Origin of the sequence: Pararhizobium sp. LjRoot255 (genome assembly GCF_964252905.1) — a bacterium.
GTDB lineage: Bacteria > Pseudomonadota > Alphaproteobacteria > Rhizobiales > Rhizobiaceae > Pararhizobium.
On the sequence record NZ_CAXUPQ020000002.1, the window covers coordinates 1193566 to 1405871 of the forward strand.

Below are 212306 nucleotides of genomic sequence, written 5' to 3' on the forward strand. Positions count from 1 at the left end.
CCGAGCCGGGAGCCAGCCTGGCGACCACTCCGCCCGAGAGCCACGCGTAAAGCAGCCATCCCAGTTCATAAGGGCGGCATTCAAAATCCACTTGATTGGCAGGGAAGACAGCATCAAGGGCTGGAATATGCAGACCGGGGGCCAGCGCCGTTGTGATGGCTGAAATTGCCCGCATCGCCTTGCGCGGTTCGCGGCGTGCCACTTTACGCCAGATTACTCCTTTTTCGGGAATGACGAGTGTTACCGCGACCTCGGGATGTTCATCGAGCCATCGCAGGCCTTTGGCGATCGCCTGGAAATGGTCGGAGCCTCCTGCCTCCCTGAGATCGAGCAATGCCATCGGGGCCATCGCGTGCTGGTGGACGCTATAGACCGGATAGCCTTCGACCACGTTTCCGTCACGGGTGTCATAGTACCACCACCATTGCCCGGCGGGACCTTGCAACGCGCAAATCCTTTGTGCACATGCTTCGGCCGCCGACAGGGCGGAAACATTTTCCCGTGCGACATGCAGGCGCGAAAGCGCCTGTATCGTGTAAACCTGATCGGCAAGGCAGCCGATGTGCGCACGCAGGCGTCCGCTTGCCGATGCGGGCAGCATGTGCGGAAACAGCCCCGTTGGAGACAGTTCCGACAATAGTCGTTGTGTCGCCAAAGAGACGACATCCTGCGTGTCGTTGAGCTGTTCAGCCGCCAGAGCGGCGGTAAGTGTCCACGCACAGTGAACCGTCGCGATGGGAGCATCCGAGGCAAGCAGCCGATGAAGCTTACGAAAGAGTGGCGCGGCATGAAATCGCCCTGCTTCGGCGGCAGCCCAGCTAGCCAAAGCAACTGCACCCGTATCGGCAGATGTCTCGGCGCGCGCCGCGCATGCCTGCGCCAGTTCGGACGCCGTGCTGCCGTTCAGTATCTGGTGCTGGATCGCCTCGTCGGCGTAGGATAAACCGAGGGCGGCGATCGACGCATAGCGAAGACTGTCGCCTTCGAGCCGTTCCGACCAGTGCGAACCTGTTTTGACTGCGCGCAGCGTATGGCCGAATATCCCGTCCTTATGCATGCGTGGCAAGCCGCGCAACGCGACCCCCAGCAACTGAATGACCTGGGTCTGTGCATTATGCGACGTCGATTCAATGGCTTCCAGCCTGTCGAGTGTACCAATTCGGCTTTGTTCGGGCTGACGCCGTATGTGGATGCTGTTTTCCGATGGAGCGTTTTGTATTCTCGAGGGCAATGAATGCTGAAAATCAATTGGCATGAAAACTCCTCACACCTCGCGCTTTAACGGAAATGGCCGTTGACCAAGGGTTGAAGCGCGCGCGCCGTCCAAAGACGCGAAAATCCGGACGTTGACGACATGCTAGAAAATCCCCGCGGATATTCCAGCGCACTCAAAGGCTTACCGAACCGAATTCGACATGCCGCGAATGGTACTGGCATACACCGAACGGGTTACCTGAATTGGGCGCCGTTTAGCATTGCGGATATGCCACCCAACTCGCTCAGATCAACAAGACGCCTGACCGTGCCTGAGCGGCAAAAATCCAAACCTCGTTGCGTACCCACCGGCTATGTAACCGGTGTGGCCTACATCCAATTGTTTAGCTTAGATTTATTGAGTTTAATTTTAATATGATTAATATTCTATTAATCAGGGAAATCCGGATCAAAGAATAAAATAAGAGAACGGATACCGCCCTCCTGGCGTTTGTGTCAGATCAGCCCGATTGTTCTTATCAAAATCATACTTGTGGAGGATTTAGGTCGAAGGGAGAACGACAATACTCTTTGCGGCTTGTCCCCGCGCGCATTCCAGACCGACAGACGATCAAGTCGCGATTTCTTTATTTCGCGGCAAAGCGCACTTTTGATGTCGCTATGACGGTGTTGGCAGCGCCATTTGCACTCACGATCGTCGGAATATGTGCGCTGAGCGCAACGGCGGCACATTCACAGAACCAGCGCTGCATGACGCGCGGTATTCCGGCATCATGTCCTTCAGCGCCGATTTGCGGATATTGATGAGGACGCCCGCTGTCGTGCTAAAAGGAACCGGCATCTAACAAAAGGCAAAGCATCAGCTGTTGCTGCTTGCTTTGCCGAAGGTCTCTCGCAAATCAGGCGTGAATGTTTAACGTCCCGGTCGAAACCGGTTGAACAGCATTCACGCCGCTGGACGTAGCACTTTCTTTAGTGCTCACTTCCATTCGCACCTTCAACCGAAAGAGGGAAGAGATCTTTGATCTTGTAGGCCACCTCGGTCCTGTTGGTCGCCTTGACCTTCTTCATGATGTTCCGGATGTGGACTTTTACGGTGCTTTCCCGCAGATTCAATTCGTAGGCGATAATCTTATTGGCTTTCCCGCGTCTCAGCGCCTCGACCACTTCAGCCTGCCGTTCTGTGAACATGCCGGCCAAGGGGCGTGCAGCAGGGCTGCCTGATTCAATCGCCTGGCGCATTGCCAATACGCTACTGGCCGGCACGAAGATGCCTCCTGCCATTGAAAGAGCTATCGCCTCGATACAGACGTCAATGCTGACCGAGGATGGAATATAGCCCTTGGCTCCGCATTCGAGCGCCTTCATTATTTGCGAGAGCTCATCGGTGTCGGCCAGCACAATTATCGGCGCCTCCAACGCCGAGGAAAGCCTCCGGATTTCCTCGCCAACGGCTGGTTCGGTGATTTTTTTTCCGCCAACGTTCAACAGAATGGCGGCCAGCGGCGGGTAGTCGTGGCGCTTGCGCTCCCATTCACCCATCGAGCCGAATGCCAGGACGTCCATATCCATCTTGTGGGCAGAAATGCAATAGGCAAGGCATTGGCGATCAAGCGCGCGATCGTCGATGATTAGAAGCGAACGCCCCCGCGGAAGCGCATCGTGCTCGTTATCGTTCAGCGTATGGGATGGGTCGACGGCTGTTGTGTGGAAAAGGCTGTTATGTGCTGCCTTGCCATTCGTCATTATCAGCGAGTTCATCGGTAGCTTACTCCCTTAAAGACACATGCTTACCTGTCCCGATCCAAATCGAGACGTCACAAAGCGCATGCGCTAGCCCCAGTTTTTATTGCAGGCCCCGAGCCTTTTTATACATGATCAAAAACGAAGAGTTTATGCGTATTTGCTTATATTAACCGATCCTTACGAGATTGCCTAGCTTTAGAGTATTTTTTTGAAAGCTTTGTTTTTGAAGAATAAATTGTCTTCTCACCTAATTGAGGTAAGGGACTATCCCTAAGAATACCCCCCTATCTTTTTGGGGGATCCTTTGATGCCCTTCAAGGCTAGTCGCAAACATTTCACACGTCGCGAATGGCCAGAACCAGCCGATTGATTATGATGTGATCCGCCTCAAAGCCACGTTCGAGCCCTTGAAATCACCCTTCGGCTGGCGGCAATTGACCTGATGCCTGCCCCAAGAAGTTGCTCGCAAAGACGCGATCCGAAAAACCTGTGCCGCCGGCGACAAGAACCCGTCTCCGACCTTCTCGTCGCCGGGGCACAGTATTGTCACCCAGGATTGCCCCTGATGAAGGTTGTCGCGGTATTACGCAGAACAAACACGACCGCCCCCATCAATCCTATAGAGTGACGCAACTCCCCGTTCCCAGAATAAATCTACAAATATATCATTTGAAAATGAATTACGTTCAAAACGTCTTTTCGATCTCTACATTCTTCTGTAATGACCATGAACTATTTAATACATCTACCAGGCGCCGATGTCGTTATCCTCGCATCCTGATATTTATCGCCCCGTGCATTTCTACTCCAAATGGCGTACAACGAGTCCTGAGAAGGCGTAGGCCGGGCGCCCGCGACAAAACCACGGATCGCGGCCGTTCTTCTTCGACGCCATTGCACAGGCGCCTCGGCGACATCTGCAGCCTCTTCTCCGTCAGAGTCTGTCCGGAAAGTTATTCATTTTGAACAGAGTCTTCGCAGCATGAGGCGGATAGAAGCCAGCTTGAGGAAGGCGAGCGCGTTGCGCGACAGATTTTCGAAATCCTTGGCCAGCCTGCGGCATCGACCCAGCCATGCGAATGTCCGTTCGAATACCCAGCGCCTCGGCAGAACCTCAAACCCCTGGCTGTCGGAGCGCTTGACGATCGCGGTCGCAAGTCCCGGCATTGCCTTCTTTTGTCCCTTGGCGAAGACGGGCCCCTGATAGACAAACGGGTGACGGTGCATACGCTGCGTCACAGCTTTGCCATCCATCTGCTGGAGAGCGGAACCGACATCCGCATCATCCAGGTTCTGCTCGGCCACAACAACCTGTCGACCACGGCGCGCTACACGAAGGTTTCCAACACCCTGATCCGCAGCACGACCAGCCCGCTCGACCGGCTGACGCTGGAGGTCGTGCCGCCAGGCTGATCAAGTTTCGCCATGGGGGCGGGACTGGAGGTGGCGGACATTTTTCGCCGCTACGGGGAAGGATATCGTCAAACACACGACGTTCATCTCGGGCGTGTCGAACTCCGGGTGATGAGCGCGGTTGAGATGTGCCGGACCGCTCGGCTGGGCGGGCATGTCCAGCAATGCCAAAACTGCGCGACGCTCCGCATCGCCTATGATTCCTGCCTTATGGGCAGATCCAGTAATGGGGAGTTGGCGGCGACTTGATCGCGCTCTTGTGTACGCCGCCGCCAACCCGGCTCATCATTACGAAGGGCGTTTGAGGAGCGCGATCAGCCTGTCGGACGGCTGGAACGCGCCGCGCCGCAGATGCGGTGGAACGATCGATTCCATGAAGCTAAGTCCAGGCCTACAATGCTAATTTCCTTCATGGATGCTCTCTCCTCTAAGTGACGTTCTCGCGAACATCACTCTGGCACATTGCGATGCCGTCGGGAGGGGGCATCCACTCCATCAATTCTCGATGGAAATATCCTGTGCTACCGGGTCAGTTCTCAGTGCAAATCAACACTATACCCCTCCTCGGTCATCATGGATGTCTGCATTGAAGCCATCTATCTGGCCCTGGCGGGTGGAATCTTCGTTCCCGCCAGCACTGTATTCGCGATGCGCCAATTGCTCGAGTCAAGCAACACGGCCCCGCGCCCGCTTTCGGGCATGTTCACGGCTGCCCGCCAAGCCGAGGTGGTCGAGGCGCTGCGGCGCGGCAAGGCCAACAAGAGTATTGCCCATGAACTCAACCTGCGCGAAAGCACGGTCAAAGTTCATATCCGCAACATCATGAAGAAGGTCAAGGCGACAAACAGGACCGAAGTCGCCTTGGCGAGACCAACAAGGGTGCCATCACGGTGGCCTCGCTTTCCTGTTCAAGCAGTCGGGCGTGCGGTCTTGTGCCGTAGACCGGCCTCGCGCCGGATCGACACACTGGCCTGGCGCCTATACGGCCTTTAGCCGCAGATTGCCCATCTCGGTATGCGATTTGAACCAGGCATATGTCAGCTCCAGGCCTGCACGAAGGGTATACTTTGGTCGCCATCCGGTTGCGAACAGCTTGCCGACGTCCATCAGCTTGCAAGGTGTCCCGTCTGGCTTGGCCGGGTCCGTCTGGATCTCGCCCGTGAAGCCAATGACGTCGGCGATAAGCATTGCGAGGTCCAGGATGGAGATATCCTGGCCCGAACCGACATTGAGGTGGCCGTCGGCAGAGTATGTCTTGAGCATGTGGACAATGGCGTCGGCGGCATCGTCCACGTGGAGGAATTCGCGTCGCGGTCTGCCGGACCCCCAGATCGTCAGGCTCGGCTCTCTCCCGATCTTCGCCTCGTGCGTCCTGCGCATGAGTGCGGGGACGACGTGGCTATTCTCCAGGTCGAAGTTGTCGCCTGGACCGTATAGGTTACACGGCATTGCCGAAACATAATCGGCACCGTACTGGCGCCGGTAGGCCTGACACAGCTTGAGACCGGCGATCTTGGCGATAGCGTACCACTCGTTGGTGGGTTCCAAGGGGCCTGTGAGAAGCGCGTCTTCCGGGATCGGCTGTGGCGCCAGCTTCGGGTAGATGCAGGATGAGCCCAAGAACAACAGTCTGTCGACATCACACTGGAACGCGGCTTGGATGACATTCGTTTCGATCAGCAAGTTGTCGAGCAGGAAATCGGCCGGATAACGACCGTTGGCGAGAATCCCGCCGACCTTTGCGGCTGCAAGGACCACGGCGTCCGGTCTGGTTTCTGTCATCCAGCGATGTACGGCGTCCTGATTTCGAAGGTCGAGAACGTCGCGCGGAGCCATTAGGACCTCGCAGTTTTCCTCCTCCAGTCGCCGCACCACAGCCGAGCCGACCATGCCGCGGTGGCCAGCCACGAATATCCGTTTTGCGTCGAGCCGATAAGTGTAGTCCATGACCGGTGACCCTCTCTTGATCATTTCATTGTTTCATTGAAACCACGAAATGATCTAACTCTTTGAAGTTACGCAATTCCGGACGGAAAACCGTTTCACACTTTTCCTGGAATTGCTCTAGACGCTACTGTCGGTGTGCCAGCGCTCTCGCTCCAGACGTTTCAGGTCGGTGGCCACCATTTCCACCACGAGGTCGCTGCGCTGCCGCCGTTGCCGGCGACGAAGACTGTGCCGCCCGCATCGCGTGTGGCGCGCAGCAACTGTATCGCCTCCTGCACTGCATCCGTATCGATCTGCGCCAATGCGATGCACAGCGATGCCAGATAATCCTGCATGAATTCCTTGCGCTGGAAGATCTTGAGACGGCGATTGCCGAAACGCAGGCCCAGATCGTCTTCGTCGAGGAAAAGATCGCGGCCAGCGATCTCGAAAAGAGCGCCCCTCGCAAAGAGCGCAAGGCGCCCGCACTGCCCCAGAGCTTGCCGCGCGTCGAACAAGCGATCGAGCCCGATAGCATTGCTTGTCTCTGTGGTTGCGGCAACATGGTCCGGATCGGCGAAGATCGGATGAAACGGCTCGATCATATTCCGGCACGCTACCAGGTGATCGTCACGATCCGCGCCCTCATCGAAGCAATTCAACTGCATGGAATCACAAACGATTCATACCATTCAACTTCTTTGTGGCCCGACACTCACAGAATGCGGAAACTACTTCAAAGCTGCGGGTTGATAGGCCTATTAACGGCGACATGCTTTAGTCACATAAATCCAAAGTTCGCCGCATGATGTCTGCTGAGCGTTTGGCAGAAGCGTCTGGCGGAGGAGAGTATCTCGTCGGCGGACTTGGTCCATCTGCAGGGCCGGGACTTCTCGTTATGGTGTTCGACAAAGCGCGAGCATCGGCCTCAAGTTGGCCAGTCGAAATGTGCGCACCGTGCAGCAGCTCTGCTTGCGGGTCAGTTTGTCGACAACTAGCGTTCCCGATCTGTGGGTGAAGTGGACATGATAATGAGGCCGACGCGGACGTCAGCCATGGGACCAGTGAGGTTTTGTCAGCGCCGGCGATATGTTTATCGTACGACAACATGATGCCGCGTGCCGTCCACGTCACTACGAAATAGGTGTTCTACGCCTTTTGTAGGCATTTCATACTTCTAGCATTTTCGCTAGATTTAGACATCATCAGAACATGTGGGCAGTGTCGGCATGACACCGACAAACGCCACCACAGTATAATCAAAATATATTGTTTACGAGATTCATTATATCCTGCAGGAGTAGTACAGTGACCAGTTCAGACTTAAATGAAGAGTTAGAATTTCGATATTCAGGGCGGCGCATACTTGTTACTGGAGGTGCTGGCTTTCTAGGGTCGCATCTTTGTGAAAAATTACTCGCGCTAGGAGCATACGTAATTGCGGTAGACAACTTTTATACGGGGCAGCGCCGCAATATCGCGCACCTTGTAAGCAATCCATACTTTGATATACGTATACATGATATTACATTCCCACTTTATATTGAAGTGGATGCTATATTCAATCTTGCCTGTCCCGCCTCGCCCGTGCACTATCAGTACGATCCAGTCCAGACAACGAAAGTCAGCGTCCACGGCGCTATAAACATGCTTGATTTAGCAAAGCGCCGGAAGTGTCGAATTCTTCAAGCCTCAACGAGCGAGGTGTACGGCGATCCTTCAATCCATCCGCAACCCGAGACGTATTGGGGCTCAGTAAATCCGATCGGCCCTCGCGCTTGCTACGATGAGGGAAAGCGATGCGCCGAAACTCTTTTCTTTGACTACTGGCGCCAACACAAACTTCCAATAAAAGTCATGCGCATTTTTAACACCTATGGCCCGCGTATGCGACTGGACGACGGCCGCGTAGTGTCGAATTTCATCGTGCAAGCACTAAAGGGACTGCCGATCACTGTGTACGGAGACGGCTTGCAAACACGTTCATTTTGCTATGTCGACGACTTGATTGACGGCATGCTTCGGCTCATGGCGACACCGGAGTATATAACCGGTCCAATTAACGTTGGAAACCCGGAGGAATTCACGATGCGACAGCTTGCAGAGTTGATTGTTCAGCTCACCGGAAGCAAGTCGACTATCGTTACCATGCCTTTGCCACAGGACGATCCCAAACAACGCCGTCCAGATATTCAGATGGCAAAACAAATCCTGGGGTGGAAACCGCACGTCTCGGTTTCCGACGGTCTCGCGAAGACTATCAATTATTTTAGGGATGCACTCGCCTCTGACCTGAAGGGATCGAGTAGGGATGTCTTTGCTAGGAGACGCGAGTCAGTCGTCAGCTGATATCGGACCAAACCCATCCTCCTGGGCGCGCCAGTCGCGCAGCGGCAGTCGTGACGCGGCCAGTGACGGAATTACCTCAACGCACTGTCGACGCTGATATTGAAGACCTGATGCCCTTCAACTTCACCAAAACCGCCGCTGCCTGATCCGTCGAAATCGCGGGCGTCAACGTGCTGGGAAATGAGCGGTTACGATCTAATGACGGATGCCGGCAAAGGAGGGGTAGGAAAGAGGTGTGGGCATACTACCGGCCGGCATTTGGGCACTGCCCTCTCCTAGCCCTTTTGGATGAGTGAAGGCCTTGCAACATCTCCTCGTCTATTGAGCGTCAGCCCTCGTCTCCGCCCTTTTGCGTCATCGCGCTTGTCCACGAGCTGGGCTAAACTCCACGAGTGTGTGCCGCCGTGGCATGCAGGACTGGTTTGGAGCATCGCGTGCCTTCCGGCCGTGGCTAAGATCGCTCCTACACTTTGGAATTTTGCATAAATCCTGAAATCGGCCGGTTTGAGGATCGATGCAAATGGTGGTAGGTAACGGATATGCTGTTGGACGGCAATGCATATGACGCTGCAGGCGCAAGAAGGCGGCTTGAGCCGCAACGCGTCATTTTGATTCTGACGAACAGCGGAAGCGTATCGGAACGGTTGATCGATGCCATTGAACGGGAATTCCCATGGATCCGCATCGAGCAGGTCGAGCATGTTAGCGCTGCCTGCACGACTTTTTCTCATCCGGTTGCGCTTATTCTGGTTGACATAGCGTTGATGAAGAACGCAGAAGCCGCATCGGCCGAGCTTCTGCGAATACACCCGCATGCCCTTACGGCCATCATCGAGCCTTACGACAAGGTTCAGGTGACGCCTCTGAGCGAAGTTGCAGCCTCTCCGCTCATTCGCAGCGTTCTCCCGATGGACCTCAGGCTCGACGTCTGGCTGTCGATCATTCGTCTGATGCTTTGCGGCGGTGAGTATTTTCCACCCGGGCTGATGATCCAGACGATGTTGCGCGATCAAAGCGCGACTTTATCTGCACACAACGGTGCAGCGCCCGCTTCGCAAAATAGATTGAACACCATCGCCGAACTCACCGCACGCGAGTCGCAGATCCTCGGGATGGTTTCACACGGTCTCCAGAACAAGCTGATTGCCGCCGAATGCGGGCTGTCCGAGCATACCGTGAAGATCCACCTGCACCACATCATTCGGAAGTTGGGCGTCCACAACAGGACAGAGGCAGCTGCGAGGTTTCGCAACCATCACCACAGCGGGCAGCCGATGAGTGAGAACTGAGTTCGGATGGCGTCTGCCGAAGTTCTCCTTGATATTGAATTTGTTCGATTCTGGTGATTAATCCGACAAGCCCGCTGCCATGATCGAGCGCTAGCCGACGGGATTAGATATGCCATGACGCATTATGCCTGGACGATAAGGGTACATGGCTGGCACGACCTTCAGAAGGTCACCACGTTGGCTGAACTGCGTGACATTCTCGATATATTGGAACTGCCCGGCATCGCGCCGCCAGATTGGGTCATCATGGACTCAGGGAGCAATGAGGTTGCGGGGCACGGTCGCTATACCCACGATGAGGGTGGCAAGGATGAATGGTCGATCTCGTGGACGCTGGTGGATGACGCGCCAGACGGAATGATATCGCAGGAAACGAAGCATGTGTTATGACAAAGGAACGCTAGCCCTTGATTGCCCTCCGACCTTGGTCCTAAGCGGGTTGGACGAACGTCTTATCATAGCGAGGGAAAGGTCTGACATTCCCGGATCAGCTTAGTCTCGAGTTGACGGCGCAATTGAGCCGTGAGCAAAATCTTGAAGGTGTGATGGCAAAGGTCGAGGACTCCCCGTTGGTCCACCATGCCAATGAAGCGTTTCGCTTCGCTATCGCGATGGTTGCGATGATCTTGATCTCAGCGTCTACCATTGCTCACCGGTGCGTATTGCGATAGCCGATATCAGGCGAGCGGTCGCCATCCGCGTTTTCAAGGGAATAGGAATGTCGACGGGTCGTAGATTTATTGCAGCGCTGTGGTCCGTCTCTATCATTCTTTCCGTTTCCACGATTCCTTGCAAGATCAAGTTTTCTGGCTTCACCGTTGAGTTCGCTTTCCAGTCCGCGATGGCGAAAAACGGCGGTAATGGCAAGGGCGGTGGCGGCAATGACGGTGGCGGGAATGGCAAGGGAAGCGGCAGCGCAAACAGCAATAGTTCCGGCGACAGTTCGGGTGGGACGAGCAGGAAGGGGGCGGCAATCGAAGACGATACTTCGGCCCTGGGCGTTCGCCACATCGATGGGATGAGCGAAGAGATCAGAAATGGCCGCTACATCATGAAGGACGCCCGAGGGCGCACCATAGTGAACCGGCGGGCAACGTCAGCAGACGCAAAACGGCTTCGATCGCTTATTCATTGACCGCGGTGGTCGATCGCATCACGCAACACCATGGCAGCTTCGGTCCGGTTCGTGACGCCCAGTTTTGCCATGATCTGCGTCATATGGTGCTTGACGGTCTTCTCCTGCAGATCGAGTTTCCTCGCGACAAGTTTGTTGCTCATGCCTGACGCCACGAGATGCAGAACCTCGTGCTCTCTCGCGGTCAGGTTCGCAACCAGCTCAGACTGGTTTACAGGAGCATGCGAGCGGTTGGACAGGAGCTTGGCCGATAGCGTCGGAGCGACATAGCTTTCCCCCGCAGCCACGGTGCGAATGACATCTGCCAGTGTGCGGGAACCAATTCCCTTAAGGACATAACCCTTCGCGCCACTGTTCAAAGCCGCGGTAACATCGTCGCTGGCCTCGGAAACGGTGAGCATGACGATCTTCTGCAGCGGTGCGATTTCAAGGATCAGCGGGATCGCATTCAGTCCGCCGCCTGGCATCGAGATATCCATCAGCATGACATCCGGGTGCAGATTCTCGGCAATACGCAGCGCATCGTCCTTCGAGCTTCCTTCTGCCACGATTTCAAACCCGTCGATCTCCGACAGGCTTCGCGTCACTCCCTCTCTGAACAGAGGATGATCATCGACCACCGCCACGCGTATTCCTGCCATCATGCTTGTCCAATCTCCTCGGTGCTGAGCGACATCCTAACGACCGTACCGGGCGGGGACGAGCTGACGTCAAATGTGCCGCCCAGGCTTTCGATCCGTTCCCTCAGACCGGCGAGTCCAAGGCTTGTGGGTTGCACGTCGCCGGGATCGAAGCCCGGTCCGCTATCTGCGACCTCGATCATGATCCGGTCGCCTTTCATTGTCTGCATGACACGTTGGCCGACGCCTCCGCCATGGCGGTAGGCGTTGTTAAGCGCCTCCTGCACGAAACGGTATATGCATATCTTGGCGGACGGAGAAAGGCGATCGGGCGGGGCGGATATCGACAAATCCACGGCCGATCCTGTTCGCTGCTTGTGAGCCTGAACGCTCCGCTCCAATATTTCCGATAAGCTCGCGGCCTCAATCTGCGGCAGGACCAGTCCGCTGCATATCGTTCTGATCTCATCCATGGCCTCATCGAGGCTTGCCTTGATGGCGGTGATTTCGCGTTCGCGCGCTGCCAGTGAGGTCTCGGGACTGATCAGCGCATTGCTGTCCAGCCGCAACGAGGCAAATGCAACGAGTTGCGCAGGGCCGTCATGCAGGTCGGCGCCGATGCGTCGCAGATGGCTTTCGTTCAGCGCCGTTGCACGTTGCGACGCGCGTTGCAGGCGTCCCCGCAGCGTCTCGTTTTGCGAAAGCAGCGCCGAAAGCTCGTCGATGCGCTGCCCAAGGGCACCGCGCTGACTTTCGATGGTTCTGCTGCCCCGCAGGACGATCGCCGAAAGCACGATGAAGAAGGAGGCCGTGAAGGCCGCAACTGCCAGCCAGGCGTGGAAACGCGCCCGGCGCAGGCTTCGCTGAAAATCATTGGCAATCTCGTGAAATTCAGAAACGGCGACAACTTGTCCTGACCACGGTTGAAGAACCGGATTGTAGATCTTGAGAAGCGGCACGCCGGCCGTCCGGTCAGTCTCTTTGTCGGCGGCGTCAAACGGCTCGAACTGGGCGACCATCGTGCCGGCAAATGCCGTCCTCAAGTCGTCGCTGGGATCAAACCGCTTGCCGACCGCGTCCTCCTCGTTCGAATAGAGAACAGTGCCATCCGCTCGCCAGAGGCGGAACGACAGAAGCCGCTCACCCAGCGCTCCCTGCCCAAGCGTTTCATCGAGGGCGCGGGTCGCTGCGTCGTCGAGGACCTTGGTCGTCTGCATATCGGGCAAGAGCGGCGCGATGACGCTGTCGACGTAGAGCGCCGTGGTTGCGGCCGAATTTCGCGTGACCGCATCTTCTATCAGGCTGGAAACGAACCCGCCGACCAGTACCATGGCGGTCGTCGCGACAATGCCGCCGATCAGCAGAAACTGTTTCGTCAGCGACTGCATGTTCCATCGTGTAATCAGGGTGTCGGCGCGCACGAGCAATCTCGGGATCGGTCGCCTTGATCGCAGGCGGCACTTCGGGAGCGGTTAGAGTCGTTAAACTACCCACTCCAGGCGAACGGTCAATGGCACGCGAACGGTATGGACATTTGCCGGACTTTTGGCGTCACCCCCGATCAGACCTAAGTCTTACGCGGTGAAGCAATGGTCCGAAGGCGATGGAACCGCTCTCGTGTGCACACTATGCTGGCTTCACATCGAAGGCGGCTTCGTCACGCTAACACCGGCCGCGAATATTTCAACGGGAGATCAATATGTCTATTACAAAAATAATCGGGCAAAGCATCGTGGCTTTGACGATCGCCGTCGCCCCCGTGGCAAGCGGCACGGTTGGCATCACCGACGCGGCCTATGCGAAGGACGGGAATGGTAACTCCGGAGGTGGAGGTGGCAACGGTAATGGCGGAGGTCGCGGCGGCAGCGAAAACCATGGAAAGTCTGGTGAAGCGCGCTCAGGCAAGACCGGAAAGGGTAGCAGCGCAGACGACACTCCGACGCTGAAGTCGCTTTTTACGTTCGGGAAGAAATCCGATAAGGCAGTCAAGGCGGCAAAGACGCCGAAAGCGGAGAAGACGGTCACGGCGAAAGTGAACGCAGACAAGGCCAATACTGCCGGGTTAAGCTCGCTCAATCGCAATTATCACGCATATCTGAATTCAAGCGATCCGCGCATGGCGGCGATTTCGGCCTATGCGCTAGCCTATGCTCAGTTCGAAGCCGAGAGCGGCCCTGACGTCGTTCCGACCGATCCGGCGCTCAGCGATGATGCACTGCGTGATGCACTTGCCAGCTTCACCAAGGACGGCGTTGTGACCGATGACACTTTGGAGGAGGCCAAGGACATCCTTGGTGTCGGACCGGCGGTCGGGAAGATCGATCAAATTCGTGACACGCTTCCGGAAACGACGTCAGAGACAACCACGACGACGACAACAACGACGATTGAAGACGAAACCGCAAACTAAGCCGTCATGTGGCCGGCACGGATCTGACCTGCCGGCCACGCATTCCCAGGTTGATCACTTGGCGAGTTTACATCCGGCCAGCGATCAACGAAGATATGCGGTGCGGCGCAGGTTATCGAGGATGATCTCGCCCTTGTCCGTCCTCAGCACCAATACGACGTGACCTTCGCCGGAGCGGCGACTGACGACGACGCGCATCGCTGTCGCAGGAACACCAGCCTGAATGAGCCTGCGGCGCTTTGTCATGACATAGTCGTCGCAGTCTCCGCTGGAGACATCGGCCGACCACACATCGACGGTTTCCCGCCTCGGGATTATTGCGCCATTGACCTGGGTTTGGACCTTGCTCACGAGTTGCATCAGCGGAGCCGAATAGCGGACGAACCGGGGGCCCTTCGTCGGGCACTCATCGAGGTGATCCATGCAATAGATGCTGAATGCGATCGGTTCGGCTGCGCTTACCAACGAGAAGGCAGCAGACGCCAGCCAGAAGAGAACGGCCACAACGGCAAGCGTCAACGAACCGAAGATCAACAGCAAAGACCAGTTGCGGCCCTCGTGCCGCTCGCAGGTCATCAGGTCGTCGTCGATGGAGTGACAAGTGGTATCCGACTGCATGCGAGATGTGGCTGGGTCGAGCGTCCTCATCGTCAAAATCCCTTGCTCGCCGCGCGCGACAAAGTGCGCTGCGTTCAGCAGAAAAATCAGTTAAGTTATTGATAATATGTGATATCGGCAACAACCAGTTTCTGGGTGTGCTCACGCTAGGTCGAATAAAAAAGCATTCTGACTCCCCATGCGATGGGTACAGTTTGGTGTTTTCAGCAACCTGCAATCCCTGGGGCGTGGGATTGGGCGGTAGACGCCAGCCGCGCCTCTGGCACTGAACTGACAAATCTTTTTTACCATTTCCCGGTTGCGGTAGGCAGAATGATACAAGCGGTAGAGGCGCAGGCTTTCGGCTGACAGATGACGGCCGCAAGAGGTATGGCGGCATGCGAACGGGGGCGCCAAACGCCGGAAGGGCAGTGGCCAAATAGGCGCCGCTACTTTCACGGGCAATGGCGGCGAGCATGGGTGGTAAAACAGGGGGCAGCCCCTCATCTACCGCAACGCGAGTGGCGACCGGATGTTGAATTCGCCATCCATTTTGATGACGCAGTCGCGGCGAGGGCCGGCAATTCCGTACGCCACAGCAGTAGTGATGACGATGAATTCCTCGTTATAATTGGGCACTTAGAATTGCCATCACAGGCGGTCTTCACTACACTGCTGAGTCGTGTACAACGGGAATGCTGACTTGTCTTATCCCGGCATTGATCACCGGCGCGGATGCGCAACATGTCGCCCCCGTCCGCCAATCTATTAATTCATTGCTGATGCCGGTTATGTGAAGGAACTTACTGCAAGGGAAACCGTTGATCTCATGAAGCGAGCCGACAAGCCAGCGATCCCATGGCAGCCAACCGGCCGCGGGAGAGCATGATGCAAAAGGGTGAAACCGACGTCTTCGACCTCTTTTCGGAGATTTACACCAGTGCAGCGCAAGAGGAGATCAGTCTCCAGGAATATCTCCTCGCATGCCGTGATGATAAAAACATGTACGCCACCGCGCAGGAGCGGATGGTAGCAGCCATCGGAGACCCGACCTTCGTCGAAACAAGTTCAGACGAGCGTCTTGGCAGAATCTTCGCCAACCGAACAATCAAAGTCTATCCGGCATTCTCCGACTTCTATGGCATGGAAGATACGATAGAGCGCATCGTCGGTTATTTCCGCTATGCGGCTCAGGGCCTCGAAGAACGCAAGCAGATTCTTTATCTGCTAGGCCCGGTCGGTGGAGGCAAGTCGTCGCTGGCCGAGCGGCTGAAGAAGCTGATGGAGCAGCGGCCGATCTATACACTGATGGTCGGTGGCAAGATCAGCCCTGTGTTCGAGTCCCCACTTGGCCTGTTCGATCCCGAACGCATGGCTGATCTTCTGGAAGACAAGTATGGCATAGCCAGGCGGCGCCTCACGGGCATGATTTCGCCCTGGGCCACCAAGCGGCTCGACGAGGTGGGCGGCGACATCTCGAAATTCAGCGTCGTCAGGCTGATGCCGTCCCGTCTGCGCCAGATAGGCATCGCCAAGACCGAGCCGGGCGACGAAAACAACCAGGACGTCTCGTCGCTGGTGGGCAAGGTCGATATCCGCCAGCTCGAAAACTTCAGCCAGGCCGATCCTGACGCCTATTCTTACAGCGGCGGGCTGAACCGCACGACGCAGGGCCTGCTCGAATTCGTTGAAATGTTCAAGGCGCCGATCAAGGTCCTGCATCCGCTTCTGACCGCGACCCAGGAGGGCAACTACAACGGCACGGAGAATTTCGGCGCGTTTCCGTATCAGGGCATCGTCGTCGCCCATTCGAACGAATCCGAATGGCTGCAGTTCAAGAACAACAAGAACAACGAGGCATTCCTCGACCGCATTCTGGTGGTCAAGGTGCCCTATTGCCTGCGCGTCACCGAAGAGCGGCAGATCTACGAAAAGCTTCTTCGCGAAAGCGAACTGGCCAATAATCCGTGCGCGCCGGAGGTGTTGGAGAACCTTAGCCGCTTCACCGTTTCCACACGACTCGCAGAGCATGAGAACTCGCCTCTCTACACAAAGATGCGGGTTTATGACGGCGAGAACCTGAAGGACGTCGATCCGAAGGCGAAATCGGTGCAGGAATATCGTGATGCTGCCGGCGTCGATGAGGGCATGACGGGCGTCAGCACCCGTTTCGCTTTCAAGGTGCTGTCGGAGACTTTCAACTACGACACCAAGGAAATCGCCGCCGATCCGGTGCATCTCATGTACATCATGGAGCAGGCAATCCGGCGCGAGCAGTTTCCCAAGGAGACGGAGGCAGCCTATCTCGACTTCATCAAGTCGGAGCTGGCGACCCGTTATGCCGAATTCATCGGTCATGAAATCCAGAAAGCCTATCTGGAATCCTACAGCGAATACGGTCAAAACCTGTTCGACCGCTATATCGCCTATGCCGACGCATGGCTTGAGGATCAGGACTTCAAGGATCCTGACACCGGGCAGATCCTCAACCGGACCGTCCTCGACAATGAGCTGTCGCAGATCGAGAAACCGGCCGGCATCGCCAATCCGAAGGACTTCCGTAACGAGGTCGTCAAGTTCACGCTTCGCGCCCGTGCCAAGAACCACGGCCGAAATCCGTCCTGGATGAGCTATGAAAAGCTGCGCGAAGTGATCGAAAAGCGTATGTTCGGCCAGGTGGAAGATCTGCTGCCGGTGATCAGTTTCGGTTCGAAGAAGGACAGTGCCACCGAAAAGCAGCATGCGGAGTTCGTCCAGCGCATGATCGAGCGCGGTTATACCGAACGGCAGGTTCGACGGCTCGTCGAGTGGTACATGCGCGTCAACAAGGCGGGGTGAGCGTACGGATGTCCAGAGCCGGATGATTTCAGGTCGAATCCACCTGAAATCTGAATCCGCCTCTCAATGATAGCGTTGGAGCATGATGTTGCCCGAAAGCCTCTTCACCGTTTTCGGCATCATGTTCTAGGGGTAGTCAATGCCGAATTTCATCGACCGTCGCCTCAACCCGAAAGACAAGAGCCTCGGCAACCGGCGGCGTTTCTTGAAGCGGGCACGCGAGGAGCTGAAGCGGACCATCAAGGAACATATCAAGACGGACCGGATCGCCGACGTCGACGCCAGGCACAAAGTCCCCATGCCCGCAGGCGGCGCCAGCGAGCCGACTTTCCGGCCTTCACGCGACAGCGGCGATCGGCAATACGTCCTGCCCGGCAACAGGGAATACACGCCGGGAGATCGCATCGAGAAACAGGGACGCGGCGCTGGCGGGGCAGGTTCGGGCGCCGGCACCGGCAGCGACGAGGACGACTTCCAGTTCCTGCTGTCACGTGAGGAAGTGCTCGACCTTTTCTTCGAGGATCTTGAACTTCCTGACATGGTCAAACTCAGCCTGAAGGAGGCCGTCGCCTTCAAGCCGCGGCGGGCAGGCTTCGCCACCAGCGGCTCTCCGACGAACATCAATGTGGGCCGCACCATGCGCAACAGCTATGGGCGGCGCATCGCGCTGCACCGGCCGGGGCGAAAGGCGCTGGAGGCAATCGCCGAGGAGATCGCCGGGCTGGAAACGGAAAAGAGCCCAGACGCCACGAAACGCCAGCGCTTGCAAGCATTGCGTGAGGAACTGGACAGGCTGGAGCGCCGGCGCCGGCGCATTCCTTATGTCGATCCGGTCGACATCCGCTTCAACCGTTTCGAGCGCCAGCCGCTGCCAAATGCCAATGCGGTGATGTTCTGCCTCATGGACGTTTCGAGTTCCATGGGCGAGCGGGAGAAGGATCTCGCCAAGCGCTTTTTCGTCCTGCTGCACCTTTTCCTTAAACGGCGCTACGACCGGATCGATATCGTCTTTATCCGTCACACCGATGAGGCCGGCGAAGTCGACGAAGACACGTTCTTCTACAGCACGCAAAGTGGCGGCACGGTGGTATCCACCGCGCTTGAGGAGATGCTCGCTATCATCCGGGAGCGTTATCCGGCAAAGGAATGGAACATCTATGCCGCCCAGGCCTCGGATGGCGACAATATCCCCCGCGATTCAGAGCGCTGCGCCTCTATTCTCAACGTCGCGCTGATGCGCCTGTGCCAGTACTACGCCTATGTCGAAATCATCGATGAACGTGAGACCGAAATTTTCGGGTCGACTGACAACGGAACCTCGCTCTGGCGCGCTTATCGTACCGTCGATGACAAATGGCCGAATTTCCAGATGACGCGGATCGCAAGACCCTCCGACATCTACCCTGTCTTTCGAAAGCTCTTCGCCAGGCAGCCGACCATGCAGTTTCGCAGTTGAACGGAGCCGGCAATGGGAAAGAGCACCGCCTCACAGCTGTTGTTTCACAGCTCCGACTGGAATTTCAAGACGCTGTCGCGCGCCTATGACGCCATCGAGGCGATCGCGCTCGATGATCTCGGTCTCGACGTCTATCCCAACCAGCTCGAAATCATCTCCGCTGAGCAGATGCTCGATGCCTATTCCTCCGTCGGCATGCCGCTGATGTACCAGCACTGGTCCTTCGGCAAGCGGTTCGTTTTCGAGGAGCATCACTACCGCAAGGGCCATCACGGCCTTGCCTACGAACTGGTGATCAACTCCAACCCCTGCATCACCTACCTGATGGAGGGGAACACGATGGCGATGCAGACCCTGGTGACCGCCCACGCCGCCTTCGGCCACAACCACTTTTTTAAAAACAACTACCTGTTCCGGCAGTGGACCGACGCCAACGCTATCCTGAGCTATATGGAGTTTGCCAAGAAATACATTGCGAAATGCGAGGAGCGGCACGGAACATCCGCCGTGGAGGCCATTCTCGATTCCGCCCACGCACTTATGGATCAAGGTGTCTTCCGTTCCCGCCGCCCACCCCGCCTCTCCTCGAAAAAAGAGCAGGAGCGGGTCCGCGAAAGGCTGGAATATGAGGAACAGACCTATAGCGATCTGTGGAGAACGCTGCCCCGCTCCGCCGAGCGTCCCAACCCGGAAGAGGCCGAACGCGAAGCCTCGGAGCGAAAGAAGGTGCTTAATCTGCCGGAAGAGAATCTGCTCTACTTCCTCGAGAAGAACAGCTTGATCCTCGAGCCGTGGCAGCGGGAACTCCTGCGGATCGTTCGCGTCATCGCCCAGTATTTCTATCCGCAGCGGCAAACGAAGGTGATGAACGAGGGTTGCGCCACCTTCGTGCACTACACCATTATCAACCGGTTGTTCGATCAGGACAAAATCAGCGAAGGCGCCATCCTGGAAATGCTCCACAGCCACTCCAGCGTGGTCTTTCAGCCGTCTTTCGATGATCCGCGCTACTCGGGCATGAACCCCTATGCGCTGGGATTTGCCATGATGCAGGATATCGAGCGCATTTGTAACCACCCGACACAGGAGGATCGAGACTGGTTTCCGCAGATCGCCGGAAGCGGCCAATGGCGCGAAACCCTTCGCGATGCCTGGGCAAATCATCGGGACGAATCTTTCATCCTGCAATATCTGAGCCCAGCGCTAATCCGTAAATTCAGGCTGTTCCTGCTGACGGATCAGCGGAATGCGAAATACTGCGAGGTCGCTGCAATCCATAACGAGCGGGGTTACAGGGCCGTCCGCGCGGCACTCGCCAAGAGTTACGATGTCGGCGCTAACCAGCCGGACATCCAGGTCGTGGATGTCGACCTGCTGGGCGACCGCCAACTCCGCCTGCGGCACAACATAAAAAACGGCATCCTTTTGGAAGAAAAAGAACGTGACGCCACCCTGCGGCACGTTCGCCATCTGTGGGGCTATGACGTAAGCCTGGCGGGCGTCGACGCGGAAACGGGTAAAGTTCGCTACGAATGCTCGACGGCGTAGCGCGCGACCGAATCACGGCGCCCTGCATCCTCAGTTGATCGCATTGTTTGGAACGGGCGGTGAAGGCGCCATCAATACCGAAACTTCGGCTTCTTGGGCGGTGCGTTGACTTCGAGTTCGTGCCGGCTAGCGAAACGACCCAACATTTGAACGATCTTGCGTGCTTCAGATTTATCGATTCCGTTTCTCTTGCAGTGATTGGCAACCTCATAGGTCGGCTTTGTGTTCCTTTGGGTTTGTCGGTTATCGATGTGATGGGTCATGGTTTTCCTCCCGTTTTTCGCAAAACGTCGGAGGGGAACCGATGTTCCCGGCGATAAGGAAAAAAAAGCCGCACGGAAACGGCAGGCATCTACCTCCATCGAGGTATGCAGCGGCTTGCGACGTTGCTCAGCCGGCCGAAAATGCAGCAGCATTGCGGTCCTGTACCGTAATCGTTCATCGACCGTTCATACATATTTTAGTTAAGACTTATGAATAGGCTGCCGCGGGGAAATCCTGCCCACTCGGGTGGCGTTGAGATTTTCCCAATATCGTGCGGGGCCGGCATGGCCTTCTTCGCAGCTGCCGTTCTCTCCATCTCAAACAGCGTGACAAGCCCGAAATGAGGGAAGATTGCGCTGCGGATACGAAGCGTTAACCATATGCTTTGTAAACAAGAATGGCGAACATGGAGAACCGCCGGATGAGTGCTGCGTTGATGGATGTGCGTTTTTCGGATTCGAAAGAACGGGTCGTGCCGTTTCCCCCTGCAGGACAGGTAAGCCTGGTCCGGCGCTGTGCGTCGGAGCTCGAAAACATCCATGGCGAGGCCGCCCTTCAATACTGGAAAACGGAGTGCCGTGCCCTGGCGGCAAGGCTGAAGACACTTGGCTGCGGGGATGACGCGATCTCCCGGCAGGTCATGGCGTTCCAGACAGAAGTCCAGGTGGAAATGATGCGGCGCTATTCGGATCGCCTCGCTGCCGAAGCGCAGGACGGTTACCGCCTCAATCCGTGAGGTGACATCATCGCCGGCGGTCTCCGGGCGACATCACGGCCTGGCCATCGGAGCGAGGCAATCCGTCCGAAACGCGACGCTGGCCAACTGCGAGGCTATTTGGCTTTGCATCAGCCTGTTGCGGCAAGGTCGGATACCGTGTCATGAGTGTAGGGTAAGCCGCGTATAGGCTTGAGATTGAAGGGCAGGGCGCGGGGAGTTTTTGCATGACCAAGACGGATATCGCCCGCCGCGTCTACGACAATGCCTGGAAGCTCGATCCGGTGGTGCGCAGCCTGCTCGACACGGACTTTTACAAGCTCCTAATGCTGCAGATGATCTGGCGGCTCTATCCCGATGTCGATGCCACCTTCTCGGTCATCAACCGCACCAAGACGGTGCTTCTGACCGACGAGATCGACGAGCAGGAATTGCGCGAGCAGCTGGATTACGTGCGTAATCTCCGTTTCACCAAGAAGGAAATGATCTGGCTCGCTGGCAACACCTTCTATGGTCGCAAGCAGATCTTCGCCCCCGATTTCCTCGCTTGGCTGGCCGATTTTCAGTTGCCGGATTACGAGCTGTCGCGTCGTCACGGCCAATACGAGCTGACTTTCCCCGGCAAATGGACGCACACGACCATGTGGGAAATCCCCGCGCTGGCGATTATCAACGAATTGCGTTCGCGCACGGCCATGAAGGATATGGGGCCTTTTGCGCTCGACGTACTCTATGCCCGCGCCAAGGCCAAGATGTGGTCGAAGGTCGAGCAGCTCAGGGCCTATCCCGACTTGCGTATCTCCGATTTCGGTACCCGCCGCCGCCACAGCTTTCTCTGGCAGCGCTGGTGCGTCGAGGCGCTGAAGGAAGGCATCGGCAAGTCCTTTTCCGGCACCAGCAACGTGCTGCTTGCCATGGATACCGATCTCGAAGCGCTCGGCACCAATGCGCACGAGTTGCCGATGGTCGCAGCCGCCTTGGCCCGCAACGATCAGGAACTCGGCGAAGCGCCCTACAAGGTACTGCAGGACTGGAACCTGCTTTATGGCGGCAATCTCTTGATCGTGCTGCCGGATTCCTTTGGCACGGCCGCCTTCCTGCGCAATGCGCCTGACTGGGTGGCGGATTGGACGGGTTTCCGCCCCGACAGCGCACCGCCGATCGAAGGCGGCGAGAAGATCATCGCCTGGTGGCAGAAGATGGGCCGCGATCCGAAGGAAAAGCTGCTGATCTTCTCGGATGGTCTCGATGTGGAGGCAATTCTCCAGACCTACCGGCATTTCCGCGGCAGGGTGCGGATGAGCTTCGGCTGGGGCACCAACCTCACCAACGATTTCGCCGGTTGTGCGCCGATGGAAATCAGCGGGCTCAATCCGATTTCCATTGTCTGCAAGGTCAGCGACGCCAATGGCCGTCCCGCCGTCAAGCTCTCCGACAATCCACGCAAGGCGACCGGCGAGCCATCGGAAGTCGAGCGCTACCTGAAATTCTTCGGGACGGAGGATTTTACCGAGCAGGTGGTAAAGGTCTGACTGCTTGGCGGATGACGTTTCCGGTACAATTGTTGTTCCTGCGAACTGCCTGTGCTAATTTGAGCGCCTTCTAACGAAGCCGAAGATGGGATCGGAGGCTCGGCGATGAATTGTCTTTACACTTCTGCCCTTGGAGCGATGGTATGGGCCGCCGCCGCGGTAGCCGGTCCCCTTCACGACGCATCCAGGAATGGCGATGTTGAAGGCGCCAAACGCTTGTTGGAGCAAGGTCTTGACGTTACCGAACCCGACAGTGCCGGTGAGCCGCCCCTGCTTCTTGCCTCGCTTGCGGGACACACCGGCGTCGTGGCGGTCTTGCTGGAGCGCGGCGTCGATATCGAAATTCGCAACAAGGGTGGGCTGACCGCCTTGCATGCGGCGGCCTATGGCGGAAATCTCGATGTCGTTAAGCTGCTTGTCGTCAAGGGGGCGGCAGTGAACGACAGCAAGAATTTCTACAGGATGACACCGCTCCATGCGGCAGCGGAAGAGGGCCACGCGGATGTGGTCGCCTTTCTGCTGGCCAACAAGGCGGACGTCGAAGCAAAGGAAAGAAACGGTTACACGCCTTTGACCCAGGCGGGGTGGCGCGAACACTGGGATGCGGCGGACCTATTGTTGAAGGCAGGCGCCGTCTGTCAGGACGCAGCACTCGTCGGCCCATGGCTCTATACCGAATGCACGAAACGAAAATAACATCTCGTCGCAGCACCGAGCCGCGCCCGTAAAAAACGGAGTGTGTTATGTCTGATCACAAACGAAACCGCTGGAACAGCATCACCGGTGCTCTCGGGACCGCGATCCTTTTCCTGTTTGCTCAGCCTTCAGTGGCTGGAGATTTTGTCAATACCGGTTACTTTGGCGACGTCGCGATCAAGGGTTACGACCCGGTGGCCTATTTCACCCAGAACGAGGCCGTGGAGGGCTCCGCTAAATATAGCCATCGCTGGCTGGGTGCCACATGGCATTTTGCGAGCGCCGAAAATCGTGACCTTTTCATAAAGGAACCGGCCAAGTACGCGCCGCAGTACGGCGGCTATTGCGCTGACGGGGTGTCGCTGGGAACCGTGACGACCAACATCGATCCAAAAGCGTGGCGGATCATAGAAGGCAAGCTCTACATCAATTACGATCCGGGCGCCGCCGACGGCTTTGCAAAGAATCCGACCAAGGTCGTCAGTTCACAGAAGCATTGGGCCGATGTTCAGCACACGCTTGTTTCTGAAAAACTGCAGGCGGATTGGCAGCAGAATACAACCAAGTGATCCGGCATTATGCAGGCGCAAGCGAAAAGAACTTCAGGGCTTGTGGCGTGACGTGAATGTATCGGGCCGCAGGGTTCTGCCTGGACTTGTTGCGGTAAACATATCCGCAGACCATGCGATCGAGGAACGAGCCGCCGAACGTTTCGCAGAGACGGCCATCCTTTATTTCCACGATCCCGGTAATGCTCGTATTGGTGCTGCGATAGGCGGTGTTTCCGGTCCTGTCGAAGTGCTGGATGAAATCGGTGCCGTTTCTGTGCTTGCCAACCCATGTTTTATCATTGACGAGGTTGCGCAACTCGACACCTGCAACCCGATCGGCCTCTTTTCCCTCAAAGCCGAACGGCCATTCGGGAATGCCGGCTGCCCGCAGGCTGATCAGATGATACTGGAGGTCATCCGCGCGCCAGTAGTCATAGAGATAGCTGTAATAGGTAAGATTGGTATCCGGAAACAATTCCAGGAGCTTTGCGGCCTCCTCAGCACCGCGCGCCCGATCGCCCCGGACCGTATAGGCCGCAGCCAGATATTCGTGCACCGGTTCGGCGTTCGGCAAGGCGGCCTTGGCGGCTTCCATTAGCGGAATGCCCCTCTCATTTGCGCGCGCCGTATAAAAAACGATGCCGGCCAGCAACTGAAAGCTCGGCGGGGGTGAGGGATCAAGTCGCAAGGCTTTCTCCATCTCTGTAATCGCTTGCTCATGGTCGCCTGTATGCGCCAGGATGAGCGCCAGGTTCCCAAAGGCTTCCGCATCGTTTGGTTGGGCCGTAACCGCCCTGTTGGCCGAATCCATTGCCTCCGCGTCGCGCCCGTCAACCAACTGCAACAGGGCCAGGACGGTGTGTGCCCGTGCGTTATTGGGATCGAGCTTCAGGGCTTGCCCCGCTGCGTCATAGGCTATCTTGCGGGCCACCGCCGCCGACCAGAGAAAGGTGTAGTCGTTGCGCCAGACATCGACTGCCACGCGCGCGATCCCGGCATGCGCATTGGCAAAAGCGGGATCAAGATCGATTGCCTTCTGGTAGAAGGACAACGTCCGGCGATAGGTTTCGACATCGCTGTAGGTGACACCCTCCTGTTCTGCTCTCAGATAGTAGTCATAGGCCTCCAGATTATTGGTGGGGATCCGCGCCAGCCGGTCCCGTTCGCCTTCGCTTAGCTTGATGGCCAAAGCCGAGATGATCTTGGATATCACGTCGTCCTGCACCGCGAAGAGGTCGGCATATTGCCGGTCATAGCGCTCAGCCCAAAGGGAAAGGCCGGTCACCGCGTCAATCAGCTTGACGTTGATCCTCAGTCTTGGCCCTGCTCGTTGCAAGCTGCCTTCCAGAACATAGTGCACGCCGAGTTCCGCTGCGACGTCTTGAACTTTGGCGGGCGTATCCGCGATCGCGAAAACCGAATGGCGTGCGATCACGAACAGCCCGGAAACCTTCGACAATTCGGTGATGAGATCGTCTGTCAAACCTTCGGCCAGATGGTCGTGTTCCTTGTCGCCGCTGACATTGATGAAGGGCAGCACCGCAACCGACGGCTTGTCTGGCAGCGGATAGGCGAAGCGATTGATAGGCGCCTGCGGCAGGATCAGCGCCCATGGCTGCCACCACAAGGCTGCACCCATCAACAGGAAGGCGATGAACGCCACGGTCGCGGCCGGAATGCGCCAGCCGCGAAGGTTTCTCCGCGCGCCAATCGTCTTGCCAACCGCCGCTGCGTCAAGTACGACATGGTATGCGCGAACCGGTTCGCCGATACTTTTGACCTTCTGTTCGCCGAGCGAGACATAGCCAACGGAAAGCTTCGATTTCACCTGATCATAGGCCGGCCCGGAAATGGCGATGCCGCCAGGCCTGGCAAGCGTCTGTATCCGCTCTGCGATGTTGACGCTGTCGCCGTGGATGTCGTCGCCTTCGACAATGATGTCACCGAGATTGACGCCGATACGGAATTCAAGCCGCTCACGGGGGGGCAGCGCAGCGTTTTGCTTCGCCTTCTGTTGCTGTATGTCCACCGCACAGCGCAAGGCATCGACCACGCTGTGGAACTCGACCAGCAGGCCGTCGCCCATGGTCTTGACCAGACGGCCGCTGTGCGCCGCGATCTGCGGCTCGAAGATATCCTTCATGTCGCGTTGGAAACGGAAGCGCGTCCCTTCTTCGTCGATCTCGCTCAAGTGGCTATAACCAACGGCATCGGCGATCAGGATTGCGGCGAGATGGCGCTCCATGTCCGGACTTTCTCGGAATGCGGCAGTTTTACTCTACAGCAGGTCTGACACCGACGCCATTGCGCCTGTTCGCAGGTAATCCGATGGAACACTCCGATGTTCCACAGGGTGGGCGATAGCCCGATCCCGATAGCGCCAGCTTACGACGGCCGGCACAGATTGGGCGGACGGAACCGGGGCCTTGAAAACAAAAACCCAGCCGGCGGAGGCGTCCGGCTGGGTCTAGTTGCGCATTCTCTTTGAAGGATGCGCCGGGAGGATAGGGTCTCGCTAAGCGCTCATGCGCAGCAAGTCGGAGCGCGAGGCAAGCGGGTGCACCATGGACAGCAGCCGGCGCTTCGGCGCGGCAAGAAGATTGGCCGTATGATTCCTGGCACTCACTGAGCCCGGCTGCGTCTGGCGAAGGGCGCTGGCCGCGGAATAGAGGAGCGTTTTCATCTCGTTTGTGGTGACGCCATCCGCACGCATGACGGCGCGGATCATCGGGTCGGTCAAAACCTCCGTGATGGTCAGATCGCTGTTGGCCTGGTGCATCGGGGTATTCCTTCGGGTTCATCGTCTTTTCCGGCGGGGGATCCCGGCCGGGGTCTCAAACTTGACAGCATACTAATGTGGTGTTACCAGTAAGTAACATCTGTATAGTTACCGACCGGTCACACCTATGTCAAGAAGCCTCGACAGTAAAAATTCGAAATCCGTATCGAGCCCGAAACCGGCGGATGTAAGGCCGGAAAAAAACGAGTGTATGCAGGTCCGGGTGGCACCACGAGATCGTATCGTTTCAACGGCTTGCGAGCTTTTTCGGCAGCACGGCATCCGCGGCATCGGCGTTGATGCCATCGCCGAAGCCGCTGAGACCAACAAGATGACGCTCTACCGTCATTTCGGCTCCAAGGACGACCTGATTTGCGAAACGCTCAGGTTCAAGTCCGAACAGGCCTCCGCCTTGTGGGAAGAACTCGAAGCACAGCACCCGAACGACCCGATGGCGCGTCTGCATGGCTGGGTCAAAGCCAGAGCCCAGTGCCTTGCGGATAATCAGTATGGCTGCGATCTCGCCAATGCCGCGGTAGAGCTCAAGGAACAGGGCCATCCGGCCCATGCGGTGATCGAAAACTTCAAACTTGCCCAGCGCCGCCGGCTGGAAGCTCTCTGTCAAGAGGCGGGTGTCAGCGAACCCGAACTGTTGTCAGACACACTTTCCATGCTGATGGAGGGCGCACAGGTGAGCAAACTCGCCACCGGCAGCGAAGGCCCATCAATGCGCTTCATGCGGGCCTGCGAGGCGGCGATCGCCTCGTTCTGCCAACGGGCTACGATGCTCTGAAAGCTCCCGTGTCATAGCCAGGGCTGGCATTCCCTGTAGCGTCCTGCGCACACAGGCGGGCCAGCGCGAAGCGTTCGATGGAACAAAACATACCTCCCCTTCATTTACTCGTTGATTGAAAAAGAGACGCGAGGCGATGTCTTCTCGCCGCTTCAGTCAATGAGAAGGACGGTATGCCCTCTTTCCAGGATATCATCGCAGATCCAGATCCGCTGGACTGGTGGTCGGCGCATCGCGGCGCATCGCCGGTCGTCGGCACGGCCATTCACAACGGACATCATCTGCGCAGCGATCTCGAAGACCTGATAGCGCTCGACAGCGACGAGCGGCTGCGCGAAGAGGACCCGTTCACGGAATTCTTCATCCGCGACCTGCCCAACCGCATCATTTTCCACCGCTCCCGATTCGAGGTCGACATCAACCGCGACCGTAACGGCGCGATCTATTTCAAGCCTGAGCAGGCCTGGGGACTGACGGTCTGGAAGGAGCGGCTGCCCGACGAGGCGATCGCCTCTGCGTTGCGCGTGCATGAGGCCTATTACGACATGCTTGAAACCCACCTGCGCGGCCTCGAACGGCAATATGGCGCTTTCGTCCTCCTCGACGTGCACAGCTACAACCACCGCCGCGACGGCGCCAACGCCCCGGAGATGGCGATTGAGGTGGCACCGCAGATCAATCTGGGCACGTCCTCGATGGATCGGCGGCGCTGGGCGCCGGTGGTCGAAGCCTTCACGGAGCAATTGCGCGCCTTCCAGTTTCGCGGGCTTCACATGGATGTGCGCGAGAACATCGCCTTCCATGGCAGGGGCGAGCAGACACGGTTCGTTCATGAGCGCTTCCCGCGGTCCGGCTGTGCCATCGCGGTCGAGTTCAAGAAGGTCTTCATGGACGAATGGACCGGCGAGCCGGACATCGAAGCGCTGGAAGCGATGCGCAAGATGGTTCGGCTGTCGCTGCCTGTCCTCGAAGAAACCCTGCGAGCGCTGCCATGACGAACACGCGCCGCAAAGATCGCGATAGACCCGCCGTCTATCCTCGATGGCTGGAGGAAATCCTCGACTGTATCCGCGCCGAAAAGGCGGTGCGCAAGGAGTTCGGTCACGGCGGCCGCTTGCATATCGACCGGCCGCTGCCATTCCTGTCGATTTTCCTGACCAGGGGACGGGGAGACCTCGCTGCCCGCGATGTCGCCGCTGCCAATGCCTCCTATCTGATTGCCGATAATCTTGATGAGGCTGTACCGATCGTCACGGCGGTCGGCGGCGTTCTCAGGGAGCGGTTCGGCGCCTTCATGCTGCTGGATGTCGATGAACTGGAGCATGACACCTTCCTGACCGACGATGCACCCTATCTGCCGCCGTTCGAGATCAGGATTGCCGCGACCGGCGAGCCTGCCGCCGGGGAGGCCGAGACGGCATTGGCAGAGGGGGCCGATATAAGGCAGGTCAAGTTCCGCACGCCCCGTGTCGAGCGGTTCGCGCTCGAGACCGATTTCCAGGCGGCGACGCTGGCTCGGGAAACGGGATTTTCGTTGGTGGCGGTGCGGTTTGCGCCGATCTATCGGCAGCCGGAATCGGGCAAGATCTATCCCGATTTGCGCGAGCGCCTGATCGCCAATATTTTCGATGCCGGCCTGAAGGCCTTCGCCGCCTTTGTCGCCGCAACGCAGTGTTTGAAGGTTACCACCCACCGCGCGCTTGGCCGCAAAGCCTTCGTCGATGCGGTGAGCCGGGCCGACCGCAGCATCGACGATGTCGCCGCGAGCTTCGACTTCCTTCTGGCCGTCACGCCGATCAATGCCGATGCCGCCTGGCAGGAGTTCAAGGCAAACAACTTCAAGCGCGCGCCGCGCTTTCTATACCGGCCGCTGTCCGTGCAGGTCGAGGCGGAAAAGCGGAAGCTCTTCTCGGTCGCCTTCGACCGCTTCGAAGATCCGGTTCTCTACCATCTCTATCGCGAAAAGCAGCAGGAACTTGATCTGCAGTTGTCGTTGATCTCGGCGCGCGAGACCAGCCGCTTCATCGAATACAGCCGCGCGCTCTATGGCCCCGTCGAGACCTCGTTGTACCGCAACGCGGTGGAAATCCTGGGGCAAACGGCGAAAGCTGCCCATGATGGCGACGACGGCGAGACCGATACCGAGATCGCTGGCTGTTACGATGTCGAGATTGCCGCCCGTGCGATGATCGCCAACTATCAGCGGCAATATGAAGGGTTCGCGGCCGAGATCGAATTGCGCGACGACTTGCCGCCCGGTCTCTTGGTGTCCGACGGTCGCCTGCTCATTTCCCGCGCCACTCGCGTCGCGAGAGGCCGCGTGCATGCACTGCTCAGTCACGAAATCGGTGTACACCTGCTCACCTATTTCAACGGCTCGGCGCAGGGCCTGCGGCTTTTCCGCTCGGGTCTTGCTGGCTATGAGGGCATGCAGGAGGGCCTGGCCGTCTTTTCCGAATACATGGCCGGTGGCATGACGGTCGCGCGGCTGCGCCTCGTCGCTGCCCGCGTCGTCGCCTGCTCGGCGATGCTTGAAGGGCGGCCGTTTGCCGAGACCTACAACATGCTCGTCGGCGAACACGGGTTCGGCCCGGCCACCGCCTTCAATCTGACGCTGCGGCTATACCGCGGTGGCGGGCTCGCCAAGGACGCCATCTATCTGCGAGGCCTCTTGGAACTGCTCGACCACCTGAAAGCCGGCGGCGCGCTCGATCCGTTCTGGATGGGCAAGATTTCCGCTTCGCATTTCCGGGTGATGCAGGAACTCAGCCTGCGCGGCCTGCTCAAGGCGCCGGTCACGCGCCCCGCCTTCCTCCTTCATCCACAGGCTCAGGCGCGCCTCGACAAGGCGCGGGAGGGACTGACCCCTTTGGGCATGCTCACAAGCTAGGAGCCGCCATGCGCGTCGCATTCTTCGTCAACTCGATCGAGGGCGAGGAGCCCGGTTTTACGACGACGTCGCTGGCAATGGCGGCCGTCGCCCGTGGACACGACGTCTGCTACATCACGCCTGCCGCGTTCGTTCTGCGTCCGGATGATAGCCTGATGATCCGCGTGACGATCGTGCCAACGGCGAGATACAAGGATACGCAAGCCTTTCACGCGGCCTTCCAGAGCAAGAATGCCGAGGTCCGGACGATCGACGTTCGCGAGGTTGACGTCATCTTCCTGCGCAATGATCCCTCGCTGGATTCCGAAGATCGCCCCTGGGCAGCGCACATCGGCGCAATGTTCGGTCGTCTTGCCTGCGAGCGCGGCACGATCGTCGTAAACGATCCGTCAGGTTTGACGCTGGCGCAGAACAAGCTCTATTTCCAGGGTTTCCCGGAAGCCGTGCGCCCGACCACGCTGATTTCCAAGAGCATCGAGGAAATCCGTGCCTTCATCGCCGATCACCGCAAGGGCGTGATCATCAAGCCGCTGCAGGGCTCCGGCGGCAAGAATGTTTTCAAGATCGCAACGCCCAACGATGCCAACCTCAACCAGATTTTCGAGGCGGTCAGCGGCGAGGGTTACCTGATCGCGCAGGCCTACCTGCCGGAGGCCAAGGCAGGCGATACCCGCTTTTTCCTGATGAACGGCAAGCCGTTGATGCGCGACGGCGTCTATGCCGCCTTCCGGCGCGTTCCGGCCAAGGGAGATCTGCGCTCGAACTTGCATGCCGCCGGCACGGCGGAGGCGGCGAAGATTACCGACGGCATTCTGGCGATCGCCGAGATGGTCCGCCCGAAACTGATCGAGGACGGCATGTTCCTCGTCGGGCTCGATATCGTCGGCGACAAGATCTTGGAGATCAACGTCTTCACGCCCGGAGGACTTCCCGATGTCGCCGGCATGCACAAGATCGATTTCTCCGAGGAAATCGTCGCGGCGTTGGAAGACAAGCTGGCTATCCGCAAGACCTATGCAGGTTCGATTTCCAATCGGGCGCTGGCGACGCTTTGAGCTGTATTGCACCGCCATATGTGCTATCGCCAAACGCCTTAGACGATTGGAAGTGCCCGTGATCCCCTGGACCCACATTGACACGGCAATAATGCCGGACGGCGGTGGCGAACTGCGCCTGAAGCAGCGCGGCAGCGAATTTTCCATCATGCTCGGCGCCATCGAACTGATGAACAGCCGACTGAGCGGCTCCGAGGAAGCGCTGGCGCGCCTGTCTTATGAAAGGATCCGCAGCCACCCTCGACCACATATGCTGATCGGCGGTCTCGGCATGGGCTTTACGCTGCGGGCCGCGTTGGCTGAACTTCCCGCCGATGCGCGCGTGACCGTCGGCGAACTCGTTCCCTCCGTCGTTGCCTGGGCGCGGGGCCCGATGGCGGACGTGTTCGGCGGCTGTCTCGATGACACTCGTGTAACCATCCGAGAAGGCGATGTGGGCCGCCTGATCCAGCCGGCGACCGCCGAATATGATGCGATCCTTCTCGATGTCGACAATGGGCCGGAGGGCCTGACCCGCAAGGCCAATGACGATCTCTACAGCGCGTTTGGCCTGCGCGCCGCACGCACGGCACTGCGGCCGAACGGCATTCTTTCTGTCTGGTCATCGGCGCCGGATGCCGGTTTTATGCGGCGCCTGCGCGATGCCGGTTTTGTCGTGGAAGAACTGAAGGTGCGCGCCAGCACCAAGGGCGGCGGCGCGCGCCATGTCATCTGGATGGCGACGAAGTGCGGCAAGTAGCTCTGGCGGGCTACAGGCCTTCCCGTTCCAGCAGGGTGCGGACCTCCTCGAACCGGCGCCTGTTGTCCGGGTTCCTCTCTCCGGCCGAATAGCAGGTGCTGACAAGGCAGAAACGCTGCAATCCGAACGGTGCAGTCGTCTTGGTAAATTCGCAGGAGATCGTGTCGACCATGTCCTTCTTCTCGACCCCATCGCGGGTCGAATAGGTCATGCGAGCGCCGGGCGGTTTGAGTTCGGGAAATGATTGGACGACGCCGGTGTGCAGATTCTCTGTCATCAGTAGATGTTTCGCGACTTTTATACACAGGTCTTCGACCTTCACCGACTGGGCGGCAGCCGGAGTCGCGGCCAGCGCCAGAACGAGAGCGATTGTTTTCATGGCGCACTCCTCAAAAGCCAGCCGCCTGGCCAGCGCAATATATAACGGGTAGCGCCGCTTTCGGTTCCACCCAAGACTGTGCAAAAAAAGCTTGCGCCGGATGAAATGTCTTTTGCCAGCGATCGAAGTCAGCGTAAGCTGACCTGCGATTGGTGTTTTGACGTGTCCTTTTCGCAATCTTGGGAAACGCGTCATCCTGAAATTCCCGGTTTTGCAGTCTGAAATATCCACGCGGAAAAATTGCACGTTCGGGCTTTCAGGCGGGACCAAGCGCTCTCGTCGCAGTTATTGTTGGCCATATGCAAGGAGAAGCAGATGACGGATATCAGCGAAGACGACGTCAGGACACGAGCATACGCTCTCTGGGAAGCCGCCGGCTGCCCGGACGGTAGTGACGAAGAGCATTGGCTGGAGGCATTGCGGCAACTGAAGGACGAAGCCGCCGTTGCCGGTATTTCGCCGAAGATTGCCAAGACCTCGAAACTTTCGGTCGTCAAGAACGACCCGGTGAGCGAGCCCGCGCCTAAGAAGCGCACCAGGACAGTCTGAATCTGCCTTGCGGAGTGCCGGCAAACCGACACTCCGCAGACGGATCAAACGACAATTTCGGTTGGCACGCATCTGGCTTTGAAATCCGGCCGGATTTTTTGCGCGCCAATTCGCGAGCGTGTTTTGCAGCACGATTTTTTTGGCACTCGATGCGCTTTTCTGCGGACATCGGCTTCGCTTTGCAACATCATGGGATGGCGAGAGCGGTCGTGCCGCTGCTTGTGATCGTAACCGTCCGTACAAGGAATGTGACCTGCGTGAAGATACTTTCGGTGACGTCGGAAATCTTTCCATTGATCAAGACCGGCGGCCTTGCTGACGTAACGGGCTCGTTGCCCAAGGCTCTTGTCGGTTACAACTGCTACACGCGTACACTCGTTCCGGGCTATCCCACGCTGTTTGCCAAGCTCACCGGCGCCCAGCAAGTTCATTTCTTTCCCAATCTCTTCGGTGCCCCGGCCTCTCTTTTGGAAGCCCGCTATGAGCAGCTCGACCTGTTGATCCTCGACGTGCCGGCGCTCTACACACGCCCCGGCGGCCCCTACCTCGACGAGACAGGCCACGATCACGCCGACAACTGGAAGCGGTTCGCGGTCCTTTCCTACGTGGCTTCTGCCATCGCCGGTGGTCTGCTCCGGAACTGGTCGCCGGACGTCGTTCACACGCATGACTGGCAGACGGCGCTGACCTCCGTCTACATGAAATATTCGACCAATGCCCGGAACGTGCCAAGCGTGCTGACCATCCACAATCTGGCTTTTCAGGGCCAGTTCCCGACCTCCGTCGTCAGCCAGATCGGCCTGCCGCCTGAGGCCGTTTCGCTCGATTGCCTCGAATATTACGGCGATGTCAGCTATCTCAAGGGCGGCATCCGCACCGCCACCGCCATTACCACCGTCAGCCCCACCTATGCCCGCGAGGTGATTTCGCCCGAGCTTGGCATGGGCATGGCGGGCGCTCTTGGTTCGCGACCGCGGGCGCTGACTGGTATCGTCAACGGCATCGATATGGAGATCTGGAACCCCGCTACGGACGCCCATCTTCCCGCCAACTATGACCACAAGAGCATAAGGCAAAGAAGCCGGAACCGCGCGAAACTCCTGGAAACCTTCCGGCTCGATGATGGCCCTGGACCGATCTTCGCGGCAGTTACCCGGCTGACCTGGCAGAAGGGCGGCGATATGCTGGCCGAGGTGGCCGAGGAAATCTCGCATCTCGGCGGCCGGCTGGTCGTGCTCGGCAAGGGCGAGGAACACATAGAGACGGCACTTCTCGCTGCCGCCGGACGCCACCCCGACCGCATTGGCGTCCGGATCGGCTATGACGAGGCAACAGCCCATCTCATCCACGGTGGCGCCGACGTCATCATCCAGCCGTCCCGCTTCGAGCCGTGCGGTCTGACGCAGCTTTATGCCCTGCGTTATGGCGCCGTGCCCGTGGTGTCACGCACGGGTGGACTGTCCGAGACGATCATCGACGCCAATGATGCGGCGATTTCGGCCCGGGTCGCCACCGGCTTCCAGTTCCATCCGGCGACCGCCGAGAACCTTCGTCTTTCCATTCTTCGCGCCTTCGCCGCCTATCACGATCCGAAGAAATGGGCGCGCCTTCAGAACCAGGGCATGAAGGCGAATTTCTCCTGGGAGCGAAGCGCTGAACAATATGCGGCGCTCTATGCCCAGCTCATTCCGGACCGTCGGAGAATGTCGATCGTTCCATCGAAAGCGGCGGAGTAAGGACATCGATCGTATGCCGGGATAAGCGGCATTGCGCTGTAAAAGCGGCGTTTGTCGAAGAGGAGCGTGGAGCGGTGACCGGAGCCAAGTACACGATCCTGATCTGCGAGGACGATTGGCTGATACGCTCAGGCACGATCGATCTGCTTGAAGATCAAGGCCATACGGTCTTCGATGCGGCGGACGCGCGGACGGCGCTGGCGATCCTGTCGGAGCGTTCGATCGATATTCTCGTCACCGATATCGGGCTGCCCGACATGTCGGGGGCCTTGCTGGCTGAGCGGGCAAAGGCGATGGTTGCGGGATTGCCGGTGATCTTCGTGACCGGTCACAGCGAGGTGGAGGGCATAAAGGCAGGACCGGGTATCCAGCTGGTCGCCAAGCCGTATTCCAGCGAGACGCTGGCGGCTGCCATCGCGTTCGTGACGACAGGTTGAAAGGATTGCCGGGGGGCATAATATTTGTCGCGAAATCAGCTAATGATCAAAACCGAAGTGTCTCGTCTTGGTTGCCACAGGCAGGTGACAAAGTGCACCGGCGATGCTCTAACTTACTGAATTGCATGAAAGTGCATATCGGGCGGTACGGATTGGGGGCGGCGTATGAGGAAAGCGTGCAATATCCGGCCGGTTTTGTCGCGGCTGTGGCTGATCATGGTTGTCATGGCTGTTGCCGCGCTCTATGGCGGCCAGCCCGTTTTCGGACAGACGCCCACTCCGGCTGTATCCGAGCAGAAGATCGATCAGCTGATCAAGCTGCTCGATGACCCGGAAGTCCGCGCCTTGCTGAACAAGAGCGCGACGGCGCCGGCCTCGCCAGCGGCAGAACCCGCCGCGGACATGTCTGCGGCGACGTTCAGCGCCTGGGGCAACAGGATCCGCCAGCACTTGCGCGATATCGGGCAAGCCGTCCCGCAGGTTTCATCCGAATTCATGCGTGCCGGTGGCAGGATCGCCGCCGAGATCAACGGCCACGGCCCATTCGGCGTGTTTGTGCTTTTCCTGATGCTGATTCTGATCGGTCTCGGGGCGGAATGGCTGTTCCACCACATCGCCAGCCGCAGCCGGGCGCACGCGGCGCTGACACTGGACGATGGGACGGGCGTCAAGCCGCTATACCGGGCCGGCCATCATCTTTTTGCCGTGCTGGCACCACTGGTGGCGTTCAGCTTGGCGAGCCTCGGGCTGTTCATGGCGATGACATGGCCGCCGCTTCTGGACGCCATTATGCTGCCCTTGCTGCTTGGCGTCATCGCATGCCGCTTTGCGATCCGTATTGCCCGGCTGCTGCTCGTCGGCCCGCCGTCCGCTGAAGGCCCGGAGGCCCCGCCGGGACTTGCGGCGATCGATCCCGCCTCGGGCACCTTCTGGTACAAACGCATCGTCTGGTTCTCCTGCATCCTTTTTGCAGGCTGGGCGCTTGCCGGCGTGATGACGGCGCTTCACATCCTTCCTGCGGTTCGAGGCGTGGTCGTCTATCTGCTTGGCCTCGGCCTGCTGCTGGTTGGCATCGAAACCGTCTGGAACCGCCCCGCGGCCCTTGCCCGGCCGCAGGGTCGCGGCGTGATGGAATGGGCACTGACGGCCTTTCTCTGCCTGTTGTGGGGTCTGTGGGTCGCAGGCGTGATCGTCATTCTGTGGCTCGGCATTTACGCCCTGATCCTGCCCGGTCTTTTGAAGACGACGACCGCCACGGCGCGAAATGCCTTCGCTGCCAAGCTCGACGCCCCCCAAGGCGGCAATCCGGTGTTCGAGGTTCTTGTCGAACGCGGCGCGCGGGCCGGGATCATTGCGCTCGCCATCGCCTGGCTCGCCTTCCTCGTCAACAAACACACCGCGATGTTCACCGGCGAAGCGATGACCGATCGCCTTATACAAGGTGTTCTGGGTGGCGCGATCATTCTGCTTGTCGCCGATATCCTTTGGCAGATCGCCAAAGCGGTCATCAACCGCACGGTTGAGCACGCACGGATCGCAACCAGTGACGATGCCCACAAAGCTCGAAACGCCCGCCTCCTGACATTGTTGCCGATTCTGCGGACCATGCTGGCGATTGCCATAGCGCTGATTGCCGCCATGATGGTGCTGTCCGGCCTCGGTGTGCAGATAGGTCCGCTGATTGCGGGCGCCGGCATCTTCGGCGTTGCGATCGGTTTCGGCTCGCAGGCGCTGGTCAAGGACGTGATCAGCGGCGTCTTCTACATGATGGACGATGCCTTCCGCGTCGGGGAATATATCCAGGCCGGCAGCTACAAGGGAACGGTGGAGTCGTTCAGCGTCCGCTCCGTCAAGCTTCGTCACCATCGCGGCCCTATCTTCACCGTCCCCTTCGGCGAACTAGGCGCCATCGAGAACATGAGTCGCGACTGGGTCATCGACAAGTTCACCATCTCGGTCGGCTATGACACCGACATCAACAAGGTCCGCAAAATGGTCAAGGGCGTTGGCGCGGCCCTGCTTGCGGACGAGGAGTTCGGGCCGTTCATCATCGAAACCGTCAAGATGAAGGGCGTTGAGCAGTTCGGCGATTACGGCATCAGTCTGAGCTTCGCCATGATGACCAAGCCGGGCTACCAGACGATGATCCGCCGGCGCGCCTACATGATGATCCGCGAGGTCTTCGTCCAGAACGGCGTCGTCTTTGCGTCGCCGACGGTCCAGGTCGCAGGCGGCGACCAATCCTCGGCAGCTGCCGCGGCAGCAACCGTGAAAGCTGCGATGGACCAGAAGAAACTGGCCGAAGGCGGAGGCGCGGGGGCTTGAAGGAAGTCTACTCGTCGTAGAGTTCCCGCAAAGTTTTCAGCGTCTGTTTGAGAACGCCGCCTGACACGGAACCAAGGCGCTTGACGAGCCGTTGCTTGTCGAGCGCTCGGGACTGTTCCAACAGGATAAGCCCGCTGACGCCCTGAAACGTGACGGGCACGCGAAAACCAGCGGGGCGGCTGCCGGAGGTCATGGGCGCGACGATGACTGTGCGCAGATGGTCGTGGATCTCGGCGGGTGAAATGATCAAACAGGGCCGGGTTTTCTGGATTTCGCTACCGACTGTCGGATCAAGCGCCGCAAGCCAGACGTCGCCGCGCTTTACCATTTCAGCGCGGCGTCCTCTTCATTTCCGAATTCCGGCCATTCGAGCGTGTCGTCCTCGGCGGCGGCAAGGCGCTTGGCGTCCTCCGCCCAGCCCTTACGCGGCGGGTTTATCACTCGTTCGATGACGATCCGGCCTGCCTCAACCTTGAGTTCGACACTGTCGCCGGCCTCGACGCCAAACTCCGTCAAAAGCGGCTTCGGGATGATGACCCCAGCCGAATTGCCGATTTTTTTTACCGCGCTCAACATCACACTTTCCCGTTCGGTGGAGATATCTCTATATCATCCATACCCGTCGGTTACAACAATGTTGTAACGAAGCGCGGCCGGTTCCAAAGGACGACTCGGCGGAGAAGAGCCGCCTGACGGTGATCAGCCAGCCCCGGTCAGTATTGCGTTCTTTAGCGCTGGCGAGCCTTGCGGGCGGCGTAACGCCGGTCGCGTTCGGCCTTGCGTTCAGCTTCGTCGGCGACCACACGGGCGATGCGGTCGCGCTCGGCCTGTTCGCGGGCCGTCGCTTCAGCCTTCTGCTCTGCTTCCGCCGCTGCGGTCAGTGCCGCGGCTTCGGCGAGCTCGCGCTCGTGTTCTTCCTGCTTGAGGCGGTCGCGCTCGGCGCGACGGGCTTCGCGCGCAGCCGCGTTCGCCTGCCGTTCGGCAAGCTTGGCGGCCAGTTCCGGATCATCCGCTCTCGGTGCAGATGCAAATTTCTTCAGAAGCTTCTGCTTGGCTTCCGCCGCAGCCTTGCGCCGATCGGCAAAGCCATTATCGGTTGGGTGTCTCAATCGTCGTCGTCCTTTTTGGTAGATTTATCGTTTGACCGGCCCTTGGCCGGAGAGCAGCTCGGGTCGCGAAAGCCGACACCATGTGCCGTTTCGCATTTTGTGCTTCATCAAGCTAGAGCGGAAACGCCAAAAAAACAGATAGGCCACCATATTTCGCGTCCTGTTTCACTGCGATGGAAGAACAGCAGCGATATGGCGGCAGGGAAAACGCAGCAGCAATCAGCGTTTTGCAGACTTCCTTGATGCAGGAAGTTTCACGGGCGTGCTGGCTTCCCTTTCGAGGCGCAACTGCCGCAGCCTGAACGTTTTCGCGTCGCGCTCGGCAGCAACATCATCGATTTCCGAAATCGTCCGGTTGCGGGCCATGAACTGTGTCTGTGTCCTGCTGAAGGCGGATTCCGCCTGTTCGCGGGTCTTCGTCGAATTCTCGGTCACAATGAATATCCTTTGTCTCTCTCACCGGAATGCCGCGCGGTCGATGATCGGCCACGAAAAAAGGCCAGGCGATTTGCCTGACCTTCCAATTGGGCGTTGCCTCGTCAACGATGCCAGTACATCCGTGGTCACCGGAGAGGCTCCGTCCGATTTAGGCAGCCTGGAGCTGGCAAGCGGACATTTTGCCCGACTTGTTATCGCGTTCCATCTCGTAGCCAAGCTTCTGGCCTTCGACGATTTCGCGCATTCCGGCCCGCTCGACAGCGGAGATGTGGACGAAAACGTCCGCGCCGCCGTCATCAGGCTGAATGAAGCCGAAGCCCTTTGTGGAATTGAACCATTTAACTGTGCCAGTGGTCATAACGAACCCTTTCAATAGCAACATGTATCCACCGCCGTACGACGCACGGCGGGTCTAATCTCGATTTTTGAAGGGGGAAGTTCGTCAGAGACGCGCCAAGCGCGGGCAGAAACAAATATCGGTCAAACAACTATCGATGGACGGATTTATAGATCGACGCTTTGCGTTTGTCAACTTTTAGTTTTCATTCTTTCGCCATCTACTTTCAGTTGCGCAAAATCGTTCTTCCCGTCGATGGTCGCCTCAGCTTTCTCGATCGCCTCTGAATCAATCAATCGCCGAACAGTTTCCTTTGACTGTTCAAAAATTGGAGACAATGCGTCCATCCATGTCAGTCTATCCCCACGGAGGAAATAGGCACATCTAAGGAGGCGAAACGACGCCCGGGTTTTCAGGCGGGCAGAAAGGGATCAGATCATGCTCACTCAGATCAAGGGACTGCATCACGTCACCTCGATGGCTGCAGATGCCCGCACCAACAACCAGTTCTTCACCGATACGCTCGGCCTGCGCCGGGTGAAGAAGACCGTCAACTTCGATTCGCCTGACGTCTATCACCTGTACTACGGCGACGAGACCGGCGCACCCGGCACGGTCATGACCTATTTCCCGTTCCCGGATATGGGCCGCGGCCGCCCGGGGACCGGCGAAATCGGAACGACCGTCTTCTCGGTTCCGGAGGGCTCGCTTGGCTTCTGGAGCGACCGGCTTTCCAAGCGCGGCGTGACCGGTCTGAAGGCGGAAGAAACGTTTGGCGAAAAGCGGTTGAACTTTGCTGGTCCCGATGGCGATGGTTTTGCAATGGTCGAGGTCAGGGACGACAACCGTCCTGTCTGGACGACGAACGGCGTTTCCAAGGATCACGCGATCCGCGGGTTCCACTCGGTCGCCATGCGTCTTCGCGATGAAGGGGCGACCGCTGAACTCTTGAAGTTCATGGGTTACGAGACGCTTGAGAGCAAGGATGGCGTCACTCGGCTGATCGTCCCCGGCGGCAACGGCGCCGGCCTCGTCGATCTCGAAACCATGCCGACCATCCAGCGCGGCCTGCAGGGCGCGGGCTCCGTGCACCATGTCGCCTTCTCGGTCGAAAACCGCGAGAAGCAACTGGACGTCCGCAAGGCGCTGATGGACACCGGCTATCACGTGACACCGGTGATCGACCGCGACTACTTCTGGGCGATCTATTTCCGCACGCCGGGCGGCGTCCTGTTCGAGATTGCAACCAATGAACCGGGATTTGACCGCGACGAGGATACAGCGCATCTCGGCGAAGCGCTGAAACTGCCGCAGCAGCACAAGCACCTGCGGCCGATCCTCGAACAGCATCTGCAAAAGCTGGAAGATTAAGGGAGAGACATCATGACTGACTATGGCTATGTGCACCGGCTGAAGGCCGGTGCACCTGGAAATCCGATCTTTTTCGTCTTTCACGGCACGGGCGGCGACGAGCGGCAGTTCTTCGAGTTCGGCGGCGATCTCCTGCCGGATGCGACGATCGTCTCGCCGCGCGGCGACGTTTCCGAACATGGGGCGGCGCGCTTCTTCCGCCGGACCGGCGAGGGTGTCTACGACATGGCCGACCTTGCGCGGGCGACCGACAAGATGGCGGCATTCGTCAGCACGCTTGCCCGGGAGCACCAGGCGTCCGAGGTGATCGGCCTCGGCTTTTCCAACGGCGCCAATATCCTTGCCAATCTGCTGATCGAGAAGAACCTGTTCGACAAGGCCATCCTTTTGCATCCGCTCATTCCCTTCAGGCCGAAGGACAATCCGGCGCTGGAGGGCAAACAGATCCTGATCACCGCCGGCCAGCGTGACCCGATCTGCCCGGCCCCGGTGACGCAGGCCCTTGCCGACTATCTTGCGGGCCAGAAGGCAGTCGTGGATGTCGAGTGGCATACGGGCGGGCATGATATCCGCCAGAACGAGATCGCGGCGGTGCAGCGGTTTTTGGGGTGATTGCTCCTACGGCCCGCAACGTACATCCCGTCCTCCGTCATCCCGCCCTTGAGCCGGGATCCAGCCGCCGCGCGTCTGCGCGGCGAGGGGACTTTTCATGAGCCGCGCATAAGGCTTTCACGCGACGGACGTCGCGTGGCTGGATTCCTGTGACAAGCACGGGAATGACGGGAAGCTAAATTTCGCGCAAGCAACTTAACGGCTTGATCTCAATACCCCCTGGCTGCCCCCGCTGCCGCCCGGCTGTCCATCGCACCGTTGTAGCGCGCGCCGCCGCCTTCCTCGATTTCGGCGAGGTTCTTGCCGCCGACGAGGATGCCGGCAGCTTGGCCCCAGATCGGCCAGCTCGCATCGATCTGGACGTCATGGCCCATTTCGGTGAGCCGTTTCAGCGTGTCGGCCGACAATGCGTAGGGCTCCATGTAGACCTTGTCCGGCAGCCATTGATGGTGGATCCGCGGCGCATCGATCGCCTCCTGGATGCTCATGCCGTGGTCGATGACGTTGATGATCGCCTCCAGCGTAATCGTGATGATGCGGGCGCCGCCGGGGCTGCCGATGACCATGAAGGGCTTGCCGTCTTTCGAGATGATCGTCGGGCTCATCGACGACAGCGGCGTCTTTTTCGGCTCGATCGCATTCGCTTCGCCCTGCACCAGCCCGTAGAGATTGGGAGATCCCGGTTTGGAGGTGAAATCGTCCATCTCGTTGTTGAGCAGGATACCGGTTCCGGGCGCCACGACGCCTGCGCCAAAGGAACCGTTCAGCGTATAGGTGACCGCAACCGCGTTGCCGTCCTTGTCGATGATCGAATAATGCGTCGTCTCGGTGCTTTCGCCCATGCCCTTCGGCATGAGATCCTTTGAGATGCCTGCCTTGAACGGGTTGATCTTTTCGCGGATCTCCTTGGCATAGGCCTTGTCGGTGAGTTTTTCGACCGGATTGGCGACGAAATCCGGATCACCGAGCGCCGAATTGCGGTCGACATAGGCATGCCGCATGGCCTCGACCATGGCGTGCACGGTCTCGGCCGAGCCGTAGCCCAGGTAGGACAGGGGATAGCCTTCCAGCACGTTGAGGATTTCGCAGATGATGACCCCGCCCGAGCTCGGCGGCGGCGAGGAGACGATCTCGTAGCCGCGATAATTGCAGACTACGGGTTTGAGTTCGCGCACCGCATAGTGCTCGAAGTCGGCCTTGGCGAGAATGCCGCCGGCCGCAGCACTCGCCTTGACGATGTCGCCGGCGATGGCGCCCTTGTAGAAGGCGTCCGGACCTTTGTCGGAGATGCTCGTGAGGCTCGCCGCAAGATCGGGTTGCACCAGCTTTTCGCCGATCTTAAACGCCTTTCCGTCGGGTGTGAGGAAGATTGCGGCGGCGGCCTTGTCCTTCGCCAGTTTCTTCGCGCCATTGGAAAGCGAGGCGACGTCGCCCTGTTCGAGAATAAAACCATCCTTGGCGAAGCGGATTGCCGGGGCGAGAAGTTCGGCGCGCGGCAGCGTGCCGTAACGCTCGCGGGCTGTCTCCAGTCCCATGACCGAGCCGGGCACGCCGACGGCGAGATAGCCGTTGGTGCTGGCCCCCTTCACGATCTCGCCCTTGTCGTCGAGGTACATGGTCTTGGTGGCGGCGAGCGGCGCGCGTTCGCGGAAATCGAGGAAGGTGGTCTTGCCGTCTTTCAGCCGGATGGTCATGAAACCGCCACCGCCGATATTGCCGGCGGTAGGGTAAACGACGGCGAGCGCATAACCGACGGCAACAGCGGCATCGACGGCGTTACCGCCCTTCTTCAGCACCTCGACACCGACATCGGAGGCGAGGTGCTGGGCGGTGACGACCATGCCGTGTTCGGCCTTGACGGGTTCGGGCGAGGCGGCAAGGGCGGGTGAAAGGGCGAGGGAGAAGATGAGGGCGAAAGAGGCGAAGGCACGGGCAGCGGGTTTCATGGCGGTCTCCCGGTTCCAGTTTCTCGGATGGGGCATCTTTGCCGAGATCGTGCGGCAAGGCCACCCATTCCATATATGAAAACACGCGATTCCCGGCCTTTTGCGGAAAGAGGGGATCGTCCATGGAAGTGGTGCGGCTTGCGGCTGATGGCCGTTGAGGAGCTAATAGGCTGACGGTCAGATGTTGTTAAAGTGCTGGTCAATGAGCGCCTTTGTTTGTTTGATATTTTGTGCGCTCGAGGCGCCAAAGACGATGGATTCCACCTTGCCGAGGCCTGCGACATAGGAGATCGCTTCGTCGGCGGTGAGTGCGCCCGAGGCCAGCACCGACATGGCGATCGGCCGGAACCGCTTGGTGCGGATCGTTTCCTCGTAAAGCTCCATTCCGCCACACATGCGGAAGCCGATCTTGTTAATGTTGGAGCAGACGATAGGATTGTCGATCCCCTGGCGTTCCAAAGCCTCCAGGAGGCGGGGCATGTTCATCGTGATGAACCCCGGCTCCGCGCCGTATTTGCTTTTAATGTGCTCGGCGAAAATGCCGAAGGCGTCTTCGAATCCGATCCCGAGAAGCAGGTCGGTGACGACGTTTTGTAGAAAGATCACTGGCGTAGAAAGGCCATGGAACATCTTCATCTCGGCGTCGATCAGGACCTTGCCAAGGCTCGCCAGGTCCTTGTTGGCGAGTGAGACGCCGCTCTTGATCAGCGACGACAGGGCATTGCCCTGCGGCAGGAACCGCCGCAACGCTTCCACCGGCCCGTGTTCCGTCACTGCATTGGCATATTTGTGGGCATAGGGCATGCAGGGGTAGAAAACGAAGTCCCTGTATCGCTCCGGGTTCGCGCGCACGTGGTCGCAGATCGCGCCGATCCGGTCGTGCGTCGTGCACATAAACGCCCTGATGCCGGCGTCGCAGGCGATATCGACGACCTTGATGACCTCCGCATCATCCTGAAAGCGCATCGCCTGCGCCCGCGCCTTGTCTTCCGACATATGGTTGACACCAAAAAACTGATTGTCGCCAAAAAGGACTTTTTCCACAGCTGAATACCTTAAAAAACGTGTGTCAGGATGAACGGATCAGGCCAGCTTGGCCAGGATGCGCTGAAGCGCGCCGCCCTTCTGGCGGACTGTCGTCGTGGGCGGAGAAAAACGAATGTCCCCAGTGGCCGTGTCGCTTGCGGCACTCTGAATCCTGGAGATGACGATATCCGTCTCAAGAGCGGAGGAGAACGAGAATGCTGGATCTCTAAAGCCTTCGGAAATCTGCTTAAAGAAATAATCCATCTGCGAGGAATATTCCTCGCCGCGCAGATAGTACCAGACCTCCTCCGTCATCTCAGTCGTGTACTTGACGTTCCAGCCCTTCTTCAGGCCGTATTTCTCCGCGTCGTCGCCCCGGTAATAGATCTGCACTTCCTGTCGGTCGGCCTGAATGCGCCCCTTGGTACCCCAGATGCTCACCTTCATGGACATCTTGCGGAAGCTGTCGTCGCTCCAGTTTGCGACGAGCTGGCCGCTCATGCCGCCCGGATAGTGAAATGTGCCGTAGACTTCATCATCGACATCCTCGGAGAATATCTTGCTGAGGACGGCGCCGGAAACATCGGTCGGCGGGCCGACCAGGAAGTTCATCAGGTCGATCGCATGGGAGGCATAGTCGAACAGGCATCCGCCGCCTTCGGTGCGGTTGGTGCGCCATGTACTGCCTTTGGCGCGGAGGACCACCGGGCCGTAGGCTTCCGCGCGGACGTGGTGGATTTGGCCGAGCACGCCGTCTTGCAGTAGGCGCCTGGCCTCCTTGAAGGCGGCGACGAAGCGGTAGTGATAGCCGACCTGATTGACCAGACCATTTTCGGCGGCCTCGCGGGCGAGCTGCTTTGCCTCCTCAAGATCCAGGCAGAACGGCTTTTCGCAGAAGATGTGCAGATTTTTCTTCAGCGCAGCTCGGACGATTTCGGCGTGGAAACGCGACGGCGTCGCGACGACGACTGCGTCGAGCTCTTCCTTGGCCAGCATGGTATTATAGTCCGAATAGGTCTTGACGCCGGTGTACTTGCTCAAGGTATTGACCACGTAACCGGTCGTATCGCACACGGCGACAAGTTCAACATCCGGATGCGAACGGATGATAGCAAGATGTGAAATCCCCATTTTGCCAAGGCCAATCAGCGCTATACGTATCATTGAAATCTCCATGAATAGTCGGCCAGGGGCCGGAATGTATTTTTTGTTAAAGAATGCGTGTTTTACTTTACGGATATGGCTTGTCGGATTTTTTCCAGGAAAGACGATGGGGCAGCACTTGAAAATGTTTCGGCATTGCCCTGCCGCAGCCTGGTCTCCTCAATCTTTTGGTCGATATTGTCATTCAGTTCCGCAATGGCGATCGCGCTGATGCTGCGCAGCCAATTTGCCGTGTGAAGCTGGTGATCGGTTGTGTGCTCCTTGAGCGACGCGTAGCGCGGAACCAACAAAATCGGCTTGCGGGCTTCGAGTGCGGTGAAGACGCTGCCGGTCCCCGCATGTGCAACGATCAGCTCGCTTGCCGCGACCATCGCCTTGAACTGCGTTCCGGTGAGCATCCGGTCCCACTTCATGTGACGGGGGGCGAAAGCGCCTTCGCCGATCTGGGCGTGGACCTCGACCTCCGGATGGCGCGCGGACCAGGCATCCATCGTGCGGATCAAGCGGTCGAACGGAAGCATCGAGCCAACAGTAACAAAAATCATAGCACGGCTCCCCACCAGGCCGGCCCCTTGTCGGTCGCCAGATGTTCCCATTGCGTCAGCCAGATGTCGGCGACGTACTTCGCCAGGGAGCCGGATGTCGAAAGGCGGTCGCAGTTGGCGATGCTGTCGATCCAGATCGTTTTCGACTGCAGGAGGGTCTTGGAGAGGATGAGGGCCAGAAGCGCCGGCGCAGAGCCTGTGGTGATCACGACATCCGGCCGGACGGTCAGAACGATTTTCAGCAACTGGAAACCGGCCTTGATGCTCGCGATCTTTCTGAACCGGCTGAAATCCTGAAACACGTAATAGCGCTCGCCGGGTATTTCCTCGGCATATTCAGGGTAGACGCTTGCATACGAAACCTTAAGGCCGTCGAACGCCGGCATAATGCGGCGCATCTCGACCCAATGTCCCCCACCCGAACATATTGCCAGGACCCGTGTCATCTTTTCCACCAATCGCCTGAAGTACAAAGTGTGCGTTTCACCGCATGTCCGCCGTCACAGAACGTCATTGCGAAGCGCGTTTTCGAGCGTTGCCTTCTCGAAAATGGTGCAGGCGCCATCTACCGTCGCATCGATGATGCGGCGCCCCGCCTTTTCATAGGCTGCCCTTGCCTGTGCATAGGCCATCTCGGAACGGACCAGATCCGGAAGCTCCCACTTCACGCCCTTGGGGAAATAATTGGGGTGCATGTGGTCCTTGTCGATTTCCTGCTTGCGCACCTCAGATGTCGAGGGAACGCCCTGCTGCGAGAAGCGGTGGTCCATGCCTATGATGATGACGGTTTCAAAGCCCATGTAGTAGGCCAGTTGCAGTGCCGAATAGGTGACCGTGCCACCGACGCGCATGGGGAGGGTGATGTCGCCGACAAAGACGTTGTCCGATGCCGGCGGCAGCCGCAGATAGTAGCAGTCCTTTTCCACGGGATAGAGCTTGCGGAACTTGAAGTCCACGAACTTGGGCATGGGCAGCGCGAGGATGTCCGTCTTGAACTGCCGCAGGACATGCATGGCCGATCCCACGAAGAAGCTCGGCGTGAAACCCCAGCTTTCGAACATCAAATAGGAGCGGTTCATGCAAAACGAATATTCGCTCTTGACGAGATCCATGTTCGTCTTGTTGATCGACGGCCCGTTGCAGATGATAATGCACCTCTGGCCTCTATGGATGTCTTTGAACGCTACGTTCATTTCCCGGCTGATTTTTCCGCTTCCGTATCTCCAGGCCACCCCCTCCTTTTGATCGACAACGCGCCTCCACGCCGCAGCGACAATTCGTTTCGGTGTCAGTTCGCGCAGGGAAAAGTGACGGTCAGCCATTTGAAAACATCCTGAAGTCGTTAAAATTCAATCGTATAAAAGAGCGGGCACACCTTTAAGCTTAGGGTGCCCGTTACGTCCGGATTATGGATGGTCGTATTGGATCGTCCGGCCGTCTACCCGGGGCTTACCGGTCTCCAGCGGCGCCTTGGTCCGCACGTCTGTTTTTGGATAGTAGAATTTGCTGCGCAGCGCGGCGTCGAGGTCGCCGTGCGAGCGATACCCTTTCCATGTTCCCCAAAATTGATTGAAACGGAAGAGGATGACGGACGCCAGTTCATCGACCATTTTTCCATGACGTCGCGCGGCCACCAAGTCGTGCAAGATATTCGCCGTCGTCAGGGAGACGAAGTCGTTGAAGCCAAAGCGAATGCTGGGCTCGATCTGGCTGAGCGCGATCGCTTCGCGTTGATAGCGGCTGCGCACGCGGTTCCATGTTTCGTTGTGCACGTGGACGATCGTGGCGTCGGCGACATAGGAAATCTGTCCGCCGCGCTGCCGCATGTTTTTCGCCCAGGCAAGATCCTCAAGGCCCGTCAGCACCTCGTCGTAAGGCTGGCCTTCCCAGGCGCTGCGCCGGATCGCGCAATTGGCGTTGTTGCAGAAACTGTTGTTCTGCCGCCGGACAGAAACCTCCGGAAACCAGGAGGCGAAGACCTGATGCTCGGAAAACTTCGTCACGCTGTTTCCGACCTGCCGGCCATAGGCCAGCGTGATGTCCGCATCGTCGAAGGGCTGGACCAGCTTTTCGAGCCAGTCCGTGCGCAACGGATACACATGGGCGCTGGCAAACACCAGAACATCGCCGGTAGCAACCGCGCAGCCCCTGTTCAGCGCACGGCCGAAGGAGAACTCCTCCTTGGCGATATGCACAATCCTGACGCCGTTGCTTTCCGCGATCGGCACGGTCCGGTCCGTTGATCCGGAGTCCACGAGAATGACTTCGACGTCCTTCACCGACTGCGACGCGATGCCCGTCAGCAACTTCTGAATATGCGCACTTTCGTTGTAACTGCGGATGATGATCGAAATCCGGGGCATTTCAGACAACCTCAAATTGAAAAAATAGACGATCTCAAAGTGAAAAATAGACGATGGTGCTTGGTACGCTGAGACAAAGGGGAAATTCCGATGGCCATCCTCACGGTGGCATCGAAACGGCTATTGGAATGACCCAGATGCAAACACAGAGGCTAACGAGGCTGAAGGCAGCCGGGCGCCACCACGCCGCAGCATCGTCCTTGGGCCACGTCATGCACAGCAGCCGGTGGGAGTAGACCGCCGGTATCCAGCAGTAGAAAAAGGCTATGCTGACCAGATTTCCAAGGACGATCGCCCAGAGGCCGAGCGACGGAAGAAAGATCATGGAAAAGCAGACATTGACCATCCCCGTGGTGCCGTCCAGCCAATGCCAGATGATGTGATTGCTGACGGAGTAGCTTTGCAAGTGCACCGCGCCATATCGCTGAAGAAGCAGCGCCATGCTCATCGCGGCCCACATTTGGGGCGAGACGAAAGCGGCACTTTCGCCGAGCAGGAAAAGGGCGGGGATGAAGCCGAGGCCGACCGTCACGCACAATGATGATGCCACCCACAGGGATTCCGCGATCGTCGAACGCAGGAGCGTCGCTTGGAGCTGTCGCTCTCCCTTAACATAGGCTCGCGTCATCAGATGCAGCTTTGCCTGGACAGGAGCGGCACTCAAGATCATGCACACGGTGATGACATTCTGGGCGAGAAGATAGGCGGAGGCCGCCGCCGGGCTGCCGACCTGAATGAACAGCAGACCAGTGCCCTGCCGGGCGCCGGTGCTCAGCAACGTGCCGAGACCGCTGCGCCAGGTCGGGCGCCAGATTTCCACGGCGATCGAGCGGACGCGCTGCCATTCGAAACGCGCTGTAAAGCGGTTCCAGCCATGATGGGCGGCGCGCGACCGCAAGATGGGGATGGCGACCAGACTCGGAAGGCAGACAGCGAGGGTCATCACAAGCATTGAGCCCGACAGCCACAGAGCGAGGGCGGCGGACGTTCCGCCCAGGCTCCAGGCGAGCGCATCGACCAGCCGCGGCGTGGCGAGGTCGCCCATGCCGTTGAGAAAGGTCAGCTGCCGAAGCGTGAACACCCGCGCCGGTGAGAACAGGACAATGACCACCCAGGCGGCAATTCCATCGGCGGGATTGGCGAGCTGCCCGAACGGCCTAAGCAGAACCCAGGTGCCGAGCGTTGCAAGGCCGATAAACTGCAACAGCGACACGCCGGAGAAGATCAGCCGGATGAACTGGCAGGCATCCTGAAGCGCCTGCTCGCGCGCGGCGAGCGCGCCGGCTTCAGGCGCTTTGTCGCGTGCGACGTCGGCAGTCGACAGGGTTCTGACAAGAACTTGCGGGAGCCCGAGAAAGAACAGGTTCTGCAAGGAAACGATCGACCCGATCGCCAACCATAAGGTGCTTTCGGCGGCCGAGCCGTAGATGTAGAAAAGTGGGACAGGAAATACGAAGCCGAAGGAGCGGGCGACACTGGAAAAGGCAAGCATCAATCCAGGCGAAGCCAATGCCTTTCGTATCATTTTCATGAGCCGTCGCCTCGTTCCAAGCGTCTACGTCCCGTTTTGGTCGGATTAAGCAACACGATTGCACGTCGCCAGAATGTCGGAGTTCACGCCCAGCATGGCCAAAGCGATTTCGATGCTCTTCTGATTTGTCCTCTGGATCGCCTCAAGGGTGCTCGACCCGGAATGGGTGCCGAAAAGGCAATTGTCGAACTGGCGCAGCGGGCTTTCGGAGGGCAGCGGCTCGACCTCGAAGACGTCCAATCCCGCCGCCGCGACATGACCGGCGGCAAGCGCTCCGATCAAGGCCGTTTCGTCGATAATCGCGCCCCGCGCCACATTAACCACGACCACGCCGCGCTTCATGCGGCTGAAGACATCGGCGTTCAGAAGGTGGACGTTTTCGGGAGTTAGCGCGCAGGCAAGGATGATGATGTCGCTCTCACGGACGACGACATCGAACGGCACCTGCCGGGCGCCGACGGCATCAAGCGAGGCTGCGCCGATGGACACCACGTCGGAGCCGATCACGCGCATGCCGAAGGCGGCGCAGCGCCGCGCGGTTTCTCGGCCAATGCCGCCGAGGCCGACGATTCCCACCGTCTTGCCGCTCAGCGACCCGCCCTCGTACCGTGTCCATTTACCCTGCCGAACGTCCCGATCCATCTTGTGGATGTGTCTGGACAAGTTCAGGACATGGCCGAGCGCAAGATCTGCCACCTCGTTGTTGAACATGCCGGGCGTGTTATAGACCGGCAGCCCGAGGCGCGTCGCGGCAGGCTTATCGACATTATCGGTCCCGATGCCCCAACGGACCAGCCCCTTGAGGCGGCCAGCCTTTCCGGCCGTGAGGATTTCCGCGTCCAGCGGATCGTCGCCAGCAATGGCGATGTCGGCATACGGTATCATTTCCAGCATTTCGACTGCGGTGAACTGCTGGCCTTTCAGTTCCGGCACCCATGTCTTCACGCCGTGGGAGTGGAGCCGGGGTTCGTAGAGTTTGATATGTCGGTTGAGATGGCCGCAGGTTACCAGCACTTGAAGCTCGCCCATCACAGTTTCCCCCGCGTTGCGTGGAAAATGGCTTCCGCCACCTGGAAATTGATCTCCTCGTCGATGTCCTGAGCCTCGAAAGGTTCCATCTCGAACATGTAAGGGCGATGACCAATGCGGTTCTGGCGCTCCTGCAGCGTTGCCTTTTCGAAGATGTAGAGGCAAGAGTTCTCGTTGTAGATCGGCGGCAAGTCCTGCGTTCTTAGCAGCATAGCTTGGTTGTGATTCACCGGGCGAGCAAGCTGATCCCACAGGCGGGTCTGCATTCTCGTAACGGAAAACAACGAATCGTGGATCGGATATCTTGCCAGGAATGTATCGATCGCACTGTTGAGCGTCTTGACGGTCATCAGCGGATTGGTCGAGTGCGTCTGGAGATAGAACCGGCTATCGACCATGCTGATATCGTGCAGGAGAACATTGTTCATGGGTGTGGTGCCGTCACGCAAGTGCTCCGGCCGTTCAATCAGCATGACGTCAGGGTAATGTTTCTGGCAAAGCTCAGTTACGACGGGGGAATCCGTATCAATCACGACCTTGTCGATGCGATCAGAAGACACCAGTGCGTCAAGCATATGCTGGAACAATGGCCGCCCGTCACCGAAAGCGCGGTAGTTTTTCCCCTTAACCCGTTCCGATGAATGACGCATCGGCATCAGCGCAACAATATTGTGGCTCAAGTCAGTTCCCCAGTTCTCAAAATCGCCTTCCGTCGCTGTTCGCCGGTCAGCCCATTATTACATTCAAGCTATAAATTTGATGTGGAAGAGATGTCGCCATCTCATCCTGCTGCACAACGGCTATTATTTACTATTAAGCTCAACCATCGGACTATCGACGGAAAAATTAGAGAAACCACGTAGAAGACGGCTTAGTAGATGCGCATAACCGCGAGCATCCGACAAAGCTGAGTGGTCATGAATATTACCACCAAGCCATTCTGGACTATAATTCTCGCGCTTACAGCGGTCATAGGCGAAACCAGTCCGCCCCATAAACAAAGAAACAATATCGAGACCGGCTCCGAAGGTTATGCCTGGCTGGCGTGGCCGATCAAACAAACGGCCCATTCCACAATACTGGAGGTACCAATCCATCCAGGCCCCATCGAAAGACAGCGGGTGTGCGGCGAATATAGACGTGACATTCCGCGACTGAACCCAACGAACCCACGATGCCATTGCATTGTGAGGACTGTCCGGCGCGGCAGTTGCAGCCGCATATGCCTCAGAATGCCCCCTCCACCACTCCATTGTCGCAGGATCCGGTTTAGCTCCGGGCAACTCCATCAAGTTTACAGAAAAATCGTCTAATATTACTCCATCCTGTGTCACAGCAACGGAGGCTAAACTTAACATTGAGTGAGGCCCCGGATCAGGGCCGTTCGATTCTATGTCGGTGACTATAAACACCAAAGGACCAGTCATTCGGCCTACTTCTGTATAAGTCAATTTACACCAATAGCGATAAACTAAAAAAAACATCAACTAAAATCTGTCTTGCAAATATATAAATTGTGCAGTGCAGCGTTGTCAAGAGAGAGCATTGGGATCGGTTATTGCCCGCGCGTTTCCACGCGGTCTGCAGAGGGGCCGCCGCTGCCACGCCCGATAGCCACGCGCGGAAAATTCCGCCGTGGTTTTTGCCTGTCATTTTACTTGGCCGGGCGCTGAAGGGAGCCGAGACGAAGGTAATTGTATATGACGCCTTCCAGCGCCCCGTTTGCGTGTTCGTCGACTGGCAACTCCGGTTTCTCTGCGAGACGACGCCCTTCCGGAGATCGTATTCGCGGGGTCCTTGCTGTTCTTGGGGCTCTCCGCGCCACGAAGGACGTTGCCGTCCTTACCGATCGTCTCCTGTGTGCCCCACGGGCACGCCTCGCTGTTTTTCAAGCGAGAGGGAAACCATTTTCTGTCAGCCCACCGGATGAAGGCTCACGTCCCTCCCGCACCCGGCACCGGTTCCGCCTCGCCGCGACGCCTCGCGGGGTAGCCGATGTCGGAACGCAACGGTCATGGCACGGGTTCAGGGCGGGGATGGACGGGGTCAGCGGGAATGTTTTTTGCCTCCTTGGCATCTCGCCAAACTTCCGGGTCGGCGAGGATAGAGCGAGAATGACAGAGCTGCCAGCTTCTTGAAATCGCCTGCCCGATGTAATACCTTGTTTTCAGCAATCCTTACCGAGGTAGATGATGAGCGCGACAGTGACGACGAAAGGGCAGGTGACTATTCCCAAACCGGTGCGCGACTTCCTCGGCATCGTGCCGGGTACACGCGTCGATTTTCATCGGGCAGCGGATGGCGCCGTGGTCTTGACGCGGGCGGATGAAAAACGGCCGGCAAGCCGTTTCAGCAAGCTGCGCGGCCATGCCGGAAAGGGACTGAGCACCGACGCCATCATGGCGCTGACGCGCGGTGACGAGTGACCCTCGTTGACACGAACGTCCTGCTCGACCTGGTGACGGACGATCCGAACTGGGCGGACTGGTCGATCGAGCAGCTCGAAGCGGCCGCATTGCGCGGCCCGATTCTCATCAACGACGTCGTCTATGCGGAGCTTGCCGTGCGCTACGAACGCATCGAGCGGCTTGAGGCTTTTCTCGTCGAGGCTGGCCTCGATCTGGTGGCCATGCCGCGATCAGCGCTTTTCCTGGCCGGCAAGGTATTTCAGAAATACCGAAAGGCGGGCGGGCCGCGCGCCGGCGTGCTGCCGGATTTCTTCATAGGCGCGCATGCCGCCGTCGATCAGCTGGATCTTTTGACACGCGATACGGCGCGCTATCGAACCTATTTTCCGACCACGAAGCTGGTTGCGCCTCGTTAGCGCTGCTCGGGGTGGCGTGATGGCAACTGGTCACCCCCACCCTCCGTCGCGGTCGGCCGTGTCTGAAAGGTCCCCCGATGCCCATCAGATCATGCCGGCTTCCGGCGCGACGGGCTTCTCTTTCGGCTTGTAGCGGAAAGACCGCAGCGCGACGTAGAAGACCGGGGTCAGGAACAGGCCGAGGATGGTGACGCCGAGCATGCCGGAGAAGACGGCGGTGCCGAGCGACTGGCGCATTTCTGCTCCCGGGCCTGTGGCGATCATCAGCGGCACGACGCCGAGGATGAAGGCAAAGGCTGTCATCAGAATTGGCCGCAGCCGCAGCCGGCTGGCTTCGATCGCCGCATTGACCGGGCTCATTCCGTCGTCCTGCGCTTGCCGCGCAAATTCGACGATCAGGATCGCATTCTTCGCCGCAAGGCCGATAAGGACGATCAGCCCGATCTGCGTCAGGATATTGTTGTCCAGGCCCCTGAGATGCACCCCGGCAAGGGCGGCGAGTACGGCCATCGGCACGACGAGGATGATTGCCAGCGGCAGGATCCAGCTTTCATACTGGGCCGACAGCGCCAGAAACACGAAGATCACCGACAGCGCGAAAATGAAGATCGCCGTATTGCCGGTGTTGCGTTCCTGGAAGGCAAGGTCCGTCCATTCGAAGGCAGTGCCTGACGGCAGGATCTGGGCTGCCAGCGCCTCCATCCTGTCGAGCGCGGTGCCGGTCGATACGCCAGGAGCAGGGTTGCCTTGGAGCGGCACGGAGACATACATGTTGTAGCGCTGGACCAGCGCCGGACCGGTGGTGTCCCTGATGTCGACCAGGGTTCCGAGCGGCACGAGCGCACCGGTGGCGGAGCGGACCTTGAGCGCGAGGATATTCTCCCGTTCCAGCCGGTATTGCTGGTCTGCCTGGGCTCGCACCTGATAGACGCGGCCGAAGGCATTGAAATCGTTGACATAGGAGGTGCCGAGATTGATTGACAGCGTCTCGAAGATGTTGGGGATCGGCACGTTCAGAGCCCGCGCCTTGTCGCGGTCGACCGCCAGGAAATATTGCGGGCTGGAGGCGGAGAAGGTGGTGAAAACGCCCGTCAGCCCTTCTGTCTGGTTGGCGGCCCCCATCATCTGATAGGCCAGCCCGAGCGCGCGGCGCATGTCGGAGCTTTCGCGATCGACGATCTGCATCTTGAAGCCGCCGGAATTGCCGATGCCGCGGATCGACGGCGGCGGAACGGCAATGATGAAGGCCTCCTGGATCGCCTGCATCGTGCCGTAGAGCTGGCCGATGATCTGGTCGGCGCTCTGCCCATGCTTCAGGCGTTCCTCAAAGGACGCGAAGGGTGTGAAGATGACGCCGGAATTCGAGGCGTTGGTGAAGGTTGCGCCGTTGAAACCGGCAAATGAAACCGCATCCTTGATGCCCGGAACCTTGCGGATCATCTCGGTCGCCTTCTTTACCACCGCGTCCGTGCGGGCAAGCGAGGCGCCGTCGGGCAGTTGCACGACGACGATCGCATAACCCTGATCCATCGTCGGCACGAAGCCGCGCGGTACGATCTGCGCCATGTACCAGGTGCCCGCCAGCAATCCGAAAAAGACGATCAGGCTGGCGCCGAGCGCAATCTTTGTCGAGACAAGATGGCGGACGGCCCAGGAATATCCGTGGGTCATCCGGTCAAAACCGGTGTTGAAGCCGTTGGCAAGGCCGCGGCCGAGGCGCGTGAACGGGTTGCGTGTTTCGTGATGTTCCCGATGCGGACGCAGGATCAGTGCCGCGAGTGCCGGCGAGAGCGTCAGCGAGTTGAGTGCCGAGATCGCGGTCGCCACCGAAATGGTGACAGCGAACTGCAGGTAAAACTGCCCGGAAATGCCCGGAATAAAGGCCGTCGGCACGAAGACGGCGATCAAAACGAGCGAGATTGCGATAACGGCGGTGCCGACCTCGTCCATCGTCACATGTGCTGCCTGTTTGGGCGTCATGCCTTTGGCCAGGTTGCGCTCCACGTTTTCGACGACGACGATCGCGTCGTCGACGACGATGCCGATCGCCAGAACCAGGCCGAACAGCGTCAGCATGTTAAGCGAGAAACCGAAGGCCAACAGCAGCGCGAAAGTACCGATCAGGGACACAGGAATGGCTATGATCGGGATCAGTGCCGTCCGCCAGGACTGCAGGAAGACGAGCACCACGATGGCAACGAGAATGGCGGCCTCGAGAATGGTCTTGTAGACCTCGTTGATCGATTCCGAGATGAATTCCGTCGGGTTGTAGACGATGGTGTATTCGAGGCCCGGCGGGAAATCCTTGGACAGCTTTTCCATCGTCGCCTTGATTTGATCGGCAGCGTCGAGCGCGTTTGTGCCCGGTCGCGAGAAGATGCCCATGGCGACGGCGGCCTTGCCGTTCAGGTAGCTGTTGGTGACGTAATCCTTGGCGCCGAGTTCGATACGGGCAACATCCTGCAGCTGCACGAGACGACCGCTTTCCGTCGCCTTGACGATGACATAGCGGAACTGGCGGGCGTCGCTGAAACGGCCCTCGGTGGTCACCGTATACTGGAAGGCATTGGTGCCGGCCGTTGGCGGCCCGCCGATCGAACCGCCGGAGACCTGAACATTCTGGTCGCGCAGCGCCTGCACGACGTCGCCGGAGGTCATGCCGTAGGAGGCGAGCTTTTCCGGATCGAGCCAGATGCGCAGGGCAAATTCGCGTTCGCCGAACAGGATGACGTCGCCGACGCCGTCGAGGCGCACCAGGAGGTCGCGGGCGCGCGTGCGGGCATAGTTGGAGACATAGAGCTGGTCGTAGCGGTCGTTCGGCGATAGAAGATGCACGACCATCATCAGGTCGGGCGAGCTCTTCGCCGTGGTGACGCCGATGCGGCGAACCTCTTCCGGCAGCCTTGGTTCTGCGATCGAGACACGGTTCTGGACCAGCACCTGCGCCTTGTCGAGGTCGGTGCCGAGCTTGAAGGTGACCGTCAGCGCCATCGAACCGTCGGCGGTCGAATAGGAGGACATATAGAGCATGTCCTCGACGCCGTTGATTTCCTGCTCGAGCGGGGTTGAGACCGTGTTGGCGATCGTCTCGGCATCGGCCCCCGGATAGGCCGTTCGGATGACGATGGTCGGTGGGGCTATTTCCGGATACTGGGCAACCGGCAGCTGGAAATAGGCGATGCCGCCGACGATCAGGAGGACGATAGACAGCACCGACGCGAAAATCGGCCTGTCCACGAAGAAATGGGCAAACTTCATTGGCCGTTCTCCGTCGAGGCGACTTCGGGCGGCAGCGTGATCATTTTTGGATCGACGACGACACCGGGCCTCAGCCGCGTCAGGCCGTTGACGACGATGGTCTCGTCACCGGTCATGCCCTCGCGAATGACGCGGTAGCCGTAGAGCCTCGGGCCAAGCCGCACCGGCTTCGTCGTGAAGCTGCCGTCCTCGGCGACGACGTAGACGACCCGCTGATCCTGGTCGGAGCCGATCGCATCGTCCGGAACGAGGATGCCCTTGTAGGTGTTGGACGCGCTCACCTCGACGCGGCCGAAAAGGCCCGGCTGCAGCACGAATTCCGGATTGTCGAACCGGGCGCGCACCCGCATCGTGCCGGTCTCCCGGTCGACGCGGTTTTCGGCGAAGTCGAGCTTGCCCTTGAAAGGTTTCTCGGTGGAATCGGCGATGGTCACAAAGACGTCGAGTGAGCCGCCGCCCTCCTGCAGGTCGCTGCCGTGCTCACGGGCCACGCGAGCGTAGTTCAGCAGGCGGCGTTCGTCGACGTCGAAATAGAAGTCGATGGGATCGAGCGAGACGATCGTCGTCAGTGCGGTCTGGTCGGCCTGCACCAGGTTGCCGACGGAGATCAGCCGGCGGTCGATGCGGCCGGCAAGCGGGGAGATGATCTTGGTGTATTCGAGATCGAGTTCCGCTCTGGCGAGGCTCGCTTCCGCGCCGCGCAGATTGGCCTGCGCCGACCGCAGTTCTCGGCGGCGGTCATCGAGCGTGGATACCGCGAGCGTTCCTTTTTGCACCAGCGATTCCGTGCGCGTGAACTCCGATTCGGCAAACGTCAGCGTGGATTTGGCAACCTCAAGCGATGAGGTGGCGACGTCCAGCGCAGTCTTGAAGGGGCGCTGGTCGATGACGAAGAGCTGGTCGCCTTTCTTCACCATGGCGCCATCGGTAAAATCCACCTGATCGAGGTAACCGCCGACCCGAGAGCGAATGGTCACTTCGTCGACAGCCTCGAAGCGGCCGATGAATTCATCGACGTCGACGACGTCGCGGACAACCGGCTTGGCGACCGTGACGGCGGGCTTCTGTTGTTGCTGTGCTGGGGAAGAGGTTGCGGACAGAACGGTGGAAAAAAGCAATATCGCCGGGATCAGCCAGTTTCGTGCCATGTGTAAGCCCCCTGAAGCGCATGAAGCGGATCATTTCCGTGCTGGCGCACGGGTCGGTTCGTGGAGAGCGCAGGTGGCCGAGCCTTACCGGACGTCAAGTATTAGAGGCGGTCTGGACATGGGTTTGACCAAGCTGCGGTAGTTGAAAGCTGCAATTGTTTCAAATCATTAATCATGTCGCCCATTGGCCTGGCCAACAGGCGGCGTCGTTTGCAGGGCAGCTTACAGCATTCGGTTATCGTGTCACCCCGAAAAAATCAGGTTGGGACACACGTGTTTATTTAGGGTTTTTGCTCTGTTTCGTCGGCGCGATTGCCTGCGGCGATCTTAGCCCGGGCGTTGTCGACGGGCTTCAACAGGTCAGCCAAGCCGATGTTGCGGAACATTTCCGCTCGGACGCGGTCGGCGACGCCGTTGACGATCTCGGCGCCATCCTGCGACGGGTCGATGTGGATACGAAAAGGCCGGGTGCCGAAAGGCTTGTTGACGATATCGACGACGGCGGCGGCAACGGAGGCCGGGTCGGCATCGGTCGGCTCAGGGGCTGCGTCGGGCCGAGGGGGAGGTTGTGTTCCGCTGTGGCGGTTTTTCGGTTCAGACCATGCCGCCATTGGCGCGCAGGACCTGGCCGTTGATCCAGGAGCCGTCCGGGCCGACGAGGAAGGCGACCGAGGCGGCAATGTCTTCCGGCGTGCCGAGGCGTTCCAGCGGGTTCATCTTTGACATGCGGGCGATCAGTTCATCCGACTTGCCGTTGAGGAAGAGGTCGGTGGCAGTCGGGCCGGGGGCGACCGCATTGACGGTGATCGAGCGGCCGCGCAGTTCCTTCGACAGGATGGCAGTCAGCGTTTCGACGGCGGCCTTCGTTGCCGCGTAAACGCCGTAGGTTTCGAGCTTCAGACCGACGACGCTGGTCGAGAAATTGACGATCGTGCCGCAGTCGCGCAGTCGCTTTGCGGCTTCCCGCAGCGTGTTGAACGTGCCTTTCAGATTGATGGCGACCTGGCGGTCGAACAAAGCGTCCGAGCTTTCGGCAAGCGGCGAAAGCGTCATGACACCGGCATTGTTGATGAGGACATCGACGCCGCCGAAGGCGGCTTCCGCTGCGTCGAACATCCGGCGGACGGCGTCAGTGTCGCTGACATCGGCCTTCGCGGTAAGCGCGCGGCCGCCGTTTTCTTCGATCCTTCGGGCCAGTGCGTCGGCCGGAGCGGCATCGCCGGAGTAGTTGATGACGACGGTGAAGCCGTCCTTGGCAAGACGTTGGGCGATGGCGGCGCCGATCCCGCGAGAGGCGCCGGTGACGATTGCTACCTTGTTATTGCCATTAGACATTTTCGTTCTCCTGAATGTTCTGCGTCGCAGCGCGGTTTCGATGAGGAGAAGATGACCCTTTCCATGCCTCGGATAATCGGCCATTCTTCGACATCACTATTCGGCAAGGGCGAACAATCATCATGGACCGATTTGAGGCAATGCGGGTGTTTACTCGCGTGATGGAGCGGCGCAGCTTCACGCTTGCCGCCGAGGACACAGGGCTTCCCCGGTCAACAGTGACCGATGCGGTGAAGCAGCTGGAAGCGCGCCTCGGCGTGCGGCTTTTGCAGCGCACGACGCGGCAGGTCAGTCCGACGCTTGACGGCGAAGCCTACTACCGGCGGTGCCTGACCATCCTTTCCGATATCGAGGATGCGGAGGGGGCCTTTGCCGGCGCCAAACCGAAGGGGTTGTTGCGTGTGGACGTGCACGGCAGGCTGGCGCGGCACTTCGTCCTGCCGGGATTGCCAGAGTTCCTCAAGGAATATCCGGGCATCCAGCTCTATATGAGCGAGGGCGACCGGTTGGTCGATCTGATCCGCGAGGGGATCGACTGCGTGCTGCGCGCCGGCGACCTGCAGGATAGTGACATGATCGCGCGCCGCGTCGGGCTGCTGGAAGAAGTCACCTGCGCCTCGCCCGAATACATCGCCCGATTCGGCATGCCGAAGAACCTCGATGATCTCGGCGGGCACCAGATGATCGGCTTCTGGTCGACGGCTATCGGCGGATTATTGCCGCTCGAGTTCACGGTGGCGGGAACAATCCGCAATGTCTCCCTGCCGGCGGTCGTATCGGTCAATGGCGCCGATACGCTGGCGGCTTCGGCGCGGCTGGGGCTCGGCATCATGCAGGCACCGCGGTATGCGCTGGAGGAAGACCTGAGGAACGGCACGCTGGTTGTCATTCTGCCGGACAATCCGCCGACGCGCACGCCGGTTTCCCTGCTTTATCCGCGCAGCCGCCAGCTGTCTCCGCGCGTGCGCGTCTTCATCGACTGGCTTTCCCGCGAATTTACCGCGCGGCCGGACGGAAAGTAAAAAGAAATCCTGGATCCAGGGTTGCCTTTCGAGTTGCTGCTACCCACATCCGCGCCTCCAGCCTCATCGTCCAGTTTCCTGGACGCTTCCGATGCATGTCTTTGGCCCTACCCGCGCTTCGTTCCGTTTCGGGTTGCGGGCCTGTGCGTTAGAGGTGCAAAATGCGCAAGATTCAGGACTATCGACATGAACGCACATGATATCGGCGAAATCGCCGCCTGGCTGACGGCTCAAGGCATCAAGGGCACCGATGAGATGGAGATCGTCAACGGCTTCTGCGAGCGCGCCCGCGCCGCCGGCCTGCGGCTCGATCGAGGTCTGGCGCTGATCGACACCCTGCATCCCGTCTACGAGGGCCGCGCCTTCCAATGGGATAGCCGCGAGCCGAGCAAAGGAGCGTTCGAATACGGCCCGACCAACGAAGGCGTATCGGCCGAAAACTGGGAGCGATCCGCGTTCTTCTATCTGCGCGAAAACAATCTGAACGAAGTTCGCCGTCGTATCGGCCTCGGTGATCCCGTCGATTTTTTCCCGCTCGATACGCTCCTTGGCGCTGGCCACAAGGACTTCCTCGCGATGATCCACCGCTTCGCCAACGACAGCCATATCGGTGACATGGACTGTTTCTATTCGCATTGGGCGACCATGGACGAGGGTGGTTTTCGCGACGAGGACCTTTCTGTGCTCCGGCAGCTGGTGCCGGTGCTGGCGCTGGCGATCAAGTCGGGCTCGCTGACCCGCATCTCGCGCACGATTGCCGAAGTCTATCTCGGCGAGGACGCAGCGAGGCAGGTGCTGGAAGGCCGCATATCGCGCGGCAAGGCGGAGCGGATCTCGGCGGTATTGTGGTTCTCCGACCTGCAAAACTACACTCGCATTTCCGACAACTTACCGCCGGACGAGATCATTCCCTTCCTCAACGACTATGCCGACGCGGTCATTTCCTCGATCCATGAGGCCGGCGGCAACGTGCTCAAGCTGATCGGCGACGGCACGCTGGCAATCTTCAAGGCGGAGGAGCGCGAGGATGCCTGCGCCCGGGCGCTGCTTGCCGAGCAGCTTCTGCGGGAAAAACTCAAAGGTCTGAACGAACGGCGCCGCTCGGAGGGCCGCCCGGTCACCGAGGTCTATCTCGGGCTTCATATCGGCGACGTCTTTTACGGCAATATCGGTTCCAGCGACCGGTTGGACTTCACCGTCATCGGCCCGGCCGTCAACGAGGTCAGCCGCATCGCTTCGATGTGCCGCTTTGTCGATCGCAGCGTCATCATGTCTTCGCAATTCGTCGCCGCAGCGCCACCACCACGCAATGCCGAGGTCGTCTCGATCGGCCGCTATGCTCTGCGCGGCGTCAAGCGGGCGCAGGAACTGTTCACGCTGATGCCGCTTGATACGGTCGAGGCTTAATGGCCGCTCCTTAAACCTTCCGGCCTTCCTCATTGAAAAAATGCAGATTGGCCACGGGTAGCCGGACGGCGACCTCGCCGTGCATGCCGAGGAAGCGGCGGTCCAGCGTGAAGGCCTTGAAGGCGACAGGGCCGAGCTTCAGGTGGACGATGATGCCGAAGCCGGTGGGTTCGACGAGATCGACGGTTGCCTTCAGCACATCCGGGCCTTCTGCGCCGAGCACCACATGTTCCGGCCGGATGCCGAGCGTGGCGCGGCTGCCATCTTCGAGATTGGCGGTGCTGCCGAGCGGCAGGACGACGCCACCGGTGAGGGCAAAGTTCGCGGTTTCACCGCTTACCATGTAGCGGCCTTCGAAGAAATTCATGCCGGGCGAGCCGATGAAGCCGGCAACGAACAGATTGGCGGGATTGTCGTAGAGTTCGAGCGGGCTTCCGACCTGCTGGATGACGCCGCCATGCATGGCGACGATCCGGTCGGCGAGCGTCATCGCCTCGATCTGGTCGTGGGTGACGTAGATCGAGGTGGCGCCCAGGTCCTGGTGCAGTTTCTTGATTTCGGCGCGCATCTGCTCGCGCAGGCGGGCGTCGAGGTTGGAGAGCGGCTCGTCGAACAGGAAGGCCTTTGGTTGCCGCACGATGGCGCGGCCCATGGCGACACGCTGGCGCTGGCCACCGGAGAGCGCCTTGGGGCGACGCTCCATCAGTGGATCGAGGCCGAGTTTGCTAGCGGCGCCGGCCACGACGGAAGCGATCTTGTCCTTGGCCGTTTTTCTCAGGCGCAGGCTGTAGCTCATGTTCTTCGCCACGCTCATATGCGGATAGAGCGCGTAGGATTGAAACACCATGGCGATGTCGCGATCCTTCGGAGCGAGATCGTTGACACGTTTTCCGGCGATGCGGATTTCGCCTTCGGTGACAGCTTCCAGCCCGGCGATCATGCGCAGGAGCGTTGATTTTCCGCAGCCGGAAGGGCCGACGAGGACGACGAACTCGCCGTCCTTGATCTCGAGATCGACGCCATGCAGCACCGGATGGATGCCGTAGGATTTCTTAATGTGGGCGATGTCGATGGATGCCATGGGATCAGCCTTTCACGGCGCCGGCCGTCAGGCCCTGCACGAGATAACGTTGGATCAACAGGAAGAACAGGCAGGCGGGGATCAGCGCCAGCACGCCGGCCGCCATCATCTGCCCGAAGTCGACCGAGAATTTCGAGACGAAGGACAGCAGCCCAACCGGGAAGGTGGCGGCATCGTTGCCGGAGATCAGCATCAGCGAGAACAGGAGCTCGCTCCAGGCGGCGGTGAAGACGAACCCGAGCGTCGCAGCGATGCCCGGCAGCGTTAGCGGCAGGATGATCTGGCGGAAGGCGACGAACTGGGTTGCGCCGTCGATCATCGCGGCCTCTTCGAGATCTTTCGGAATGCCGTCGAAGAAGGACTGCATCAGGAAGGTGGCGAAGGGGACGTTGAAGGCAGCATAGACGATCACGAGGCCGGTCAGGCTGTTGGTCAGGCCCATCGGCGAGAGGATCTTGAAGATCGGCGCCACCAGCATGACCAGCGGAAACATCTGCGTCAGCAACATCAGCGTCACGATCCAGTATTTGCCGCGGAAACTGAAGCGCGACATGGCATAGCCGGCAAGCGACGCGAGCACCGTGACGATGACAGCGGTCGAGCCCGAGACGATCAGGCTGTTCTTGAAGAAGACCGGGAAATCGCTGTGCTTCAACACGAACTCGAAATGCTCGAAGCTCGTCTGAGACGGCCACATCCGGATGCCTTCGGAATAAAGCAGATTGTTCGGCGTCACCGAAACCTTCAAGAGCCAGTAGAGCGGGAAGAGCGCGAAGGCGACATAGGCGAGGATGGCCAGGCGATGGGCGAGCAGGGAGAGGATGCGGTTGCCGGTCATAATCTCAATCCTTGCTCAAGAGCCATTGCCGCAGCACGACGATCAGCATCGAATAGGTGATCAGAAGCACCAGCAGCACCAGCGCGATGGCCGAGGCATAGCCGAAATCCAATCGCTTGAAGGCCTGGGTGAAGATGTAGCTGGCAACGATCTGGCTTCGGTCGGCCGGGCCGCCATTGGTCATGACGATGATCAGGTCGGCGAAGTTGGAAATCCAGACGGTGCGCAGGAGAACGGTAATGGCAATCGTCGGGGCGAGGAACGGCAGCGTGATCGAGAGGAAGCGCTGCACCGGTCCCGCGCCATCGATACTCGCTGCCTCGTAGAGGTCGCGCGGAATGGCCTGGAGGGCGGCAAGCAGGGTGATGGCAAAGAACGGGATGCCCCACCAGACATTGGCTATGATCGGCCCCCACATGGAAAGTTGCGGGTCGGACAGGATATTGGTGGGCTCGCTCATCAGGCCGAGTGCATGGGCCCAATGGGGCAGGGGACCGACGACGGGGTTAAACAGCCAGGACCAGTTGAGGCCGGCGAGGAAGCTCGGGACGGCCCAGGGCAGGAAGACCAGCGCCTGCACGATGGCGCGGCCAAAGAACGGCTTGTCGAGCAGAAGCGCGAGGATGAGGCCGAAGACGAATTGCAAGAGGACGGACCAGCCGGTCCACCACAGGGTGTTTCGGAGCGCACGATAGAAGTTCTGGTCCTCAGACAGCGTCTTGAAGTGGTCTATCCCGATGAACCCGCCGGAGAAGGGATTGAGCAACTGGATGTCGCGGAAGGCATAGGAGATCCCGAGCACCAGCGGCACCAGCATGACGGTGACGATAAGGATCAGCGCCGGTGCGCTGTAGAGATAGGGTGCGGAGGCATCGGCAAGGCGCTGTTTCAGCGGCCGCTGGTCCCCGCGTGAGCTGCGATTGCGGGCTGCGAGTGTATCCATCGTCGGATATTTCCGTTTCGCGGCGTGCCGGGGCAGGCCGTGTTGCAGTCAGGAATGCGCCGCAGGCAGCAGCCAGAGGCTGCTGCCTGCGGCAATGCCTATGGCTATTTGCTCGCGAGATACTTCTGTTGAGCCTTGGTCATGTAGTCAGCCCATTGCTTGGCCATCTCTTCCGGCGTGATGTCGCCGAGCATCGCTTCCTGGCTGGTCTTGATCGCCATTGAATCTTTGAAGAAGGCGAATTCTTCCAGATAAGTCGGCATTACTGTCGGAACCGCGTCCTTGTCGGCCAGTTCCTCGAACCAGCCCTTGAACTGCTCGCTGGCATAGAAGGGGTCCTTCTCGGCGGCTTTGAGCGCAGGCAGGGCGCCGATGCGCTTGTTCCATTCGATGTTGCCTTCCGGCCCCTCGAGCGTTGCGATCAGCTTCCAGGCGAGATCCTTGTTGGCACTCGCCGACATCATCGACCAGCCGGCATAGCCGATCGTCGGGAAGGTCTTGCCGGACGGGCCCTTCGGCATGGTCGTGACGCCGTAGTCGGCCGGGCTCATGCGCTCGCTGATGGCGATCAGCGCGTCCGGGTCCTGATCGAGCATGGCGCAGGTGCCGGTGTAGAAGCCCGCGACGATCTCGTTGAAGCCCCAGTTGACGCTGTCTTTCGGCGCATAGCCGTTCTTGTAGAGGTCAATCAGCCAGGTGAAGCCCTTGACCCAGCCTTCTTCGCTGAATTTCGACGTGCCGTCTTCGTTGAAGTAGGTATTGTCGCCGGCCATGGTGGCGCCGAACATCATCCAGCCGTTCAGGCCGCCCGGACCGCCGCGCATGCAATAGGCATATTTGCCCGGCAGCTTCTTGATTTTCTCGGCGGCGGCGACGAACTCGTCCAATGTCTTGGGCGGGCCTTCGACGCCGGCTTCGGCCAGGATCTTCTTGTTGTAGAACATGGCGCGCAGATAGAAGCCGTAGGGCAGCATATAGGCCGTGTCCTTGACGTCGCGGCCGAGTTCGAGCGCCCGGTCCGTCAGGCCGGAGGTGTGCTCCCATTCCTTGAGATAGGGCTCAAGGCTTTCGAGCATGCCGTTGTTGGCATAGAGCGACAGCCAGGTGTCGGGCATTTCCATCACGTCCGGAATTTCGCCGGCAGAGACCATGGTGGCGAACTTCTGGAAGGCTTCGCCCCAGGGCAGCGAAATAACCTCGACTGTCGTGCCGGGGTTGGCGGCTTCGAACTTGGCGACGATCGATTTCAGCGTTTCGGTGCGTTCCGGACTAGTGATGACTTCCACCAGCTTCAGCTTCGTATCGGCAAGGGCCGTGCCTGCCATCAGAGAGGCGAACAGGGCCGCCGCAATCAGTTTCCTCATTTTATTTCCCCTTTTTGTTCACGTGGTTGCTTGCTATCGTCAGCCTGATGAAGCGGCGCCGATCGCCGCTTCGAGATCGCTCCAGAGGGCCTCCGTTCCCTCCAGGCCGACATGGAGCCGTACCGACCGCGGACTGATGCCGAAGGCGACCGCGGAATTGGGTTGTGCTTTTTGCGCCAGAACGACATTGCCCGGCACGATCAGGCTTTCGTGGCCGCCCCAGCTCACGCCCAGCTTGAACAGCTTCAGGTGATCCGAGAACATGCGGACATCGACGCCGGCCTTGAAGATGAAGGAAAACAGGCCGGATGTGCCGGAAAGGCCGCTTGGCAACTGGTTGGCGAGGCCGGGATAGCAGACCGTCTCGACCGCTTCATGCGTCTGCAGACGCCGGGCAATGGACAGGGCAGACTGTTCATGCGCCTTCATGCGGATCGGTAGCGTTCGCATGCCCCGGATCAGAAGCCAGGCATCGAAGGGCGAGAGCTTGCCGCCGAGATAGGGATAGGCCTCTCCACGGATGCGACCGATCAGTTCCTTCGAGCCGGCCACGACGCCGGCGACGACGTCGCTGTGGCCGCCCAGATATTTCGAGGCCGAATGGATGACCAGATCGACACCGAGCGAGATCGGCTGCTGAAAGACGGGGCTCGCCCAGCTGTTGTCTATTGTGGTGACGATGCCGTGGCGCCTGGCAAGGGCTGCGAGGGCTGCGACGTCATGGGTTTCCATGATCCAGCTTGTCGGGCTTTCCAGATAGAGAAGTTTCGCACCGGGCAGTGCTCTTGCCACTTCCTCCTCGTCGCGGCCATCGACATAGGTCACCTCGATGCGCATCCGTTTCAACAGCGTGCCGAACAGGCGGAAGGCGTCGGGATAAAGATGCCTGACGGCGACGATCCGGTCGCCCGGCTCGACGAAGGAAAGGATCGTGGAAGATATGGCCGACATGCCGCTGGCAAAGCCGATCGCGTCTTCCGCACCTTCTAGTCTGGCCAGGATCTCCTCGAACATGCGCACTGTCGGATTGAGGCCGCGCGTGTAGATCGGCCGGATCTTCTCGCCGCGATAGGAGGCAATCATGTCGTCGTAATCGGTGAAGGTGAACAGCGAGGTCTGCACGATCGGCGGCACGACGGCGTCATAGGCGTTGCTCTCGTCATGGGCGACGATGAGGGAGGCATCTTCGAACGGATCAAACCCGTTGCTCATTTGGACATTTCCTTGATGTCTTCCTCGACGATGGCGAGGATTTTCAGTGTTTCTGCACGCGCGGCCTCGGGGCTCTGCGCAGCGATCGCGTTGAAGAGGGTTCGATGGAATGGGAAGGACCGGCGGGCGAAGTCGGGCCGGTCGAAGGGCCTTTCCCAGAAGCGCTCGAAGGCTTCGCGCATCTGTTCGAGCAACTGCCTGAACAGCGGATTGTGAGTGGCGTCGTAGATGGCGAGATGGAAGGCAAGGTCTTCCGGGCCGGATGTGCCCTTGGAAAGATGCACCCGTTCCATCTCGTTCAGCTTTTCCTCGATCGTCTTCAGGTCCTGCGGCGTGCGCATGCGGGCGGCGACCATGCCGGCCTCGGCCTCGATGCCGCGGCGGACCTCCAGCGTCTTCAGCAGCGCGTCGCGCAGATGGGTGGTTTCGAGCGACAGCGGCATGTGGATGGTGGCGCCGGAAATGGGCTTCAAGAGGTAGGTGCCGCTGCCCTTGCGGGCCTCGACGACGCCGAGCGCCTGGAAATGACGGATGACTTCGCGAATGGTCGAGCGGCCGACCGCAAGTGCCGCCATCAACTCGCGCTCGGCGGGAAGCCGGTCGCCGGGAACGAGATTGGAACGCTGGATGTAGTCGGCGAGAGCTGATGTGACCTGTTGGACCCGGTCCGCCGGGGGCAGGGGGATGAGGGTCGCTCTTGCATCCATATGCTTCATCGTCCGCATCCCGGCTGGCACCATAATTGGTCTGACATCTGATCAATAACGCAAATTACGCCGGGCGCGTCAAGGCCATTGTGATTCCTAGCCCGTTGGGTGGAGTGAAGACGGGCCGGGCGCGTCAGACGAAAGTCCTAGCGCCGGTTTGACCGCGATCAATGTTGCTGAATCCCGACCGCTTATGCTGCGCGAAAACAGAAGGAGGATTTCATGTTTCAACACATTCTCATCCCGATCGACGGCTCGAAGCTGTCGGCGACGGCGCTCGACCTTGGCATGGAGCTCGCTCGCGATGCGAAGGCGCGCGTGACGGTTCTGACGGTCGTTGAGCCATTCCATTTGTTCACGGCCGACAGCGAGCAGCTTGCAAGCACACGCGACGAATATGAAGAGCATGCGCGCGCCGTCGCCGTCAGGCACCTTGCCGAGGCTGAACGGAAGGCGAGCCGCTATGGCGTCAGCTGCGATTCCGTACAGGTCAGCAGCGGCGAGCCTTACCGGGCGATCATCGATGCGGCTCAGAACAAGGGCTGCGACCTGATCGCCATGGCGTCCCATGGGCGGCGCGGCATTGACGCGTTGCTGCTTGGAAGCGTGACGACCAAAGTGCTCACTCACTCCAAGATACCGGTGCTCGTCTATCGTTGAAATGGCGGCTTTGTCTCGTATGAGGTAAGCTGCCCCGGTGCAATTTCCGCGTTGGCGCCGGAGTGTGGCCGCGATCGAAACGGAGGGGTGCGATATGTCATTTGCAAATCGCAAGGACGCAGGACGCAGGCTGGCCGACGCATTGGCCAGCTATCGCGAGAAACGCCCGATCGTGGTTGCACTCCCGCGCGGCGGCGTCGTGGTCGCTGTCGAAATTGCCGACGCGCTCGACGCACCGCTTGATCTTCTCCTGGTTCGAAAGATCGGCGTGCCGTTCCAGCCGGAACTGGCGATGGGTGCTATCGTGGACGGCCCGGAGCCGACGATCGTTCGCAACGAAAATGTCATGCGGCTCGCGGGCGTCGACGCCCGGGATTTTTCAGCGATGTGCCGAACGGAACAGGTGGAGCTCAAGCGGCGGAGGCAGCTCTATCTCGGCAACCGGAGCAACATTCCGCTGAGCGGGCGCGTGGTCATTCTCGTCGATGACGGCATCGCAACCGGGTCGACGGTGAAGGCCGCGCTGCAGGCCATTCGAGAGCAGAAGCCGCAGGAACTGGTGCTTGCCGTCCCGGTTGCGCCGGCTGAATCGCTTGAGGAACTGGGCAGAGGTGTTGACGCGTTCGTCTGCCTGGAAGCGCCGTTCGCCTTTGATGCCGTTGGGTATTTTTATGACGACTTTCGTCAGGTCACGGACGCTGAGGTCATTTCTGCGCTGGAGACAGCCAAGAAGGAAGGCCCGGAGGAATAGCCGGCATTGGACGCATTCACCGAAGGAGTAAGCCGGTGCGCCGGTCCCGTCAGGCTATCTGGCACTTCCGCTCGCTGCGCGGCACAACCTCGATGGCGGCGGGCAGGCGGCGGTGAGCATGGTCCGGGGCCGGCTGCCGCGGGCGAGATGCCGTGTGATTAGGTATCGGAGACAGGGGGGTTTTCACAAGGGCGGCAAATTGCCAGAATTGTCGCGCTTCGGCGCCGGCTGCGCCCACGGGGATCGGCAGGGGGCCAGGGCCGAAGCCGACCCGAGGCGATGAGGGGAAGAGACATGAGGGCTTTCTATGCGAACGAACAGAAGAAGCATGATCCGAAGATGTTCCTGTCTGCCGGCGCGGCGCAGCCCAATCCGGAAAAACCGGAGCGTATCGAGCGACTGCTTGCCGGAGCCAAGGCTGCAGGCTGCGAGATCGTCCGGCCGCGGGATCACGGCGTAAAGCCGATCGCCGCCATCCATACGCCCGAATATATCGAATTCCTGCAAAACATCTTCCTGCGCTGGCAGCGGATCGAGGGTGCGTCGCAAGAGGTCATCCCGAACATCCATCCGCTGGCCCGCACCGACCGCTATCCCGCCTCCGCCGTCGGTCAGGCCGGCTATCATATGGCCGATACCGCTTGCCCGATTTCCGCCGACACCTGGGGCAGCGCCTGCTGGAGCGCCTGGAGTGCTGTCGAGGCGGCGGAAGTCGTGTTGGCCGGCGAGCGTACGGCCTATGCGCTTTGCCGCCCGCCGGGTCACCACGCCTTTGCCGATGTCGCCGGAGGTTTCTGTTTTCTCAACAATTCGGCGATTGCGGCCCAACATCTGCGCGGCTCGTGCAAGCGCGTCGCGATCCTTGATGTCGACCTGCATCACGGCAACGGCACGCAGGGGATTTTCTACAGCCGCAACGACGTGCTGACGGTGTCGCTGCATGCCGATCCCGTGCGCTTCTATCCCTTCTACTGGGGCAATGCCGACGAGCGTGGCGAAGGCCCAGGGCTCGGCTATAATTTCAACTTGCCTCTGCCGCGCAAGACGACCGATGCAGGATTTTTGGAAGCGCTGGAGGCCGCCAACCGCCGCATCGAGGCCTATGGGCCGGACGCGCTGGTCGTCGCACTCGGACTCGATGCCTTCGAAGGCGATCCTTTCGGCGGGCTTTCCGTTTCCACGTCCGGCTTTGCACGGATCGCCGAGGCGATCAGCGGGCTCGGATTGCCTGCGGTTATCGTTCAGGAAGGCGGTTATCTCTGCGACGCGTTAAGCGCCAATCTTACGGCGTTCCTGGCGGGATTTGTCCATTGACCGCGGCGCGTTCGTCGGTGGCGCCAGCAAAGCCTCGCCGAATTGCACCGCTTCGCCGCCGCCGCCGATGATCTCCGGATCGAAGAGGTTGACGACGTCGGCGGGCCGATCCTGGATCCGCTGTCAGGGAGAATGGCAAGTGTGCTCACGTCGCCGTCGAGGCGCTTTACCAAAAGCTCTCTGATCTTCCTGGCACCCCAGTGCGGCTTGTTCTTCTTGCACGAGACGATCATCGCCTCGACCGGCTCAGGCAACTGGTTGGCATACCGCACCGGCCGCCGCGGTTCGGTCGGTTGAGGCCTCTCCGCCCGGTGGAGGAAAACGGAGCCGATATCCTCGGCAATGGCATCGTCCTCTCAGGCACGGTACACTGGCTGTTCGACCGGGGGCTGATCGGCCTCTCGGATGAGCTCGACATCCTGATCTCGCGGCAAGCCAACGATCCGGAAAAGCATCCAGGGCCTGATTAACAAGACTGGAAGGGCGATCGTGCCATCACGACCGTTCGAGCGGCCATCCTCATTTTCTCCAACGGCAAACTGCTTCAAGCAGTGAGCATTTGTAAATTTGCATGGGAAACCACCATTTAGAAATTGGGGTTTTACACGATCCGGAGAATGCGATTGCGGCGTGGTGCGTGATGTGTGGAGAATGAACCTGCCGGGTTGCCGCCTTCGTGTCCAAAGTGATCGTTCTTGACAAACTTTGCCAAATTCCGCTAACTTTGGGCGTAACATGGAGGCTTGAATGGCTACAATGAACGTATCTCTACCGGACCCAATGAAAGATTGGGTCGAGGCGCAAGCGAGGACCGGGCGATATTCCAATGCTAGTGACTATGTGCGCGACTTAATTCGGAGGGACCAAGCGCGCAGTGATAAGATTGCCGCCATGCAACGCTTCATCGACGACGGTCTCAAAAGTGGTGTTGGCAGCCGGTCGAAGGACGAACTCTTTGCCGCGGCAGTGGCGCGCACGGAAACGACGCGCGGCAGCAGATAATGCGTTTTAGCCTTTCTGTCGAAGCGGAAGAGGACATCATTGCGATCGCCGAGCAAGGTGTCCGCATGTTCGGATCCGCGCAAGCTAGTCGATATCATGACGAGCTGTTCGCAGTGTTTGACCTGATTGCCGGGAATCCGCGAATGGCGTGTGAGCGGGAAGAGATTTCGCCGCCGGTTAGGATCATCCGTTCAAAGCCCATCTCGTTGTCAACCGGATCGAAGAGCACGGAGCCATTTTCGTGATCCGAGTACGCCATGGGCATGAAGACTGGGCCGGCGATCCCATTTAGGCCTCGCCGATTGAACGAAAAGGCGCAGTTGCAGCGGCACCGTCGTCCTCATATCCTCCTGGCTCGTGCCGTGGCCCGGCAGCGTCGGCGCCAGCACCGAGCAGCCGGCCTGTGCGAGGCCCGAGGCGAGAAACTGCATGCTTTCGGCGGTCGCGCCTCAGCGGTGAAGCGCCAACACCGCGGACTCACCCGTTCGTGGAAATGGGCCTCGGCGCCCTCGATCGTCACCAGGTATACTTAATACGTCGGCTCTGTGTGCCAGCACAGCCCATGATCCGCGGACCGGGGCTGACCGAATACTGAGATCAGGCCGGTTTCCGGAAACGCCTGCTCGTCATGCAAAACAAGATGGTTGAAGATAATAATCTTTATTATACGTAAGATTTAGCGTCAGGCGGCAGCCAAATGGCTCTTGCCGCTGCCCGGTGGGCCGAACGTCATGACATTGGCTCTCTTTGCGATCCATGCGTCGCCGGCGGTGATTGCCATGACCTGGGTTTTCGAGATCATTGGCACGGCATTGAAGTCGAAACTGTCAATGGTCTTGCCGGCCGGCAGTCTTGCTGCTGGCCAGCCTTCCTTGTCGGCCTGTTCACCAAATTGCGGCCACAGAACCTTGATCGCCGGCAGGCGGAGTTCATTGAGCTGCAATGAAAGGCGTGCGGCGTCGAGGCCGAGCTGAAGCTGGTCGGCGAGTCCAGCCTCGCAGCCGCGGTCATGTGCAAGCGTGAGGAGTTCGACCATTATCTTGCACGCCTGTTATCACAATGACGCGACGGCGGCGATGTCCGCAGCCGTCCAGCGGCATTTATGGCGTCCCTCATCGATTTTCGCGCCAAGCCCGCGGTAGAAGCCGATGGCAGCCTCATTCCAATGCAGGACGGACCATTCCATTCGCCCCAGCCTCTCATCGCGGCATTTGCGGGCCAGATGGGACAACAGCGCATGGCCAATTCCCTTGCGGCGAAACTTTTCCGCCACGAACAGATCTTCCAGCCAGAGGCAACTTTTGCCGAGGAAGATCGAATAATTATAGGACCAGATCGCAAAACCTGCCGGTTCGCCATTCCATTCGGCTAGCTCACAATAGGCCGACGGCCGCTGTGAGAAAAGCGAAGAGGCGATATCGGCCGGGGTCGCGACGACATCCTGGAGACTCCCCTCGTAACGTGCGAGCTCTTTCGTGAATTCGACGATCGTGCCGGCATCGTCCACTTCTGCCTGCCGTATTTCCAGCGACATGTTCATCTCCCTTTCCCATGGAGTAAATGACTGTCCGTCAGTCATTTACTCCATGGGAAAGCCGTTTGCAACTCATGGTGCTTGCAAGACGGCCCGCGGCGGCTGCGGGAGGACTAAGACTGATCCTGAACACCCTGCTGTTGCGCACGGCTGCTGACAGTTCGGGCAAACAGCTCACGCATCTGGCGGACCAGCAGGGTTCTGTTCGGCGAGGATGAGACTTTGGCGTCGTTGACGACCCCGTGCAACGCGTTGAAGAGAAAGATCGCGGTAAAACGGGGGTTCTTGACCGTCCAGGCGCCAGCGGCGTCGCCGCCGGCGAGCAGTTCGTTCAACTGGTCCACGATGGGATTGTTGCTCAATCCCGTCCGGCTCGGGGGCGGGCCCTCGGAGAAGATGATGTCGTGCAGCCGGGCGGCGTCCAAATAGGCTTTCGTACAGCCAAGGACCCAACCTGCAAGCTTGCCGTCCCAGTCGTCCTTGCGTTTGCCCTTCAGCCCGCTGTTGATGCCGCCGAGGACGATGTGAACGAACTGATCCCGCAGGGCGTTGACCACGTCGTCCTTCGACGAGAAATAGAGATAAAAGGTTCCCTTCGCGACGCCCGCTTCGGCCGTGATCTGCTCGACCGTCGTCGGTTCGACTCCGTTGGTTTGAAAGAGATGGGCCGCCGCGGCGATCAAGTCTTCGCGGCGCTCTTCTGCGGGTTTGGTTCTCCGGCTTGCGGAACGTGCAGGCATTCTATTCTCTCCTGATCCAGGCTGATCTCATGCGTTCGCTGGGAGCTGCAACACCTGCGGCGCGATATGGGGGTGACGAATCATGTTCGGCGGGAAGCCGTCTTGCAGCTGGACCGGTGAGAGACAGCGAGCGCTCCACCTCAGGTTTTTAAACCTTTCACGTTGCAATTCATCGTGGATATGTTACGACATGACTGTCCGTCAGTCAATCGGTCGTCTTGAAATTGCCATGATCGACCGTCGTCCGTCGGCATAATCCAAACGCATCTTGGACACTCGAAGAGCTGGAAAATGGAAAACGTTCTGGAACATGATGGCGTGCTGCGCGAGAAAAATCGCAATGTTGTGAAAGACTACATGAGCCGGAAGGGTGAGAGCCGGCTTACAAGATATATGTTGTTTGCCGATGACGGGACGGGTGGCCTCTGGACCGCCGATACGATCGATCCCATCGTAGCAAAGGGGCGCGATGCATTGAAGTCCCATGGAGAGTGGTCGTTGAAGTGCTTTCCAGATTGGGAATGGAAGAATGTCGAGATCTATGAGACGCAAGACCCTAACAAATTCTGGGTCGAATGTGACGGAGAGGGGCGGATACTCTTTGCCGACTATCCGGACGGATACTACAAAAATCACTTTATCTTCTTCTTCCTGTTGGAGGATGGAAAGATCAAGCAGAGCAAGGAGTTCATGAATCCTTATCAGCAACTGCGCGCGCTGGGGATTCCGATTCCCCAGGTCAAGCGGCATGGTCTGCCCCAGCGCGCCGAACACTAAGCCGACGGCCGCCCGCACGGCGAGCCTATGCAAACATTCACTCCTTTAGGCGCTGCTCTTCCAGAGTGGCGCCGTCTTCGTATGGGGGCATCGCCCCGGCGAGTTCGAGTTCATGCCTCGGCCGGCGGACGATCGGTGCGCGATGCGGAGGGGCGTGTTCAAATTTCCTGAAATCGATTGACTGACGGTCAGTCAAATTGTAGTTTGACCTTATTCTGATACCCAGCCGCCGTCGAAACTCCCGTCGGATTCGGCGGAACATCGTGGCTAGGCTGTTCGTGAGGGCGTCATGTTAGTCTCAATAAAGAAAGTTGGGCAGGGGTCGCGGCACGCCTTTCTTGTGCTCGTCGCGGTCGTCCTCGTATGCCTCAACCTGCGGGTGGTCTTTGGGGGTGTGGGGCCTCTCATCCCTTACATGCATCTGACGGCTGCCACCGCGAGCGCTTTGACTGCGTTCCCGCCGCTATGCATGGGGCTTTTCGCGCCCCTTGGTCCCGTTTTCAGCCGCAGGTTCGGTCATTCGCGAGCGCTTTTTCTGGCGACGCTCATCCTCGTCGTGGGTATTCTCGTCCGTTCCTCAGGCTTGTCAGGCTTGCTTGTCGGAACGGTTATCGCAAGTGCCGGAATCGCGGCCCTCAACGTACTCACCCCTGTCTTCATTCGCCATAATTTCGCTTCAGAGCGGATTGGTGTGATGATGGGTGTGTATGCGATGATGATGGGTGGGGGAGGCGGGCTCATGGCCGCATTTGCGATCCCGCTTTACGACGCCGCAGGCAACTCCTGGGCTTTTGCTCTGGGGGTCGCCGTCCTGCCTGCCCTGATGGCGCTCGGTGCTCTGCTTCCGCTTTTCGACAGCGCAAAGCCCACGCAGGTTCTTGCCCAGCGGAGAAACTGGAGTGAAATGCTCCGCAAAAGGATCGTCTGGAGCCTGATCGCGTTTTTCGGCGTGCAGACGCTCGTCTTCTATGCCGTCCTGGCGTGGCTACCAGCCATTTATGTAAGCAAGGGAATGGACGCCGCAGCCGCGGGCTTTAATCTTGCAATCTGTATCTTCGCCGTGGCGGTGGGCGGCTTTCTCGGGCCAATGATCGCTGCGAAGCATGACGACCAGCGTTCGCACATTCTCGCCTCCATTGGTCTGTGCATCGTGGGCCTGGCGGGTGTGTTGTTGTCGCCCCCGTGGTGGGCGCCGGTCTGGGTCATCCTCCTGGGCCTGGGCCTGGGGGCCGGGCAGGGCATTCCAAGCGTTCTCTTCGCTAAGCGGTCCGTCGACCCGGCGCAAATGGCCAAACTGTCCAGTGTGGTGCAGATGGGCGGTTATCTCATAGCGGCGTCGGGGCCCGTCCTTGCAGCGGCGTTGCATGGCTGGAGCGGCGGATGGACCTGGCCCGTCGCCGTCTTGCTTGCCTTGCTCGCCATAAACGCCATCGTAAGCCTTCCTGGAGGCCGCAACCATGTGGCAAGCTATTAACTTTCCGCCCCGTCCGCCCGCTCTCGCAACCGGCATCAGTCGGTCGAGCAACATTGGTGTAGCAATCCTGGAGATCGCGTGATGCGAGCGAAGCTGGTTCGTGGCAGCGGCGGAATTGCGCGCTGGACATTGGCTTCTGTTGCGGTCGGTCTCCTGATCGTGGCAAGCGGATCCGGTCAGGCGATGCTTCTGGCCACCATATTGGCCGAGGCGCTCAGCGATATGACCGCAACCAGCGTCACGCCCCTGCTACTCGGACTTGGTGGCATACTGGTCCTGCGGGCTGTTTTGATCTGGCTCGCCGAGTTGGTCGCTCAGGCCTGTGCCAAAGCAGTCAAGACCGATCTTAGAAAAAGGCTTTTCTCGCATCTCCTGATCCTCGGTCCCGGTGTTACGCTTGTACGACAGACCGGCGAGCTCCAGGCAACGATCGTCGGCGGCGTGGAGGCACTTGAGTGCTATTACTCTCGCTACGTTCCGGCGGTGGCGATCGCGATCATTGGCTGCACCGGCGTCGTGATCGTGATTGCTGCCCTGGACTGGGTGTCGGCCCTCTTGCTAGCCTTCTTTCTCCTTGCGTTCCCGATCGTAGACGAGGCATGGATGCGCTGGCGGATGCCCAAGGGATCAGGCGTCTTTGCGGCCATGGGAGCGTTCGCGGCCTATCTACTCGATAGCCTGCAGGGGATCGTTACGATAAAGGCTTTCGGAGCCGCGGACGCGCGCCGGTCGGTGCTGGCGACGAAGGCAACGGCGTTGCGTCAGCAGGCGATGGCGACATTGCGGGTCAGCCTGTTGCGTGGCGGTCTGACCGGCTTCGTGATGCTGTCGGGAATTGGCCTGCTGGTCGTCGTCAATGTGCTACGAGTCGATTCAGGCAATCTTGCACCCCATGTCCTGCTCGTCACGTTTTTCCTTGCGCCCGAGGCCTTCCGGCCACTGAGCCGCGTCGAAAAGGAGTTTCATACCGCCTGGGCGGCGCGTGGCGCCATCGCGCCGATCGAATCTTTTCTGGCCCTTAGCCCTGCAGTCATCGAACCACCTAGATCGGTTGACAAGCCCTCCACCGGCGACGTCGCGTTTACCGATGTCAGCTTTACCTATCCGCAAAGCGCTGGCCCTGCTCTCGCCTCTCTTTCCTTTCACGTGCGGGAGAAGGAATTCGTAGCACTGGTCGGCGCGTCGGGCGCGGGCAAGTCCACCGTTATGGCGCTGCTCCTACGTTTCTTCGACCCCTCATCCGGCCGTATTTATGTCGGGGGAGTCGACGTACGGGACCTATCGTTGAAGGACCTGCACTCCCTCGTCAGCGTCGTGTCCCAGGACACGTTTCTCTTCAGGGGCACGATTGCGGACAATCTGCGGTTCGGCAAGCCAGAGGCGACGGATGATGACTTACGCGCTGCGGCCCGCGCGGTTCATATCGCAGAATTCATCGAATGCCTGCCGCAGGGCTACGATACGGAAATCGGCGAACGCGGCATGCATCTTTCCGGCGGGCAGCGGCAGCGCCTTTCGATCGCCCGCGCCCTCCTGAAGGATGCTCCCATCCTCATCCTCGACGAGGCGACGTCGAATGTGGATGCGCAGAGCGAGAAAGCGATACAGGCCGCGCTCAAGGCCGTCGCAGGCAAGCGGACGATGCTGGTCATCGCGCACCGGCTTTCGACGATCGCGCGGGCCGACCGCATCCTTGTCCTGGATGGTGGTCGGCTCGTGGAGACCGGAACCCCGGCCGAGCTTGGTCGAAGCGGGGGTGCCTATGGCACTCTTCTCGCAGCCGAAATGGAAGGGTTGTCTCAGTGAGCAAGGACAGCACCTCCCAGGCGAATTTCCTTGGCTCCGCCGCATCCATCCTCGGCCTCATCCCACTTTTGAAAGACCATCGCTTCAAGCTCTTCCTCACTGTCCTTTCGGCGGTCTGCTCTCACGGTGCCATGCTGGTCAGCCTCGGCATTGCCGGGTGGCTGGCGGGAAGGGTGATGGCAGGCGAGGCGCCGGGGGGATTGTTCGCGGTCTTCCTCGGGCTTGCTGCGTCGATCGTCGCGACGGCTGCGGCCCGCTGGTGGCAGGCCTATATCTCGCATGCGCTTGCCTTCTCGGTTATCGAGACCCTGCAGCTGGGCGTCTATGAGGGGCTGGCACGCGCTGCCCCGTTAGATATCCTCGGGCTCCACACGGGTGAGCTCGCATCGGTCGCGATTTCGGACGCGGCGCTGATGGAGCACTTCTATGCTCATACGCTGGCAGACTACTGTGCCGCTGTCCTCGTGCCGCTCGTGGCCTTGACCGCTATTTTTTATGTGGAGCCGGCAATCGGTATCGGGCTTCTGCCCTTTCTCTTTTTTGTCGCAAGCGTTCCGTACTGGTTCTCGCGTCGGGCGCAGCGACAAGGCAGTGTCATTCTCGGCAATCTCGGCGCGTTGAACGCCGACACGGTCGAGTTCGTCCTCGGTCAAAGGGAGTTGACCATCTTCGGTCGTGGTCAGGATTTCTTGAACAGGCTGATGCGCCGTACATCGAGCGTGTCAGCAGCGCAGCGGCAATATGGTTCGCGCGCCGGCCTGGAACAGGCGCTGATCGATTTTCTAACGGGTTCTGCGGTCCTGGTTTCGGTCTTCATCGCCATCACCCGCATCAACGATGGAAAGCTCGATGGGGCGCTTCTTCCGCTGATCGTCGTACTTGCCGGGGGCGCGCTGGTGCCGATCGTCGAGGTCAGTCAAACGGCGCGCAAACTCGGCGAACTGAAAGCTGGCGCAAGTCGCATCCTCGCTATTCTTCATCAGCTTCCTCAAGTCGCCGACACCGGCAAGGCACCCGCGCCGCTTGGCAGGGCGATTCGGTTTCAAAACGTGACTTTCGCCTATGATGCGAACAGGGGCGAAGTCCTGAAAGGCCTTGATCTGGGCATCCCCGCCGGCAGCATGGTGGCGTTGGCCGGTCGGTCGGGTGCAGGCAAGAGCACCGTCATGAACCTGCTTCTGCGCTTTCGCGATCCCTCGGCGGGCACGATTTCTATTGGAGCGCTTGATATCCGTGACCTGTCTCTCGACACGCTCAGGTCCCTGATCGCCTATGTTCCGCAGGACATCCATCTCTTCAACGAGACGATTGCGGACAATATCCGATTGGGCCGACCGGACGCATCGATGGCCGATGTCGAGGAGGCGTGCCGCCTGGCACAGGCGGACAAGTTTATCAAAGCCTTGCCCGACGGCTACGAAACGATGTGCGGCGAACGCGGCGCTAAGCTGTCTGGGGGCGAACGCCAGCGTCTGGCCATCGCCCGGGCACTCGTTACCAAGGCTCCGATCATTCTCCTCGACGAAGCATCGTCCAATCTCGATACGGAAAGCGATAGAGCGTTCGAGCAGGCGCTCGACTCGGTACGCGGTAGCCGGACGGTTATCCTCGTCGCGCACCGCCCCTCCACGATCCGCCGCGCGGACAGGATCGTGGTCCTGCAAGACGGCGCAATTGTGGAGGATGGTTCCCATGCCACGCTAGCGGCACGGGGTGGCGCCTATGCCAGGCTCATCGGAGAAGGAGGCCCGCCGGCATGAAGCGCGATGCTCACGACCAGCGCAGAAACTCGCCACGCGCGACGACGGTCACCGCGCCCGAAACCTCGATCGCTTCGATCGTGAGCGGCCGGGATCCGCAAATGCGGGTATGCATGAGGGAGTGCCGGCCCATCTCGACGCCCTGATGGATCTTTATCTGGTCGCCGAAATTGATGATCCCCTGCCGCAAAAGGTGCAGCGCCAGCGGTCCGGCCGCGGACCCCGTCGCCGCATCCTCGACGACGCCGTAGGCGGGGGAGAACATCCGCATCCTCCATTCCAAACCCTGACCGGCGAAGCAGTTGATCGCAACATCCGGCAATTGCGCCAGTTGATGGTGGTCAGGTTTGATCGCCGAAAGCGCCTCGATGGACGCAAGTCCGACGAAGACGTGACGGGGGCCGTTGCGGTATATCTCTACAGGGAAGAGGGAGTGGCTCAGCCCCAAGGCCCGCAGCACTGTTTCTTTTTGATCATAGTCCTGCCATGTCGGTATGGGTTGCCGCATCGTGACGGCCACGATTTCACCGCAACGAGAGCGATCCAGTCTGAAGGGGACCGGTCCCATCTTGGTCTCGAGGACGAGGCGACCGGAGGCGTGGGATTGCCCGAGGACCGCCGCGGCTCCCAACGCCGGGTGACCGGCGAAAGGCAACTCGTTGACGGGGGTGAAGATACGGATCCTGAAGTCGCCCCCGTCGTCGGGGGGAAACGTAAAGACCGTCTCAGAAAGGTTCAGTTCATTGGCGATATTTTGCATGTCGGCATCGCGAAACCCGGCAGCGTCAGGGAAGACTGCAACCGGGTTTCCCTTCAACGGCCGATCGGAAAAGGCATCTGCAAGGACATAGGAATGCGTGCGCATGTCGGAATTCCGTTGTGGAGCAAACGTGTGTCACGGGGAGAAGCGATGGCTGGTTTTTAACCAGCCATGCCAATCGAATTGAAGTCGAGCGCTGGTTTATGATTTACGGGCGCATCGAATGCCTGGATACCGCCTCGGACCAGATGGAGGATGGCTTGGCGCAGAATTCCAGGTCCGTCCTGAGTAAGCAGGGACTCTGGGTGGAACTGCATAGTGCTGAAGAATGCCGACCGCATGGCGTGGACTTCTCCGGTCGTCTCGTCGCGGCTGACCTCGACACAAATCCCATCGACGAGGTAAAGGAAGTCCCGGGCGCAATTCGCGACATAGCTGTTATAGAAGCCGACCCTCTGCCAATCGCCGAAGTAATTTATTTCCCGCTGGATACCCTGATTCGGTGTAGCCCGGCGAAGGACTTCAAGTCCCAACTCCCTCGACAGGATCTGATGGCTTAGGCAGACGGCTATGAAGGGATGGCGCTCGGCCAGGAGCGTTGCCATCGTCCTTTGCATGGCCGCGATGCGGGGATCCTTGTTATGGTTGGGGTTGCCCGGGCCAGGCCCCATGACAACCAGATCCCACTCGCCATGAAGGACATTTGCGCATTGGAAGCTGCGTTTCGTCACCACCAGCCCAAGCGCAGCGAGCTGTTGCGCCAGCATTTCAGTAAACTCGTCCTCGGCATCGACGACCAGTGCGGAGAGGCCGCTCAAAGCGGGGTCGGGTCTCCCCCGCTCGTTGCACTCTGTAAGCCAAAAGGAAGAAACCAGCGCGTTTCGCTGCTTCAGTGCCGCTTGCACCGACTGGTGGTCGCTGAGGCGCAGCCGCGGTTCAAACCCGAAGGCGCCGAGCATTGCTTTCGCCTTGGATAGCGTTTCCGACGCCTCCTGGACCGGATCTGAATGGCGCACGATCGTTGCGCCCACGCCCAGAGAGACACCTCCATCCATGCCGATGGATGCCGTTCGGATGAGGATGGCCGAATCGAGCGTTCGCGTACCGGACTGGTCCCGTCCAAACAGCGCCAATGTGCCGGCATAGTAGCCCCGGCCGGCCGGCTCGTATTTTGCAACGACGCGGCAGGCGTTTTCGAGCGGACTGCCGGTCACCGTTGGGGCAAACATGGTGTGGACCAATACCTCGCGCGGATCGGCGGGCGTGTTCCCCTTGATTAGATATTCGGTATGGGCGAGGCGGGACATTTCTTTCAGGAACGGTCCGACCACAGTTCCGCCCTTGGGGCAGAAGCGGGCCATCATCTTCAGTTCCTCGTCGACGACCATATAAAGCTCGTCGCGCTCTTTCGTATCGGCGAGAAAGTCGACCGCGCCCGACAGGGTTGGGCCGGACGGGGGATAGCGATAGGTGCCGCTGATCGGATTGATGGTCGCGACGCCACCCTGCATGCTCACCTGCCGCTCGGGGCTTGCGCCGACCAGCAACCGATCGCCCGTAAAAAGGAGGAAGGCCCAGTAGGCGCCGGCTTCGTCCTGCAGGAGCCGCCTGAAGACGGCAAAGCCGGCCTCGACGGCATCGGTTTCGAGTTGGGCGGTGAACGAGCGCTTGATGACGAAGTTCGAACCTTCGCCATTGCCGATCTCGTTGTCGATCACCGCGCGGACGAGATCGGCATAGTGCTCATCGTCGATGTCGAACCGGCCGTTCTTCAGCTGGATCGGTGCGGCAGGCAGTTTCGCCAGGACTTGGCTCAGAGGGACGACATCCCGTTCGGCGATCTGTAGGGTCAGCAAGGGCGTTTCATCGTCGATGCAGGCAAATCCCCGTTCGGCGAGCTGGCGAAAAGGAATGAGGGCAAGCACGTCGGCTTGCTCCGTGCCCATCTCCGGGGCGCCGTCCGGCAGATCGATGGAACCGATGAGGTCGGCTTTCTCCACCTTGCCGGAGAAAACCTCCAATGCACCGGAGTGGGGACCCTCCGGCCTGAAGATCAAGGCGAAAGGCACCCGCTCGTCCTCGCAACGAATAATTCTGTCGAGCAATCCCAGCGTCATGACAAAACCTCGTCGGCTGCGACGATCCTTGCACAGCAATTTGCCCCGTATTCGAGGGCGGCCAGATGTCGGTTGAGGGAAAAGTCGGCAACGGCGTCACCAACCACGAAAGTCTCGATGTCGTGCGAGAACGCTTCCACGGCCGTGATTAGGATGCCGATATGGGCGTAGACGCCGCATATGATGATCTGGTCGCGCCCATGCCTGCGAATTTCCTCGAGAATGCTCGAGTTGTAGAAGGCGCTGTAGCGCCATTTCGTTGAGATCATGTCGCGTTGTTCTGGCGCCAACTCGTCGATCACCTGCCGGTCCTCAGCCGTGGCCTCCATACCGGGCCCCCAAAAGGCCTTGAGAAGACCTCTCTGGGTGGGCGTCATGCTGCCTGGCTGTGTCGTGAAGATGATTGGGACGCCGGCGGCACGGCAATTCCTCTGAACGGCCGCGACGTTGCTGATCAACGCATCCTTCGGATACGGGGCCGGAATGGGGCGAAGAAAGAAGCGCTGCATGTCGTGGATGAGAAGAACGACTCGCTCCGGGTCGATTTGCCAGTCCACGCGGCTGGCCGGCCATCGGGATTGATCCGGCATGCGATATTCTTCGATTTGCGGTATACCGGGCATGGCACCTTTCCTTGTCGTTCTTGTTGAAATCGTAACCTCCTGAAGTGAGGTCATGGCGGTACCGCGCTACACGCGCCAGGTCGCACCATTGGCGCTGGTGGCGATCGAGGAGCGGATGGAATTAATTTGGCCGTGCCGGCGTCGAGAAAATCCTACTGCTCACGTTTCATCGCATACCCTTGAATATGTAGCACTTTCATGACGAAGATCCGTGGCGGTGACTGAAGACTGACTGACTATCAGTCATAAGTCAATGGGTGTACCGTTGGATTTTTTCTAGCTTTTGGTGCAAATTGCTATTGACTGACCCTCAGTCATATGCAAACTCATGTGAGCCTCGGACGTGCAGGGGTGCCGTCCGCTTGACGGATCGTCAAGGCCGCGTGGCTCCCCAGAAGAGGCTGTAGTAGATCGTAATATGAAGGGATTGGCCCGTGACACTTCTTGGCGCAGCGGCGATATCCGGCCATCGAACAACGGAAATGACGATTCTGCGAAGTCTGGTCGCGGCACTCTCGGGCAAGGCCGACGAAGAACGCCGGCCCCAAGAAAGAGCGGTTCAGGCGTTGCGTGCAGGTGGGTTCCCATCCCACTTCGTGCCGGCGTCCTACGGCGGAGGAAAATCGAGTTTTGTCGATTTATTGAGTGACGTTCAGTCAGTTGCGCAGGGGTGCGCATCGGCGGCGTGGTGCGCCACGATATATGCGGTCGCCAGCCGAATGGCAGGCTATCTGCCCGCGGAAGGGCAGCGCCAGATCTGGGGGAAGGGGGCGGACGTCCTCATTTCTGCTTCCTTCCGGCCTTCTGGGAGTGCCTCCGCAGGGGGCACGGGATGGATGCTCAGCGGCAACTGGCACTACCTCTCGGGTATCACCTATGCCGACTGGGCACTGGTCTGTTTCGCTCCAAACGGCGAGGGTGCCCGGTATGCTGCCATTCCGGTATCGGAATTGCACATTGTCGACGATTGGTCGACGCTTGGCATGCGCGGGACGGGAAGCCACAGCGTCCAGCTGAACGAAGTATTCGTACCCGAGCATCGCACATTCCTGAAGCAGGACCTGTGGGGCGGCAAGGCGCGAGCCGCGGCCGGACCCTCCTACCAGGTTTCGCCGGTTGACAGCGATCCGCCCCTCTTTGCAGGTGTTGCCTTGGGTGCTGCCCGCGCCGCGATCGATCTTTGGACAAGCCGTTGGCGCGATTTTCGGCCAGACAGCGAGATGGGCATCGCCTATGCGCGTTCCCTTGCCGAGCTCGATGCGGCCAGTCTGCTGCTGGAACGTGCATGTCGCGCCTCCGATACGGGGCTTTTGTCGGTGATCGATACCGGCAGGAACGGGCGCGATTCCTCCCTGGCGATCGAGTATATCCTGACGGCGATCGGGCGAATTTTCCGGCTGAGTGGGAGTCAGGCACATTTCGATCAAAGCCCGGCTCTGCGCCACTGGAGGGATGTGCAGACACTCGCGTCGCACGTGGCGCTACGGCAGGACCTGAATTTTTCGCAATACACCAAGGGCCTTTGGCAATCCCAGGAAAGCGTTGACCCGCGCGCGGCCTGATCCACGTGTGGGCGAGAACAGCAGAGAGGCAGCACTTATGAAGCATATTCTCGAACCCGTTGCCGCAGTGCCGTGCACGGACATTTTTCTGGCCGAACCGGAGAACCCTCTCGATGCCGTCAAGGCATGGTTCGATCAGGCCATTTCGGCGAAGGTGTTGGAGCCGGGAGCGATGGCGTTGACGACACTGGGTGTCGACAGGGCCCTCTCCAGCAGGACCATTCAGGTTCTCGAAGTCGGCTGTGACGGTCTTGTTTTCGCGACGCATGCGGGCAGCCCGAAGGGCAGAGACATTGCTGAAACCGGGACGGTTTCCGGCGTGTTTTACTGGCGGGAACTGAAGCAGCAGGTCATCGTGAGCGGCCGCGCCGAGGTGCTTTGCTCGGCCGAGGCCGAGCGGCTCTGGCTTGGCCGGCCGAGAGAGTCCTGCGCGATGTCGATCGCCACCCGCCAGAGTCAGCCGTTGCTGGACGAGGCGGATTTGAAGGCGAGGGCAGCAATTTTGTCAGCGTCGTCCGATCGGCTCGAACGGCCAGCAGGCTGGCTTGGCTACCTCATTCGCCCGACAACGGTCGAGTTTTGGCAATTTTCGCCCGATCGGCTCTACAAGCGGCTTAAATACGAGACCACGCGGTCGGGCTGGACCCGGTATCGACTCCAGCCTTGAGGGTCCTTCACGGGATTCACAGTCCAGATTGCAGGGAGAGGTAAGATGCGGCCCTTTGGTCAAACACACGCGGACTTTGATGCAAACACGAGGAATTTCCTGGTGGCATCCGGCTTTATGGGGCTGGCGAACGGCAGCTTCGACGCCGTCTTCAACTTCTACCTTGAAAATCAAGGCCTTGACAAAGTCGCCATCGGTCAGATCTATTCGATCTCCATGATCGGCATGGGGATCGCCGTCCTCTTGCAGGGGCTCGCGTCCCGGCGCTACGGCTTGCGGCCGGTTCATAGGCTGGCCTCCTGGCAGTTTGCGCTCACGCTGTTCCTCATCCCGCTGTGTCATTCGGTGCTCGTGACGAGTATCGTGCTGAGCTTCGTGTCCGGCGGCTTCATCGGCATGCTTTCGACCGGCGCCGCTATCTTCGGGAACCGCGTCAGCGCTGACAGGCGCGTCCAGCTGTTCAGCCTGTTCTTTGCGTCCTACTTGGTCTGCACCATGCTCGGCTCGGTCTTCGCCGCCGGCCTGAACTGGCTGCTGCCCATGTCGCCGGAACGGAGCTACGTTCTCCTCCTCCTCCTTTCCGGTGGATTTGCGCTCGTCATGTGCGGCTTTCGCGAAGCTTCCCTCAGAATGGGCGAGCCGGAGGAGGTGAAGAGCGTTCGCATACAGGGCATGAAACGGCACGATTGGCAGCCGTTGCTGATGCTGTTTGCATCCTCGTTCTTCCTCGGAGGTTCCATCCTTCTCGTCTTCCGCTTCTCGAACATCATCTTGACGTCCGACTACGGCCTGTCGGTGAGCACGAGCGCGGTCGTACTTGGCGCCGAAAAGATCTTTGCGCTCACGGGCGCGCTGCTGGCACCATCGTTCAAGCGAATGGCCGCGCACCGCACGCTGATCCTGCTGATCACGGTGATTACGGCGCTCGCGCTTGCCATACAGGCGGCACTGCCAGCCATCGCCCTTTTCCTTGTCGTCTACTTCATGCGCATCGCCATGAACTATATGCTCATGCCCATTTTGGATGCGGTGACGATCTCCGCCTTCACCAAAGAGCAATCCATCATATCGACGACAAGCCGGCAGCTCGCCTTCTACATCGGCGGCGCTGCGGCGGCCTTCGCCTACGGATTGCTGCTGCAGGCGGGCCAATCGAGCATGGCGATTGCGCTTTCCGGCGTGATGGCGACGCTTGGCGGCCTGCTCCTGCTCATGGTTCGTGAACACGAGCCGACGTTTGCCGCCGAGCTGATGCGGCAGGGTTCCGAACAAGCCGCTGCGAAAGCAGCTTAAACCTGGAGCGATACGATGAAGAACGTCCTGTTGGTTGCCGGCTTCGGTGGTCCCCCCATCGACTTTGCGCTGGCGCGCCTCAAGCCGCTTGGTCGCGTGCACGTGCTTTATACCGACACGCTTGCGGCGGCCAAGGTCGAGGCCATTCAACGGCTGGCCGATGTGGCGATCCGTTGCACGGTCAAGGACGAGGACGACCTTGCCGCTGCGGTCCTCGAGGCCATTAAGGCGTACCGGATCGATGGGGTTCTGACCCTGGATGAATTTTCGGTCGGTCCCGTTGCCGTGGCAGCGCGGCGCGCGGAACTGAACGGAGCCGGTCAGTATGTCCAGCTCTCCCGCAACAAGTGGCAGATGCGAAGCGCATTCGAGGCGGCAGGCGTGAAGAACCCGCCGTTCCGCCGCGTGACGAGCCTTGACGAGCTGAGGCGCGCGGTTGGCGAACTGCGACTGCCGGCGGTGCTCAAGATGACCGAGGGCGCAATGTCCGCGGGGCACACGATCATCGATGTCGGCGACGATCTCGAAGCGATCTGGATGAAGAACACCGCGTTAATCGAACGCCTCGCCGCCGAACGGTCTTTCGGCGTCGTAGACGGGCTGCTGGCTCCCGAATTCATTGTCGAGGAGATGATCGATGCCGATGCCACGTGGTGGTATGGCGACAGGCCTTTTGGCGACCTGGTCAGCGTCGAGGGCCTGGTGGTCAACGGCGTCTATCAACCCATTGCCGTCACTTCGAAGTATCCGCTCGTACAGCCCTTTACGGAAATCGGGCAGATCACGCCGTCGATCCTGTCCCTGGACAAGCAGCAACTCATCGTGGACTTTGCGCGCAGAGCCGTGGACGCGCTCAAGCTCGAGACTTGCGCAACCCATACCGAGATCAAGTTGCAGGCCGATGGCGAACTCTGCATGGTGGAATCGGCAGCCCGCACGCCGGGAGCCCTCATGACCAGGCAAATCCTGGAAGTGTTCGACGTGGATATGATCGGCTGCCTCGCACGGGCGCTCCTCGGGGAGGATTTCAATGTTCCGGGCTTCCAGTACCTCGCCAGGAATGGCGCAGCGGGACCGGTCGCGATCATAACGCAGGATTCCCGTGGCGTTCCGTGGGAAAGGCACCCGAAGGTCAACAAGGCGCTCGACCTTCGTCGATATCTCGATCCCGAGGTAAAGTACGAAATCGCGTGGAGTGCGGACATCGAGAATGGTTCACCGTCAAGGGCCTACGACCCGCATCTCGGGTCGATGAACTACATTGCCAACGTTTTCCTGAAGGCCCCGACCGTCGATATTCTGATCCAGTCGCAGAGGCAGATCATGGACAGTGCGGAAAGGATCTTCCTCGAGCAGGAATTGCACTGATCCGGATCTGCACTGCGGGTTCGGCTTTGTGGTCCGTCTCACGATGGCCAGGTAACTGACTGACGCAAATTTATTTTTTGGAGACGGCGCCATGACCGATGGCGGGCCGGAGGCCATTTGCGCGCCCTTCAGGCGGCGCTCAATAAGGAGATTGAACAATGAACATCGCAGTGGATACCTCTGCCGAGACGGCAAGGAAACTTCAGACCGAGGCCGTCCACCGCCTGAAGCCGAACAGCGGTCTGCCCTATTGGGACAAGGCGGAGCTTGGGAGCTTCCAAGCCGGGCATCTGCCGCAGTGGGCTCGGGATGGCTTAACATCGTTCCGGCGGGTCGTCCTGGATCAACGGTTCCCTTGCACCTTCGCGACAACGGCCGAGCGGAACGGTCAACTGGTCTATGCGTTTGCTGAGACGGCGACCGAGAAAGGCGACGTCAAGCATATCGCCGACGCCATTGTCGCCTATTTGGACAGCCTTGCCGATCTTCCGCCGAACAAGGTGGATTTCCAGGTCCTGGTGGCCCTCATCAAGCCGATGATGGACTGCCCGCTTGAAGAGTACGGAACGATGGCGCAGGCTCTGTTGCAATCACTGCACGAATGCGATCCGGCTCCGTGGCCTGCCGAAATTCCCACCGACGAGAACGATCCCCTGTGGTCGTTCGCTTTCGCCGGCCGCGGCCTGTTCATCAATTTCTCGACGCCGGCAAATCACGCCCGGCTCTCCCGCAATCTGGGCGTCTGCATGGCTCTCATCATTTCACCGCGAGACGTCTTCGATCGGGTGGCGGGGCCGACTGACAAAGGCCGCCGCGTGCGAAGCATGATCCGAGAGCGGACAAAGGACTATGACGACGGCCTGCCCTTCGCGCCGTGGAGCTCATCTGCTTACGGCGAGGGCGCCGTCGGGACAGAGCGCAGCCAATATGTCCTGTCGGACGACAATGAGACGCCGATCTCCCTGTCTCTGAAGCAATGCCCCTTTCACGCAAAAAGCTAAGCCTCGACGAGATCAAGGAATTGCCATGCTGACGCCAACGCAAATAAGACAATTCGACGAGTCGGGGTACATCTTGGTCCCCGACATATTACTTGACGACCCGCTTTGCCAAATTCGCTCCGTCGCTCAGGACATGGGTGCGCGCGAACCGCACCGCAATTCCTGGAACGAACGATCCTGCTTCCGACGCCCGCATTTTCTCCGCATGTTCGACGCCCCGCTTCTCATCGGGGTCGCCGAAGCGTTGATCGGGCAGGACATGCAGTTGCTGCAGTTCGATCTTCTGCGGACGCGTTCGGACGACGCCGAACCGGAATGGCATCGCGACACGGATTTCTCCTGCAGCAAGACGCTGGCGATCAGCATGGCCATTTATCTACAGGACACCCCGGTCGGGGCAGGTCCACTGATGGTGGTTCCTGGGTCGCACCGCCGCGACGAGGGCCCCCCCACCCTCTATGGAAACCTGCCTGATCAGGTCCCGGTTCCGGTCAAAAGAGGCGCGGCTATCATTCACGACTCGGCGCTCTGGCATCGGGCATCGCTGGATGGCCCCGGTATTGATTGCTGGGCGCTCTTTCCAATCTTCGGGAGGTTCTGGATGAAACGGCGGGATGTCGACTGCCTTCAGCCGCCGCCGGCAACGGTGCTTGCCCTTACGGCCCCCCTGCAACGTCAGCTCTTCGGCTTCAATCTTCGCGACCATGCCCCAACCTTCCTTGGCGGAGGTGAGCAGTATAACCGGCGCGGCGATGCGGGTGTGGATTTCTTGCCGTTGCAATGAACGCCATCATCGCAATTCCATTATAGTATTTCCTAGGAGATATAGATGAATATCCTCGGCTTAAACTACATATTTCATGACGCATCTGCCTGCGTCATCTCGAACAACGAGATCAAATGCGCAATCGAGGAGGAACGGCTCTCACGGGAGAAGCACACCTCGAAGTTCCCCGTACGCGCTATTGCAAGATGCTTGAAGCAGGCCAATCTGACATTGGACGAAATCGACCACATCGCGATTTCGGTCAATCCGGATATCGCCGTTGCGAAGAAAGTGCAGTATGCTGCATCGCTCGGGCCGGCCGCGCGGGAGTTTCTGTATTCCGAGATCGGCGGCCAGAACCAGAAGCATCTGGCCTTCTGGAACTGGTACAACCACAGTTGGCCCGTGAGCAAGGCGCGCAGGCCAGCCGTGCACTTCGTCGATCACCACTATTCCCATGCCATCGGTTCTTTCCACGTCTCGCCCTGGACCGAGGCGGCGGTGCTCGCCATCGACGGCGGCGGAGAGTGGCGAACCGCCTGGATGGGCGAGGCCAGGAATGGAACGTTCTCGCAATTCAGTGAAACCCTTTTCCCGCACTCGCTCGGAACCTTCTATTCCGCGGTGACGGAATATTGCGGATTCAAGGTAGAATATGACGAGGGCAAGACGATGGGGCTCGCCCCGACCGGCGACCCGACGCGCTTCTTCGACATCGTCGATGAAATGGTGCGGGTCAAGGATGACGGCGCGGTGGAGCTCGATCTCTCCTGGTTTGACCTGCCGGCGTCCATCACTGGCCGGTTTTGCAGCGAAAAGCTGATAACCGCCTTGGGGGTGCCCCGCCGGCCAGGTGAAGAGATTCGCGAGCATCATCGCGACGCGGCAGCGGCGTTCCAGGCGGTTCTGGAAAAGAATGTCCTGAAGATGACGTCGATGCTGGCTGCGAGGACGAAACTGCCCTTCCTCGTCCATTCCGGCGGTGTCGCGCTCAACAGCGTCGCCAACGGCAAGATTCTTCAGGCCGGCCACTTCGACGACATATACGTCATGCCCGGCGCGGGCGACAACGGAACGGCGATCGGCGCTGCGGCCTATGTCTACAAGGACATCCTCGGGAACCGGGAAAAGCTCTATCACGTCAATCCGTTCGTTGGGGACGAATATGCCAATCAGGAGATAGAACGCTTCCTGAAATCCGCGAAAGTTACCTATCGCAAGTCGGACGATGTATGCCTGGAGGCGGCCAGGTCACTTTCCGACGGCAAGATCATCGGCTGGTTTCAGGGAAAGATGGAGTTCGGACCGCGCGCGCTCGGCGGACGCAGCATCCTAGCCGATCCGACACGCGCCGGCATGAAGGACAAGATCAACGCCGAAGTGAAGCACCGGGAGGCCTTCAGGCCGTTTGCGCCTTCCGTCATCGCGGAACGGGCCAGCGATTACTTCGAGACGACGGTCGAGGTGCCGTTCATGCTGACGGTCTTCCCAGTTCGCGAAGAAATGCGGGCAAAAATTCCGGCGATCGTCCATGTCGACGACACGGCCCGCCTTCAAACGGTCCGACGGGATTGTAATGAACGGTATTACGACCTGATCCGTGAATTTGGAAAGCTGTCTGGCCATCCAGTGGTCCTGAACACCAGCTTCAACGTCATGGACGAGCCCATCGTCGCCAGTCCCTACGACGCGGTCCGCTGCTTCTATTCCACAGGCATTGACATTCTCTATATCGGGGACTTCGTGCTGGAAAAGGAGCCGGCGAAGGCAACTCACGTCGAGCGTGGTACCCAAGTGCCGCAACTGAGCATCCATGGTGGCCTAGATTTGGTCTAGCCGATCCAGGTAACACCTGGCCTGTGCGCGCACCTTTGTTTCGGCCCCTCTCGGTACGGCACGTGGAATGAACCTGCGCCTAGACCACGCGGTCCGAAATACTGATACGCTGTGTGAGTCGGAAGGCGCAAGAAGTCACGAGTGCTCTGAGGTGATTTTTGGGCGATGCGTTGGTACGGCAAATTGGGCGTTAACTACCGCTAGGCCCGGCATTACGCACCTGAGATGGAAAAGCGCCGCCCTGCTGTCGCCGTTCCGGCTCGCTTTGGTGAAGATAGAGGGCGAAGATGTCCCAAGGCGGGGTGATGGAGAGTTGCCAGAGTATCCGGCCAACCTCGCCCCGATGATAACCTCCGTGCAGGGCAACATGAGTCAGCATTTCCTCTCTGGTCATATAACCCTTGTCGCCATCGGTGAAAGTGAAGGGAATGGTCTCCGCCAGATTTTCCGGCGAGACGCCGCGAAGGTAATCGAGATACCATTGATCGGTAGATGCTACGGCAGCACGCAGCTCACCCAACGTTGGCGTCTCCTGCGTATTGTCGGAGGCATAGCCATGTTGCGCGCCAATTAGATGCGCGCCGAAGATTCGGGCCACGACGTAATAATGATTGATCAGCCGCAAGGCGGTGTGCAGCTCGACCCTGTGCCGTTCCTGATCCAAAGTCCCCAATTTGTCGAATAGGTCAGTATTTGCCCAGGCGTGATAGCCATACAGTTTTTGGAGCAACATGCTCATGAGGGCGGCCCTTCCAAGTTTGGGGAATGTGAGTAAGCTACTCACATTCTGTACAAGGGGGCTCCGTTGTCTACTCGCATTTCAAAGCAGCAGTCGGGAATGCGCAAGGAGCCGCGGCAGGCCCGTTCCCGCGCGACGATCGAAACGATCCTTTGAAAAGCTTTCTCTGGTCGATGCGATCCGCCGCCGGCGCGGCGCGCATAAAGCATCGACGGGGCGGACGAAACCTGCGCGGCTCGTCGAAATTGACCTGCGGTGCATGCGTGCGAGAGACACAACCGAGCGTGCTAACTGGCCGCCGCCTGATTTGAGTTTGACAGCTGTCGATGAAGGCTTTCCCGGAACTCGTTCGTCTGGTTTTGAACCATGCGTGGGATCAGGAACAAATCGTTGATGACCCAGATCACGCCAGTGACGGAGAACAGCGCTCCGACTCGGAGCTGAGCCAGCCCAACGCCGAGAACCATCAACACAACCATGGCCAGGCCGGAGGCGGGATGTCCGATGTAGAACCGATGGGCACCAAAACCGCCAAGAAAAAGACACAGAATATATGCAACTCGGCTTGACTTCGCTTCGTTGGTGACGCGCTGCTCGATCAACATCTGTTTTGAGGTTGAAAGTTCCATAGTTGCTCCAAACATTAGAAATGTGCACGCATGCGACGTATGTATTTCATAATACACTCATAGCGTCAAGATTGGCCGCAACGCTGTGGTAAGTCTCTGAAGTGATTGTAATTTTTCGGATTCTGCTCGAAATCGAACATAGGCACTCACAACGAACAGGGTCTCTCGTTAATCCCATATGATCGCGCAACGTCGGCCCGCTAAATACAAGCCGGACAAGGCCGCGTTTTTGCAGTTCGGAAACAACCAAGTTTATGGGCGACGACCTCGTCACCGTCGATCCAGCCTTTCCCTTGTCGTGTGGACGTTAAGGCGACGCTACCTGCCATGATGTTGCGCCACGCGGATCGAAACTATCTTCCGAGATAGTCATCGGTAGAGACCACTTCGGCGTAGGCGAAGGCCAAAGCTGCCATGAAGGACGCATGCACGTCGACAGCGGGGACGAGCCGCCCGCCAAACTCCATGTCTTTGGTGGCGACCGCGTCCTGGATGACGCTTGGCGAGAATCCGAAATCCGAAGCGGCGCGCACCACAGCGTCGATGCACATGTGGCTCATGGCTCCGGCCACCACGACGTTTGTGATGCTCCGTTCTTCAAGAAGGTCCTTCAGGCCGGTATCGAGGAAAGCGTTGATGTTCGACTTTGTCAGAACAGGTTCGTCGCCTCCGGGCGAAACGAGGGCGTGGATCTCAGCACCCCACGTTGCAGGTACGAAGAAGGTCGCATCGGGCTCCGTTGCGTGATGGCGGATGTGTATGACACAAGCACCTTTGGAGCGAAAATCGTCGAGAACCCGACGTGCGTTGGTTGCGGCCGCCAGGGGAGCGACAAGTGGGAACGCGCCCCCTTCAAAGTAGTCGTTCTGAAAGTCGACCAATATCAATGCTTTCCGAGACATTTTTCCTCCTTTGGTCATGGCTGGTTTGCAAAATCTTGATGTGTATCGGTCGCCTTCTTCATAGCCCAAGCCGGTCTCGCATGCCGTACCACCAAGCGCCGAGGACGGTAAGAGGAACCCTTAGCGCCTTCCCGCCCGGAAACGGCAGACTGGGAAGCGACGCCCAGACATCGAAGCGTTCGGCCTGGCCGGCCGCCATTTCGCCCAGGATCTTGCCGAGCAGATGCGTCGTGGTGACACCATGGCCGCTGTCGCCATGCGAAAAGAACACGGTGTCGGAAATGCGTCCGACATGCGGAATGCGGGTCAGGGTGAGGGCAAAGTTTCCGCTCCAGGCAAATTCGATCCTCGCCTTTGCCAATGCCGGAAACGTCTTGAGCATGTTCGGTTGAATGATCGCGGTGAGGTTCTTGGGATCCTGGCCGCCATAGCCGATGCCGCCGCCATAGAGGAGGCGGTTGTCGGCGGTGCGGCGGTAATAGTCGAGCACATAATTGGCGTCCTCGACGCAATAGTCTGCCGGCAGCAGTCCTTCGATTAATTTGGGTTCCAGAGGCTCGGTGACCATGACCTGGCTGGACACCGGCATCATCCGGTCTGTTATTTTCGTAAACAACTTGCCGAGATAGGCATTGCCGCAGATCAGGACATGTTTCGCCCGCACCGTACCCTTCGACGTGGCAACGACCGGCTCGTTTCCAGTTCCGATCTTTTCGACGCGAGAATTTTCGAAGATGATGGCGCCTAGCGACTCCGCGGCCGCGGCCTCGCCGAGCACAAGATTGAGCGGATGAATATGGCCGCCGCACTTGTCGATCAAGCCGCCGACATAGCGATCGGTCTTTACATATTTGGACACGGCCGCATGCGAGACCATCTCCAGATGTTCATGCCCGTGTTTCTCCCACTTTGCCTTGACGGCTTCCAGGTCGCGGATCTGCTTTTGGGTGAATGCGGCGAAGAAGCCGCCATGCCGGAGATCGCAATCGATGGCGTATTTCTCGATCCTTCCGCGGATGATGTCGCCGCCTTCGAGCGACATCGCCCCGAGCGCGCGAGCTTTCTCCTGGCCATAGCGCCGCTCGATCGTTTCAAGATCGCGGCTGTAGCCGTTGACGATCTGGCCGCCATTGCGGCCGGAGGCACCAAAGCCGATGCGCTCGGCTTCGAGGACGATGACTTTGTAGCCGCGTTCCGACAGTTCGAGCGCGGCAGAAATACCGGTGAAGCCGGCGCCGACGATACAGACATCGGCCGCGATCTCTCCCTGCAGAGCCGGGCGGACCGATTTTTGATTGGCCGTCGCCGCATACCAGGACGCGGCGTGGCCCGGATTGGAGGCGAATTGTGCGTGAGTGGTCATGACTACACCGTCCTGATATAGGCGTCGTACTCGACATCTGTGACGCGGAGCGAGAACTCCGACAGTTCCTGTTGCTTGCAACTGGCGTAGAGCGAACGAAAGGCCGGCCCTAACGCGCTATAGGCGAAGCCGGACTTCGAAAAGCGCTGCAGGGCATAGTCCCAATTGGTCGGCAGCGGCTCATGATCGAGCGCATGGTCGTCCCCCGTGATCTCGCCTCCGGGCTTCACTTTCATGTTCATGCCCATCAGGGCTGCATCCAGGATAAGGGCCAAGACGAGATACGGATTGCTGTCGGCGCCGGCGACGCGGTGTTCGATCCGGGTTGCGGGCTTGCTGGTCGTGATCACGCGAACCGCCGCGGAACGGTTGTCATAGCCCCATGAAGCATACGTTGGTGCGTGTTCGCTCGGGCGCAGGCGTCGGTAGGAATTCGCATGCGGCGCGAATACGGCCATGCTGTCCCCCATGTTCTGCAATAGCCCGCCGACCGAATGGAGCAGCGTCTCCGCGGGCTGGTCGCCGCCGACGAAAATGTTGCGGCCCTTCTCGTCCAGGATCGAGAAGTGCACATGCATGCCGCTGCCCGCCTGGGTGCCATAGGGTTTCGCCATAAAAGTGGCGTCGAGATCGTGCTTGCGCGCGACGCCTTTGACGATGCGCTTGAGGAGCACGGCATAGTCCGCGGCCTTCAGGGCATCCGGTACGTGTTTCAAGTTGATCTCGTACTGACCGGGACCGTTCTCGCGCAGCGTCGTATCGGCCGGTACAGCCTGCGCGCGGCAGGTTGTCGAAATCTCATGGAACACATCCTCGAAATCCTGCAATTCCGCGATCGACAAGACCTGGGTTTGACCCGTATGCCAGCGGCCCTCGCGCGTATTGGGTGGGCGCACCGGATCGAGCGCCGAGCGCACCGGGTCGATGAGATAGAATTCGAGCTCGGTTGCGACGACCGGCGTGAGGCCCCGTTGCCGGTATCGTTCGAGAACGGTCACAAGCACCTGGCGTGGGTCTCCGTAAAAGCCGGTCCCGTCCGTGTTGCGCATGTATAGCAACACCTGAGCTGTTGGCCTTTTCAGCCAGCTGATACGCGCAAGTGACCCCGGAACTGGAAAACACATTCCATCCGGATCGCCCGTGCCTTCGGCGAGGCCTGCGGCATTAACGTCCCGGCCCCAGACATCCAGGGCGTAGACGGAACGGGGGATTGCCATGCCCTTCGTCAGTACTTCGACCGCGCGTTCCCGTGGGATCCATTTGCCGCGCGGCACGCCATTGACGTCGATCACGAAGGCCTCGAGCACTTCGATATCGGGATTGTTGCGAAAGAATTCTATGGCTTCGTGTTCATCAATCATGATCCACCAGATCGGTCCTCAAATCGCTGCATGAATTGCAGAAAACGCATGCGGGGTCCGCCCGGCTGTCGCGGGCGCCCACGTTCCGTTCATCGATTGGGCGGGGGCGGGTGGTCGCGGCGGCTCCAGGCCATCTCCGCGAAACGGGCGAAGTCAGGCGCCATAGCCGATAACGCCTTTTATCTCGAGAAAATCGTCCAGCCCGAACTCGGCATATTCGCGGCCATTGCCGGATTGTTTGAAGCCGCCGAAAGGCGCCTCAGTATCCCAGTCAGGATAGTTGACGTGGACGTTGCCGACGCGCAGGCGACGGGATAGGCGGCGGGCGCATTCGAGATCGCCGGACTGGATATAGGCGGCCAGCCCGTAGGGGGTGTCATTAGCAATCTCGACGGCGAAAGCCTGCGCCGTGGACGGATCGATCACATCCATCGTGCTTGTGGCAAGCGGTGCGACCCAATCGCCGCCAATGTAGAACTGCAGATGATTGTCCAAGGACATGGTTTTGACCGGAGGGTTGGAGTTGGAGTCTGGAAGGCTGGCAGGCATGGTCAGGCCTCGTAAGTGATGCGACCATCGCAGACGGTCATGATGGGGCGCAGCGTTGCGAGCTGGTCGAAAGGCACCGCTTCGATGTCGCCGCTCAGCACCACGACATCCGCAAGATAACCAGGCTTCAGCACGCCCTTCCGGTCTTCCATGAATTCGACCCAGGCGCTGGTCCGCGTGTAGGCTGCGAGCGTTTCCATGAGCGAAAGTCGCTGGTCGGGCAGACCCTCCTTCCAAATCTCGCGGGTCATCGCACACTGGATGCAGTACATCGGATCGAGCGGCGAAACCGGCCAGTCTGTCGCAAAGACGACTTTTACTCCCAGGTCGGCAAGCGTCCGCCAGGCAAAAGCGTGCGGCCAGCGCTGTTCGCCGATGCGGCTCAGATAGGGTTCGAGCGGGAGGCCGGCGGAACCGGGGGGATGGGTTGGCTGCATAGACGCTACGACGCCAAGTTCCGCGAAACGCCGAAAATCGGTCGGGAGTGCCGTCTCGATATGCTCCACCCGGTGACGGCTGTCGCGGTGGCCATTGGCTTCCGATGCGGCCTGATAACCATTCAGAACCATGTGCACCGCGCCGTCGCCGATGGCGTGGACAGCGATTTGCAGACCGAGGTGATCGGCTTCGGTGACAATCTTGTTGAAATGGTCCTGGGTGAAAAGCGGCTCGCCCCGCCAACCCGGCTCGTCGGCGTAGTCTTCCATATAGTACGCGGTTCCCGATTCCGCGACCCCGTCGGCAAACATCTTGACAAAATCCGACCGCAGCCGATCGCTATTGAAACGGTCGCGCCACGGCGCGGCCTTCTCCTCCAACTCGCTAAGCGGCATGAAGTTCTTCATATGGCACGGGACGCGTATCCTTGTCGGCAGGCCGCCTTGGCGTTCGATCTCCTCCAGCATTTCAAGTTGATAGAGATTACCGTCCATATTCTGGACCGAGGTGATGCCGAGCGAGGCGCAGTAGTCGAGGCCCACGCGAATGACGGCGATATCGGTTTGCCTTTCCTCCGGCGTGACGGAATGAGGATCGCCGCCGGTTACCACGCCGAGGCTTTCGCGCCCTCCCGTCTGACTCAGCCGCGCGACCGGGCTGATCGCGTTGGCTTCCTTCAATTCGCCGCTGGCAAGGCCGTCTAGTCCCATGACGATCTCGTTGCCTACGCCGACATCGCCGCCTCCCAGGATGCCGGCCGCTTTTAGTGCCGCCGTATTCGCCCAGGCCGTATGGTGATCGGGCGCATACATGAGGAACGGCCGGTCAGGGAGGATACGATCGAGATGATGGCGCGTCACCGGTTCGTTCCGGCCGAGGATCGAGTAGTCCGCTTGTTGGGCAACCAACAGCGCCAGGTCCGGCTTGCTCGCTGCATAATCTCGCACCGTGCGTGCAAATGCCTCGAAGCCCTGCACACCAAACAGTGAGAGTTCGGTCAGCCCGACCGAACCGCTAAAAATGTGCATGTGGGCTTCGTTGAACCCCGGAAGAACGGTTGCGCCGCGTGCATCGACCAGACGTGTCGATGCGCCTGCCAATTTCAGGATGTCGTCATTGCTGCCGACAGCAAGAATCCGGTTGTGCCGGAGCGCGAGCGCCTCGGCTCTCGGCTGGGCATCGTCCATGCTGAGAATTTTTGCACTGTGAATGATGAGATCGGCGGGTTCTTGCTTCATGTCGTCTTCCAGATTTTGTGGCGATCGGCCACCGCCCGCCGGCCTGGTGCCGGCAGGTGGGCGCTTTGGGCGTTGGGGCGAGTTACTTGCGGAGGTTCGTCCAGATCTTGTTGTACATCGTGACGACCTCGGACGAGCACGGCGCCACATATTCCGGCGTGGCACCGTCCGGGCGCTTGATCTCGGGCGCGTCGCTAAAATCCTGGGAGAGGTATTTTTCCGATCCGACGATGCCGTTGTTGTACTTGGCGAAGTCGGAAATCAGAGCGGCGTTTTCCGGATCCATGATGAAGTTCTGGAAGAGCTTCGCATTTTGGAGATTGGCAGCACCCTTGAGCACGACCACATTGTCCATGAAGCCCTCGATCCCTTCCTTGGGATAGGCAAAGACCAGAGAGTTACGCTGGGCACGTGCGCGAAACGCCGCGCCATTCCAAATCATCGCCGCATCGACGTCCTTGGCGGCGAGCAGCTGGAGCGAGTCGTAGGAAAAGGTGCGCCAGGAAGGTTTTGCTTTGTTCAGGAGCTCGTTGACGGCCTTCAGCTGCATCTTGTCCGAGGTGCAGCGCGGGAATCCCAGATAGCGTTCCGCCGCATGCATGATCGCCGTCATGTCGTCGAGCATGTTGATACGGCCTTTCAGTTCGGCCGGAGGATCGAAGAGGATGGAGTACGAATTGATGTCACCTTTGTAGACGGCGGTGTCGACAACGAAGGAGGTCAACCCAAGCTGCCAGGGCACGGAATAATGCCGGCCTTTGTCGAAATAGATGTCGACGATCGCCGGGTCCATGTTCTTGAAGTTTGCCATCGCGGCTGGCTCGGTCTTTTCGAGCATGCCCGTGTCAATCATGATCGCAACGGCGTAGTCGCTCGGCACGACGATATCGAAGGCGGAGCCTCCGGCGCGGACCTTTGACATCATCGTTTCGTTGGAATCGTAGAAGTCCAGGGTGATCTTGACGTTGTAGGCCTTCTCGAATTTTTCGATCAGTTTCGAGTTGGTGTATTCGCCCCAGTTGTAGATATGCAGCTCTCCTGCGGCCAAGGCCGAGTAGGCGGACAGGGCAAATGCTGCAATGGCAAGCCAGGAAGATTTCAGCATGTCACAAGTTCCCTTTTCTTCTGGAGGAGGTACGCGAACTTCACTGGCTCCGGCGCTTTGATATGCCGAAGGACAGGATAATGAAGATGAATGAGATCAGCAGCAGCAGCGTGCACATGGCGTTGATCTCCGGGGTCAAAGCCCGTCTGATGCGGGTGTAGATGTAGAGCGGAAGTGTCGTTTCCCCCGGTCCGGCGATCAGTTGCGTGATGGTGAAATCGTCGAAAGAAACGATGAAGGCGAGGGCGGCGCCGGAGGAAATACCCGGCACGAGCAGGGGCAGGGTCACATAGCGGAATGTCTGCCAGCGGGTGGCGTAGAGATCGGCGGCCGCGCTGTCGAGGGTCTCATCCATGCCTTCCAGTCGAGCCTTGATCGGCAGGTAGGCGAAGGGGATGCAGAAGGTCACATGGGCGATCAACAGTTTGCCGAGGCCGAGATTGATATCGACGAGCGCAGCGATGGCGGAAAAGAAGGCGAGGAGGGAAATGCCTGTCACGATCTCGGGAACCACCAGCGGTGTGGTGATCGCGACGAAGGTGGCCGTTTGGCCGCGCCAGGGTCTGCCGCGTGTCGTGCCCAGGGCGGCGGCCGTCGCCAGAGTGGTGGATATTACCATGGCGGCGAATGCCAGTCCGATAGAGAGAATGGCCGAGTCGTAGAACTCTCTATTTTGCAGCGCCGAGGCATACCAGTCGACGGTGAAGCCGCTCCAGCCGGCGCCGATATTGCTCGCGGCGTTGAATGAATAGGCCGCGATGATCATCAGTGGCAGGTAGAGGACGGCGATACAGACGCCAGCGATCAGGCCGAAACCGGGTTGCCGTTTGACGTCGGCCACGCCTTTGATGAAAGCCTTAGCCATGACTGATCTCCATCGCCTTGCGCGCCTGGAAGTAGAGCGCCAATAGAACGAAACCCATGAGGACGGTGGCAAAGGCCGAGCCCAGCGGCCAGTTCCGCGACGAGCCGAATTGCAGCGCAATAAGATCGCCGATCATCATATGACGGCCGCCGCCGAGCAGGAGCGGCGTCACATAGGCGCCGAATGTGGGGATGAATACGAGAACGCAGCCGGTAATGATTCCGGGCATGGCAAGCGGGATGATGATCCGGCACAAAACCTGGAAGCGCGAGGCATAGAGATCGAAGCCGGCTTCGGCGAGCCGGAAATCGATCTTCTCGAGCGCCGCATAGACCGGCAGGATCATGAAGGGCAGGAAGCTGTAGATCAGGCCGAGTATCACCGCAAAATCGGTGAAAATCATGCCGACCGGCCTGTCGACCAGACCCAATGACATCAGGATCATGTTGATCAGGCCTTCGTCGCGGATGATGAACATGATGGCGATGGTTCTGACGAGCAGATTCGACCAGAAGGGGATGGTGATCAGCAGCACCCATCTGTTGCGGGTATGCTGCGGCCGGGTCGCCATGTAGTAGGCAGTCGGAAACCCAATCAGCAGGCAGAGGAGGGTTGTGGCCGCACCGAACAACAGCGTGCGCGCAAAGATAACCAGGTAGTCCGGCGAGAAGGTGAGGGTGTCATCGAAGATGTCCCGCTGGAACAGCAACGAAACATAGGCATCGAACGAGAATTTTGGAACGACACCGCCATATTCCGATGGCTTCATGAGGGAATAAAGCAGCACCGTTAGAAGAGGCACAACGCCGAACACCAGGATGCAAAACAGGGCAGGCAGGGTAAGCCACCGTTTGTGGCTGATCTGAGCTTCCGCGATATCGGCATCGGCTGTCATGGCTTAATCCCTCAGTACTTGTGAGGCTCCGGCCGGGATTATGAGGCCGATTGCGGTATTCGGTTGCGGGATGCCATTGCCGTCCCTGCGGTTCTGCTGGCGGACAACGACTGGTGTTCCATCGGCAAGGTTGGCATGGATGTGCGTGTCGGTGCCAAAATAGACAACTGTCCTGACTGTCGCGGGGATCGAGCCTGCTGCGCCAGGTGCCGCGATTTCTATATGTTCGGGGCGAATGACGATGGTAACCGTGCCCTGGCGTGGGGCCGTTTCCGAAAGGCCGGCCGATACCTGCACACCATTCTTGAGCAGCACGGCTCCGGTGATGCCATCGACGGTTTTAAGTTCGGCCTGAAGAAAGTTGGTTTCGCCGATAAATCCCGCAACGAACCTGTCGGCCGGATGCTCGTAGATATCCCGGGAGCAGCCGACTTGCAGGATACGGCCGGCATGCATGACCGCAATGCGGTCTGACATGGTTAGCGCCTCTTCCTGGTCGTGGGTGACGAAGACGAAGGTGATGCCGGTTTCGGCTTGAAGACGCTTGAGTTCGATTTGCATCGATTGCCGCAGCTTGAGGTCAAGCGCGGAAAGTGGTTCGTCCAGCAATAGAACTTGTGGTCTGCGCGCCAAAGCACGGGCAAGCGCTACGCGTTGCTGCTGGCCGCCCGAAAGCCTGGTCACGAGCCTGTCACCGCGCCCTTCCAGCCGGACCAGGCGCAGCATTTCTTCGACGGTCATTGCGATTTCGGACTTCGGCCGACCCTGCATCTTCAGTCCGAAGCCGATGTTCTCGGCAACAGTCAAATGAGGAAACAGGGCATAGTTCTGAAAGACCGTGTTGATCGGCCGCTGATTGGGCGGGAGGCGCGAAATGTCCTTTGCGCCGAGTAGAATGCCGCCGGAGGTCGGCGTCTCGAATCCGGCCAGCAACCTGAGAAGGGTGGTCTTGCCGCATCCGGAGGGGCCGAGCAGCGTGAAGAATTCATTGGGCTGGATTTGCAGGGTGACACCATCGACAGCCCGGAACGTGTCGAAATCCTTGATGACGCCGAGCATGTTGACGGCACTTCCGGACGTGGCGCGCGATTGTACAGTCATCTGCTCCCCAGCTCAGTTCAAATTGCTGCGCGAAATCGGCATGCGGTCGGGAACTTCCTTGCGGGAAGGCCTTCGCTTGATCTCCAAGGTGCCGGATCGACGGACGCACGAGCACTCGCGCTGCAACGAGAAACCTCGTTGTGCGGTGGGGCGCCTATGCCAAACCTGAAATGCATGTGGCAGGTCGCAGAACGCCACCGCCAGACGTGCTGGCAGCCGTCAGCGCTCTACGCAGCCGTTCTTCTCAGGCGCGGAACCTCATCATCTGCTTGATTTCCATCGTTCCCATTCTTGTTTTTATGTTTGTCTATGCGCATACCGTATGCGATAAATAATTTGTGTCAATAAAATATTTTATTGAATAAAAGAAAGGCGTGAAATGAGGAAGAGGTCGGTTGAGGAGAATCCGCCGGGGCTGCGTTCGAGGCAGAAGAGTCAGCGTCGGGACGCGATCTTGACCGTCGCGAAACGGCTGTTTGAACAGAACGGCATCGAAAGCACGACGATGGCCGCCATTGCCGCGGAGGTCGGTGTTTCGACGCCGACAGTCTTCAATTATTTCGGCACCAGGGACGAACTGTTGCTCGCCATCATTCTTGACGGACACGTTCGGGCGGTTGAGAGCAACAGGCGCATTGCGAGACGAAGCGGCAAGGGGCTGGCGGTAGACCTGGCCGACCTGCTCACGCGTTTCACAAAATACTCGATGCAGATCTTCAACAAGCCGGTCTGGCGCTATGCCGACTCAGCAGCCATCCGCCAGCCGAAATCGGAGTTTGTTCAGCGTTATGTGCAAATCGACGCGGTGTTGAGGGACGAAATCGAAAGCGTCCTGAGGGATCAGCCGAGCGAGACGCGGAGGGGAGGCGCCTTCGATGCCGCGGCTCTTGCGGCCGTTATCTACAACCATTGGAATGCGCACTACATTGCGTTCATCAAGGATGACGACATGAGTCTGGACAGTCATTTCGAGGCGCTCCTGCCGCAAATTAGGGAGCTGCTAAGCTTGATCTTTGGCGAGAAGTAGCTCCAAGCTGAAATGTCCCGTCGTAAAACGAAACGAGTTCGCCGGTGAAGCTGGTGTCTCTGTCGGAGTGTGCATCATGCGATGTCCTGTCTGACATTCTTTAAGCCATTCCATCGCGTTTTACTTTATTAGTGTCTAATTATATTTTAATCTCTTCTCTCAGCTATTCTCATAGCAGTACGGATATTCATTGTCATGCAGCCGATATTTAACGCTTGGACCATTTAGATATAGGCATTTTCATTTTTCACTACTAAGATCTGCAAAATTTAGGGTTGTTCGACGTCAAATACTGATGAATGCCTGATGCGGCGCAGCGCGAGCGAAATCGTGATGCGAACCCGTGCTCACGCGACAGAACGGACGCTTGAGATGAGGATTCTGAACCATCGCTTCACGCGGATCGCGGTCGGCATTTTGCTCCTGGTGCTTGTGGCCGTCGCCCTGTTGCCGGGTTTGACGGGCTTCACCAGCTTGGATGGCACTGTCAATGCACGCCTTGCAGTCATAAACGCGCCGATCGACGGCGAGGTCGCGGGATCACCGCTGCGCATCGGGACGCCGGTGAGCGAGGGTGAGGCACTTGCGACCATTCGCAACGAACGCGTCAACCGGGCAATCCTTGCGTCGCTGCGCGCAGAACACCGCACCGCCGTCGAACGTGCGGCGGCGCTTGAGCAGGAGCGCGACGAGCTGTCCCGGCTGCGCAATCAGCTTGCCGAACGGCTCGAAGTTTTCCAGCGCGCGACCATTGCCAGCCTAGAGCGGGAATTGCAGATCCTGCGCACAAGAGGGTCGAAGTAGCACGCGCCCAGGATCTGGTGGCAAAAGTGGATCTCGACCGCAGGCAGGATTTGGAGTCGCGGGGCATTTTCACCCGCAAGATGGTGGAGTCGGCGCAGGCGGCCGGCGCCGCGACGGGCGGCGAGGTCGAGGTGAACAATCTGACGGTCGAATTGCTGCAGCACCGATTGGATGCCGTGCGCCAGGGCATATTCGTCGTCGGCGATGGTCAAAACGACGTGCCCTATTCCCGCCAGCGAGAGGACGAGGTGATCGTTCGCATCAATGACCTCAACACGCGGATCGCCGAGAACAGGACGCGGGCGAGCCAGAGCGAACAGCAAATGGCGGAGGAGGAGCGCCGCGTTCGCAGCCTCGAATCGGCGACGATTCTATCGCCGTTTGAGGGCGTCATCTGGAGCAGGAATATCGTTGGCGGCTCCAACGTCATCTTGAACAACGAGATGATGCGCGTGCTCGATTGCCGGGAGATGTTCGTCGATATTCTCGTTCCCGAGGTCGACTACGACGAGATCTATCCCGGCCGCGAGGCGGAGGTCCGGCTCTTCGGGCGCGCCGAGGTCTTCAAGGGTCAGGTGCAATCGGTAAAGGGCAGTTCCGCTCTCGTCGAGAAGGATCTGCTGGCCGCCAACGAGCCGGAAACCGACGAGCGCAATGCCCGGATCCGTATCCGGCTTGCCCCTTCGCCGCTCAACGCCGACTTCGCCAATTTCTGCCAAGTCGGTCGAACGGCCCAGGTGCGTATTTCCAAACGCGCCGTTCGGCTGTCGCAATGGATCGAAAGCCTATGGTTCAGTCTCTTCTAGCGCTGGCGCCGACCCTTGCCGTCATCGCCTTCTTTCTGATCGGGCCATTCAACTGGTCGCGCCGTCGAACCTGGACGCGGGCGGTCACCTGCGCCTTCGTTGCCATTGCGGCAGCGCGCTACATGCTCTGGCGCCTGACGGAAACGGTTCTTCCCTATCCCACTGACGGCGCCAACTTCTATTGGGTTTGGTTCATCTTCATCATCGAGCTTCTGGGCTTCTCAGAGGTCGTCCTCTTTCTCATCCTGATGAGCCGCTACGTCGACCGTAGCGCCGAGGCGGACCGGCTCGCGCAGGCGTTCTTTCAGCGCCAGCAGAGCGAACTGCCCACGGTCGACGTCTTCATCCCGACCTACAACGAACCGCTCGACGTGCTTGAGAGAACGATCGTCGGGACGCTGGCGCTCGACTATCCCAAAGACAAGCTGAGAATTTATGTGCTCGATGACGGCCGTCGCGACTGGCTCAAGGCCTACTGCGAACGACACGGCGCAATTCATGTGACCCGCAGCGACAACGCCCATGCCAAGGCCGGTAATATGAACAATGGCTTGCGCGTCAGTTCCGGCGATTTCGTCGCCATCTTCGACGCGGACTTCGTGCCTTACCGTCATTTCCTCAGGCGAACGTTGCCGTTCTTTTCGGACGGGACCATCGGCATCGTCCAGACGCCGCAGCACTTCTTTAACGTCGATCCGGTGCAATCCAATCTCGGCCTTGAGAACATATGGCCGGACGAGCAGCGCCTGTTCTTCGACGAGATTGCGCCGAGCCGCGATGGCTGGGACGTGAGCTTCTGCTGCGGCTCCTGCTCGATCGCCCGCCGCAAGGCGGTCGACGCGATCGGCGGCTTCCCGACCGAGTCGATCACGGAAGACCTGCTGACAACGCTTTCGATGCTCAACAAAGGCTACAAAACCCGCTACCTGAACGAGCGGCTGTCGATGGGTCTGGCTGCCGAAAACCTGACCGGCTATTTCGTCCAGCGTGAGCGTTGGTGCCAAGGGGGCATCCAGACGCTCTACCTGCATAACGGCCCGCTGCGAGGGCCAGGGCTCACCCTCTTCCAGCGGATCATGTTCCTGCCGATGTCCTGGCTGGTGCAATATCTGGTTCGCTTCATGGTGCTGGTCGTGCCGATCGCCTATTTCTGGTTCGGTGCGCTACCGCTCTATTTCACCGAGGTTGCCGATTATGTCTCCCACCAGGTGCCGCTGTTGGCCGCCTATTTCCTCTTGATGCTCTGGATCACGCCGACCCGTTATCTGCCGATAGTCTCCAGCGCCGTAGGTACTTTCGCGTCGTTCCGCATGTTGCCGACTGTGATCTCCAGCCTGGTACGGCCGTTCGGCAAGCCGTTCAAGGTGACGCCCAAGGGCAGCGGCAACGAGGAGGGCGTCTTCGACGCCTACACCTTTACCTGGATAGCATGCTTCATCGTCGTCACCGCCCTCGGCGTAGTCATCAACATCGTTCCGGAAACGGCGCGAATACAGGGCGCGTTTTCGCCGATCGCGGCGCTCTGGGCCGGGATCAACATCATGGTGCTCGTCATTGCTTCGCTGATCTGTTTCGAAAAGCCGCGGCGCCTCTTTCAAGCGTTCAAGCTCGACGAGTCCGCAAATGTCGATGGTTTCCCCGGCCGCCTTGTGAGCCTCTCGCTCGAAAAGGCGGTGGTCACGGTTCCAACGGAAACACGGTTTCAATCCACACGTGTGCGGCTGGCGATCGACGGCTTCGAGACGATTGAGGCGGAGTTCAGGCAGGCGACGCAGCGGCGCGGGGACATCAGCCGCTCAGGCGACATGCGGCGTTACTACCTCCATCTTCATTTCGACCTGCACGGGGCGGAGCGGGACAAGATGATCGTCAAGCTCTATACCGGGCGCTATTCGCAGGACATTCCCGATATCGACAAGGTCGCCGTCTCGGTGAACCTGTTGCTGCGTGCCTTTGGGCGCACGCGCACTGCATAGTTGTCTGCGATACAGGGGTCGGAACAAGACTGTTTCCTCCAGACACGAACGATGAACGTCATGCGGCCCGGAGGATTCTGCCGGGAAGCCGCAGGGGCATGAAGTCTCCGGGCATTTCCTGTTCGGTATCCCAGGAATAGATACCTGTTCCCTTCGGGTGGGCCTTCTGGAGGATGCCGAGAGAGCCGTTCATGAATCCGGAGCAGATCGGGTTGCCCGCCTTGTCCGCGAGAGGGTTTCCGATAGGCTGCCAGCTGGCAATCAGGCGCGGTGATCGATACGGGCCATCAGCCGGTCGCCCAGCCACTGGATGCCGCAGACCATGACGATGAGCACGATGACCACGGCGATCATCACGCCTGTCTCGAAGCGTTGATAGCCGTAGCGGATCGCGAGATCCCCCAGCCCGCCGGCCCCGATCGCGCCGGCCATCGCCGACGCGCCGATGAGGGTGACGAGCGTGACGGTGAAGCCGGCGACGATGCCTGGCAAGGCTTCCGGCACCAGCACTTCGCGGATGATGGTCCAGCGATTGCCACCCATGGCGCGCACCGCTTCGATCAGGCCCCGGTCGACCTCCCTGAGCGACACCTCGGCTATCCGGGCGTAATAGGGTGTCGCAGCAATCGCCAGCGGCACGATCGCCGCCCAAGTGCCGAGCGCTGTGCCGACGATCAGCCGCGTGACGGGGATGAGCGCCACCAGCAGGATGATGAAAGGTACGGAGCGGAAGCCGTTGACGATGGCGCCGAGCAGCCGGTTGACCCAGAGATTTTCGGCAATGCCGCCGCGATCGGTGGCAATCAGCGCCAGACCGAGCGGAAGTCCCGCCAGCAGGGAAATGAGGCCGGAGGCGCCGGTCATCAGAAGGGTTTCCCAGATCGAACGGAGAAGAAGATCAAGTAGAACGGGCGTCATAACCAAGGGCCTCCACGCGGGCCGAGCGACCCTTCAGAAATTGCAGGACGGGATCCAGCCGGGATGGGTCGGGCACGCCGATGAAGAAACGTGCAACCGGCTGCTCCTGGATGTGGTCGATGCCGCCATGGATCAGCCGGAAGGAATTCGGCAGTGCGGCCGAGAGATCGGCAAAGAGCGGCGAATTGGCGTCCGGCCCGGCCAGATCGACGCGGAGCACCGCTTCGCCGCCCGGGCTTTGGCTGAGGCGGCGTGCGATATGGTCGGGCAGTTGCGGCCGGATGGTGCTGAGAAGGCTGCGTGTGGTCTCGCTGCGGGGATCGGCAAAGACCGACCAGACAGCGCCTTCCTCGACAATGCGCCCGCCGTCAATGACCGCGACCCGGTCGGCGATGTTGCGCACCACTTCCATCTCATGCGTGATCAGCAGAATGGTCAGGTCGAGCTTTTTGTTGATGTCCTTGAGAAGGTCAAGGATCGCATGTGTGGTTTCCGGGTCGAGCGCCGATGTGGCTTCGTCCGACAAAAGTAGCGCCGGCCGGGCGGCCAGCGCCCGGGCGATGCCGACACGCTGCTTCTGGCCGCCCGACAGCGACGACGGATAGGCCGTTGCCTTTTCCGACAGCCCGACGAGATCCAGCAGTTCCGCGGCGCGTTTCAGGCGCGCGGCTTTCGGCAGGCCTTCGATCTTCAGCGGCAGGGCAACGTTTTCCTCGATCGTCTTGGCCGACAGCAGGTTGAAGTGCTGGAAGATCATGCCGATCTTGCGCCGCAGCGGCTGAAGCTGTCGTTCGGAAAGGCCGGTGATATCGCGTCCTTCGATCAGCACGGTGCCAGAGTCCGGCCGTTCCAGCCCGTTGAGGCAACGGATGAGCGTGGACTTTCCCGCGCCGCTGCGGCCGATGATACCGAGGATCTCACCCTTGCGCACGGAGAGCGAGACGCCGTCGAGTGCTGCAGTTTTGCCGAAGCGGCGCCTGACATCGGCCAGCCTGACGACATCCGGCCTGTCGTCGGCGTTGTGCGGCATGGCAATCGGGGCCACGGTGGTATGGGAATTCATCGAACGTCCTTTTCCGCTGTCGCGGCAATCAATGGTCAACGCCAAAGGCGGCCCGGACGAAAGTCCGACAGCCGCCTTCGCAGTTTCTGTGGTTGGTCCGTATCAGTATGCGCTGATACCGGTGCCTTTGTAGACCCGATCGAACTCGGCCTTCACGGTGTCGTTCTGGTAGGCCGAGACAAGCGTCTTGACCCAGGGCTCGTTTTCCTGACCGGCCTTGACCGCGATGAAGTTGCGGTAGGGATTATCGGCTACCGGCTCCTGGGCAATGCGATTGTCGGGCGTCAGGCCGCTCTTCAGGGCCCAGTCGGTGTTGACGACGGCGCCATCCAGATCATCGATGGCGCGGCCAACGACGCCCGCGTCGAGTTCTTTGATCTCGATTTTCTTCGGATTCTCGACGATGTCGGCAATGGTGGCCAGAATGCCGGTACCGTCCTTCAGCTTGATCAGGCCTTCATTTTGCAGCACGCGCAGAGCGCGGCCCTCGTTGGAAGGGTCGTTCGGTACACCAACGATTGCGCCATCCTGAAGATCCGCGATCTTGGTGAATTTCTTAGAATAGAGCCCGATCGGCCAGACGCCGGTGTAACCGACGGGGACGATCTTGTAGCCGTGTGTCTTGATCTGATTTTCGAGGTAAGGCTGATGCTGGAAGGCATTGGCGTCGATTTCGCCACGCTCGAGCGCTTCGTTTGGCTGCGTATAGTCGTTGAAGACCACGGTCTCGATCGTCAGATTCTGCTTGGCGGCTTCCGCCGTCACAACGCGCCAGACATCTTCGTCCTCGCCGCTGATGATGCCGACCTTGATCGACTTTGCGTCCTCGGCAAAGGAAGTGTCCGGAAGCGAGGAGGCCGCGACGGCGAATGTCGAGGCCAGCAAGACCGCAAGCGCCGCGCGGCGGGAAAGCGTTGCTGCCTTGGAGAGTGGGGCGAAGATGTTGCTCATGAGGGATCCTGTACAATTCCTGGGAGGATAAGGCTGTTTCTGAGCTCAGGATCGCAAATGCCTATTTGATAAGCGAAGAATGATTATGTTTTGTGCGGATTGATGCGGGAAAATTCTTCTGCCCTTGTCCCTGCACGCAAATCAATTTTCTATTGATTTTATATACTATTGAGATCGACGGCATCCGCATTAGCACGAAGCCGCAGTTGCTGCGGCGTCAGCGCGTACTGCGCCCGAGCCCGTAAGTGAGTGCCAGCGCGCCGACGAGAACGGCGCCCTTGACGAAATCCTGGGTGTAGTAGGGCGCGTTCAGCATCGTCAGCCCGTTCAGGAGGATGCCGACGAAGACGGCGCCGACGATCGTGCCGAAGACATTGGGGCGGCGCAGGCCGAGCACCGCAAAGCCGATCAGAGATGCCGCCACGGCATCCATCAGCAGCGATCCTCCCGACGAGACATCGCCGCGTCCGACGCGGGCAGCCACGATGATGCCGCCGAGCGAGGCAAGGGTGCCGGAAAGCACGTAGGCGAGCGTTTTGAGGCGTGGAACCGAGGCGCCCGCGAGCCGCGTCGCGACCTCGTTGCCGCCCGTGGCAAACAGCAGGCGACCGACGCGGGTATGCTCGGTCACAACGTAGAGAGCGAGCGCGACCAGAAGCATGACCGCGACGGGCGCCGGAACTAGGCCGAACAGGCTCGATCGGCCGATTAGCAGGAAGGCGGGGTCGTAGCTGCCGGTTGCCGTCGAACCGTCGGGAAGAATGAGCCCCGATGAAATCGAGCGGCCTGCCGTCGGGATCAGCTGGAGGCCACTCAGCAGAAACATGACTGCGAGGGTTGCAAGCAGGTCAGGCACCCTCAGCTTGACGATCAGAAAAGCATTGGACAGGCCGACAAGGGCGCCGAAGGCGAGGACCAGCGGCACGGTCTGGGTAACATTCAGCCCCCAGACGATCATCGCGTAGCTCGCCGCCATGACGCTGGAGGCGGCAACGGCGCCGATCGACAGATCGAAGCCGCCGACGGCCAGCGTCACAGTGACCCCGGCGCCGAGGATGGCGACCACCGAGACGGCTTGGAGAATACTCATCTGGTTGGCGAGATTGATGAAGGCAGGCTGGGCGATCGAAAAGCCGACGATCATCGCAGCCAAAAGGATGAAGACGGCGCTGGTGCGCACAAGCGTTCGCAGTCGCTCGAGCGGGATTGGTCGCGCGCTGGCGCTCAACGCCCGTGTCTGGTTGTCGATCGGTGTCATCGTGCTGCTGCCTCGAATGTCTGTGCCGATGCCGGGTTCAAAGCCGCCGGTGTCAGCGTGTGATGGTCGATGAAGAGGATCCGGTCGGCGACTTCGAGCGCCTCCTCCGGATCGGATGTGGCGATCAGCGTGGCACGCTGTGTATTGGCGCGGATCGCCGTGATGATGTCGTGGCGGGCGCCGACGTCGACACCCTGGAAGGGCTCGTCGAGCAGAAGAAGGCGGCTCGGCTCCGCCTCCCATCGCCCGAGGATGACTTTCTGCTGATTGCCGCCGGAGAGCGAGGATATGGCGGCATCCGGTCCTGATGCCCTGATGCCGAGCCGGTGAATGGCACGCCCGGCTTCGGCCCGCTCGCGTCGGCCCAGAAGGAAGCCGGACGGAAACCAGGTCGCGAGATGCGGCAGGCTGATGGTGGCGGCAAGCGTACTTCCCGGCCAATCCGCAGGCATCAGCGAAGAGCGGTGCCTGTCTTCCGCTGCCATGAACACGCCGGCATCAATCGCGGCCCGAACAGAAGTGGGTGCGTAGAGGATGCCATCAAGGCGCATGGTTCCGCCGGCCAACGCCGCATTGCCAAAGATCGCCGAGAGAAGCCGGCTTTTTCCCGCGCCGAGCACGCCCGAAATCGCGACAACCTCGCCGGCGTGGAGATCAAGGTCGAAGGGAATCGTCCCCGGCAGCAGGGAAGCATTCCGCATTGCGAAGATCGGTGCGCCGATCACCTCGCGCGTATCCGGTCGAGCCGACTGCAGTGGCCGCCCGATCATCGTTTCGACGGCCTTTTCGAAATCGACGGGGCGATTGAAGCTGGCGATTACCTGGCCGCCGCGCATGACGGCGACCCTGTCTGCCAGCGCTTCCAGATCGGCAATCCTGTGCGAGATATAGAGGATCGCCATTCCTTCGCCGCGCAAGCGCTTCAGGATCCGATAGAGCCGCTCGGACTCCGGTCCGGAAATGCTGGCTGTTGGTTCGTCCAGGATGAGGACTAACGCCTTGCGCGCGACAGCGCGGGCGATGGCGATCAGTTGACGATCGGCAGCCGACAGGTCGGCGAAATCCAGATCCAGTGGCAATTCGAAGCCCGCTGCCGTCAAGATGTCGCGAGCCTTCCGGCGGATGGTTCGTCTGCTCACGAAGAACGGTGCCGATCCGTCGGCGTAGTTGTTGAGCAAGAGGGCATCGGCCACGGTCAATCCGGGGGCCCCGACCCGGTCGGTGGATTGATGGACGGTCACGATACCGGCGTGGCCGGCGTCCGCGGGAGATCGCACCGCATAAGGGTGACCGGCAAATGTGATGGTGCCGCTGTCCGCATCAAGCGCGCCGGACAGAATATTCACCAAGGTCGACTTGCCGGCCCCGTTCGCTCCCATCAGGGCCACGATTTCTCCGGCGTCCACCTCGAGGCTGGCCCCCGTAAGTGCCCGCGTGGGTCCGAATGAACGGGCCAGTCTGTCGATCTTCAAAAGGGGCATTATGATAACCGGTTGTGGCATAAAGTATGTAATCTATAGAATGTATGCAAATCCGCTAGGCGTGCTGAAAGGGGATTCCAAACTTGAGGGCTTCCCGACAAATTCGTTCTGGCGGAAGGTCGCGGCATGAAACATCGCACCGGGGTCTACTGGCGTCCCGCCTCTGCAGATGCGTAATGATTGCCTGTTCTGTCGCGCCTCTGTTTCGAAGATGAAATTTCTCCGGCGGCGAGCAAAAACAGAAGTCCATATTTGTCTATAAAATACCTAGAATATATAAGTTAATGGAGCGGATCCGGCATGGATCGACGCTGTAACTGAGAGCGATCAAGAAGGGATCAGACAATGCGACATCTTTTTGCGGGACTGGCGTCCGCGGCATTCATAACATTTGGTCTCATGGGCGGCGCACAGGCCGAGGGGCTGGAGGGGGCACCCGCGCCATTCGACAAGGGTGGCGTCAAGGTGGCGCTGATTGCCTATATTTCGGGTGGGGATTTCTTCCAGGCATACCAGGCAGGCGCCGAGGCACAGGCCAAGGCGCTTGGCATCGATCTGCGGATCTTTCCGGGAAAACAGAATGCGGCCGAGCAGCGTGAGCAGATCAACCAGGCCATCAATCTCGGCCTCCAGGGCATTGTGATCGACCACGGTCAACCGGAAGCGATCAGTGACGTGGCGCAGCAGGCGATCGACGCGGGCATCAAGGTCGTGGCGTTTGACGTCAATCTCAACAACAAGGCGATTCCGCAGGTGGAACAGAGCGACCACGAACTGTCGCGCCTTGCGCTTGAGCAGGTCGTCAAGGATAACGGCACCAGCTTCAATGCCGGTTACGTCTATGTCGCAGGATTTGCGCCGCTGGACCGCCGCAACGAGGTTTGGGAAAAATTTAGGGCCGACAATGCTGGTGTCGTCGAAAAAGCCCGGTTTGGTGTGGTGAACGATACGACCGCGACCAGCACCGCCGATCAGGCAAAGGCCGCGTTGACCGCCAACCCCGATATCAATGTGGTCTTCGCGCCCTATGATGAATTCGCCCGCGGCGTAAAGCTGGCGGCGGCCGATCTTGGGATATCCGACAAGCTCAAGATCTATTCCGCCGACGTCTCCACTGCCGATATTCAGGAAATCGTCGAGGAGGGCAGTCCGTGGGTTGCGACCGTTGCGACCAACCCGGCTGTCGTCGGTGCGGTTTCCATTCGGGCCGTCGCGCTTCAGATTGCCGGCCAGGAGGTTCCTGCCACGATCCTCGTCAAACCAGCGCTGCTGACGCAGGCGCAACTGCGGGAAGCCGGTGTCAAGACGATCGAGGAACTGGCGGCGAAAGTGCCGGCGTTCAGCGAAAGCGACGCAGTCACCGCGGACTGGATCCCCGCCAAGCTCTATTGATCTCGATCCCCCGCCCGGCAGCGCACAGCCAAGCCGAAATGTTGCTGCCGGGTCTTTCAATTCAGACTTGATCACTAAATCTATGCAATGAATCAATTGTTGTCTTGAGGCCGTCGCAATTCCGCAGTAGCCAGAATAAACCGAATTACCTGGCCACCGGAATTCGTTCTCGCAAGATATGATGGCGGTGATGGCCCTTTCGACGGCCATCTTCATTGAAAGAGTTGTTTGGAATGCTGACGAAAAAAGGTAAGTACGGGCTGAAGGCTCTTGTTGATCTTGCACAGCTCGATATTGGTGAAACGGCGTTTGTGACTGAAATTGCAACGCGGAACAATATTCCCAAGAAGTTCCTGGATACCATTCTCCTGGACTTGCGCAAGGCGGGAATACTGCGATCCAAGAAAGGGCCGGGCGGTGGTTACTGCCTCTCGCGTCCCGCATCCGACATTCACATCGGGCAGGTCATCCGCACGCTTGACGGCCCTCTAGCACCCATTCGCTGCGCAAGCCGGACGGCCTTCGAGGCCTGCGACGATTGTTCCGATCCGGTTGGTTGCCATGTTCGCCGTTCCATGAGCCATGTCCGCGATGCCATCGCGTCTGTCCTCGACAACATGACGCTGGAACAGTTTGCGGCGAATGACAACCGGGCCGATGCCATCGAAATGCTTTGGGAACCCGAAGCGGTCTGAGGGCCGGAACTTGTTACCGAACAGAAGGGTCGCTTGCGGCCCTTTTTGCGTCTGACGCCGGGGTTGTCGGCAGGAGATTTTTCGAAGGCCCAGCCGATACGGAATAAAATTCCTGTTTAATCTATGTAATTTATATACAAATTATCCGATCGACACCGATACGGAGATACAGGCGATGAGTGACGCACAAATCCTGCGCAATCCCAGGCATGAGGACGGTCTGGCAGGGTTGTTTGCCCGGGCCGAAGACATCTCAGCGGATCTGACTGCGCGGGGCGCTGCGCTCGATGCCGCGGGCAGGCCGCCGCTTGAGGAAATCCAGATGCTGAAAATGGCCGGGCTGCTCAATGCCCTGCATCCCAAGGAGATCGGCGGTAGCGGGATCGACTGGGTGTCAGCATTCAGGCTCGTGCGTATCCTTTCGCGCGGCGAAAGCTCGATCGGCCAGCTGCTGGGTTATCACTATGTCAACAGCCAGTACATCTACTGGGGCGCGTCCGATCCCGCGAAGGCAAAAGCACTGGGCATCGAGACCGTTGCCCGTAACCTCTACTGGGGCGCCGCCGTTAATCCACGCGACCCCGGCCTCGTGCTTTCCCGCAAAGGCGACGGTTATGTCCTCAACGGCCGCAAGACCTTCTCGACCGGCGCGCGTGTTTCGGACCGCATCAATGTCAACGCCACCATCGACGGCAAGATTGCCAATTTCGTGATCCCGACCGATCGGCCGGGTTACGTCACCAATGACGACTGGAACAATATCGGCCAGCGTCTGTCCGATAGCGGCAGCGTCGAATTCCATGATTTTCCGGTGACGCATGACGATTTCATCCAGCCGCTCGCTGATCCCTCGGACAAGCCTCCCGTGCTTGCGACATTCAACACACCGTTGATCCAGCTCGTCTTCGTCAATTTCTATCTCGGCACGGCGGAAGGCGCTCTGAACGCAGCGCTCGACTATGTCCGCACCACCACGCGACCCTGGATCACGTCCGGCGTCGCAAAGGCATCGGACGATCCTTATATTCTGGAGCGCGTCGGGGAGTACCGATCGACGCTCAAAGCTTCCTTGGCTCTTGCCGACCAAGCGGCAGGCGAGGTGCAGGAAGCGCTGGCGCGTGGGAAGTCCGTCACCGAACGGCAGCGCGGGGAGGCGGCCATCGCTGCCTACGAAGCAAAGGTCCACGCCACCCACGTCTCGCTTGATATCACCTCCAAAGTCTTCGAACTGATGGGTGCGCGCGCCACGGCCGCGCATTATGGCTTTGATCGTTATTGGCGCAATGTCCGGACGCACACCCTGCACGATCCTGTGTTCTACAAGGCCAGGGAAGTGGGGGAGTTCGCGTTGAACGACCGCATTCCTGAGGTCAGCCTTTACAGCTGACCTTGCAGGAGGTGCCCGACCACAAACAAAGACACCGGTGGCAGCAGTCTTGTCGTCAGTTTTGGCCGGAGGCGATCCTCGTATCCCGTCCCGACAGGTTGCGGAAATTGACGGCGGGGTGCGGGGCCTGGAGCCTCGGTCCCTGTCCGAACAGCTTTTCGCGCAGCGTACCTTTTGCGTAGTCCGTCTTGTAGACACCGCGCTTCTGCAGTTCCGGGACCAGAAGATCGACCGCGTCCTCAAAAGTTTCCGGCGTGACGGCATAGGCTAGGTTGAATCCGTCGACGTCGGTATCCTCGACCCATTCCTGCAGCAGATCGGCAACCGTCTGTGGCGAGCCGACGAAGACCGGGCCAAAACCGCCGATGCCGACCCAGTCGGCCATTTCCCTGACGGTCCAGACCTTGTCCGGATCGATGGTGGTGAAGGTCTCTACGGCGGACTGGACAGCATTGGTGTAGCGGTGGCGCAAGGGCTCGTCAGGCCCAAACTGACCGAAATCGATGCCGGTCCAGCCGGAAATCAGCGTCAGTGCGCCCTCGTAGGACACATACTTGCGATATTCGTCGAACTTCTTTTTCGCTTCCGCATCGGTCTCGCCGAGAATGACGGTCTGCAGGTTGAAGGCGAGGATGTCGCGCGGATTGCGGCCGGCGCGCTCGGCGGCTTCGCGGACGTTTGAGACATAGCGCTTCAGAACGGTTTTTGATGGCGCCGCCACAAAGATGCATTCGGCATTGGCGCCGGCGAAATCCTTGCCACGGCTTGAGGCGCCAGCCTGGTAAAGAACCGGTGTGCGCTGCGGCGACGGCTCGCTCAGGTGAATGCCGGGTACCTTGAAGTACTGACCGTCATGCCGAATGGGGTGGACCTTTTCCGGATGGGTGAAGATGCCGCTTGCCCGGTCGCGGACCACCGCATCGTCTTCCCAGCTGCCCTCCCAGAGCTTGTAGCAGACCTCGAGATATTCCTCGGCCAGATCGTAGCGGTCGTCATGCTTGACCTGCTGCGCCTGGCCGATGTTGAGCGCGCCGGAGTTGAGATAGGATGTGACGATGTTCCAGCCGACGCGGCCTTTCGTCAGATGATCAAGCGTCGAGATGCGCCGAGCAAAGGTGTAGGGATGCTCGAAGGACAGCGAGGCCGTCAGGCCAAAACCGAGATGCTCGGTGACGTAGGCCATGGTCGGCACGAGCTGCAGCGGATCGTTCACCGGCACCTGGGCCGAATGCTTGAGTGCTGCATTGGTGTTGCCGTTCAGCACATCGTAGACGCCGAGCACGTCGGCAATGAACAGCCCGTCAAACTTGCCGCGCTCGAGCGTCTGGGCCAGGTGAACCCAGTAGTCGAGATCCTTGTATCTGTGCGACTGATCGCGTGGATGCGTCCAGAGGCCCGGCGACTGGTGACCGACGCAGTTCATGTCGAAGGCATTCAGGCGTATTTCGCGGCTCATGATCATCCGTTCCCCAGGGAATTCAGAGGGCGCCGTTGCGCGGCGGCAAGGTGTCGTTGAGGTGGTAGTCGCCGACGACGTGATACTTCCAGCGGACCGGATCATGGAGCGTGTGCGTGCGGGCGTTGCGCCAGTGGCGATCGAGGTTGAGCCCCACCTTGGTCGAGGACGTTCCGGCCAGTTCGAACAGCGTGTTGGTTGCTTCGAGTGCGATTTCCGTGGTCAGTACCTTGGCGCCGGCGACGGCCAGTGTTGCCTCGATCGCATTTTTTTCGGTCGGGTTGACCTGGGCGATGTCGACCTTGTGTCCGGCCCGCTCGACGAGCGCCGACGCCGCCTCTAGCCGGATTGCGAGACTGCCGACCTTGGCGATGGTCAGCGGGTCCTGCGAGGCGCGCTCAACGCCGCTGTTCATCCAGGGGCGGGCCTTATTGCGGACGAAATCGATGGTTTCCTTGAAAGCGGCGCGCGCAATACCGAGATCGATACCTGCGTGGATGATCTGGCCGACGGAGCCGATCGTCGTCGCCCGCTCGAACCCCCGGTGATGGCGCACAACAGCGTCCGCGTTGACGTAGACATTCTGAAGAACGGTGGTGCCGCTGCCGGTGGTCCGCTGCCCGAAACCGTCCCAGTCGTCGATGATCTGCAGGCCTTCGCTGTTGCGCGGGACGAAGGACATGGTGAGCTGGTCTTCTGCATCCAGCGCGAAAACGACGACCCATTCGGCAAAGAGAACACCGGTCGAATAGAACTTTCGCCCGTTGATCCTGTATCCGATGCCGTCTGCCGTCAGGCGGGTGTTGTAGTCGCCGACGGTTCTCGTTCCCGTTTCGGACAGGGCGTTGCCGAAACGATCACCGGCGAGTGCCCGGCCAAAGAAGAATTTCTTCTGTTCCTCGCTGCCGTCTGTGCGCAGCGCTTCGAGGATGTAGAAATGGTTCTGCGGGATCTGGCCGATCGAGCCGTCGGCTTCCGACAGGATCGCTATGACCTCGGCAAGAACGGCGTTCGACACGTCGGCGCCGCCGTACTCGTTGGGCACCGTTATCCCGAGCAGGCCGGATTGTGCCAGGAGGTCGATCTCGTCATAGGGAATGATGCGATTGACATCGCGCTCGCTTGCCCGCTCTGCAAAGATCGACGCGAGGCGCCGTGCCTCTTCGAGAGCCTCCTCTTCCGTCTTGAGCCGGTGAGCCGCTGGGCGGATATGCTCGGAGAGATGTGACACGGTTGCCATAGATCGCTTCCAATCCTGTGAGGGTGGATCATCAGTGACGGAATCAAGATTTTTCGTGAAGGTAGCATATTCTATCGATTTTATGGATATTGAATTTTCTTTCCTTACGGAAGTTTTTAGCCGCCGTCATAGTTGGCGTCATGGTTGGGTGTCCGTCTTGGTTCAAGCCAGATCGTTCGCGAAAGGGCATCCACGCTTCGTTTGTGGGAGCCGACGCGATGACGCGTACACTTATCCTGCCGGGTTTCATGGGGTCTGGAACGGACCATTGGCAGCAGCACTGGCTGTCCGACCATCCAGGCTCGCGCCTGGTGGAGCAGGACAACTGGGACCGGCCGCATCTGGATGCTTGGCTCGCGCGTCTTGAATCTGTTCTCGGAAAGCACGGCGACGTTATACTCGTCGCTCACAGCCTTGGTTGCTTGCTGGCTGCGCATCTCGCAGCTCGGGCATCGGCTGAAAGAATCCGCGGCGCACTGCTTGTTGCACCCTGTCATCTCGATAGGACAGAATATATCCACCCAGGTGCCATTCGCTTCGGAGCGATGCCGGAAGCCCCCCTGCCGTTTCCAAGCCTTGTCGTCGCGAGCCTCAACGACCCTTATATGCCGTTCGAGCAATGCCGCCACTACGCGTCTCTTTGGGGCAGCGATCTGATCGATCTTGGTCACGCTGGACACATCAATGTGGCCAGCGGGTTCGGGCGCTGGGTGCATGGCTACAGGCTCGCGTCCCTCCTTCAACGCGACGGTTCCGACACGATGGCCGGAACGGCATCAAGGATCGGTTCTCATCGCCCGTTCCGGGGATTGGTTCGGGACAGACGATTGCTTTCCTAGAGCCGGCTGCCCCATGGAACGAAGCGTCGTTCGATCAGCCGCGCAGCGGTTTCGAGCAGAAAGGCAATCACGGCAATGGCGAGGATGCCGCCGATGACGACGTCGGTGACAAGAAATTGGGCGGCCGCCTGAATCATGAATCCGAGGCCGCGCGTTGCCGCGACAAGCTCCGCGGCAACGAGCGTCGACCATCCCGCACCAAGCGCGATCCGGATCCCGGTGAGGATCGAGGGCAGGGCGCTCGGAAGCGTGACATGCCGGAGGACCTGGATGGGCGTGGCTCCAAAGGAGCGGGCGGCGTTGATCCGGTCTTTCGAAACAGATTTCACCCCCGCAACTGTCGAGAGGATGATCGCCGGCAGCATGGCAAGCGAGATAACAACGACTTTCGAGGTCTCGCCGATGCCGACCCAGATGATGATCAGCGGCAGATAGGCAAGCGGCGGCAAGGGTCTGAGGAATTCCACGATAGGGTCGAAAATCCCCTTGCCGACGTCGCTTGATGCAATGGCGAGGCCCACCGGAATGCCGATAGCGACGGAGGCAATCAGGGCTGCGAAAATTCTCAGCAGACTTGCCAGCGTGTGCTGTGCCAGCGTCGAATCCACAAAACCTGTGGTAGCGAGATTGCCGAGCGAGACAGCAACTGTCAGTGGCGAGGGCAGGAAGACCGGCGAAACCACCTGGTAGAAGGATAACATCCACCAGCCGATGATCAGGACGGCAACCGTCCCCACGGATATCACCGTGGTCGGAGTGGCGAGGCGCGTCTTTGCGCCGCTATTGTCGGCTTTCGCGATCGCGCCGGCGGGAGCCGGAGTTTCCATCGGCAGCGTCATGCGGCGTGCTCCGTTCTGGTGTCGTGAATAAGGTCTGTCAGCCTGTCGTGCAGTGCCTGGAAGGCCGGGTCCTTCTTGATCGAGCGCGCAGATCTGTCATCGAGCGCGGCTCGCCCGAACGATACCGGAATGTCGGCGGTGATGCGGCCCGGAGTGGGCGACAGCACGATGATCCGCGTGGCAAGGAAAAGTGCTTCCTCGATGCTGTGCGTGATCAGCATGACGCCGGCCCCGCTTTCCGCCCAGACGCCGAGGAGGAAGGATTGCATCCTTTCCCGTGTCAGCGCATCGAGGGCGCCCAAGGGCTCGTCCATGAGAAGGAACTTCGGTTCCGACGCGAGTGCGCGGGCTATGCCGACCCGCTGGCGCATGCCGCCGGACAGTTCCCAGATTTTCTTGTCGCCCGCGCCAGGAAGTCCGACATGGGAGAGCAATCGGTCGGCCGTTTGGTGCCGCTCTGCCACGGGCACACCGCGCAGCCGCAGGGGGAAGGCAATATTGTCGCGAGCGTCGAGCCAGGGATAGAGGGCGTCGTCCTGGAAGACGACTGCGCGGTCGGCATCGGGCTTTGTCACCGGCTTTCCATCCACCGCGACGCGGCCCTTTCCCGGCGTGAGAAAGCCGGCGGCGAGGTTGAGCAGGCTTGTCTTTCCGGAGCCAGATCGGCCGATGACCGCGACGAATTCGTCTGAGCGTATGCCCAATTTGATGGCGTCGAGAACGGGCGCCGAGGCACCATTCGGCGCGCCATAGTCCAGAGAAACGCCTTCGAAGGTAAGAGAGCTCACGGCACGGCCTTTCGGAATGCCGGGCGTCGGCAGGGACGCCCGGCGAGTGCGTCATTTTCAGAAGGAAAGCTTGGCTGCTTCCTCGACCCACCGGGTCGAGACGTAGGGCGAATAGTCCGGAAGGACCGACGGGATCTTGCCCTGTTCCAGAAGGAAGGCCGATGTCTCGGCAACCGCCTTGATGGTGCCGCCCCCCAGCAGTCCGGTGCCGGCCTGTTCTTCGAGCGAGGGGAAATAATAGCCCTTGAGCAGCGCCGGAACCTCATCCTGCTTGGCGCCGGTCAGCTTCGCAATCTTCTCCGCCTCCGCCGAGGTGCCGTTCCATGCATCTGGATTGGCGCGATAGGCGGCATAGGCATCGCCGGTGACCTTCACGAAAGCCGTAACCACCTCCGGATGGGCTTCGGCAAAAGTCTTGCTGACGATCCAGGCATCGAATGTCGGGCCGCCCCAGTCGGCGACATCGGCCGAGGTCGCAAGCACTGGGCCCGATTTCTTCAGCTCGGTCAGAACCGGATCCCAGACATAGGCGCCGTCAATGTCGCCACGCGCCCAGGCGGCGGCAATTTCCGGCGGGCGCAGATTGAGAATCTCAAGCGACTTCGGATCAATGTTCCAGTGCTTCAGCGCGGTGAGCAGGCTGTAGTGCGCCGTAGAAACGAACGGCGTGGCGATCGTCTTGCCAGCCAGCTCCTCCGGCCTGGTAACACCCTTGACAGCCAGCGCTTCCGCCTCGCTGATCAGGCCGACGACGAAGATCGTTTCGATCCCGAGCCCCCGGCTTGCGGCGGCGGCCAGCGGCGATGAGCCGACGTAGCCGATATCGAGCGATCCCGATGCAATGGCGGCGATTACGTCGGCACCGCCATCGAATTTCTGCCAGTTGATCTTGGCTCCCGTCACCTTCTCATAGGTGCCGTCAGCCTGCGGAACGCGCGATGGTTCGACGATGGGCTGGTAGCCGATGTTGACGGTCACATCGGCGGCGTAGGACGAGCCGGTATTGGCGGCGATGAAAACGGTGGCTGCTGCCACCGATACGAAAAGACGTCTTGTGATGGACATGTTGATCCTCTTGCCGTTCGAGACTTGTTTCCGGCCCGGACCCCCAGGGTGTGCGGAAACGCCACCGTAAAGATCACCTAGTCGATATATTTAATGTAGATATATTGTTCTCCCAATGCCTGTCTTTTCGCAATGATGTTCTAAAGTTCAAAGGCTGGGCCATTCCGCCGGCCCCTATTGATTGGCTAGGTCTCTGCGAAGAACCGGCCGTATTGCCCATTGTTGTAGACGAGCGAGTGTCCGTCGCCTGTGATGACGGAGACGGCGCGGCCGATGATGATGCCGTGGCTGTGGCGCTCGATGATCTCCTCGACCTCGCAATCGACGGCTGCGAGCGCGCCGAGCAGGACCGGAGCGCCGCTGGCAAGCGTTGTCCATTCGGCGCCGTGATAGCGCTCGATGCCTTTGATTCCGCCCTTGCCGGCAAAACGGTCGGCGATGGGCTGCTGCTCGACGGACAGTATGTTGACGCAGAAATGGCCGTGGGCGCGGATCACCGGATAGCTCGACGATGTCCGGTTGATGTTGACGATCATCGTCGGCGGTTCGACGGACAGGGCAGTCGCCGAGGTGACCGTGGCGCCGGTGCGATCGTTATCGCGGCCGGCAGTAATGACCGAAACGCCGCCGGACATGCACCGCATCGCCAGTTTCAGCGTGAGATCGTTGGCGGCGGATGCAATTGTCGGTGAGGCTGGGACATCGCCTGTTCTGAGTGCAAGGGTCACGGGCTTCCTTTCGGCACTGGAGACGCCGGCGTCCTGCCGACCTTGTTTCCGGCCGGCCGAAACGCCTCAAGATGCCTAAGCCTGCATGGCGATTTTTTTATTGTCAATAAAATTTATAGATTATATTGTTTTCGCATATGATGGCACGACCGTTACAATCCGGCCTATCGATGATTTGCCATCCTGCTGAAGAGATTGGAGTTTTTCGCCCATGTCTATTGTCGCCACCGTTCCGGAAAAGATCGACGTTCTTTGGTTCCTGCCTACGCATGGCGACAGCCGCTATCTCGGCACCTCGATCGGCGGTCGCAGTGTCGATCTCAACTACCTCAAGCAGGTAGCCCAGGCAGCGGACGCGCTTGGTTATTACGGAGTTCTCATCCCGACCGGGCGCAGCTGCGAGGATAGCTGGGTCGTCGCCTCGGCACTGGCGCCGCTGACCGAGAAGCTGCGCTTTCTCGTCGCCGTGCGCCCTGGCCTCCTGTCGCCGACGCTGGCGGCCCGCATGACGGCGACGCTGGATCGTATTTCGGAAGGGCGCCTTCTCATCAATGTCGTCACCGGTGGTGATCCCGTCGAAAATAAGGGCGACGGCATCCATCTTTCGCATCAGGAACGCTACGAGGTGACCGAGGAGTTCCTGAACATCTACAAGGCGGTGCTGCGTGGCGAGGATGTCACCTTCAAGGGCAAGCACTACGATATCGAGGATGGCAAGCTGCTGTTCCCGACGCACCAGGAGCCGCACCCACCGCTCTACTTCGGCGGGTCCTCCGGTATCGGCCAGCAGGTTGCCGCCCGCACCATCGACAAGTACCTGACCTGGGGCGAGCCGCCGGAGGACGTGGAAAAGAAAGTCGCCGAAGTCCGCGCACTGGCGCAAGCCGAAGGTCGAGACATCACCTTCGGCATCCGGCTCCACGTCATCGTGCGCGAGACGGCGAAGGAAGCCTGGGCTGCCGCCGATTCACTGATCAAATATGTCGATGACGACACGATCGCCGCCGCCCAGAAGGTCTTCGCCCGCATGGATTCGGTCGGCCAGAACCGGATGAGCCAGTTGCATGGCGGCCGCAAGGACAAGCTCGAGATCAGCCCGAACCTTTGGGCGGGTGTCGGTCTGGTGCGCGGTGGGGCCGGCACGGCGCTGGTGGGCGATCCCGATCAGGTCAAGGCTCGCATCGACGAGTACCGCCGGATCGGTATCGACACATTTATCATGTCCGGTTACCCGCATCTGGAAGAAGCTTATAGTTTCGGAGAACTGGTGCTGCCGAACCTGTCGCTAAACCATCCGGTCAAGCACAAGGAGACGACAGCCAACACCGGCCCCTTCGGCGAGACGATAGCGGGCGACCACCGGCCCAAACTGAAAGTATCACAATCCTAGTAACGCAATGCCAGGAGCATGATATGGGACGTCTCGAAAGCGGGTTGATCGTTGCAATCGTCGGCGGCGGATTCAGCGGAGCCGCCGTCGCGGCCCATCTGGCGCAGCATGCAGCTTTCGGCGACGGACGGATTGTCGTTTTCGAGCCGCGCGAGCATCTGGGGCGCGGGCTGGCCTATGATACGGAGAACGACGCTCACCGCGTCAACGTACCCGCCGGTCGCATGAGCCTTGCACTCGACGACGACGATCATTTCCTGGATTGGCTCGAGCGAAACGGCGAGATCGCCAAGGACCGGGCTGCTCTTGCCGAAGATGGGAACCTCTATCCCCGGCGGGGCGTTTTCGGGCGATATGTCAGCGATTATGTCCAGCCCTTTGTGTTGTGCGGCGTCGTCCGGCACGAAAGAAGCCGCGTCATAAGCGTTCTTCGACGGGGTGCCGGTTGGCTCGTCCTTGCGGAGAACGGGCGTCAGACCCTCGCAGATATTCTGGTTGTTGCCACAAGTCATCCGGCACCTCATGCGCCTGAAAGCCTGGATCGAGCGCTGACCGGGCATCCGCGCTACATCCCCGACGCCACCGTCCCGGATGCTCTCGCAGCCATCCGGCCGCACGATCGCGTTCTGGTGGTCGGGGCCGGGTTGACCTCGGCCGACATCGTCGCGACGCTCGACCAGCGCGGACACAGTGGTCCAATCACCCTGTTTTCCCGGCGCGGTCTTCGTTCGCGCGGTCATGCGACCGCGGCGCAGGAGCCCTTCGGCGACTTTTCGTCGGAGCGGGCAACGACCGCACTGGAGCTGCTGCGCCGCGTTCGCGCCGCCATTCGGGCGGCTGCTTCCCAAGGTGTGAGCTGGCACGCAGTCTTCGATGCCTTGCGTGCGCAGGGCGGACATATCTGGCGCAGGCTGCCGATCTTAGAACGCCGTCGGCTCGTGCGCCATCTTCGTCCGTTCTGGGATGTACACCGGTTCCGCATCGCGCCGCAGCTCGAGCAGGTTATCGATCGCGGCTTGTCGTCGGGCCGGTTGAGATTGCTGGCGGCGTCAATCGTGGATGTGGTCCAAAGCGACGATGCGATCTCAATCTCTCTGCGCCGAAGGGGCCGCGGAGAGATTGATCGGAGCAGTTACGATGCCGTGGTCGTCACCACTGGCCCGGCCCACGGCGGCATCCTTGCGAGCCAGGGCTGGCTGTCGGAGATGGAGAAGACGGGTGTTCTTAAGCTCGACGATACGGGGCTCGGGGTTGCCTGCAACGACGAAAGCCGGGCAATCGACCAGCAAGGGCAGACCAATCCCGACCTGTTCATCTCTGGACCGCTCGCGCGAGGAACCTTCGGCGAACTGATGGGGCTGCCGCAGGTCAACGAGCATGCCATGCTCGTCGCGAACGGCATCGCACTTATGGCCGCGAGCGCGTCGCCTTCGCAAAATCTGAGACGCGCGCTCTAAAAGGCGGACAAGAAAGCCAAGTTTTTCAATTCTAGCCCGTGTTTTGAAAATCCATTCCTCGGCATCTCTTATTATACATTTAATCTATAAATAATATAGAAATTTGCATCGAGGAGGCGGAGATGACTGAACGGACAATCCTTGGTCTATCCGGCAATGTTAAAAAACCATCGCGAACTGCATCGCTCGTCGAGGCGATCGTGTTCGCCGCCGCCGAGCGGATCGGGGCTTCGCGGCATACAATCGAGCTGGTTAGTGCTGCCCCTGTCTTGTTCAAGGCCTTGCGGGCTGACCAGCTCGATGCGCAGGGGCGTGAGATCATCGATGCGGTTGAGGTGGCCGATATTCTCGTCGTCGGCTCGCCGGTCTACCGGGCGTCCTATACCGGCGCGCTCAAGCATCTTTTCGATCTGGTCGACTACCGGGCGCTGACAGGTAAGCGGGTCATTCTGGCGGCCACCGGTGGAACGCCGCTGCACGGCCTGATGACCGAGCATCAGCTGCGGCCGTTGTTCGGCTTCTTCAACGCCCTGACGCTGCCGACAGCGATCTACGCCACCGAAGCCGACTTTACGGGGTACGACATCAGCAACCCCGCCGTTCACGAGCGCATCGAGCGCGCCGTTTCAGAACTCGCGCAGGTTCTGTCTACCACCGATCAAACCGCTGCCACCCGCGTTCCCGGCCATCGCCCGGCGCTTGTCGCAGCTTCCGCCTGACCAATTTGAAGAGGGATAGTGCAATGTCTTACGCCAGCAGAGAGCCGGTCAAATTCGCCTATTGGGTGCCCAATGTTTCGGGTGGCCTCGTCATCTCGAACATCGAGCAGCGCACCAGCTGGACGATAGAATACAACAGGAAGCTGGCGCAAATTGCCGAAGCCAGCGGCTTCGACTATGCGCTGAGCCAGATCCGCTTCACCGCGGGCTATGGCGCCGAGTTCCAGCACGAATCGGTCTCCTTCAGCCATGCGCTGCTGGAGGCGACCACGACACTGAAGGTCATTGCCGCCATTCTGCCGGGTCCGTGGAATCCGGCTCTGGCCGCAAAGCAGATCGCCACGATCAACCACCTGACCAATGGTCGCGTTGCGGTCAACGTTGTCAGCGGCTGGTTCCGCGGCGAGTTCCAGGCAATCGGCGAGCACTGGCTCGACCATGACGAGCGCTATCGCCGCTCGGAGGAGTTTATCCGCGCCCTGCGTGGCATCTGGACCGAAGACAACTTCACATTCCACGGCGATTTCTACCGCTTTAACAACTACTCGCTGAAGCCGAAGCCGATCGATCCCCAGCCGGAAATTTTTCAGGGCGGCTCCTCGCGTGCGGCGCGCGACATGGCGTCCCGCGTTTCCGACTGGTACTTCACCAACGGCAATACGCCGGAGGAAATCGCCAAGCAGGTCGCCGACATCCAGGGCAAGGCGAAAGCCAATGGTCATTCCGTCCGCGTCGGCGTCAATGCGTTTGCCATCGTGCGTGAGACCGAAGAGGAAGCGCGCGCCGTGCTGGCCGAAATCATTGAAAAGGCCAATCCGGAAGCAGTCAACGCCTTCGGCCACGAGGTCAAGAATGCCGGAAAGTCGTCGCCGGAAGGTGAGGGTAACTGGGCAAAATCCTCCTTCGAGGATCTGGTTCAGTACAATGACGGTTTCCGCTCCAACCTGATCGGCACACCGCGCCAGGTCGCCGAGCGGGTAGTCAACCTCAAGCGCGCCGGCGCCGATCTCATTCTTCTCGGCTTCCTGCATTTCCAGGAAGAGGTGGAGTATTTCGGCAAGCACGTCATCCCGCTGATCCGGGAGTTGGAGGAAGCCGAAACAGTGACGGCTGTCGCCGCCGAGTAATCGCACTGCGACATTGGCGGCCGGAAACCCAGCAGCCGCAGGCATGACAGGCCACGAATCCGGTCGGATTCGTGGAGGGGATGGTGCGCGCCTATGGGGCCGGCAGGGGCCGGTGGCGCGCCAAGGAGAATAAGGGCATGCACGCAATGACATTTGCCTTCGGAGGCTTGGGATCGGCTCCGTTTCCGCCCGACGTTCAGGAACATCTGGCCGGGCTTGAAAGGGAAGCGCGCTCCGGCCATACACTGTCGAACGAAACCGGCGAGAACGATGGCAGCGTACTCGAACTGGTCGGGGTTACCCTGTCCTTCGGCGGCGTCGTGGCATTGACGGATATCGACCTGTCAATACGGCGCGGCGAGATCCTTGCGATCATCGGGCCGAATGGCGCGGGCAAGAGCTCAATCATCAATGTGATCAGCGGTGTGTACCGGCCGGATTGCGGCCATGTGCGCCTGTCTGGACGAGACTATGCGCAGGTCCCGACGCAGGCGCTTGCCAGTCACGGTGTTGCCCGCACGTTCCAGAACCTGGCCCTGTTCAAGGGGTTGAGCGTTCTGGACAATGTCGTGGCTGGCCGGGTGCACAAGACGAAATCGAGCTTTATCGAACAGATCGTCGGTCTTGGTCGGGCCAAGACGGAACAGGTGGATGCCCGTCGTCGCGCCGCAAAAATTCTCGACTTCCTGCATCTTTCGCATGTCAGCGACCGGCTGGCAGGAACGCTGCCCTACGGTCTGCAGAAGAGGGTGGAACTGGCGCGCGCGCTCGTCGCCGAGCCGGAAATCCTGCTGCTTGATGAGCCGATGGCCGGCATGACGGTGACCGAAAAGAACGAGATGGCCGATTTCGTCCGTGCCGCCCGCGATACGCTCGGCACGACGGTGGTGCTGATCGAGCACGACATCGGCGTCGTCATGGGGCTCTCCGACCGTGTCGCCGTCCTCGACTACGGCCGAAAGATTGCCGATGGCACGCCTGAAGAGGTCCAGCAGGATCAGCGGGTCATCGATGCCTATCTGGGTGTCGCGACCGAAAACGAAGCCCCTGAAGACAAAAATTGGGAGGGCATCTGATGGCCGATTTCGACTGGCTGTTCTTCACCGAGGTTCTCGTCGGCGGCCTTCTTTCGGGCGTCATGTATTCGCTGGTCGCGATCGGTTTCGTGCTGATCTACAAGACCTCTGGTGTCCTGAATTTCGCGCAAGGGGCGATGCTGCTGTTCGCGGCGCTGACCTTCGTTAGTCTCACCGAGCGCGGCATTTCCTTCCCGCTGGCATTCGCCATTACCTTCGCGATCATGGTCGTCATCGGTATTGTCATCGAGCGTACGGTCTTGCGGCCGTTGACCAACAAGCCGCCGATCACGCTGTTCATGGCGACGCTCGGCCTCTCCTACGTCATCGAGGGCGCGGCCCAGCTGATCTGGGGCACGCAGGTGCACGGGCTCGACCTCGGCATCGAGGATGTGCCTTTCGATGTCGGCGGCGTCTATATTAGCCAGTTCGACATCTTCGCTGCCGTCGTTGCCGCCGGCCTGGTGGCGCTGCTCTCGGCCTTCTTCCGCTACACCCGCATCGGGCTCGGCTTCCGCGCCGTCGCGGACGATCAGTTTGCCGCGCTTGCTGTCGGCCTTCGGTTGCCGTGGATATGGGCGACGGTCTGGGCCGCTGCCGGTCTTGTAGCGCTGGTCGCCGGTCTTCTGTGGGGTGCTCGTGTCGGCGTGCAGTTTTCGCTGTCACTGATCGTTCTGAAGGCCCTGCCGGTTCTCGTGCTTGGCGGTTTCGATTCGATCGTGGGCGCGATCGTCGGTGGATTGTTGATCGGCGCGTCCGAGAAACTCGCCGAGGTCTATATCGGCGAATATTTCGGCGGCGGCATCGAGGGTTGGTTCGCCTATGTGATCGCGCTCGCTTTCCTGCTCGTGCGTCCCTCCGGTCTGTTCGGCCAGAAGCTTGTGGAAAGGGTCTGATCGATGTCCGCGATCGCCTCCGATCTTCCATCCTATCGTTTCCCCGCCCGCTGGGCCGCGCCATTGGCCTTGCTCGCGATAGCCTATGTCGCGGTGCCGCTTTTCGGCTCCAGCTACCTTTTCGAAGCCATTCTCCTTCCATTCCTGGCGCTCAGTCTTGCCGGTCTTGGCCTCAACATTCTCACGGGATATGCGGGCCAAGTCTCGCTCGGCAGCGCTGCTTTCATGGCAGTCGGCGCCTTCGCTGCCTTCAATTTCAACCTGCGCGTCGATGGTCTGCCATTGATTTCCAGCATAGTTCTCGCAGGCTTCGCTGCTGCCGCCATCGGCCTGGCGTTCGGACTGCCAAGCCTGCGCCTCAAGGGTTTCTATCTCGCGGTATCGACGCTTGCCGCGCAGTTCTTCGTGCAGTGGGCGTTGACGAAATTCAGCTGGTTCTCCAACGATTCCGCATCCGGGGTCATTGATGCACCGCAGCTTTCGGTCGCTGGTTTCGTCTTCGCGGGACCGGTCGGGCGATATTATTTCGCCCTGACCGTCGTTGCTGTGCTGACCTTCTTCGCCTACCGGCTGGTGAATTCCCAGACTGGCCGCAACTTCATTGCTGTGCGGGACAACGAGATGGCGGCGCGGATCATCGGCGTGCCGGTGCTGAAGACAAAGCTCCTTGCCTTCGCGATCTCCTCCTTCATCATAGGCGTCGCGGGCGTGCTCTGGGCCTTTGCCTATCTCCGCACCGTCGAGCCTGCCGGTTTCAACCTCGACCGGTCGTTCCAGATCCTCTTCATCGTCATCATCGGTGGGCTCGCCTCGATCCGCGGCGCCTTTTTCGGTGCGGCGCTGATCGTGGTGTTCCCGCTCCTTCTGTCTCGGCTTGGTGCGTTCCTGCTCGGGGACGTCTTCAATTCGGGCGTGCTCGACATGACACAGCGCATCGTTCTCGGTGCACTCATAATCCTGTTTCTGATCCTCGAACCGGATGGGCTCGTCGCCCTCTGGGATCGGGTCCGAAAACGCATCGGCGCCGCCATCACGCGGTTCTGATCAAGTCCGGAGCCCTGCAAGCTCTGAAACGCAGCCCAAACTCTTCCAAGATCAACAAAGGACCGGTGCCTTGCCCGGCCGATACCCGGAGTGTGTCCAAACATGACGATCCTCAGCAAATTCAAGATCGCGGCGCTGGCCGCCGGCCTCGCCTTCACGGTGGCACTGCCAATGGCCCACGCCGACGAGCAATATTTCCCGCTCCAGAGCTACCGCGTCGGTCCTTATGCGGCCGGCGGTACCGGCTTCTTCGGCGGTTTCATCGATTATCTCACCCTCATCAACACCCGCGACGGCGGCGTGGGCGGAGTCAAGCTGACCTGGTCTGAAGCCGAAACCCAGTACGAGGTCGAGCGTGGCGTCGAAGCTTACGAACGCCTGAAGAGCAATCCGAACGTGGCTGCCTGGAATCCGCTCTCCGTCGGCATCGCCTATGCGATGATCGATCGGATCACCGCTGACAAGGTGCCGCTCATAACCGTCAACCACGGCCGGACCGACTCTACCGACGGCCGCGTCTTTCCTTATGTCTTCCCGCTGCTGCTCAACCCCTACAGCGAGACCTCGGGCATCGTGAACTACATCGCCTCGAAAGAGGGCGGGCTTGAAAGTCTGAAGGGCAAGAAAATCGCCGTGCTCTATCACGGCTCGCCCTATGGCAAGGAAACCATCCCGATCTACGAATTGCTGGCGCAAAAGTATGGCTTTGAGCTGCAGCAGATCGAGGTGCCGCACCCGGGCAATGAGCAGCAGTCTCAGTGGCTGGCGATCCGCCGCGCCAAGCCGGATTACGTCGTCCTGCGCGGCTGGGGCGTGATGAACCCGGTTGCGCTGAAGACCGCCGCCAAGACCGGTTTCCCGGTCGATCATATCATCGGCAATGTCTGGTCAAACTCGGAAGAAGACGCCATTCCGGCCGGCGACGCGGCCAAGGGCTACACGGCGATCACCACGCAGGCATCTGGGGCCGAATATCCGGTGGTTCAGGAGATCGTCAAGACGGTCTACGATGCCGGTAAGGGCAACCTCGAAGACAAGAAGCGCATCGGCTCTGTCTACCACAATCTCGGCATCGTCAACGGCATCCTGAATGTCGAGGCGATCCGCATCGCGCAGGAAAAGTTCGGTAAGCGGACGCTGACGGGTGACGAAGTCCGTTGGGGCTTCGAGCATCTGCAGCTCGATCCGGCTCGCGTCGAGGCACTCGGTGCCAAGGGCCTTTTCCACTCGATCAACGTCACTTGGGACAATCACGAGGGCAATGGCTACGTGACCTTCCAGCAGTGGGACGGGACCAAATGGAACGTCGTCTCCGACTGGATCGCGCCCGACTGGGCTCTGCTGCGGCCGATCATCGAGAAGTCGTCGGAAGCCTATGCGGCGGAAAAGGGCATCAAGCTGCGTACGGCGGAAGACGCCGAAACGGCGACCAACTGATCCTTTGAAGCCGCGCGCGGCGGCGGACGCGGCTTTAAGGACGGGGCGCGGGGATGGCTGTATTCCCTCTCAACCAGCCTCGCGCCTTCTCCTTTTCAATTGCAGCCCTCAGCGGCGGACAGGAACAAGATCATGGCTCTCGACAACGCTCTGCTGGCCGTTTCCGGTCTGAAGGCCACGTACAATCATGCCATCACCGCGCTCGACAGCATCAGCTTCACATTGGCGCGCGGAGAGATTCTCGCGCTTCTGGGAGCCAATGGCGCTGGCAAGACGACGACGTTGAAGGCGATTTCCAATCTTTTGCCGGCAGAACGCGGCCAAATCGTCTCCGGTAACATCCGGTTCGAGGGCATCGATGTCACAGGGACAAGCCCCGCTAATCTTGTGCGCGCAGGGCTTGTCCAAGTTCTTGAAGGCCGCCATTGCTTCCGCAGCCTGACGGTCGAAGAAAACCTTGTTTCCGGCGGACTTGGCCGCAGCAGCACACGTGCGGAAATCGCTGAGGATCTTGAGAAGGTCTACGCACGCTTTCCCAAACTGAAGGAAAAGCGGCGCGCGCTTTCCGGCCTGACATCGGGCGGCGAGCAGCAGATGACGGCGATCGGCCGGGCGCTGATGTCGCGGCCGCGTCTGCTGGTGCTTGACGAGCCGTCGATGGGACTGGCGCCGATCGTCGTTCAGGACATTTTCCGCACGCTGCGCCGTCTCAACCGTGACGAGGGGCTTGCGATCCTCGTGGCAGAACAGAACTCGGCCGTCGCGCTGAAATATGCCCATCGCGCCATCATCCTCGAAAACGGCGTCACCGTGCTTACCGGCGATGCGCGGGATCTGCGCGAGCGTGATGATGTGAAGTCTTTCTATCTCGGCCAGAAGACCGTGGCTCCGGCCGTCCCGGCCCTTGCCAACTAAAACCACCCCAATCCAAGAGGAGCAACCAGGATGACCCTTTCCAACATCAATACCGAGAATGCCGCAAAGGCCGTGCCGCCGGTTCCGCGTTCCGCCGAGCCCGCGCATGTCATCAAGACCGATGCCGAAGCGATCACTATCGCCAAGGCACTCGCGGCCGAGTTCATCAAGGAGTCAGCGGCACGCGATCGCGAGCGGATCTGGCCGGTCAAGGAACTGGATGCCTTCTCGCAGAGCGGGCTTTGGTCGATCAATGTGCCGAAGGCATTTGGCGGTCCCGACGTCTCCTATGCGACGCTTGCCAAGGTCATCGAGATCATCTCGGCTGCCGATTCCTCCATCGGGCAGATCGCCCAGAACCATCTCGGCGTCGTGGCGGCAATCCGCACCGTTTCGGACGAAGATCAGCAGAAGCTGCTGTTCGCCGAGGTGCTGAAGGGCACGCGTTTCGGCAATGCTTTCTCGGAATTCGGCTCAAAGCGTGCCGTCGATTTTGAAACCAAGTTTGCCGATGCTGGCGACCATGTCATCGTCAACGGCCAGAAGTTCTATTCGTCCGGTGCGCTGCTTGCGCATCTGGTGCCGATCGTGGCGCTCGATGACGAGGGCAGGGCCTGGTACGCGATCGCCGAGCGCGGTGCGCCGGGTCTGACCGTCATCGACGACTGGTCCTCCTTCGGCCAGCGCACCACGCTGTCGGGCACGGTGCTGCTTGACAACGTCAAGGTGCCGAAGACGCATCTGGTGCCCGGCTACAAGGGGTATGAAGTGCCGACCGCGGACGGAGCGATCTTCCAGATCATCCAGGTCGCCGTCGATACAGGTATCGCGCAGGCCGCGATAGACGAGACCGTCAGCTTCGTGCGCACCAAGAGCCGCGCCTGGGTGGATTCCGGCGTCGACAACGCCTGGGATGATCCCTACACGATCCAGGCGATCGGCGACCTGACGCTGCGGCTGCATGCCGCCCAGGCGCTGCTGGAAAAAGCAGGCTACGCCATCGATCGCGCTATAATCAACCCGAACGCCGAGACCGTCGCGGAGGCGCAGGTCGTCACCGCTGAAGCGAAGATACTCTCCACCGAAATCGCCATTGCAGCCACGAACAAGCTGTTCGAGCTGGCCGGAACGCGCTCGACGCTCGCCGAACACGGTCTCGACCGCCATTGGCGCAACGCCCGGACCCATACGTTGCATGACCCCGTTCGCTGGAAATATGCGATCCTCGGCAAGTACTTCCTCAATGGCGAGAAGCCGCCGCTCCACGCCTGGAGCTGACCATTAGCTCGGGCAGGGGGCGGCGGCTTCTCGCCGTCTTCCCTGCCTTTGACTACGGGTCGATTGGCGCAGGCTGAAAGCTGCGCGCTGTTAGGGGTGTGGCCGGTGTCGCTTGCAAACGGGTTTTGTCTGCGCACGGCAAACATATTCTATAAAATAGATAGATATTAATATCTAATTGTTCGCCCGTCTTCATCCTCAGCGATACGCTGCGTCCTCAATCGAGATTTGCGCAGGGGCGCACTGAGAAGGGGACGGACATCATGAGGTTCTTTAGTTCGACACTGCTGGGGCTGGCCGCCGCAATCAGCCTGGGACTTTCCGCAGCATCCGCTGCGGAAATCTCCGAGATCCGGATCGACTGGGCAACATACAATCCGGTCAGCCTGCTTCTGAAAAAGGAAGGCCTGCTCGAAAAGGAGTTCGAGAAAGATGGGATCAGTGTCCGGTGGGTGCAGTCTGCCGGTTCCAACAAGGCACTTGAGTTCCTCAATGCCGGTTCGATCGATTTCGGTTCGACCGCTGGTGCCGCAGCACTGATCGCTCGGGTCAACGGCAATCCGGTCAAGTCGATCTATGTCTACTCCCGGCCCGAATGGACGGCGCTGGTAACCCGCGCCGACACGGGCATCGCGTCGGTTGCCGATCTCAAGGGCAAGTCGATCGCCGTCACACGCGGTACCGACCCGCACATCTTTCTCGTCCGGGCATTGGCGGATGCCAGTCTCTCCGAATCCGATGTCAAGCTGGTGCTGCTCCAGCATGCGGACGGCAAGCTGGCCCTGCTGCGTGGCGACGTTGATGCCTGGGCCGGGCTTGATCCGCTGATGGCGTCGGCCGAGGTCGAGGAAAATGCCGCATTGTTTTACCGCAAGCCCGAAAACAACACCTGGGGCGTGCTGAATACCAGCGAGACTTTCGCCGCCGCGCATCCGGATATCGTCAAGCGCGTCATCGCGGCCTACGAGCAGGCCCGGCAGGACGCGGTTGCCGATCAGGCCGCGCTGAAGGCCGTGCTGGTCGAGGCCGCAAAGCTGCCGGAAGATGTGATTGCCAAGCAGTTGGAGCGCACCGACCTGACCCAGCCAACGATCGGCGCCAAACAACGCGAGACGATCGCCGCCGCCGGCAAGGCGCTCCAGAGCGCGGGCGTTCTGCCGGCCGATGTGAACATCGATGCGGTCACGGCCGAACTGATCGACGAGCGCTTTGCAGTCGGCCAGAGCCAGTGAGGTTCGTGTTTTCATGACGGATACAGCAGAAACATCCCGTCCCCTCGTGATCCCGATGCCGCAGTCCCCTGCGGCATTCTGGATATCGGCAGCCGGCGTACGCGTCGCGGTCGCATGGGCCGTACCGGTAGCGGTTCTGCTTATCTGGGAGGCTTCGATCGCGTCTGGCCTTTTCACCGGGCGGCTGATGCCGCCGCCATCCCGCGTCATAGCAACCCTGTGGGGCCTTCTGCTATCCGGCGACTTGATCGACCATATTTCGATCACGACCTTGCGGGTAATCCTCGGCTTCGGTCTGGGCGCGGTTGCAGGAACGATCGCCGGAGCTGTAACCGGTTATTTCGGTCCGGCGCGCCGGCTGTTTGATCCCACCATCCAGGCGCTTCGCGCCATCCCGTCAATCGCCTGGGTTCCGCTCTTCATCCTGTGGTTCGGCATCTTCGAAACCTCGAAGGTCACGCTCATTGCCGTCGGCGTTTTCTTTCCGATCTATCTCGGCGTCTGCGGTGCGCTGCAATCCGTCGACCGCAAGATCGTCGAAGTCGGCCGCATATTCCGCCTCTCGGGTTTTGCGCTCGTCCGGCGGATCCTTCTGCCGTCAATCCTGCCGTCCTACATCTTGTCGCTGCGGTCGGGGCTGGGTCTCGGCTGGATGTTCGTGGTCGCGGCGGAGTTCATGGGCGCTTCCGAGGGGCTGGGCTACCTGTTGGTCGATGGCCAGCAGCTTGGCAAGCCCGACCAGATCATCGCGGCGATCATCACCTTTGCGCTCATCGGCAAGGCGACTGACAGTCTGCTTGTCGTCGCCACGGCGTCACTGGTGCGCTGGCAGGACAATTTCCGGCGGGAGGGTTGAGATGCTGTCGTTGCGCAACGTCACGAAGATTTATCCAAACGGGGTCCATGCCCTGGACCGGGTGTCGATCGACATCCAGCCGGGACAAATAACCGCTGTTATCGGCGGGTCGGGCTGCGGCAAGAGCACGCTCCTGCGACTGATCAGCGGACTGGACACGCCGAGCGCCGGGTCGATTTCGCTCGACCGGGAGGCGATTTCCAGCCCGCACCCTTTGATAAATCTGATCTTCCAGGAGCCTCGACTTTTGCCGTGGCTCACGGTGTCGGACAATGTCGGTTTCGGTCTTGCCGATATCGATGCGGACGAGCGCCGCCGGCGGGTTGCAAAGACCCTGAAGACGGTTGGTTTGGCTGACCTTGCCGACCGGTGGCCAAAGGAACTGTCAGGCGGGCAGGCACAACGCGTTGCCATAGCGCGTGCGCTTGTCACGCAGCCGGAGGTTCTTCTCCTCGACGAGCCCTTCTCCGCTCTGGATGCCTTCACCCGCGCCGACCTGCAGAAACATCTTCTCGACATCTGGGCGGAGACCAAGCCCACGCTCGTTCTGGTAACCCACGACATCGACGAGGCATTGATACTGGCCGACCGCTTGATTGTCATGCAGCCTTGGCCAGGTAGCATCTAAAGGAACTGGCTATTGATATGCCGAAATCGCGCGATCTGGCCTCACCGGGTTTCGAGGCAGCCAAACGTAGTTTGTTGAAATTGCTTGATGCCACTTTAACGGCGGCTTGATCGCTTCAATGTGCTTGGCCACTATTGCTGAAACGCGCTTCGAGGCCGGCAAGGCTACCGAAGTTCGGGGTGCCGAAGTGGTATTCACGATGCGGCTCCTGCATCCAGAAAAACATTTCGCAGAAGGATCATCGATCAACAATAATATACTTTGTAAGTCGATTTTATAGTCAATAAACTCCCGTTTCGATGAGCGACTTCGACGCAAAGAAAGGTGTCGTTTTGGTCAATTCGGTCTTTGGTGCGCCGGGCACGTCTATCTTTGAGTCCATGTCGCGTCTCGCCGCCGAGACGGGTTCGATCAATCTCGGTCAGGGCTTTCCGGAAGGGCTTGAACCGCCAGAGCTGATCGAGGCGGCTATTCAGGCACTTCGCGATGGACCGCACCAGTATCCCCCGATGATGGGACTGCCGTCGCTACGTCGTGCCGTTGCCGACAATGCGCGGCGCTTTCTCGGCCTTGAGGTCGACTGGGAGCGCGAAGTTCTGGTGACCTCAGGCGCGACCGAAGCGCTCACCGACACTTTCCTCGGGCTCTTGAACGAAGGCGACGAGGTGATCGTGTTCGAGCCCGTCTATGATGCCTACGGCACCCTCATTCGCCGGGCCGGAGGGGTTCCCGTCCCAGTACGGCTTGCCCCGCCGGAATGGCGGCTGCCGCGCGACGAACTGGAGGCGGCGATCACGCCGCGGACGAGAATGATCGTGGTCAACAATCCGATGAACCCGATTGGCAAGATTTTCGATGCCGCAGAACTCGCATTTGTCGCGACGTTGGCGCGCCGCCATGATCTCGTGATCGTTGCAGACGAAGTTTACGAACATCTCGTCTTCGACGGCAATTCCTTCACATCCTTCCTGTCGCTTCCGGAAGCTCGCGATCGTGTCGTGCGGATCGGTTCCGCCGGAAAGACCTTTTCGGTAACCGGCTGGAAAGTGGGCTACGTCACCGCTGCACCCAATCTTCTCGGGCCTATTTCGCGCGCCCATCAATATGTTACCTTCACAACGCCGCCGGCCTTGCAGGCCGCCGTCGCCGCTGGCCTCAATTTGCCGGGCAGCTACTTCGAAGGTCTGCGCCGTGACCTTGCAGCCCGCCGCGACGTACTCGTTAGTGGCTTGCGCGGTGCGGGCTTCACGATCTCCGACGTGCCGTCAACCTATTTCGCGGTCGCGGATATCGGCGCTTTCGATGTCGGGAACGACGACCTCGGCTTCAGCCGCCGTCTCACGCTGGAGGCAGGCGTGACGCCGGTTCCGGTGTCCTCGTTCTACGGCGCGCGCGACGTAACCAGTCATGTCCGCTTCTGCTTTGCCAAGACATTCGAAACCCTGGAGGAGGCGGTCGTCCGGCTCGCCCGCTGGCGCGAAGGCCAGAGCTGGAAGGCTGCTTCGTGAACACGTTTGTCTCCCCGTCCGGCCTTGCCGCCGCCCTGGCGGCACTGAAGGAGCGTTTTGGCGAGAACGCCGTCACCGGTTCGTCAGTGCGCGAGCTTCATGGCCGCGACGAGAGCCATCATGCGGCCGTATCGCCGGATGTCGTCGTCTTTGCGGAAACCACGCAGGACGTTGCCGACCTCGTCCTCATCGCCGCCCGCTACGCCGTCCCCGTTGTGCCGTTCGGCGCGGGCTCCGGCCTTGAAGGCGGCGCGATCCCGGTTCGAGGCGGAATATCGTTGGACACGTCGCGTCTCGACGGTGTGTTGGAAATTCGCCCTGACGACATGATCGTGCGCGTCGGAGCCGGTGCGCGAAGACTCGCGCTCAATCATGCGCTGCGGGAAACCGGTCTGTTCTTTCCCGTCGATCCGGGCGCCGACGCCTCGATCGGCGGCATGGTGGCGACGGGCGCCAGCGGCACGAATGCCGTTCGATTCGGCACCATGCGTGAGAACGTGCTCGGTCTCACGGTTGTCACCGCAGATGGAGAGATCGTCCGGACAGGATCGCTGGCCCGAAAGTCCTCTTCCGGCTATGACCTCACTCGGCTGTTCGTCGGATCCGAGGGAACACTCGGGATCGTCACAGAAGCGATACTGCGGCTGCATCCGGTACCTGAGGCGCTCTCGGCCCATGCCGGATTTGCGACCCTTGCCGGCGCCGTCGCCGCCGTGACGGATATCAAGCGTCTCGGGCTCGCGATTGGCCGCGTCGAGCTATTGGACGAACCGCTGGTCGCGGTCATCAACCATCACGGCGCGCTGTCGCTGGCACCACTGCCGACACTGTTTTTCGAGTTTCACGGTCAGGCTGAAGACATCGGTTCCCTGTCTGCGACGATCGCTGCCATCGTAGCCGAGCACGACGGGACGGAACTTGTCTGGGTTCGCGATCGCGCTGCGGCGCAACGGCTCTGGGAGACCCGCCGCGTGGCACTGTCCTGGGCAAAGGCGGAGCGTCCCGGCGCGCGGTCCTGGCCGAGCGATGTCTGCGTGCCGATTTCGCGGCTTACCGAGGTTATCCTCGAAACCCGTGCCGACATCGATGAAAGCGGGTTGACCGCCTATATCGTCGGCCATGTCGGCGACGGCAATTTCCATTGTGTCTTCATGCATTTGCCGGGCGAGGCGGACGAGGTCCACCGTCTCGCGGACCGCATCGTGCTGCGCGCGCTTGGGGCCGGCGGCACCGCCAGCGGCGAACACGGGGTCGGCCTCGGCAAGCGCGCCTATCAGGAGCTTGAACACGGCCGGGAAGCCGTCGCCCTGATGCGCCGGCTAAAGGCGGCTTTCGATCCGCACGGCATTCTCAATCCGGGGAAGGTTCTGCCCGACCCCGCCGACCATCCAACCGCACATTCCTGAAGGATATTTCATGCTCCGTTCATCTACCGTTCTCACTGCCCTGACTGCACTGGGTCTTCTTTTCGCAGGCTCTGCCTCCGCCGAAACGATCCGCTTTGGCGTCACTGCCGGTCCGCACGCCCAGATTGCCGAAGCACTCGTGCCCGTCGCCAAGGCAAAGGGCCTCGATGTCGAGGTCGTCGAATTTTCGGATGGTGCGCTGATCGATCCGGCAACCAACGATGGCGACCTTGATGCCAACGGCTTCCAGCACACGCCCTATCTCAACCAGCAGAACAAGGATCGCGGCCTCGCCGTGGCTGCCGTCGGCAGCAAGACGGTGCTCCTGCCCATGGCCGGCTACTCGCGGAAGGTGAAGTCCCTGGCCGAGCTTTCTGACGGCGCGCAGGTCACCATCCCCAACGATCCAAGCAACCTCGGCCGCGCGCTCAAGCTGCTCGAAGCCGGCGGCCTGATCAAGCTCACGCCCGGCCTCACCTTCAACGCGACCGAGCTAGACATCATCGACAATCCGAAGAACATCAAGATCATCCCGCTGGAAACCGCGCAGCTGCCGCGATCTCTGGAGGACGTCGATTTCTCCGTCATCACCTCGCATTTCGCACTTTCCGCCGGCCTGAAGCCGAACCGTGACGCCATCCTGGTCGAGGATCAGCTGTCGGATTATTTCTGCCTGATCGGCGTTGCCGAAAAGAACAAGGATGCGCCTTGGGTCAAGACCCTTGTCGAGGCTTACAAATCGCCGGAAGTGAAGGCCTTCGTCGAAAAGACGTTCGAGGGCAACGTCATTGCGGGTTGGTAAGGCCGTGACAGCAACTGTTCGCCACTTGCCTCTTCCAGCCGAAACGGATGTCGATGGCGTTGCCAACGCGCCCGCGTCGGCGGAACCGTTGATCCGGATCGATGACCTGACCAAGGTCTACGACGCGAAGACCGGCCCGGTTCTCGATCGGGTCAGCCTCACGATCGGTGAGGGCGACATACACGGCATTATCGGCCGCTCCGGGGCCGGCAAGAGCACGCTGGTGCGCTGCCTCAACGGCCTCGTTCAGCCGACATCGGGCAAGATCGTGGTGTCCGGGCTGGAGATCAGCCGGCTGTCGGGCGCAAGCCTGCGGACCGCGCGACGCGACATTGCCATGATCTTCCAGCACTTCAGCCTGCTGTCCTCGCGCACGGCTGCCGGCAACATCGCGCTGCCGCTGGAGATCGCCGGCGTGCCGAAGGATGAAATTCGTCGCCGTATTCCAGTTCTTCTCGACGTGGTCGGGCTTTCGCAAAAGGCGGACGCCTATCCTTCGGAGCTTTCCGGTGGTCAAAAGCAGCGCGTCGGCATTGCCCGCGCGCTGGCGCTCGATCCCAAGGTGCTGCTCTCCGACGAAGCGACGTCGGCGCTCGATCCGGAGACGACAGAACAGATTCTGGCACTCCTCAAGGACATCAACCGGCGGCTTGGCCTGACGATCGTGTTGATTACCCACGAGATGGACGTCGTGCGCCAGATCGCGAGCCACGTGACCGTGCTTGAAGGCGGAAAGTGCATTGAGACCGGCCCGACTTTCGACGTCTTCGCCTTTCCGAAATCCTTTGTTGCCCGGTCCTTCCTGTCGAGCATCGTTGCGCACGACCTGCCGCCACAGGTGCAGCAGCGCCTGCTGCCGTCGCCGGGTGCAGAGTCCGATCCGGTCTTGCGCATCGTTTTCACGGGCGAGGCCGCGCATGATCCGGTGATCGCTACGCTCGTTGAGCAGTTCCGCATCCGGCCGAACATCCTGCATGGTCGCATCGACTATATCGACGACCGTCCGCTCGGCATCCTGACCCTGATCGCCGAAGGCGGCGCCCCCGTCATCGATCGGGTGCTTGCCTATCTTTCATCCCTCGGACTCTACGGAGAGGTCATCGGACATGCTGTTCGACCTGCTGCCGCCGGCGCTCGCCGGTCTGCTTCTTGATTCGCTGCAGCAGACCGTCACCATGGTGGCGGTTGCTGCGTTGTTGTCGACGCTCATCGGTCTGCCGCTCGGCATTCTGCTGGTGGTGACGGCGCCGGGCCAGTTTCTGGAGCGGCCCGTTTTCAACCGCGTCGCCGGCACGGTCGTCAATCTGGTGCGCTCGACGCCCTTCATCATCCTGATGGTGGCGATCATTCCCTTTACACGCCTTGTCGCCGGAACGACGGTCGGTACGTTTGCGGCCATCGTGCCGCTCACCGTCGCGATCATCCCTCTTTATGCCCGTCTTGCCGAAACGGCGATGCGGGAGGTCGATCAGACCCTGATAGAGGCCGCGGAAAGCATGGGGGCGACGCCGTTGCAGATCATTTGCAAGGTTCTCCTGCCGGAAGCGTTGCCCGGGATCTTCGCCGGCCAGACAGTCACTCTTGTGAGCCTGATCGGCTATTCCGCCATGGCCGGCACGGTCGGCGGGGGTGGTCTTGGTGATCTCGGCATCCGTTTCGGTTATCAACGTTTCATGCCGGAGGTCATGGTGGCGGTCGTCGCCATCCTGGTCGCCATCGTTCAATCCGTTCAGGTGATTGGCGACTGGGCAGCCCGCAGCGTCAATCATCGCATATCCCGCAGTCGCAGCGCCGCGTCGTAGCCTAGTCACAACGGGCCGCGCCTCAGCGGCTCAAAATTTCCATTTGCCAAAAGATGAGACAGACCGATGTCCCTTCATTCCCATCCTGTTCAGACACACCTGCCCACGCTCGATTTTTCCCGCTTCCATGGCACGCCGGCCGAGCGGGATGCCTTCGTCGCCGAACTGCGTCGGACATTGCACGATCACGGCTTTTTCTACCTGACCGGGCATGGCGTCGGTCCCAAGCTGATCGCCGATGTCGTTTCGGCCGCCAAGCGCTTTTTCGCGCTGCCGCTCGAACAGAAGATCGAGATAGAAATGGTGAAGTCGCCGCATTTTCGCGGCTATAATCGGGCTGGCCTGGAGCAGACGCGCGGCGAGCAGGACTGGCGCGAACAGCTCGATATAAATACCGAGGGACAGGCCGTGGCGATCGGCCCGGAGACGCCGGCCTGGCACCGCCTGTTTGGCCCGAACCAGTGGCCGTCGGCGCTGCCGGAACTGAAGCCGCTGCTGCTCGCCTATCAGGCGGAAGTGACCCGGATCGGCATCGATGTGCTGAAGGCGATTGCCGTAGCGCTTGGCCAGCCGGAGGACGTTTTCGCGCCGATCTATGAGCCGCAGCCGTCGCAATTGCTGAAGATCATCCGCTATCCGGGCCGCGACGTGGCCGAGACCGATCAGGGCGTCGGCGCGCACAAGGACGGCGGCTTCGTGACCGTGCTGCTTCAGGATGTGACGCCGGGTCTGCGGGTGCGCACGGAGGAGGGTGTGTGGATCGAGGCACCGCCGGTTCCAGGCACATTCATCATCAATACTGGCGAACTACTTGAACTCGCCACAAACGGCTTTGTGCGGGCAGACGTGCACGACGTGGTCGCGCCGCCTGCAGGTGCCGAGCGCTTCTCGGTCGCCTTCTTCCTCGGTGCCCGATATGACGCCTCGATCCCCGTCATCGATCTGCCCCAAGAACTGCGCGGGTCGCAGCGCGGCATCACGGTCGATCCGCTCAACCCGATCTTCCGCGAAGTCGGCCAGAACCACCTGAAAAGCCGGCTCCGTTCGCATCCCGACGTCGCGCGCGCGCATCACGCCGATCTCCTCGCGCCGGAACAGCGCGAAGGTTAGGCTGGGGATACGCGAGTTGCGGCAATCGCCGGGGTAGCGCGCTGCAGACTGGTAAGATCAACAGGTAACCTGCGGATAGACCGCCCAAATGATAAAATCGACGACGCCCCCGCCAGCCCTTATTCGATGTGTGCTTCGAGATAGAGTCGCTTCGACTTCCGGTATTCCCGCATGCGTCGCTCGTTCGTCATCAGCACAAGTTCGGAGTCTCCGGGTGCTGTAGCCGCAAAGTTAAAGTGTCCTGTTTCTGCAAAGTAAGAATGTCACTCTCCCCGGGTTTTGATGACCTGGGAGATTGCGGATGGGATTGATTGCGACGAGCGAGCGTGATCTGCAGCGGATCGAGGTTTTGTCGAAGGTCGTCGACGGCCGGATGACAATAGTGTCGGCGGCGCGTGTTCTGGGCTTAAGCTAGCGCCAGGTGCGCCGGCCACTGGAGCGGATCAGGACGAATGGTGCGGCATCGATCCGGCACAAGGCTATCGGCCGGCCGTCGAACAACCGGATCGGCGATGGCGTTCGCGATTATGCCGTGGCTCTCATTCGAGAGCACTATGCCAATTTCGGTCCAACCTTTGGCAGCCGAGAAGCTTGCCGGCTCGATGGGCTGACGGTGTCGCGCGAGACGTTGCGGCACTGGATGTCGGAGGCCGGCATCTGGCTATCGCGCAAGCAGCGCCGGACGTTTCATCAACCGCGATTGCAGCGTGAGGCCTATGGCGAATTGGTGCAGATTGAACTCCGAGCATCGCTGGTTTGAGGATCGTGGGCCGGCCTGCTCGCTGTTTGTGTTCATCGACGACGTGACGGGCAAGCTGATGCAGTTGCGCTTCGTGCGATCGGAAAGCGCGTTCAGCTACTTCGAGGCGCTGGAGCTTTATCTGAAGGATCACGGCGCTCCTGTTGGGCATGATGCGGTTCGGCCTGGCGCTTTCAGAGTTAAACATCGAGGTTCTTTGCGTCCACGCCATGCGACTGGAAAATTGGACGGCAAATCATCGGAATACTGCGCGCAATAAAAATCCATCGATAGATCCAACGCATTCCCGTAGTCCGCCGCCTGGAAAGGTCCGTTCCAGCTTTTTGCCATTTGATCCCCTGTGAGTTGAAGCCCGTATTTACAACTAATGCGAGTATAAAATTGGAGTGTCAAGCAACCGGTGTGCAGGTGTCTGGGCTGGCGGCCGTCATTTCTTGCGGCACTGCGTAGCTATCGGAACCGAGCTTATGGGTAATTGAAAGCCACAGTGGGACACGGCTGTACCGGACACCCATATACCGGATTTTAAGCCTTCCCGAGCGAAACTGCTTCCATGAACTGTCCTTGCGGGGGCTGCCTCCGTCGAAGCAGAAAATCCGAACGTCGGACGCAGCGTGATGAAATGGCGGCGGTAGCTGTCAAGGATGGAGCATCCTCCCCAATGGCGAAGAAACCCAAACTTCTGGCGCTCGAATCTTTGCGCGGTTTCGCGGCCCTTGCCGTCGCTCTCCATCATTTCCGTTATGGCAGCCTGCTGAGCGAAAACGCCTTCATCCGGCACAGCTACCTGATGGTCGACTTCTTCTTCGTGCTCAGCGGCTTCGTCATAGCTCTTAATTACGCGAACAGATTGTCGAGCCCCTTGGATCTCGCAAGCTTCCAGCGCCGGCGGTTCTGGCGCCTCTATCCGCTTCATCTGTTCACGCTCCTGGTTTTCTTCGGTATAGAGTGTCTCAAATACGCCTTTGAACAGAAGACCGGCATCGTTTCCAACAGCCCTGCCTTTGTTGTGTCCGACGCAAGCGCATTTTTTGCCAGTATTTTTCTGCTGCAGGGCGTGGCTCTGAACCAGCCCGCGTTTAATATCCCGAGTTGGTCCATCTCTGTCGAGTTTTGGACTTATCTGATCTTCGCGCTGACGATAGGCCTCTTGCGGCTACGCATGTGGTGGTGCCTTGTGCTGGCTGGCCTGGCGGCGATCATCTTGCTGGCGCTTGAGGGCGGGCAACTGCAAACAGATCCAATTTTTGCGATCATCCGCTGCATTTACTCCTTTTTTCTGGGCGCATGGGCCGCTTCGATGCAGGTTCGGTTTCCCCGAAAAACGCCGACGCCGATAGCGGCAGGCGTTCTGGCGCTCGTCGTTGTGGCGGTTTTGGGTCTCGGCGGAACACGTGCAGAGATTCTTTTACCACCTCTTTTCGCCCTGGCAGTGGTGGCCGTCGCGAACCTGCATGGGGATACAGCTGTGCGCCGCTTTCTCGAGTGGCCAGTCTTCGTGTGGTTGGGGACCGTCAGCTACAGCGTCTACTTGACCCATTCGATTATCGGTTGGGGGGTCACCCAGGTTCTGCGCTTCGGCATGAAGCTGCCGACCCAAGTGACCGCGAATGGTGATACGATGTTGGCACTCGATCAGGGCCTCGGAACCCTGGTGACACTCGTCGCGGTGGCCGTCGTGCTGGCTTTCTCGTACCTGACCTTTCGTTTCATAGAGAACCCCTTTCGGGCAGGCTGGCCTTTCAGGGCGAGTGGCGTGCTACCCGTTTTTCGCACCGGCCCTGCTGGGACCTTCTCTGATCCCGACCGGGCCGAGGCCGCCACACGCGAACAAACCCGCGGCGCGCTGTGGCCACAAGGTTGAACATGCTGATGAGCCATCAGGCGCGGACCTGACGGCTGAGCCCCGTCTTAGACGACGTGCTTGCAGGCCGAGGCTGGCGTGCGCGTGTCCATGTTCCGGCCCCGATTGAGGTGGTCGTCGATTTCCGCCGCCGCACCGATCATCCGCCCGAACAGGAAGATGGTGAAGGCGGCGGTTTCCAGATTGCGGTCGGTCATCTTGCCGGCCTGATGATCCTTCCACAGCACCGCCAGCAACAGCGCCGCGATGATCGCATCGACGTTCACGCAGAATACATAACGGCTGGCCCCTACCTCATAAAGCTGGCGCACTAGCTCGCGGTAGAAACGGTGGAAGACGTTGTATTCGCCGCGTTCCTCCATGAATTCAGCGATAAACCGTTCGCGCGGGTCGAAGTTTTCCGATTTGCCCTTGAAGACCGGATGGTGGACGCCAGGCAGCGCGCGGACCTCTGTTCCCAGTTCCTTGGCCTGCGCCTTTTCGCGTTTGTAGGCCAGCGCAAATTCCCGTGCCATCGCCGTCAGATCGAGCCCATGCGCGGGATCTGTCGGGTCCTTCAGCTCCTTACCGCGGAACTGCTCCAGCAAGAATGCCATGCCCTCGAAGCCGTTACCACCGTGGCTATAGCCGGAATGGGTCAGGAAGCCGACCATCGCCTTGTTGATCTGCACCCGGCCGGGCGTCTGCGGGCCATCGGCGGACACCGCGCCCTTGGCCCCCTGTGCCGTGATCGACCCCGGCCCGTTCGAGATCAGAAGCCCGATCAGGATCTGGACATAAAGCGCCTCGGTGGGATCGGGCTTCTTGCCGGTCATCGCCAGACAGCAGATATCGGCCATGGTCCAGTGCGAGAAACGTTCCTCGCGCGGAATACCCCACAGGCTGCCAGAGCGATGATGCTCGCCCGGAATGGTCGCGCCGACCATGACGCCGTAGAGCCGCAGATACCACGGCAGCGTCTCGGCCGTCAGACGGCTGATGCGCTTGCGCGCCAAGGGACCCCAGGCGATGGTCGTGGTGATCGCGGCCAAGATCGCGTCGCGCGACAGCCGTTGGTCAAAGCCCAGCAAAAACCGCAGGAACACCGACTTGCCGCCCCGCGCCGTGATTGCGGCCAGCATGGCTTCGGGTCGGGGATCATCTGCATCCTCGGGCGTGGCAAGGAACAGTGCCCGGGTTTCATCGTCCACCGAGATATCCGACACGTCGAAGTCGTCGTCCCGGCCGTCGCACAGGCCCGATTGGGCGAACAACGTGATCAGCGCGCGGGCACAGGCCAGCGCGCGTTCAACCCGGCGCGGGCCGGTGATCGCCGCCGCCACCGACATGACCGTATTGGGCGAGTTTCCGGCATCGCGCGCCGCATCCGCCGCCAGCAGGATCGGGTCACCGACCAGATTGACCTCGGCCGCCACGGCCACGTCCAGCAAGGCTCGGTCATGGGCATCGGCGATTTCGTGGACCAAGGGCAGCGCGAACATCGCCTCAAGCGGTTGCAGCGCCAGATCCAGCACGCTGTGGCCGTGGACGCTGGTCACCTGCGTCTGCGGGTCCATCAGCGACGCGCCCGAGGCGTCCTTCATCGACTGCCGCGCTATCACCGCGCCGATCTGCTGCGACCGGACGGCGATCTGTTCACCGTAGGGCGCTGGCGCGACGACCGTGGGCAGGACCAGATCAGGGGGCAGTGTCAGGCCCTGATCGTTGGCGATCCACGGCTTGAGCGACAAGGACCCTCGCGGAGCGAAATCCGGCTGGATGCCGTTCAGCGCCATCACGGCTGTTAGGGCCGCAGGAATATCGGCGATATTGGTGACAAGGGCTCCCTTTGCGGAAACATGCGGTGTTTCGGGCGTGTAGATTCCCTCGACACCGAATGCCTCCATGAACCAGCGTTCCTTGTCCTCGGCGCTGTCGCCCGAGCCGGCCATCGCCCCGGCATGGCCGACGGCGCGGGTCAACTTGGACTTCCAGCGGCCGACGACGCAGGCCACGACCGGCTTCTGCCAGTCAATGTTCTTTTCGTAATAGCCGCCCGGTTCGGCGTAGAGCACTCCCGCCTTGCTGCGCTGATCCTTGGCAAAGGCCAGCGCAAAGTCGCGCGCCGCATATTGGATATAGACGTCCTTGCCCGACGAGATCAGCGTCGTCGTGCCCCAACCCGCCGTGGTCAGGTATTGTGCAATGGTCGTGGTGAAGCCACCCGAGTTGGAAAAGATCGCGACCGAGCCCTTGACCAGCGACTCCTCGGGGTGATCGCCGCCCAAGGCGCCGCCGATGCGGACGCGGTTCCAGCTGTCGGCCACGCCAAGACAATTGCCGCCGATGATATCGATGCCATTCGCCTGCGCCATCGCCCGAATTTCGCGTGCGTCATGCACGGCGATCTTTTCGGTGATGATGACGATCTTGCGCAGGTCAGGATTTACGCGGATCAGTTCTGCCACGCCGTCCCGCACACCAGCCGGCGGCAGATAGACCACGCCAGTGTTGAAGCTGTGACCGGCGCGAATGCCCTCCAGCACGGTGTTGAACACCGGGATATCGCCGGCAGGCGTCTTCAGCACCTGACCCGAACGGCCGGGCGAGGTGCCGAAGACAACGTTGCCGCCGGAAAAGGCATTGCTGACCGGGGTCACGGTGCGGCTTTCGCCGCCAAGGATATTCAGCACGCAAACACGATCCTCGGGTGAGGCGATGGCTTCGAGCCGGTCAAGGCCAAGGAAATAAGGTAGGCCGGAAATTGCTTGTTGTCGCATGGCTTTCTCCCTAGGCCGCGATGTTCATGGAGCGTGCGATCTGCTCGCGCCCGCCGGTGCGCATCCAGTCGTCGATGCGCTTGGCGTAATTCACGACCTCGGAAATCGCGCTGTCGAAGCCGAAGAAGCGGTACGGCACGCCCAGACTGTCTAGCGTATCGGCCAGATTGCCCATGCCGCGCACCAGGTTCGGACCGCCGCGCCCGACGACGACGTAGAGCGGCACCGGCCCATGCTTGGCAAAATGTTCTCGCAGCGCGTCGCCCATGCCCCGGAAGGTTTCGAGGATGTCGGTGTTGTTCGACTTGCCGCCGATGATGAACAGCACGTTGGTTTGTTTCAGGAAATGGCGATAGCAGATCGCGGCCACCGCCTTCATCTTCTCATAGGGCGGGTTACCGCCAAAATCGGACGAGATGATCGCGGCCTCGCCCAGAACCTCGGTCACAAGGCTGTTTGCGCCGCCGCCAAAGGTCGGCGCAAGGATGCTGCCGGCTTCGTTGATCACGAACACATCCGATTGACCCTGGTGGGTCCGCAGCTGGTTCACTTCTTGTTCGAAATCCGAAATGTCGGCAGCAAAAAGATGCGGCGGCAGGCCCAGGCGACCAACACGAGGATCGTCGCGGTCGAACCCGCACTTGAAGTCACAGGCAATCGGCGTCAAGCGCCCTTCCTTGCCCGGCCGCATGCGGATCGGGTTCAGCTCCAGCGTGGTCATTCCGTAGTGGTGCATCAGCTCCCACAGCTTTGGCAGATGCTGGACCAGCGGCGAAATCACCTCTTTCGGCGCGCCGATATCAGTCAGCGCATTGGCCACGACAAACGCCTTTAACCCGGTCAGGGCATCGAAGGGGATCGAGACGATTTCGGTCTTGTCCAGCTCTTCGATATCGACGCCGCCGCGATGGGTGATTGTCATTGTCGGTGCGCGATATCGGGTGTCGTCAGTGATCGAAAAATAGATCTCATGCTCGGCCGGAACGCCCGCTTCGAAGGTGACTCCATTGGCCTTGGCGGTAGCGTTACCGTGGCGGTGTTCCGCGAAATACAGCCGTTCCTTTTCCGCCAGGGCCGTGCGCAGGTCGCGGGCCTTGCCGATCAACCCGGCCTTGCCCTTCTTGCCGACGCCGCCGCGAAAGACGGGCTTGACGAAGACAAGGCCGTGGCGGTCGATCATCGCCTGGATCTGGTCTTCGGACGCATCGGGTCCAAGCACCTCGGTCGCGGGAAAACCGACATGGGCCAGCAATTGTGCACCCGTGAGCATTCCGGTCACTTCCATGAGTTCCTCCTGTGGTTCCTGAAATATGCAAGAAGGAACACGACCCGAAGGCCGTGTCCGCAAGTCATCAGTCCGTGAAGATCTCGTCGCGCGATTTGCGCATTGAGGGCAGGACAGCAATGATCAGCGCGACAAGGCCGATCAGCAGCAGGACAGCCGACAGCGGCGAGGTCAGGAAGGTGGTCATGCTGCCGTCCGAGATGATCAGCGCCTGACGCAGCTTTTCCTCGAGCAGGCGGCCCAGCACGAAGCCAAGGGCAAGCGGCGCCACCTCGAACTGCAACTTGTAAAGCGCAAAGCCCAGCAGCCCTAAGATGCCCGCCATGATGACCTGACCCGCGTCGTTCGAGATCGAGAACAGGCCGATGCAGCAGAAGGCCACGATCGCCGGGAACAGCAGGCGGTAGGGCACTTTCAGCAGCTTCACCCACACACCGATCAGTGGCAGGTTGATGACGACCAGCATCAGGTTGCCAATCCACATCGACGCGACCAGACCCCAGAACAGGTCAGGGTTATTCTGGATCACCTGCGGGCCGGGGACGATGCCCTGGATCATCATCGCGCCGACCATCAGCGCCATGACCGCGTTCGGCGGCAGTCCCAATGTCAACAGCGGGATGAACGAGGTCTGCGCCCCGGCGTTATTGGCCGATTCCGGGCCGGAGACAGCCTGCGGCACGCCTTTGCCGAAATCCTGCGGCCGGTCTGAAATACGCTTTTCCAGCGCATAGCTGGCAAAGGGCGCAAGGATCGCGCCATTGCCCGGCAGCACGCCCAGGATCGAGCCAAGGCCGGTTCCGCGCAGGATCGCGCCAAGGTTCTGGCGCAGTTCTGTCAGGGTCGGTAGCAGCCGTCCAATCGTGCCGCGCATGACGTCGCGCTTTTCCGGGTCGGCAAGGTTCTTGAAGATCTCGCCAAAGCCGAAGACGCCCATTGCCAGCACCACGAACTCGATGCCGTCGGTCAGCATTTGCAGCCCGAAGGTCATCCGTTCGCGCCCGGTTTCCATATCGGCGCCGACGCAGGACAGCAGAACCCCCGCGACGATCATCGCCAGCGCCTTGACGAGAGAGCCATGCGCCAAGACCACCGCCAGCACCAGACCCATAATCATCAGCGAAAAGTATTCGGCGGGGCCGAACAGGAGCCCAAGCTTGGTCATCGGTATCGCCAGCGCCGCGATGACGATGGTCGCGACGGTGCCCGCGATGAAAGAGCCGATCGCCGCCAGCCCCAGCGCAACACCCGCCTGCCCCTTCTTGGCCATTTCATGCCCGTCGATGGCGGTGACCACCGCCGTCGCCTCGCCGGGGATATTGACCAGGATTGCCGTGGTCGAGCCGCCATATTGCGCGCCGTAATAGATGCCGGCAAGCATGATCAGCGCGCCGGTCGGGTCCAGCGACAGCGTGACCGGCAAGAGGATCGAGATTGTCGCCACCGGGCCTACGCCCGGCAACACGCCCACCAGCGTGCCGATCAGGCAGCCGATGAAGCAGAAGAAGATATTTTGCAGGGTAAAGGCTACCGAAAGGCCCAGACCCAGATGTTCAAACATGGCCATCATGTCAGTACCCGATCAACCAGGGCGCTACGGCCAGCGACAGCCCAAGCGCGTAACGGAACAGGGCGATGCAGACCACGGTCAGGATCGCCGCGAAGATTAGCAGTTCGCCATAGCGCACATCCTTGGCAGCGATGCCGGAGAATATGATCGACAGAGGCGTCGCCACCGCCATGCCCAGCACCGGCACCGAAAACGCGCCGAAGTCATAGCCGCGGATGGTGATTGCGAACAGGAAGACGCCGATCAGAACCGGCAGCATGTCGCGAATCGGCCAGCTTCCGGTCGTTTCCGCCCGGTCATTCCATGTCACCGCGATCTGCATCAGCCCCAGCAGGATGATCATAATCGACAATGCGCGCGGCAACAGGCCCGAGCCGACGCCACCCTCGCCCTGGAAGGGCAGGTCGGAACCTGCCCAAAGCGCGAAGAGGCCAAATACCACGAGGCTGAGACCAGCCAGCCTTTCGCGGCCGAGCCATGGGTACGACGGCGGGGAGACAGGCGGGGTTGGCGGACGAGCGGGGAGATCAACGTGGATAACCTCTTGGGTCATGGCTTATTCCACCTTGATATCTGCGGCCTTGACGACCTCGCCCCAACGGGTGCGCTCGGCAGCCATGAAGTCGGCAAACGCCTGACCGACGAGGTGCGACGGAACGCCACCGTCCTTTCGCAGGCTCTCGATGAAGGCCGGATCGGCCAGCGTTTCAGCGGTGGCATCGGCCACCTTGGTGCGCACATCCCCCGGCAGACCTTTGGGTCCCAAAAGACCATACCAAGCCGAGGCGCTGTATTCGGGCAGGCCGGATTCGGCCACGGTCGGCACGTCGGGCAGCGCAGCAAAGCGGTCTTTGCCGGTCACGGCCAGCGCCTTCAGCGTGCCATCCCGAATCAGACCGATCACCGACGGCACGGTCGTCACCATGAAATCGATATGACCGCCCAAGAGGTCGTTAATCGCCGGGCCTGCGCCTTTATAGGGTACGTGCTTCAGCTTGATGTCGGCCATCTGGCCCATCAGCAGCGTGGCGACATGGCTGGCCGAGGCATTGCCCGCCGAGCCATAGACCAGTTCGCCTGCCTTCGCCTGCTTCAGCAGTTCCTGCATCGAATTGACTTGCAGGCGCGGACCGGCGACGACGACCAGCGTGGCGTCGGCGATCATGGCGATGGGGTCCAGCGTCTCGGCCGGGTCGTTACGCAGCTTGAAGATATGCGGATTGACGACCATCGGACCCTGGTTGCCGATCAGCAGCGTGTAGCCGTCGGGATCGGATTTGGCGACGACATCGGTGCCGATGTTGGCCGCGGCGCCGGGACGGTTTTCCACGATGACGCGACCGCCAAGCGCCTTTTCGAACCGCGCCGCAAAGACGCGCGCGATGGCGTCGGTGCCGCCACCCGCGGCATAGGACACAACGATGGTCACCGGCTTGGACGGATAGTCCTGCGCCATGGCGGGCAGTGCGGCAAGCGACATAGTCGCCACGCTTACGGCAAGTGCAAATCGACGAGTGAATTTAAGCATGTGTTCTCCTCCCTTGGTAAAACAGTCTGCGACGCCACACAGCGCCCATAGCTAAGTCAGTTTTTGCGCCGAACCAGCGCGGCTCCTTCAAACAGTCGCCGGCAGGTGCGGGTGATGAAGACGACCGGGTCAAGCGTGGTTTCGTCCCGTTCGACGCGGACATCTATGCGCCCGGTCGGATGTTCCAGCGTCAGGTCGGCCGGAAAGCTCAGTTCGGGCAGCATGGCGCCAACAATGCTGTCGGGCAGCGTCGCGGCAATGGCAATCGACACGGCCCCGGTTGTGGCCAGCGACGTGTGGCAGGCATGCGGCGTGAAATAGCGCACGGCCAGCGTGCCACCGTTGCGCGGCGTCCCGATCAAGACGGGTTTGGGCAGAACCGAGTCGCGGACATCGCCAAGACCCATCCGCCGCCCGGCTTCGATCCTGATTTCCTCAAGCTGGGCCATGAATTCCGTGCTGGCATCCAGTTCCGCCGCGCTTTCGGATCCGGTCAGACCGAAATTCTCGGACCGCGCGATGACCACGGGGGTTGCGCCGTCGATTAGCGAGACGGGGACGCCGTTGATGATTTCCTGCGGTGTGCCCGAAGGCAGCAGCATACCGGTCTTTGCCCCCACTGCTTCAAGGAAGGCAAGATAGACCGGCGCGGCCGTGCCCGGCACGCCGTCGATCGCGGTTTCGCCCTGATAGCGCAGCTCGCCACCCGGTGTCTGAATCCGCGCCTCGATGATCTTGCCGGTGTTCACATTATGCACGCGCACGCTGGTTTCGCCCCTCTGCGCCGAAATCAGCCCCTTTTCGATGGCAAAGGCCCCGACCGCCGACAGCATGTTGCCGCAGTTCGGCCCGGTATCGACCGCGCGTTCCAGAACCTTCACCTGCGCGAACAGGTAATCCACATCGGCTCCGTCGCGCGTCGACGGCCCGACAATGGCGACCTTGGATGACAGCGAATTGCCGCCGCCGAGCCCGTCAATTTCCAGCGGGTGGCCCGATCCCATGATCTCGATCAGCAACTCGTCACGTTGCCGGGGGTCGCTGGGCAGATCGCTGTTCAGAAAGAACGGACCTTTCGAGGTGCCGCCGCGCATCAGCACGCAAGGAATGCGTATCTGGTCGTCCATGTGTGATTCTCTCCTGCGGCAACATCGCGCCGTCTCCATGGACTAGAGTGAGCCAAAACTACTGTGTTGTTAATTGCGAAGAATTCGTACATTATTCCGATATGAGAAATAATTTCGAATTTCTGGACTTGCGCGCCTTTCTAGCGGTCCTCGACCTGTCGTCGTTTCACGAGGCTGCAACGGTGCTGCATCTGTCGCCGCCGGCGCTGTCGCGGCGCATCCGCGGGCTGGAAGACGCTGTAGGCGCGCAATTGATCGAACGCACGACACGGCGTGTCGCGCCCACTCAGATCGGGCGCGAACTGGCCCCGCTGGTTCGCCGTCTGGTCGATGAATTTGAGGAATCGATCCTGTCGATTTCCGAGTTGGGCGGGCGACATCGCGCGCAGGTCACGCTGGCTTCGGTGCCAACCGCCGCGTTCTACTTTCTGCCGCGCGTGATCGAGGCATTCAACCATCGTTTTCCCGGAATCCGTTTTCGTATCATGGACTTGTCCGCCAATGAAGGTCTTGATGCCGTAGCCAATGGCGAGGTGGAATTCGGGATCAACATCACCGGGGCGACGCGGGACGATTTGACCTTTACACCGCTGATGGAGGATCCGTTCGTCCTTGCCTGCCGACGTGACCATCCGTTTGCCTCGGAAAAAACCCTGCCATGGTCGGCGCTGGAGGGGCAACCGCTGATCGGCGTGTCCAAGAAATCGGGCAACCGCGCGGTGTTGGACCAAGCGCTGGCAATGGCAGATCTGCGGCTGAACCTGAACTGGTTTTACGAGGTGAACCACCTGTCAACGTCTTTGGGACTGGTCGAGGCCGGGTTGGGCATTTCGGTCCTACCCCGGCTTGCCACGCCGCAACGCGAACACCCGCTGATTGCGACAGTGCAGTTGGAAAACCCGGTAGTGGTGCGATCGATTGGCCTCGTAGAACGCCGAGGTGCGCGGCTGTCGCCCTCGGCCCTGCGGTTCCGCGACATGCTGATCAACGAATGGCGCGGTGGCGCGGCAGAGATAGCGTCATCTCGCAGCGAGGCCGACCGGGTCTGAGCAACCTGACGGCCGATATTCAACCTTCCACAAAAGTGAGAAAGGCTGCCCGAAGTCTGTTAAGCCGTTGTATCTCAGAGGGAGGCCCGTTACGAGATACACAGTCGCCGTGGCGGCCTTGCGCCCGCGCGGCCTCGATGATGGATTCCAGGGTCCAAGAGTCCTCAAGGAATGCGCCTAGCCAAACGGCGCATGCATCCGTTTCCGGGTCGGAAAAAGCCTGTAGAAAAAAGTCCGTAGGGGCCGGTCATAGCCAATCGTGCTTCCGGGTCGGATTCGTCGCGGACTTCACTTCAACGGTTGTCGGCGTTCTCCCTGATCTCCGGCACCGGTTGGAGCAATCCCCCGGCCTATCAACCGCTGATCAGCTTCACCTCAAGGAAGTCCTCGAGGCCCCATTCACCGCCCTCGCGGCCGTTGCCGGATTGTTTGTACCCACCGAATGGCGTGCCCGGCGCGCGCGCCGCACCATTAACCTGGATCATCCCGGCGCGAATGCGTCGCGATACGCGCTTTGCCCGCTCCGGATCCCCTGTCTGGATGTAACCTGAGAGGCCGTAGGGCGTATCATTCGCGATCCGGATGGCATCTTCCTCGGTGTCGAAAGGGATCATGGTTAGCACTGGCCCGAAGATCTCTTCCCGGGCAACAGTCATCTCATTGTTGACGCCGGCGAAAATCGTCGGGCGTACATAGTAGCCTCGATTGACCCCTTCGGGACGACCGGGGCCGCCATGAATCAGTTGCGCACCTTCGTCGATACCTTTTTGGATCAAGGCTTGGATTCTGTTAAATTGCAGCTCGGAAACCACCGGGCCGATATGGTCCCCATCCTTGCGGGGGTCGGCAACCTTGATCGTTTCGGCGGAAGCTTTGGCCAAGGTGACGGCTTGATCATACACCGAGCGCTCCACCAGCATGCGGGTGGGCGAGTTGCAGGACTGTCCGCTGTTTTCGAAGCACTGTGCAACGCCGCGCTGGATCGCGGCCGGCAGGTCGCTATCGGCAAAAACGAGATTTGGTGATTTGCCGCCCAGTTCCAGCGATACACGTTTGACCGTCGCGGCCGCCGCGCGGGAGACCGCAATGCCAGCACGCGTCGAGCCAGTAAAGGACATCATGTCCACATCCGGGTGGTTCGAAAGGGCTTCGCCGACAACGGTGCCCTCACCGTTGACCAGGTTGAACACCCCCGCAGGCACACCCGCCTCATGGACGAATTCGGCGAAAAGCATTGCCGACATGGGGGCTATTTCCGATGGCTTCAGGACCACCGTGCAGCCGACCGCAATCGCCGGAATCACCTTGAGCGAAATCTGGTTCATGGGCCAGTTCCATGGAGTGATCAGGCCGCACACGCCGATCGGCTCATGCACAATTTTCTGATCGGGATTGGTTTTGTCCGGCACGCTTTCGAAGTGATGGGCTTTGAAGGCGCTGATGAAAGCCTTGATGTGTGAAAGGCCGACACTTGCCTGGGCCTCGCGGGCAAGTTTGATGGGCGCCCCCATTTCGGTGGAGATGGCTTCCGCCATTTCCTCCATGCGCCTGGAGTAGATCTCGGCGATTTTGTCGAGATAGATGAGGCGCTCCTCCCGGCTTGTCTGGCTCCAGCTTTCAAAGGCGGCGCGCGCGGCGGCCACCGCCAGGTCGATATCCCCCGGCGTGCCCGCCGAAACCATGGCATAGGCCTCTTCCGTCGCCGGATTGATGACGTCTATCGTGCGGCTTTGAATCGGCGCCCTCCATTGCCCGTCGATGTAGAAGTCCTTCTTTTGACTAAGTTTCGCTGCGTGAAGCATGATTTTTCCCTGGATGCAGAAGCCCCGCCATGGGGTGGTGAAGTTTATGGGTTGAATCGACAAGGCGGCAAGGCGCGGCGTTGCTAGGATCGATCAGCAAGGCCTTGTCTTCACCGTAGATGCCAAGGACGTCAGCGCAGTATTTGGCTTAGGAAAGTCCTGGTGCGTTCATGCCGAGGGTTATCGAAAAACTCGGCGGGCGTGTTTTGTTCGACGATCTGACCCTGATCCATGAATATGACCCTGTCGGCAACCTGACGTGCAAAGCCCATTTCGTGCGTGACGCAGATCATCGTCATACCTTCCTCAGCAAGCCCAACCATAGTATCGAGCACTTCCTTGACCATCTCCGGATCGAGCGCCGATGTGGGTTCGTCGAACAACATGATACTCGGGTTCATGCAAAGTGAACGCGCGATAGCCACTCTCTGCTGTTGCCCACCCGAGAGCTGAGCAGGGTATTTGTTCGCCTGTTCGGGTATCTTCACTCGGGCAAGGAAGTGCATCGCGCGCTCCTCCGCCTGTCCCTTGGGCATCTTCCTGACCCAAATCGGCGCAAGTGTGCAGTTTTCAAGAATGGTGAGATGAGGAAACAGATTGAACTGCTGGAACACCATTCCCACATCCCGGCGGACTTTGTCGATTTTCTTGAGATCGTTCGTAAGTTCGACTCCGTCAACGACGATGCGCCCTTCCTGGTGTTCCTCAAGCCTGTTTATGCAGCGGATCATAGTCGATTTGCCGGACCCGGACGGGCCGGCGACGACGATCCGCTCGCCTTTCATGATCTTGAGGTTGATGTCGGAAAGGACCTGGAATTCATCGTACCACTTGCTCAATCCCGTGATTTCGACTGCGACGTCGGTAACAGGCACTTGCATCGCCTTTACATCTCGCTGCCGATTGACCGCACTCATTCTTGTCCCCCTCATTCTATTGCTCCTTCTGTTGATTGTCGCCGTGGCGAACAGTGGTCACGTTGGCGTCATCGCGATCTCAGTAAGTGAGTTTGCCGTCGGCGATCCATCGAGCTGTGTCTTCGAGCGTCCTTTCGAAGGCGGTTACCAACTCCTCGATCTGTCCTTCAGTGATGACCAGCGGCGGGCAGAGCGCGATCGTATCCGCGTCGCGGGCGGCGGTAGATAAGGGCATTGTTGTCTCCAGATATGGTTTGTTTAGAGCAGCCTCGAATGGGGTTCGATGGCGCTGTCGATCATCTGCGCTCAAGGGCGAACTCCTCCTCGAGACGCCGGGAATGCAGTGACAAGATGAAGCAGAAGGCGAAGAAGGCCGCGCCAACGGCAAGGTAAGCTTCGCGGTAGAACCCCATCCAGACGCCATCTGCGATCGCACCACGAGCACCGCCGAGCACATCTACAAGACCAATCACGCTGATCAGTGTCGTGTCCTTGATGGACTCGATGAAAGTGTTGATGATCGCCGGCAGGGCGATGCGGAATGCCTGTGGCAGAACTATTAGACGAGAGATGAGGCCGTGGCGAAGGCCAAGGCTGGCGGCAGCCTCCGACTGGCCATGCGGAACGGCGTCGAGGCCGGACCTGATCGCCTCCGCGAGATAGGCCGCCTGGAACAGCACAAGTGCTATCTGAGCACGCGCAACGGTATCTATGTTTCCCCCAAACGGAAGGAAGAAAGGCAGCATCGTAGATGCGACGAAGAGAACCGCGAGTAATGGCACTCCCCGAACAATCTCGACATAGGCATCGCAAAATCGTTTGACGATCCTGACCTTCGAGCGACGGCCGAGGGCGATCAGGACCGACAGCGGCAGCGCCAGTATGATGCCGAATGCCGACAAACCCACGGTGAGGGGAAGGCCTCCCCACTTGCTTGTCGAAACATATGGCAGACCCGGCAGACCGCCGCTCATGAGAACGGCGCTCGCGATCATCGCGCCGACCCATGCGAACGCCAACCACGGCCTCCAGCAGGCTCTGAAACCGCTCGCCACGAGCAAGACCAGGATAATCAAGGTCACGAGGCTAGGACGCCAGTATTCCTCTGGAGGATAGCTGCCGAAGAGGATGATGTTGTAACGTGCCCGCAGCATCGACCAGCAGGCACCGCCCGTGGCACGGCACTCGTCAGGGGTCGCGATCCTGAAGGTCGCGTCAATGATGGCCCATCGGATGAACTCGACGCCCCCGTAGGCGATCAACATTACACCGAGAATCGTAACTAGGGCATGGGGCCAGGGGTTGAACAGGGGGCCGATCCGCTTCGTGAAGGAGGGTCCTTCGCGGACAGCCGCGGGGGCGGCAAGTTCACTCATAACTTCACCATTTGCGCGCGCTTTTCGAGCCGACGAGAGACCATCGACGTGATCAGGCTAAGGGACAGGTAGATCAGCAGGTAGATGCTGACGGTTTCGATCGCACGCCCGGTCTGGTTGAGCGCGGTGTTGCCAACGGACACGAGGTCAGGAAATCCGATGAGCACCGCCAATGTCGTGTTCTTGATCAGGTTCAGATACTGATTAGCCAGAGCCGGAAGCATTATCCGGATCGCCTGCGGCGCAAGAACAAGCCAAAGGGAAAGCAGAATGTTTAGGCCGAGCGATGCGGCTGCTTCAGGCTGGCCTTTCGGGATCGCTGCGAGGCTGCCTCTAACGATCTCGGCTATGAAGCCAGACGTGTAGAAACTGAGGCCAAACATCATGGCCAGGTACTCCGGTGTCACGCTCCAGCCACCTCGAAAGTTAAAGCCCATGAGCTTCGGCCAGTCCATCGAGGTCGTCAGGCCGATCCAGACGGCAAGCGCTGCAAAGCCTGCAGCGCAGGCGGCCAACGCAACGCGGCTGGCCAACGGGAAGTTGCCGGAGCGGCCTCTGGCCCTCACTGAGCGTTTCCACACCACAGCGGTAACTACCATCAGGAACAGGGCGGCAGTTCCCGAAAGCCATGCGTTGGCGAAGACCGGCATCGGCGCGTATAGTCCTCTACTCGAAAGGACCAATCCGTCGAAAAGTGTCCAGGCTTGCCGAGGAGCGGGCAGTCCGCGTACAGTCGTCGCGCAGACCACGAGTATCAACAGGAGCGGAACGTTCCGAGTGAACTCCACAAATGTCTTGGCCGCACTGGTCAGCAGCGGGTGTCCGATGCGAGCCGTCAGACCAACAGCGATGCCGAAGATAGTCGCGAGGACAATGCTCGACAGCGCGAGATGTATGGTGTTCAGCAACCCGGCGGTCAACGCCCGCAGATACGTGTCGCCTGAACTGTAGGCGATCAGGGATTCTCCGATGGGGAATGACGTGGGCGCGGTAAGAAACCCGAAGTCGATCGTCATACCCCGGGCGGCGAGGTTCGCTGAGAAATTGAGCGACAGCCATGTCACCATGGCGATGGCTGTCGCTACAAAAACCAGACCGTTCATATGGGTCCGAGAGATCATCTCAAGGGAGCCGCATACATCAGGCCACCCTTGGTCCAAATGGCATTGAGGCCGCGATCCAGCTTAAGCGGGGAGCTCTTGCCAAGATTGCGTTCGAAGCTTTCGCCGTAGTTGCCGACCGCTGAGACGATCTTCACAACCCAGTCTTCAGATAGACCGAGGTCCTTACCGTTGCCGGGCGTCTTCCCGATCAGTTGCTGAATTTCAGGATTGGTCGAAGAGGAGGCCATCTCCTGGACGTTGCCCTGGGTAATGCCGAGTCGTTCGGCCTCGACGAGGGCGAACATCACCCAACGGGCAGTCAGGAAGAGTTCGTCATCGCCGCCGTAGACCGCCGGCGCGTAAGGTTCCAAGGTGATGAATTCCGGGAAGATGACATAGTCGTCGGCATTGCCATGGGCCGCCCGCGATCCTGCGAGATTGCCGTAATTGCCTCCGAAGGCGTCACAACGGCCGCCAAAGAACGCGGCGTCGAGCTGCTCCCATGTGCCGAGAACGAGCGGAGTGTACTTCAGGCCGCGTGACTTGAAGAAGTTCTCCGTGTTCACCTCAAATGTGGACCCCTGAAGGATGCAGACAGTGGCGTCTGCGAGCTTATCGGGGCTGTCGATCCCGAGCGATTTCGGCACCATGAAAGTGTAACCGTCGAAGTAGTTCGGAGACGTGAAGCGCACCTTCTGGGCGCCTTCGCGGTTCAAGGTGGTCGTGGTGTCGTGTGCCAGGACGTCGATTTCGCCAGAGGCGAGAAGCACGAAGCGGTCCGAATAGGAAGTCTGGCGATAGTTTACCTTTGTTGCGTCACCCAGGATCGCGGCCGCCATGGACTTGCAGAAATCGATGTCGATTCCGGCCAGTTCGCCGTTTGTCGCAGGCGCAGAGAAGCCGGGCACAGCCTGGCCGACGCCGCAGACTAGGTTCCCTTTCTGCTTGATGCTGTCTACCACTTTCCCCGCTAAGGCCTCGGCAGGCGCGAGAAGAGTGCCCACGGCCGCAATGGCCGCGATGCATCCGAGTAGCTTGGCGCGAGTTCTTCTGAAGGCGTTCATTCTGCATTCCCTCTCGTTGTTGTTGAACGGAAGACTTCAATCCGGTCCGCCGTCGACCGACGGATCGCATACCTGTCGCAATCGATGGTGGTCACCAGTCGCTGCGATGGATTCGTTTCGAGATCCTCGAGCATGCCGTGGTGGCTGCCCTCGCGGTCCAGACCGCTTTGCTTCATGCCGCCGAACGGAGCGGCCGCGTCGGAAACGACGCCGCGATTGATCCCGACCATCCCGCTCTCGATCCTCCCGCGACGGCGAGCGCCCGTTTCCAGTCGCGGCTGAACAGATAAGCGACCGGTCCGTACTCGGTGTCGTTCGCCATCCGGACAACTTCGTCTTCGGTGTCGAAGGCGGCGACCGGCGCTGCGGCCGGATTGAGGATGCAGGTGCAGCCGGCAGCCAGCGCGGGAGCCAGGCGAGTCGCTATTGCGGCAGGGAAGTTCCATGGTGTTACCAATACGGCGACGCCAATCGGTTCATGGTTCACAATGATCTGGTTGACCCCAGACGGCGCGAGACCGAATTCATCCGGAGGCCGGACAGCTTCTTCAGCATAGCAACGGACGAACTCTGCCGCGTACGTCACCGTCACTTCCGACCGGGCATCGGGCCGAGCCTTGCCGTTCTCAGCCGAAATCAAACTGGCAAGCCAGTCCGAACGCTCTAACATCAAGTGGAGGCATTTCATGAGGCTGTCGGACCGACGGCGAGGGGAGGTTGCCTTCCAAGCGTCTGCCGCCGCGGCTGCGGCATCGACAGCAGCTACCGCGTCGGCGACATCTCCATCGGCGACTTTCGCAATCACGGTGGCGGTCGACGGATCAACCACGTCAAGCGCGCGGGCGTCTTTCGCTGACAGCCATTCACCACCGATGAACAGTTGCATCGGCACTTTGCCTGCGACGGCGATCGCGTCGGCCGAGGCTTCCGTGTAGGGTTGTTTTACTGGATTTGATTTCACGTTCGGCACCATTTGCTACCAATCCTGGTTTATCGACGCGCGATCAATATAGAATTGGTTTCGATTTTGGTGTCAATATAGATCAAATTGGTTGCGAGAAAAGTTTCAAGGAAGGGCTATGAGTATTGTACTGAAGGATTTCATCGAGGCAGAAGGGCTGGAGTCTCGGGGATCGTCTGCCGCCTGAGCGCGATCTGGCGCTAAGCTTGTACTCCCACGTACAGCGCTCAACCGAGAATGCTCGCTGCGTTGGAGGAGGAGGGTAATCAGGCGTGGAAGGGGATACGTTTGCGGGCGATCTCGGCGTGCCTCGAACGACATCAAGAGAGCATGCCGCTGTCGCGCAATTCCTGATTTTTTGGCGGAAGCGAGTTGAACTAAAATCGCTCATAATACCTCCGGCGCCTAGCGGGCGGCCTTGAGCGTTGTCAGCCGGAGGCTCGGCTCAGGGGAGTCACGAAAAGACATCCAAATCGATCGGCACCGAGAACCCGGTTTTGACCCGATCCATTACAACCATTGTCTTGAAGCCCTTGATGTCAGGGTTCTCATAGAAGAACTTCCGGGTAAAACCTTCGTAGTCCTCCATGCTCTGTGCGGTCACGATGAGCACGAAGTCTGATTCTCCCGTGACGTAGTACCCGTTCATCACCTCCGGCGTATGGCGGATCGACTGTTTGAAGCGGTCAACAATGTCAGCCCTTTCGCGCTCAAGCGACACAAGCACAAGCATCGCGATGGGTCGGCCGACCGCTTTCGGTGTTACGATCGACACATCTGCCTCGATTACTCCCTTTTCGCGCAGTCGCTTCAGGCGACGCTGGACCGCTGTGGCCGAGAGACCGACCATGGCACCCAGCTCTTCGCTGCTGTGGCGATTGTGGGTTTGCATGATGCTGAGCAGGCGAGCATCAAGGCGATCAAGGTTCATCGAAAAATCCGCATAATTTCTTCGTCATCAGCGCAACAAAAGCAGGATTTCTGCGATTTGGCAACTAACCTTGGCGAAATAGTGCGCGGGAATGAACATAAGCTTCATCCATCAGAAAGAGGGCACGAAGAAAATGCTTGAGGCAGCGATGACGGCGCGACGCGCCCTAGGACATCTTAACGACCCGGAATTGCTGCGGTCTCAGCCGTATATCGATGGCCAGTGGTTAGAATCCAAAAGTGCGACCGGAGTTGCTGACCCGGCAACCGGTGATGAAATTGCCCATGTCGGCGATTGCGATGTGCAGATGCTTGATAAAGCGATCAACGCGGCCGAGAACGCCTTCAAGACCTGGCGAGCTCTCCTTGCCGGTGAGCGCGGTAAGATTATCTTATCCTGGGCGGGCCTCATCCGTCGACATGCGCGTGATCTGGCCACAATCCTGACTGCGGAACAGGGCAAGCCCCTTGCAGAGTCCGAGGCAGAAATCCTTTACGGTGTTGGCTTCATCGAATGGTTCGCAGCCGAAGGCGAGCGGGCATATGGCGAGACGATCCCCAGCCACAAGCCTGCCAGCCGCCTGTTCGTTTCCATGCAGCCGGTTGGTGTCAGCGCCGCCGTCACGCCATGGAACTTCCCAAGCGCCATGATCGCAAGAAAGGCAGCTGCGGCACTTGCTGCGGGATGCCCGGTCATCGTGAAACCGGCCGTCGAAACGCCCTTGTCGGCACTGGCGCTGGCCGAACTCGCTCACCGCGCCGGGTTCCCGCGCGGTGTCCTCCAGGTGTTGACCGGCGAGCCCAAGCTTCTGACAGATGGGCTGCTTGCCGACGAACGCGTGCGGGCTTTTTCCTTCACCGGATCGACCGAGGTAGGCCGCCTTCTTCTTACAAAAGCGGCCGCCACAGTCAAAAAGGTCTCCATGGAACTCGGCGGCCATGCGCCCTTCATCGTCTTCGACGACGCCGATCTCGATGAGGCGGTGGAAGGCTGCGTTGGCGCGAAATTCACGACATCAGGACAGGACTGTCTCGCTGCAAACCGCATCTATGTCCAGGATGGCATTTACGAGGTTTTCGTGAAGAGGCTTCAGTGCCGCGTCGAGGCGCTGAGGGTGGGGCAGGGGTTTGAGGTGGGTATCGACATTGGACCGATGACGAAGACGTCGGTCGTCGAAAAATGCCGTCTTCATATCGAAGATGCAATCAACAAGGGCGCGCGGTTGCTCGTGGGCGAAATCCCTGATCCCGCACTTGGAAATTTTGTCGCCCCGACCCTGCTGGCTGATGTCACCCACGAGATGCTCGTCTCGTTGGAAGAGACCTTCGGTCCGGTAGCGCCGGTTCTTCGTTTCACGAGCGAGGAAGAGGTTCGTGCCGGCGCGAATGCAAGCGAGATGGGGCTCGCGGCCTACGTCTACACCCGCGATCTGAACCGCGCGATGCGCCTTTCGGACACGCTCGAATATGGAATGGTGGGTATCAACACCGCATCGTTTACCGGTGCGCCTATTCCGTTTGGTGGCTGGAAACAGTCAGGGCTGGGACGGGAGGGCTCACGCCACGGCCTGCAGGAATTCATGGAACTCAAATATGTGTGCTTCGGCGGACTGGCCGCGTAAGGAAATGACGATGACGAATATTGCTGAAATCGCAGAAATGGACCGCAGAACGGTTCTCCACCCTTTCACCTATCTTAAGGATTACGCATCGGGTGATACCGATCCTACCATCATGGAAACGGGCAAGGGCGTTCGTATAAAGGACGCGACCGGCAGGGAGTTCATCGACGGGTTTGCCGGTCTCTATTGCGTGAACATCGGTTACGGTCGCACCGAAGTCGCCGAGGCGATCGCACGACAAGCTTACAAGCTTGCCTACTACCATTCTTACGCCGCTCACACGACAGAAGAGCTGGCGCGTCTTTCCGATCGGCTCGTTAGAATGGCGCCGGGAAACATGTCGAAAGTCTTTTACGGCCTGTCAGGCTCCGACGCGAACGAGACCCAGGCGAAAATCGTCTGGTACTACAACAATCTTCGCGGAATGCCGCAGAAGAAGAAGATCATCGCACGGGAGCGCGGTTATCACGGGTGTTCCGTTGTTGCCGGCTCCATGACGGGCCTGAGCTTCTACCACGATCACATGGACCTGCCGGTTTCCGGCATCCTCCGGACTGGCGTTCCGCATTTCTACCGGGGTGCATTGCCCGGAGAAACCGAGGAAGCGTTTTCGCAGCGCCGCGCCGACGAACTGGAGGCACTCATTATTGCCGAAGGTCCGGAAACGGTTGGCGCGTTCATTGCCGAGCCGGTGCTTGGAACCGGCGGCATTACCCCGCCGCCCGCCGGATATTGGCCTAAGATTCAGGCCGTGCTCCAGAAATATGATGTGCTGCTGATCGCCGATGAAGTGGTTTGCGGGTTCGGCCGCACCGGTGCCATGTTCGGCTCGGATCTCTACGGTATGGAGCCCGATCTGGTCACAGTCGCCAAGGGTCTGACGTCCGCCTATGTACCCCTGTCCGCCTCGATTGTGTCGCAAAAAGTCTACGACGTCATGGAGGAAGCAACGCCGCGTGTGGGGTCCTTCTCGCATGGTTACACCTATTCCGGCCATCCGATCGGCGCTGCGGCCGCAAACGCGGTTCTCGACATCGTCGAGCGGGAGGATCTGGCGGGCCAGTCCGCGACGAAAGGCGCCTACCTGCTGAAACGGCTGAAGGCGGAATTCGAGCAGAACCCGATCGTCGGCGAAGTTCGCGGCGTAGGCATGCTGGCCGCCGTGGAGTTCGTGTCCGACCGCGGCACCAAGGCTTCGTTCGATCCGGGTCTTAAAGTCGGAGCGCGTATTTCCCAGGCGGCCCGTAATCGCAACCTGATTGCCCGGGCGATGCCACACGGGGACATCCTGGGCTTTGCTCCGCCGCTGGTCATGACGGAAGCCGAAATCGACGAAGTGGTCGCGATCGCGAAAGCTGCGGTCGACGAGGTGATGAAGGAGTTGGACGCTCAAGGTGCTGTGGCGGGATAAAGGATGACCAATTGCCTGGAGAGTTATCACGCATGACCGAGGTTCTGAAGGTCCATGAGCTGAACAAGGCGTTCGGATCCACGAATGTATTGAATGGTATCAGCTTCTGCATGAGCGAAGGGGAGGTGATCTCTCTGATCGGATCGTCAGGATGTGGAAAGAGCACCGCCCTTCGCTGCATCAACTTCCTGGAGACGCCGACGTCCGGGCAGATCGAGTTCATGGGGCAGGCGATCTATGTCAGTTGCAATAAGAGTGGCGACAGCGAAATCGTCAACGCTTCCTACATCCGAGCGTTTCGCCAGCGGATCGGCATGGTGTTCCAGAACTTCAACCTCTGGCCTCACCGCACCGCGCTCGGCAACGTGACGGAGGCCCTGGTCTATGTGCTGAAACTCAGCAGAAAGGAGGCCGAAGAGGTTGCGCTGTCCGCCTTGTCGAAGGTTGGCATGGCGAGCTTCCGCGACCGCTATCCGCATCAACTGTCGGGCGGGCAACAGCAACGGGTTGCGTTCGCACGTGTGCTGGCAATGCGACCAAAATTGATGTTGTGCGATGAACCAACATCCGCACTCGACCCGGAACTCGTCGGGGAAGTGCTGAAGGTTATCCGCACGCTGGCGGAAGAGGGGGCCACGATCCTCCTCGTCACGCATGAAATGCGGTTCGCACGCGATGTGTCGAACCGGATGATATTCCTGCAAGAGGGCCGCCTTGAGCAGGACGACACGCCGGAAGAACTACTTCGAAACCCCGCCACGGAAGGGGTGAAGCGGTTTCTATCGAGCGTCATGCCGGCCAGCGCCTCGAGGCGTCTGGCCACAACAACAACGATAAAAGGGTAACAGACATGATCATCAGCAAAATCATCAAGTCAGCATTGGCAACCAGCCTGCTCGTCTCCGCTCTGGCCACGGCCGCTTCTGCCAAGGACGGGGTCCTGCGCATCGGCACGGAGGGCGATGCGCCGAAGTTCAGCATGGCCGATCCGAGCGGTAACGTGACCGGCTTTGACGCCGACATCGCCAACGGCATCTGCGCCGAACTCAAGTTGAAGTGCGAGTTCGTGGTGCAGACGTTCAGCTCGTTGGTGCCATCCATGGACAGCGACCGGTTCGACGTCATCATTTCCGGCCTTGGGATTACCGCCGAGCGCCAGAAGAAGATCGATTATTCCATTCCCTATGCGACCACGCCGCTTTACTTCGTCGTTGCGAAGGATTCTCCGCTCGCCGGACTGAAGAGCCTGCCCGAAATCAAAAAAGCCATCGAAGGCAAAAGTGTCGGCGTCGCCACCGGCACGACCTACGCCAAGTTCATCGAGAAGCGGATGCCTGGCGTCGAACTGAAGACATACGACGCCGTCACCCAGCAGACCGCCGACCTCGCAAGCGGTCGCATCGATGTTGCTTTCGGCGACTCGCCGACCTGGATGGACTTTCTTGCAACACCTGACGGCGCCAACTTCACGAAGATCGACGTGAAGATCATGGCCGTGGATGACCCGGACGTTCTTGGGCACGGCATGGGCGTTGGCATGCGCAAGGGCAACACCGAGCTCAAAGCGAAAGTGGACGACGCGCTTTGCAAGATGGTCAATGATGGCAAGGTGAAAGAAGCCTCGATGCACTGGTTCCAGGACGACTATACCATTCCCTGCAAGAAGTGATCCTTTTGAAAATGCGACCTGCCTTGGCTCGGTCCAAGGCAGGTCATTGGGATGGTGTCCATGCTAGCTGATTTCTGGATATTGATGGTGGAGCGAGACTGGGCGCTTGCTCTGCTGCGGGGAAGCACGGTGACGATCGCGATCGGCCTGCTCGGCATGTCGTTGGGTTTTGTGGTTGCTACCCCGTTGGCTGTTCTGCGCTGGCAAAAAGTCGTCGTGGTTTCGCAACTGGTCGACGCCTACAGTATCGTCGTTCGCGGTGTTCCGGGGCTGCTGGTGATCTACCTGCTGTTTTTCGGGTCTGTCGATATGGTCAAAACCGTCGCGACCACGTTTGGCTACCAGGACTCGGTTGACAATGCCTACCCATACATTGTCGGCGTGATCGCCATAGCTGCAATCTCGTGCGCTTATTCTATCGAGGTCATCCGCGGCGCGCTTCAGGCGGTGCCATATGGACTGCTTGAAGCTGCGAAGTCGCTCGCCTTGCCAACTCGGATCGCCTTCTCCCGCATCACCTTTCCGCTGGCTTTACGGCTGGCGCTTGGAGGGATCAACAACGTGTGGCAGATGACGATCAAGGACACATCGCTGATCTCGGTGGTCGGACTGCAGGAACTGATGAGAACGGCTGCGATCGGAGCCGGGATTAACCGCTCTCCTCTCCTGTTTTATTGCATCGCCGCGGCTTTGTTCTTCTGCATGACGGCGGTCAGCCAAACCCTGTTTTCCAAGGCAGAACGGGCGCTGAACCGCGGCTTCGGAGGGCGATGATATGGATCTCGATATCATCACCTACGCCGTTCCCTTCCTGCTTGTCGGCGCCAAGACAACATTGCTGATCGCCCTGTTCGGAATTGTCTTCGGATTCCCGTTCGGTATCGTCGTCGGCCTTGGGCGCGGCTCGAAGAATAGGGTTCTGCGCAACATCTGCGACACCTACTGCGCAATATTCCGCGGGACGCCGATGCTGGTGCAGATATTCGTCATTTATTACGGGCTGGCACAGGTAGGCTTCATCCGTCACAACCCGGTGCTATGGTGGATGATTGGCGATAGCCTGCACGCGGCGATCCTTGCCGTCGTGCTGAACACCGGCGCCTACACCGCTGAAATCTTCCGCACCGCTTTCCTCTCTCTGCCCAAGGGTCTTATCGAGGCGGCCGAAGCCTGCGGCATGTCTCCCTGGCATGTCTTCACGCGGGTGAAGTTTCCGCTGGCATTGCGCCAGGCACTGCCTGCCTACAGCAGCGAGGCGGCGATTATCGTCAAGGAATCGAGCCTCGCATCGACGATCACCGTGCTGGAAATCACCGGATACGCCAAGAGGTTGATGAGCGAGACCTTCGCGATCATGGACATCTTCATCATCAGCGCCGCCCTCTATCTCGCCATGAACGTCGTTGCTCTAACGGCATTGAAACTCCTCGAACGGCGCTTGTCGCTTGTCCGATAACCCACCCCAGAAAGGCTAAATCATGACCAACCTCACCTTCGTCGATCAGAACAACCTTCCGGAGCCGCGCAAGGGTCAGCCCGCGCCCGACCGGCTTATCGAGGGCAACCCGCAGTTCCTGTCCTGGGACATCGCCCAGACCGCGGACGGCGTTGTTCGTTCCGGTCTATGGGAAGCGACGCCCGGCGCCTATCGCTCGATCAAGGGCGAGACATTCGAGGTTTGTGTCATTCTTTCCGGCGTTTCGGAACTGACGGAGGACGGCTGCGAACCGCGCCGGATCGTCGCAGGTGACAGCTTCGTCATGCATCCCGGGTTCGTGGGTACCTGGAAGGTGATTGAGACCACGCGCAAGCTCTGGGTCTGCCGCGACTAATCATCACCAGCCCGGTGCATCCTATCCATTACGGTATCCGCTCATGACCCAAACTCTTCAGCATTCGGTTAAATCAACGCCCTATTGGTGGGACGACTGCACGTTCCCGTCGCTGCCGGTTCGGGACGTCGACAAGACCTGTGACGTGGCCATCGTCGGGGGTGGATATACCGGCTTGTCCGCGGCGATCGAACTGGCGCGGGCAGGCAAGCATGTTCAGCTCTTTGATCGTCAAGCTTTGGGTCAGGCAGCATCCAGCCGTAACGGTGGGATGGCGAGCGGTAGCATCCGACCGGGGCGCAAGGAGCTCATCAAGCGCTTCGGAGAGGACAGGGCAAACGGCATCCTCATGGAGGGGAAGGCTGCGCGGGAGGATCTCGGGCGTTTCCTGAAGGAGGAGGGTATCGAATGCGACTTCTTCCTGTCGGGTCTGTTCGACGGAGCCATGACGGCCGATGAGGCCAATGAGCTTCGTCGTCACGCCGACTTCCTTCGCAGCACCCTGGATATCGAGGCCTTTCCCGTCGAGCGGGCCGACGTTAGAAAGTACATCGGGACGGATCTCTATGTTGGAGGTCTGGTACGCAGGGACATTGGCGGTCTGCACCCCGCAAAGCTGCTTGCCGGTATGATCCGCATCGCACACGCGGCCAATGCCATCATTCACGAGAACACCGCGGTCTTGAGTTCAGCCAACGACGCCGCCGGTGTGCGCATCCAAACCCAACGCGGCGAGGTGTTTGCCAAAAAACTCCTCGTCTGCACCGATGGATACACCGATGGTTTCGATCCATGGCTGCGCCGCCGCCTGGTCCCGGTCCGCAGCAGGATCATAGCGACAGAGGCATTGGGCAAGGAGACTCTAGATCGCGTGATGCCCGCCCGCATGATGCATGGCGACATGCGAAAACTGAGCTACTATTATCGCCCTTCACCGGATTGCACACGGATCTTGTTCGGCGGACGAGACGGTACGACTGAGGGTGATCCCATCGCCCCGACCGTGCATTTACAAACCGAACTGGCGAGGCTCTTTCCGGAACTCGCCGGTGTCGGCCTTACGCATAGCTGGTTCGGATACGTCGCGATGAACCGCGATATGATTCCGCGCATGTTTTCGTCTGGCAACACAGTCTATGCGACCGGCTTTTGTGGCTCCGGTATCGTATGGGGGCGCTGGCTGGGCAAGAAGGCGGCGTTCAAGATCCTCGGCGACGAGGAGCAATCGCGGTCCGCCTTCGACTTCGATCCAGCTCCCAAGGCCGTGCCGTTCTATTCCGGCAAGCCGTGGTTCATCCCGATCGTCTATTCGATGTATGAGCGGCGCGACAGGAAGACCCTTCGCCGTCGCCAGAACAGCTGAAGCAAGCAATGGCGTTTCTCTTTCTGTGCGACGCCGTTCGAGGCGCCGTCTTCGCTGGAGCATTCTCGAGGCATCTGCCCGAGGTTTCCTTTTCAATGGCGGCGGACGAAGACGCACTCCATCGGTCGTGACGGTTTCTAGGGCAGGTGAAATAATATGATTAGCCAGGACTTGATCGAGCAGGCACGTGAGCGCATCGCCAGTCACGTCCTCCATACTCCTCTGACGACATCGACGTCGCTCTCCGAACGCATCGGAGCGCAGGTCAGCTTGAAGCTGGAGCATCACCAATTGACCGGTAGCTTCAAGCTCCGGGGTGCAACAAACGCAGTTCTTCAACTCAGCCAATTGGAGCGCGATCGCGGCGTCATCGCAGCCTCAACCGGCAATCACGGAAGAGCACTTTCCTATGCTGCTCGGGCAGTTGGCTCTCGCGCGACCATCTGCATGTCGCGTCTGGTGCCGGAAAACAAGGTATCCGAAATCCGACGGCTGGGCGCAACAGTGCGCATCGTGGGTTCGTCGCAGGACGACGCACAACAGGAAGTCGAACGGCTAGTTGCAGAGGATGGGCTCAGCATGATCCCGCCTTTTGATCATCCCCACGTCATCGCCGGCCAGGGAACCGTCGGGCTCGAAATCGCCGAGGCGATGCCCGAGGTCGCGGCAGTTCTCGTTCCTCTTTCTGGAGGTGGATTGGCCGCAGGCGTCGCGGCAGCCATAAAGGCCAAGCGACCCGAGGCTAAGGTCATCGGTGTCACCATGGACCGAGGGGCAGCCATGAAGGCTAGTATCGACGCTGGTCACCCGGTGCAGGTGACGGAGTATCGCAGTCTGGCCGACTCGCTGGGAGGTGGCATCGGGTTGGATAACGCTTGGACTTTCCCGATGTGCAAAGCCCTTCTCGACGATGTTGTCCTCGTCAATGAACGCGAGATAGCAGCCGGTATCCGGCACGCTTATGAGTATGAGCGTGAGATAGTCGAGGGCGCTGGCGCAGTTGGTATCGCGGCGCTGCTTTCCGGCAAGCTGGCTCATCTCAAAGGTCCGGTAGCAGTTATCTTGTCGGGCCAAAATATCGACATGACGCTGCATCGAAACGTCATCAACGGACTTGATATAGCGACTGAGGTGGATTGATGCCTATTATGAAAATACTCACTGAGCCTGAGCTCAGACAGATCATCCAGCTCGACCTCGATGCCGTTAAATGCGTGGAAGCCGCTTTTCGCGCACTGGCCGTCGAGGATGCGGTGAAGATGCCGCCCATTCTACGTCTGGATGTGCCTGAGAGCAGAGGCGAGGTCGATGTGAAAACCGCGTATATTCCAGGCTTGAGCGGTTTCGCGATCAAAATTAGCCCCGGTTTCTTTGACAATCCGAAGATCGGTCTTCCGAGCACAAACGGCATGATGGTTTTGCTCTCGAGTAAAACCGGACTAGTTCAGGCACTGCTCCTAGACAATGGTTACCTGACCGACGTTAGGACGGCGGCTGCTGGTGCTGTCGCGGCAAAACATCTGTCGCGTGAAGATGCCTCGATCGCAACCATCTTCGGTGCCGGAGTCCAGGCGAGACTGCAACTCCAAGCACTCACTCTGGTGAGACCAATCCGAGAAGTGCGTATATGGGCGCGTGATCAGCGCAAGGCGGAGGCGCTCGTCGAACAGTTGAAGCGCGAGCACAGCTTGCCGGTCATTGCCTTCGCCGATCCAAAGGAAGCCGTATCGGGTTCTCATATCATTGTGACAACGACGCCTGCAGGCCGGCCGATTCTTGATGCCTCTTGGCTTGAACCCGGGCAGCACGTGACAGCCATGGGCTCCGACGCCGAACATAAAAACGAGATCGATCCGGCCGCCATTGGGCGCGCAGACGTCTATGTGGCGGACAGCCTAAAACAGACACGGAGGCTGGGTGAGCTTCACCATGCCATAGCGGCTGGGCTGTTTGCGGCGGACACGGATTTTCCGGAACTGGGCCAAATTATTGCCGGCGAGAAAGTCGGACGTACTCGCGATGCAGACATCACAATAGCCGATCTTACCGGTACAGGTGTTCAGGATACAGCAATTGCCACGTTGGCCTTTCAGCGTGCTGACGAACTCAACGCCGGCAAGATGTTTGAGAGCTAAGAGGCTGCTTGGGAACCGGTTTTGCGGCTTGCCCGAGATGACGAGCTTCGGGCAGCGTTGGCTGCCGCTCGCGATGCGGCGACGCCGGCCAGGATAGTTCGATCGCCACCGCCACATGCTCCATTCGAAAGGAGCGCGACGAGCAGGAAGGCAGCGAAGGCGCCCACCGAAAGCGAGACCGCCGCACTATGGTCGATCATGCCTTACTAGGACGAAGAAGAGGCAATCGCGATTGCCAACGACACCTTCTATGGATTGGGCGCCATGTCCAGTCTTCAGATCCGGAGCGGGCACGGCGGATCGACGCGCGGATCCGTGCCCGATAGGTTCATATCAACTATCCGGCTTGGGACGGGCGGCCGCGTTTGGTGGCTACAAGCGATCGGGTAACGAAAATCCTCGGTTACTGACGAGGCGACCCGGCGCGGGCGGCTCGCCAGGGCAGCGGCTTCAGCGACTGGCGAAGCATCGTCAGGAAAGCGGCAGTCCGCGCGCTTCGCCCGTGCCGCGAGCCGAGCATGGCGACGATGTCGGCCGGCGGGAGCTTCCAGTTGGGGAGCACCTGCCGCAACCGTCCCTCAGCGAGATCTTCTGCAACGTTCCACTCGGAACGGATCATGATTCCTTGGTGTGCAAGCGCCCATTCGCGGATCACGGCACCGTCGTTGCTCGACATGACTGGATCGACACGCACCGTCACATTTTCCTGTCGCAGTCCCGTGAAGCGCCACAGCGTCACGTCCTCGTCATTCTCCCGAATGGCAAGACAGCGATGTTGAGCAAGGTCAGCGGGCGACAAAATGGGCGGAGCCGAGTCAAGGTATTTCGGACTTGCGCAGAGAATCCGGGGGTTCGGTGCCAATGTCGTAACGACCTGGTCCAGATGCCCCGACGCCCCGATATGGACAACGACATCGTAGCTTTCGACGAGCAGGGCCGTCGGATGGTCGGACAGCTGCAGGGTCGCGGTCGCGCCGTGGTGTTCGCGTGCGAAGGCATCCACGACCGGGGCGACATAGAGCCGTCCGAACCCATGTGGCGCTGCGACCCGGAGGTGTCCGCGAACCGCACCCCTGCGATCAGCTAATGCCTCGGCCAGCGAGTCGATGGCTTCACCGACGATAACGCTGTGAGACGCCACCAATGAGCCCTCTTCGGTCAGCAGCAGGCGTCGTCCGGAGCGGTCGATCAGCCGCACCCCGACTTTCTCCTCGAGCGTGCGCAAGCGCTGGGTCACCGCCGGAGGCGTTACGTTCAGCTTTCTCGCGCTTTCTGCGAGAGATTTCGAGCCGGTGAGGACCGAAAAGAAGGCAAGATCGTCGGACGTCAGCATTAATCCAAGCCTGAAGCGAACATTCACCTAGCATTAATTGTCATCTTTATGGTTTCGCGACAAGATAAAATTCGAATTGGAGATCGGATTCATGGATCTAGCGACGATCGACCCGCCCGCCCGTCTGACCGCCACGACCAGCCTTGAGGCGCTGGAAACGCCCTGTCTGGTTCTGGACGCGGACCGGATGGACAGGAATGTCACGCGGCTCAGGAGCCGGCTCGACGGCCTGGGCGTGTCACTGCGACCGCATCTGAAGACCACGAAGTCGATCGAAGTGGCCTTGCGGGTCATGACCTCGCCTGAGGGCCCCGCGACCGTCTCCACGCTGAAGGAAGCCGAGCAGTTCGCGGCCGCAGGCGTTCGCGACATGATCTATGCGGTCGGCATCGCCCCGGCGAAGCTCGCGCGTGTCGCCGAGTTGCGCGCCAAGGGCGTCGATCTCGTGGCCATTCTGGATACTGTCGAGCAGGCGCAGGCCGTCGCGCAGGCATCCCGAAACGCCGGAATGCGCATCCCTGCCATGATCGAAATCGATTGCGACGGCCACCGCTCGGGTGTTGTGCCCGCCAATCACGTCCAGTTGTTGGAGATCGGGCAGGTGTTGGCGGCAGGTGCCGAGCTGCGTGGCGTTCTGACCCATGCCGGCGACAGCTACAAGGGTGGGGGCGTCGAGGCACAGCAGCGCTATGCGGAAGCGGAGCGATTGGCCGCTGTGGAAGCCGCGCAGCTTCTGCGCAGTGCGGGCCTGCCGTGCCCGGTCGTCAGCGTCGGCTCGACGCCGACGGCCCATCACGCGAAGGACCTTGCCGGAGTGACCGAAGTCCGCGCTGGTGTGTTTGTGTTCTTCGATCTGGTTATGGCAGGCATCGGGGTTTGCCAGGTCGATGACATCGCGCTCAGCGTCCTTGCGACCGTTATCGGACACCAGCGCGAGAAGGGCTGGATCATAACCGATGGCGGATGGATGTCGCTGTCGCGGGACCGTGGCACCAGCAAGCAAGCCGTCGATCAGGGCTATGGTCTCGTCTGTGACATCGACGGCAACGCCTATCGGGACATCATCGTTGCCGATGCGAACCAGGAGCATGGAATTATCGCCGTGCGGCCCGGGTCGGGCGCCCGCCTACCCGATCTGGCGGTCGGAGACCGGGTGCGGATCCTGCCTAACCATGCGTGCGCTACCGCTTCGCAGCACGCAGCCTATCATGTGGTCCGCGGTCGCTCGCACGCCGTTGAGGCCTGCTGGCCGCGCTTCGGAGGCTGGTGATGTCCAAATCCATAACCGTAAATACCGATCGTGCGCCCAGCCCTGCGGGTCATTACGCGCAGGCGAAGCTGGCCGGTCAGCATCTCTATATTTCCGGGCAGCTCCCGATCCGGCCGGGTGGAGAGCCGCTTGCCGACGACAGCTTCGAAACGCAGACGAGGCAGGCCATCGACAATATGCTGGCGGTTTTGGAGGCTGCCGGCGGAACCCCGGCCGATCTCGTCAGGGTGACGGCCTATATCGTCGGCGTGAGCAATTGGCCCCGCTTCAACCAGGTTTACGCAGCACGGCTGGGGAATGCCCGTCCGGCTCGCACCGTCGTTCCGGTGCCCGAACTCCACTACGGCTATCACATCGAAGTCGATGCGATAGCCGTGCTCGCCCAAAGTGCTCCCGCCGGACCAGCAGCAAACGGTCCAGAATAAATCAGTTCAGGTCAGTCTCAATGTCTCCACTTCTCAAACGCATACAGAGCGATCAAGAGCTTCCCGCGAAGGCGGATGTCGTCGTCATCGGTGGCGGCATTATCGGCGCGTCGGCGGCATTTTCGCTCGCAGAGCGGGGCCTCTCCGTTGCTTTGGTGGAAAAGGGCTATGTCGGCGGCGAGCAGTCGAGCCGCAACTGGGGCTGGTGTCGCCGACAGAACCGTGACGAGCGCGAGCTGCCGCTCTCGGGGATCTCCTTGCAGTTGTGGGACGAGATTGCGGCCAAAATCGGCGACGACGTCGGCTTCCGCCGATGCGGTCTGTTCTACGCGACAGATAACGCCCAGCAATTGGCGGAATGGGAACAATGGCTTGATACTGCCCGGCAGTTCAACGTCAACACGAAGATGCTGAGGGCCAGAGAAGCGCATGACAGGATTCCGGCGCACGGTCGCCAATGGCTCGGCGGGGTCCATTCAGTCGATGATGGCAAAGGCGAGCCTGCCATTGCCGCGCCGACGATCGCGAACGGCGCGCGCAAATTTGGCGCGACTATCCACCAGGAATGCGCTGCACGCGGCCTTGATATCGTCAATGGTGCAGTTGCCGGGGTGATCACGGAAAGAGGGCTTATCAGGACGCAGGCCGTTCTGAGCGCCGGCGGTGCGTGGACATCCTTGTTCTGCCGCCAGTACGGCGTTGAATTCCCGCAGGCGAGCGTGCGCCAGACCGCAATTCGTACGCGGCCCACAGCCAATCTCGGCGAGGCGATCTATACGCCGGAGTGCTCGTTGACCCGCAGGTTGGATGGCAGCTACACGCTTGCTATCAGCGGCAGGGCGACGCTGGATATCACGCCGCAAGGCCTTCGCTATGCGCGCTGGTTCATGCCGATGTTTCTGAAGCGACTGAAATCGGTCCAGATCGGCGTCGGCAGATCCATGTTCCATGGACCGGAAGCGTTCGCGAGTTGGAACATGGAGACGCATTCGCCTTTCGAGCGGATGCGTGTTCTCGACCCAACGCCGAGCCGCCGTACGATCGCGGCTATTCTGAAAGGTGTTACAGAGCAGTTCCCTGCGCTAGCGGGCATCGAAGTCGCCGACAGTTGGGGCGCCTATGTGGATTGCACGCCGGACGCGGTACCGGTCATCTCGGCGTCCGATCATGTGAAAGGCCTTTATCTGGCCGCGGGCGGCTCCGGCCATGGCTTCGGCATTGGCCCGGGCATCGGCCGCCTGGCGGCTGACCTGGTTGCTAACGATAGGCCTTGCGTTGATCCCACGCCCTTCCGTCTGTCACGCTTCTTTGACGGTTCCAGAGTCGAGGTGGGCGGGCTCTGATCGTGCCGGACACAGGCCGGGAGATGGCCGCCGATGACGCGCGCGTGAGGTCGGCGGAACAGATGTCGACGTCATCGCCATCGGCGAGGGGTTGGAAACGTTGCGTGTTCGCGATGAAAAACTATTAAGGGTGCCAGCGTTCCTGTCGGAGATGACCGGATATTCATGCATGAGGCCAGAGGAATAGAAATTATGCCGGTCGAGGTTCAGAAAGTAAGTGACAGCGCCTCTTTTCCAACCCAGGTCGATGTCGTCGTCATCGGGGCGGGGATCGTCGGTACCTGCACGGCCTATGAGCTCACCCGCAAAGGGGTGTCCGTTGCTCTGCTTGAAAAGGGCATCGTCGGCGGCGAGCAGTCAAGCCGGAACTGGGGATGGGTGCGCCAGCAGAACCGCGATATCTACGAGCTGGCCCTTGCCATGTACAGTCTGCGGCGCTGGGAAGAATTGGGCACCGAGATCGGCCGCGATCTTGGGTTCCGGCGCAGCGGGATACTTTACTGCACCAAAAACGAGGCGGATGTCGCCCGATGGGAAAAGTGGGGCCAGGCTGCACGCGTTCAGGGATTTCACAGCCAGATACTCAGTGCTTCGGAGGCTAACGAGCGGACTTCGGGTGGCACATCCTCCTGGGTGGGCGGCGTTTGGTCTCCGACCGATGGGAGAGCGGAGCCCAGCCTTGCTGTGCCTGCCATCGCCGAGGTCGCGAAGGAAAACGGCGTATCGCTCCATCAGAACTGCGCCGTTCGGGGCCTCGACATTGCCAACGGCCGGGTAACAGGAGTGTGGACGGAACGAGGACTTGTGAAAGCGAGCACCGTTGTTTGCGCTGGCGGAGCATGGGCTTCCCGCTTTTCTCATCGCTATGGCATTGAGCTTCCAGTCGCAAATATCTCCGGGACCGCGATCAAGACGACTCCCGCGCCCGAAATCATTCAGGCAGGATGCCTCTCGGCTTCAAACTTCGTGCTGCGGCGTCGGACAGACGGCTCCTACACGGTTGCCGTACCGGGACATGGTACGCTCGACATCACGCCGCGGGGAATGCGATACGCCTTCAAATTCTACCAGATGTATCGCAGCAAGATCAGCAAGAAGCTCAAATATCGCCTCAACAGCAGCTTCTGGAGTGGTCCAGATGCGTTCGGCAGTTGGGAGAACGACGAGATTTCGCCGTTTGAAAAGAACCGCATTCTGGATCCGGCGCCCGACGCTGAACTTGTCAAACTCGCCATCAAGAACCTTGAGAGCGAATACCCGGCGCTCAAAGGGATTGGGGTCGAGCGCGCGTGGGGAGGGCTCATCGATACCTCTCCGGATCTCGTTCCCGTTATCTCAAGAGTGGAGCAACTGCCCGGTTACGTGATTGCCGCGGGCTTCAGCGGACACGGTTTTGCTATCGGACCAGGAGCCGGCCGGCTCGTGAGTGAGATCGTCCTGAATGAAACGCCGATGACAGACATCTCACCCTACAGACTGAGCCGGTTCATCGATGGTTCGGCGATCAGACGTCCGGAAATGATGTAACACCCGACAAAGACGCGATTTGCGTGAACCGGCATTGACGGAGGCGCCGATAGCGCAACTTTCGCGATCAGATATGCCCTTACCAATTTATCCCGATGCTTCGAAGAGGCTTCAGCCCCACTTCATCTCGCCCTTTGCGACCTTTGCGCCGAGTTCGAGCGAAGAGATGTCGGCGAGGTTCGGGTAAAGCTTGGTCATGGCTGCGATCAGTTCCGCGCTGTTTTTTGAGCGGGCCAGCTCTTTGTCGAAAGCAAGAAGGTAGTCGCGCGTAAACTCGACCGCCTCGATGCCTTGCGGGGCACCTTCGACCTGATGGCCGGGAACGACGATCTTCGGCGCGCGAGTGATGATCCCGTCGAGCGCTTTGATCCATGCCGTGCGCAGTTCGATGGTTGCCGTATCTGCGACCCAGACGTGATTTCCGGAATCGACGAGGACGCCACCGAATACCGCTTCGAGTGCTGGTACGAAAAGGTAGCGTCTGTCGTGCATATCCGGAACCTCGACGATCTCGATGAGGTTGCCTTCCAGGTCGAGTGATGCGGCATCCGAAGCTTTGGGGATCACCACGTCCGCCAGCGCCTGCGGACCGTTCTCCTTCAACTGCGGCCCCCAAACCCCCAGCTTGACTTCGACATTGTCCTTGATTGCCGCGACTGTGACCGGTTTTGCGATGACCGCCGCCTTCGGAAAGGCCTCAACGATCGGGCGTAAGCCGAAATAATAGTCCGGATCGTTGCAGCTCACATAGATCGTCACACTCGATTGTGAAAGATGTACGTGTTCAGCGGCGCGCGTGAAGTTGAGAGTATTAGCAACTGCGGTGAATGTTTTGAGATGGCGAAGTTGCACGTTCTGCCCTCGGAACAGGATCATGTTCACCAAATCCCTAGCACAACCCAGCTCGGAAGTATCCGACGATTCGCCCTACCCGATGAGAACCGGGCAGGGCATCACGGGCGTGATTTGGTCTCAATCAAACCGTTCGTCGCGCTTGTCGCCAACAGCGGCCATGGGTGGTCGAACCTTCACGTCCCTCAGAGGTCGGAAGAGGAGGGAATCGGCCGATCGCCCACCACGCTCGTTTGATATGAAGCGCCTCCGATGCACCTGAGTTCAGGCGCGGTCACCCGTAGGATAGTTGCAGCCAAGGCTTACACCTCGCCAGCGTATTCGCCGCGTGCCGGGTAATCGTTTTTGATCACGAAATCCAAAGCTTGCACCATCTCGGCGAAATTCGGTCGCGCGAACGGCATGGATTGAACGGAGAGCCAATAGACCGTTTGATCTGGCTTTATCAAAAAGACGCCTGGCTCGGAGAACAATTCGGGCTCCTCGATGCCGATCGAAGTCTTTCCGCGCGATGCTGAAACATAGAGGCCCCACAACCGTGCCACGCTCAAAGGCAGTCCGTAACCGACGCGGAGGTGCGCGGCACCAATCTTATCTGCCATTTGCCGAGCGCGTTCTTCACCGTCGGAGCTTATCGCGATGGTGCTGACGCCCCTTTCTGCGAAGGATGGCGTCATTCGTTCAAGCTCCTTCAGATAGCTGGCGCATACAGGGCAGTGGAGACCGCGGTAGAAGCAGACAAGCGACATGAGCGAGGGCGTTTCGCTGGCGAGATCGAACTCTCCGTGATCGAGTGTTTTGACGGTCAGGCCAGGGGCCGGCATTCTCGGGACTAACATTGATTGACTCCATTTTGTGTGCCGCCGACGCCATCGCGTTGACGTCGGAACCTCAGTGTCACATACTTTAAGCGATCAATGGTCCGAAAAACATGATTGAAAATCTAACTTTCCATTCAAGGGTGGATCGTCTCTCAGCCTTCTTTGACACGTTCGAGCTGTCGGCCTCATTGGAGCCAGCGCGTGCCGGTGACATTCAAGCGAGGCTGTTTGTTGTCGGTGCGCCGGAAGGCCCTGCGGAAAGCATCATCCTTTGCCTGCGTGGTGACGTGACTCCCGAGCCGCCATTTCTGGTGACTGCAACGGTCGATTTCGAGAGCCCGCAAAATCCGCTCATGAACGCTTTGCCGGATCAAGTGCGGGTCGAAGTCAACGACATACCCACCCTTCGCGACACGACAGCCGCTTTTGTGGCTGAGGCACTGGGGTCCCGATGCGGACGGAGCGCGGCATTGAATCGGCTCTGCGAAGTGATGGTTCTACTTCTCTTGCGGTCAGCAATTGATCGCGGGGCCGCCCAGCCTGGGTTGCTGGCAGGCCTGTCCCATCCCGCTCTGCACCGAACGTTAGTTGCGATGCATGACGCGCCGGCTCGCGCTTGGAACAGCGAAGACCTTGCTGCAGTGGCGGGGATGTCGCGAAGCCATTTCATGGCTCGTTTTCGCGACGTCGTCGGCACGACGCCACAGGCTTATCTGACGGATTGGCGCTTGACCATTGCTCGGCGGAAGCTGTCCAAAGGGGCCAGAGTCAAGGCAGTGGCACGACAAGTCGGTTTTTCCAGCGCTGCTGCCTTCTCTCGTGCCTACTTCCGAAAATTCGGAGACTGGCCGTCTTTCCAAGGACAGGGAGCCATTTAGACTCACGGAGCCCGGCCGCGTTACGAGTGGCGGCATGGGTCACTCGTTGTGGGTTGATCCTTCGCAATCACGGTCGCAGCCGGGCTAGGGAGCGGAAGTCCAACCGAAGGATGCCGGACAGCACTTTGCGGACGAAGCCGCCCTCGCTTTACGTTCAGTCTTGACAGAACTAGGACAGTCGTCCTAGTTCTCATGTGTCAAACAAGGGCGTCGAAGGTAAATGCCAGCACAGTCAACCCGTGACCTGATTGTCGAAAAGGCGGATGCCCTCTTCTACGAGAGCGGATTCGAGGTCACGTCCTTTGCTGATATCGCCACGGCCGTGGGAATCTCGCGCGGGAATTTCTATCACCACTTCAAGACCAAGGACGACATACTGGATGCCGTGATTGCCCGCCGAATGGAGCGAACACGGGCGATGCTCGACGGCTGGCAGGCGGAGGGCGAAGGCCCGCGCGAGCGCATCCTGTCTTTCATTCATATGCTGATCATAAACCGAACCCAGATCATGGATTTCGGCTGCCCAGTCGGAACGCTTTGCTCCGAACTCGCCAAACTGGATCACGCCGCGCAGGGCCGCGCGAGCGAAATCTTCGGCCTGTTCCGCAACTGGCTCGCCGGACAAATCAATGAGCTTGGTGCCGTTGATCGGGCAGAGACGCTGGCGCTGCATCTTCTGGCCTGGTCGCAGGGGGTGGCGGTGATGGCGACCGCCTTCAAGGACGAGGCATTCATCCGCAACGAGGTGGCCGGGATCGAACACTGGCTGACATCCCTGCCGGACCTCTCGCAACCTAAATGATCAAGGAGCACCGATGTTCGTCACCTTCCTGAGATTTGCAGAGAACCGCACCGCCGCGCCGGAATTCATGGCAGCGCATAACGACTGGATCGCGCAGGGCTTCGCCGATGGCGTGTTCCTCTGCGTCGGCTCGCTCCAGCCCGCCGCGGGGGGCGCTATCCTCGCTCATGGGGAAAGTCGTGAGGCGCACGATACGCGCATCGCCGCCGACCCGTTCGTCGTGGAGGGGATCGTGACCGCCGAGACTTACGAAATCGACCCGAAGCGCACCGTTCCCGCGCTCGAATTCGTGAAGGCCGCATCATGAGCGCGACAACTGTTCCCGGCCCGGACGATCGCCCTCGTTGTCTCTAATGCGCCGCCGCGCCAGAATTCTTCGACTACCACGACCGCGAATGGGGCTTCCCGATCGTGGATGACATAAGGCCATTCGAGAAGCTCTGCCTCGAATGCTTCCAGTCGGGCCTAAGCTGGCGCACCATCCTTGCCAAGCGCGAGAATTTTCGCGCTGCTTTCGCCGGGTTCGATTTCCGCAAGGTGGCGCTGTTCGATGAGGCAGATGTGACCAGGTTGCTGGCGGATGCGGGGGTCATCCGTCATCGCGGCAAGATCGAGGCCGTCATCAACAATGCCGGCCGCGCCTGCGAACTGATAGAGACGGAAGGCTCCCTGGCGGCATTCGTCTGGCGGTTCGAGGCAGACGATGATGGTGCGCGGCCGCAAAGCCGTTCGACCTCGCCCGCCTCCGAAGCACTGTCGAAGAAACTGCGTAAACGCGGATGGAAATTCGTTGGTCCCACCACCGTATATGCCTTTATGCAGGCGATGGGGTTGGTCAATGACCATGCAGAGGATTGCATCATGCGGGCCGAAGTCGAAAAGGCGCGATCGGCTTTGCGTCGATATCCGTGATGGATGGCACGGCAGCTTTGGGCTCAATTGAGCCATTCGTCGCGTGCGTCGGCAATGACAGCAACGGGTCGGCTCCGGCCGCTCGGCCGTGATCGCTTTAACGACCGGTTCTGGGCGCAAACCGGAAGCTGCAGCCGAGCACCTTATGAGCCAGCCTCCAGAGCTATCGGCTTTCCGAATTTTGAGCTACCGCTCCTTGGGATATATCTAAATGAGCCGAGCAGGAGGGGATATGCACGTTGCTCGCGTTTATCTGCGGGTCAGTACGCAAGGGCAGGATCTTGATCGCCAGGAATCGATCATCGCTGAGGCGAGGGATGCCGGGTACTACATCGCCGGCGTCTACCGCGAGAAGGCATCCGGCGCTCGCGCCGACCGGCCGGAGCTGCTTCGTCTAATCGCGGACCTTCAGCCGGGGGAGGTTGTCGTTGCGGAGACGATAGACCGCATCAGTCGTCTGCCCTTGCCTGAAGCTGAAAAGCTGATCGAAACAATTCGGAATAAGGGTGCTCGTCTTGCCGTACCTGGTGTGGTGGATCTTAGCGACATCGCGGCCAGCGCTGACGGCGTTGCCAAGATCGTGCTCGAGTCCATTCAGGAAATGTTGCTGAAGCTCGCCCTGCAAATGGCTCGAGACGACTTCGAGGATCGCCGCGAACGCCGGAGGCAAGGCATCGAATTGGCAAAGGCGGGCGGGAAATATGCCGGACGCCAAGCTGACCTGGTGACACACGAACGCATTATTGTCTTCCGGTCTGGCGGCAACAGTATCAGCAGGACGGCGAAGCTGACCGGCTGCAGCGAAGCGCAGGTGAAGCGCGTCTGGGCTCGACATCAGAAGGAAAGCGGGAAGCAGGAAATGTTGTCGCGAAAGTTGAGTTCTGCGACTGTGCAAAAGTCAGTTGCAAAACCGTCGCTTTGATCGGGACTTTTGCGAAAACCAGGCCGCCGGAATCGACGCTAAGCGGAAGCTCGCTTGCTCCGGGTCAATTCACCGCCATGACCCCAACCGGACCTTCGTCGAAAGCGCAACAATGTCCGGATCGCCGGGCAGAAGCCCACAATCACTGGGCGCCCTGATACCAAGGCAATCCCGGCCAGGTTTTCCGCGAACAATAGCCCGCGGCTTAGTTGGGCTCGACTCGCGTTCCAACGCAGGTCATGCGAGAATGTCCCTCGGCACTTTCGGCATGAACTTGCGGCCCATTGGATCGGGCCCACGCTGAGACCAACCATATGAACGAAGAGCCCCGTACGACGCGTCGATTCGCCGCGATCCCTGCCGCTGACGTGGTGGGATATTAGCGACTGATGGGCCTCGACGAGGAAGGGAGACTCGCCGCGATGAAGGCCCACCGCAAGGAAGTTGTCGATCCGCTGATCGCCCAACATCAAGGTCGCATCTTCAAGACGACGGGCGATGGCCCTCTCATGGAATTCGCGTCGATCGTCGACGCAGTGCGCTGCGCCATCGTCATCCAGCAGGGAATTGAGAGCCGCAATGCGAACGTCGATGAAAGTCGCCGCATCCGCTTTCGCGTCAGTATCAACGTGGGTGACGTGATCGTAGAGGGCGACGACATCTTTGGCGACGGCGTCAACGTTGCGGCGCGACTCGAAGCCCTTGCCGAGCCCGGCCGCATCTGCGTCAGCGCCACCGTTCGCGAGCATGTCGCCGAGAAGCTTCCGATCGGTTTTGCCGATCTGGGCGAACACAGCGTGAAGAACATCGCCCGACCCGTCCATGTCTTTCGCATCGAAACGCGAATCGAGCCCAGGAATGTCGAGTTAATTGGCCGCTAACAAACATTGCTGGCGCTTGCTGATGCTGCGCGTGCGGCGGCCACGCGACTACTCGAAGTGGCGCCGGAGTGGACCATCAGCGGCTTCGTGCGTATGGGATTAATGCGGCCTGAACTGATGGACAAAATCGCCAGCGCGCTCAGCAAGACCGGGCTGCCAGAGTGAACACACTCTACCAGCGACGGCATAGGCGGCGCTCGATCGTGGGTGACTTTCGGCGGCTATGGGCACCAAATCCGGTCATTCCGAGGCTCGCATTCGAATGACCTTTCATGGCGCGATCGAGCCGGCCGGGGCATTGGCTCGGATTATACCGCGATGGAGCGTTCTATTTCTCAAACGGGGTGGAGAGCCGACATCGCACTTATCCCGCGCCCGCAAGGGACAAACTACCCTCCGTAGGGCGGTGCTCCGAATATCCTTCGGATGACCTTGTCCGCGCCTGCATCAAAGCAGCGGCCATGACTGAGCACGATTCGCTGCGGCTGCCATGAGTGGATCCTTCCGATCGCAGCCTTTGCCTTCCGTCGCTGCACGAGTAACGGCAGCCGCATACCGAAGAATATTTGACCGCTAGGATGATACATCCCAGTGAGCTTAGTGGCCGTTCGCCACGGCTCGGAAATCTTGTCCAGTTCGATGTTGATGATAGCGTCGGTGAGTATCAGCGTCCTCGACGCCTTGTGGAAAAAAATGAACTCTTTGAAATAGCCGCCGGGAAAAAGCACTTGATCGATCTCTCGACGCCATTCTTCAGGCGGACTGGCTTCCAGGTCTCTCTTGAAATCGACGGCCACATGCCGTGCCCGTGCCCGTTGGCGCACACGCGGTGACGCCCAGGTGATCGTATCGGGAAACGCCGCCGCCCATTCCCCGATGTGCGCGTAGTGGAATTGGTTGGGCGATACGAGATGGCGAACCCTCCCCACACCTTGCAGTTCCTCGGCCAGCCTCGCGTCGAACTTGATCGGCGAATGAAGGAAGAGGTCACCGCTTGAAAGGCGAACCACAGTCATTCGTGTCGTGAACGGAAGCGGCAGCTTAAGTCCGCCTACAGTCAAGTATTCCAAGGGACCATCGACGATGCCGATGTCCGGAGCAAGTGGCTTGTAGACGTTTATCGGCTCGTAGAGGGAGGCACCCATGTTGCTGTCAAGATTACCGCATCTTAGCGCAGGCTGGCTACCGGTGCCGACGTCTGGTTCGGGATCGATTTGAGCCGTTGGGCGAACGGCGGCTCTGGAGAATCGCCGGGAAAGTCGGCTCCTGGCGCTTCTTTCTCGTTCCGATCGAGGGAAGCTACGGAAGAAAACCACCTCTCGCGACCTTCCCTTGTCGCGAAGCTCCCGCAGAGCGTCCGAAAACTCGGTTCCGGAAAATTTCGTTAGCAAATGATCCTAAAGACCGGGTTCTAAGATTCCAACTGCGCAAATGTGTAGGCGGCAGGCGAGTTGGCAAAACGAAATTCTAATGCGTGATTTTCATTTTGAGTTTTCGGACAGTGTGTAGAATTTCCGCGACACGACAAAGCGACAAACGACCCCTTGACTTAGAGCGCACTCTAACCCGTAGCTTCCTGTGCGTCGTGACGAAAGAAGGCGTTTATGAAGATTGGCGAACTGGCGAAGCGTTCGGGATTGTCGGCCCACACCATCCGTTACTATGAGCGGATTGGGCTGCTTCCCCATGCCGACAGGGATCAATCGGGTCAACGTGACTACGACGCATCAATCCTGATCTGGATAGAATTTCTCGATCGTCTCAAAACGACCGGGATGCCTATTCGGGGAATGCTGCGCTACGCTGCCTTGCGGGAGCGCGGCGTCGGCACGGAAGCGGAGCGCAGCGCGTTGCTCGAACAGCACCGTGAGCGTGTCCGTGCGCATGTGACCGAACTGCAAGCCTGCCTTCTCGTCCTCGACACTAAGATTGCCGGATATGCCGGCAAGGAACAGAGGATGAAGGACTATGACGCACCAATCCCCGAACGTCGGCGAAAGCCGGCTGGAACGCGGCAAGCGCGCGCTCGCTGAAATCGACGGCGAAGCCGGCCACAATGTCATTGCCGCTCTGGCTGACATTGCCCCCGACTTCGCAAACTATGTGTTCGAGTTTTCGTTTGGCGACATTTACAGCCGCCCCGGCCTCGATCTGCGCGCCCGCGAGATCGCGACCATCGCGGCGCTGACGGCGATGGGAACCGCGACCCCGCAATTGAAGGTCCATATAGAGGCCGGCCTGAATGTCGGGCTGACCAAGGACGAAATCACCGAAACCATCATGCAGATGGCCGTCTATGCCGGCTTTCCCGCGGCACTCAACGGACTGTTCGCGGCCAAGGAAGTCTTCGCCGCCCGGTTTCCCGTCCAGCAGGAGGAAGCGGTATGATGAACCTTCTGCGCTCCTTGACTGCGGCCGGCGCTCTCGCCCTCACCACGATTCCCGGCTCCCCGATTACGGCTCCGACCGCCGCATACGCGAATCCGGCCATACCTGAAAAGCTTTGGGACGGATTCAGCGCTCCGACCGGAATAGCCGTCCATTCTGATGGCGCGGTCCATGTATCGAATTGGGGTGCGGGAGCGGTCTATCGAACATCCGTTCCCCGATAGACGGTATCGGACACGGTTGTCGCAAAAATCCCGGATTAAAGCGACAGTTTTGCCTCTGATTTTTGCACCGTCCCACAATAGGCAGTTTCGCGACCCCCGCAACCATGGCGGTTGCTGCGGCGTATTTCTGACCCAGCCTATGGGGCTATCCGCTTGCCCGAATTCTGAGCCAGAGCGCATTGAGGTATGCCCGATTGAGCTAGGACAAGAAGGCATGACGGTACGCATCGCCAGGATTTATCTGCGGGTCGGTTCCCAGGAACAGGATCTTCAGCGACAGGAGTTGATCATCGACGACGCCAGGACGGCCGGGTATTGCATCGCCGGCGTCTATCGCGAAAAAGCCTCTGGTGCTCGGGCCGATCGGCCGGAGCTGTTGCGGCTGATCGCGGACCTTCAGCCGGGCGAAGTCGTGATCGCGGAAAAGATCGATCGCATTAGCCGTCTGCCATTGCCGGAAGTCGAAAAGCTCGTTGCAACGATCCGCGGAAAAGGACGCACGGCTTGCCGTGCGCGGCATTGTCGATCTAAGCGAGATCGCGGCCGACGCACAAGGCGTAGCAAAGATTGTGCTTGGTCGTTGATCTGGAGGTGCCGCCATCGTTTCATCTGTGCGAGGTTCTAGGCTCTTCACCGGAAGAGATCATTGCCCCGGTCGCTCCCTATTTGTGGGGCGGCTCTAAACAGACCGCGGCGATGCGCCCGCATCGTCACTAACCCCACCCAAGTCCGATGTGCGCATTGTCCGAGCATAGACGATGTCGGCAAGGTTCCTCTCGACGCACTGCTTGAAATCATCGCTTCCGACATCGAGAAGGGCCAGTTTGCCGGATGTAACCTATTTCGCATTTCCGGTACACGTGAAGGGATATCAACAACTTGCGACCATGTCCTCGCGCATGGAAGGAGTTGACTGCACATTTTCGTGAGACGTCTTCCAATGGCGACCGCTCCGTGCCAGTGTAATGACATGAGGTTCGTGAAGGTCATCCATCGACTGCTATTCGTAACCGCCATGCTCGGGATCGTCGTCGGTCCCATGAGCATCGGTGCGGCTGATAGCGTCATGGCGTCTTCCGGATCTGTTGCAATGAACGAGATGTCCGGCATGGACATGTCTGGGGATATGCCTTGCTGCCCCGATGAGATGCCGACCAAGCCCGACTGCGGAAGCAAGTCTTGTCCTCTGGCTCTGGTGTGCACGACGGTGATAGTCGGCGGCCAGGTGGCTAACCCGCACTCCTGGTCGTTGAATCTAGGTTGGGTCGCCCATCGGTTCCTGGTTCCGCTTTATGCGGAGCTTGCCTCCTCACTGGTCGATCCGCCAGTGCGCCCCCCAAGAGTCTGATCCCACGTCATTGAACACGTCATCGATTCGGCACGGTCGCAGTCTGCGACTGCGCGGTGCGAATGGCGATCCATATTGACTGATGACGAGGTCGCAGACCCGTCCGGGTGAGACATTGAACCATGGAAAAGACCACCTTCAACGCGAGGACCACGCTCCTCGCTGGCGCAGTGCTGTTTAGCACCGCCACCGCTTCCTTGTCCGGAGCGCAGGACTACGAATTTCAGGCCGTGAACACCGACATCAAGCAGGGGCCAGGCTCGACAGTGTCGGTGCGGCTCGTCGATAAGCGCACGGGCAAGGCAGTCCCCGACGCTGTCATTTTCACAACGCGGATGGACATGGCTCCCGATGGGATGGAGATGATGACCACCACCGTGGAACCGTCAGCAGCCACCGAGCCGGGCGTCTACGACTTCACGACGAACCTTTCCATGCAAGGCGGCTGGCGTTTCCAGGTTGCCGCCAAGGTCCAGGGCGAGCCTGAGACCGTCAAGGGCGAAGTCGTCCTCAAGGCAGTCCCGTGAACACCTCGCGCATCATTGCCACGCTCTCCCTCGCCGCGATCGTCGGCGGGGGAGGCTATTGGGCCGGGAAAAACGATGTTGGCGCTCTCTTGCCGCGGTTCGTTGAAGACACCTGGATGGCCGCCGAGGCGGAACCGCGGCGTGAGGGAACGGGTGCGGTGATCTACTACCGCCACCCGGACGGGCTGGCCGAATACTCCGCCAAGCCGAAGAAAGCCGATGACGGGCGGCCGTTCACGCCCGTCCGGGCGAGCGAGGACATCAGCCTCAGCGCGACCGGAGCCGTCGCGCCCGCACCCGTCACGGCGTCCGTCACCCCCCAACGGAAGGTCCTGTACTACCGCAATCCCATGGGCCTTCCCGACACCTCGAAGGTGCCGAAGAAAGATTCGATGGGGATGGACTACTTGCCCGTCTATGACGGCGAGGTCAGCGACAGTTCCACAGTCAAGGTTCCGCTCGGCAAGCTGCAGCGCACGGGCGTGAAGACTGCGCTCGCCGAAAGGACGACCGTCAGCCGGAAAATCCGGGTGCCCGGAACCGTCACCCTCGACGAGCGCATGGTCAGCATCATCTCGATGCGGGCGGACGCCTTTGTCGAGGATGTCGCTAACGTCACCACGGGCGACCGGATCACCAAGGGCGAGAACCTCTTCCACTTCTATTCGAAGGAGATCGCGACCGCTGGAGCGGAATACGCGACCGAGATGCGCAACGGCGGAAAACCAGGCCCCGATACTGGGTCGGCGCTCCGCCTCAAGAACCTCGGCGTGCCGACGGCGACGATCACCAGCATCGCGGCCGAGCGGAAAGTGCCCCAGAGCATCGCCTACACATCGCCCCGCGACGGCGTCGTGCTGGAGCGCATGGCGGTGAGCGGCATGATGGCAGAAGCGGGCGACATTCTATTCAGGATCGCCGACGTCTCGAAGGTCTGGGTGATCGCCGACGTGCCCGAGTACGAGCTGGGCTCCGTCCGCAAGGGTGCGGTCGTCTCCGTGATCGCTCGCAATCTGCCCGGCACAACGTTCAAGGGAACGGTTGATCTGATCTATCCTGAGGTCCAGATGCAGACGCGGACGACGAAGGTCCGCATCGAACTTCCGAATCCGGACGGTCAACTGATGTCCAACATGTATGCCGAGGTTGAGATCGAGGCCGGAGCCGGGAGCCCGGTCGTCGCCGTTCCCAACAGTTCGGTCATCGATACCGGCGACCGCCAGATCGTCTTTCTCGATAAGGGCGAGGGCAGGTTCGAATCGATGGATGTCTCCCTCGGTGTGCGTGGCGAGGACATGACCGAAATCACCAAAGGCATCGCCACGGGAGACCGCGTGGTTGTTTCTGCCAACTTCCTCCTCGATGCCGAAAGCAATCTGAATGCCGCGTTGAGCGCCCTCACGTCCGACGAGGTGAAACCATGATCGCGCATGTCATCTCGTGGTCCGCCCGCAATCTCCTGTTGGTCTTTTTCGGCGCGGTGCTGTCCATCGCGAGCGGCGTCTATGCGCTGCGCACCTTGCCGCTCGATGCCATTCCCGATCTGTCCGATGTCCAGGTGATCGTCTTCACCGACTATCCGGGACAGGCTCCGCAGGTCGTCGAGGACCAGGTCACCTATCCGCTGACGACCTCGATGCTGACCGTGCCGAAGTCGAAGGTGGTGCGCGGCTTCTCGTTCTTCGGCGTGTCGTTCGTCTACGTGATCTTCGAGGACGGGACCGATCCCTACTGGGCACGCAGCCGCGTGCTCGAATATCTGAATGCCGCCGCAAGCCGGCTGCCTGACGGGGTGTCGCCGAGCCTCGGCCCGGATGCGACCGGTGTTGGCTGGGTCTACCAGTACGCGGTCGTCGCAAAGGAACTGTCGCTGGCCGAACTTCGGTCGCTTCAGGACTGGGTGGTGCGCTTCGCCGTTTCCAGGTCCGAGGGCGTGGCCGAGGTGGCCAGCGTCGGCGGCTTCGTCAAGCAGTACTCCATCGTCGTCGATCCGGCCCGCCTGAAGGCGCAGAACGTATCGCTGTCGGACATTTCCGACGCCGTCCGCACCAGCAACCGCGACGTCGGCGGCCGTACCGTGGAAATCTCCGAGTTCGAGTTCATGGTGCGCGGCAAGGGCTACCTGCAGGGCATCAAGGACATCGAGAACATCGCCCTGAAGACGAACGCGGGCATTCCGCTGCGTCTGTCCGACGTGGCGAGGGTCGAGCTGGTCCCGGACGAGCGTCGCGGCATCACCGAGCTGAACGGCGAGGGCGAGGTCGCCAGCGGCATCGTCCTTCAACGCGTTGGAGCCAATGCTCTGACCGTCATTGAGAACGCCAAGGAGAGCCTTGCGGCGATCCAGAGCAGCCTGCCTGCCGGAACTGAAATACTTCCCGTCTATGACCGTTCGAAACTCATCGAAGCGGCTATCGAGACCTTGAAGGGCACGTTGGTCGAGGAATCGATCGTCGTCGCTTTGGTGACCATCGCCTTCCTCCTGCATGTGCGTAGCGCGCTGGTGGCCATCATCATGCTACCGATCGGCATCCTGATCGCCTTCGTGGCGATGCGGGCGCTGGGTCTCGGCTCGAACATCATGAGCCTGGGCGGCATCGCCATCGCCATCGGTGCGATGATCGACGCCGCCATCGTCATGATCGAGAACGCGCACAAGCATCTGGAGCGCGCGCCGCCGGACAAGCCGAGAGCGGAAGTCCTGATCGACGCTGCAAGCGAGGTCGGCCCAGCGCTGTTCTTCAGCCTGCTGATCATCACGGTGTCGTTCCTGCCGATCTTCACGCTGGAATCGCAGGAAGGCCGCCTGTTTGGACCGCTGGCCTTCACCAAGACATTCGCAATGGCCGCCGCCGCGCTGCTGTCGATTACATTGGTGCCGGCACTGATGATCCTGTTCGTCCGGGGCCGCATCGTCCCGGAACACAAGAACCCGCTCAACCGACTGCTGATCTGGATCTACCGTCCGGTCATCGCGGGCGTCCTGAGGGCCAAGACCCTGACGATCCTCGCGGCCGTCGCGGTTCTCGCCATTACCGCCTGGCCCGTCCAGCACATCGGCAGCGAGTTTATGCCCAATCTCGACGAGGGCACGCTGATGTACATGCCGACGACGCTTCCAGGCTTGTCGGTGACCAAGGCGGCCGAACTGATGCAGACGCAGGACCGCATCATCAAATCGTTCCCGGAAGTGGAGACGGTGTTCGGCAAGGCGGGCAGGGCGCTGACCGCAACCGATCCGGCTCCGACGGAAATGTTCGAGACGATCATCACCTTGAAACCCAAGTCCGAATGGCGGCCGGGCGTCACGTCCGATAGCCTGAAGCAGGAGATGGACGCCGCGCTTCAGTTCCCCGGCGTCTCCAATGCCTGGACAATGCCGATCCGTGCCCGCATCGATATGCTTTCGACCGGGATCAGGACGCCTGTCGGGGTGAAGGTCTACGGCACGGACCTAAAGGAAATGGAGACAGTCGCCCGTAACATCGAGAACGTCCTCAAGGCCGTACCCGGAACGTCGAGCGCCTATGCCGAGCGGGTCATCGGCGGATACTACCTCGACATCATCCCCGACCGCATTGCTCTGGGGCGCTACGGTCTTTCGATCGACGACGTCCAGGACGTCATCGGGATGGCCCTGGGGTCCGAGGTCGTGACATCAACGGTCGAGGGCCGGGAGCGGTACGGCGTCGCCATCCGTTACCCGAGGGCGTTTCGAAGCGATCCGCAGTCCATTGCACGGGATGTCCAGGTATCGTTGCCTGGCGGCGGAACGGTGCCTCTCGGCGAGGTCGCGGAGGTCAAGCTCACCCGCGGGGCGACGACCATCCGCACGGAGAACGGCCAGCTTGCCGTCTATATCTTCGTCGACATCGCCAACCGCGATCTCGGCGGTTACGTAGCGGAAGCCCAGGCCGCCGTGGCGGCAAGCGTCGAGATGCCTCCGGGCTATTCCGTCGCCTGGAGCGGCCAGTTCGAATATCTCGAACGGGCGAAGGCACGCCTGATGATCGTCGTTCCGCTGACGCTCGCGCTCATATTCCTGCTGCTCTTCCTGAACTTCAAGGCGTTGACCGAGACGCTGATCGTCATGCTGTCCCTGCCGTTCGCCCTGGTTGGCGGCATCTGGATGATGTGTTGGCTCGGCTTCAACGCATCGGTTGCCGTCGCCGTCGGTTTCATCGCGCTCGCAGGCGTCGCGGCGGAGACCGGGGTCATCATGCTGATCTACCTCGATCAGGCTCTGAGAGACGAGAAGTCGAAATGCGCGGCCGAGGGCCGATCGTTCGGACAAAAGGACCTCAACAGGGCGATTATGGTCGGCGCTGTCGAACGGGTCCGGCCGAAGATGATGACTGTCGTGGCGATCATGGCGGGCCTGGTGCCGATCCTCTGGAGCACGGGTGCCGGCTCGGAAATCATGCAGCGCATCGCCGTGCCGATGATCGGCGGGATGATCTCGTCGACCATCCTCACGCTTGTGGTGATCCCCGCGATCTACGGGCTGGTCAAGGGCTGGCGGCTGGCGGCAAGTTCGGACGTCCAGTTGGCCAACGTGGAGCAAGAGCCGGCAGCCATGAAGGAGGCGGCAGAATGACAGGAGCATGCCATGATGAACGACATGATGGGCAGCGGGATGATGTGGGGCATGGGGCTCGCGGGTCTTATCGGGATCGTTCTCGTGATCGCGGCTCTCGTCAAATATCTGTTCTTCCGTTGAAGCTGAAGCGCGCTGCCGGCTAAGCGAGCGCCCGATGTAAACCCCAGGGCCGGGGCGATTTTGCACGAGAGCTCCCGGCCCTGGTCGCTAGGTGGCCTATGCCGCTGGTATCAGGCCGGTACCAGCGAGATAATGCGCATGATGCTGGGTTTGTCGTTTTTGTTGGTGTCAGTTTCTACGTTTCCGACCGGGCAAAAATAGATATCACCGGGCTGTAACGTGAAAGGTTCCTTCCCTGCGATTTCCGCATAAAGCGGTGCTCCCTGTATTTCGCAGATATCGACCGTTTTCGATGTTTCAGGGCCGAACTTTGATCCGGGCTGGAAGGTGATTTCCATGAGCAGCGCTTTCGAGAAGCCGGGAACCGGCCCCACAGGCGCTACCTCTTTGAACGTCTTCAATGTTACCCCTGGAGCAAGTTCTTCGACCTTCGCTTCGTTCGCCGACGCGGACGAAGCGCCTCCGAAAAGCGCCGCAGCGCCCGCCGCACCGAAGATCAACACCGAACGCCGATCAAATTCAGACTTTGCTTGAAAATTTTCCATGCTCTCCTCCCGTTTCTTTTGGGAACCGAACGCACAAGAATAGCACTTAACAGCGCAATCCTCCATCGGCTCTAGGCAAGGCTGACCAGCCAGGCTGTGGGCGTTCGCGCGCGGATAGACGCCGCTATCGCTTGTTTTTGGCGCAGTTCGGAGTAATCCTTTGTTGCATGAGACACTGGTCGGCTCGACAGCTTGTTATTTTATTCCTCGCGGTTTTCATTGCCGCAGGGATGAGCCTTTCGGTTGCTCGGGCAAGCGGCATGACGGCCAGGATGGCGACGATGTCCGAGATGGACATGCCGGATCATGGTGGCTGTCAGGACTGCCCCGACCAGCCCGGTGACAACGGCATGAAGGCGATGGCCTGCGGAAGTGTCTGCGCCGCCCCGGTTCTTGCGACGCTGCCCGCTGCTGCGGTGCCCGTGTTGGTCGACGAGATGGCCGCTTTCATTGTAACGGGCGATCCGCTCCTGCACGGCAGGGCCTTGCCCCCCGATCCCTATCCGCCACGAACCTCCGACATCCGCTGATGCCTCGGCTGTCGCGTCAAGCGACCGGGCCGGGCAAGCGAAACGTATGCGCTGTTCTGCGCCGAGCGGCCGACACGGTGAGAGAAATCCCCATAGGCCGATGCGTTCCATCATCCACGATGATTGGAAGGATCGAATGTGAATACCGAATTCAATGGCCTTGTTTCGCGTCGGGACTTGCTCCGCACTGGCGCTGGACTCCTGTTGGCGACTGCATTGCCGCCACTGCCAGCACGCGCGGCTGGGTCCAGCGAGTATCGGATCGTCGCCGTCCCAGCCCGTGCGCGCCTTGCTGGCGACAGTCGCCCGGAAACGGATGTCTGGGCCTATGACGGGATCATACCGGGCTCGCTCGTGCGCCTGCGCCAAGGCGAGCCTGCCCATCTCGTCGTCGACAATCGGCTCGCGCAGGACACCACCGTTCATTGGCATGGCATCAGGCTGCCCAATGCGATGGACGGTGTGCCCGGCCTGACGCAGCCGCCGATCAGACCTGGCGAGAGCTTCGTCTATGAGTTCACCCCGCCCGATGCCGGGACCTTCTGGTACCACCCGCACGCCAACAGCCTGGAGCAACTCGGACGCGGTCTTTCCGGAGCCGTGATCGTCGAGGAGCGCGAAGTCGTCCAGGTCGATCGTGATCTTCTCTGGTTTCTGACCGATTGGCGACTGACCGAGGAAGGTGGGATCGCCTCCGGCTTCGGCAACCGTATGGAGGCGGCGATGTCCGGCCGCGTCGGCAATACGGTCACGCTGAACGGCCAAGTCTCGGAAGACGAACCGGTCCGGGCCGGAGAACGCATCCGCCTGCGCCTCGTCAATGGCTCGCTCGCCCGTATTATGGCGTTGCGCTTTGAGGGGCACAGGCCCTCGATCGTCGCGATCGACGGTCAGCCCTGCGATCCGCATGTGCCCGAGCGCCACCACATCCTGCTCGGTCCCGCCATGCGCGTCGATGTCATGATCGACATGCAGGGCGAACCGGGTCGGCGCTACGGCGTCATCGACGATTTCTATGACGGCCTGTCCTATCTGGTGACGCAGCTCGCCTACGACGGCAGTCCGCCAGTCCGCGAGCACCCTCTCGACGCCTCGCTTGACCTGCCGCGCAATCCTTTGCCGGAACCCGACCTTGCCGCGATCGAGCGTCACGACCTGACCCTCCAGGGCGGCATGATGAGCGGCATGGGTGGCATGCAGGGCGGGGGGATGATGCATGGAATGATGGGCATGGTCGGCAGTCCGACATGGGCGATCAACGGCATGTCGATGTCAGGCGACGGCCATGCCGGAATGGAGCCTGCCCTGACATTCCAACGCGGCCGCAGCGTCATCCTCACGCTGCGCAACGAAACCGCCTGGTGGCATCCGATGCATTTCCATGGGCACAGCTTGGCGGTGCTGAGCCGCAACGGCAAACCCGTCCCGCATCGCCAGTGGCAGGACACCGTGCTGATGGCACCGAAGGACGTCGTCGAGGTCGCTTTCGTCGCCGACAATCCCGGCGACTGGATGCTGCATTGCCATGTCATGGATCACCAGATGGCAGGTCTGATGACCGTGCTGCGCGTTGCTTGAAACCAGCACTTATTTATCCAAGGAGAAACCGAAATGAACCGTACAATCCGCTTCGCCAGCCTCACCGCTCTCATCGCCTTCGCGACACCGGCGATTGCCGAGCCGCTTCAGGCGACCCTCTACAAGAACCCGCAGTGCGGCTGCTGCGAGGGCTATGCCGCCTACCTTCGCGACAACGGTTTTGAGGTCGACGTCAAGCCTACCAACGACCTCCTCGAGATCAGCCACAAGGCGGGCGTGCCGGAAGGGATGGAAGGCTGCCACACGATGTTCATCGACGGCTACGTCATCGACGGACACGTGCCCGTCAACGTCGTCCGCAAGCTCCTCAGCGAGAAGCCCGCGATCGCCGGCATCACCCTGCCGGGAATGCCGATGGGATCGCCTGGCATGACCGGCACCAAGACTGAAAAATTCGTGATCTACACCGTGCCAAAGGACGGCAAGGTACAGGAGGTTTACGCGACGGAATGACCAGGATGACTCGCACTGTCTCAGTCGACAGATCAGGCGCGTCCGCCTCGCGCCGCTGGATAATACTTCTGCTGGTGGTCATCGGCTTCGCGGGGCTTGGGGGCATATTCATGCTCCGCTCCCCCGTCGCCCCGTCGCTTGAGGGCATTCCAAGAGGGTTCGTACTGAAGGAAGTCCCGAGGCCAGTGCCAGATGTCCAGTTCACAGATGGCGAAGGGCGTCCGCGCGCGCTCGCGGATTTCCGCGGCAAAGTCGTCTTGCTCAACATGTGGGCAACCTGGTGCCTGCCATGCCGCAAGGAGATGCCCACCCTCGATCGGCTTCAGGCGGCGCTGGGCGGCGGCGGCTTTGAGGTCGTCGCCCTCTCGGTTGACCGCCAGGGAGCGGAGGCAGTGAAGGCGTTCTACTCGGAGATCGGGGTGCGGAACCTCGCCGTCCACGTCGACGCCAGCGGTCAAGCGCTCTCCGCCCTTGCGGCGGTCGGATTGCCTACGACAATCCTGATCGACGCCGAGGGGCGCGAACTCGGCCGCCTGATGGGTCCCGCCGAATGGGACGCGAAGGACATGGTCGCGTTCCTCAAGCCGATCGTCGAAAGGGAGGCGGGACGCGGGGCCGTCCCCGAGAAAAAGGAAGGTACGCTATGATCGACTTTGCTTCCGGACGCTTCACAGTTTCCCTGGCGCGGGTCCTTCACTTGGTAGCGCTGGCGATTGCCACGATGATCGCGTTGATCGCCCCCGCCTCGGCACACTCGCTCGAGGAGGTCGACCAGGGCCTCCGTGACAAGGAGAAATATTTCCAGGCCATCGACAGCGAAGCGCCGGGGTTCTCGTTGCTGGACGCGGACGGGCATGCCGTCAGCCTTTCCGATCTCCGCGGCAAGGTTGTTGTCCTGAATTTCGTCTACACCAACTGTCCGGACGTCTGCCCGCTTCACGCGGAACGGATCGCCGAGATTCAGAAGATGGTCAACCAGACGCCGATGAAGGAGATGGTCGAGTTCGTCACCATCACCACGGACCCGAAGCGCGACAACGGCCCGGTCCTCAGCGACTATGGCGAGGCGCATGGACTCGATCCCGTAAACTGGGTTTTCCTGACGTCTGCGCCGGACAGGCCCGAGGACACGACCCGCAAGCTCGCCGAGGCCTACGGACTCAAATTTACGGAAGGCGAGGACGGCATGCAAATGCACGGGATCGTCACCCACGTGATCGACCAGGACGGCCGTCTTCGCGCCCGGTTTCACGGGCTGAAGTTCGAGCCGGTCAACTTTGTCGTCTTCATCAATGCGCTGACAAACCGGACCCAAAAACCGCATCCGCATCCGCAGCCCGGCTTTTGGGACAAGCTCAAAGGATCGCTTCCATGGTAGCAGACGCGCCGAAAGAATTGGCATCCGGCTCGCCCGAGCCGAACGCCAACACTGGGAAGCAGTCACGGGGCCTGAAAGCCTTGGTGTTCACCTCATTTGCCCTGGCCGGGCTGTCGGTCGTGTTCTCCGCTCTGGCGCTGCTGTTCGCGGCCGGCATTCTTCCACCGCTTCGCGGTACTGACGATCTCGAGCATCGACTACGGGCCTATCTGCTCGACAACCCCGGGGTGATCGTCGAATCCGTCAACGGCATGGAACTCCGTCGGCAGGCTGCGGTCGAGAGCGAAGTGACTGCCGTCCTCTCGGAACGGCGCGATGAAATCTTCAACGATCCCGATTCTCCGCTCGGGGCCAATCCCCAGGGCGACGCCATTCTCGTGGAGTTCTTCGATTACAACTGCCCGTACTGCCGTCAGGCGACGCCGATGCTCGATAGACTCGAGCAGGAGGACAAGGGACTGCGCCTCGTTTTCAAGGAATTTCCGATCCTCGGTCCAGGCTCGGTCTTTGCCGCCCGAGCTGCGCTCGCAAGCCAGAAACAGGGCAAATACCTCGCCTTCCACAAGGCGATGATGGCCTACCAGGGCCGCATAACGGAAACCTCCAGCCTCGAAGTCGCAGCCGATGTTGGTCTCGATGTCGAGAAATTGAAACAAGACATGAAGGACCCGGCACTTGACGAAACCATCAGGCGCAACATCGCGCTCGCACAGGTGTTGCGCATCTCGGGTACTCCGAGCTTCGTCGCGGGTCGGGAGATCGTGCAAGGTCTGACCGACGCGGGCGGGATGAAGCGGCTGATCGCATCGGCACGGGGGAGCTAGGCACCGATGTCGGCGAGGACGGTTCTCTTCTCAGTACTGGGAACTGCCGTGGTGGGCTTGGGGCTCGTAGGGGCATGGCCCTGGCTGGCCGCTCAGACTTCGAACGGCGATGCGTCGGCCACGCTGGGGAAGACGCTCTATGCGAAGCATTGCGCCACCTGTCACGGAGCGAACCTCGAAGGCCAGCGGGACTGGAAACGCCCGCTGCCCTCCGGACGCATGCCCGCGCCGCCGCACGATGCGTCCGGCCACACCTGGCATCATGCGGACGGCGTGCTCTTCCGCATTACCAGGGAAGGACCGGCAGCAGTTGTCGGCGGGGTTACCGAAGCGATATGCCGGCCTTCGGGAATATCATGAGCGACAAAGAAATCCGCGCAGTGCTCGCCTTCATCAAAAGCACTTGGCCAGTGCAGGAGCGCGAGTATCAGGCGGAGATCAGCCGTCGTGAACGGGAACCAACTCTGTGACAGAGGGCGCGCGCCACTCGGATCATCGTTACTTCGGCTGATCGATGGTCTGTCCTTTGGTCAAGATTCTCTGCCCAATCCACGTTTCTGGCAGGAACTTCAGTGCTTCGGGTCCGTTGAAAACGACCACTTGAGGATATGCCCCTTCAGTCCCTAGCTTGACCCTATTGGTCTCGCCCGGCGGTTTAGAAAAACGGGTACGTACCTCACGTCAAGTGCCACATTTTCATCTTGTACCCCTATGACTTTAGACTAAAGTCGCATGTGCCGGAGGCCGCAGGGAGGCGGCTTCTCACAAAAAAGATGTCAATTCCTGGGAGGAAAATGATGCAGAATTCCGATATCGCAATACCACCAAAAGACCTCAATATGCTCCAGTCAGTTCTTGACGCTTGGTGCACACAGCAGCGCATTCCGCGCAAGGAAGCGACTGCAGAAGCGAAGATATTGATCAACGAGTACAAGCGCGGCACGCGCTCGCAGATCAAACTTATCGATGCACTTATAAACAGCACCACGCACTAGCGGGCTCCACCGCCGCTTATCGTCGAGAACCCGGCCTGATCAGCCGGGTTTTTCACGCCGAAATAACACGCGATGACAAATCGCGTAGTAAACAGTATGAAGTCCCGATTGCACACGAGATACATAATAAAATCAATTGCTTAGATGGGGTATTCGGCTCGGCACCTCATCTTTTGGCGGTTTGAAACTGTGGCAGGGGTGCTGCGCTTCGAGTGATGATAAAACGTGGTCCGTACAAAACAGCCACAAGCATCAGAAAGGAAGCGCAGCGTGAACCACTATGTTGGATTAGACGTCTCCGTGAAAGAGACTTCCGTGTGCATCGTTGATGAAGCGGGAACGATTTGCAAAGAGGTAAAAGTCACCAGCCACCCTGATGATCTCATCGCGGTTCTCAGCAATTCTGGTTGGCGTCTGGTGCGTATTGGCCTTGAAGCGGGGCCATTGTCGCAATGGCTATTCGAAGGTCTTGCCAACGCCGGGCTACCGGCTGTTTGCATCGAAACTCGACACACCAAAGCCTTCCTCAAGGCGACAGTGAATAAAACCGATCGTAATGATGCCCGGGGTATTGCCCAAATGATGCGGGTTAACCTGTTTCGTCCTGTGCATGTCAAAACGGTGTCGAGCCAGCAACGACGCGCCTTACTCACTGCTCGTAAGCTAATATCCAATAAGGCAAGAGACATCGAGAATGACATCCGCGGGTTACTGCGTAACTTCGGTCTCAAGGTTGGCGTCATCGGGCGAATTGGTTTTGCAGCTCGGATACGGGAACTTCTTGAAGGTGTGCCCGATCTGCAGCACATCATTGAACCGTTGCTGGAGGCAAGACAGCAACTTTGGGAGACCTTTACAACTCTGCACCGAAGACTGCTATCGATCGTTCGAGACGATGCGACCTGCCGACGTTTGATGACCATTCCAGGCGTTGGGCCGGTGGTGGCTTTGGGCTTTGTCAGCACGATCGACATACCTGGCCGCTTCAAAAACTCCAAAGCGGTTGGTCCTGCGCTGGGGCTAACCCCGGTTTTGAATCAATCGGGCGAGAGTAGCCGTGTCGGCCGTGTCTCTCTGTGTGGTGACGAAATGATGAGAACGCTGCTTTATGAGGCGGCCCAAGTCATGCTGACTGTGGTCAGAAAATGGTCCTGGCTAAAAGCATGGGCAATGAATATCGCTAAACGCCGTGGCCACCAGAAAGCGATCGTGGCGCTGGCACGGCGGCTTGCGGTGATAATGCATCGCATGTGGAGCGATGGCACAGAGTTCCACTGGTCAAAAAACGGCGGACTGGCAAAGGCCTGAGACTTTTTACAGCAAGACAAAAGGTTCCACTGACTGGTGGAAAAATGTCCTTCGCGGGACGATGAAGGAAGTGAGTCCGCTATGGAACTTGTGCCGATTGGATCAATCCGACCAGGACGCCACTTAGATTGTTCCACTTCTTTCAACTGACCCCATAATGGGAGGGGCGAGACCCGATCCCGAAGAGAAGCAAGGCCCCGTGAACGACGTCAGATGCCGGTGTAAATGGAAGCTCGACAGCGCTTGACTTCAACACGCCGAATAGAGAAGTTCCATAATAAAGCTTATGCCACATACTTTTGTAGGGGGGTGGGTTCAAGGATGAAGTGCGACTTGCAATAGATAACAATGGCTTATCAGTTGCAAGGAACGGCCCATGAAGCGCACCTACTCCCAGATCGATATGGATGAACGCCGCAAGATCGCTCGTTGGCGAATGGCCGGCATCGGTGTCGAGGTGATTGCCGAGAAACTCGGACGGCATCGCTCGACGATTTTCCGCGAGCTCAGACGCAATACGTTCGAGGATCAGCAGATGCCGGACCTCAACGGCTACTACTGCGTGACGGCCAATGCGATGGCACGTGAGCGACGTGCCAAGCTGCGCAAACTTGCCCGGTTCTCGCATCTGCGCCAGTCGGTGATCGAGCGCATCCTGCATGGCTGGTCGCCGCAGCAGATTGCCGGCCGGATGCGGCTGGAGCGGCATCCGATCTGCGTCAGTCATGAGACGATCTACAAGTTCGCCTATTCAGCGGACGGCCATGCGATCAAGCTGTGGCGACATCTGCCGGAACATCGTGCCAGACGCCGGCCGCGGCATGCCAGGCGCCGTCATGGCCGGCGTTTTAGCCCGGAGGTCAACATTCTGTATCGCCCCGACGTGGTCGCTGAACGCAAGCAGTTCGGGCATTGGGAATGCGATCTGATTCAGTTCCGAAAGAAGTTCGGAAAGGCCAACGTGACATCACTGGTCGAACGGGTCAGCCGGTTCGCCGTCTTCCTGCGCAACAACGACCGCCAATCGAGACCGGTGATGGACGGCCTGATCCAGGTGCTCCAATCCCTGCCCCACCTCGCCCGTCGCTCGATCACCTTCGATCGTGGCACGGAGTTCACCGACTGGCCTTACCTGCAGGCCAGCATCGGAGCGCAGACATGGTTTTGCGATCCGCAATCCCCGTGGCAAAAGGGCACCGTCGAGAACACCAACGGACGGGCGAGGAAATGGCTTTCGAGAGAGGTCGATCCACTGTCTCTCAGCGACCGCGATCTCACCGAGATCTGCAATCATCTGAACGCAACGCCGCGCAAATGCCTCGGTTACAAAACACCCGCCGAAGTCTTCCGCCAGAAATTGCTCGCCCAGATCCGGCGTACCGGCTAGCCTCCATCAGCCCGCAAGTCGCGGTTCGCCTTGAACTCACGGGGCTATTTAGTAATGCGACAGTTGGGCCAGTTAGAGATGCGACAGTCGTCGCCTCTTGGGATACTGGTCAAATGTCAAGGTTTGGAAGGAAGACTGGCGACGTGAAGCGTGGTTGGGACCATGAGCGTTCGGAGTCGTCATGTCTTGTTTGATCACTATGTCGCAGAAATCACCGAGAACAAGCGGCTCGGCGATGTCCTGACCTATATCAAGGAGCGTCAGGATAAGCAGACGAAGCCGGACGTGAAGACCAACACCGAGAAGATTGGCTACAATTGACCGCCCCCTCGAACGCTTCAGGCCGATCCGCGCTAACCGCTTCAATCCAAACAACTTCAAATTCCCTTAGCGGGTATTATTGTAGAAATGCCCCCGGAGCCCCTACAGTGCCGTGAAGCCGTGCGGCTGGTGCGGGATTGCCCGAGCTACCCGCAATCGACGCAAGTACGTGGGAAGGCACTCTTTTATGCAAGCTGACAGAATGCGCCCCCAGACCTCATTCCTCCCGCATTGCACGGGCGATCTGATCAGCAAGCGGCTTGACGAGATAGGACAGCGCCGTGCGTTCACCGGTCTGAATGAACACCTCCACTGGCATACCGGCGTGGCGAAGCCACGTGAATAACTGCGACGGATCAATTCCGATGCGACGCGCCACCGCCGATATGTTCGTGCCCGGCTGCATCGCTTCGACCACCGCTTGCGCCTTGAATTCGTCGATCATGCGACGAGGATCGAGGTTTCACGTCGCAGCGGCCTGAGATCGGAGCTGTCGGTCGGGGTCCAGATGTAGTCACCGGTGAGGCTGATATGCTGCCATCCGAGCGGAGCGATATGTTTGATCACCTCTGGCGGCGTTGCGATCCCGTTGCGGTTGAGATCAGCAAATACCGGTTCGAGGTAAAGCGTGTTCCAGTAGACGATGACGTTGATGAGCAGGTTCAGCCCCGAGGCACGATAGAACTGGCTCTCGAATGTCCTGTCTCGCAGCTCGCCGAGGCGATTGAAGAATAGTGCGCGTGCGAGTGTATTCTGTGCCTCGCTCTTGTTGAGGCCGGCAGTCGCATTCCGGCGCATTTCGGCACTCTGCCACCACTGCGGTAGGAAGATCGAGCGGTTGATGCGGCCGATATCGCGCAGTGCTAGAGCCAGTCCATTTTGTCGCGGAAATGCGGATAGTTTCGCCAGCAGGGTCGATGGCCGGACCTGGCCGGAGCGGATTGTCGTCACAAGACGAAGGATATCGTTCCAATTGGCCTTGATCCGCTCAACATTAATAGGATCGCTGACGAGCGGCATGATGCTTTCGGGAGGTGCGTCGCCCGGAAAGAGATAGAGGCGCCGATCCTTTAAGCCACGCAGCCGGGGAACCAGCTGGAAACCGAGGAGATGGCAAAGCGCAAAGCTCATGTCGCTGACACCGCCGGTATCGACATAATGGGTTTCGATGGAGAGATCGCTGCCATGATAAAGAAGCCCGTCGAGTACGTGAATGGCCTCGCTCGCGTTGGCGTTCATAGCGATGATATGAAAAGCGCCATACTGGTCGGAGGTGAACCGATAGAATTTTGCGCCGGGGTTGGGGCCGTAGCGCGCATTGAGGTCGCCGATTGCCTCGCCGTGGCCGCCGGCCTGGAAATACTGACCGTCTGAAGCCGACGTGGTTCCATCACCCCACATCGACGAAAGAGGCAAGTTTCGCTGGGCGTTGATAAGAGTTGCGTGCGCGGCCTTGTAGCCTTCTTCACGGACGTGCCAATCGTGGGCCCATGCCAACTGCCGCATCGTAAGGCCCGGAGAGACGTCGGCCATTCTGGTCAGGCCGAGATTGATACCGTCAGCCAAAATAGCGGTGAGCAGCGCGAGCTTGTTGTCGGCCGTTCGGCCGGTACGCAGATGGGTAAAGGCGTTCGAAAAGCCCGTACGCGCATCAACCTCAAGGATCATGTCCGTGATCCTGATCGGCGGCAAACGCGTCTCTACCTTCGGCTTCAGCGATCTGGCGATATCGGGGAATGTCGCTTTGTGTGGTGTAATGTTGAAGCCAGCTTCCGTCAGCTCGACATCGTCGAGCTCGCCTGTTTCGGCGAGCCGGGCGAGGTCGCACAACCCACTATTCAAGGTCTTCCGCTGTAGCTGGAGATAGGCTTCGACATCCGTATCGACAGCGACCGGGAGCGGCCCTTCCTCGCGCATCAGTTCAAAGGTCGGCGTTGGAATGAGAAAGCTCTCGAACGACTGGAAGCGTTTCGATCCCTCGACCCAGACATCCCCGGCATCGAGCCGGCGCTTCAATTCGCTGAAGACGCAGAATTCGTAGGCCCTGCGATTGATCCTACCATCTTCCAGAACAAGAGAGAGCCAGCCTTTCGGCGCAAAGGAGGTCGGCGCTCTGTCCGGGACGTTTCGTTTCCCGGATCGATATAAATCGGCGATCGTCGTAAGGGCGCGCAACAGGTTCGCTGCCACGGCGTGACCGCGGAACACGAAGGTCGACAGAAACTCCGGTGCCATTTTCCGGATGGTCGCATAGCGCTGAAGCAGATCGGCTTTGCCATCGACGACTTCCGGCGCAATCAGGGTATCGACAGCCTGGACGCTGCTGACAAACTCGGGCCAGTGTACGGCACGTGCAATCGCCAGACCGATATCCTCGCCTTTCTCTCTGGCATCGATCAGGGCATGGCAAACCTGCGAGACATCTTTCAACGGCTTTTGAAGCTCCCGAACGGACCGGGTGATCCTCTTGGCCGCCTGGTTGTCGGCGCGTCGGGTCAGCGCACCGATCAGCTTCTTGAACATGTCCACGGCACAGTCGGTCAGATTACGGGACAGATGCAATGCCGTGGTGGCCAGCACGGCATGCCGCCGCTCGGGGTTGAGATCGCGAAGATGCTGGGCACTCATCCTCAACCCTTCCGACGCCAGCTCGTCGAAAAGCTTTGCCGGGACGCGCTCGGCCAGTTCCACGGGCAGGGCCAGGGACCGCAGCAATTTAACCCGTTCGGCTATTCTGTCGAGATTGATCGCAGTCGGAGACAATGCCGGTGCTCGCGCCCACGCCAGAGACGTCACGCCCGTGCCATCACGAATATCAAGAAGTCCGTCAAGATTGGACTTCTGATCTGGCGAGAGGCCATTGGCGAGCGCCCTGTGGGCAATACGAACGCCGCGCCTGATCGCGACGTGAATGATGGTTTCCAAGGCGGCGCGTGTCGGGAAAAGTATGTGTCGCCGCCGTAACTCCTCCAGCACCATGTCTGCAAGGGTGTCGGCACGCCGCAAGGTCTGCGCAGCCGGCGTGAGCCAGCCGGTGAGCGGCCGGATGTCTGCTGGAGAGAACGGCCGTACCTTCGTCCGATTGAAAAGCATGGCCAAATGCTCGCGCCGTGTCTGAGGCCGCTCATAATATTTGTGAATCTCCTGGGGTTCTACGCCGATCTGCCGGGCCAAGTATTGCAGCACGCCCGATGGAGGGATTTCGTTATCGGCGAGCGCGCGTCCAGGATGACGGAGGATCGCCAGAACGCTGGCGAGACCCAATCGGTTCGCCGGGCGATTTTGCCGCAAGATCAGATCGATGTCCGCCTGGTCAAAGGTGTAGTGTTTGACGATATCCCGTTCGTCATCCGGGATAGCCGTTGCTCGGTTCCACCATGCTTCGCTCAGAAGGGTTCGTCGCGCCATTCATTAATCCTGCCATTGTGCCGCAAAGACCGCACCGAACCGTAAAAGGGCTGTCCGGCAAACGGTCGTTTCGCGGCATCCCCAGATTTTGTCCGTAAACCTTGCTCTTTGACGGCAAATCGGACATTGTCCGAATTCAACGGGAAAACGGACAAATCGAGTCTCATGACCTCTATCGGCTATGCAAGGGTCTCCACCGGTGATCAGGATACCGCGCTGCAACTGGACGCCTTGCGGAAAGCAGGATGCGAGAAGGTGTTCGAAGATCGGGCATCGGGCGTGAGGACCGATCGACCCGGTCTGGCGGAAGCCATCCGATACGTCCGGCAAGGCGACACCCTCACGGTATGGAAGCTCGATCGTCTCGGCCGATCGATGAAGCACCTCATCGAGATCATCACTAATCTGGAAACCAAGGGTGTCGGGTTCCGATCTATCACGGAAAACATCGATACGATGACCTCCGGAGGTCGGCTGGTGTTCCATCTGTTTGGAGCGCTAGCGCAGTTCGAGCGCGATCTGATCCGGGAAAGAACCCGCGCTGGCCTACAGGCCGCAGAGGAACGCGGTCGTCACGGCGGCCGGCAAGCCGTCGTCACGCCTGAAAAGTTGGCCAAAGCGCGGCAACACTTAGCGGCAGGCTTGAACGTTCGGGAAGCCGCCGCCCGTGTGAAAATCGGGAAAACCGCGCTCTACGAAGCTCTCAAGGCTGATAAGCAAACGCCAGCGGTTCCCACCGGACGGATACGACGACTCAGCGCCTGATAGCAGTTTGAATGTAAGCGGCTAGCCACGCCGCTACGTGGGGCTAGCCGCTTACGTTTCATGAACTCCAGCTATCCTACTGGCCGGGAAGGCACTCCTCCCCTTGGCTTCTGCTAAGTCCACGGGGTTCCGAAGATCGTCAGGCCACCATAAAGCTGAAGTCGTCCGCATGGAGATCGGTTTTCACGATGTTCTTGAGGGTGATGGTATTGTTGGCGTCAAAGGTAATGACCGTATTCGCGCCGACCTGGCTTGCCGCGTCGTAAACCGACGCAAAGTCGGCAAAGATGTTTGAATCCAGCCGGATTACATCCGCGAATCCAGCACCGACCGTGAAGTCGTTTATGGTATCCTTACCGAAGCCCGATTGGAAAATGAAGAGATCGTTCCCGGCGCCGCCAGCGAGGGTGTCGTTGCCCGCCAAGCCTAAAATGGTGTCGTCCCAGGTCGAGCCCGTAATCGTGTCATTTCCAGAGGTTCCGCGATACCAGCCCGCTTTGTTTATCTGAGCGAGATTCCAATTTGTGCCGTCCGCGAACTCAAACTTTTCCATCCCCCAATTCGCGGTGGCCGAGTAAAATTGCTCGTCAAGGGTAATCACGTGGCCAGTGGAGTTGACAAGAATTTTCATATGATTGCCTGACCTACTGATGGTCAAATCACTGGCGTTTAGGTCGGAAAACCGTAGGACGTCGACGTCGACAACAGATCCGGATTCATCGTTGATGTAGTCGCTCCCATCACCGAACCTGTAAATGTAGGTGTCACTTCCTGGCCCGCTGTTGAAGCGGTCGTCACCCAGCCCAGCATTAAATATGTCATTCGCTGCAGTGCCAGAGATTGTGTCGTTTCCGGAAGTGCCAGAGATTCCCGCGAGACCGATCAACGCGCCATCGAGCGACCAATCATCCCCACCCAACACAGTTCCATCATCGAATATAATCTTTTCTACGCCATCTTCCTGATCGAACTGGTTATCCAGTATGATCGTGGAACCGGTCGCCTTTATGCGAAGGACGATGTCTGTGAGGTCGGCTGCGGGTCTCTCGAAGACGACATCAGCTTGGTTTAAGCCAACGAGACGTAACACATCTCTATCGGTGCCAGTCGCCGCCTCATCGATGACATCATTTCCGTCCCCCAATGAATAGACATAGGTGTCGCTTCCCGAGAGGCCAGATAGTGTGTCGTTGCCTATACCTGCGCGGATTTCATCGGCCCCAGAAGCTCCCATGATCGTATCGTTGCCAGATGTTCCGCCTACATAGGCAATGTGGGTGAGCATCTGCGCCCTTATCCAGGTCGTTCCGTCGGCGAAAACAATTTTATCGATGCCGCGATCGTAGGAGCTGTCGAGGGTCGCCTTGATGAGGATGGAGCCGGCGTCTCCGGCCCCCGGCGAACTTTCGGCAATGACGACGGTGAGGTCGTTGCCGTTGCGCACCAGGGTGACGTCGGCCGGGTTGACATCGGCCAGCAGCAGCCGGTCGTTGGCACCGTTGTTGGATTCCTCGGTGATGGTGTCGTTGCCCTCACCGCGGGCATAGACATAGGTGTCGTCGCCCGCTGCGCCGTTGATGACGTCGTTGCCAAGACCGCCGGTGATCGTTTCGGCGACGTTGAAGCCGGCGATAATATCGTTGCCGACGGTCGAAGCCTGATCCAGCAGCATTAGCCGGAGATCAGCCCTTGTCCATGTGGTGCCGTCGGCGAAGACGATCTTGTCGATGCCGCGATCGTAGGAGCTGTCGAGGGTCGCCTTGATGAGGATGGAGCCGGCGTCTCCGGCCCCCGGCGAACTTTCGGCGATAACGACGGTGAGATCGTTGCCGTTGCGCACCAGGGTGACGTCGGCCGGGTTGACATCGGTCAGCAGCAGCCGGTCGTTGACACCGTTGTTGGCTTCCTCGATGATGGTGTCGTTGCCGTCGCCACGGGCATAGCGGAACGTGTCGTCGCCGGAGAAGCCGTTGAGGGTCTCGTTGGCTGCGGTGCTGGTGAGCAGCATGTCGCGTAGCTGCGCCCTTGTCCAGGTCGTTCCGTCGGCGAAAACGATCTTATCGATACCGCGATCGTAGGAGCTGTCGAGGGTCGCCTTGATGAGGATGGAGCCGGCGTCTCCGGCCCCCGGCGAACTTTCGGCAATGACGACGGTGAGGTCGTTGCCGTTGCGCACCAGGGTGACGTCGGCCGGGTTGACATCGGCCAGCAGCAGCCGGTCGTTGGCACCGTTGTTGGATTCCTCGGTGATGGTGTCGTTGCCCTCACCGCGGGCATAGACATAGGTGTCGTCGCCCGCTGCGCCGTTGATGACGTCGTTGCCAAGACCGCCGGTGATCGTTTCGGCGACGTTGAAGCCGGCGATAATATCGTTGCCGACGGTCGAAGCCTGATCCAGCAGCATTAGCCGGAGATCAGCCCTTGTCCATGTGGTGCCGTCGGCGAAGACGATCTTGTCGATGCCGCGATCGTAGGAGCTGTCGAGGGTCGCCTTGATGAGGATGGAGCC

At 59.8% G+C, this 212306-nt stretch carries 188 protein-coding genes and 19 pseudogenes (2 of these 207 only partly in view); 115 read left to right on the forward strand and 92 right to left on the reverse strand.

Annotated elements, in window-relative coordinates:
* A pseudogene (locus ACSQ2W_RS24700) lies at window positions 1-59 on the reverse strand (WecB/TagA/CpsF family glycosyltransferase); its annotated part reaches 391 nt to the left of the window's first position; the annotation flags it as partial.
* Window positions 1-1255, reverse strand: partial view of a hypothetical protein gene (locus ACSQ2W_RS24705; RefSeq protein WP_436088754.1) — the 5' portion only. 35 nt of this gene lie to the left of the window's left edge; 1255 of the gene's 1290 nt are visible here — the first part of the coding sequence; the start codon lies at window positions 1253-1255; its stop codon lies beyond the left edge, outside the window. The pseudogene ACSQ2W_RS24700 and the gene ACSQ2W_RS24705, both read right to left, overlap by 94 nt.
* A gap of 932 nt (window positions 1256-2187) precedes the next feature.
* On the reverse strand, window positions 2188-2976 hold the full coding sequence (locus ACSQ2W_RS24710) for a LuxR C-terminal-related transcriptional regulator (RefSeq protein ID WP_436088755.1): 789 nt from the start codon (window positions 2974-2976) through the stop codon (window positions 2188-2190).
* Window positions 2977-3918: 942 nt separating this feature from the next.
* Window positions 3919-4167, reverse strand: a pseudogene (locus ACSQ2W_RS24715) (transposase); the annotation flags it as partial.
* On the opposite strand from ACSQ2W_RS24715, the pseudogene ACSQ2W_RS24720 reads away from it, so the two are divergent.
* The 3 pseudogenes from ACSQ2W_RS24720 to ACSQ2W_RS24730 form a co-directional block, all read left to right on the forward strand.
* Window positions 4165-4374: pseudogene (locus ACSQ2W_RS24720) on the forward strand (tyrosine-type recombinase/integrase); the annotation flags it as partial. The pseudogenes ACSQ2W_RS24715 and ACSQ2W_RS24720 overlap by 3 nt on opposite strands.
* Window positions 4375-4386: 12 nt before the next feature.
* Window positions 4387-4617, forward strand: a pseudogene (locus ACSQ2W_RS24725) (transposase zinc-binding domain-containing protein); the annotation flags it as partial.
* Between the two features lie 315 nt (window positions 4618-4932).
* Window positions 4933-5367: pseudogene (locus tag ACSQ2W_RS24730) on the forward strand (LuxR C-terminal-related transcriptional regulator); the annotation flags it as partial.
* Here ACSQ2W_RS24730 and fcl read toward each other — a convergent pair.
* Window positions 5353-6321 carry a GDP-L-fucose synthase gene (gene fcl, locus ACSQ2W_RS24735; protein ID WP_436088756.1) on the reverse strand — a complete coding sequence of 323 codons (969 nt, stop codon included), beginning with the start codon at window positions 6319-6321 and terminating at the stop codon, window positions 5353-5355. The pseudogene ACSQ2W_RS24730 and the gene fcl sit on opposite strands and share 15 nt — an antisense overlap.
* Window positions 6322-6662: 341 nt before the next feature.
* Between fcl and ACSQ2W_RS24740 the strand changes: the two are divergent.
* From ACSQ2W_RS24740 to ACSQ2W_RS24760, 5 genes and pseudogenes are all read left to right on the forward strand, one after another.
* Window positions 6663-6941: pseudogene (locus tag ACSQ2W_RS24740) on the forward strand (IS66 family transposase zinc-finger binding domain-containing protein); the annotation flags it as partial.
* A 667-nt stretch (window positions 6942-7608) separates the two neighbouring features.
* Complete coding sequence (locus ACSQ2W_RS24745) at window positions 7609-8649, forward strand: UDP-glucuronic acid decarboxylase family protein (protein ID WP_436088757.1); 1041 nt, start codon at window positions 7609-7611, stop codon at window positions 8647-8649.
* Between the two features lie 539 nt (window positions 8650-9188).
* Entirely contained in the window at window positions 9189-9938 is a 750-nt protein-coding gene (locus ACSQ2W_RS24750) for a LuxR C-terminal-related transcriptional regulator (protein ID WP_436088758.1), read from the forward strand.
* A 114-nt stretch (window positions 9939-10052) separates the two neighbouring features.
* The gene (locus ACSQ2W_RS24755) at window positions 10053-10328 is read left to right on the forward strand and encodes a hypothetical protein (protein ID WP_436088759.1); all 276 of its coding nucleotides are present in this window, start codon (window positions 10053-10055) and stop codon (window positions 10326-10328) included.
* Window positions 10329-10656: 328 nt separating this feature from the next.
* Window positions 10657-11073, forward strand: a complete 417-nt coding sequence (locus tag ACSQ2W_RS24760; RefSeq protein WP_436088760.1) for a hypothetical protein — start codon at window positions 10657-10659, stop codon at window positions 11071-11073.
* Here the strand turns inward: ACSQ2W_RS24760 and ACSQ2W_RS24765 are convergent.
* A complete protein-coding gene (locus ACSQ2W_RS24765; RefSeq protein ID WP_436088761.1) occupies window positions 11067-11717 on the reverse strand; it encodes a response regulator in 651 nt (216 codons plus the stop codon). The genes ACSQ2W_RS24760 and ACSQ2W_RS24765 overlap by 7 nt on opposite strands.
* Window positions 11714-13114, reverse strand: coding sequence for a sensor histidine kinase (locus ACSQ2W_RS24770; RefSeq protein WP_436088762.1), 1401 nt, complete (start codon window positions 13112-13114; stop codon window positions 11714-11716). Before ACSQ2W_RS24770 ends, ACSQ2W_RS24765 begins: the two co-directional genes overlap by 4 nt.
* A gap of 278 nt (window positions 13115-13392) precedes the next feature.
* On the opposite strand from ACSQ2W_RS24770, the gene ACSQ2W_RS24775 reads away from it, so the two are divergent.
* A complete protein-coding gene (locus tag ACSQ2W_RS24775) occupies window positions 13393-14103 on the forward strand; it encodes a hypothetical protein (RefSeq protein ID WP_436088763.1) in 711 nt (236 codons plus the stop codon).
* 84 nt (window positions 14104-14187) lie between these two features.
* Here the strand turns inward: ACSQ2W_RS24775 and ACSQ2W_RS24780 are convergent, their stop codons facing one another.
* Window positions 14188-14751 carry a transglutaminase-like cysteine peptidase gene (locus ACSQ2W_RS24780; RefSeq protein WP_436088764.1) on the reverse strand — a complete coding sequence of 188 codons (564 nt, stop codon included), beginning with the start codon at window positions 14749-14751 and terminating at the stop codon, window positions 14188-14190.
* Window positions 14752-15588: 837 nt separating this feature from the next.
* Here ACSQ2W_RS24780 and ACSQ2W_RS24785 point away from each other — a divergent pair.
* The 3 genes from ACSQ2W_RS24785 to ACSQ2W_RS24795 all read left to right on the forward strand — a co-directional run bounded on the left by ACSQ2W_RS24785 (window position 15589) and on the right by ACSQ2W_RS24795 (window position 20542).
* A complete protein-coding gene (locus ACSQ2W_RS24785; RefSeq protein ID WP_436088765.1) occupies window positions 15589-17538 on the forward strand; it encodes a PrkA family serine protein kinase in 1950 nt (649 codons plus the stop codon).
* A gap of 139 nt (window positions 17539-17677) precedes the next feature.
* Window positions 17678-18994, forward strand: a complete 1317-nt coding sequence (locus tag ACSQ2W_RS24790) for a YeaH/YhbH family protein (RefSeq protein ID WP_436088766.1) — start codon at window positions 17678-17680, stop codon at window positions 18992-18994.
* Window positions 18995-19006: 12 nt separating this feature from the next.
* Entirely contained in the window at window positions 19007-20542 is a 1536-nt protein-coding gene (locus ACSQ2W_RS24795; RefSeq protein ID WP_436088767.1) for a SpoVR family protein, read from the forward strand.
* A gap of 71 nt (window positions 20543-20613) precedes the next feature.
* On the opposite strand, the gene ACSQ2W_RS24800 is transcribed toward ACSQ2W_RS24795, so the two are convergent.
* Window positions 20614-20958, reverse strand: coding sequence for a hypothetical protein (locus tag ACSQ2W_RS24800; protein WP_436088768.1), 345 nt, complete (start codon window positions 20956-20958; stop codon window positions 20614-20616).
* A 269-nt stretch (window positions 20959-21227) separates the two neighbouring features.
* Between ACSQ2W_RS24800 and ACSQ2W_RS24805 the strand changes: the two genes are divergently transcribed.
* The 4 genes from ACSQ2W_RS24805 to ACSQ2W_RS24820 all read left to right on the forward strand — a co-directional run bounded on the left by ACSQ2W_RS24805 (window position 21228) and on the right by ACSQ2W_RS24820 (window position 24318).
* Complete coding sequence (locus ACSQ2W_RS24805; protein WP_436088769.1) at window positions 21228-21542, forward strand: DUF6074 family protein; 315 nt, start codon at window positions 21228-21230, stop codon at window positions 21540-21542.
* A gap of 206 nt (window positions 21543-21748) precedes the next feature.
* On the forward strand, window positions 21749-23053 hold the full coding sequence (gene pncB / locus ACSQ2W_RS24810) for a nicotinate phosphoribosyltransferase (RefSeq protein ID WP_436088770.1): 1305 nt from the start codon (window positions 21749-21751) through the stop codon (window positions 23051-23053).
* A 105-nt stretch (window positions 23054-23158) separates the two neighbouring features.
* Window positions 23159-23749 (forward strand): ankyrin repeat domain-containing protein, encoded by a 591-nt coding sequence (locus ACSQ2W_RS24815; protein ID WP_436088771.1) that lies wholly within the window; start codon window positions 23159-23161, stop codon window positions 23747-23749.
* 47 nt (window positions 23750-23796) lie between these two features.
* Window positions 23797-24318 carry a YHS domain-containing (seleno)protein gene (locus ACSQ2W_RS24820; protein WP_436088772.1) on the forward strand — a complete coding sequence of 174 codons (522 nt, stop codon included), beginning with the start codon at window positions 23797-23799 and terminating at the stop codon, window positions 24316-24318.
* A gap of 7 nt (window positions 24319-24325) precedes the next feature.
* On the opposite strand, the gene ACSQ2W_RS24825 is transcribed toward ACSQ2W_RS24820, so the two are convergent.
* Together ACSQ2W_RS24825 and ACSQ2W_RS24830 are read right to left on the reverse strand one after the other, a co-directional pair.
* On the reverse strand, window positions 24326-26545 hold the full coding sequence (locus ACSQ2W_RS24825) for a tetratricopeptide repeat protein (protein ID WP_436088773.1): 2220 nt from the start codon (window positions 26543-26545) through the stop codon (window positions 24326-24328).
* A gap of 270 nt (window positions 26546-26815) precedes the next feature.
* Window positions 26816-27079, reverse strand: coding sequence for a hypothetical protein (locus tag ACSQ2W_RS24830; RefSeq protein ID WP_436083726.1), 264 nt, complete (start codon window positions 27077-27079; stop codon window positions 26816-26818).
* Window positions 27080-27206: 127 nt separating this feature from the next.
* On the opposite strand from ACSQ2W_RS24830, the gene ACSQ2W_RS24835 reads away from it, so the two are divergent.
* The 5 genes from ACSQ2W_RS24835 (at window position 27207) to ACSQ2W_RS24855 (ending at window position 32556) form a co-directional block, all read left to right on the forward strand.
* The gene (locus tag ACSQ2W_RS24835) at window positions 27207-27872 is read left to right on the forward strand and encodes a TetR/AcrR family transcriptional regulator (RefSeq protein ID WP_436088774.1); all 666 of its coding nucleotides are present in this window, start codon (window positions 27207-27209) and stop codon (window positions 27870-27872) included.
* A gap of 173 nt (window positions 27873-28045) precedes the next feature.
* Window positions 28046-28867, forward strand: a complete 822-nt coding sequence (locus ACSQ2W_RS24840; protein ID WP_436088775.1) for an N-formylglutamate amidohydrolase — start codon at window positions 28046-28048, stop codon at window positions 28865-28867.
* Complete coding sequence (locus tag ACSQ2W_RS24845) at window positions 28864-30762, forward strand: flavohemoglobin expression-modulating QEGLA motif protein (RefSeq protein WP_436088776.1); 1899 nt, start codon at window positions 28864-28866, stop codon at window positions 30760-30762. Before ACSQ2W_RS24840 ends, ACSQ2W_RS24845 begins: the two co-directional genes overlap by 4 nt.
* 8 nt (window positions 30763-30770) lie before the next feature.
* Entirely contained in the window at window positions 30771-31817 is a 1047-nt protein-coding gene (locus ACSQ2W_RS24850) for a glutathione synthase (RefSeq protein ID WP_436088777.1), read from the forward strand.
* A 58-nt stretch (window positions 31818-31875) separates the two neighbouring features.
* Window positions 31876-32556 (forward strand): spermidine synthase, encoded by a 681-nt coding sequence (locus ACSQ2W_RS24855; protein WP_436088778.1) that lies wholly within the window; start codon window positions 31876-31878, stop codon window positions 32554-32556.
* Between the two features lie 10 nt (window positions 32557-32566).
* Here the strand turns inward: ACSQ2W_RS24855 and ACSQ2W_RS24860 are convergent, their stop codons facing one another.
* Window positions 32567-32935: a hypothetical protein gene (locus tag ACSQ2W_RS24860; protein WP_436088779.1), complete on the reverse strand. Its 369-nt coding sequence runs from the start codon at window positions 32933-32935 to the stop codon at window positions 32567-32569.
* Window positions 32936-33250: 315 nt separating this feature from the next.
* Here ACSQ2W_RS24860 and ACSQ2W_RS24865 point away from each other — a divergent pair, with 315 nt between their 5' ends.
* The 4 genes from ACSQ2W_RS24865 (at window position 33251) to ACSQ2W_RS24880 (ending at window position 37982) form a co-directional block, all read left to right on the forward strand.
* The gene (locus ACSQ2W_RS24865; RefSeq protein ID WP_436088780.1) at window positions 33251-33484 is read left to right on the forward strand and encodes a DUF2934 domain-containing protein; all 234 of its coding nucleotides are present in this window, start codon (window positions 33251-33253) and stop codon (window positions 33482-33484) included.
* Between the two features lie 257 nt (window positions 33485-33741).
* Window positions 33742-35220 carry a glycogen synthase GlgA gene (gene glgA / locus ACSQ2W_RS24870; protein WP_436088781.1) on the forward strand — a complete coding sequence of 493 codons (1479 nt, stop codon included), beginning with the start codon at window positions 33742-33744 and terminating at the stop codon, window positions 35218-35220.
* Between the two features lie 74 nt (window positions 35221-35294).
* Entirely contained in the window at window positions 35295-35657 is a 363-nt protein-coding gene (locus tag ACSQ2W_RS24875) for a response regulator (RefSeq protein ID WP_436088782.1), read from the forward strand.
* Between the two features lie 165 nt (window positions 35658-35822).
* On the forward strand, window positions 35823-37982 hold the full coding sequence (locus ACSQ2W_RS24880; protein WP_436088783.1) for a mechanosensitive ion channel family protein: 2160 nt from the start codon (window positions 35823-35825) through the stop codon (window positions 37980-37982).
* A gap of 7 nt (window positions 37983-37989) precedes the next feature.
* Here the strand turns inward: ACSQ2W_RS24880 and ACSQ2W_RS24885 are convergent, their stop codons facing one another.
* The 6 genes from ACSQ2W_RS24885 to ACSQ2W_RS24910 form a co-directional block, all read right to left on the reverse strand.
* On the reverse strand, window positions 37990-38310 hold the full coding sequence (locus tag ACSQ2W_RS24885; RefSeq protein WP_436083668.1) for a type II toxin-antitoxin system PemK/MazF family toxin: 321 nt from the start codon (window positions 38308-38310) through the stop codon (window positions 37990-37992).
* Window positions 38304-38558: an AbrB/MazE/SpoVT family DNA-binding domain-containing protein gene (locus ACSQ2W_RS24890; protein ID WP_436088784.1), complete on the reverse strand. Its 255-nt coding sequence runs from the start codon at window positions 38556-38558 to the stop codon at window positions 38304-38306. Before ACSQ2W_RS24890 ends, ACSQ2W_RS24885 begins: the two co-directional genes overlap by 7 nt.
* A 152-nt stretch (window positions 38559-38710) precedes the next feature.
* Window positions 38711-39091, reverse strand: coding sequence for a DUF6481 family protein (locus ACSQ2W_RS24895; RefSeq protein WP_436088785.1), 381 nt, complete (start codon window positions 39089-39091; stop codon window positions 38711-38713).
* A gap of 219 nt (window positions 39092-39310) precedes the next feature.
* Window positions 39311-39526, reverse strand: a complete 216-nt coding sequence (locus tag ACSQ2W_RS24900) for a hypothetical protein (protein WP_436088786.1) — start codon at window positions 39524-39526, stop codon at window positions 39311-39313.
* Between the two features lie 151 nt (window positions 39527-39677).
* Window positions 39678-39902, reverse strand: coding sequence for a cold-shock protein (locus tag ACSQ2W_RS24905; RefSeq protein WP_085995086.1), 225 nt, complete (start codon window positions 39900-39902; stop codon window positions 39678-39680).
* A 155-nt stretch (window positions 39903-40057) separates the two neighbouring features.
* Entirely contained in the window at window positions 40058-40213 is a 156-nt protein-coding gene (locus ACSQ2W_RS24910) for a hypothetical protein (RefSeq protein ID WP_436088787.1), read from the reverse strand.
* A gap of 91 nt (window positions 40214-40304) precedes the next feature.
* Here ACSQ2W_RS24910 and ACSQ2W_RS24915 point away from each other — a divergent pair, with 91 nt between their 5' ends.
* Together ACSQ2W_RS24915 and ACSQ2W_RS24920 are read left to right on the forward strand one after the other, a co-directional pair.
* On the forward strand, window positions 40305-41237 hold the full coding sequence (locus tag ACSQ2W_RS24915; protein WP_436088788.1) for a VOC family protein: 933 nt from the start codon (window positions 40305-40307) through the stop codon (window positions 41235-41237).
* A gap of 12 nt (window positions 41238-41249) precedes the next feature.
* Window positions 41250-41849: an alpha/beta hydrolase gene (locus tag ACSQ2W_RS24920; RefSeq protein WP_436088789.1), complete on the forward strand. Its 600-nt coding sequence runs from the start codon at window positions 41250-41252 to the stop codon at window positions 41847-41849.
* Window positions 41850-42058: 209 nt separating this feature from the next.
* Here ACSQ2W_RS24920 and ggt read toward each other — a convergent pair whose 3' ends face one another.
* From ggt to ACSQ2W_RS24975, 11 genes are all read right to left on the reverse strand, one after another.
* On the reverse strand, window positions 42059-43795 hold the full coding sequence (gene ggt, locus ACSQ2W_RS24925) for a gamma-glutamyltransferase (protein ID WP_436088790.1): 1737 nt from the start codon (window positions 43793-43795) through the stop codon (window positions 42059-42061).
* A gap of 177 nt (window positions 43796-43972) precedes the next feature.
* Window positions 43973-44839 carry a hypothetical protein gene (locus ACSQ2W_RS24930; RefSeq protein ID WP_436088791.1) on the reverse strand — a complete coding sequence of 289 codons (867 nt, stop codon included), beginning with the start codon at window positions 44837-44839 and terminating at the stop codon, window positions 43973-43975.
* 39 nt (window positions 44840-44878) lie between these two features.
* The gene (locus ACSQ2W_RS24935) at window positions 44879-45985 is read right to left on the reverse strand and encodes a Gfo/Idh/MocA family protein (RefSeq protein WP_436088792.1); all 1107 of its coding nucleotides are present in this window, start codon (window positions 45983-45985) and stop codon (window positions 44879-44881) included.
* Window positions 45986-46047: 62 nt separating this feature from the next.
* Window positions 46048-46581 (reverse strand): glycosyltransferase, encoded by a 534-nt coding sequence (locus ACSQ2W_RS24940; protein WP_436088793.1) that lies wholly within the window; start codon window positions 46579-46581, stop codon window positions 46048-46050.
* Window positions 46527-46928: a UDP-N-acetylglucosamine--LPS N-acetylglucosamine transferase gene (locus ACSQ2W_RS24945; RefSeq protein ID WP_436088794.1), complete on the reverse strand. Its 402-nt coding sequence runs from the start codon at window positions 46926-46928 to the stop codon at window positions 46527-46529. The genes ACSQ2W_RS24940 and ACSQ2W_RS24945 overlap by 55 nt, the downstream gene beginning before the upstream one ends.
* Window positions 46929-47030: 102 nt before the next feature.
* The gene (locus ACSQ2W_RS24950; RefSeq protein WP_436088795.1) at window positions 47031-47852 is read right to left on the reverse strand and encodes a 6-hydroxymethylpterin diphosphokinase MptE-like protein; all 822 of its coding nucleotides are present in this window, start codon (window positions 47850-47852) and stop codon (window positions 47031-47033) included.
* A gap of 84 nt (window positions 47853-47936) precedes the next feature.
* Window positions 47937-48893: a glycosyltransferase family 2 protein gene (locus ACSQ2W_RS24955; RefSeq protein ID WP_436088796.1), complete on the reverse strand. Its 957-nt coding sequence runs from the start codon at window positions 48891-48893 to the stop codon at window positions 47937-47939.
* A gap of 100 nt (window positions 48894-48993) precedes the next feature.
* On the reverse strand, window positions 48994-50424 hold the full coding sequence (locus ACSQ2W_RS24960; protein ID WP_436088797.1) for a hypothetical protein: 1431 nt from the start codon (window positions 50422-50424) through the stop codon (window positions 48994-48996).
* A 45-nt stretch (window positions 50425-50469) separates the two neighbouring features.
* Complete coding sequence (locus ACSQ2W_RS24965) at window positions 50470-51453, reverse strand: NAD(P)-dependent oxidoreductase (RefSeq protein WP_436088798.1); 984 nt, start codon at window positions 51451-51453, stop codon at window positions 50470-50472.
* A complete protein-coding gene (locus tag ACSQ2W_RS24970) occupies window positions 51453-52109 on the reverse strand; it encodes a cytidylyltransferase domain-containing protein (RefSeq protein ID WP_436088799.1) in 657 nt (218 codons plus the stop codon). The genes ACSQ2W_RS24965 and ACSQ2W_RS24970 overlap by 1 nt, the downstream gene beginning before the upstream one ends.
* A gap of 147 nt (window positions 52110-52256) precedes the next feature.
* The gene (locus tag ACSQ2W_RS24975; RefSeq protein WP_436088800.1) at window positions 52257-52937 is read right to left on the reverse strand and encodes a DNA polymerase III subunit epsilon; all 681 of its coding nucleotides are present in this window, start codon (window positions 52935-52937) and stop codon (window positions 52257-52259) included.
* 708 nt (window positions 52938-53645) lie between these two features.
* Here ACSQ2W_RS24975 and ACSQ2W_RS24980 point away from each other — a divergent pair.
* Both ACSQ2W_RS24980 and ACSQ2W_RS24985 read left to right on the forward strand, forming a co-directional pair.
* On the forward strand, window positions 53646-53879 hold the full coding sequence (locus tag ACSQ2W_RS24980; RefSeq protein ID WP_436088801.1) for an AbrB/MazE/SpoVT family DNA-binding domain-containing protein: 234 nt from the start codon (window positions 53646-53648) through the stop codon (window positions 53877-53879).
* A complete protein-coding gene (locus ACSQ2W_RS24985) occupies window positions 53876-54277 on the forward strand; it encodes a type II toxin-antitoxin system VapC family toxin (RefSeq protein ID WP_436088802.1) in 402 nt (133 codons plus the stop codon). The genes ACSQ2W_RS24980 and ACSQ2W_RS24985 overlap by 4 nt, the downstream gene beginning before the upstream one ends.
* A gap of 84 nt (window positions 54278-54361) precedes the next feature.
* Here ACSQ2W_RS24985 and ACSQ2W_RS24990 read toward each other — a convergent pair whose 3' ends face one another.
* The 4 genes and pseudogenes from ACSQ2W_RS24990 to ACSQ2W_RS25005 all read right to left on the reverse strand — a co-directional run bounded on the left by ACSQ2W_RS24990 (window position 54362) and on the right by ACSQ2W_RS25005 (window position 60018).
* Window positions 54362-57535 carry an efflux RND transporter permease subunit gene (locus ACSQ2W_RS24990; protein WP_436088803.1) on the reverse strand — a complete coding sequence of 1058 codons (3174 nt, stop codon included), beginning with the start codon at window positions 57533-57535 and terminating at the stop codon, window positions 54362-54364.
* Entirely contained in the window at window positions 57532-58683 is a 1152-nt protein-coding gene (locus tag ACSQ2W_RS24995; protein WP_436088804.1) for an efflux RND transporter periplasmic adaptor subunit, read from the reverse strand. The genes ACSQ2W_RS24990 and ACSQ2W_RS24995 overlap by 4 nt, the downstream gene beginning before the upstream one ends.
* Window positions 58684-58964: 281 nt before the next feature.
* Window positions 58965-59231: pseudogene (locus ACSQ2W_RS25000) on the reverse strand (hypothetical protein); the annotation flags it as partial.
* A gap of 46 nt (window positions 59232-59277) precedes the next feature.
* The gene (locus ACSQ2W_RS25005; protein WP_436088805.1) at window positions 59278-60018 is read right to left on the reverse strand and encodes an SDR family oxidoreductase; all 741 of its coding nucleotides are present in this window, start codon (window positions 60016-60018) and stop codon (window positions 59278-59280) included.
* A 122-nt stretch (window positions 60019-60140) separates the two neighbouring features.
* On the opposite strand from ACSQ2W_RS25005, the gene ACSQ2W_RS25010 reads away from it, so the two are divergent.
* On the forward strand, window positions 60141-61040 hold the full coding sequence (locus ACSQ2W_RS25010) for a LysR family transcriptional regulator (protein ID WP_436088806.1): 900 nt from the start codon (window positions 60141-60143) through the stop codon (window positions 61038-61040).
* Between the two features lie 186 nt (window positions 61041-61226).
* Window positions 61227-62447, forward strand: a complete 1221-nt coding sequence (locus ACSQ2W_RS25015) for an adenylate/guanylate cyclase domain-containing protein (protein ID WP_436088807.1) — start codon at window positions 61227-61229, stop codon at window positions 62445-62447.
* Window positions 62448-62457: 10 nt separating this feature from the next.
* Here the strand turns inward: ACSQ2W_RS25015 and ACSQ2W_RS25020 are convergent, their stop codons facing one another.
* The 6 genes from ACSQ2W_RS25020 to ACSQ2W_RS25045 all read right to left on the reverse strand — a co-directional run bounded on the left by ACSQ2W_RS25020 (window position 62458) and on the right by ACSQ2W_RS25045 (window position 68601).
* A complete protein-coding gene (locus ACSQ2W_RS25020; RefSeq protein WP_436088808.1) occupies window positions 62458-63528 on the reverse strand; it encodes an ABC transporter ATP-binding protein in 1071 nt (356 codons plus the stop codon).
* Between the two features lie 4 nt (window positions 63529-63532).
* Window positions 63533-64366, reverse strand: a complete 834-nt coding sequence (locus ACSQ2W_RS25025) for a carbohydrate ABC transporter permease (RefSeq protein WP_436088809.1) — start codon at window positions 64364-64366, stop codon at window positions 63533-63535.
* A 4-nt stretch (window positions 64367-64370) separates the two neighbouring features.
* Window positions 64371-65309 (reverse strand): carbohydrate ABC transporter permease, encoded by a 939-nt coding sequence (locus ACSQ2W_RS25030; RefSeq protein WP_436088810.1) that lies wholly within the window; start codon window positions 65307-65309, stop codon window positions 64371-64373.
* Window positions 65310-65413: 104 nt separating this feature from the next.
* The gene (locus ACSQ2W_RS25035; protein ID WP_436088811.1) at window positions 65414-66673 is read right to left on the reverse strand and encodes an ABC transporter substrate-binding protein; all 1260 of its coding nucleotides are present in this window, start codon (window positions 66671-66673) and stop codon (window positions 65414-65416) included.
* Between the two features lie 39 nt (window positions 66674-66712).
* The gene (locus tag ACSQ2W_RS25040) at window positions 66713-67885 is read right to left on the reverse strand and encodes a PLP-dependent transferase (protein WP_436088812.1); all 1173 of its coding nucleotides are present in this window, start codon (window positions 67883-67885) and stop codon (window positions 66713-66715) included.
* Window positions 67882-68601 carry a FadR/GntR family transcriptional regulator gene (locus ACSQ2W_RS25045; RefSeq protein WP_436088813.1) on the reverse strand — a complete coding sequence of 240 codons (720 nt, stop codon included), beginning with the start codon at window positions 68599-68601 and terminating at the stop codon, window positions 67882-67884. The genes ACSQ2W_RS25040 and ACSQ2W_RS25045 overlap by 4 nt, the downstream gene beginning before the upstream one ends.
* A gap of 213 nt (window positions 68602-68814) precedes the next feature.
* Here ACSQ2W_RS25045 and ACSQ2W_RS25050 point away from each other — a divergent pair, with 213 nt between their 5' ends.
* The 3 genes from ACSQ2W_RS25050 to ACSQ2W_RS25060 all read left to right on the forward strand — a co-directional run bounded on the left by ACSQ2W_RS25050 (window position 68815) and on the right by ACSQ2W_RS25060 (window position 71317).
* Complete coding sequence (locus tag ACSQ2W_RS25050; protein ID WP_436088814.1) at window positions 68815-69252, forward strand: universal stress protein; 438 nt, start codon at window positions 68815-68817, stop codon at window positions 69250-69252.
* A gap of 94 nt (window positions 69253-69346) precedes the next feature.
* Window positions 69347-70003, forward strand: coding sequence for a phosphoribosyltransferase (locus ACSQ2W_RS25055; protein ID WP_436088815.1), 657 nt, complete (start codon window positions 69347-69349; stop codon window positions 70001-70003).
* 294 nt (window positions 70004-70297) lie between these two features.
* Window positions 70298-71317 (forward strand): histone deacetylase family protein, encoded by a 1020-nt coding sequence (locus ACSQ2W_RS25060; RefSeq protein ID WP_436088816.1) that lies wholly within the window; start codon window positions 70298-70300, stop codon window positions 71315-71317.
* Window positions 71318-71463: 146 nt separating this feature from the next.
* Here the strand turns inward: ACSQ2W_RS25060 and ACSQ2W_RS25065 are convergent.
* Window positions 71464-71626, reverse strand: a pseudogene (locus tag ACSQ2W_RS25065) (helix-turn-helix domain-containing protein); the annotation flags it as partial.
* A gap of 2 nt (window positions 71627-71628) precedes the next feature.
* On the opposite strand from ACSQ2W_RS25065, the gene ACSQ2W_RS25070 reads away from it, so the two are divergent.
* The 3 genes and pseudogenes from ACSQ2W_RS25070 to ACSQ2W_RS25080 all read left to right on the forward strand — a co-directional run bounded on the left by ACSQ2W_RS25070 (window position 71629) and on the right by ACSQ2W_RS25080 (window position 72611).
* A complete protein-coding gene (locus ACSQ2W_RS25070; RefSeq protein WP_436088999.1) occupies window positions 71629-71787 on the forward strand; it encodes an HNH endonuclease in 159 nt (52 codons plus the stop codon).
* Between the two features lie 277 nt (window positions 71788-72064).
* The gene (locus ACSQ2W_RS25075) at window positions 72065-72319 is read left to right on the forward strand and encodes a type II toxin-antitoxin system ParD family antitoxin (RefSeq protein WP_436088817.1); all 255 of its coding nucleotides are present in this window, start codon (window positions 72065-72067) and stop codon (window positions 72317-72319) included.
* A pseudogene (locus tag ACSQ2W_RS25080) lies at window positions 72319-72611 on the forward strand (type II toxin-antitoxin system RelE/ParE family toxin). The gene ACSQ2W_RS25075 and the pseudogene ACSQ2W_RS25080 overlap by 1 nt, the downstream one beginning before the upstream one ends.
* Before the next feature lie 393 nt (window positions 72612-73004).
* Here ACSQ2W_RS25080 and ACSQ2W_RS25085 read toward each other — a convergent pair.
* The 3 genes and pseudogenes from ACSQ2W_RS25085 to ACSQ2W_RS25095 all read right to left on the reverse strand — a co-directional run.
* A pseudogene (locus ACSQ2W_RS25085) lies at window positions 73005-73262 on the reverse strand (ATP-binding protein); the annotation flags it as partial.
* Window positions 73263-73373: 111 nt separating this feature from the next.
* The gene (locus ACSQ2W_RS25090) at window positions 73374-73853 is read right to left on the reverse strand and encodes an N-acetyltransferase family protein (RefSeq protein WP_436088818.1); all 480 of its coding nucleotides are present in this window, start codon (window positions 73851-73853) and stop codon (window positions 73374-73376) included.
* Window positions 73854-73966: 113 nt separating this feature from the next.
* Window positions 73967-74536: a TetR/AcrR family transcriptional regulator gene (locus ACSQ2W_RS25095; protein ID WP_436088819.1), complete on the reverse strand. Its 570-nt coding sequence runs from the start codon at window positions 74534-74536 to the stop codon at window positions 73967-73969.
* A gap of 348 nt (window positions 74537-74884) precedes the next feature.
* Here ACSQ2W_RS25095 and ACSQ2W_RS25100 point away from each other — a divergent pair, with 348 nt between their 5' ends.
* The 4 genes from ACSQ2W_RS25100 (at window position 74885) to ACSQ2W_RS25115 (ending at window position 80410) form a co-directional block, all read left to right on the forward strand.
* A complete protein-coding gene (locus ACSQ2W_RS25100; RefSeq protein ID WP_436083625.1) occupies window positions 74885-75370 on the forward strand; it encodes a PhzA/PhzB family protein in 486 nt (161 codons plus the stop codon).
* 289 nt (window positions 75371-75659) lie between these two features.
* A complete protein-coding gene (locus tag ACSQ2W_RS25105) occupies window positions 75660-76844 on the forward strand; it encodes an MFS transporter (protein ID WP_436088820.1) in 1185 nt (394 codons plus the stop codon).
* Between the two features lie 81 nt (window positions 76845-76925).
* Window positions 76926-78650, forward strand: a complete 1725-nt coding sequence (locus tag ACSQ2W_RS25110) for an ABC transporter ATP-binding protein/permease (protein ID WP_436088821.1) — start codon at window positions 76926-76928, stop codon at window positions 78648-78650.
* Window positions 78647-80410 (forward strand): ABC transporter ATP-binding protein, encoded by a 1764-nt coding sequence (locus ACSQ2W_RS25115; protein WP_436088822.1) that lies wholly within the window; start codon window positions 78647-78649, stop codon window positions 80408-80410. The genes ACSQ2W_RS25110 and ACSQ2W_RS25115 overlap by 4 nt, the downstream gene beginning before the upstream one ends.
* 10 nt (window positions 80411-80420) lie before the next feature.
* On the opposite strand, the gene ACSQ2W_RS25120 is transcribed toward ACSQ2W_RS25115, so the two are convergent.
* The 3 genes from ACSQ2W_RS25120 to ACSQ2W_RS25130 are packed head-to-tail and all read right to left on the reverse strand — an operon-like array spanning window position 80421 to window position 83910.
* A complete protein-coding gene (locus ACSQ2W_RS25120) occupies window positions 80421-81275 on the reverse strand; it encodes a PhzF family phenazine biosynthesis protein (RefSeq protein ID WP_436088823.1) in 855 nt (284 codons plus the stop codon).
* A gap of 56 nt (window positions 81276-81331) precedes the next feature.
* Window positions 81332-83287 carry an anthranilate synthase family protein gene (locus ACSQ2W_RS25125; protein ID WP_436088824.1) on the reverse strand — a complete coding sequence of 652 codons (1956 nt, stop codon included), beginning with the start codon at window positions 83285-83287 and terminating at the stop codon, window positions 81332-81334.
* Complete coding sequence (locus ACSQ2W_RS25130; protein ID WP_436088825.1) at window positions 83284-83910, reverse strand: isochorismatase family protein; 627 nt, start codon at window positions 83908-83910, stop codon at window positions 83284-83286. Before ACSQ2W_RS25130 ends, ACSQ2W_RS25125 begins: the two co-directional genes overlap by 4 nt.
* An 836-nt stretch (window positions 83911-84746) precedes the next feature.
* On the opposite strand from ACSQ2W_RS25130, the gene ACSQ2W_RS25135 reads away from it, so the two are divergent.
* From ACSQ2W_RS25135 to ACSQ2W_RS25165, 7 genes are all read left to right on the forward strand, one after another.
* Window positions 84747-85472 (forward strand): hypothetical protein, encoded by a 726-nt coding sequence (locus ACSQ2W_RS25135; RefSeq protein ID WP_436088826.1) that lies wholly within the window; start codon window positions 84747-84749, stop codon window positions 85470-85472.
* A gap of 37 nt (window positions 85473-85509) precedes the next feature.
* Entirely contained in the window at window positions 85510-86139 is a 630-nt protein-coding gene (locus ACSQ2W_RS25140) for a pyridoxal 5'-phosphate synthase (RefSeq protein WP_436088827.1), read from the forward strand.
* Window positions 86140-86241: 102 nt separating this feature from the next.
* On the forward strand, window positions 86242-87432 hold the full coding sequence (locus ACSQ2W_RS25145; protein WP_436088828.1) for an MFS transporter: 1191 nt from the start codon (window positions 86242-86244) through the stop codon (window positions 87430-87432).
* 15 nt (window positions 87433-87447) lie between these two features.
* Window positions 87448-88800, forward strand: coding sequence for an ATP-grasp domain-containing protein (locus ACSQ2W_RS25150; protein WP_436088829.1), 1353 nt, complete (start codon window positions 87448-87450; stop codon window positions 88798-88800).
* Between the two features lie 158 nt (window positions 88801-88958).
* Complete coding sequence (locus ACSQ2W_RS25155) at window positions 88959-89801, forward strand: YqcI/YcgG family protein (protein ID WP_436088830.1); 843 nt, start codon at window positions 88959-88961, stop codon at window positions 89799-89801.
* A gap of 25 nt (window positions 89802-89826) precedes the next feature.
* Complete coding sequence (locus tag ACSQ2W_RS25160; protein ID WP_436088831.1) at window positions 89827-90585, forward strand: phytanoyl-CoA dioxygenase family protein; 759 nt, start codon at window positions 89827-89829, stop codon at window positions 90583-90585.
* A 45-nt stretch (window positions 90586-90630) separates the two neighbouring features.
* Window positions 90631-92403 (forward strand): carbamoyltransferase family protein, encoded by a 1773-nt coding sequence (locus tag ACSQ2W_RS25165; RefSeq protein WP_436088832.1) that lies wholly within the window; start codon window positions 90631-90633, stop codon window positions 92401-92403.
* A gap of 190 nt (window positions 92404-92593) precedes the next feature.
* Here ACSQ2W_RS25165 and ACSQ2W_RS25170 read toward each other — a convergent pair whose 3' ends face one another.
* The 11 genes and pseudogenes from ACSQ2W_RS25170 to ACSQ2W_RS25220 form a co-directional block, all read right to left on the reverse strand.
* The gene (locus tag ACSQ2W_RS25170) at window positions 92594-93142 is read right to left on the reverse strand and encodes a DinB family protein (RefSeq protein WP_436088833.1); all 549 of its coding nucleotides are present in this window, start codon (window positions 93140-93142) and stop codon (window positions 92594-92596) included.
* A 287-nt stretch (window positions 93143-93429) separates the two neighbouring features.
* Window positions 93430-93771, reverse strand: a complete 342-nt coding sequence (locus ACSQ2W_RS25175) for a TM2 domain-containing protein (RefSeq protein WP_436088834.1) — start codon at window positions 93769-93771, stop codon at window positions 93430-93432.
* Between the two features lie 353 nt (window positions 93772-94124).
* Window positions 94125-94742 carry a cysteine hydrolase family protein gene (locus tag ACSQ2W_RS25180; RefSeq protein WP_436088835.1) on the reverse strand — a complete coding sequence of 206 codons (618 nt, stop codon included), beginning with the start codon at window positions 94740-94742 and terminating at the stop codon, window positions 94125-94127.
* On the reverse strand, window positions 94732-96036 hold the full coding sequence (locus ACSQ2W_RS25185) for an NAD(P)/FAD-dependent oxidoreductase (RefSeq protein WP_436088836.1): 1305 nt from the start codon (window positions 96034-96036) through the stop codon (window positions 94732-94734). Before ACSQ2W_RS25185 ends, ACSQ2W_RS25180 begins: the two co-directional genes overlap by 11 nt.
* 2 nt (window positions 96037-96038) lie before the next feature.
* Window positions 96039-97397, reverse strand: a complete 1359-nt coding sequence (locus ACSQ2W_RS25190; RefSeq protein ID WP_436088837.1) for a glutamine synthetase family protein — start codon at window positions 97395-97397, stop codon at window positions 96039-96041.
* 153 nt (window positions 97398-97550) lie between these two features.
* A pseudogene (locus ACSQ2W_RS25195) lies at window positions 97551-97793 on the reverse strand (aldehyde dehydrogenase family protein); the annotation flags it as partial.
* Window positions 97794-97948: 155 nt separating this feature from the next.
* Window positions 97949-99622 carry an amidohydrolase gene (locus ACSQ2W_RS25200; protein ID WP_436088838.1) on the reverse strand — a complete coding sequence of 558 codons (1674 nt, stop codon included), beginning with the start codon at window positions 99620-99622 and terminating at the stop codon, window positions 97949-97951.
* An 82-nt stretch (window positions 99623-99704) separates the two neighbouring features.
* The gene (locus ACSQ2W_RS25205) at window positions 99705-100727 is read right to left on the reverse strand and encodes an extracellular solute-binding protein (protein WP_436088839.1); all 1023 of its coding nucleotides are present in this window, start codon (window positions 100725-100727) and stop codon (window positions 99705-99707) included.
* A 40-nt stretch (window positions 100728-100767) separates the two neighbouring features.
* Window positions 100768-101592 carry an ABC transporter permease gene (locus ACSQ2W_RS25210; RefSeq protein ID WP_436088840.1) on the reverse strand — a complete coding sequence of 275 codons (825 nt, stop codon included), beginning with the start codon at window positions 101590-101592 and terminating at the stop codon, window positions 100768-100770.
* Complete coding sequence (locus ACSQ2W_RS25215; RefSeq protein WP_436088841.1) at window positions 101585-102487, reverse strand: ABC transporter permease; 903 nt, start codon at window positions 102485-102487, stop codon at window positions 101585-101587. Before ACSQ2W_RS25215 ends, ACSQ2W_RS25210 begins: the two co-directional genes overlap by 8 nt.
* A 3-nt stretch (window positions 102488-102490) precedes the next feature.
* Window positions 102491-103588 (reverse strand): ABC transporter ATP-binding protein, encoded by a 1098-nt coding sequence (locus tag ACSQ2W_RS25220; protein ID WP_436088842.1) that lies wholly within the window; start codon window positions 103586-103588, stop codon window positions 102491-102493.
* 454 nt (window positions 103589-104042) lie between these two features.
* Here ACSQ2W_RS25220 and ACSQ2W_RS25225 point away from each other — a divergent pair, with 454 nt between their 5' ends.
* The 3 genes and pseudogenes from ACSQ2W_RS25225 (at window position 104043) to ACSQ2W_RS25235 (ending at window position 108201) form a co-directional block, all read left to right on the forward strand.
* A complete protein-coding gene (locus ACSQ2W_RS25225; protein ID WP_436088843.1) occupies window positions 104043-104615 on the forward strand; it encodes a TetR/AcrR family transcriptional regulator in 573 nt (190 codons plus the stop codon).
* Window positions 104616-104987: 372 nt separating this feature from the next.
* Window positions 104988-106225, forward strand: a pseudogene (locus ACSQ2W_RS25230) (HlyD family secretion protein).
* Window positions 106207-108201, forward strand: a complete 1995-nt coding sequence (locus ACSQ2W_RS25235) for a glycosyltransferase (protein WP_436088844.1) — start codon at window positions 106207-106209, stop codon at window positions 108199-108201. Before ACSQ2W_RS25230 ends, ACSQ2W_RS25235 begins: the two are co-directional and overlap by 19 nt.
* Before the next feature lie 261 nt (window positions 108202-108462).
* Here the strand turns inward: ACSQ2W_RS25235 and ACSQ2W_RS25240 are convergent, their stop codons facing one another.
* The 5 genes from ACSQ2W_RS25240 to ACSQ2W_RS25260 all read right to left on the reverse strand — a co-directional run bounded on the left by ACSQ2W_RS25240 (window position 108463) and on the right by ACSQ2W_RS25260 (window position 113872).
* Complete coding sequence (locus ACSQ2W_RS25240) at window positions 108463-109119, reverse strand: methionine ABC transporter permease (RefSeq protein WP_436088845.1); 657 nt, start codon at window positions 109117-109119, stop codon at window positions 108463-108465.
* Window positions 109100-110149 carry a methionine ABC transporter ATP-binding protein gene (locus ACSQ2W_RS25245; RefSeq protein ID WP_436089000.1) on the reverse strand — a complete coding sequence of 350 codons (1050 nt, stop codon included), beginning with the start codon at window positions 110147-110149 and terminating at the stop codon, window positions 109100-109102. Before ACSQ2W_RS25245 ends, ACSQ2W_RS25240 begins: the two co-directional genes overlap by 20 nt.
* 135 nt (window positions 110150-110284) lie before the next feature.
* Window positions 110285-111133, reverse strand: a complete 849-nt coding sequence (locus ACSQ2W_RS25250) for a MetQ/NlpA family ABC transporter substrate-binding protein (protein WP_436088846.1) — start codon at window positions 111131-111133, stop codon at window positions 110285-110287.
* Between the two features lie 217 nt (window positions 111134-111350).
* Window positions 111351-112391: an ABC transporter permease gene (locus tag ACSQ2W_RS25255; protein ID WP_436088847.1), complete on the reverse strand. Its 1041-nt coding sequence runs from the start codon at window positions 112389-112391 to the stop codon at window positions 111351-111353.
* Window positions 112388-113872, reverse strand: coding sequence for a sugar ABC transporter ATP-binding protein (locus tag ACSQ2W_RS25260; RefSeq protein WP_436088848.1), 1485 nt, complete (start codon window positions 113870-113872; stop codon window positions 112388-112390). Before ACSQ2W_RS25260 ends, ACSQ2W_RS25255 begins: the two co-directional genes overlap by 4 nt.
* A gap of 345 nt (window positions 113873-114217) precedes the next feature.
* On the opposite strand from ACSQ2W_RS25260, the gene ACSQ2W_RS25265 reads away from it, so the two are divergent.
* The 3 genes from ACSQ2W_RS25265 to ACSQ2W_RS25275 all read left to right on the forward strand — a co-directional run bounded on the left by ACSQ2W_RS25265 (window position 114218) and on the right by ACSQ2W_RS25275 (window position 117346).
* Entirely contained in the window at window positions 114218-115264 is a 1047-nt protein-coding gene (locus ACSQ2W_RS25265; RefSeq protein ID WP_436088849.1) for a substrate-binding domain-containing protein, read from the forward strand.
* Window positions 115265-115497: 233 nt separating this feature from the next.
* On the forward strand, window positions 115498-115959 hold the full coding sequence (locus tag ACSQ2W_RS25270) for an RrF2 family transcriptional regulator (RefSeq protein ID WP_436088850.1): 462 nt from the start codon (window positions 115498-115500) through the stop codon (window positions 115957-115959).
* Between the two features lie 175 nt (window positions 115960-116134).
* Complete coding sequence (locus ACSQ2W_RS25275) at window positions 116135-117346, forward strand: acyl-CoA dehydrogenase family protein (protein ID WP_436088851.1); 1212 nt, start codon at window positions 116135-116137, stop codon at window positions 117344-117346.
* A gap of 55 nt (window positions 117347-117401) precedes the next feature.
* Here ACSQ2W_RS25275 and ACSQ2W_RS25280 read toward each other — a convergent pair whose 3' ends face one another.
* Window positions 117402-118802, reverse strand: a complete 1401-nt coding sequence (locus tag ACSQ2W_RS25280) for an LLM class flavin-dependent oxidoreductase (protein WP_436088852.1) — start codon at window positions 118800-118802, stop codon at window positions 117402-117404.
* A gap of 22 nt (window positions 118803-118824) precedes the next feature.
* On the reverse strand, window positions 118825-120042 hold the full coding sequence (locus tag ACSQ2W_RS25285) for an SfnB family sulfur acquisition oxidoreductase (RefSeq protein WP_436088853.1): 1218 nt from the start codon (window positions 120040-120042) through the stop codon (window positions 118825-118827).
* Between the two features lie 218 nt (window positions 120043-120260).
* Here ACSQ2W_RS25285 and ACSQ2W_RS25290 point away from each other — a divergent pair, with 218 nt between their 5' ends.
* Window positions 120261-120881 (forward strand): RBBP9/YdeN family alpha/beta hydrolase, encoded by a 621-nt coding sequence (locus ACSQ2W_RS25290; protein ID WP_436088854.1) that lies wholly within the window; start codon window positions 120261-120263, stop codon window positions 120879-120881.
* Here the strand turns inward: ACSQ2W_RS25290 and ACSQ2W_RS25295 are convergent.
* From ACSQ2W_RS25295 to ACSQ2W_RS25310, 4 genes are all read right to left on the reverse strand, one after another.
* Window positions 120878-121720, reverse strand: coding sequence for an ABC transporter permease subunit (locus ACSQ2W_RS25295; protein WP_436088855.1), 843 nt, complete (start codon window positions 121718-121720; stop codon window positions 120878-120880). The genes ACSQ2W_RS25290 and ACSQ2W_RS25295 overlap by 4 nt on opposite strands.
* Window positions 121717-122508, reverse strand: a complete 792-nt coding sequence (locus tag ACSQ2W_RS25300) for a taurine ABC transporter ATP-binding protein (protein ID WP_436088856.1) — start codon at window positions 122506-122508, stop codon at window positions 121717-121719. The genes ACSQ2W_RS25295 and ACSQ2W_RS25300 overlap by 4 nt, the downstream gene beginning before the upstream one ends.
* Before the next feature lie 57 nt (window positions 122509-122565).
* Window positions 122566-123573, reverse strand: coding sequence for a taurine ABC transporter substrate-binding protein (gene tauA, locus ACSQ2W_RS25305; protein ID WP_436088857.1), 1008 nt, complete (start codon window positions 123571-123573; stop codon window positions 122566-122568).
* Between the two features lie 185 nt (window positions 123574-123758).
* Window positions 123759-124301: a flavin reductase family protein gene (locus ACSQ2W_RS25310; protein ID WP_436088858.1), complete on the reverse strand. Its 543-nt coding sequence runs from the start codon at window positions 124299-124301 to the stop codon at window positions 123759-123761.
* Between the two features lie 211 nt (window positions 124302-124512).
* On the opposite strand from ACSQ2W_RS25310, the gene ssuD reads away from it, so the two are divergent.
* The 21 genes and pseudogenes from ssuD (at window position 124513) to ACSQ2W_RS25415 (ending at window position 147608) form a co-directional block, all read left to right on the forward strand.
* The gene (gene ssuD, locus ACSQ2W_RS25315; RefSeq protein WP_436088859.1) at window positions 124513-125691 is read left to right on the forward strand and encodes an FMNH2-dependent alkanesulfonate monooxygenase; all 1179 of its coding nucleotides are present in this window, start codon (window positions 124513-124515) and stop codon (window positions 125689-125691) included.
* Between the two features lie 23 nt (window positions 125692-125714).
* On the forward strand, window positions 125715-127148 hold the full coding sequence (locus tag ACSQ2W_RS25320; protein WP_436088860.1) for an FAD/NAD(P)-binding protein: 1434 nt from the start codon (window positions 125715-125717) through the stop codon (window positions 127146-127148).
* 122 nt (window positions 127149-127270) lie between these two features.
* Window positions 127271-127867: an FMN reductase gene (gene msuE, locus ACSQ2W_RS25325; RefSeq protein WP_436088861.1), complete on the forward strand. Its 597-nt coding sequence runs from the start codon at window positions 127271-127273 to the stop codon at window positions 127865-127867.
* Window positions 127868-127890: 23 nt separating this feature from the next.
* The gene (sfnG, locus tag ACSQ2W_RS25330) at window positions 127891-128994 is read left to right on the forward strand and encodes a dimethylsulfone monooxygenase SfnG (protein ID WP_436088862.1); all 1104 of its coding nucleotides are present in this window, start codon (window positions 127891-127893) and stop codon (window positions 128992-128994) included.
* A 137-nt stretch (window positions 128995-129131) separates the two neighbouring features.
* A complete protein-coding gene (locus ACSQ2W_RS25335; protein WP_436088863.1) occupies window positions 129132-130070 on the forward strand; it encodes an ABC transporter ATP-binding protein in 939 nt (312 codons plus the stop codon).
* Entirely contained in the window at window positions 130070-130966 is an 897-nt protein-coding gene (locus tag ACSQ2W_RS25340) for a branched-chain amino acid ABC transporter permease (protein ID WP_436088864.1), read from the forward strand. Before ACSQ2W_RS25335 ends, ACSQ2W_RS25340 begins: the two co-directional genes overlap by 1 nt.
* Before the next feature lie 3 nt (window positions 130967-130969).
* Entirely contained in the window at window positions 130970-132010 is a 1041-nt protein-coding gene (locus ACSQ2W_RS25345) for a branched-chain amino acid ABC transporter permease (protein ID WP_436088865.1), read from the forward strand.
* 102 nt (window positions 132011-132112) lie between these two features.
* Entirely contained in the window at window positions 132113-133447 is a 1335-nt protein-coding gene (locus ACSQ2W_RS25350) for an ABC transporter substrate-binding protein (protein ID WP_436088866.1), read from the forward strand.
* A gap of 132 nt (window positions 133448-133579) precedes the next feature.
* Window positions 133580-134362, forward strand: coding sequence for an ABC transporter ATP-binding protein (locus ACSQ2W_RS25355; protein WP_436088867.1), 783 nt, complete (start codon window positions 133580-133582; stop codon window positions 134360-134362).
* A 30-nt stretch (window positions 134363-134392) separates the two neighbouring features.
* The gene (locus ACSQ2W_RS25360; RefSeq protein WP_436088868.1) at window positions 134393-135640 is read left to right on the forward strand and encodes an SfnB family sulfur acquisition oxidoreductase; all 1248 of its coding nucleotides are present in this window, start codon (window positions 134393-134395) and stop codon (window positions 135638-135640) included.
* Between the two features lie 263 nt (window positions 135641-135903).
* Window positions 135904-136872 (forward strand): aliphatic sulfonate ABC transporter substrate-binding protein, encoded by a 969-nt coding sequence (locus tag ACSQ2W_RS25365; protein ID WP_436088869.1) that lies wholly within the window; start codon window positions 135904-135906, stop codon window positions 136870-136872.
* Window positions 136873-136885: 13 nt separating this feature from the next.
* A complete protein-coding gene (locus ACSQ2W_RS25370; protein ID WP_436088870.1) occupies window positions 136886-137728 on the forward strand; it encodes an ABC transporter permease in 843 nt (280 codons plus the stop codon).
* A gap of 1 nt (window position 137729) precedes the next feature.
* A pseudogene (locus ACSQ2W_RS25375) lies at window positions 137730-138466 on the forward strand (ABC transporter ATP-binding protein).
* A 189-nt stretch (window positions 138467-138655) separates the two neighbouring features.
* A complete protein-coding gene (locus tag ACSQ2W_RS25380; RefSeq protein WP_436088871.1) occupies window positions 138656-139864 on the forward strand; it encodes an aminotransferase in 1209 nt (402 codons plus the stop codon).
* Complete coding sequence (locus ACSQ2W_RS25385) at window positions 139861-141270, forward strand: FAD-binding oxidoreductase (RefSeq protein WP_436088872.1); 1410 nt, start codon at window positions 139861-139863, stop codon at window positions 141268-141270. Before ACSQ2W_RS25380 ends, ACSQ2W_RS25385 begins: the two co-directional genes overlap by 4 nt.
* 10 nt (window positions 141271-141280) lie before the next feature.
* Window positions 141281-142072: a MetQ/NlpA family ABC transporter substrate-binding protein gene (locus ACSQ2W_RS25390; protein WP_436088873.1), complete on the forward strand. Its 792-nt coding sequence runs from the start codon at window positions 141281-141283 to the stop codon at window positions 142070-142072.
* Window positions 142073-142160: 88 nt separating this feature from the next.
* Entirely contained in the window at window positions 142161-143225 is a 1065-nt protein-coding gene (locus ACSQ2W_RS25395; protein ID WP_436089001.1) for a methionine ABC transporter ATP-binding protein, read from the forward strand.
* The gene (locus tag ACSQ2W_RS25400; protein WP_436088874.1) at window positions 143179-143874 is read left to right on the forward strand and encodes a methionine ABC transporter permease; all 696 of its coding nucleotides are present in this window, start codon (window positions 143179-143181) and stop codon (window positions 143872-143874) included. Before ACSQ2W_RS25395 ends, ACSQ2W_RS25400 begins: the two co-directional genes overlap by 47 nt.
* Before the next feature lie 66 nt (window positions 143875-143940).
* Window positions 143941-144984, forward strand: coding sequence for an isopenicillin N synthase family dioxygenase (locus tag ACSQ2W_RS25405; protein ID WP_436088875.1), 1044 nt, complete (start codon window positions 143941-143943; stop codon window positions 144982-144984).
* A gap of 301 nt (window positions 144985-145285) precedes the next feature.
* Window positions 145286-146004, forward strand: a pseudogene (locus ACSQ2W_RS25410) (helix-turn-helix domain-containing protein); the annotation flags it as partial.
* Between the two features lie 401 nt (window positions 146005-146405).
* On the forward strand, window positions 146406-147608 hold the full coding sequence (locus tag ACSQ2W_RS25415) for an acyltransferase family protein (protein ID WP_436088876.1): 1203 nt from the start codon (window positions 146406-146408) through the stop codon (window positions 147606-147608).
* Between the two features lie 47 nt (window positions 147609-147655).
* Here ACSQ2W_RS25415 and ACSQ2W_RS25420 read toward each other — a convergent pair whose 3' ends face one another.
* Genes ACSQ2W_RS25420 through ACSQ2W_RS25445 form a run of 6 tightly spaced genes read right to left on the reverse strand, consistent with a single transcriptional unit; the run spans window position 147656 to window position 155877 of the window.
* Window positions 147656-150367 carry a CoA-binding protein gene (locus ACSQ2W_RS25420; RefSeq protein WP_436088877.1) on the reverse strand — a complete coding sequence of 904 codons (2712 nt, stop codon included), beginning with the start codon at window positions 150365-150367 and terminating at the stop codon, window positions 147656-147658.
* Window positions 150368-150377: 10 nt separating this feature from the next.
* A complete protein-coding gene (locus ACSQ2W_RS25425; RefSeq protein ID WP_436088878.1) occupies window positions 150378-151772 on the reverse strand; it encodes an ATP-grasp domain-containing protein in 1395 nt (464 codons plus the stop codon).
* Window positions 151720-153222, reverse strand: a complete 1503-nt coding sequence (locus ACSQ2W_RS25430; RefSeq protein WP_436088879.1) for a tripartite tricarboxylate transporter permease — start codon at window positions 153220-153222, stop codon at window positions 151720-151722. Before ACSQ2W_RS25430 ends, ACSQ2W_RS25425 begins: the two co-directional genes overlap by 53 nt.
* 1 nt (window position 153223) lies before the next feature.
* Complete coding sequence (locus ACSQ2W_RS25435) at window positions 153224-153775, reverse strand: tripartite tricarboxylate transporter TctB family protein (RefSeq protein WP_436088880.1); 552 nt, start codon at window positions 153773-153775, stop codon at window positions 153224-153226.
* Between the two features lie 3 nt (window positions 153776-153778).
* A complete protein-coding gene (locus ACSQ2W_RS25440; protein ID WP_436088881.1) occupies window positions 153779-154750 on the reverse strand; it encodes a Bug family tripartite tricarboxylate transporter substrate binding protein in 972 nt (323 codons plus the stop codon).
* 56 nt (window positions 154751-154806) lie between these two features.
* Window positions 154807-155877 (reverse strand): 4-oxalomesaconate tautomerase, encoded by a 1071-nt coding sequence (locus tag ACSQ2W_RS25445; protein WP_436088882.1) that lies wholly within the window; start codon window positions 155875-155877, stop codon window positions 154807-154809.
* A 101-nt stretch (window positions 155878-155978) separates the two neighbouring features.
* On the opposite strand from ACSQ2W_RS25445, the gene ACSQ2W_RS25450 reads away from it, so the two are divergent.
* Window positions 155979-156926: a LysR substrate-binding domain-containing protein gene (locus ACSQ2W_RS25450; protein ID WP_436089002.1), complete on the forward strand. Its 948-nt coding sequence runs from the start codon at window positions 155979-155981 to the stop codon at window positions 156924-156926.
* Between the two features lie 353 nt (window positions 156927-157279).
* Here ACSQ2W_RS25450 and ACSQ2W_RS25455 read toward each other — a convergent pair whose 3' ends face one another.
* The 8 genes and pseudogenes from ACSQ2W_RS25455 to ACSQ2W_RS25490 form a co-directional block, all read right to left on the reverse strand.
* On the reverse strand, window positions 157280-158728 hold the full coding sequence (locus ACSQ2W_RS25455; RefSeq protein WP_436088883.1) for an aldehyde dehydrogenase family protein: 1449 nt from the start codon (window positions 158726-158728) through the stop codon (window positions 157280-157282).
* A gap of 131 nt (window positions 158729-158859) precedes the next feature.
* Window positions 158860-159609 (reverse strand): amino acid ABC transporter ATP-binding protein, encoded by a 750-nt coding sequence (locus ACSQ2W_RS25460; RefSeq protein WP_436089003.1) that lies wholly within the window; start codon window positions 159607-159609, stop codon window positions 158860-158862.
* Between the two features lie 115 nt (window positions 159610-159724).
* Window positions 159725-159880 carry a hypothetical protein gene (locus ACSQ2W_RS25465; RefSeq protein ID WP_436088884.1) on the reverse strand — a complete coding sequence of 52 codons (156 nt, stop codon included), beginning with the start codon at window positions 159878-159880 and terminating at the stop codon, window positions 159725-159727.
* A 61-nt stretch (window positions 159881-159941) separates the two neighbouring features.
* Complete coding sequence (locus ACSQ2W_RS25470; protein ID WP_436088885.1) at window positions 159942-161021, reverse strand: amino acid ABC transporter permease; 1080 nt, start codon at window positions 161019-161021, stop codon at window positions 159942-159944.
* On the reverse strand, window positions 161018-162124 hold the full coding sequence (locus ACSQ2W_RS25475) for an ABC transporter permease subunit (RefSeq protein ID WP_436088886.1): 1107 nt from the start codon (window positions 162122-162124) through the stop codon (window positions 161018-161020). The genes ACSQ2W_RS25470 and ACSQ2W_RS25475 overlap by 4 nt, the downstream gene beginning before the upstream one ends.
* Before the next feature lie 14 nt (window positions 162125-162138).
* Window positions 162139-163188: an amino acid ABC transporter substrate-binding protein gene (locus ACSQ2W_RS25480; protein ID WP_436088887.1), complete on the reverse strand. Its 1050-nt coding sequence runs from the start codon at window positions 163186-163188 to the stop codon at window positions 162139-162141.
* Window positions 163185-164161 (reverse strand): annotated as a pseudogene (locus tag ACSQ2W_RS25485) (aldehyde dehydrogenase family protein). Before ACSQ2W_RS25485 ends, ACSQ2W_RS25480 begins: the two are co-directional and overlap by 4 nt.
* Window positions 164162-164603: 442 nt before the next feature.
* A complete protein-coding gene (locus tag ACSQ2W_RS25490; protein WP_436088888.1) occupies window positions 164604-165080 on the reverse strand; it encodes an Lrp/AsnC family transcriptional regulator in 477 nt (158 codons plus the stop codon).
* A 133-nt stretch (window positions 165081-165213) separates the two neighbouring features.
* Between ACSQ2W_RS25490 and ACSQ2W_RS25495 the strand changes: the two genes are divergently transcribed.
* The 10 genes from ACSQ2W_RS25495 (at window position 165214) to eutC (ending at window position 175111) form a co-directional block, all read left to right on the forward strand.
* Complete coding sequence (locus ACSQ2W_RS25495; protein ID WP_436089004.1) at window positions 165214-166701, forward strand: NAD-dependent succinate-semialdehyde dehydrogenase; 1488 nt, start codon at window positions 165214-165216, stop codon at window positions 166699-166701.
* 10 nt (window positions 166702-166711) lie between these two features.
* Entirely contained in the window at window positions 166712-168112 is a 1401-nt protein-coding gene (locus ACSQ2W_RS25500) for an aspartate aminotransferase family protein (protein WP_436088889.1), read from the forward strand.
* A gap of 32 nt (window positions 168113-168144) precedes the next feature.
* Entirely contained in the window at window positions 168145-168957 is an 813-nt protein-coding gene (locus ACSQ2W_RS25505; protein ID WP_436088890.1) for an amino acid ABC transporter ATP-binding protein, read from the forward strand.
* Between the two features lie 5 nt (window positions 168958-168962).
* Entirely contained in the window at window positions 168963-169781 is an 819-nt protein-coding gene (locus ACSQ2W_RS25510; protein WP_436088891.1) for a transporter substrate-binding domain-containing protein, read from the forward strand.
* A gap of 60 nt (window positions 169782-169841) precedes the next feature.
* Window positions 169842-170555, forward strand: coding sequence for an ABC transporter permease subunit (locus tag ACSQ2W_RS25515; RefSeq protein ID WP_436088892.1), 714 nt, complete (start codon window positions 169842-169844; stop codon window positions 170553-170555).
* A gap of 1 nt (window position 170556) precedes the next feature.
* A complete protein-coding gene (locus tag ACSQ2W_RS25520) occupies window positions 170557-171237 on the forward strand; it encodes an ABC transporter permease (RefSeq protein WP_436088893.1) in 681 nt (226 codons plus the stop codon).
* Between the two features lie 22 nt (window positions 171238-171259).
* On the forward strand, window positions 171260-171613 hold the full coding sequence (locus tag ACSQ2W_RS25525) for a cupin domain-containing protein (RefSeq protein WP_436088894.1): 354 nt from the start codon (window positions 171260-171262) through the stop codon (window positions 171611-171613).
* 43 nt (window positions 171614-171656) lie between these two features.
* Complete coding sequence (locus tag ACSQ2W_RS25530) at window positions 171657-172976, forward strand: NAD(P)/FAD-dependent oxidoreductase (RefSeq protein WP_436088895.1); 1320 nt, start codon at window positions 171657-171659, stop codon at window positions 172974-172976.
* Window positions 172977-173132: 156 nt separating this feature from the next.
* Window positions 173133-174116 (forward strand): hydroxyectoine utilization dehydratase EutB, encoded by a 984-nt coding sequence (eutB, locus tag ACSQ2W_RS25535; protein WP_436088896.1) that lies wholly within the window; start codon window positions 173133-173135, stop codon window positions 174114-174116.
* Window positions 174116-175111 carry an ectoine utilization protein EutC gene (gene eutC / locus ACSQ2W_RS25540; protein WP_436088897.1) on the forward strand — a complete coding sequence of 332 codons (996 nt, stop codon included), beginning with the start codon at window positions 174116-174118 and terminating at the stop codon, window positions 175109-175111. Before eutB ends, eutC begins: the two co-directional genes overlap by 1 nt.
* 68 nt (window positions 175112-175179) lie before the next feature.
* Here eutC and ACSQ2W_RS25545 read toward each other — a convergent pair.
* A pseudogene (locus ACSQ2W_RS25545) lies at window positions 175180-175299 on the reverse strand (iron ABC transporter permease); the annotation flags it as partial.
* A gap of 215 nt (window positions 175300-175514) precedes the next feature.
* On the reverse strand, window positions 175515-176444 hold the full coding sequence (locus tag ACSQ2W_RS25550; protein ID WP_436088898.1) for a LysR family transcriptional regulator: 930 nt from the start codon (window positions 176442-176444) through the stop codon (window positions 175515-175517).
* A gap of 91 nt (window positions 176445-176535) precedes the next feature.
* On the opposite strand from ACSQ2W_RS25550, the gene ACSQ2W_RS25555 reads away from it, so the two are divergent.
* The 4 genes from ACSQ2W_RS25555 to ACSQ2W_RS25570 all read left to right on the forward strand — a co-directional run bounded on the left by ACSQ2W_RS25555 (window position 176536) and on the right by ACSQ2W_RS25570 (window position 181009).
* On the forward strand, window positions 176536-177714 hold the full coding sequence (locus tag ACSQ2W_RS25555; RefSeq protein WP_436088899.1) for a DSD1 family PLP-dependent enzyme: 1179 nt from the start codon (window positions 176536-176538) through the stop codon (window positions 177712-177714).
* Complete coding sequence (locus ACSQ2W_RS25560; protein WP_436088900.1) at window positions 177714-178139, forward strand: RidA family protein; 426 nt, start codon at window positions 177714-177716, stop codon at window positions 178137-178139. The genes ACSQ2W_RS25555 and ACSQ2W_RS25560 overlap by 1 nt, the downstream gene beginning before the upstream one ends.
* Window positions 178140-178159: 20 nt before the next feature.
* Window positions 178160-179482, forward strand: coding sequence for an NAD(P)/FAD-dependent oxidoreductase (locus ACSQ2W_RS25565; protein ID WP_436088901.1), 1323 nt, complete (start codon window positions 178160-178162; stop codon window positions 179480-179482).
* A 192-nt stretch (window positions 179483-179674) separates the two neighbouring features.
* Window positions 179675-181009: an NAD(P)/FAD-dependent oxidoreductase gene (locus tag ACSQ2W_RS25570; RefSeq protein WP_436088902.1), complete on the forward strand. Its 1335-nt coding sequence runs from the start codon at window positions 179675-179677 to the stop codon at window positions 181007-181009.
* Window positions 181010-181120: 111 nt separating this feature from the next.
* Here ACSQ2W_RS25570 and ACSQ2W_RS25575 read toward each other — a convergent pair whose 3' ends face one another.
* Window positions 181121-181885, reverse strand: a complete 765-nt coding sequence (locus ACSQ2W_RS25575; protein ID WP_436088903.1) for a LysR family transcriptional regulator — start codon at window positions 181883-181885, stop codon at window positions 181121-181123.
* A gap of 278 nt (window positions 181886-182163) precedes the next feature.
* Entirely contained in the window at window positions 182164-182700 is a 537-nt protein-coding gene (locus ACSQ2W_RS25580; protein WP_436088904.1) for a peroxiredoxin-like family protein, read from the reverse strand.
* A 92-nt stretch (window positions 182701-182792) separates the two neighbouring features.
* On the opposite strand from ACSQ2W_RS25580, the gene ACSQ2W_RS25585 reads away from it, so the two are divergent.
* From ACSQ2W_RS25585 to ACSQ2W_RS25610, 6 genes and pseudogenes are all read left to right on the forward strand, one after another.
* Window positions 182793-183560, forward strand: coding sequence for an AraC family transcriptional regulator (locus ACSQ2W_RS25585; RefSeq protein ID WP_436088905.1), 768 nt, complete (start codon window positions 182793-182795; stop codon window positions 183558-183560).
* Window positions 183561-183780: 220 nt separating this feature from the next.
* On the forward strand, window positions 183781-184362 hold the full coding sequence (locus ACSQ2W_RS25590) for a TetR/AcrR family transcriptional regulator (RefSeq protein WP_436088906.1): 582 nt from the start codon (window positions 183781-183783) through the stop codon (window positions 184360-184362).
* 13 nt (window positions 184363-184375) lie between these two features.
* Entirely contained in the window at window positions 184376-184669 is a 294-nt protein-coding gene (locus ACSQ2W_RS25595; protein WP_436088907.1) for a YciI family protein, read from the forward strand.
* Window positions 184666-185274: pseudogene (locus ACSQ2W_RS25600) on the forward strand (DNA-3-methyladenine glycosylase I). The gene ACSQ2W_RS25595 and the pseudogene ACSQ2W_RS25600 overlap by 4 nt, the downstream one beginning before the upstream one ends.
* A 232-nt stretch (window positions 185275-185506) precedes the next feature.
* On the forward strand, window positions 185507-186196 hold the full coding sequence (locus ACSQ2W_RS25605; protein ID WP_436088908.1) for a recombinase family protein: 690 nt from the start codon (window positions 185507-185509) through the stop codon (window positions 186194-186196).
* A gap of 422 nt (window positions 186197-186618) precedes the next feature.
* Window positions 186619-187077, forward strand: a complete 459-nt coding sequence (locus ACSQ2W_RS25610; RefSeq protein ID WP_436088909.1) for an adenylate/guanylate cyclase domain-containing protein — start codon at window positions 186619-186621, stop codon at window positions 187075-187077.
* Between the two features lie 389 nt (window positions 187078-187466).
* Here the strand turns inward: ACSQ2W_RS25610 and ACSQ2W_RS25615 are convergent, their stop codons facing one another.
* Window positions 187467-188222: a DUF4336 domain-containing protein gene (locus tag ACSQ2W_RS25615; RefSeq protein ID WP_436088910.1), complete on the reverse strand. Its 756-nt coding sequence runs from the start codon at window positions 188220-188222 to the stop codon at window positions 187467-187469.
* Window positions 188223-188681: 459 nt separating this feature from the next.
* On the opposite strand from ACSQ2W_RS25615, the gene ACSQ2W_RS25620 reads away from it, so the two are divergent.
* The 6 genes from ACSQ2W_RS25620 (at window position 188682) to ACSQ2W_RS25645 (ending at window position 196161) form a co-directional block, all read left to right on the forward strand.
* Window positions 188682-189110, forward strand: coding sequence for a MerR family transcriptional regulator (locus ACSQ2W_RS25620; RefSeq protein ID WP_436088911.1), 429 nt, complete (start codon window positions 188682-188684; stop codon window positions 189108-189110).
* Window positions 189046-189465: a carboxymuconolactone decarboxylase family protein gene (locus ACSQ2W_RS25625; RefSeq protein WP_436088912.1), complete on the forward strand. Its 420-nt coding sequence runs from the start codon at window positions 189046-189048 to the stop codon at window positions 189463-189465. The genes ACSQ2W_RS25620 and ACSQ2W_RS25625 overlap by 65 nt, the downstream gene beginning before the upstream one ends.
* A gap of 438 nt (window positions 189466-189903) precedes the next feature.
* Window positions 189904-190314 (forward strand): recombinase family protein, encoded by a 411-nt coding sequence (locus tag ACSQ2W_RS25630; RefSeq protein ID WP_436088913.1) that lies wholly within the window; start codon window positions 189904-189906, stop codon window positions 190312-190314.
* Between the two features lie 845 nt (window positions 190315-191159).
* Window positions 191160-191564: a FixH family protein gene (locus ACSQ2W_RS25635; protein WP_436088914.1), complete on the forward strand. Its 405-nt coding sequence runs from the start codon at window positions 191160-191162 to the stop codon at window positions 191562-191564.
* The gene (locus tag ACSQ2W_RS25640) at window positions 191561-192988 is read left to right on the forward strand and encodes an efflux RND transporter periplasmic adaptor subunit (protein WP_436088915.1); all 1428 of its coding nucleotides are present in this window, start codon (window positions 191561-191563) and stop codon (window positions 192986-192988) included. The genes ACSQ2W_RS25635 and ACSQ2W_RS25640 overlap by 4 nt, the downstream gene beginning before the upstream one ends.
* Window positions 192985-196161 carry an efflux RND transporter permease subunit gene (locus tag ACSQ2W_RS25645; RefSeq protein WP_436088916.1) on the forward strand — a complete coding sequence of 1059 codons (3177 nt, stop codon included), beginning with the start codon at window positions 192985-192987 and terminating at the stop codon, window positions 196159-196161. Before ACSQ2W_RS25640 ends, ACSQ2W_RS25645 begins: the two co-directional genes overlap by 4 nt.
* Before the next feature lie 233 nt (window positions 196162-196394).
* Here the strand turns inward: ACSQ2W_RS25645 and ACSQ2W_RS25650 are convergent, their stop codons facing one another.
* Complete coding sequence (locus ACSQ2W_RS25650) at window positions 196395-196829, reverse strand: hypothetical protein (protein WP_436088917.1); 435 nt, start codon at window positions 196827-196829, stop codon at window positions 196395-196397.
* A 260-nt stretch (window positions 196830-197089) separates the two neighbouring features.
* Here ACSQ2W_RS25650 and ACSQ2W_RS25655 point away from each other — a divergent pair, with 260 nt between their 5' ends.
* The 11 genes from ACSQ2W_RS25655 (at window position 197090) to ACSQ2W_RS25705 (ending at window position 205624) form a co-directional block, all read left to right on the forward strand.
* Complete coding sequence (locus ACSQ2W_RS25655; protein ID WP_436088918.1) at window positions 197090-197359, forward strand: hypothetical protein; 270 nt, start codon at window positions 197090-197092, stop codon at window positions 197357-197359.
* Between the two features lie 138 nt (window positions 197360-197497).
* Window positions 197498-198937, forward strand: coding sequence for a multicopper oxidase family protein (locus ACSQ2W_RS25660; protein WP_436088919.1), 1440 nt, complete (start codon window positions 197498-197500; stop codon window positions 198935-198937).
* Between the two features lie 33 nt (window positions 198938-198970).
* Window positions 198971-199411 carry a DUF411 domain-containing protein gene (locus tag ACSQ2W_RS25665; RefSeq protein ID WP_436088920.1) on the forward strand — a complete coding sequence of 147 codons (441 nt, stop codon included), beginning with the start codon at window positions 198971-198973 and terminating at the stop codon, window positions 199409-199411.
* Window positions 199412-199416: 5 nt separating this feature from the next.
* Window positions 199417-200058 (forward strand): TlpA family protein disulfide reductase, encoded by a 642-nt coding sequence (locus ACSQ2W_RS25670; protein WP_436088921.1) that lies wholly within the window; start codon window positions 199417-199419, stop codon window positions 200056-200058.
* Window positions 200055-200789, forward strand: coding sequence for an SCO family protein (locus ACSQ2W_RS25675; RefSeq protein ID WP_436088922.1), 735 nt, complete (start codon window positions 200055-200057; stop codon window positions 200787-200789). Before ACSQ2W_RS25670 ends, ACSQ2W_RS25675 begins: the two co-directional genes overlap by 4 nt.
* A complete protein-coding gene (locus ACSQ2W_RS25680) occupies window positions 200783-201613 on the forward strand; it encodes a DsbA family protein (RefSeq protein ID WP_436088923.1) in 831 nt (276 codons plus the stop codon). Before ACSQ2W_RS25675 ends, ACSQ2W_RS25680 begins: the two co-directional genes overlap by 7 nt.
* A gap of 6 nt (window positions 201614-201619) precedes the next feature.
* A complete protein-coding gene (locus ACSQ2W_RS25685) occupies window positions 201620-201973 on the forward strand; it encodes a c-type cytochrome (protein WP_436088924.1) in 354 nt (117 codons plus the stop codon).
* A 437-nt stretch (window positions 201974-202410) separates the two neighbouring features.
* On the forward strand, window positions 202411-202608 hold the full coding sequence (locus tag ACSQ2W_RS25690) for a hypothetical protein (RefSeq protein WP_436088925.1): 198 nt from the start codon (window positions 202411-202413) through the stop codon (window positions 202606-202608).
* 270 nt (window positions 202609-202878) lie between these two features.
* Complete coding sequence (locus ACSQ2W_RS25695; protein WP_436088926.1) at window positions 202879-203916, forward strand: IS110 family transposase; 1038 nt, start codon at window positions 202879-202881, stop codon at window positions 203914-203916.
* A 376-nt stretch (window positions 203917-204292) separates the two neighbouring features.
* Complete coding sequence (locus tag ACSQ2W_RS25700) at window positions 204293-205303, forward strand: IS30 family transposase (RefSeq protein WP_436088927.1); 1011 nt, start codon at window positions 204293-204295, stop codon at window positions 205301-205303.
* Between the two features lie 162 nt (window positions 205304-205465).
* Window positions 205466-205624, forward strand: coding sequence for a hypothetical protein (locus tag ACSQ2W_RS25705; protein ID WP_436089011.1), 159 nt, complete (start codon window positions 205466-205468; stop codon window positions 205622-205624).
* A 217-nt stretch (window positions 205625-205841) separates the two neighbouring features.
* Here ACSQ2W_RS25705 and ACSQ2W_RS25710 read toward each other — a convergent pair.
* The 3 genes and pseudogenes from ACSQ2W_RS25710 to ACSQ2W_RS25720 form a co-directional block, all read right to left on the reverse strand.
* A pseudogene (locus ACSQ2W_RS25710) lies at window positions 205842-205946 on the reverse strand (HlyD family type I secretion periplasmic adaptor subunit); the annotation flags it as partial.
* Between the two features lie 42 nt (window positions 205947-205988).
* A pseudogene (locus ACSQ2W_RS25715) lies at window positions 205989-206069 on the reverse strand (transposase); the annotation flags it as partial.
* Entirely contained in the window at window positions 206066-209032 is a 2967-nt protein-coding gene (locus ACSQ2W_RS25720) for a Tn3 family transposase (protein WP_436088928.1), read from the reverse strand. The pseudogene ACSQ2W_RS25715 and the gene ACSQ2W_RS25720, both read right to left, overlap by 4 nt.
* Window positions 209033-209197: 165 nt before the next feature.
* Here ACSQ2W_RS25720 and ACSQ2W_RS25725 point away from each other — a divergent pair, with 165 nt between their 5' ends.
* Window positions 209198-209797, forward strand: coding sequence for a recombinase family protein (locus ACSQ2W_RS25725; protein ID WP_436089005.1), 600 nt, complete (start codon window positions 209198-209200; stop codon window positions 209795-209797).
* A gap of 139 nt (window positions 209798-209936) precedes the next feature.
* On the opposite strand, the gene ACSQ2W_RS25730 is transcribed toward ACSQ2W_RS25725, so the two are convergent.
* Window positions 209937-212306: calcium-binding protein (locus ACSQ2W_RS25730; protein WP_436088929.1), on the reverse strand; the 2370-nt coding region annotated here is incomplete at its 5' end.

Excerpts from the sequence above, each read along its gene's own strand:
- ACSQ2W_RS24710 (WP_436088755.1), bottom strand. The coding sequence starts at position 2,976 with ATGAACTCGCTGATAATGACGAATGGCAAGGCAGCACATAACAGCCTT.
- fcl (WP_436088756.1), bottom strand. The coding sequence starts at position 6,321 with ATGGACTACACTTATCGGCTCGACGCAAAACGGATATTCGTGGCTGGC.
- ACSQ2W_RS24750 (WP_436088758.1), top strand. The coding sequence starts at position 9,189 with ATGCTGTTGGACGGCAATGCATATGACGCTGCAGGCGCAAGAAGGCGG.
- ACSQ2W_RS24755 (WP_436088759.1), top strand. The coding sequence starts at position 10,053 with ATGACGCATTATGCCTGGACGATAAGGGTACATGGCTGGCACGACCTT.
- ACSQ2W_RS24760 (WP_436088760.1), top strand. The coding sequence starts at position 10,657 with ATGTCGACGGGTCGTAGATTTATTGCAGCGCTGTGGTCCGTCTCTATC.
- ACSQ2W_RS24765 (WP_436088761.1), bottom strand. The coding sequence starts at position 11,717 with ATGATGGCAGGAATACGCGTGGCGGTGGTCGATGATCATCCTCTGTTC.
- ACSQ2W_RS24775 (WP_436088763.1), top strand. The coding sequence starts at position 13,393 with ATGTCTATTACAAAAATAATCGGGCAAAGCATCGTGGCTTTGACGATC.
- ACSQ2W_RS24780 (WP_436088764.1), bottom strand. The coding sequence starts at position 14,751 with ATGAGGACGCTCGACCCAGCCACATCTCGCATGCAGTCGGATACCACT.
- ACSQ2W_RS24785 (WP_436088765.1), top strand. The coding sequence starts at position 15,589 with ATGCAAAAGGGTGAAACCGACGTCTTCGACCTCTTTTCGGAGATTTAC.
- ACSQ2W_RS24790 (WP_436088766.1), top strand. The coding sequence starts at position 17,678 with ATGCCGAATTTCATCGACCGTCGCCTCAACCCGAAAGACAAGAGCCTC.
- ACSQ2W_RS24795 (WP_436088767.1), top strand. The coding sequence starts at position 19,007 with ATGGGAAAGAGCACCGCCTCACAGCTGTTGTTTCACAGCTCCGACTGG.
- ACSQ2W_RS24800 (WP_436088768.1), bottom strand. The coding sequence starts at position 20,958 with ATGCTGCTGCATTTTCGGCCGGCTGAGCAACGTCGCAAGCCGCTGCAT.
- ACSQ2W_RS24805 (WP_436088769.1), top strand. The coding sequence starts at position 21,228 with ATGAGTGCTGCGTTGATGGATGTGCGTTTTTCGGATTCGAAAGAACGG.
- pncB (WP_436088770.1), top strand. The coding sequence starts at position 21,749 with ATGACCAAGACGGATATCGCCCGCCGCGTCTACGACAATGCCTGGAAG.
- ACSQ2W_RS24815 (WP_436088771.1), top strand. The coding sequence starts at position 23,159 with ATGAATTGTCTTTACACTTCTGCCCTTGGAGCGATGGTATGGGCCGCC.
- ACSQ2W_RS24820 (WP_436088772.1), top strand. The coding sequence starts at position 23,797 with ATGTCTGATCACAAACGAAACCGCTGGAACAGCATCACCGGTGCTCTC.
- ACSQ2W_RS24825 (WP_436088773.1), bottom strand. The coding sequence starts at position 26,545 with ATGGAGCGCCATCTCGCCGCAATCCTGATCGCCGATGCCGTTGGTTAT.
- ACSQ2W_RS24830 (WP_436083726.1), bottom strand. The coding sequence starts at position 27,079 with ATGCACCAGGCCAACAGCGATCTGACCATCACGGAGGTTTTGACCGAC.
- ACSQ2W_RS24835 (WP_436088774.1), top strand. The coding sequence starts at position 27,207 with ATGTCAAGAAGCCTCGACAGTAAAAATTCGAAATCCGTATCGAGCCCG.
- ACSQ2W_RS24840 (WP_436088775.1), top strand. The coding sequence starts at position 28,046 with ATGCCCTCTTTCCAGGATATCATCGCAGATCCAGATCCGCTGGACTGG.
- ACSQ2W_RS24845 (WP_436088776.1), top strand. The coding sequence starts at position 28,864 with ATGACGAACACGCGCCGCAAAGATCGCGATAGACCCGCCGTCTATCCT.
- ACSQ2W_RS24850 (WP_436088777.1), top strand. The coding sequence starts at position 30,771 with ATGCGCGTCGCATTCTTCGTCAACTCGATCGAGGGCGAGGAGCCCGGT.
- ACSQ2W_RS24860 (WP_436088779.1), bottom strand. The coding sequence starts at position 32,935 with ATGAAAACAATCGCTCTCGTTCTGGCGCTGGCCGCGACTCCGGCTGCC.
- ACSQ2W_RS24865 (WP_436088780.1), top strand. The coding sequence starts at position 33,251 with ATGACGGATATCAGCGAAGACGACGTCAGGACACGAGCATACGCTCTC.
- ACSQ2W_RS24880 (WP_436088783.1), top strand. The coding sequence starts at position 35,823 with ATGAGGAAAGCGTGCAATATCCGGCCGGTTTTGTCGCGGCTGTGGCTG.
- ACSQ2W_RS24885 (WP_436083668.1), bottom strand. The coding sequence starts at position 38,310 with ATGGTAAAGCGCGGCGACGTCTGGCTTGCGGCGCTTGATCCGACAGTC.
- ACSQ2W_RS24890 (WP_436088784.1), bottom strand. The coding sequence starts at position 38,558 with ATGTTGAGCGCGGTAAAAAAAATCGGCAATTCGGCTGGGGTCATCATC.
- ACSQ2W_RS24910 (WP_436088787.1), bottom strand. The coding sequence starts at position 40,213 with ATGGACGCATTGTCTCCAATTTTTGAACAGTCAAAGGAAACTGTTCGG.
- ACSQ2W_RS24915 (WP_436088788.1), top strand. The coding sequence starts at position 40,305 with ATGCTCACTCAGATCAAGGGACTGCATCACGTCACCTCGATGGCTGCA.
- ACSQ2W_RS24920 (WP_436088789.1), top strand. The coding sequence starts at position 41,250 with ATGACTGACTATGGCTATGTGCACCGGCTGAAGGCCGGTGCACCTGGA.
- ggt (WP_436088790.1), bottom strand. The coding sequence starts at position 43,795 with ATGAAACCCGCTGCCCGTGCCTTCGCCTCTTTCGCCCTCATCTTCTCC.
- ACSQ2W_RS24935 (WP_436088792.1), bottom strand. The coding sequence starts at position 45,985 with ATGATACGTATAGCGCTGATTGGCCTTGGCAAAATGGGGATTTCACAT.
- ACSQ2W_RS24940 (WP_436088793.1), bottom strand. The coding sequence starts at position 46,581 with ATGGGAACATCTGGCGACCGACAAGGGGCCGGCCTGGTGGGGAGCCGT.
- ACSQ2W_RS24945 (WP_436088794.1), bottom strand. The coding sequence starts at position 46,928 with ATGCGCCGCATTATGCCGGCGTTCGACGGCCTTAAGGTTTCGTATGCA.
- ACSQ2W_RS24950 (WP_436088795.1), bottom strand. The coding sequence starts at position 47,852 with ATGGCTGACCGTCACTTTTCCCTGCGCGAACTGACACCGAAACGAATT.
- ACSQ2W_RS24955 (WP_436088796.1), bottom strand. The coding sequence starts at position 48,893 with ATGCCCCGGATTTCGATCATCATCCGCAGTTACAACGAAAGTGCGCAT.
- ACSQ2W_RS24960 (WP_436088797.1), bottom strand. The coding sequence starts at position 50,424 with ATGAAAATGATACGAAAGGCATTGGCTTCGCCTGGATTGATGCTTGCC.
- ACSQ2W_RS24965 (WP_436088798.1), bottom strand. The coding sequence starts at position 51,453 with ATGGGCGAGCTTCAAGTGCTGGTAACCTGCGGCCATCTCAACCGACAT.
- ACSQ2W_RS24970 (WP_436088799.1), bottom strand. The coding sequence starts at position 52,109 with ATGCCGATGCGTCATTCATCGGAACGGGTTAAGGGGAAAAACTACCGC.
- ACSQ2W_RS24975 (WP_436088800.1), bottom strand. The coding sequence starts at position 52,937 with ATGTTTTTTTTAGTTTATCGCTATTGGTGTAAATTGACTTATACAGAA.
- ACSQ2W_RS24980 (WP_436088801.1), top strand. The coding sequence starts at position 53,646 with ATGAGCGCGACAGTGACGACGAAAGGGCAGGTGACTATTCCCAAACCG.
- ACSQ2W_RS24990 (WP_436088803.1), bottom strand. The coding sequence starts at position 57,535 with ATGAAGTTTGCCCATTTCTTCGTGGACAGGCCGATTTTCGCGTCGGTG.
- ACSQ2W_RS24995 (WP_436088804.1), bottom strand. The coding sequence starts at position 58,683 with ATGGCACGAAACTGGCTGATCCCGGCGATATTGCTTTTTTCCACCGTT.
- ACSQ2W_RS25005 (WP_436088805.1), bottom strand. The coding sequence starts at position 60,018 with ATGTCTAATGGCAATAACAAGGTAGCAATCGTCACCGGCGCCTCTCGC.
- ACSQ2W_RS25010 (WP_436088806.1), top strand. The coding sequence starts at position 60,141 with ATGGACCGATTTGAGGCAATGCGGGTGTTTACTCGCGTGATGGAGCGG.
- ACSQ2W_RS25015 (WP_436088807.1), top strand. The coding sequence starts at position 61,227 with ATGAACGCACATGATATCGGCGAAATCGCCGCCTGGCTGACGGCTCAA.
- ACSQ2W_RS25020 (WP_436088808.1), bottom strand. The coding sequence starts at position 63,528 with ATGGCATCCATCGACATCGCCCACATTAAGAAATCCTACGGCATCCAT.
- ACSQ2W_RS25025 (WP_436088809.1), bottom strand. The coding sequence starts at position 64,366 with ATGACCGGCAACCGCATCCTCTCCCTGCTCGCCCATCGCCTGGCCATC.
- ACSQ2W_RS25030 (WP_436088810.1), bottom strand. The coding sequence starts at position 65,309 with ATGGATACACTCGCAGCCCGCAATCGCAGCTCACGCGGGGACCAGCGG.
- ACSQ2W_RS25035 (WP_436088811.1), bottom strand. The coding sequence starts at position 66,673 with ATGAGGAAACTGATTGCGGCGGCCCTGTTCGCCTCTCTGATGGCAGGC.
- ACSQ2W_RS25040 (WP_436088812.1), bottom strand. The coding sequence starts at position 67,885 with ATGAGCAACGGGTTTGATCCGTTCGAAGATGCCTCCCTCATCGTCGCC.
- ACSQ2W_RS25045 (WP_436088813.1), bottom strand. The coding sequence starts at position 68,601 with ATGAAGCATATGGATGCAAGAGCGACCCTCATCCCCCTGCCCCCGGCG.
- ACSQ2W_RS25050 (WP_436088814.1), top strand. The coding sequence starts at position 68,815 with ATGTTTCAACACATTCTCATCCCGATCGACGGCTCGAAGCTGTCGGCG.
- ACSQ2W_RS25055 (WP_436088815.1), top strand. The coding sequence starts at position 69,347 with ATGTCATTTGCAAATCGCAAGGACGCAGGACGCAGGCTGGCCGACGCA.
- ACSQ2W_RS25060 (WP_436088816.1), top strand. The coding sequence starts at position 70,298 with ATGAGGGCTTTCTATGCGAACGAACAGAAGAAGCATGATCCGAAGATG.
- ACSQ2W_RS25075 (WP_436088817.1), top strand. The coding sequence starts at position 72,065 with ATGGCTACAATGAACGTATCTCTACCGGACCCAATGAAAGATTGGGTC.
- ACSQ2W_RS25090 (WP_436088818.1), bottom strand. The coding sequence starts at position 73,853 with ATGTCGCTGGAAATACGGCAGGCAGAAGTGGACGATGCCGGCACGATC.
- ACSQ2W_RS25100 (WP_436083625.1), top strand. The coding sequence starts at position 74,885 with ATGGAAAACGTTCTGGAACATGATGGCGTGCTGCGCGAGAAAAATCGC.
- ACSQ2W_RS25105 (WP_436088820.1), top strand. The coding sequence starts at position 75,660 with ATGTTAGTCTCAATAAAGAAAGTTGGGCAGGGGTCGCGGCACGCCTTT.
- ACSQ2W_RS25110 (WP_436088821.1), top strand. The coding sequence starts at position 76,926 with ATGCGAGCGAAGCTGGTTCGTGGCAGCGGCGGAATTGCGCGCTGGACA.
- ACSQ2W_RS25120 (WP_436088823.1), bottom strand. The coding sequence starts at position 81,275 with ATGCGCACGCATTCCTATGTCCTTGCAGATGCCTTTTCCGATCGGCCG.
- ACSQ2W_RS25125 (WP_436088824.1), bottom strand. The coding sequence starts at position 83,287 with ATGACGCTGGGATTGCTCGACAGAATTATTCGTTGCGAGGACGAGCGG.
- ACSQ2W_RS25130 (WP_436088825.1), bottom strand. The coding sequence starts at position 83,910 with ATGCCCGGTATACCGCAAATCGAAGAATATCGCATGCCGGATCAATCC.
- ACSQ2W_RS25135 (WP_436088826.1), top strand. The coding sequence starts at position 84,747 with ATGCTCAGCGGCAACTGGCACTACCTCTCGGGTATCACCTATGCCGAC.
- ACSQ2W_RS25140 (WP_436088827.1), top strand. The coding sequence starts at position 85,510 with ATGAAGCATATTCTCGAACCCGTTGCCGCAGTGCCGTGCACGGACATT.
- ACSQ2W_RS25150 (WP_436088829.1), top strand. The coding sequence starts at position 87,448 with ATGAAGAACGTCCTGTTGGTTGCCGGCTTCGGTGGTCCCCCCATCGAC.
- ACSQ2W_RS25155 (WP_436088830.1), top strand. The coding sequence starts at position 88,959 with ATGAACATCGCAGTGGATACCTCTGCCGAGACGGCAAGGAAACTTCAG.
- ACSQ2W_RS25160 (WP_436088831.1), top strand. The coding sequence starts at position 89,827 with ATGCTGACGCCAACGCAAATAAGACAATTCGACGAGTCGGGGTACATC.
- ACSQ2W_RS25165 (WP_436088832.1), top strand. The coding sequence starts at position 90,631 with ATGAATATCCTCGGCTTAAACTACATATTTCATGACGCATCTGCCTGC.
- ACSQ2W_RS25170 (WP_436088833.1), bottom strand. The coding sequence starts at position 93,142 with ATGAGCATGTTGCTCCAAAAACTGTATGGCTATCACGCCTGGGCAAAT.
- ACSQ2W_RS25175 (WP_436088834.1), bottom strand. The coding sequence starts at position 93,771 with ATGGAACTTTCAACCTCAAAACAGATGTTGATCGAGCAGCGCGTCACC.
- ACSQ2W_RS25185 (WP_436088836.1), bottom strand. The coding sequence starts at position 96,036 with ATGACCACTCACGCACAATTCGCCTCCAATCCGGGCCACGCCGCGTCC.
- ACSQ2W_RS25190 (WP_436088837.1), bottom strand. The coding sequence starts at position 97,397 with ATGATTGATGAACACGAAGCCATAGAATTCTTTCGCAACAATCCCGAT.
- ACSQ2W_RS25200 (WP_436088838.1), bottom strand. The coding sequence starts at position 99,622 with ATGAAGCAAGAACCCGCCGATCTCATCATTCACAGTGCAAAAATTCTC.
- ACSQ2W_RS25205 (WP_436088839.1), bottom strand. The coding sequence starts at position 100,727 with ATGCTGAAATCTTCCTGGCTTGCCATTGCAGCATTTGCCCTGTCCGCC.
- ACSQ2W_RS25210 (WP_436088840.1), bottom strand. The coding sequence starts at position 101,592 with ATGGCTAAGGCTTTCATCAAAGGCGTGGCCGACGTCAAACGGCAACCC.
- ACSQ2W_RS25215 (WP_436088841.1), bottom strand. The coding sequence starts at position 102,487 with ATGACAGCCGATGCCGATATCGCGGAAGCTCAGATCAGCCACAAACGG.
- ACSQ2W_RS25220 (WP_436088842.1), bottom strand. The coding sequence starts at position 103,588 with ATGACTGTACAATCGCGCGCCACGTCCGGAAGTGCCGTCAACATGCTC.
- ACSQ2W_RS25235 (WP_436088844.1), top strand. The coding sequence starts at position 106,207 with ATGGTTCAGTCTCTTCTAGCGCTGGCGCCGACCCTTGCCGTCATCGCC.
- ACSQ2W_RS25240 (WP_436088845.1), bottom strand. The coding sequence starts at position 109,119 with ATGACGCCCGTTCTACTTGATCTTCTTCTCCGTTCGATCTGGGAAACC.
- ACSQ2W_RS25245 (WP_436089000.1), bottom strand. The coding sequence starts at position 110,149 with ATGCCGCACAACGCCGACGACAGGCCGGATGTCGTCAGGCTGGCCGAT.
- ACSQ2W_RS25250 (WP_436088846.1), bottom strand. The coding sequence starts at position 111,133 with ATGAGCAACATCTTCGCCCCACTCTCCAAGGCAGCAACGCTTTCCCGC.
- ACSQ2W_RS25255 (WP_436088847.1), bottom strand. The coding sequence starts at position 112,391 with ATGACACCGATCGACAACCAGACACGGGCGTTGAGCGCCAGCGCGCGA.
- ACSQ2W_RS25260 (WP_436088848.1), bottom strand. The coding sequence starts at position 113,872 with ATGCCCCTTTTGAAGATCGACAGACTGGCCCGTTCATTCGGACCCACG.
- ACSQ2W_RS25265 (WP_436088849.1), top strand. The coding sequence starts at position 114,218 with ATGCGACATCTTTTTGCGGGACTGGCGTCCGCGGCATTCATAACATTT.
- ACSQ2W_RS25270 (WP_436088850.1), top strand. The coding sequence starts at position 115,498 with ATGCTGACGAAAAAAGGTAAGTACGGGCTGAAGGCTCTTGTTGATCTT.
- ACSQ2W_RS25275 (WP_436088851.1), top strand. The coding sequence starts at position 116,135 with ATGAGTGACGCACAAATCCTGCGCAATCCCAGGCATGAGGACGGTCTG.
- ACSQ2W_RS25280 (WP_436088852.1), bottom strand. The coding sequence starts at position 118,802 with ATGAGCCGCGAAATACGCCTGAATGCCTTCGACATGAACTGCGTCGGT.
- ACSQ2W_RS25285 (WP_436088853.1), bottom strand. The coding sequence starts at position 120,042 with ATGGCAACCGTGTCACATCTCTCCGAGCATATCCGCCCAGCGGCTCAC.
- ACSQ2W_RS25290 (WP_436088854.1), top strand. The coding sequence starts at position 120,261 with ATGACGCGTACACTTATCCTGCCGGGTTTCATGGGGTCTGGAACGGAC.
- ACSQ2W_RS25295 (WP_436088855.1), bottom strand. The coding sequence starts at position 121,720 with ATGACGCTGCCGATGGAAACTCCGGCTCCCGCCGGCGCGATCGCGAAA.
- tauA (WP_436088857.1), bottom strand. The coding sequence starts at position 123,573 with ATGTCCATCACAAGACGTCTTTTCGTATCGGTGGCAGCAGCCACCGTT.
- ssuD (WP_436088859.1), top strand. The coding sequence starts at position 124,513 with ATGTCTATTGTCGCCACCGTTCCGGAAAAGATCGACGTTCTTTGGTTC.
- ACSQ2W_RS25320 (WP_436088860.1), top strand. The coding sequence starts at position 125,715 with ATGGGACGTCTCGAAAGCGGGTTGATCGTTGCAATCGTCGGCGGCGGA.
- msuE (WP_436088861.1), top strand. The coding sequence starts at position 127,271 with ATGACTGAACGGACAATCCTTGGTCTATCCGGCAATGTTAAAAAACCA.
- sfnG (WP_436088862.1), top strand. The coding sequence starts at position 127,891 with ATGTCTTACGCCAGCAGAGAGCCGGTCAAATTCGCCTATTGGGTGCCC.
- ACSQ2W_RS25335 (WP_436088863.1), top strand. The coding sequence starts at position 129,132 with ATGCACGCAATGACATTTGCCTTCGGAGGCTTGGGATCGGCTCCGTTT.
- ACSQ2W_RS25340 (WP_436088864.1), top strand. The coding sequence starts at position 130,070 with ATGGCCGATTTCGACTGGCTGTTCTTCACCGAGGTTCTCGTCGGCGGC.
- ACSQ2W_RS25345 (WP_436088865.1), top strand. The coding sequence starts at position 130,970 with ATGTCCGCGATCGCCTCCGATCTTCCATCCTATCGTTTCCCCGCCCGC.
- ACSQ2W_RS25350 (WP_436088866.1), top strand. The coding sequence starts at position 132,113 with ATGACGATCCTCAGCAAATTCAAGATCGCGGCGCTGGCCGCCGGCCTC.
- ACSQ2W_RS25355 (WP_436088867.1), top strand. The coding sequence starts at position 133,580 with ATGGCTCTCGACAACGCTCTGCTGGCCGTTTCCGGTCTGAAGGCCACG.
- ACSQ2W_RS25360 (WP_436088868.1), top strand. The coding sequence starts at position 134,393 with ATGACCCTTTCCAACATCAATACCGAGAATGCCGCAAAGGCCGTGCCG.
- ACSQ2W_RS25365 (WP_436088869.1), top strand. The coding sequence starts at position 135,904 with ATGAGGTTCTTTAGTTCGACACTGCTGGGGCTGGCCGCCGCAATCAGC.
- ACSQ2W_RS25370 (WP_436088870.1), top strand. The coding sequence starts at position 136,886 with ATGACGGATACAGCAGAAACATCCCGTCCCCTCGTGATCCCGATGCCG.
- ACSQ2W_RS25380 (WP_436088871.1), top strand. The coding sequence starts at position 138,656 with ATGAGCGACTTCGACGCAAAGAAAGGTGTCGTTTTGGTCAATTCGGTC.
- ACSQ2W_RS25390 (WP_436088873.1), top strand. The coding sequence starts at position 141,281 with ATGCTCCGTTCATCTACCGTTCTCACTGCCCTGACTGCACTGGGTCTT.
- ACSQ2W_RS25400 (WP_436088874.1), top strand. The coding sequence starts at position 143,179 with ATGCTGTTCGACCTGCTGCCGCCGGCGCTCGCCGGTCTGCTTCTTGAT.
- ACSQ2W_RS25405 (WP_436088875.1), top strand. The coding sequence starts at position 143,941 with ATGTCCCTTCATTCCCATCCTGTTCAGACACACCTGCCCACGCTCGAT.
- ACSQ2W_RS25415 (WP_436088876.1), top strand. The coding sequence starts at position 146,406 with ATGGCGAAGAAACCCAAACTTCTGGCGCTCGAATCTTTGCGCGGTTTC.
- ACSQ2W_RS25420 (WP_436088877.1), bottom strand. The coding sequence starts at position 150,367 with ATGCGACAACAAGCAATTTCCGGCCTACCTTATTTCCTTGGCCTTGAC.
- ACSQ2W_RS25430 (WP_436088879.1), bottom strand. The coding sequence starts at position 153,222 with ATGATGGCCATGTTTGAACATCTGGGTCTGGGCCTTTCGGTAGCCTTT.
- ACSQ2W_RS25435 (WP_436088880.1), bottom strand. The coding sequence starts at position 153,775 with ATGACCCAAGAGGTTATCCACGTTGATCTCCCCGCTCGTCCGCCAACC.
- ACSQ2W_RS25440 (WP_436088881.1), bottom strand. The coding sequence starts at position 154,750 with ATGCTTAAATTCACTCGTCGATTTGCACTTGCCGTAAGCGTGGCGACT.
- ACSQ2W_RS25445 (WP_436088882.1), bottom strand. The coding sequence starts at position 155,877 with ATGGACGACCAGATACGCATTCCTTGCGTGCTGATGCGCGGCGGCACC.
- ACSQ2W_RS25450 (WP_436089002.1), top strand. The coding sequence starts at position 155,979 with ATGAGAAATAATTTCGAATTTCTGGACTTGCGCGCCTTTCTAGCGGTC.
- ACSQ2W_RS25455 (WP_436088883.1), bottom strand. The coding sequence starts at position 158,728 with ATGCTTCACGCAGCGAAACTTAGTCAAAAGAAGGACTTCTACATCGAC.
- ACSQ2W_RS25460 (WP_436089003.1), bottom strand. The coding sequence starts at position 159,609 with ATGCAAGTGCCTGTTACCGACGTCGCAGTCGAAATCACGGGATTGAGC.
- ACSQ2W_RS25465 (WP_436088884.1), bottom strand. The coding sequence starts at position 159,880 with ATGCCCTTATCTACCGCCGCCCGCGACGCGGATACGATCGCGCTCTGC.
- ACSQ2W_RS25470 (WP_436088885.1), bottom strand. The coding sequence starts at position 161,021 with ATGAGTGAACTTGCCGCCCCCGCGGCTGTCCGCGAAGGACCCTCCTTC.
- ACSQ2W_RS25475 (WP_436088886.1), bottom strand. The coding sequence starts at position 162,124 with ATGAACGGTCTGGTTTTTGTAGCGACAGCCATCGCCATGGTGACATGG.
- ACSQ2W_RS25480 (WP_436088887.1), bottom strand. The coding sequence starts at position 163,188 with ATGAACGCCTTCAGAAGAACTCGCGCCAAGCTACTCGGATGCATCGCG.
- ACSQ2W_RS25490 (WP_436088888.1), bottom strand. The coding sequence starts at position 165,080 with ATGAACCTTGATCGCCTTGATGCTCGCCTGCTCAGCATCATGCAAACC.
- ACSQ2W_RS25495 (WP_436089004.1), top strand. The coding sequence starts at position 165,214 with ATGCTTGAGGCAGCGATGACGGCGCGACGCGCCCTAGGACATCTTAAC.
- ACSQ2W_RS25500 (WP_436088889.1), top strand. The coding sequence starts at position 166,712 with ATGACGAATATTGCTGAAATCGCAGAAATGGACCGCAGAACGGTTCTC.
- ACSQ2W_RS25505 (WP_436088890.1), top strand. The coding sequence starts at position 168,145 with ATGACCGAGGTTCTGAAGGTCCATGAGCTGAACAAGGCGTTCGGATCC.
- ACSQ2W_RS25510 (WP_436088891.1), top strand. The coding sequence starts at position 168,963 with ATGATCATCAGCAAAATCATCAAGTCAGCATTGGCAACCAGCCTGCTC.
- ACSQ2W_RS25515 (WP_436088892.1), top strand. The coding sequence starts at position 169,842 with ATGCTAGCTGATTTCTGGATATTGATGGTGGAGCGAGACTGGGCGCTT.
- ACSQ2W_RS25520 (WP_436088893.1), top strand. The coding sequence starts at position 170,557 with ATGGATCTCGATATCATCACCTACGCCGTTCCCTTCCTGCTTGTCGGC.
- ACSQ2W_RS25525 (WP_436088894.1), top strand. The coding sequence starts at position 171,260 with ATGACCAACCTCACCTTCGTCGATCAGAACAACCTTCCGGAGCCGCGC.
- ACSQ2W_RS25530 (WP_436088895.1), top strand. The coding sequence starts at position 171,657 with ATGACCCAAACTCTTCAGCATTCGGTTAAATCAACGCCCTATTGGTGG.
- eutB (WP_436088896.1), top strand. The coding sequence starts at position 173,133 with ATGATTAGCCAGGACTTGATCGAGCAGGCACGTGAGCGCATCGCCAGT.
- eutC (WP_436088897.1), top strand. The coding sequence starts at position 174,116 with ATGCCTATTATGAAAATACTCACTGAGCCTGAGCTCAGACAGATCATC.
- ACSQ2W_RS25550 (WP_436088898.1), bottom strand. The coding sequence starts at position 176,444 with ATGCTGACGTCCGACGATCTTGCCTTCTTTTCGGTCCTCACCGGCTCG.
- ACSQ2W_RS25555 (WP_436088899.1), top strand. The coding sequence starts at position 176,536 with ATGGATCTAGCGACGATCGACCCGCCCGCCCGTCTGACCGCCACGACC.
- ACSQ2W_RS25560 (WP_436088900.1), top strand. The coding sequence starts at position 177,714 with ATGTCCAAATCCATAACCGTAAATACCGATCGTGCGCCCAGCCCTGCG.
- ACSQ2W_RS25565 (WP_436088901.1), top strand. The coding sequence starts at position 178,160 with ATGTCTCCACTTCTCAAACGCATACAGAGCGATCAAGAGCTTCCCGCG.
- ACSQ2W_RS25570 (WP_436088902.1), top strand. The coding sequence starts at position 179,675 with ATGCCGGTCGAGGTTCAGAAAGTAAGTGACAGCGCCTCTTTTCCAACC.
- ACSQ2W_RS25575 (WP_436088903.1), bottom strand. The coding sequence starts at position 181,885 with ATGATCCTGTTCCGAGGGCAGAACGTGCAACTTCGCCATCTCAAAACA.
- ACSQ2W_RS25580 (WP_436088904.1), bottom strand. The coding sequence starts at position 182,700 with ATGTTAGTCCCGAGAATGCCGGCCCCTGGCCTGACCGTCAAAACACTC.
- ACSQ2W_RS25585 (WP_436088905.1), top strand. The coding sequence starts at position 182,793 with ATGATTGAAAATCTAACTTTCCATTCAAGGGTGGATCGTCTCTCAGCC.
- ACSQ2W_RS25590 (WP_436088906.1), top strand. The coding sequence starts at position 183,781 with ATGCCAGCACAGTCAACCCGTGACCTGATTGTCGAAAAGGCGGATGCC.
- ACSQ2W_RS25595 (WP_436088907.1), top strand. The coding sequence starts at position 184,376 with ATGTTCGTCACCTTCCTGAGATTTGCAGAGAACCGCACCGCCGCGCCG.
- ACSQ2W_RS25605 (WP_436088908.1), top strand. The coding sequence starts at position 185,507 with ATGCACGTTGCTCGCGTTTATCTGCGGGTCAGTACGCAAGGGCAGGAT.
- ACSQ2W_RS25610 (WP_436088909.1), top strand. The coding sequence starts at position 186,619 with ATGAAGGCCCACCGCAAGGAAGTTGTCGATCCGCTGATCGCCCAACAT.
- ACSQ2W_RS25615 (WP_436088910.1), bottom strand. The coding sequence starts at position 188,222 with ATGGGTGCCTCCCTCTACGAGCCGATAAACGTCTACAAGCCACTTGCT.
- ACSQ2W_RS25620 (WP_436088911.1), top strand. The coding sequence starts at position 188,682 with ATGAAGATTGGCGAACTGGCGAAGCGTTCGGGATTGTCGGCCCACACC.
- ACSQ2W_RS25625 (WP_436088912.1), top strand. The coding sequence starts at position 189,046 with ATGACGCACCAATCCCCGAACGTCGGCGAAAGCCGGCTGGAACGCGGC.
- ACSQ2W_RS25630 (WP_436088913.1), top strand. The coding sequence starts at position 189,904 with ATGACGGTACGCATCGCCAGGATTTATCTGCGGGTCGGTTCCCAGGAA.
- ACSQ2W_RS25635 (WP_436088914.1), top strand. The coding sequence starts at position 191,160 with ATGGAAAAGACCACCTTCAACGCGAGGACCACGCTCCTCGCTGGCGCA.
- ACSQ2W_RS25645 (WP_436088916.1), top strand. The coding sequence starts at position 192,985 with ATGATCGCGCATGTCATCTCGTGGTCCGCCCGCAATCTCCTGTTGGTC.
- ACSQ2W_RS25650 (WP_436088917.1), bottom strand. The coding sequence starts at position 196,829 with ATGGAAAATTTTCAAGCAAAGTCTGAATTTGATCGGCGTTCGGTGTTG.
- ACSQ2W_RS25655 (WP_436088918.1), top strand. The coding sequence starts at position 197,090 with ATGACGGCCAGGATGGCGACGATGTCCGAGATGGACATGCCGGATCAT.
- ACSQ2W_RS25665 (WP_436088920.1), top strand. The coding sequence starts at position 198,971 with ATGAACCGTACAATCCGCTTCGCCAGCCTCACCGCTCTCATCGCCTTC.
- ACSQ2W_RS25670 (WP_436088921.1), top strand. The coding sequence starts at position 199,417 with ATGACTCGCACTGTCTCAGTCGACAGATCAGGCGCGTCCGCCTCGCGC.
- ACSQ2W_RS25675 (WP_436088922.1), top strand. The coding sequence starts at position 200,055 with ATGATCGACTTTGCTTCCGGACGCTTCACAGTTTCCCTGGCGCGGGTC.
- ACSQ2W_RS25680 (WP_436088923.1), top strand. The coding sequence starts at position 200,783 with ATGGTAGCAGACGCGCCGAAAGAATTGGCATCCGGCTCGCCCGAGCCG.
- ACSQ2W_RS25685 (WP_436088924.1), top strand. The coding sequence starts at position 201,620 with ATGTCGGCGAGGACGGTTCTCTTCTCAGTACTGGGAACTGCCGTGGTG.
- ACSQ2W_RS25690 (WP_436088925.1), top strand. The coding sequence starts at position 202,411 with ATGCAGAATTCCGATATCGCAATACCACCAAAAGACCTCAATATGCTC.
- ACSQ2W_RS25700 (WP_436088927.1), top strand. The coding sequence starts at position 204,293 with ATGAAGCGCACCTACTCCCAGATCGATATGGATGAACGCCGCAAGATC.
- ACSQ2W_RS25705 (WP_436089011.1), top strand. The coding sequence starts at position 205,466 with ATGAGCGTTCGGAGTCGTCATGTCTTGTTTGATCACTATGTCGCAGAA.
- ACSQ2W_RS25720 (WP_436088928.1), bottom strand. The coding sequence starts at position 209,032 with ATGGCGCGACGAACCCTTCTGAGCGAAGCATGGTGGAACCGAGCAACG.
- ACSQ2W_RS25725 (WP_436089005.1), top strand. The coding sequence starts at position 209,198 with ATGACCTCTATCGGCTATGCAAGGGTCTCCACCGGTGATCAGGATACC.